At 70.5% G+C, this 228,386-nt stretch carries 198 protein-coding genes, 4 tRNA genes, 1 pseudogene and 1 riboswitch (1 of these 204 running past the window's edge); of the genes and pseudogenes, 108 read left to right on the plus strand and 95 right to left on the minus strand.

All coding sequences use genetic code 11. From position 1 onward, the window contains the following. From ENE75_RS21915 to ENE75_RS21935, 5 genes and pseudogenes are all read left to right on the plus strand, one after another. Positions 1-248: pseudogene (locus ENE75_RS21915) on the plus strand (hypothetical protein); the annotation flags it as partial. Then, the gene (locus ENE75_RS21920; protein WP_128200716.1) at positions 245-1,060 is read left to right on the plus strand and encodes a CheR family methyltransferase; all 816 of its coding nucleotides are present in this window, start codon (positions 245-247) and stop codon (positions 1,058-1,060) included. The pseudogene ENE75_RS21915 and the gene ENE75_RS21920, both read left to right, overlap by 4 nt. Next, positions 1,053-1,682 carry a chemotaxis protein CheD gene (locus ENE75_RS21925; protein ID WP_233259215.1) on the plus strand — a complete coding sequence of 210 codons (630 nt, stop codon included), beginning with the start codon at positions 1,053-1,055 and terminating at the stop codon, positions 1,680-1,682. The genes ENE75_RS21920 and ENE75_RS21925 overlap by 8 nt, the downstream gene beginning before the upstream one ends. Before the next feature lie 7 nt (positions 1,683-1,689). After that, positions 1,690-2,787: a protein-glutamate methylesterase/protein-glutamine glutaminase gene (locus ENE75_RS21930; protein ID WP_128200718.1), complete on the plus strand. Its 1,098-nt coding sequence runs from the start codon at positions 1,690-1,692 to the stop codon at positions 2,785-2,787. A gap of 79 nt (positions 2,788-2,866) precedes the next feature. Further along, positions 2,867-5,266, plus strand: coding sequence for a methyl-accepting chemotaxis protein (locus tag ENE75_RS21935; protein ID WP_128200720.1), 2,400 nt, complete (start codon positions 2,867-2,869; stop codon positions 5,264-5,266). A 49-nt stretch (positions 5,267-5,315) separates the two neighbouring features. On the opposite strand, the gene ENE75_RS21940 is transcribed toward ENE75_RS21935, so the two are convergent. From ENE75_RS21940 to rimP, 13 genes are all read right to left on the minus strand, one after another. Further along, a complete protein-coding gene (locus ENE75_RS21940; RefSeq protein WP_128200722.1) occupies positions 5,316-5,975 on the minus strand; it encodes a class II aldolase/adducin family protein in 660 nt (219 codons plus the stop codon). A gap of 6 nt (positions 5,976-5,981) precedes the next feature. After that, positions 5,982-7,061 (minus strand): S-methyl-5-thioribose-1-phosphate isomerase, encoded by a 1,080-nt coding sequence (mtnA, locus tag ENE75_RS21945; RefSeq protein WP_128200724.1) that lies wholly within the window; start codon positions 7,059-7,061, stop codon positions 5,982-5,984. Then, complete coding sequence (gene dusA / locus ENE75_RS21950; protein WP_259371722.1) at positions 7,058-8,080, minus strand: tRNA dihydrouridine(20/20a) synthase DusA; 1,023 nt, start codon at positions 8,078-8,080, stop codon at positions 7,058-7,060. The genes mtnA and dusA overlap by 4 nt, the downstream gene beginning before the upstream one ends. 12 nt (positions 8,081-8,092) lie before the next feature. After that, complete coding sequence (locus tag ENE75_RS21955; RefSeq protein WP_128200726.1) at positions 8,093-8,959, minus strand: alpha/beta fold hydrolase; 867 nt, start codon at positions 8,957-8,959, stop codon at positions 8,093-8,095. Between the two features lie 4 nt (positions 8,960-8,963). Continuing rightward, on the minus strand, positions 8,964-9,809 hold the full coding sequence (locus ENE75_RS21960; RefSeq protein ID WP_128200728.1) for a lipase family alpha/beta hydrolase: 846 nt from the start codon (positions 9,807-9,809) through the stop codon (positions 8,964-8,966). An 11-nt stretch (positions 9,810-9,820) separates the two neighbouring features. Then, positions 9,821-11,446, minus strand: a complete 1,626-nt coding sequence (locus tag ENE75_RS21965) for a wax ester/triacylglycerol synthase family O-acyltransferase (protein WP_158289048.1) — start codon at positions 11,444-11,446, stop codon at positions 9,821-9,823. 58 nt (positions 11,447-11,504) lie between these two features. Further along, a complete protein-coding gene (locus ENE75_RS21970; protein ID WP_128200732.1) occupies positions 11,505-12,398 on the minus strand; it encodes a DMT family transporter in 894 nt (297 codons plus the stop codon). A gap of 118 nt (positions 12,399-12,516) precedes the next feature. Then, positions 12,517-14,358 (minus strand): translational GTPase TypA, encoded by a 1,842-nt coding sequence (gene typA, locus ENE75_RS21975; RefSeq protein ID WP_128200734.1) that lies wholly within the window; start codon positions 14,356-14,358, stop codon positions 12,517-12,519. Then, a complete protein-coding gene (gene truB / locus ENE75_RS21980; RefSeq protein ID WP_128200736.1) occupies positions 14,355-15,269 on the minus strand; it encodes a tRNA pseudouridine(55) synthase TruB in 915 nt (304 codons plus the stop codon). Before truB ends, typA begins: the two co-directional genes overlap by 4 nt. Further along, positions 15,266-15,634, minus strand: coding sequence for a 30S ribosome-binding factor RbfA (rbfA, locus tag ENE75_RS21985; protein ID WP_128200738.1), 369 nt, complete (start codon positions 15,632-15,634; stop codon positions 15,266-15,268). Before rbfA ends, truB begins: the two co-directional genes overlap by 4 nt. Before the next feature lie 74 nt (positions 15,635-15,708). Further along, positions 15,709-18,591 carry a translation initiation factor IF-2 gene (gene infB / locus ENE75_RS21990; protein ID WP_128200740.1) on the minus strand — a complete coding sequence of 961 codons (2,883 nt, stop codon included), beginning with the start codon at positions 18,589-18,591 and terminating at the stop codon, positions 15,709-15,711. Positions 18,592-18,649: 58 nt separating this feature from the next. After that, positions 18,650-20,128, minus strand: a complete 1,479-nt coding sequence (nusA, locus tag ENE75_RS21995; protein ID WP_128200742.1) for a transcription termination factor NusA — start codon at positions 20,126-20,128, stop codon at positions 18,650-18,652. After that, a complete protein-coding gene (gene rimP / locus ENE75_RS22000; RefSeq protein ID WP_128200744.1) occupies positions 20,125-20,709 on the minus strand; it encodes a ribosome maturation factor RimP in 585 nt (194 codons plus the stop codon). Before rimP ends, nusA begins: the two co-directional genes overlap by 4 nt. Before the next feature lie 201 nt (positions 20,710-20,910). Here rimP and fabI point away from each other — a divergent pair, with 201 nt between their 5' ends. Continuing rightward, entirely contained in the window at positions 20,911-21,699 is a 789-nt protein-coding gene (gene fabI / locus ENE75_RS22005; RefSeq protein WP_128200746.1) for an enoyl-ACP reductase FabI, read from the plus strand. A 35-nt stretch (positions 21,700-21,734) separates the two neighbouring features. Here the strand turns inward: fabI and ENE75_RS22010 are convergent, their stop codons facing one another. Continuing rightward, positions 21,735-24,005: an arginine/lysine/ornithine decarboxylase gene (locus tag ENE75_RS22010; RefSeq protein WP_128200748.1), complete on the minus strand. Its 2,271-nt coding sequence runs from the start codon at positions 24,003-24,005 to the stop codon at positions 21,735-21,737. 115 nt (positions 24,006-24,120) lie between these two features. On the opposite strand from ENE75_RS22010, the gene ENE75_RS22015 reads away from it, so the two are divergent. The 21 genes from ENE75_RS22015 to ENE75_RS22115 all read left to right on the plus strand — a co-directional run bounded on the left by ENE75_RS22015 (position 24,121) and on the right by ENE75_RS22115 (position 38,682). Continuing rightward, positions 24,121-24,546: an NfeD family protein gene (locus ENE75_RS22015; protein ID WP_128201093.1), complete on the plus strand. Its 426-nt coding sequence runs from the start codon at positions 24,121-24,123 to the stop codon at positions 24,544-24,546. Between the two features lie 24 nt (positions 24,547-24,570). Further along, complete coding sequence (locus tag ENE75_RS22020) at positions 24,571-25,488, plus strand: SPFH domain-containing protein (protein ID WP_128200749.1); 918 nt, start codon at positions 24,571-24,573, stop codon at positions 25,486-25,488. Positions 25,489-25,492: 4 nt separating this feature from the next. Then, positions 25,493-25,924 carry a DUF2237 family protein gene (locus tag ENE75_RS22025; RefSeq protein WP_128200751.1) on the plus strand — a complete coding sequence of 144 codons (432 nt, stop codon included), beginning with the start codon at positions 25,493-25,495 and terminating at the stop codon, positions 25,922-25,924. Between the two features lie 140 nt (positions 25,925-26,064). Further along, complete coding sequence (locus tag ENE75_RS25515; RefSeq protein WP_158289049.1) at positions 26,065-27,150, plus strand: NF038122 family metalloprotease; 1,086 nt, start codon at positions 26,065-26,067, stop codon at positions 27,148-27,150. Between the two features lie 47 nt (positions 27,151-27,197). Beyond that, a tRNA-Ser gene (locus ENE75_RS22035) sits at positions 27,198-27,288 on the plus strand. 173 nt (positions 27,289-27,461) lie between these two features. Beyond that, positions 27,462-28,679: a tyrosine-type recombinase/integrase gene (locus ENE75_RS22040; RefSeq protein WP_128200755.1), complete on the plus strand. Its 1,218-nt coding sequence runs from the start codon at positions 27,462-27,464 to the stop codon at positions 28,677-28,679. Positions 28,680-28,779: 100 nt separating this feature from the next. Further along, positions 28,780-29,154: a hypothetical protein gene (locus ENE75_RS22045; RefSeq protein ID WP_128200757.1), complete on the plus strand. Its 375-nt coding sequence runs from the start codon at positions 28,780-28,782 to the stop codon at positions 29,152-29,154. Positions 29,155-29,165: 11 nt separating this feature from the next. Continuing rightward, the gene (locus ENE75_RS22050; protein ID WP_128200759.1) at positions 29,166-29,474 is read left to right on the plus strand and encodes a hypothetical protein; all 309 of its coding nucleotides are present in this window, start codon (positions 29,166-29,168) and stop codon (positions 29,472-29,474) included. Next, positions 29,474-30,325 (plus strand): hypothetical protein, encoded by an 852-nt coding sequence (locus ENE75_RS22055; RefSeq protein ID WP_128200761.1) that lies wholly within the window; start codon positions 29,474-29,476, stop codon positions 30,323-30,325. The genes ENE75_RS22050 and ENE75_RS22055 overlap by 1 nt, the downstream gene beginning before the upstream one ends. 122 nt (positions 30,326-30,447) lie before the next feature. Further along, on the plus strand, positions 30,448-30,726 hold the full coding sequence (locus ENE75_RS22060) for a helix-turn-helix transcriptional regulator (protein ID WP_158289050.1): 279 nt from the start codon (positions 30,448-30,450) through the stop codon (positions 30,724-30,726). A gap of 10 nt (positions 30,727-30,736) precedes the next feature. Continuing rightward, a complete protein-coding gene (locus ENE75_RS22065) occupies positions 30,737-30,976 on the plus strand; it encodes a hypothetical protein (protein ID WP_128200765.1) in 240 nt (79 codons plus the stop codon). Further along, positions 30,973-31,509, plus strand: coding sequence for a DUF3102 domain-containing protein (locus ENE75_RS22070; RefSeq protein ID WP_128200767.1), 537 nt, complete (start codon positions 30,973-30,975; stop codon positions 31,507-31,509). Before ENE75_RS22065 ends, ENE75_RS22070 begins: the two co-directional genes overlap by 4 nt. Then, entirely contained in the window at positions 31,506-31,721 is a 216-nt protein-coding gene (locus tag ENE75_RS22075) for a hypothetical protein (protein WP_128200769.1), read from the plus strand. Before ENE75_RS22070 ends, ENE75_RS22075 begins: the two co-directional genes overlap by 4 nt. Next, positions 31,711-33,009, plus strand: a complete 1,299-nt coding sequence (locus ENE75_RS22080) for an AAA family ATPase (protein ID WP_128200771.1) — start codon at positions 31,711-31,713, stop codon at positions 33,007-33,009. The genes ENE75_RS22075 and ENE75_RS22080 overlap by 11 nt, the downstream gene beginning before the upstream one ends. A gap of 350 nt (positions 33,010-33,359) precedes the next feature. Further along, a complete protein-coding gene (locus ENE75_RS24945) occupies positions 33,360-33,506 on the plus strand; it encodes a hypothetical protein (RefSeq protein WP_158289051.1) in 147 nt (48 codons plus the stop codon). A gap of 253 nt (positions 33,507-33,759) precedes the next feature. Next, positions 33,760-34,146, plus strand: coding sequence for a single stranded DNA-binding domain-containing protein (locus ENE75_RS22090; protein WP_128200775.1), 387 nt, complete (start codon positions 33,760-33,762; stop codon positions 34,144-34,146). A 151-nt stretch (positions 34,147-34,297) separates the two neighbouring features. Further along, on the plus strand, positions 34,298-35,104 hold the full coding sequence (locus ENE75_RS22095) for a coiled-coil domain-containing protein (RefSeq protein WP_128200776.1): 807 nt from the start codon (positions 34,298-34,300) through the stop codon (positions 35,102-35,104). 54 nt (positions 35,105-35,158) lie between these two features. Next, complete coding sequence (locus ENE75_RS22100) at positions 35,159-35,608, plus strand: hypothetical protein (RefSeq protein ID WP_128200778.1); 450 nt, start codon at positions 35,159-35,161, stop codon at positions 35,606-35,608. Positions 35,609-35,627: 19 nt separating this feature from the next. After that, positions 35,628-37,475 (plus strand): polysaccharide lyase family protein, encoded by a 1,848-nt coding sequence (locus ENE75_RS22105; protein ID WP_128200780.1) that lies wholly within the window; start codon positions 35,628-35,630, stop codon positions 37,473-37,475. Between the two features lie 55 nt (positions 37,476-37,530). Next, positions 37,531-38,019, plus strand: a complete 489-nt coding sequence (locus tag ENE75_RS22110; RefSeq protein ID WP_128200782.1) for a hypothetical protein — start codon at positions 37,531-37,533, stop codon at positions 38,017-38,019. A gap of 12 nt (positions 38,020-38,031) precedes the next feature. Beyond that, the gene (locus tag ENE75_RS22115; protein ID WP_128200784.1) at positions 38,032-38,682 is read left to right on the plus strand and encodes a hypothetical protein; all 651 of its coding nucleotides are present in this window, start codon (positions 38,032-38,034) and stop codon (positions 38,680-38,682) included. 44 nt (positions 38,683-38,726) lie between these two features. On the opposite strand, the gene ENE75_RS22120 is transcribed toward ENE75_RS22115, so the two are convergent. From ENE75_RS22120 to ENE75_RS22135, 4 genes are all read right to left on the minus strand, one after another. Further along, entirely contained in the window at positions 38,727-39,398 is a 672-nt protein-coding gene (locus ENE75_RS22120) for a hypothetical protein (RefSeq protein WP_128200786.1), read from the minus strand. An 860-nt stretch (positions 39,399-40,258) separates the two neighbouring features. After that, positions 40,259-40,335 (minus strand) — tRNA-Val (locus ENE75_RS22125). A gap of 47 nt (positions 40,336-40,382) precedes the next feature. After that, positions 40,383-42,632: a RelA/SpoT family protein gene (locus ENE75_RS22130; protein WP_128200788.1), complete on the minus strand. Its 2,250-nt coding sequence runs from the start codon at positions 42,630-42,632 to the stop codon at positions 40,383-40,385. Beyond that, a complete protein-coding gene (locus ENE75_RS22135) occupies positions 42,629-43,540 on the minus strand; it encodes an alpha/beta fold hydrolase (RefSeq protein WP_128200790.1) in 912 nt (303 codons plus the stop codon). Before ENE75_RS22135 ends, ENE75_RS22130 begins: the two co-directional genes overlap by 4 nt. 47 nt (positions 43,541-43,587) lie before the next feature. Between ENE75_RS22135 and ENE75_RS22140 the strand changes: the two genes are divergently transcribed. Next, on the plus strand, positions 43,588-44,361 hold the full coding sequence (locus ENE75_RS22140; protein WP_128200792.1) for a 3-hydroxybutyrate dehydrogenase: 774 nt from the start codon (positions 43,588-43,590) through the stop codon (positions 44,359-44,361). Between the two features lie 53 nt (positions 44,362-44,414). On the opposite strand, the gene ENE75_RS22145 is transcribed toward ENE75_RS22140, so the two are convergent. Further along, on the minus strand, positions 44,415-45,146 hold the full coding sequence (locus ENE75_RS22145) for an SIMPL domain-containing protein (protein ID WP_128200794.1): 732 nt from the start codon (positions 45,144-45,146) through the stop codon (positions 44,415-44,417). Positions 45,147-45,312: 166 nt separating this feature from the next. Here ENE75_RS22145 and ompR point away from each other — a divergent pair, with 166 nt between their 5' ends. Both ompR and ENE75_RS22155 read left to right on the plus strand, forming a co-directional pair. Next, positions 45,313-46,047 (plus strand): osmolarity response regulator transcription factor OmpR, encoded by a 735-nt coding sequence (gene ompR, locus ENE75_RS22150; protein ID WP_128200796.1) that lies wholly within the window; start codon positions 45,313-45,315, stop codon positions 46,045-46,047. A gap of 18 nt (positions 46,048-46,065) precedes the next feature. Next, complete coding sequence (locus ENE75_RS22155) at positions 46,066-47,391, plus strand: sensor histidine kinase family protein (protein WP_128200798.1); 1,326 nt, start codon at positions 46,066-46,068, stop codon at positions 47,389-47,391. 22 nt (positions 47,392-47,413) lie between these two features. Here the strand turns inward: ENE75_RS22155 and ftsH are convergent, their stop codons facing one another. Genes ftsH through ENE75_RS22170 form a run of 3 tightly spaced genes read right to left on the minus strand, consistent with a single transcriptional unit; the run spans position 47,414 to position 50,513 of the window. Next, entirely contained in the window at positions 47,414-49,225 is a 1,812-nt protein-coding gene (gene ftsH, locus ENE75_RS22160) for an ATP-dependent zinc metalloprotease FtsH (RefSeq protein WP_128200799.1), read from the minus strand. Next, positions 49,222-49,512, minus strand: a complete 291-nt coding sequence (locus ENE75_RS22165; protein WP_128200801.1) for a MerR family transcriptional regulator — start codon at positions 49,510-49,512, stop codon at positions 49,222-49,224. The genes ftsH and ENE75_RS22165 overlap by 4 nt, the downstream gene beginning before the upstream one ends. Beyond that, positions 49,509-50,513 carry a DnaJ C-terminal domain-containing protein gene (locus tag ENE75_RS22170; RefSeq protein WP_128200803.1) on the minus strand — a complete coding sequence of 335 codons (1,005 nt, stop codon included), beginning with the start codon at positions 50,511-50,513 and terminating at the stop codon, positions 49,509-49,511. The genes ENE75_RS22165 and ENE75_RS22170 overlap by 4 nt, the downstream gene beginning before the upstream one ends. A 196-nt stretch (positions 50,514-50,709) precedes the next feature. Here ENE75_RS22170 and ENE75_RS22175 point away from each other — a divergent pair, with 196 nt between their 5' ends. Further along, the gene (locus ENE75_RS22175; protein WP_128200805.1) at positions 50,710-51,150 is read left to right on the plus strand and encodes an Hsp20/alpha crystallin family protein; all 441 of its coding nucleotides are present in this window, start codon (positions 50,710-50,712) and stop codon (positions 51,148-51,150) included. Between the two features lie 14 nt (positions 51,151-51,164). Then, positions 51,165-51,548: an Hsp20/alpha crystallin family protein gene (locus ENE75_RS22180; RefSeq protein WP_128200806.1), complete on the plus strand. Its 384-nt coding sequence runs from the start codon at positions 51,165-51,167 to the stop codon at positions 51,546-51,548. A gap of 125 nt (positions 51,549-51,673) precedes the next feature. Here ENE75_RS22180 and ispD read toward each other — a convergent pair whose 3' ends face one another. After that, positions 51,674-52,876 (minus strand): 2-C-methyl-D-erythritol 4-phosphate cytidylyltransferase, encoded by a 1,203-nt coding sequence (gene ispD / locus ENE75_RS25765; protein ID WP_128200808.1) that lies wholly within the window; start codon positions 52,874-52,876, stop codon positions 51,674-51,676. A gap of 27 nt (positions 52,877-52,903) precedes the next feature. Here ispD and mfd point away from each other — a divergent pair, with 27 nt between their 5' ends. From mfd to ENE75_RS22215, 7 genes are all read left to right on the plus strand, one after another. Further along, positions 52,904-56,359: a transcription-repair coupling factor gene (gene mfd, locus ENE75_RS22190; RefSeq protein WP_128200810.1), complete on the plus strand. Its 3,456-nt coding sequence runs from the start codon at positions 52,904-52,906 to the stop codon at positions 56,357-56,359. 92 nt (positions 56,360-56,451) lie between these two features. After that, positions 56,452-56,979, plus strand: coding sequence for a DUF4405 domain-containing protein (locus ENE75_RS22195; RefSeq protein WP_128200812.1), 528 nt, complete (start codon positions 56,452-56,454; stop codon positions 56,977-56,979). A 114-nt stretch (positions 56,980-57,093) separates the two neighbouring features. After that, positions 57,094-57,519 carry a hypothetical protein gene (locus tag ENE75_RS22200; RefSeq protein WP_233259216.1) on the plus strand — a complete coding sequence of 142 codons (426 nt, stop codon included), beginning with the start codon at positions 57,094-57,096 and terminating at the stop codon, positions 57,517-57,519. Next, entirely contained in the window at positions 57,516-57,875 is a 360-nt protein-coding gene (locus tag ENE75_RS22205; protein ID WP_128200814.1) for a hypothetical protein, read from the plus strand. Before ENE75_RS22200 ends, ENE75_RS22205 begins: the two co-directional genes overlap by 4 nt. A 142-nt stretch (positions 57,876-58,017) precedes the next feature. Next, the gene (locus tag ENE75_RS25660) at positions 58,018-58,140 is read left to right on the plus strand and encodes a hypothetical protein (RefSeq protein WP_259371723.1); all 123 of its coding nucleotides are present in this window, start codon (positions 58,018-58,020) and stop codon (positions 58,138-58,140) included. 59 nt (positions 58,141-58,199) lie between these two features. After that, positions 58,200-59,207 (plus strand): D-2-hydroxyacid dehydrogenase family protein, encoded by a 1,008-nt coding sequence (locus tag ENE75_RS22210; protein ID WP_128200816.1) that lies wholly within the window; start codon positions 58,200-58,202, stop codon positions 59,205-59,207. Positions 59,208-59,300: 93 nt separating this feature from the next. After that, positions 59,301-59,675 (plus strand): hypothetical protein, encoded by a 375-nt coding sequence (locus ENE75_RS22215; protein WP_128200818.1) that lies wholly within the window; start codon positions 59,301-59,303, stop codon positions 59,673-59,675. Here the strand turns inward: ENE75_RS22215 and ENE75_RS22220 are convergent. From ENE75_RS22220 to ENE75_RS22275, 12 genes are read right to left on the minus strand one after another with little or no spacing between them, the layout of a single operon-like run. After that, positions 59,648-59,992, minus strand: a complete 345-nt coding sequence (locus tag ENE75_RS22220) for a hypothetical protein (protein WP_128200820.1) — start codon at positions 59,990-59,992, stop codon at positions 59,648-59,650. The genes ENE75_RS22215 and ENE75_RS22220 overlap by 28 nt on opposite strands. Then, positions 59,989-60,615, minus strand: coding sequence for a uracil phosphoribosyltransferase (gene upp / locus ENE75_RS22225; RefSeq protein ID WP_128200821.1), 627 nt, complete (start codon positions 60,613-60,615; stop codon positions 59,989-59,991). Before upp ends, ENE75_RS22220 begins: the two co-directional genes overlap by 4 nt. A gap of 51 nt (positions 60,616-60,666) precedes the next feature. Then, positions 60,667-61,401: an SIR2 family NAD-dependent protein deacylase gene (locus ENE75_RS22230; RefSeq protein WP_128200824.1), complete on the minus strand. Its 735-nt coding sequence runs from the start codon at positions 61,399-61,401 to the stop codon at positions 60,667-60,669. Beyond that, entirely contained in the window at positions 61,388-62,131 is a 744-nt protein-coding gene (gene rlmB / locus ENE75_RS22235; RefSeq protein ID WP_128200825.1) for a 23S rRNA (guanosine(2251)-2'-O)-methyltransferase RlmB, read from the minus strand. The genes ENE75_RS22230 and rlmB overlap by 14 nt, the downstream gene beginning before the upstream one ends. Further along, positions 62,128-62,865, minus strand: coding sequence for a heparan-alpha-glucosaminide N-acetyltransferase (locus ENE75_RS22240; RefSeq protein WP_259371724.1), 738 nt, complete (start codon positions 62,863-62,865; stop codon positions 62,128-62,130). Before ENE75_RS22240 ends, rlmB begins: the two co-directional genes overlap by 4 nt. Continuing rightward, positions 62,862-63,536, minus strand: coding sequence for an RES family NAD+ phosphorylase (locus tag ENE75_RS22245; protein WP_375138504.1), 675 nt, complete (start codon positions 63,534-63,536; stop codon positions 62,862-62,864). The genes ENE75_RS22240 and ENE75_RS22245 overlap by 4 nt, the downstream gene beginning before the upstream one ends. Continuing rightward, complete coding sequence (locus ENE75_RS22250; protein ID WP_233259218.1) at positions 63,533-63,958, minus strand: antitoxin Xre-like helix-turn-helix domain-containing protein; 426 nt, start codon at positions 63,956-63,958, stop codon at positions 63,533-63,535. The genes ENE75_RS22245 and ENE75_RS22250 overlap by 4 nt, the downstream gene beginning before the upstream one ends. A gap of 44 nt (positions 63,959-64,002) precedes the next feature. Then, positions 64,003-66,138, minus strand: coding sequence for a 3-hydroxyacyl-CoA dehydrogenase NAD-binding domain-containing protein (locus tag ENE75_RS22255; RefSeq protein WP_128200829.1), 2,136 nt, complete (start codon positions 66,136-66,138; stop codon positions 64,003-64,005). A gap of 2 nt (positions 66,139-66,140) precedes the next feature. Further along, a complete protein-coding gene (locus ENE75_RS22260; RefSeq protein WP_128200831.1) occupies positions 66,141-67,346 on the minus strand; it encodes an acetyl-CoA C-acetyltransferase in 1,206 nt (401 codons plus the stop codon). Between the two features lie 7 nt (positions 67,347-67,353). Continuing rightward, positions 67,354-68,775, minus strand: a complete 1,422-nt coding sequence (locus ENE75_RS22265) for a coniferyl aldehyde dehydrogenase (RefSeq protein ID WP_128200833.1) — start codon at positions 68,773-68,775, stop codon at positions 67,354-67,356. Positions 68,776-68,795: 20 nt separating this feature from the next. Further along, positions 68,796-69,947 (minus strand): acyl-CoA dehydrogenase family protein, encoded by a 1,152-nt coding sequence (locus ENE75_RS22270; protein WP_128200835.1) that lies wholly within the window; start codon positions 69,945-69,947, stop codon positions 68,796-68,798. Next, the gene (locus ENE75_RS22275; protein WP_128200837.1) at positions 69,944-70,423 is read right to left on the minus strand and encodes a MerR family transcriptional regulator; all 480 of its coding nucleotides are present in this window, start codon (positions 70,421-70,423) and stop codon (positions 69,944-69,946) included. Before ENE75_RS22275 ends, ENE75_RS22270 begins: the two co-directional genes overlap by 4 nt. Before the next feature lie 98 nt (positions 70,424-70,521). On the opposite strand from ENE75_RS22275, the gene ENE75_RS22280 reads away from it, so the two are divergent. The 8 genes from ENE75_RS22280 (at position 70,522) to ENE75_RS22315 (ending at position 79,453) form a co-directional block, all read left to right on the plus strand. Continuing rightward, positions 70,522-71,388: an SDR family oxidoreductase gene (locus ENE75_RS22280; protein WP_128200839.1), complete on the plus strand. Its 867-nt coding sequence runs from the start codon at positions 70,522-70,524 to the stop codon at positions 71,386-71,388. A 2-nt stretch (positions 71,389-71,390) separates the two neighbouring features. Further along, positions 71,391-73,001, plus strand: coding sequence for an acyl-CoA carboxylase subunit beta (locus tag ENE75_RS22285; RefSeq protein ID WP_128200841.1), 1,611 nt, complete (start codon positions 71,391-71,393; stop codon positions 72,999-73,001). A 92-nt stretch (positions 73,002-73,093) separates the two neighbouring features. Next, entirely contained in the window at positions 73,094-74,251 is a 1,158-nt protein-coding gene (locus ENE75_RS22290; protein WP_128200843.1) for an acyl-CoA dehydrogenase family protein, read from the plus strand. Next, complete coding sequence (locus ENE75_RS22295; protein WP_128200845.1) at positions 74,248-75,036, plus strand: enoyl-CoA hydratase/isomerase family protein; 789 nt, start codon at positions 74,248-74,250, stop codon at positions 75,034-75,036. The genes ENE75_RS22290 and ENE75_RS22295 overlap by 4 nt, the downstream gene beginning before the upstream one ends. Further along, positions 75,033-76,883, plus strand: a complete 1,851-nt coding sequence (locus ENE75_RS22300) for an acetyl/propionyl/methylcrotonyl-CoA carboxylase subunit alpha (RefSeq protein ID WP_128200847.1) — start codon at positions 75,033-75,035, stop codon at positions 76,881-76,883. Before ENE75_RS22295 ends, ENE75_RS22300 begins: the two co-directional genes overlap by 4 nt. Continuing rightward, positions 76,880-77,752, plus strand: a complete 873-nt coding sequence (locus ENE75_RS22305) for a beta-keto acid cleavage family enzyme (RefSeq protein WP_128200849.1) — start codon at positions 76,880-76,882, stop codon at positions 77,750-77,752. Before ENE75_RS22300 ends, ENE75_RS22305 begins: the two co-directional genes overlap by 4 nt. 10 nt (positions 77,753-77,762) lie before the next feature. Further along, on the plus strand, positions 77,763-78,251 hold the full coding sequence (locus ENE75_RS22310; protein WP_128200851.1) for a thioesterase family protein: 489 nt from the start codon (positions 77,763-77,765) through the stop codon (positions 78,249-78,251). A 95-nt stretch (positions 78,252-78,346) separates the two neighbouring features. Next, positions 78,347-79,453, plus strand: coding sequence for a S1C family serine protease (locus ENE75_RS22315; protein WP_128200852.1), 1,107 nt, complete (start codon positions 78,347-78,349; stop codon positions 79,451-79,453). Between the two features lie 19 nt (positions 79,454-79,472). On the opposite strand, the gene ENE75_RS22320 is transcribed toward ENE75_RS22315, so the two are convergent. The 5 genes from ENE75_RS22320 to ENE75_RS22340 form a co-directional block, all read right to left on the minus strand. Continuing rightward, a complete protein-coding gene (locus ENE75_RS22320; RefSeq protein ID WP_128200854.1) occupies positions 79,473-80,435 on the minus strand; it encodes a glucokinase in 963 nt (320 codons plus the stop codon). 10 nt (positions 80,436-80,445) lie between these two features. Further along, positions 80,446-81,594, minus strand: a complete 1,149-nt coding sequence (locus tag ENE75_RS22325; RefSeq protein WP_158289052.1) for a hypothetical protein — start codon at positions 81,592-81,594, stop codon at positions 80,446-80,448. Between the two features lies 1 nt (position 81,595). Beyond that, positions 81,596-83,227 carry a hypothetical protein gene (locus ENE75_RS22330; RefSeq protein WP_128200857.1) on the minus strand — a complete coding sequence of 544 codons (1,632 nt, stop codon included), beginning with the start codon at positions 83,225-83,227 and terminating at the stop codon, positions 81,596-81,598. A gap of 79 nt (positions 83,228-83,306) precedes the next feature. Beyond that, positions 83,307-85,388 carry an Ig-like domain-containing protein gene (locus ENE75_RS22335; protein WP_128200859.1) on the minus strand — a complete coding sequence of 694 codons (2,082 nt, stop codon included), beginning with the start codon at positions 85,386-85,388 and terminating at the stop codon, positions 83,307-83,309. A 152-nt stretch (positions 85,389-85,540) separates the two neighbouring features. Further along, entirely contained in the window at positions 85,541-87,835 is a 2,295-nt protein-coding gene (locus ENE75_RS22340) for a glycosyl hydrolase (protein WP_128200861.1), read from the minus strand. Between the two features lie 203 nt (positions 87,836-88,038). Between ENE75_RS22340 and ENE75_RS22345 the strand changes: the two genes are divergently transcribed. The 6 genes from ENE75_RS22345 (at position 88,039) to ENE75_RS22370 (ending at position 99,242) form a co-directional block, all read left to right on the plus strand. Beyond that, positions 88,039-89,412: a porin family protein gene (locus ENE75_RS22345; protein WP_158289053.1), complete on the plus strand. Its 1,374-nt coding sequence runs from the start codon at positions 88,039-88,041 to the stop codon at positions 89,410-89,412. A 10-nt stretch (positions 89,413-89,422) separates the two neighbouring features. Continuing rightward, complete coding sequence (locus ENE75_RS22350; protein ID WP_128200865.1) at positions 89,423-91,168, plus strand: glycoside hydrolase family 17 protein; 1,746 nt, start codon at positions 89,423-89,425, stop codon at positions 91,166-91,168. A gap of 22 nt (positions 91,169-91,190) precedes the next feature. After that, positions 91,191-92,528: a glycoside hydrolase family 30 protein gene (locus tag ENE75_RS22355; RefSeq protein WP_158289054.1), complete on the plus strand. Its 1,338-nt coding sequence runs from the start codon at positions 91,191-91,193 to the stop codon at positions 92,526-92,528. Next, a complete protein-coding gene (locus ENE75_RS22360; protein ID WP_158289055.1) occupies positions 92,525-95,821 on the plus strand; it encodes a GH149 family glycoside hydrolase in 3,297 nt (1,098 codons plus the stop codon). The genes ENE75_RS22355 and ENE75_RS22360 overlap by 4 nt, the downstream gene beginning before the upstream one ends. A 15-nt stretch (positions 95,822-95,836) precedes the next feature. Next, positions 95,837-98,191, plus strand: a complete 2,355-nt coding sequence (locus ENE75_RS22365) for an MFS transporter (protein WP_128200869.1) — start codon at positions 95,837-95,839, stop codon at positions 98,189-98,191. Between the two features lie 61 nt (positions 98,192-98,252). Further along, the gene (locus tag ENE75_RS22370; RefSeq protein WP_128200871.1) at positions 98,253-99,242 is read left to right on the plus strand and encodes an NAD-dependent epimerase/dehydratase family protein; all 990 of its coding nucleotides are present in this window, start codon (positions 98,253-98,255) and stop codon (positions 99,240-99,242) included. A 45-nt stretch (positions 99,243-99,287) separates the two neighbouring features. Here ENE75_RS22370 and ENE75_RS22375 read toward each other — a convergent pair whose 3' ends face one another. The 12 genes from ENE75_RS22375 to ENE75_RS22425 form a co-directional block, all read right to left on the minus strand. Then, positions 99,288-101,126, minus strand: coding sequence for a cytochrome c (locus tag ENE75_RS22375; protein ID WP_128200873.1), 1,839 nt, complete (start codon positions 101,124-101,126; stop codon positions 99,288-99,290). A gap of 25 nt (positions 101,127-101,151) precedes the next feature. Further along, positions 101,152-101,310, minus strand: a complete 159-nt coding sequence (locus ENE75_RS24950) for a hypothetical protein (protein ID WP_158289056.1) — start codon at positions 101,308-101,310, stop codon at positions 101,152-101,154. Positions 101,311-101,482: 172 nt separating this feature from the next. Then, complete coding sequence (locus ENE75_RS22380) at positions 101,483-102,415, minus strand: glycoside hydrolase family 16 protein (protein WP_233259219.1); 933 nt, start codon at positions 102,413-102,415, stop codon at positions 101,483-101,485. Beyond that, positions 102,408-103,346 carry a glycoside hydrolase family 17 protein gene (locus ENE75_RS22385; protein WP_128200875.1) on the minus strand — a complete coding sequence of 313 codons (939 nt, stop codon included), beginning with the start codon at positions 103,344-103,346 and terminating at the stop codon, positions 102,408-102,410. The genes ENE75_RS22380 and ENE75_RS22385 overlap by 8 nt, the downstream gene beginning before the upstream one ends. Then, a complete protein-coding gene (locus ENE75_RS22390; RefSeq protein WP_199232389.1) occupies positions 103,346-104,320 on the minus strand; it encodes a glycoside hydrolase family 17 protein in 975 nt (324 codons plus the stop codon). The genes ENE75_RS22385 and ENE75_RS22390 overlap by 1 nt, the downstream gene beginning before the upstream one ends. 25 nt (positions 104,321-104,345) lie before the next feature. Further along, the gene (locus ENE75_RS22395) at positions 104,346-105,281 is read right to left on the minus strand and encodes a glycoside hydrolase family 16 protein (RefSeq protein ID WP_128200877.1); all 936 of its coding nucleotides are present in this window, start codon (positions 105,279-105,281) and stop codon (positions 104,346-104,348) included. A gap of 2 nt (positions 105,282-105,283) precedes the next feature. Then, positions 105,284-106,660: a GH1 family beta-glucosidase gene (locus ENE75_RS22400; protein ID WP_128200879.1), complete on the minus strand. Its 1,377-nt coding sequence runs from the start codon at positions 106,658-106,660 to the stop codon at positions 105,284-105,286. Positions 106,661-106,679: 19 nt separating this feature from the next. Beyond that, complete coding sequence (locus ENE75_RS22405) at positions 106,680-107,507, minus strand: carbohydrate ABC transporter permease (protein WP_128200882.1); 828 nt, start codon at positions 107,505-107,507, stop codon at positions 106,680-106,682. Next, positions 107,504-108,397: a carbohydrate ABC transporter permease gene (locus ENE75_RS22410; RefSeq protein ID WP_128200884.1), complete on the minus strand. Its 894-nt coding sequence runs from the start codon at positions 108,395-108,397 to the stop codon at positions 107,504-107,506. The genes ENE75_RS22405 and ENE75_RS22410 overlap by 4 nt, the downstream gene beginning before the upstream one ends. Further along, complete coding sequence (locus ENE75_RS22415; protein ID WP_158289057.1) at positions 108,394-109,563, minus strand: ABC transporter substrate-binding protein; 1,170 nt, start codon at positions 109,561-109,563, stop codon at positions 108,394-108,396. Before ENE75_RS22415 ends, ENE75_RS22410 begins: the two co-directional genes overlap by 4 nt. Before the next feature lie 265 nt (positions 109,564-109,828). Next, a complete protein-coding gene (locus tag ENE75_RS22420) occupies positions 109,829-110,839 on the minus strand; it encodes a LacI family DNA-binding transcriptional regulator (RefSeq protein WP_128200887.1) in 1,011 nt (336 codons plus the stop codon). 73 nt (positions 110,840-110,912) lie between these two features. Further along, on the minus strand, positions 110,913-111,467 hold the full coding sequence (locus ENE75_RS22425; protein ID WP_128200889.1) for a hypothetical protein: 555 nt from the start codon (positions 111,465-111,467) through the stop codon (positions 110,913-110,915). A gap of 95 nt (positions 111,468-111,562) precedes the next feature. Here ENE75_RS22425 and ENE75_RS22430 point away from each other — a divergent pair, with 95 nt between their 5' ends. The 7 genes from ENE75_RS22430 (at position 111,563) to ENE75_RS22460 (ending at position 121,491) form a co-directional block, all read left to right on the plus strand. After that, entirely contained in the window at positions 111,563-113,767 is a 2,205-nt protein-coding gene (locus ENE75_RS22430; RefSeq protein ID WP_128200891.1) for a molybdopterin-dependent oxidoreductase, read from the plus strand. A 9-nt stretch (positions 113,768-113,776) separates the two neighbouring features. Then, a complete protein-coding gene (gene thrH, locus ENE75_RS22435; RefSeq protein WP_128200893.1) occupies positions 113,777-114,391 on the plus strand; it encodes a bifunctional phosphoserine phosphatase/homoserine phosphotransferase ThrH in 615 nt (204 codons plus the stop codon). Beyond that, positions 114,384-115,163, plus strand: a complete 780-nt coding sequence (locus tag ENE75_RS22440) for a S1 family peptidase (RefSeq protein ID WP_128200895.1) — start codon at positions 114,384-114,386, stop codon at positions 115,161-115,163. Before thrH ends, ENE75_RS22440 begins: the two co-directional genes overlap by 8 nt. 91 nt (positions 115,164-115,254) lie before the next feature. Beyond that, positions 115,255-115,974, plus strand: coding sequence for a PEP-CTERM sorting domain-containing protein (locus ENE75_RS22445; RefSeq protein WP_158289058.1), 720 nt, complete (start codon positions 115,255-115,257; stop codon positions 115,972-115,974). Further along, positions 115,955-117,946, plus strand: a complete 1,992-nt coding sequence (locus tag ENE75_RS22450) for a peptidase U32 family protein (protein WP_128200899.1) — start codon at positions 115,955-115,957, stop codon at positions 117,944-117,946. The genes ENE75_RS22445 and ENE75_RS22450 overlap by 20 nt, the downstream gene beginning before the upstream one ends. Before the next feature lie 63 nt (positions 117,947-118,009). Next, positions 118,010-119,698, plus strand: a complete 1,689-nt coding sequence (locus tag ENE75_RS22455) for an AMP-binding protein (protein WP_128200901.1) — start codon at positions 118,010-118,012, stop codon at positions 119,696-119,698. Further along, positions 119,689-121,491, plus strand: coding sequence for a thiamine pyrophosphate-binding protein (locus tag ENE75_RS22460; RefSeq protein ID WP_233259220.1), 1,803 nt, complete (start codon positions 119,689-119,691; stop codon positions 121,489-121,491). Before ENE75_RS22455 ends, ENE75_RS22460 begins: the two co-directional genes overlap by 10 nt. Before the next feature lie 33 nt (positions 121,492-121,524). On the opposite strand, the gene ENE75_RS22465 is transcribed toward ENE75_RS22460, so the two are convergent. After that, positions 121,525-123,036: a tryptophan halogenase family protein gene (locus ENE75_RS22465; protein ID WP_128200903.1), complete on the minus strand. Its 1,512-nt coding sequence runs from the start codon at positions 123,034-123,036 to the stop codon at positions 121,525-121,527. A gap of 314 nt (positions 123,037-123,350) precedes the next feature. Here ENE75_RS22465 and ENE75_RS22470 point away from each other — a divergent pair, with 314 nt between their 5' ends. From ENE75_RS22470 to ENE75_RS22495, 6 genes are all read left to right on the plus strand, one after another. Beyond that, a complete protein-coding gene (locus tag ENE75_RS22470; RefSeq protein WP_233259221.1) occupies positions 123,351-126,365 on the plus strand; it encodes a TonB-dependent receptor in 3,015 nt (1,004 codons plus the stop codon). A 117-nt stretch (positions 126,366-126,482) separates the two neighbouring features. Beyond that, positions 126,483-128,036, plus strand: a complete 1,554-nt coding sequence (locus tag ENE75_RS22475) for a tryptophan halogenase family protein (RefSeq protein ID WP_128200905.1) — start codon at positions 126,483-126,485, stop codon at positions 128,034-128,036. A gap of 26 nt (positions 128,037-128,062) precedes the next feature. Further along, entirely contained in the window at positions 128,063-128,776 is a 714-nt protein-coding gene (locus ENE75_RS22480) for a SapC family protein (RefSeq protein WP_128200906.1), read from the plus strand. Beyond that, complete coding sequence (locus ENE75_RS22485) at positions 128,760-129,773, plus strand: cupin-like domain-containing protein (protein ID WP_128200908.1); 1,014 nt, start codon at positions 128,760-128,762, stop codon at positions 129,771-129,773. The genes ENE75_RS22480 and ENE75_RS22485 overlap by 17 nt, the downstream gene beginning before the upstream one ends. After that, entirely contained in the window at positions 129,770-131,308 is a 1,539-nt protein-coding gene (locus tag ENE75_RS22490; RefSeq protein WP_233259222.1) for a tryptophan halogenase family protein, read from the plus strand. The genes ENE75_RS22485 and ENE75_RS22490 overlap by 4 nt, the downstream gene beginning before the upstream one ends. Before the next feature lie 206 nt (positions 131,309-131,514). Continuing rightward, on the plus strand, positions 131,515-133,365 hold the full coding sequence (locus ENE75_RS22495) for an Ig-like domain-containing protein (protein WP_128200910.1): 1,851 nt from the start codon (positions 131,515-131,517) through the stop codon (positions 133,363-133,365). 44 nt (positions 133,366-133,409) lie between these two features. Here ENE75_RS22495 and ENE75_RS22500 read toward each other — a convergent pair whose 3' ends face one another. Next, entirely contained in the window at positions 133,410-134,258 is an 849-nt protein-coding gene (locus tag ENE75_RS22500; protein ID WP_128200912.1) for a metal-dependent hydrolase, read from the minus strand. Positions 134,259-134,299: 41 nt separating this feature from the next. Between ENE75_RS22500 and egtB the strand changes: the two genes are divergently transcribed. After that, positions 134,300-135,502 carry an ergothioneine biosynthesis protein EgtB gene (egtB, locus tag ENE75_RS22505; protein WP_128200914.1) on the plus strand — a complete coding sequence of 401 codons (1,203 nt, stop codon included), beginning with the start codon at positions 134,300-134,302 and terminating at the stop codon, positions 135,500-135,502. 12 nt (positions 135,503-135,514) lie between these two features. Here the strand turns inward: egtB and ENE75_RS22510 are convergent, their stop codons facing one another. Together ENE75_RS22510 and purL are read right to left on the minus strand one after the other, a co-directional pair. Then, the gene (locus ENE75_RS22510) at positions 135,515-137,041 is read right to left on the minus strand and encodes an AAA family ATPase (RefSeq protein WP_128200916.1); all 1,527 of its coding nucleotides are present in this window, start codon (positions 137,039-137,041) and stop codon (positions 135,515-135,517) included. Positions 137,042-137,059: 18 nt separating this feature from the next. Then, entirely contained in the window at positions 137,060-141,061 is a 4,002-nt protein-coding gene (purL, locus tag ENE75_RS22515; RefSeq protein WP_128201111.1) for a phosphoribosylformylglycinamidine synthase, read from the minus strand. Positions 141,062-141,123: 62 nt separating this feature from the next. Here purL and map point away from each other — a divergent pair, with 62 nt between their 5' ends. The 7 genes from map to ENE75_RS22550 all read left to right on the plus strand — a co-directional run bounded on the left by map (position 141,124) and on the right by ENE75_RS22550 (position 148,962). Next, a complete protein-coding gene (gene map, locus ENE75_RS22520; RefSeq protein WP_128200918.1) occupies positions 141,124-141,948 on the plus strand; it encodes a type I methionyl aminopeptidase in 825 nt (274 codons plus the stop codon). Between the two features lie 11 nt (positions 141,949-141,959). Next, positions 141,960-144,557, plus strand: coding sequence for a [protein-PII] uridylyltransferase (locus ENE75_RS22525; protein ID WP_128200920.1), 2,598 nt, complete (start codon positions 141,960-141,962; stop codon positions 144,555-144,557). Then, entirely contained in the window at positions 144,554-145,618 is a 1,065-nt protein-coding gene (gene mnmH, locus ENE75_RS22530; RefSeq protein WP_128200922.1) for a tRNA 2-selenouridine(34) synthase MnmH, read from the plus strand. Before ENE75_RS22525 ends, mnmH begins: the two co-directional genes overlap by 4 nt. Positions 145,619-145,664: 46 nt before the next feature. Beyond that, positions 145,665-146,441: a DUF2189 domain-containing protein gene (locus tag ENE75_RS22535; RefSeq protein ID WP_128200924.1), complete on the plus strand. Its 777-nt coding sequence runs from the start codon at positions 145,665-145,667 to the stop codon at positions 146,439-146,441. 6 nt (positions 146,442-146,447) lie between these two features. After that, a complete protein-coding gene (locus ENE75_RS22540) occupies positions 146,448-146,666 on the plus strand; it encodes a DUF2788 domain-containing protein (protein ID WP_128200926.1) in 219 nt (72 codons plus the stop codon). Then, complete coding sequence (locus ENE75_RS22545) at positions 146,663-147,274, plus strand: YitT family protein (RefSeq protein ID WP_128200928.1); 612 nt, start codon at positions 146,663-146,665, stop codon at positions 147,272-147,274. The genes ENE75_RS22540 and ENE75_RS22545 overlap by 4 nt, the downstream gene beginning before the upstream one ends. 176 nt (positions 147,275-147,450) lie before the next feature. Further along, on the plus strand, positions 147,451-148,962 hold the full coding sequence (locus ENE75_RS22550; RefSeq protein WP_128200930.1) for an ankyrin repeat domain-containing protein: 1,512 nt from the start codon (positions 147,451-147,453) through the stop codon (positions 148,960-148,962). Between the two features lie 275 nt (positions 148,963-149,237). Here the strand turns inward: ENE75_RS22550 and phbB are convergent, their stop codons facing one another. From phbB to ENE75_RS22565, 3 genes are read right to left on the minus strand one after another with little or no spacing between them, the layout of a single operon-like run. After that, complete coding sequence (gene phbB / locus ENE75_RS22555) at positions 149,238-149,975, minus strand: acetoacetyl-CoA reductase (protein ID WP_128200931.1); 738 nt, start codon at positions 149,973-149,975, stop codon at positions 149,238-149,240. A gap of 38 nt (positions 149,976-150,013) precedes the next feature. Next, positions 150,014-151,192: an acetyl-CoA C-acetyltransferase gene (locus ENE75_RS22560; protein WP_128200933.1), complete on the minus strand. Its 1,179-nt coding sequence runs from the start codon at positions 151,190-151,192 to the stop codon at positions 150,014-150,016. A gap of 26 nt (positions 151,193-151,218) precedes the next feature. Continuing rightward, positions 151,219-152,877 carry a PHA/PHB synthase family protein gene (locus ENE75_RS22565; protein ID WP_128201113.1) on the minus strand — a complete coding sequence of 553 codons (1,659 nt, stop codon included), beginning with the start codon at positions 152,875-152,877 and terminating at the stop codon, positions 151,219-151,221. A 242-nt stretch (positions 152,878-153,119) separates the two neighbouring features. Between ENE75_RS22565 and ENE75_RS22570 the strand changes: the two genes are divergently transcribed. Continuing rightward, complete coding sequence (locus ENE75_RS22570; protein WP_128200935.1) at positions 153,120-153,431, plus strand: hypothetical protein; 312 nt, start codon at positions 153,120-153,122, stop codon at positions 153,429-153,431. Here the strand turns inward: ENE75_RS22570 and pgeF are convergent. Genes pgeF through ENE75_RS22585 form a run of 3 tightly spaced genes read right to left on the minus strand, consistent with a single transcriptional unit; the run spans position 153,360 to position 155,403 of the window. Then, positions 153,360-154,097 carry a peptidoglycan editing factor PgeF gene (gene pgeF / locus ENE75_RS22575; protein WP_128200937.1) on the minus strand — a complete coding sequence of 246 codons (738 nt, stop codon included), beginning with the start codon at positions 154,095-154,097 and terminating at the stop codon, positions 153,360-153,362. The genes ENE75_RS22570 and pgeF overlap by 72 nt on opposite strands. Further along, a complete protein-coding gene (gene maiA, locus ENE75_RS22580; RefSeq protein WP_128200939.1) occupies positions 154,094-154,726 on the minus strand; it encodes a maleylacetoacetate isomerase in 633 nt (210 codons plus the stop codon). Before maiA ends, pgeF begins: the two co-directional genes overlap by 4 nt. 14 nt (positions 154,727-154,740) lie before the next feature. Then, entirely contained in the window at positions 154,741-155,403 is a 663-nt protein-coding gene (locus tag ENE75_RS22585; RefSeq protein WP_128200941.1) for a fumarylacetoacetate hydrolase family protein, read from the minus strand. Positions 155,404-155,455: 52 nt separating this feature from the next. On the opposite strand from ENE75_RS22585, the gene ENE75_RS22590 reads away from it, so the two are divergent. From ENE75_RS22590 to ENE75_RS22600, 3 genes are all read left to right on the plus strand, one after another. Next, positions 155,456-156,001 (plus strand): NUDIX hydrolase, encoded by a 546-nt coding sequence (locus ENE75_RS22590; protein ID WP_128200943.1) that lies wholly within the window; start codon positions 155,456-155,458, stop codon positions 155,999-156,001. 181 nt (positions 156,002-156,182) lie between these two features. Next, positions 156,183-156,488 carry a high-potential iron-sulfur protein gene (locus ENE75_RS22595; RefSeq protein WP_128200945.1) on the plus strand — a complete coding sequence of 102 codons (306 nt, stop codon included), beginning with the start codon at positions 156,183-156,185 and terminating at the stop codon, positions 156,486-156,488. Positions 156,489-156,581: 93 nt separating this feature from the next. Further along, positions 156,582-156,866: a hypothetical protein gene (locus tag ENE75_RS22600; protein WP_128200947.1), complete on the plus strand. Its 285-nt coding sequence runs from the start codon at positions 156,582-156,584 to the stop codon at positions 156,864-156,866. 66 nt (positions 156,867-156,932) lie between these two features. On the opposite strand, the gene ENE75_RS22605 is transcribed toward ENE75_RS22600, so the two are convergent. From ENE75_RS22605 to aceE, 4 genes are all read right to left on the minus strand, one after another. Beyond that, positions 156,933-158,129 (minus strand): serine hydrolase domain-containing protein, encoded by a 1,197-nt coding sequence (locus ENE75_RS22605; protein ID WP_233259231.1) that lies wholly within the window; start codon positions 158,127-158,129, stop codon positions 156,933-156,935. Between the two features lie 237 nt (positions 158,130-158,366). Then, positions 158,367-160,142 carry a dihydrolipoyl dehydrogenase gene (gene lpdA, locus ENE75_RS22610; protein ID WP_128200950.1) on the minus strand — a complete coding sequence of 592 codons (1,776 nt, stop codon included), beginning with the start codon at positions 160,140-160,142 and terminating at the stop codon, positions 158,367-158,369. A 16-nt stretch (positions 160,143-160,158) separates the two neighbouring features. Beyond that, a complete protein-coding gene (aceF, locus tag ENE75_RS22615; protein WP_128200952.1) occupies positions 160,159-161,802 on the minus strand; it encodes a dihydrolipoyllysine-residue acetyltransferase in 1,644 nt (547 codons plus the stop codon). A gap of 28 nt (positions 161,803-161,830) precedes the next feature. Continuing rightward, positions 161,831-164,536, minus strand: a complete 2,706-nt coding sequence (gene aceE / locus ENE75_RS22620; RefSeq protein ID WP_128200953.1) for a pyruvate dehydrogenase (acetyl-transferring), homodimeric type — start codon at positions 164,534-164,536, stop codon at positions 161,831-161,833. A gap of 126 nt (positions 164,537-164,662) precedes the next feature. Here aceE and ENE75_RS22625 point away from each other — a divergent pair, with 126 nt between their 5' ends. The 5 genes from ENE75_RS22625 to ENE75_RS22645 all read left to right on the plus strand — a co-directional run bounded on the left by ENE75_RS22625 (position 164,663) and on the right by ENE75_RS22645 (position 171,487). Continuing rightward, a complete protein-coding gene (locus ENE75_RS22625) occupies positions 164,663-167,227 on the plus strand; it encodes a PAS domain-containing sensor histidine kinase (RefSeq protein ID WP_128200955.1) in 2,565 nt (854 codons plus the stop codon). Further along, the gene (locus ENE75_RS22630; protein ID WP_128200957.1) at positions 167,228-167,851 is read left to right on the plus strand and encodes a response regulator transcription factor; all 624 of its coding nucleotides are present in this window, start codon (positions 167,228-167,230) and stop codon (positions 167,849-167,851) included. It begins immediately after the preceding gene. A gap of 67 nt (positions 167,852-167,918) precedes the next feature. Continuing rightward, entirely contained in the window at positions 167,919-168,758 is an 840-nt protein-coding gene (folD, locus tag ENE75_RS22635; RefSeq protein WP_128200959.1) for a bifunctional methylenetetrahydrofolate dehydrogenase/methenyltetrahydrofolate cyclohydrolase FolD, read from the plus strand. 17 nt (positions 168,759-168,775) lie between these two features. Beyond that, positions 168,776-170,839 (plus strand): M3 family metallopeptidase, encoded by a 2,064-nt coding sequence (locus ENE75_RS22640; protein WP_128200961.1) that lies wholly within the window; start codon positions 168,776-168,778, stop codon positions 170,837-170,839. A gap of 9 nt (positions 170,840-170,848) precedes the next feature. Next, positions 170,849-171,487: a glutaredoxin domain-containing protein gene (locus tag ENE75_RS22645; RefSeq protein ID WP_128200963.1), complete on the plus strand. Its 639-nt coding sequence runs from the start codon at positions 170,849-170,851 to the stop codon at positions 171,485-171,487. Positions 171,488-171,502: 15 nt separating this feature from the next. Here ENE75_RS22645 and ENE75_RS22650 read toward each other — a convergent pair whose 3' ends face one another. The 3 genes from ENE75_RS22650 to ENE75_RS22660 all read right to left on the minus strand — a co-directional run bounded on the left by ENE75_RS22650 (position 171,503) and on the right by ENE75_RS22660 (position 175,649). Continuing rightward, complete coding sequence (locus tag ENE75_RS22650) at positions 171,503-172,696, minus strand: MFS transporter (RefSeq protein ID WP_233259223.1); 1,194 nt, start codon at positions 172,694-172,696, stop codon at positions 171,503-171,505. A 10-nt stretch (positions 172,697-172,706) separates the two neighbouring features. After that, a complete protein-coding gene (locus tag ENE75_RS22655; protein ID WP_128200964.1) occupies positions 172,707-174,143 on the minus strand; it encodes a DNA recombination protein RmuC in 1,437 nt (478 codons plus the stop codon). Positions 174,144-174,284: 141 nt separating this feature from the next. Beyond that, positions 174,285-175,649, minus strand: a complete 1,365-nt coding sequence (locus ENE75_RS22660) for a chloride channel protein (RefSeq protein WP_375138505.1) — start codon at positions 175,647-175,649, stop codon at positions 174,285-174,287. A gap of 89 nt (positions 175,650-175,738) precedes the next feature. Between ENE75_RS22660 and ENE75_RS22665 the strand changes: the two genes are divergently transcribed. Next, positions 175,739-176,236, plus strand: a complete 498-nt coding sequence (locus ENE75_RS22665) for a MarR family winged helix-turn-helix transcriptional regulator (RefSeq protein ID WP_128200966.1) — start codon at positions 175,739-175,741, stop codon at positions 176,234-176,236. 1 nt (position 176,237) lies between these two features. Here ENE75_RS22665 and ENE75_RS22670 read toward each other — a convergent pair whose 3' ends face one another. The 6 genes from ENE75_RS22670 to ENE75_RS22695 are packed head-to-tail and all read right to left on the minus strand — an operon-like array spanning position 176,238 to position 183,296. After that, a complete protein-coding gene (locus ENE75_RS22670; RefSeq protein WP_128200968.1) occupies positions 176,238-177,227 on the minus strand; it encodes a 2-hydroxyacid dehydrogenase in 990 nt (329 codons plus the stop codon). Beyond that, entirely contained in the window at positions 177,224-177,922 is a 699-nt protein-coding gene (locus ENE75_RS22675) for a nitroreductase (protein WP_128200970.1), read from the minus strand. The genes ENE75_RS22670 and ENE75_RS22675 overlap by 4 nt, the downstream gene beginning before the upstream one ends. Beyond that, a complete protein-coding gene (locus ENE75_RS22680) occupies positions 177,919-178,938 on the minus strand; it encodes a histone deacetylase family protein (RefSeq protein ID WP_199232392.1) in 1,020 nt (339 codons plus the stop codon). The genes ENE75_RS22675 and ENE75_RS22680 overlap by 4 nt, the downstream gene beginning before the upstream one ends. Beyond that, positions 178,935-181,607, minus strand: coding sequence for an FAD-dependent oxidoreductase (locus ENE75_RS22685; RefSeq protein WP_128200972.1), 2,673 nt, complete (start codon positions 181,605-181,607; stop codon positions 178,935-178,937). The genes ENE75_RS22680 and ENE75_RS22685 overlap by 4 nt, the downstream gene beginning before the upstream one ends. Positions 181,608-181,616: 9 nt before the next feature. Further along, positions 181,617-182,087 (minus strand): cyclic nucleotide-binding domain-containing protein, encoded by a 471-nt coding sequence (locus tag ENE75_RS22690; RefSeq protein ID WP_128200973.1) that lies wholly within the window; start codon positions 182,085-182,087, stop codon positions 181,617-181,619. Between the two features lie 48 nt (positions 182,088-182,135). Then, positions 182,136-183,296 carry a type VI secretion system-associated FHA domain protein gene (locus ENE75_RS22695; protein ID WP_128200975.1) on the minus strand — a complete coding sequence of 387 codons (1,161 nt, stop codon included), beginning with the start codon at positions 183,294-183,296 and terminating at the stop codon, positions 182,136-182,138. A 229-nt stretch (positions 183,297-183,525) separates the two neighbouring features. On the opposite strand from ENE75_RS22695, the gene phaP reads away from it, so the two are divergent. Continuing rightward, complete coding sequence (phaP, locus tag ENE75_RS22700) at positions 183,526-184,083, plus strand: TIGR01841 family phasin (protein WP_128200976.1); 558 nt, start codon at positions 183,526-183,528, stop codon at positions 184,081-184,083. A gap of 175 nt (positions 184,084-184,258) precedes the next feature. Here the strand turns inward: phaP and ENE75_RS22705 are convergent, their stop codons facing one another. Then, the gene (locus tag ENE75_RS22705; protein WP_128201121.1) at positions 184,259-185,182 is read right to left on the minus strand and encodes a patatin-like phospholipase family protein; all 924 of its coding nucleotides are present in this window, start codon (positions 185,180-185,182) and stop codon (positions 184,259-184,261) included. Positions 185,183-185,254: 72 nt separating this feature from the next. On the opposite strand from ENE75_RS22705, the gene ENE75_RS22710 reads away from it, so the two are divergent. The 8 genes from ENE75_RS22710 to ENE75_RS22745 all read left to right on the plus strand — a co-directional run bounded on the left by ENE75_RS22710 (position 185,255) and on the right by ENE75_RS22745 (position 192,866). Continuing rightward, positions 185,255-186,985, plus strand: a complete 1,731-nt coding sequence (locus ENE75_RS22710; RefSeq protein WP_128200978.1) for a nitrite/sulfite reductase — start codon at positions 185,255-185,257, stop codon at positions 186,983-186,985. Positions 186,986-187,000: 15 nt separating this feature from the next. After that, positions 187,001-187,360, plus strand: coding sequence for a DUF934 domain-containing protein (locus ENE75_RS22715; RefSeq protein ID WP_128200980.1), 360 nt, complete (start codon positions 187,001-187,003; stop codon positions 187,358-187,360). Then, a complete protein-coding gene (locus tag ENE75_RS22720) occupies positions 187,357-188,088 on the plus strand; it encodes a phosphoadenylyl-sulfate reductase (RefSeq protein ID WP_128200982.1) in 732 nt (243 codons plus the stop codon). Before ENE75_RS22715 ends, ENE75_RS22720 begins: the two co-directional genes overlap by 4 nt. After that, the gene (gene cobA, locus ENE75_RS22725; protein ID WP_128200984.1) at positions 188,085-188,882 is read left to right on the plus strand and encodes a uroporphyrinogen-III C-methyltransferase; all 798 of its coding nucleotides are present in this window, start codon (positions 188,085-188,087) and stop codon (positions 188,880-188,882) included. The genes ENE75_RS22720 and cobA overlap by 4 nt, the downstream gene beginning before the upstream one ends. Before the next feature lie 65 nt (positions 188,883-188,947). Next, positions 188,948-189,271, plus strand: coding sequence for a ferredoxin FdxA (gene fdxA, locus ENE75_RS22730; RefSeq protein WP_128200986.1), 324 nt, complete (start codon positions 188,948-188,950; stop codon positions 189,269-189,271). Between the two features lie 5 nt (positions 189,272-189,276). Continuing rightward, the gene (locus ENE75_RS22735; RefSeq protein ID WP_128200988.1) at positions 189,277-190,377 is read left to right on the plus strand and encodes an NAD(P)/FAD-dependent oxidoreductase; all 1,101 of its coding nucleotides are present in this window, start codon (positions 189,277-189,279) and stop codon (positions 190,375-190,377) included. Between the two features lie 66 nt (positions 190,378-190,443). Next, positions 190,444-190,546, plus strand: a riboswitch (TPP riboswitch). Positions 190,547-190,614: 68 nt separating this feature from the next. After that, on the plus strand, positions 190,615-192,747 hold the full coding sequence (locus tag ENE75_RS22740; protein WP_128200990.1) for a TonB-dependent siderophore receptor: 2,133 nt from the start codon (positions 190,615-190,617) through the stop codon (positions 192,745-192,747). Positions 192,748-192,790: 43 nt separating this feature from the next. Beyond that, positions 192,791-192,866 (plus strand) — tRNA-Asn (locus ENE75_RS22745). A 235-nt stretch (positions 192,867-193,101) separates the two neighbouring features. Here ENE75_RS22745 and hpaH read toward each other — a convergent pair. Genes hpaH through ENE75_RS22775 form a run of 6 tightly spaced genes read right to left on the minus strand, consistent with a single transcriptional unit; the run spans position 193,102 to position 198,216 of the window. Further along, positions 193,102-193,905 (minus strand): 2-oxo-hept-4-ene-1,7-dioate hydratase, encoded by an 804-nt coding sequence (gene hpaH, locus ENE75_RS22750; protein WP_128200992.1) that lies wholly within the window; start codon positions 193,903-193,905, stop codon positions 193,102-193,104. Between the two features lie 2 nt (positions 193,906-193,907). Beyond that, entirely contained in the window at positions 193,908-194,315 is a 408-nt protein-coding gene (locus ENE75_RS22755) for a 5-carboxymethyl-2-hydroxymuconate Delta-isomerase (protein WP_128200993.1), read from the minus strand. Positions 194,316-194,329: 14 nt separating this feature from the next. Beyond that, positions 194,330-195,256, minus strand: a complete 927-nt coding sequence (gene hpaD / locus ENE75_RS22760) for a 3,4-dihydroxyphenylacetate 2,3-dioxygenase (RefSeq protein ID WP_128200995.1) — start codon at positions 195,254-195,256, stop codon at positions 194,330-194,332. A 21-nt stretch (positions 195,257-195,277) separates the two neighbouring features. Continuing rightward, positions 195,278-196,735, minus strand: a complete 1,458-nt coding sequence (hpaE, locus tag ENE75_RS22765) for a 5-carboxymethyl-2-hydroxymuconate semialdehyde dehydrogenase (RefSeq protein ID WP_128200997.1) — start codon at positions 196,733-196,735, stop codon at positions 195,278-195,280. Positions 196,736-196,744: 9 nt separating this feature from the next. After that, positions 196,745-197,512, minus strand: coding sequence for a fumarylacetoacetate hydrolase family protein (locus ENE75_RS22770; protein ID WP_128200999.1), 768 nt, complete (start codon positions 197,510-197,512; stop codon positions 196,745-196,747). Then, positions 197,509-198,216: a fumarylacetoacetate hydrolase family protein gene (locus ENE75_RS22775; RefSeq protein WP_128201001.1), complete on the minus strand. Its 708-nt coding sequence runs from the start codon at positions 198,214-198,216 to the stop codon at positions 197,509-197,511. Before ENE75_RS22775 ends, ENE75_RS22770 begins: the two co-directional genes overlap by 4 nt. Positions 198,217-198,340: 124 nt before the next feature. Here ENE75_RS22775 and hpaR point away from each other — a divergent pair, with 124 nt between their 5' ends. The 7 genes from hpaR to ENE75_RS22810 are packed head-to-tail and all read left to right on the plus strand — an operon-like array spanning position 198,341 to position 204,881. Further along, complete coding sequence (hpaR, locus tag ENE75_RS22780) at positions 198,341-198,772, plus strand: homoprotocatechuate degradation operon regulator HpaR (protein ID WP_233259224.1); 432 nt, start codon at positions 198,341-198,343, stop codon at positions 198,770-198,772. A gap of 23 nt (positions 198,773-198,795) precedes the next feature. After that, a complete protein-coding gene (locus ENE75_RS22785) occupies positions 198,796-199,674 on the plus strand; it encodes an amidohydrolase family protein (RefSeq protein ID WP_128201005.1) in 879 nt (292 codons plus the stop codon). Between the two features lie 54 nt (positions 199,675-199,728). Then, a complete protein-coding gene (locus tag ENE75_RS22790) occupies positions 199,729-201,441 on the plus strand; it encodes a choice-of-anchor B family protein (RefSeq protein WP_199232393.1) in 1,713 nt (570 codons plus the stop codon). A 5-nt stretch (positions 201,442-201,446) separates the two neighbouring features. Then, complete coding sequence (locus ENE75_RS22795; protein ID WP_128201007.1) at positions 201,447-202,442, plus strand: FixH family protein; 996 nt, start codon at positions 201,447-201,449, stop codon at positions 202,440-202,442. A 5-nt stretch (positions 202,443-202,447) separates the two neighbouring features. Further along, entirely contained in the window at positions 202,448-203,800 is a 1,353-nt protein-coding gene (locus ENE75_RS22800) for a cytochrome-c peroxidase (protein WP_128201009.1), read from the plus strand. Next, complete coding sequence (locus ENE75_RS22805; RefSeq protein ID WP_128201011.1) at positions 203,797-204,420, plus strand: class I SAM-dependent methyltransferase; 624 nt, start codon at positions 203,797-203,799, stop codon at positions 204,418-204,420. The genes ENE75_RS22800 and ENE75_RS22805 overlap by 4 nt, the downstream gene beginning before the upstream one ends. Before the next feature lie 5 nt (positions 204,421-204,425). Then, the gene (locus ENE75_RS22810) at positions 204,426-204,881 is read left to right on the plus strand and encodes a methyltransferase family protein (protein WP_128201013.1); all 456 of its coding nucleotides are present in this window, start codon (positions 204,426-204,428) and stop codon (positions 204,879-204,881) included. 9 nt (positions 204,882-204,890) lie between these two features. Here the strand turns inward: ENE75_RS22810 and ENE75_RS22815 are convergent, their stop codons facing one another. The 3 genes from ENE75_RS22815 to ENE75_RS22825 form a co-directional block, all read right to left on the minus strand. Further along, positions 204,891-205,181: a cupin domain-containing protein gene (locus tag ENE75_RS22815; protein ID WP_128201014.1), complete on the minus strand. Its 291-nt coding sequence runs from the start codon at positions 205,179-205,181 to the stop codon at positions 204,891-204,893. Positions 205,182-205,284: 103 nt separating this feature from the next. Next, on the minus strand, positions 205,285-206,526 hold the full coding sequence (locus ENE75_RS22820; RefSeq protein WP_128201016.1) for a hypothetical protein: 1,242 nt from the start codon (positions 206,524-206,526) through the stop codon (positions 205,285-205,287). A gap of 7 nt (positions 206,527-206,533) precedes the next feature. After that, positions 206,534-207,328, minus strand: coding sequence for an enoyl-CoA hydratase-related protein (locus ENE75_RS22825; protein WP_128201018.1), 795 nt, complete (start codon positions 207,326-207,328; stop codon positions 206,534-206,536). Positions 207,329-207,454: 126 nt separating this feature from the next. On the opposite strand from ENE75_RS22825, the gene ENE75_RS22830 reads away from it, so the two are divergent. Further along, entirely contained in the window at positions 207,455-208,906 is a 1,452-nt protein-coding gene (locus ENE75_RS22830; RefSeq protein ID WP_158289059.1) for a phenylacetate--CoA ligase family protein, read from the plus strand. Here the strand turns inward: ENE75_RS22830 and ENE75_RS22835 are convergent. Further along, positions 208,809-210,182, minus strand: a complete 1,374-nt coding sequence (locus ENE75_RS22835; protein ID WP_128201022.1) for a leucyl aminopeptidase family protein — start codon at positions 210,180-210,182, stop codon at positions 208,809-208,811. The two genes, ENE75_RS22830 and ENE75_RS22835, sit on opposite strands and share 98 nt — an antisense overlap. Positions 210,183-210,247: 65 nt before the next feature. Here ENE75_RS22835 and ENE75_RS22840 point away from each other — a divergent pair, with 65 nt between their 5' ends. Next, positions 210,248-211,315, plus strand: coding sequence for a tRNA dihydrouridine synthase (locus ENE75_RS22840; protein ID WP_233259225.1), 1,068 nt, complete (start codon positions 210,248-210,250; stop codon positions 211,313-211,315). Here the strand turns inward: ENE75_RS22840 and ENE75_RS22845 are convergent. The 6 genes from ENE75_RS22845 to ENE75_RS22870 form a co-directional block, all read right to left on the minus strand. Then, a complete protein-coding gene (locus ENE75_RS22845) occupies positions 211,205-212,323 on the minus strand; it encodes a 5-methyltetrahydropteroyltriglutamate--homocysteine S-methyltransferase (RefSeq protein ID WP_128201024.1) in 1,119 nt (372 codons plus the stop codon). The genes ENE75_RS22840 and ENE75_RS22845 overlap by 111 nt on opposite strands. A 50-nt stretch (positions 212,324-212,373) precedes the next feature. Then, positions 212,374-213,342, minus strand: coding sequence for a PDR/VanB family oxidoreductase (locus tag ENE75_RS22850; protein ID WP_128201026.1), 969 nt, complete (start codon positions 213,340-213,342; stop codon positions 212,374-212,376). Positions 213,343-213,358: 16 nt separating this feature from the next. Continuing rightward, the gene (locus ENE75_RS22855) at positions 213,359-214,426 is read right to left on the minus strand and encodes an aromatic ring-hydroxylating dioxygenase subunit alpha (RefSeq protein ID WP_128201028.1); all 1,068 of its coding nucleotides are present in this window, start codon (positions 214,424-214,426) and stop codon (positions 213,359-213,361) included. Between the two features lie 90 nt (positions 214,427-214,516). Beyond that, on the minus strand, positions 214,517-214,999 hold the full coding sequence (locus ENE75_RS22860; protein ID WP_233259226.1) for a MarR family winged helix-turn-helix transcriptional regulator: 483 nt from the start codon (positions 214,997-214,999) through the stop codon (positions 214,517-214,519). Beyond that, complete coding sequence (locus tag ENE75_RS22865; protein WP_158289060.1) at positions 214,996-215,745, minus strand: SapC family protein; 750 nt, start codon at positions 215,743-215,745, stop codon at positions 214,996-214,998. Before ENE75_RS22865 ends, ENE75_RS22860 begins: the two co-directional genes overlap by 4 nt. Next, complete coding sequence (locus ENE75_RS22870; RefSeq protein ID WP_128201032.1) at positions 215,742-217,049, minus strand: hemolysin family protein; 1,308 nt, start codon at positions 217,047-217,049, stop codon at positions 215,742-215,744. Before ENE75_RS22870 ends, ENE75_RS22865 begins: the two co-directional genes overlap by 4 nt. A gap of 146 nt (positions 217,050-217,195) precedes the next feature. Here ENE75_RS22870 and ENE75_RS22875 point away from each other — a divergent pair, with 146 nt between their 5' ends. The 5 genes from ENE75_RS22875 (at position 217,196) to ENE75_RS22895 (ending at position 222,608) form a co-directional block, all read left to right on the plus strand. Then, entirely contained in the window at positions 217,196-217,708 is a 513-nt protein-coding gene (locus tag ENE75_RS22875; RefSeq protein ID WP_128201034.1) for a DsrE family protein, read from the plus strand. A gap of 55 nt (positions 217,709-217,763) precedes the next feature. Next, positions 217,764-218,588: a symmetrical bis(5'-nucleosyl)-tetraphosphatase gene (locus ENE75_RS22880; protein ID WP_128201036.1), complete on the plus strand. Its 825-nt coding sequence runs from the start codon at positions 217,764-217,766 to the stop codon at positions 218,586-218,588. 13 nt (positions 218,589-218,601) lie between these two features. Further along, positions 218,602-218,689 (plus strand) — tRNA-Ser (locus ENE75_RS22885). 100 nt (positions 218,690-218,789) lie between these two features. Further along, positions 218,790-221,222: an FG-GAP-like repeat-containing protein gene (locus ENE75_RS22890; RefSeq protein ID WP_158289061.1), complete on the plus strand. Its 2,433-nt coding sequence runs from the start codon at positions 218,790-218,792 to the stop codon at positions 221,220-221,222. 237 nt (positions 221,223-221,459) lie between these two features. Next, positions 221,460-222,608, plus strand: a complete 1,149-nt coding sequence (locus tag ENE75_RS22895) for an ammonium transporter (RefSeq protein WP_375138506.1) — start codon at positions 221,460-221,462, stop codon at positions 222,606-222,608. A gap of 15 nt (positions 222,609-222,623) precedes the next feature. Here ENE75_RS22895 and otnI read toward each other — a convergent pair whose 3' ends face one another. The 3 genes from otnI to glgC are packed head-to-tail and all read right to left on the minus strand — an operon-like array spanning position 222,624 to position 226,182. Then, positions 222,624-223,418, minus strand: a complete 795-nt coding sequence (gene otnI, locus ENE75_RS22900) for a 2-oxo-tetronate isomerase (protein WP_128201041.1) — start codon at positions 223,416-223,418, stop codon at positions 222,624-222,626. Positions 223,419-223,432: 14 nt separating this feature from the next. Continuing rightward, complete coding sequence (gene glgA / locus ENE75_RS22905) at positions 223,433-224,890, minus strand: glycogen synthase GlgA (RefSeq protein WP_128201043.1); 1,458 nt, start codon at positions 224,888-224,890, stop codon at positions 223,433-223,435. Further along, positions 224,887-226,182 (minus strand): glucose-1-phosphate adenylyltransferase, encoded by a 1,296-nt coding sequence (gene glgC / locus ENE75_RS22910; RefSeq protein ID WP_128201045.1) that lies wholly within the window; start codon positions 226,180-226,182, stop codon positions 224,887-224,889. Before glgC ends, glgA begins: the two co-directional genes overlap by 4 nt. 89 nt (positions 226,183-226,271) lie before the next feature. Between glgC and ENE75_RS22915 the strand changes: the two genes are divergently transcribed. Beyond that, positions 226,272-228,386 carry the 5' portion of a glycogen/starch/alpha-glucan phosphorylase gene (locus tag ENE75_RS22915; protein ID WP_128201047.1) on the plus strand. It continues 315 nt past the right edge of the window, so only the first 2,115 of its 2,430 coding nucleotides appear in the window; it begins with the start codon at positions 226,272-226,274; its stop codon lies off the right edge, out of view.

The raw sequence follows: 228,386 nt of genomic DNA on the forward strand, positions 1-228,386 counted from the left end.
CCAGCGAACTCGTCCAGGAGATCGCCGCAGCCAGCGGCGAGCAGGCCGACGGCGTGCAGCAGATCACCGGCGCCATGAACCACCTCAGCTCCGCCACCCAGCAGACCGCCAGCGCCAGCGAGGAACTGGCTGCCGCAGCCGACGACATGACCCGCCAGGTGGCTCAGCTTCGCCAGCAGCTGGCGCGTTTCAGCCCCGACGAAGCCCGACACGTCCACCACCAATGCGTGCTGGAGGCTGCCACATGAGCCCACTTTCGCAGCGTGCCTTCGAGTCCGTGACCCGGCTCTTCCGACAGGTCAGCGGCATCCAGCTCACGGAAGCCAAGCAGGCCCTGGTGGTCGGTCGGTTGCAGCGCCTGGCCCAGGAGGCCGGCGACGCCAGCATCGAGGCCTATGTCGCGCGCATGACGCGCCCCAATGCGCCGGCGGAGGAGATGACCCGGCTCATCGACCGGCTCACGACCAACGAGACCTACTTCTTTCGCGAGCCGCAGCATTTCAACGACCTCGCCGACCGGTTGCGCGCCCACGCCAGCCAAGGCCAGCCGCGCGAGTTCCTGGTCTGGAGCGGTGCCAGTTCGTCGGGCGAAGAGGCGTACAGCATCGCCATGCTGATGGCCGACGTGCTGGGTCTGAAGGCCCCGTGGCGGGTCATCGGCACCGACCTGTCCACCGCCATGGTGGATGCAGCGCGCCGCGGCCTGTACACGCTGGACCGTGCGCGCATGGTGCCGCCGGATTACCTGAAGCGCTTCTGCCTCAAGGGCCAGGGTGCCCACGACGGCAAGCTGCTGGTGGCCAAGGCCGTGCGCTCGCGCGTGCACTTCGAAGCGGCCAACCTCATGCAGCCGCTGCCGGCGTCGCTGCCGAGCTTCGACGTGATCTTCCTGCGCAACGTGCTGATCTACTTCGACACCGATGCCAAGGCCGGCATCGTGCGCCGCGTGATGGAGCGGCTGCGGCCCGACGGCGTGCTCTACACCGGGCACGCCGAATCGATCTCCAACCTGCAGCTTCCGCTGCGCACGGTGTCGACCTCGGTTCACGTCCATGCCTGAACCCAGCACCCTGGCCGAGCGCATGGCGCAAGCCCGCCAGCGGGTGGCGTCGGCGCGCCAGCAGCCGCCCACCGGTGCCCCGGCCAAGCCGGCGTACAGCCACTGGATCCTGGACGGGCGACCCGGCGAGAACCTGGTGCTGATGCCTGGCCAGATGCACTTCGGCGCGCAGGTCGCCAGCCTGCGGACGCTGCTCGGGTCCTGCGTGGCGGTGACGTTGTGGCACCCGCAGCGCCGCATCGGCGGCATGTGCCACTACCTGCTGCCCAGCCGTCCGCGCGCCGGACTGGAACGTGACGGCCGTTATGGCGAGGAGGCTGTGGAGGCGATGGTCGAGCAACTCCAGCGCATGGGCACGGCACCGAGCGACTACCACGCCCACCTGTACGGCGGTGCCGACACCATGCCCGAGGGCTCGACGCTCAAGTTCAGCGTCGGCGAGCGCAACATCGAGCAGGGCTGGACCCTGATCGACCGCTACGGCTTCCAGCTCCAGGGGGTGGACGTCGGCGAGGACGTGCCGCGCACGGTGACGTTGCAGTTGGGCTCCGGCGAGGTCGACATGCGGCGCGGCGTCGGCAAGGCACCACCGCAGCACCCGCTGCAACGACAGACCCGTTGAAAAAGCCATGACCGCCACACGCATCACCGCGGCCGTTGTGGACGACTCCGCCGTCGTGCGCAAGCACCTGTCCGACCTGCTGACCACTGCAGGCATCGACGTGCTGTTCACCGCCGGCGATCCGCTGTTCGCCTGGCCCAAGCTCCAGGCGCGCTGGCCCGACGTGATCGTGCTCGACGTGGAGATGCCGCGCATGGATGGCATCAGCTTCCTGCGCCAGATCATGGGGACCCGGCCGACCCCGGTGGTCATGTGCTCGACCCTCACCGCCGCCGGTGCCGCGACCACGCTGCAGGCCCTGGCCGAGGGTGCGGTGGCCTTCGTCACCAAGCCCACGATCGGGCTTCGGGACTTCCTCGGCGACCCGGGCAATGGCCTGGTGGCCGCCGTGCGGGCAGCCGCATCGGCCCGCATGTCCGCCGTCCGCCGCCCTGCTGCGGCCATGCCGACCGCCAATACACCGGTGGCTGCACCGCCGCTGGCGCCGGCGGCCCATGCCCCCGTGCTGGGCCAGACCACCGAGCGGATCATCGCCATCGGCGCCTCCACTGGTGGCGTGCAGGCCATCGAACGGGTGCTCACCGCCCTGCCTCGGACGGCGCCGGGCACCTTGATCGTGCAGCACATGCCGGCGCAGTTCACCGCAGCCTTTGCCGACCGGCTCAACGCGCTTTGCGCCATGGAGGTCCGCGAGGCGGCCGACGGCGACCGGGTGATGCCCGGCCGCGTGCTCATCGCGCCGGGTGGCCAGCACATGCAACTGCGCCGCAACGGCGCGCAGTACACGGTGTCCGTGCGCGACGGCCCGCTGGTGAACCGCCACCGCCCTTCGGTGGACGTGCTGTTCCGCTCCGTGGCCCAGCAGGCCGGCCGCAACGCCGCCGGGGCGCTGCTGACCGGCATGGGCGACGATGGTGCGCGCGGCTTGCTGGAAATGCGCCAGGCCGGCGCGGCCACCGCCGCCCAGGACGAAAGCACCTGCGTGGTCTTTGGCATGCCCAAGGCAGCGCTGCAACTGGGTGCCGCAGCGGCCACGCTACCCCTGGACCAGATGGGCCAGTGGCTGGTGGGCGCCGTCACACCTGCCGAGGAGGCGAGGAACTGACCGTGAAACCCTGGTCACTTGCGCGCACGGCGTGTGTGCGGCTGCCGCACCATCGACCCCTGCCGTCAGGACAACTTCCATGACCACTGCCGACCAACCTCGCCAAGCCCGCTGGACCCGCGCGCTGCGCCCTGGGCTGAACCTGATGCTGCGCTGGCCGATGCAGCGCAAGCTGATGGCCGTCTTCCTGGCGCTGGCCCTGCCGCTGGGTACCCTGATGGCCCTCTCCGTCGGCGACGTGCTGGCCCTGCGCCACCGCGCGCAGCAGGAGCTGCTGGGGGCTGAAGTCAACACGCTCATCCAGCCGCTGATGGCCCTGGCAGGCGCGCACGATGTGCTCAGCGCGCGCGTGCAGTTCAATGGCGATGCCAACGCCACACGCGAGCGCGAAGCCAGGCGCGTCGCCTGGCAGGCGGCACGCGAGGCCTTCGATCGACGTCTGGCCGACGGGCTGCCTTACGACCTGAGCGCCGCCTGGGCCGCAGTACAGGAGAGCGCGGCACCGCTGATGCAGGGCCAGTTGACCTTGACCGTCGAGGCCTCCGACACCGCACACCGGCGCCTGACGCAACGGCTGCTCGAACTGGCTCACCTGAACGCCGAACACTCGGGCCTGATCCTGGAGCCGGCGGCGGCCGAGTACCAGATGGTGGATCTTGTCCTGAACCGCCTGCCAGGCGCGTTGAAGGGCACCAGCCGGGCCGCGTCGTTCGGCAGCCATTTCGTGCAGCTCGACGGCCCCGACCCCGGCGAGCGCGCCGAGATGCGCCGGCAGGCCGAGGCCGTGCGTGCGCAGCGTGACGACGTGCTGCGCACGATGGCGGCCCTGGTACGGGCCGGGGCACAACCTCCGGGTTCATGGACCGGCGCGGAGCAGCGCCTGACGTCATTCGCCGCACTGCTGGAACAGGCAGCAGACCTGCAGGAAAGGCCCAGCGGCCAGGCCCTGTACACCGACGCCGACGAACTCGCCACGCACCTGGCCGTGGTGCACTCCGACGTCGGCAGTCATCTCAAACGGCGTCTCGGGGATCGCGTCGACACGCTCGCCCAGCAGGCCGCGCTGCGGGTGGGCATCTTCGCCTTCACCTTGCTGGTGGGCGGCTACCTGGCCACCTGCCTGGCGCTGAGCTTTCGCGGCGCGTTGCGCGCGCTTCGCCACAGCGTGCAGGCGCTGGCCGCCGGCGACCTGGCCCACCGCACGGCGGTGCGCGGGCGCGACGAGGTGGCCGAGATCGGCGCGATGCTCGAATCGATGAGCGGCCAGCTGTCGGCGCTCGTGGCCGAGATCCGCAATAGCGCGTCGATGGTCGACCAGACCGGACAGCATGTCAGCGACGGCAGTGCCCGCCTGGCCGAGCGGACGGACCAGCAGGCCAGCAGCCTGCGCAGTTCGGTCAGCGCCATCACGCAGCTGTCGTCGGCAATGACCCACAATGCCGACGAGGCGCGGCACCTGGACGACGTGGCCCAGCGCCTGGCACGCCAGGCACAGGAAGGTCACGCCGCGATGCAGGACACGGTGCAGGCGATGGCGCAGATGCGCTCGGCCAGCGAGCGGGTGTCCGAGGTGGTCGGCGTCATCGACGATGTGGCCTTCCAGACCGGCATGCTGGCACTCAATGCGTCGATCGAGGCCGCCCGTGCCGGCGAAGCCGGCCGGCGGTTCGCAGTTGTCGCCGGCGACGTGCGGGAACTGGCACAGCGCTGCGCCGAGGCTGCCGAGGAGATCCGGACCCTGATCGGCGAAGCCACCGTGCAGGTCAACGTGTCTTCGGAGAAGCTGGGCAACGTCAGCAACGCGCTCGACGTGATCGTCGGTGGCGTGACGACGGTGTCGGAGACGCTGCGCGGTATCGCCGAGTCCAGCCAGCAGCAGAGCGAGGGGCTGCAGGAGATCACCGCGTCGGTGGGCAGCCTGGACGAAATCACGCGCGAGAACGCGGCGCTGGTGGAGCAGTCGTCCACCGCGTCGCATGCGCTGGTCAACCGGGCCGGCAAGCTGCGCGAGGCAGTGGTCACGATGCGCCTGCGACAGGGCTCGACGGACGAGGCCATGGCGCTGGCGCAGCGCGCCGCGGAACACATCGCGCAGGTGGGCCGCGAGCAGGCCATGCAGGACCTGCACGACCCGACCGGCCCCTTCATCGACCGCGACATGTACATCTTCGGCTTCGACCGCAGCGGCCTGTACGTGATCCAGGGCAGCAAGCCCGCGATGGTGGGGCAGAGCTACACCAGCACGCCAGGGCTGGACATGGCCTTCATCGACCGCATCTGGTCGGCCGCGGACGCAGGTGGAGGCTGGGTGGAGTACGAGGTCACCAACCCGTTGACCGGGGCGGTGACGCCCAAGGAGTCGTACGTGCTGCCCATCGACGACAGCCTGGCGATCGGCTGCGGCGTGTACCGTCGTGTCGGTGCAAACGCCGGCGCGCCGCGTGCCGTGGCCTGGTCGCGCAGCCTGGAGACTGCCTGACGGGCGTGCGGGTGTCTGCAGGCGCGACCTGCATGCCCCATCGACACGCTCAGGGCACGCGGCGGCTGTGCTGGCCGTAGTGCCGGAACTTGTCGAGCACCCGGTCCATCTCCTCGGGTGGCAGCCGCGCCGGCTCGCCCGCCGCCAGCGCCAGCAGGTAGGTCTGGCACAGGCTTTCCACCTCGACCATCACCTTCATCGCCTGCGCCATGGTGGCGCCACAGGCGACCAGGCCGTGATGCGCCAGCAGGCAGGCCTGTCGGTGCGCCAGCGCATTGGCAACACCTGCGGACAGCGCCTCGCTGCCGAAGGTGCTGTAGGGCACCAGCGGCACATCGTCGCCACCCGCCACGGCCACCATGTAATGGAAGGGCGGCAGAGGCCGGCCCAGGCAGGCCAGCGCCGTGGCGTGCACGGCGTGGGTGTGAAGCACGGCCCGGACGTCAGGCCGCGCCCGGTAGGCGGCGCGATGGAACTGCCACTCCGACGACGGCTGCCAGCGCCCGCTGACCGTGCCGTCGTCTGCCACGTGCACGAGGTCGTCGGCGGTCAGTTCCGCCCCCATGCCGGTGGGCGTGATCAGCATGCCGCGTTGCCCGCCCTGGTCCCAGCGGTGGCTGGCGTTGCCGGTGCTGCCCCGGTTCAGGCCCAGCGCATCGAGCCGTCGCACGGCCTCGACCACCGCGGCGCGCGCATCATCCTCGGTCATGCGGCCTCACGCAGCAATGGCGCGCAGCGCGCGCTCTTCCGTGGGCACCACGCCCCGCTCGGTGATCAGCCCGGTCACCAGCCGCGCTGGCGTGACATCGAAGGCCGGGTTGGCCGCTGCGCTGCCGTCGGGCAGCAGCTGCACCTCCACCAGCCGCCCTTCGGCGTCGCGCCCGGTCAGGTGGCTGACCTCGCGCGCGCTGCGCTCCTCGATCGGGATGTCCACCAGGCCGTCGTCGAGCGACAGGTCCAGCGTCGACAGCGGCATCGCGGCATAGAACGGCACACCGTTGTCGCGCGCGGCAAGCGCCTTGAGGTAGGTGCCGATCTTGTTGCAGACGTCGCCACGCGCCGTGACGCGATCGCAGCCGACGATGACCAGATCCACCCGGCCCTGCTGCATCAGGTGGCCGCCGGCGTTGTCGGCGATCACGGTGTGCGCCACGCCCTGCTGCCCCAGTTCCCACGCGGTGAGGCTGGCGCCCTGGTTGCGCGGGCGGGTCTCGTCCACCCACACGTGCACGTCCAGCCCCGCCGCCTGCGCGTGGTAGATCGGGCTGAGCGCCGTGCCCCAGTCCACGGTGGCCAGCCAGCCGGCGTTGCAGTGCGTGAGCACGTCGACGCGGCCGCCCCGGCGGGCGGCGACGTCCTGCAGCAGTGGCAGGCCGTGGCGCCCGATGGCCTCGTTGACCGCCGCGTCCTCGTCGGCCAGTTCACCGGCCAGCGCCCAGGCCTTCGCGGGCCGTTCCGCTGGCGGCAAGGGCTGCAAAACGCGCTGCAGGCGTCTCACGGCCCAGGCCAGGTTGACGGCCGTCGGCCGTGCCGACACCAGGGTCTCGACCGCCGCGGTCAGCGCGGCGTCGGAGGCATCGCGCTGCATCTGCAGCGCCAGGCCATAGGCGGCCGACACGCCGATCAGCGGCGCCCCGCGCACCCACATGTCGCGGATGGCGGTGACCACGCCGGCCAGGTCGTCGAGGCTGACGATGTCCAGGCGGTGCGGCAGCCAGCGCTGGTCGATCACCTGCACGGCACGGCCCGATTCGGCCGGCCAGATGGTGCGCCGTGGTTGACCGTCGACCTTCATGGGGTGGCCTCCATCGTGAGCGTGGGCCGCGCCGCGCGGCGGGCCTCGTCCGCCAGGCGGGCCACGGTGGCCGGGGATTCGGCCTTCAGCCGGTGGTCGGACCACACCTGGCGCCAGCGCCGCGCCCCCGGCTCGCCGTTCCACAGGCCCAGCATGTGCCGCGCCACATGCGCCCAGGGCACGCCAGCGGCCTGCTGCGCTTCCATGTAGCGCACCATCTGCGCCTCGACGGCCTCGCGCTCTGGCACGGGGTGGGCATCGCCGAAGAAGCATGCGTCCCAGGACGCCATGCCCCAGGGATGGTGGTAGGCGTCGCGGCCGATCATGGCGCCATCGACGTGCGGCAGCTGCGCCTCGATGGCGTCCAGGCCCACCAGGCCGCCGTTGATGACGATGGTGAGCTGCGGGAAATCGCGCTTGAGCCGGTGCACCACCTCGTAGCGCAGCGGCGGGATCTCGCGGTTCTCCTTCGGGCTCAGCCCCTGCAGCCACGCGTTGCGGGCGTGCACGATGAAGACCTCGCAGCCGGCCTCGGACACGGTGCCGACGAAGTCGCGCACGAAGTCGTAGCTTTCGGTGCGGTCCACACCGATGCGGTGCTTCACGGTCACCGGGATGTCCACCGCGTCGCGCATGGCCTTGACGCCGTCGGCCACGGTGCGCGGCTCGTTCATCAGGCAGGCCCCGAAGGCGCCCTTCTGCACCCGTTCGCTGGGGCAGCCGCAGTTGAGGTTGATCTCGTCGTAGCCCCACTGCGCACCCAGGCGGGCGGCCAGCGCCAGTTCGTCGGGTTCGCTGCCACCGAGCTGCAGTGCCACCGGCTGTTCGCCGTCGTGGTCGAAGTCCAGGTGCTTGGGCACGTCACCATGGCGCAGCGCGCCGCTGGTGATCATCACCGTGTACAGCCGCGCGTGGCGCGTGAGCAGGCGGTGGAAATGGCGGCAGTGGCGGTCCGTCCACTCCATCATCGGGGCGACGGACAGGCGCCAGGGGCTGTGGGCGTGCGGCGAGGGAGTCACCCCCGCATTGTCTCAGCCAGCGATCAGCTGCGCGAAACGCGGCAGCAAGGCATCGGGCAGGTCGTGGCCCATGCCCGGGATCAGCTCCAGGTGCGCGCCGTGGATGTGGCGGGCCAGGTCCTCGCCACAGGCCGCCGGGATCAGGGCATCGTCGCGGCCGTGGATCACGGTGGTGGGCGCGGTGATGCGGCGCAGCAGCGGCGTGCGGTCGCCGTCGGCCGCCACCGCGGTGAGCTGGCGCGCCGTGCCCGCAGGGCGCCAGGCGCGGTCCACGGACGCGCGCAGGCGGGCCTGCAGCGCTTCAGGCGCCGGGCGGTAGCCGGGGCTACCGATGAGGTGGAACAGGTGGGTGAGGTGCGCGACCACGGCCTCCGGATCCTGCCCCTTGGGGCGCGACAGCAAGGCCGCCCGCACGTGCGGGCGCGCCTGCGGCAGGCGGCGGGCGCCGCTGGTGGTCATCATCAGCGTGAGCCGGCGCACGCGTTCCGGATGGCGGGCCGCGATGTGCTGGGCGATCATGCCGCCCATCGACGCGCCGCACACGTGCGCCGAGTCGACGCCCAGCGCATCCATCAGCGCCACCGTGTCACCCGCCATGTCGGCCAGGGAATACGGCGCCTTCACGGGCAGTCGCAGCCACCAGCGCAACGAGGCCACCACCAGGTTGGGCAGGCCCTGAGCGTCGAAGCCCTGGCTGAGGCCGGCATCCCGGTTGTCGAAGCGGATCACGCGGTGGCCGCGCGCCAGCAGGTCGTCCACCAGCGGCTCGGGCCAGCCGGTGAGCTGCATGCCCAGGCCCATGATCAGCAGCACCGCGGGTGCGTCGCGCGGGCCGCGGTCGTCGACCTCCAGCGTCACACCGCCGGCGTTGACCTGCATGGAATCAGTACTGGTCGACCAGCAGCTCGGGCTGGTGCGCGACCTTGAAGAACCAGCGTCGCGCGCCCTGCGCATCGAACTTTCGCCAGCGCCTCGGATCCTGGCGCAGGCGGTCGGCGATGGCATAGAGCGCCAGCGGGTTCATGCCCATGCCGATGTGGCTGGCGTGCACCTCGATGTTCTCGGTGTGCGCATGGCCCGGCGGGTTGAGGCTGCAGGGCCAGGCCACGATGCCATCGGTCTTGCTGTAGATGGAGGTGGTGGGCACCGGCGGCGGGCGCCGCACCTCGGCCAGCAGGTCGGCGTCGTGCGCATGCTGGCCGCTGACCATCTCGTAGAAGCGCCAGGCGTTGGTGGCCCGTGGGTGGCCGGTGAACGGCGTGCCCAGCGTGATCACGCAGCGCACGAGGTCCGGCACTTCCTTGGCCATCTCGCGGGCGTAGATGCCACCCAGGCTCCAGCCGATCAGGCTGACGGGCTCGCCATGCCGCACGTGCGTCTCCTCGATCAGGCGGCGGCAGCCTTCGAGCACGCCGTCGCGCGGGCCGAGGTTGAAGCCCTGCCCCCAGGGGTACGCGGTGTACCCCTGCCCCCGCAGGAACTGGCGCACGGCCAGGGTGCTGGTGTCCGACGCACCGAGACCGGGGAACACGATGACCGGGTGGCCATCGCCCGCCGGCATCTTGCGCAGCCAGGGCGAGACGGCGAGCAACGCCGCGAGCTCCCAGGGCGCGCGGGCTTCGAGCATCAGCAGCCAAGGGCCGGGCGCGGTGACGTCGGCCGGCGACGATGGGGCCGGTGCCGAGGCCGCCGATTCAGGCTTGGCGCGCGAGCGCGGGATGCGAGGCATACCCCGCCATGTTAGCGGGCCGGCTTGCGCCGGGCCGCCGGGCGAGCCCGGGGGGCACGCGTCACCTGGGCGACAGCGCTGCGCACCGCCGTGTCCATGGCCTGCTGAGCCAGCTTGCCGGCGGTGCCGGTGGCCAGGCCCACCGCCTGGCCGAAGGCGCCGGTGAGCCCGCGCGTGGCCAGGCCCACGAGGCCCGGCGCGTCCTCGTCCACCGGCACGCCCTGCAGCACGCGCAGGTCGTCGAAGGCGATGCCCACGGCATCGGCGAGTTCCCGCACGTCCGGCATCGCCACCCCGTCGGCCATGAGGCCGAAGTCCAGCCGGCCGCCCTGGCTCTGCACCGTGATGTTCAGCGCCAGGCCGTGCACGACGATGGAGGTGGGCCAGTTGCTGAGCATCAGCGCGCCGGCCAGGTACAGCGGTTGCGCTGGCCCGGGCACGTTGGAGATGACGACGTTGGCCACCTGCGGGATGCGGTCGGCCACCTTGGCCTTGCCGTACAGCGCCGTGGCGGCCTCGATCAGCCAGGGGATGCCCAGCGACGGATAGTCCGTGGGCAGCACCGACTTCAGCGAGCCCATCGTCGCCTTCATCGCCTTCGTGGCGGCCACGATGTGCTGAAGGCGCTTCATGGGATCGGCGATGTGCGTGCCCAGGCTGACCAGGCTCATCGAGGCCTGGTTGTCCGGGGCGTCGTCGCCGGCCTGGCGCAGCGAGATCGGCACCGCGGCGATCAGGCTCTTGCGCGGCAGCGCCTTGCGCCGCGCGTAGTAGCGGCGCAGTGCGCTGCTGCACAGCATCAGCACGAGGTCATTGACGGTGGCGTCCAGCGCATGCGCCAGCGCCCGCACGTCGGCCATCGGCAGCGACAGCGCAGCGAAGGCGCGCTGCGGCGTGACCGACACGTTCAGCGGCGTGCGCGGGGCCAGCGTGAGGTTGCTGGGACCACCCTTGCCGCCGAACAGCGCGCTGCGCGTGGCCACACCCACCGCAGCATTCTTCAGCGTGCCGACGGTGGACGGCAGCTCACGGACGATCTGGGCCACCTTCATCGCCTGGGCACCGAGTGCACCGCGCAGCATCTCCACCATGCCGAGTTCGAAGGTCTTCTGCCGCTTCGAGGTCTTGAGCGGAATGCGGCGCGGCTCGGGGGTCACGTCCAGCAGCAGGTTGGCCAGGGCGACGGCGGCCTGGCCGTCCACCGCCGCATGGTGGAGCTGCGTGTAGAGGCCGACGCGCCTGCGACCCTCGGGCGACGGCGCCAGGCCCTCGAACACATGCATCTTCCACAGCGGCCGCTTGCGGTCCAGCAGCACCGGATGCAGGCGGCCGACCTCGGCCTCCAGCTGGGCCTGGCCGGCGCCACGCGGCAGCTTGATCTCCACCACGTGCTCGCGCAGGTCGGGCTCGGCATCCACCCACGCCGGGTTGGCCAGATTCAGCGGCATCCACCACAGGCGCCGGCGCAGCACGGGGGCCAGCGGCAGGCGGGTCTTCAGGTGGGCCCGCAGCGCGGTGACGAAACGGCCGCGGAAACCCGCCGGCAGTTCCAGCACGTGCAGCGCGCCCACGTGCATGGGCATCTCGGGCGTCTCGAGGTAGAGGAAGGTGGCGTCGAGGCCGGACAGCTGGTGCATGCGCGGGAGGCTCCTTGCGGCCATGCTACGCCCGCAGGGCGCCCTCACCCGCCCGGGCTCACCCTAGCCGTCGCGCGCGCACCCCGAGCAGTTCGTTGGCGACCAGGGCGCCCAGCACCAGGGCGCCGCCCACCAGCACCGCGCCGGCGGGCGTCTCGCCGGCGCCCAGCCAGGCCCAGAGCACGCCGAAGATCACCTCCAGCAGGCCCAGCAGGGCCATCTCCGGCGCGCTGAGCACCCGCGCCGCCGCCACGGCCATCAGGCAGGGGATGGCCAGCTGCACCAGGCCCAGCGTGGTGAGCATGGCGATGTCGCGCGGCGTGGCGTCGAACGGCAGCGACGGCCCCAGCGTGAACAACGCCGACAGCGTGGCCCCGATCAGCACAGCGGGCATGTAGTCGGTGCCCGGCCCGTCACCGGAGCGCGCCTTCTCGTGCTGCAGCAGCGTCCAGTTGATGGCCGCGGCCACTGGCACGCCCAGCGCCACACCGATGCCGGCCCAGTGACGGGCATCGCCGGTGCGCAGCTCGCCGGCGTACATCCAGGCGATGCCGGCCCCGGCGGCGACGATGGCGCCCCAGGTGCGCGCCGGCAGCCGGTGCCCCAGCGCCATCCAGGCCAGCAGGGCCGTGAGCAGCGGCGAGATCGCCATCGTCACCAGCACGTTGGCCACCGTGGTCAGCGTGATGGCCATCATGAAGGCGGTGAACATCACGCTCCAGCACAGGCCGGACAACCACAGCGTGCGTCCGCCGTGGCGCACCGCGCGCCACAGCGTGCCGCCACCGCGCAGCCAGACCAGCAGCACGACCAGCGACACGGCGTTGCCGGCGCTGCGCCAGAACGTGACCTCGAAGCCCTGCGCCGCCTGCAGGTGGCGGGCCACGACGCCGGCGATGCTCCACAGCATCGCCGCCGTCACCATCACCCACACGGCACGACCATGCGACATGGCGGTTCCCGAGAGAGGCCCGCATCGCGGGCCGGTCCAGACTCTGACTGGAGCCCCCGCTTGGAGGGGGCTAGGGGGAGCTCACTGAGCCCGCGAAAGCGGTTCCTGTGAGTACAACTCAGGCCGCTTCCCGCGACGCCCGCTTCCGTTCGTGCTCCTTCAGGAACCGCTTGCGCACCCGGATCGTCTTCGGCGTGATCTCCACCAGCTCGTCGTCGTCGATGAACTCCACCGCGTACTCCAGCGTGAGGTCGATCGGTGGCGTGATCTTGATCGCGTCCTCCTTGCCGCTGACGCGGAAGTTGGTCAGCTGCTTGGTGCGCGTGGCGTTGACAACGAGGTCATTGTCGCGGCTGTGGATGCCGACGATCATGCCTTCGTAGACCTGGTCGCCCGGCTTGACGAACATGCGGCCGCGGTCGTCGAGCTTGCCCAGCGCGTAGGTGAAGATCTCGCCGTCGTCCATGCTGATCAGCACGCCGTTCTTGCGCCCGGCGATCTCGCCCTTGTAGGGCTCCCAGCTGTCGAAGATGTTGCTGATCAGGCCGGTGCCGCGGGTGAGATTCAGGAACTCGTTGGAGAAGCCGATCAGCCCGCGCGCCGGGATGCGGTACTCCAGCCGCACGCGGCCGCGGCCGTCGGTCTCCATGTTGACCAGCTCGCCCTTGCGCTCGCCCAGGGCCTGCATCACGCCGCCCTGGTGCTGGTCCTCGACGTCCACCGTCACCAGCTCGATCGGCTCGTGGCGCTCGCCGTCGACCATGTGGAAGACCACGCGCGGCTTGCTCACCGCCAGCTCGTAGCCTTCACGGCGCATGTTCTCCAGCAGGATGGTAAGGTGCAGTTCACCACGGCCGGACACCTCGAAGATGCCGTCCTCGCCCGATTCCTTCACGCGCAGGGCCACGTTGCTCTGCAGTTCCTTCTGCAGCCGGTCCCAGATCTGGCGGCTGGTGACGAACTTGCCCTCGCGGCCGGCCAGCGGGCTGGTGTTGACGCAGAAGTTCATCGTCAGCGTTGGCTCGTCCACCTTCAGCATCGGCAGCGGCTGCGGGTTGTCGACGCTGGTCAGCGTGACGCCGATGCCGAGGTCCTCGATGCCGTTGACGAGCACGATGTCGCCCGGGCCGGCCGATTCGGCCATCACGCGGTTCAGACCTTCGAAGGTCAGCACCTGGTTGACGCGACCCTTGAAGGTCTTGCCGCCCTCCTCGGGCGTGCCTTCGCAGACCAGCACGTCCATGCCCGGCTTGAGGGTGCCGCTGTTGACTCGCCCGACACCGATGCGGCCGACGTAGGTGGAGTAGTCCAGCGACGAGATCTGCAGCTGCAGCGGCGCCGCCGGATCTCCCTGGTGCGCCGGGACGTGGCGCAGGATGGTCTCGAACAGCGGCTGCATGTCCGTGCCCCAGGCTTCGCCCGCATCGCCTTCGGTCAGGCTGGCCCATCCGTTGAGGCCGGAGGCGTAGACCACCGGGAAGTCCAGCTGCTCCTCTGTGGCCCCGAGCTTGTCGAACAACTCGAAGGCGGCGTTGATCACGTAGTCGGGCCGCGAGCCGGGCTTGTCGACCTTGTTGACCACCACGATGGGCTTGAGACCCAGCGCCAGCGCCTTCTTGGTGACGAAGCGGGTCTGCGGCATCGGACCTTCCTGGGCGTCGATCAGCAGCACCACGCCGTCGACCATCGACAGCGCACGCTCCACCTCGCCGCCGAAGTCGGCGTGGCCCGGGGTGTCGACGATGTTGATGTGCGTGCCCTGCCAGGTCACGGCACAGTTCTTGGCCAGGATCGTGATGCCGCGCTCGCGCTCGATGTCGTTGTTGTCCATCACGCGTTCGGCCACCTTCTCGTTCTCGCGGAAGGTGCCGCTCTGGCGCAGGAGCTGGTCCACCAGCGTGGTCTTGCCATGGTCGACGTGGGCGATGATGGCGATGTTGCGGATCTGATGCATGGTCATAGGAGGGCCTGCACTTCCTGCGGGCTGAGAAGACGGTCGGCGATGAGTTCGCCGGCCTGGATGTGGGCGCTGCCGAGGAAGGCGCGCGGCTGCGGTCCGTAGACACGCACGTGGGACTGGTCGGCCTCGGCGACGCGGCGGCGCAGACCGGTGAGGAAGCGGCCCGCCTCGTCGTCGGGCAGGCGCAGCGCGGGCCAGTGCTGCAGCAGCACGTCGGGCGGCAGCAGGCGCGCCTCGCGCTCCGGTTCGGAAAGCGCCGCCAGCGCGTCGATGGTGATCGCATCGTCCACGCGCAGCGGCCCGGTGGCCGTGCGGCGCAGGGCCTGCAGCCAGGCGCCGCACCCCAGGCGGTCGCCCAGGTCGGCCGCCAGCGTGCGAATGTAGGTGCCCTTGCTGCAGGTGACGTCGATCACGAGCCGGTCAGCCTGCCACTCGACGATGTCGAGCCGGTGAATGGTGATGCGCCGCGGCGTGCGTTCGACCTCGATGCCGGCACGCGCGTAGTCGTAGAGCGCGCGGCCATCCTTCTTCAGCGCCGAGTGCATCGGCGGCAGCTGCTCGATGGGGCCGGTCAGCGCGGCACAGGCGGCCTCCAGCGTGGCACGGTCGAAGGCCGGCGGCGTGCCGGGCGTGATGGTGCCCTCGCCGTCCAGCGTGCTGCTGCGCTCGCCGAGCTTGAGCGTGGCGGTGTAGCGCTTGTCGGCGTCCAGGCTGACCTGGCTGAACTTGGTGGCCGCACCGAAGCACAGCGGCAGCAGCCCGGTGGCCAGCGGGTCCAGCGTGCCGGTGTGGCCGGCCTTGAGCGCGCGCAGCAGGCCGCGCGCCTTGGACAGCGCATCCTGGCTCGTCCAGCCCAGCGGCTTGTCGAGCAGCAGCACCCCGTGCACCGGGCGGCGCGGTGTCTTCGTCACTCGTCGTCCTTGGCGCGCGAGGCGTTCGCCCGCGCGATCAGCGCCGAGATGTCGGCCGCCCGCTCGGTGGTCTGGTCGTAGACGAAGTGCAGCGTCGGCACGGTGTGGATCGCCAGGCGCTTGAACAGGCCGTTGCGCAGGTACCCGGCCGCCTCGTTCAGTGCGGTGGTGCAGGCTTCGTTGTCGCCCAGCATCTGCGAGAAGTAAACCTTCGCGTGGGCGTAGTCGGGCGAGACCTCGACCGCATTGAGCGTGACCAGGCCCACGCGCGGGTCCTTCAGCTCGCGGATGAGCTCCGCCAGATCGCGCTGGATCTGGTCGGCGACGCGGAAGCTGCGGTTGGGGGTGGCTTTCTTGTGGCGCATGGTCGGGGGTCCTCAAGCAAGAACCCCGCCTCCGGGTCGGTAGGCGGGGTTCGCTGCACGAGCGGTGGCCGCCTTCAGAGGGTTCGGGCGACTTCCTTGATTTCGAAGAACTCGAGCTGGTCGCCTTCCTTGATGTCGGTGACGTTCTTCAACTTGATGCCGCACTCGAAGCCTTCCTTGACCTCGCGCACGTCGTCCTTGAAGCGGCGCACACCTTCCACCTCGCCGGTGTAGATGACCACGTTGTCGCGCAGCAGGCGGAACCGCGCATCGCGCCGCACCACGCCGGCCGTGACCATGGAGCCGGCCACGGTGCCGATCTTGCTGGCCACGAAGACTGTGCGGATCTCGGCGGTGCCGATGACCTCCTCGCGCTGCTCTGGCGCCAACATGCCGACCATCGCCGCCTTCACGTCGTCCACCGCGTCGTAGATGATGTTGTAGTAGCGGATGTCGACGCCGTTGCCTTCGGCCACCTTGCGCGCATTGGCGTCGGCGCGGGTGTTGAAGCCGATGACCACGGCCTTGGACGCGATGGCGAGGTTGATGTCGCTCTCGCTGATGCCGCCCACGGCCGCGTGCACGATCTGCACCTTGACCTCGGGCGTGCTGAGCTTGAGCAGGCTCTGCGACAGCGCCTCCTGAGAGCCCTGCACGTCGGCCTTGATGATCAGCGGCAGGGTCTGCGCCTGGCCTTCGCCCATGTTCTCGAACATGTTCTCGAGCTTGGCGGCTTGCTGCTTGGCGAGCTTCACGTCGCGGTACTTGCCCTGGCGGAACGTGGCGATCTCGCGCGCCCGGCGCTCGTCGGACAGGACCATGAAGGCATCGCCCGCGGCCGGCACGTCGGTCAGGCCCTGGATCTCCACCGGGATCGACGGGCCGGCCTCGTCGCTGGACTGGCCGTCCTCGTCGATCATCGCGCGCACGCGGCCATAGCTGCTGCCGGCGAGCACGATGTCGCCCTTGCGCAGCGTGCCGCTCTGCACCAGCACCGTGGCCACCGGGCCGCGGCCCTTGTCCAGGCGCGCTTCGATGACCAGGCCCTTCGCGGCGGCGTCCACCGGCGCGGTGAGTTCCAGCACCTCGGCCTGCAGCAGCACCTGCTCGAGCAGGTCGTCGATGCCCTGGCCGGTTTTGGCCGACACGCCGACGAAGGGCGAGTCACCGCCGAAGTCCTCGGGCACGACTTCCTCGGCCACGAGTTCGCTCTTCAGGCGCTCGAGGTTGGCCTCGGGCTTGTCGATCTTGTTCATCGCCACCACGATGGGCACGCCGGCCGCCTTCGCGTGGTGGATGGCTTCCTTGGTCTGCGGCATCACGCCGTCGTCAGCCGCCACCACCAGGATGACGATGTCGGTGGCTGCGGCACCGCGCGCCCGCATGGCCGTGAAGGCCTCGTGACCCGGGGTGTCGAGGAAGGTGATCATCCCGCGGTCGGTCTCGACGTGGTACGCGCCGATGTGCTGCGTGATGCCACCGGCTTCGCCGGAGGCCACGCGCGAGGCGCGGATCTTGTCCAGCAGCGAGGTCTTGCCGTGGTCGACGTGGCCCATGACGGTGACCACCGGGGCGCGCGGCAGCGCCTCGGCCGCGTCGGCCGCTGCGGTTTCCTCTTCGGTGAAGGCTTCCGGGTCGTCCAGCTTGGCGGCCAGCGCCTTGTGGCCCATCTCCTCGACGACGATCATCGCCGTCTCCTGGTCGAGCTGCTGGTTGATGGTGACCATCTGCCCCAGCTTCATCATCTGCTTGATGACTTCGCTGGCCTTGACGCTCATCTTGTGGGCCAGGTCGGCCACCGAGATGGTCTCAGGCACGTGCACTTCCTGCGCCACGAACTCGGCCGGCGGCGTGAAACTGCTGTTGCCACCACGGTCGTCGCCGCGGCGGCCTGCGCCACCGCGCGGCGAGCGCCAGCCGGCCCGACCCCCACTGGTGTCACCGCGGGTCTTGATCCCGCGCTTCTTGGCGTCGTCTGCCCAGCTGGAGCTGAGCTTCTCCGACTTGATCTGCTTCTTGTCGCCCGGCTTGGCTGCCGTGCCCGCACCTGCACCCGGAGCGCCCTTGGGCTTGTGGATGGTGCCGGTGATGGCTTCCTTGGCCGCGGGCTTGGGCTCTTCGGGCTTCTTGGCCACGAGCACCTTGCGCGGCTGCGACATCATCTGCCGGATCGCAGCGGCCTCGGCCTCTGCAGCCTTGCGGCGCTTCTCCAGGTCGGCCTGGCGCTGCGCCTCTTCCGACGCGACGCCTGACTTCACGCGGCGCAGAGCCGGCTTGGCGGACTCGGCGGGCGCCTCCACCGGCTTGGCTTCGGCCGCCGGCGCGGCGGCAGGTTCGGCTGCCGGGGCCGGCGAGGGTTCCGCCGCCGGCGCCGGGGCCGGAGGGGTCGTTCGGGCCTGGTTGGCCAGCGCCGCTTCGGCCTCGGCCGCCGCCTTCGCATCGGCCAGGGCCTTGGCTTCGGCGGCCGCCTTGGCCTCGGCCTCGGCGCGCTCGCGGGCCGCACGCTCGGCCTCCTCGCGCTGGCGGCGCTGCTCGGCCAGCGCCTCTTCCTGGCGGCGCAGTTCCTCGGCCTGGGCCTTGGCCTCGGCCTCGCGGCGCTCCAGTTCGGCTTCCGCGGCGGCGGCCTCTGCCGCAGCCTCGTCGACACCCGGCGCCTCGTCACGCTTGACGAACACGCGCTTCTTGCGCACCTCCACCTGGATGGTGCGCGCCTTGCCCGACGAGTCGGCCTGCTTGATCTCCGACGTCGACTTGCGCGTGATGGTGATCTTCTTGCGCTCGGCGCCGGACGTGCCGTGGGCACTGCGCAGGTACTCGAGCAGGCGTTCCTTGTCGGCGTCGGTCAGCGCGTCGTCGGGTGACTTCTTGGGCACGCCTGCCGACGCCAACTGCTCGATCAGCGCGGCGGTCGGGCGCTTGAGCTGCTCGGCAAACTGTGCAACGGTGGTGACGGCCATGTATCTGTTTTCCTTGGGTGCTGCGGACGGCGACGTATGTGGGAGCGGGCTCCGGGGCTCAGGCAGTGAACCAGTGTTCGCGCGCCTTCATGATCAGGGCGCGGGCCTGCTCGTCGTCGATGCCAGTCATCTCGGTGAGTTCATCGACCGCGAGGTCGGCGAGGTCGTCGCGGGTGTGGATGCCGCCATCGGCCAGCTTGCCGATGATCTCCGGCGTCAGGCCTTCGAGGTCGCGCAGATCCTGCGAGACTTCCTCGACCTTCTCCTCACGCTCGATCTCCAACGTCAGCAGCGCATCCTTGGCACGGGTGCGCAACTCGTTGATGGTGTCCTCGTCGAAGGACTCGATCTCCAGCATCTCCTGCAGCGGCACATAGGCCACCTCTTCCAGGCTGGTGAAGCCCTCGGCGATCAGGATGTCGGCGACCTCCTCGTCGACGTCGAGCTTCTCGACGAAGAGCTTGCGCACCGAGTCGCTTTCCTCGGCCTGCTTGGCCTGCGACTCCTCGGCGGTCATGATGTTGATGCGCCAGCCGGTGAGTTCCGACGCCAGGCGCACGTTCTGGCCGCCGCGGCCGATGGCGATGGCGAGGTTCTCCTCGTCGACCACCACGTCCATCGCATGCCGCTCCTCGTCGACCACGATGCTCACCACGTTGGCCGGCGCCAGCGCGCCGATCACGAACTGCGCCGGGTCTTCCGACCACAGCACGATGTCCACGCGCTCACCGGCGAGCTCGTTGGTGACGCCGTTGACGCGCGAGCCGCGCACGCCGACGCAGGTGCCGATGGGATCGACACGCCGATCATGGCTGACGACGGCGATCTTGGCCCGGCTGCCCGGGTCACGGGCACAGCTCTTGATCTCGAGCAGGCCCTGCTCAATCTCCGGCACTTCCTGCGCGAAGAGTTCGATCATGAAGCCCGGCGCGCTACGGCTGAGCATGATCTGCGGGCCGCGCTGGGTGGGGTCGACGCCGAGGATGTAGGCCCGCACGCGGTCACCCGAGCGCAGGTTCTCCTTCGGGATCATCTCGTTGCGGCGCAGGCGGCCTTCGACGCGGCCGCTCTCGACGATGATGTCGCCCTTGTCCAGGCGCTTGACCGTGCCGACCATGATCTTCTCGCCGCGCGAGAGGAAGTCGTTGAGCAGTTGCTCGCGCTCGGCATCACGGATCTTCTGCAGGATCACCTGCTTGGCGGCCTGGGCACCGATGCGGCCGATCGGCACCGAGTCGATCGCCTCCTCGATGTAGTCGCCTTCCTCGATGTCGGGGATCTGCTCCTTGGCCTCGAACAGCAGGATCTCGGCGTCGGGGATCTGCAGGCCGGCCTCGTCCGGCACCACGTGCCAGCGGCGGAAGGTCTCGTACTCGCCGGTGTCACGGTCGACCGCGACGCGGATGTCCACCTCGCCACCGTGCAGCTTCTTGGTGGCCGACGCCAGCGCGGCCTCCACCGCGCCGAAGACGACATCGCGTTCCACGCTCTTCTCGCGGGAAATCGCTTCCACCAGCATCAGCATCTCGCGGTTCATCGGTCCTGCTCTCCATTCAGCGCGGCATCTGCTGCGGGTGCCGCGTTCTTGACATCGGGGGTCTTGCGCCGGCCCTTGAAATCCACCACCGGCACGAGGCGCATCTCGCGCACCTCGTCGAAGCGGAAGTCCAGGGCCAGGGTGTTCTTGTTCTCGGTGATCTCAAGCCGCCAGGCGTCGCCCGAATCGGCCAGTGGCTGCAGCACACCGGTCCAGTGCTTGCGGTTCTCGAACGGCAGCTTCAGGGTCAGGCTCACGGCCTGGCCGGCGAAGCGGCGCCAGTGGGCCTCGGTCTTGAGCGGGCGATCGAGCCCAGGCGAGGAGACCTCCAGCCGCGCGTAGTCCAGGCCCGACACTTCCAGGGCCAGCTGCAACTGGCGGGTAACGCGTTCGCAGTCCTCGACGGTGATGAACTCACCCGTGTCGGGCGTCCCCGGGGTGCCGTAGACGTGGCCGGGCAGTCGGTCGATCGTCACGCGCAGCAGCCCGCGCGCCAGGCGCTCGACGTCCACCAGGTCGTAGCCCAACCCGGTGACGGTGCGCTCGATGGCGTCGCTGGAATGGCTCGCTGAAGAGCCCATGGTGGACGTCGACGGTGCAGTGCTCAAAAAGACTCGCGCAAAAAAAATGGGCAGGTGAGCCCGCCCATGCTCTTACTCTCGGGAAACGTGCATTATAGCCACGGCAAATGCGCCCTGCAAGCAGGGTCCGTGCCGGGCGGGCCCGTGCCAGCGCCTCGTGCCAGAATGCCGGCCCCGCACACCACCACGAGACCGAGACCCATGGGATTCCTTGCCGGCAAGCGCCTGCTCATCACCGGCGTGCTGTCCAACCGCTCCATCGCCTACGGCATCGCCCGCGCATGCCACCGCGAGGGCGCCGAGCTCGCCTTCAGCTATGTCGGCGAGCGCTTCAAGGACCGCATCACCGAGTTTGCCAAGGAGTTCGGCTCCGACATGGTCTACGAGTGCGACGTCGGCGAAGACGCGCAGATCGAGCGCCTGTTCGCCCAGCTTGGCGAGCGCTGGCCGGAATTCGACGGCTTCGTGCACGCCATCGCATTCGCGCCGCGCGAGGCCATCGCCGGCGACTTCCTGGAAGGCCTGAGCCGCGAGGCCTACCGCACGGCCCACGAGATTTCCGCCTACAGCTTCCCGGCCATGGCCAAGGCCGCCCTGCCCCGGCTGCGCCCGGGCGCGGCGCTGCTGACGCTGAGCTACCTGGGCGCCATGCGCTACGTGCCCAACTACAACACCATGGGCCTGGCCAAGGCTTCGCTGGAAAGCAGCGTGCGCTTCCTGGCGCACAGCGTGGGCCCACGCGGGGTGCGCGTCAATGCCATCAGCGCCGGCCCGATCAAGACGCTGGCGGCCTCCGGCATCAAGGACTTCGGCAAGCTGCTCAACGCGTTCGCCGCCGCCACGCCGATCCGCCGCGCGATCACGATCGACGACGTGGGCAACACCGCAGCGTTCCTGCTGTCCGACCTGTCGGCCGGCATCAGCGCCGAGGTGGTCTACGTCGACGGCGGCTTCAGCCACATGGCCGTGGTCGACGCCGACCTCGGCTAACGCCAGGCCCGTGCCGGGCCCGGCGCCCGCTGCGATCAGGCGCGCACGCAGTCCACGTAGTAGCGGCGTTCGCCGCCGGCCGTGCCCTCCTCCTCGACCAGGCCGTGCACGTCGGTGGCGAAGCCGGGGAACTGCGCGTTGAACTCGCGTGTGAACTTCAGGTACTGCACGATCTTGCGGTTGAAGACCTCGCCCGGGATGAGCAGCGGGATGCCCGGCGGGTAAGGCGTCAGCAGACTGGTGGTGATGCGCCCCTCCAGCGCGTCGATCGGCACCCGTTCGGTCTCGCGGTGGGCGATCTTCGCGTAGGCGTCGCTGGGCTTCATGGCCGGGTGCAGTTCCGACAGGTACATCTCCGTGGTCAGCCGCGCGATGTCGCCCTTGGCATAGGCTTCGTGGATGGCCTGGCTCAGGTCGCGCAGGCCCATGCGCTCGTACATCGGGTGCTTGGCCACGAACTCCGGCAGGATGCGCCACAGCGGCTGGTTGCGGTCGTAGTCGTCCTTGAACTGCTGCAGCGCCGTCAGCATCGTGTTCCATCGGCCCTTGGTGATGCCGATGGTGAACATGATGAACAGCGAGTACAGGCCGGTCTTCTCGACCACCACGCCATGCTCGGCCAGGAACTTGGTCAGGATGCTCGCCGGGATGCCGGTCTTGGCGAAGCGGCCGTTGACGTCCAGCCCCGGCGTGATGATGGTGCTCTTGATCGGGTCGAGCATGTTGAAGCCGCGGGCCAGCTTGCCGAAGCCGTGCCAGTTGCCGGCCTTGCCCGCGCCGCCCAGGATCCAGTCGGCCGACTGCCCGATGCCCTCGGTGGCCAGCTTGTCCGGCCCCCAGACCTTGAACCACCAGTCGTCGGCGTAGTCCTTCTCCACCTTGCGCATTGCGCGGCGGAAGTCCAGCGCCTCCTTGAGGCTCTCTTCGACCAGCGCAGTGCCGCCGGGCGGTTCCATCATCGCGGCGGCCACGTCGCAGCTGGCGATGATCGCGTACTGCGGGCTGGTGCTGGTGTGCATCAGGTAGGCCTCGTTGAAGAGGTGCCGGTCCAGCTTCACCGTCTGCGAATCCTGCACCAGCACCTGGCTGGCCTGGCTGAGGCCGGCCAGCAGCTTGTGCGTGCTCTGCGTCGCATAGACCATCGCCTTCGTGGGCCGCGCGCGCTTCTTGCCCATGGCGTGGAAGCTGCCATAGAAGGGATGGAAGGCGGCGTGCGGCAGCCAGGCCTCGTCGAAGTGCAGCGTGTCGACGTAGCCGTCCAGCTTGCCCTTGATGGTCTCCGTGTTGTAGAGCACGCCGTCGTAGGTGCTCTGGGTCAGCGTCAGGATGCGCGGCTTGACCTTCTTGGCATCCACCCCCTTGAGCAGCGGGTTGGCCGCGATCTTGCGCTGGATGGCCTCGGGCGTGAACTCGGCTTCCGGGATCGGGCCGATGATGCCGTAGTGGTTGCGCGTGGGCGGCAGGAAGACCGGCACCGCGCCGGTCATGATGATGCTGTGCAGGATGCTCTTGTGGCAGTTGCGGTCCACCACCACCACGTCACCCGGCGCCACAGTGTGGTGCCACACCATCTTGTTGCTGGTGCTGGTGCCGTTGGTGACGAAGAAGCAGTGGTCGGCATTGAAGATGCGCGCCGCGTTGCGCTCGCTCTGCGCCACCGGGCCGGTGTGGTCCAGCAGCTGGCCGAGTTCCTCCACCGCATTGCAGACGTCGGCGCGCAGCATGTTCTCGCCGAAGAACTGGTGGAACATCTGGCCCACGGGGCTCTTCAGGAAGGCCACGCCGCCGCTGTGGCCGGGGCAGTGCCAGCTGTACGAGCCGTCCTGCGAGTACTCCATCAGCGCCTTGAAGAACGGTGGCGCCAGGCCGTCGAGGTAGCTCTTGGCCTCACGGATGATGTGCCGAGCCACGAACTCCGGCGTGTCCTCGAACATGTGGATGAAGCCGTGCAACTCGCGCAGCACGTCGTTCGGGATGTGCTCCGAGGTGCGCGTCTCGCCGTAGATGTAGATCGGGATGTCCGCGTTCTTGAAGCGGATCTCCTCGACGAAGCGGCGCAGGTTCACGACCACCGGGTCCAGGTCCGGGCCGCCGGAGAACTCGTTGTCGTCGATGCTCAGGATGAAGGCGCTGGCCCGGCTCTGCTGCTGGGCGAACTGGCTCAGGTCGCCGTAACTGGTCACGCCCAGGACCTCGAAGCCCTCCTTCTCGATGGCCTGCGCCAGCGCACGAATGCTCAGGCCCGAGGTGTTCTCGGAGCGGTAGTCCTCGTCGATGATGACGATGGGAAAGTGGAAGCGCTGCATGGCCCTGCCCTGCGTCTGGAAAAGGAAAAGCGCGCAGTGTAGGCGCGGGGTGTGGCCACGCCATGTCGCTACACTGATCCGGTTCAGGGACTGTGCCGTGGAGGCAACGATGGGGATCGAAGGGCCGACGTTCTGGTGGGTGCTGGCCGGCACGCTGGTGGCGCTGGAGCTCGCCACCGGCACGTTCTACCTGCTGATGCTGGCGCTGGGCGCCGTCGCCGGCGCGCTGGTGGCACACGGCGGCTTCAACGCCAGTGCACAGATCGTCGCATCCGCAGTGCTCGGCGCCGCGGCCACCCTGGTCTGGCACGTCAAGCGGGCGCGCAACCCGCAGTCGGCGCCGGCGCAGTCGAACCGCGACGTGCTGCTGGACATCGGCCAGACGCTGACCATCGATGACTGGTCGGCCGACGGCACGGCCCGCGCCCAGTACCGCGGCGCCGCCTGGAGCGTGCGCTACGCCGGCGAAGGCGTGCCCGCGCCGGGCAGCCACCGCATCGTCGCCGTGGACGGCAACGTGCTGTCCGTGACCGCCGCCTGACCCTTCACCTCCAGAGCCACCACCATGGAAATCGCCCTCGTCGTTCTCGTCATCGCGGTCATCTTCATCGTCCGCACCTTCAAGATCGTGCCGCAGCAGCAGGCCTGGGTGGTCGAGCGCCTGGGCAAGTACGACCGCACGCTCACCCCCGGCCTGAAGTTCCTGGTGCCCTTCATCGAACGCGTGGCCTACAAGCACTCGCTGAAGGAAGTGCCGCTGGACGTACCCAGCCAGGTCTGCATCACCAAGGACAACACCCAGCTGCAGGTGGACGGCATCCTGTATTTCCAGGTCACCGACCCGATGCGCGCCAGCTACGGCAGCAGCGACTACATCGTAGCCATCACCCAGCTGGCGCAGACCACGCTGCGCAGCGTGATCGGCCGGATGGAACTGGACAAGACCTTCGAGGAGCGCGACCTCATCAATGCCACGGTGGTGCAGGCGCTGGACGAGGCCGCGCTGAACTGGGGCGTGAAGGTGCTGCGCTACGAGATCAAGGACCTGACGCCGCCGGCCGAGATCCTGCGCGCGATGCAGGCGCAGATCACCGCCGAGCGCGAGAAGCGCGCGCTGATTGCCGCGTCCGAGGGCCGTCGCCAGGAACAGATCAACATCGCCACGGGTGAACGCGAGGCCTTCATCGCGCGCTCGGAAGGCGAGAAGCAGGCCGAGATCAACACCGCCCAGGGTCAGGCCGCAGCCATCGTCGCGGTGGCCGAAGCCACCGCCAGCGCGATCCGGCAGGTGGCTGCCGCCATCCAGGAGCCCGGCGGCGACCAGGCCGTGCAGCTGAAGGTGGCCGAAAAGGCCGTGGAGGCCTACGCGCAGCTGGCACAGAAGAACAACACCATGATCGTGCCAGGCAACATGAGCGAGGTCTCCGGGCTGATCGGCACCGCGATGGCACTGATCAAGGGCGGCGGCACACAAGCCCGATGAGACCATGAGCGCGGCAGACGACTCCTCCGGAAGCGCCGACGACGGCGCCGACCCCCGCGCCGAGGCGCGCAACGTGCTCGGCGGCCCACTGCAGCCCTGCAGCTACGACCCGCTGACCGGCTGGCTGCGCGACGGCTGCTGCCAAACCGACCGCCACGACCACGGCAGCCATGTGATCTGCGCCCGCATGACCGTCGAGTTCCTGAACTTCCAGATGGAGCGCGGCAACGACCTCATCACCCCGAGGCCGGAGCACCGTTTCCGCGGCCTCAGGCCCGGCGACCGCTGGTGCGTGTGCGCGTTGCGCTGGAGGGAAGCCCATGATGCCGGCTGTGCGCCGCCCGTGGTGCTGGAATGCACGCATCAGCGCGCACTCGACTACGTGCTGCTCGAATGGCTGCGAGCGCACGCGCTGACAGCAGCCGGCAACTACTGAACCCGTGGGCGCCAGCGAGACCGCGCACCCCCCGACCGCGGGGGGCCTCCGTCGATCGCCGACGGCCAGGCCACGCGGTGGACCTTTACATGCAGGGAGCGAACTGCCGCACCTTCGCCGGCGGTCTTCGAGGAGGAAACATGGTTCTATTCACCCGACGCGTCATGGCCGCGGCCGCCGTCGCTGCGTTGGGTGCCGGCAGCGCCCAGGCCCTGACCTTCGATCTCACGTTCACGCCCGGCACCAGCGCCATCGAGCAGGCCTCGTTCGCCGCCGGCGCGGCCATGTGGTCGGCGATCTTCGACGACGACGTAACGGTCAAGCTGACCGTGGGTACGGCATCGCTGGGATCCGGCATCCTGGCGCAGGCCGGATCTCGACAATTGTCGTACACCTACGACTCGTTCTACGGCGCGCTCTCCAGCGATGCCAGTTCGGCACTGGACAACACGGCCGTTGCCACGCTGAACACCGGGTCGAGCTTCGGCATGCTGATCAATCGAACGGCCGACAACCCCAACGGCTCGGGCAGCGCCATCGCCTACGTCGACGACAACGGCAGCACGAACAATTCGACCGTGCGCCTCACCGCGGCCAATGCGCGTTCGCTGGGACTGCCCTTTGCCCCCGGCGGGGTCGGCAGCGCTTGCACCGATTGCGATGCCTTCATCCAGTTCAGCACCAACTTCACCTGGGACTACGACCGCAGCAACGGCATCGGCGCCAACGACTTCGACTTCGTCGGCATCGCTGCGCACGAAATCGGCCACGCGCTCGGATTCATCAGCGGTGTCGACATCCTCGACGGCAACTCGCCGCCGGTGAACGGCCCCTTCAGCAGCGACGCCTTCACCTACGTGTCGTCGATGGACCTGTTCCGTTACTCCTCCGACAGCGCGTTGCTCGGCGTCATCGACTGGACGGCCGATGCTCGCGACAAGTACTTCTCGGTCGACGGCGGCGCCACCCTGGGCTCGCGCTTCTCGCTGGGCGTGAACTTCGGTGACGGCCGTCAGGCCAGCCACTGGAAGGACAACCTCTTCCTGGGCATCATGGACCCGACGTCGGCACGCGGCGAACTGCTGCAGATCTCCTCAGGTGACGTCGACGCCTTCGACGTCATCGGCTGGAACGTGGCGGCGATCCCCGAGCCGTCGACCTACGCGCTGTTCGGCGCCGGCCTCGGCTTCGTCGGTTGGATGACCCGCCGCCGGCGTCAGGCCTGACGCCCTCAGGGGGGCCAGGCGTGCGCTAGACTATTGGGCTGTCCCGGGGAGGGATGGATGAGTGGTTTAAGTCGCACGCCTGGAAAGCGTGTGTGGGTTAACAGCCCACCGCGGGTTCGAATCCCGCTCCCTCCGCCAACGATAGATTCGGCAACGTCCGCTGACAGCCGCAGGATTCACCAGAGAGCCCCGTTTTCCGGGGCTTTTTCGTTCGTGAACCGCCGTTAGCGTGCGTTGACATCCGCCCCGGACAGGGGGCACATTGTGGGGAACGGGCCGCCTCTGCGGCCGGAATCGACGGAGATTCCCCCATGCCCCTGACCGATCCAGCCTGCAAGAACGCCACGTGCCCCCCGGACAAGGCGCGCGTGCGGCTGACCGACGCCGGTGGCCTGTACCTTGAGGTCACGCCGGCCGGCGCGAAGCTGTGGCGCTGGAAGTACAGGCTCGGCCCGAAGGAAAAGCGCCTCGCCCTGGGCAGCTACCCGGATGTTTCACTATCCCAGGCCAGGAGCGACCGAGACGCCGCACGCCTGCTGCTGAGGTCAGGCACTGATCCGGTGCAGGCCCGGAAGGACGAGAAGCTCGCGAACCGGCTGAAGCTCGACCATTCCTTCGAGTCCGTCGCCCGCGCCTGGCACGAGACCTGGAAGCAGGGGAAGTCCACCAGGCACGCCGACTACGTCATCCGCCGGCTCGAACTGGACGTGTTCCCGGCGATCGGCGGCAAGCCCATCGCCGAGGTCACGGCGCCGACCTTGATCGCCGTGGCCAAGAAGGTGGAGCGCCGCGGCGCCTTGGACATCGCGCACCGGCTGTGGCAGTCGTGCGGCCAGGTCTTCGAGTACGCGGTCGCACACGGCATGGTGACGCGTAACCCGACCCGCGACATCCGCCCGGGCGCCGCACTGAAGGCGCCTCAGAAGGAATCGTTCGCCCGCCTGGCGGCGAAGGACATGCCGGAACTGCTGCGGAAGATGGCGGCCTATCAGGGGTCGGTGCACACGCGCTACGCCCTGGACCTGATCGCCCGGACCTTCGTGCGCACTGGCGAGCTCATCGGCGCGCGCTGGGAGGAGTTCGACCTCGACGCGGCCGAGTGGCGCATCCCGGCCGGACGCACCAAGATGCGGACGCCGCACATCGTGCCGCTGTCGACCCAGGCAGTCGACGCGCTGCGATGCCTGCACGAGATCAAGGGCATCGGCCCGTTCGTGTTCCCGGGCGAGCGTGACCACGAGTCCCACATGAGCAACGGCGCGATCCTGGGGGCGCTCAAGCGCATGGGGTACGCCGGCCGCATGACCGGTCACGGCTTCCGCGGCGTGGCCTCGACCATCCTGCACGAGCATGGCTTCGACCACGTGCACATTGAGCTTCAGCTGGCCCACCAGGAGCGAAACAAGGTCTCCGCGGCCTACAACTTCGCGACCTACCTGCCAGCCCGACGCAAGATGATGCAGTGGTACAGCGACCACCTCGACCAACTGCGCCAGGGTGCGAAGGTGATTCCGTTCAAGGCGGCATGAGCCGCACCGCGCCGGCCGGCAGCCGGCAAAGCGGGGCCCGAGACTGCGCGAACAGACCTCGGACCCCTGACCACCAACCCACCTGATGAGAGGTGAATCAATGGCTACCCCGATTGTTACCCCCGACGCTGCCGTCGACCTGGCAGACCTCGTGCAGCAACTGCTCGACGCTGGCGAGCGCCGCGCGCGTGAGGGTGTCGCGCAACGCATCCTCCAGACGCTGAAGGAGGCGCAAGAGCCGGCGCCGCCGCCGGCCCCGGAGCTCCCGCCGCTTGTGGAGATCGCCCACCGCGAGTCCAACGGCCTTTTCGACGTGCTTGCCCTGCTGCGCTCTGCAGAGGAGCGGATCGACGAGTGCGGCGGCTACCAGTCCTTCCGGACCGACAAGGACTACGCGCATGACACGCTGCGGCTGCTGCAACTGGCCCGCGAGCGCGTCCAGCAGGCGCAACACGCCTTCGATCCGTACATCTGAGGGAGGCCGGCATGAGCACAACGAACCCGGCCCCGTTCGGGGACAAGATCGAGGGCAACTATCTGGTCGGAGGTGGCAAAGGGCAACCGTCGGCGCTGCAGTTCAATCCTGACGCATCCCTGCAATCCCTCATGGCGGCGGCGCAATGGCGGGCCGACAGCCTGAGCAAGTCGCTCAACCAGTGGGCGCGGGCGAACGATGACGGCGTGCTGGCGTGGGAGGTCGCGTCGGCGCTGGAACCGTGGGCCCAGGAGATCGAGACGATCTTGGAGCAACTGGACAGCCGGATCCGCGCGCTGTCGAGTGTCTCGGATCAGTAGTGCCCACGAAGCACGACACCGGGGCCAAGCCGGCCCCGGCTTCTTCTGACCAGGCCTCCGGAGATGAGGGCACCAGCGCGGTGCGCGCGTCGAAGGGGGCAAGGAAGCGGCAAGGTCGGCGGGCGCCTGGCGGGCCAGACGGGGCCTTACCCATCTCGCGCAGATTTGCCGAGTACGCGCTGACGCATGCGCTAAAGGCGATTGCGCACGCAGGAATCCAAGTCGAGGCGGTGGAGAAGAATGGGCCGGCCCTTGCGCGCTGGTCGACTGCGTATGCGAAGAACGGCGATCGGGGCGTCGACACCCCTTCGCTGAGGCGAGACCTCGAGGCGGCGTTGTCGCTGCTTGAGGCAGGAGCGAGTTCGCACGCGTCGATCAAGCAGATTGCGCTCGCCTATGTGTCGTTGGCAGCGGCGCTTCGCCGAAGGTCGGCAACGCCGGCCGAGCTCTTGAGCGCAGCCGGGCAGGCCATCTGGGCATCGGGGTTCGTCTTTGCCGAAGTAGAAGTTGCCTTGCCGAGAGCCGTTGCGTTCGCGACGTCACAGCTTTCGACAGCGCGCGGCGCCTGGGAATCCGAACGCGAATCCGAGACCGCGCTGTGGAGACTCCGCCAAGCCACGGCAGCCGCCACGCATGGCGGCAAGGGCGGCGCGTCTAGAGCAGCGAGATTCGAGCCACTACGCGAGTGGGCGAAAGAACAGTTTGACCGACCCGAGATTCAGCGTCTGAAACGCAATCAGCAGGTCTGGGAGGTCTACAAGCTGCTGCCCCCTGAGCTCAAGGCAATCTCAGGCAATGCGCACCAGTTCCTGGAACGGGAACTGGACAAGCGAAGGGCCAAGAAGCCGTAGCCGCGCAACAACTGTCCACCGATTCTCACCTGTAGGGTGGCTATCGGGGGTTCTGTTCTGGCTATCACTCCGAGACTTCATTCGCCGACCCACACCGGGCCGCAATGAATCGAAGGAGTCGAATGACAAACGCCACGAACATCCCCGCGCAGGGCTGGATCCGCGAGGGTGATCTCCTCGCCACCAAGGCGATCCCGTACCGCAGGACGAAGCTGCGCGAAGAGGTAGCGGCCGGCCGGTTCCCGAAGCCCCGCACCTTCGGCCCCCGCATGGTTGCGTATGACTGCACCCAGATCCATGACTGGATCCGCGAGCAGAGCAAGACCGCGCCGGTCGCCGACATCAAGCCCCCGAAGTCGCGCACGTCCGCACAGGCTGCCCACGCACCCGCTGCCGCCTGAGGTCGGCGCGATGGACGCCACCACCACGGGCGCCGGCCCGCATACCGGCATCGCCGACGCCGCGCACTCGCCAGCCGATCTCGACCCGCACAAGACGTGGGCCACCTGGCAGGCCCGCGCGGCCCTGCGTGGCCACCAGCTGCGCCGCATGGCCGATGGCCGCTGGCTGGCCTTCAGGCACGGATGGAGCCGTGAGCTTGACGACAGCGAGGTCGAGGCCTGGCTGCAGCGGATCGGAGCGCCGGCATGAGCGCGGCGCTCACCACCGTTCCCGCTGACCTGACCGCGCTGCCAGCGCAGATCAACGAAGCAGTACGTCGCGCTGACACGCATGCCAAAGCGGCAGTACACGCAGCTGTGCACGCTGGACGTTTGTTGTTGCAGGCCAAGTCGCAGGTCGTGCACGGCGAATGGGAAGCGTGGGTGACCACGCACTGTGACTGTGCCGTCCGCACTGCGCAGGCCTATATGCGGCTCGCCACGAAGTACGGCGAGCTGCCCCCGTCAGAAGCGCAACGCGTTGCGGAATTGCCGCTGCGACAGGCCATTCAAGCAATCGCCACCCCGGCGTCTGCGCCGGCCGCGTACCGCCCAACCTCGGAGCGCTGCTACGGCGCGCACCACGAGCGGCGCAAGACGCTGGAGATCGCAAGCAGAGCACTCAACGCCGTGTTGCGCGACGTAGGTCTCAAGGCCATCCGGCGGGAGCGGCTGATGAGTCTTCAACAGAGGCTGTCCGTCGCATTGGAAGAGGTGCAGGCTATGCTGGAGAAGGCTGCATGACCACCCGCGAGCGCCCGCAACAGCGGGAGGTCGAGACGCCAGAGCAGGTGCTGGCGCTGGCCAAGGCATGGCACGCGCGGCAGGTGGAGATCTTGCGCGCGTCGCTGGGGCCGTCGTGGCCGACGCACCGCGAGTGGGTGCTCGACTACCTGCGACAGGAGATCCGTCAGCGACTGATCGCACGGGGCTGGAGGCCGCGGGATGAGCGCTGAAGAAGACCTCGACCTGGCGGGCCTGGGGGTCGAAGCGCCTGACGTGGTGCTCTCCAAGGCACAGCGGCCCCGCACCGCCGGCAGTAGCCGCGCGGGCCAAGCCGGGCACGACGCGAAGCGCCCCACCAGTGCCGCGCCGACGCCGGTGGCATCCAGCCTAGGGCCGCTGACCGGGCTTCCACTGAGTGACTCTGCAGCGCCAGGATGGGTTGCCAAGGTTCGCTTCTGGCAAGCGCCGGACGACCTCGACGCCAAGCCCAAGCCGGTGGCCATGGCGGTGGACACGCTGATCCAGCGCGGCAAGGTCGGCGCACTGGTGGCAGCCGGCGGGGTCGGAAAGACCACGCTGATGACGACGCTGGCCTGCTGCCACGCTACCGGCCGGCAGTTCCTGGGCATGCGGGTTGAGCCGGGATCGTTCGTGCTGCTGTCAGCCGACGACAGCCAGGAAGACCTCGACGCCGCACTGGGCCACGTCGTGCGCGCCATGAAGCTGACGCCGCAGGAGGTCGACAAGGTGCGCCAGCACGTGCGCGTCGTGAGCCTGCAGGGCGAGCCCGGCACGCGCACCTTCGCCACGAACGTGGGCGGGTCCGTCATGTCCACCGGCATGGTCGAGTTCGTCACCAAGGCACTGGCCGGGATCGACGACCTCGTCGGCATCGCCTTCGACACCCTGCGGCAGTTCGCCGGGGGCTCGAGCAACGACGAGGAGATCGTCAAGGCGACGATCTCAGGTGCGACCGAGATCGCAGCCCTGACCGGCGCCTATGTCCTGCTGTCGCACCACACCGGCAAGAACAACTACCGCGACGGCGTGACCGACATGTACGTCGGCAGCGGGTCGGCCGCCATCGCCGACAACTGCCGGTTCGTGCTGCTGCTGCAGACCGCCACGTGGGCCGAGATCGAGTCCAAGGTCGCCCGGACTGGCCAGGAACACGGCGACCCCCTCGTGCTGACCTCGACGCGCGGCTCGCTGCTGATGCGTGCGCCGCCGCCGATCTTCCTGCACCGCGACGGGTTCCTGCTGGGCCGCATTGCCGGCGCATCGCGCACCGCTGACCAGATCGCCGACGAAGAGGACCGCGCCATCCTGGCCGCGGTGCGGGCCGGTGCTCAGACCAAGACCGCCGTCGCTTCGGCAGTGCGCCGGAACAAGACCAAGGTCTTGCGCCAGGTCGACAACCTAGTGTTCCGGGGCCTGCTGTCGCTCGGTTCCGAAAGCGGTTCCGGAAAACTGACCGTGTCGGGGCCTGGTGCTGCCTTTCTGGACAGCCAGCCATGACCCCCGAAAAGCGGTTCCAGAACACCGGTTCCCACCTAAGGGCTGGAACCGTGGAACCACCCCTAACCCTGACTGACGTTTCACTACGTCAGGGCGGGGTGGTCAAGGGGTGCCCAGTTCCGGGAGTTCCGGCTTGGTTCCGGAGTTCTGGAACCAGCAAGGGGTGTCCGTCATTGCCTGGTGGCGAAGGTCCGTGCGGTCGTCGCATTCCCACCAAGGCACGTTCGGCGCGCTTTCCTCCATTTCTTCCACTGCTGCGGCGCTTGGTCACTTTCGGGCGTTTCGGGCCACTTTCTGGACATTTCGAACACCAGCAGGCCGCACGGATAGCCCTGGTCAATGAGCGCGCGATGCGCGACCGCCTGGCCGTTGACCTGGCTGCGCGAGAGGCTACCGCCGGTGCGCCGAACTGGCGGGGGCGTGCGCTTCTGTGGTCAATCGAGGCCCGCATCGCAGAACTGCAGGGCGAGATCGAGGCGCAGGGGGCCAGGTCATGACCCGAGGATCCCTGGCCCTGGCCGCCGTCGTCGTGCTGCTGGTCGAGGCCGCCTTCGGCGATCTCGACGAGGCAACTGCAGGCCCCGCCGCTTCCTCTGCATCGCAGTCATCGCCGGAAAGCCGCGCCGATGCTGGCGATCGTGGAAGCCAGGCGCCATCGGTGCCCCCAACGGTTCCCCACCTTCCCGACCTTCACAGGTCGTCGCGCACCGAATGTGTGCAATGCCGATCGTTCGGCCAAGGAGTGACGCAATGATGCACGCGCTGGTTACTGGCGTCTTGGTCGCAGATCCCGAGCAGCGCAGCGCACGGGGCGATAGCGACTGCGCCGTGGTGAAGATCCTGCCCGACACCGGCCCGGGAGACGGCCCTGTGGCCCTCGTCACCGCCTACGGATCCACCGCGCGCACGCTGCTGGCGCTCACGGCCGGCGACCCCGTCGCCGTCGCCGGGCGAGCCAGGCCGGCACTGTGGGCGCGACCGGATGGGGCGACGGTCGCGGGCCTGGACGTGCTGGCCACCTCGGTCATGACCCCCTTCGAGGTCAGGCGCAAGCGGCGGGCTGTGAGAGACGCAATCGAAGGCGCCGAGGGCGTTGCGAATTTTGCGCAATTGCCGCCTGACACGGGTCGCGAATGAACTGCCCGGCGACACCCGCTTGTCCCTGGCCACTGGTTCGACGGAACCGCGCTCCGCCATCGCACAAGCCCCGCTGCAGGCCTCTCCCCAGCATGCGCACTGTTCCCCACCCCTTCCGCCGCATGGCCGGCGCTGACCACGAGAACGCACGATGAACGACACACTGACCGCCGACCTTCAAGCCAGGCTCGCGGCGACCGAGAACCAGATCGCTGAACTCGACTTCGACGCAGCGCGGGCGCGCATCAAGCGTGCCGACGAACAGGTCCAGACGCTTCGCGGAGACGCTGGGGCGCTGCACCTGATCGAGTCCCAGGAACTGCAGCACGCACGCGGCGAGGCCAAGCAGGCGCGCATCGCACTGTCCAGCCTCGAAGGCCGCCAGACGAAGCTGCAGGCCGAGGCCGCGAACCTGCGGCGCCTGCTGACTGCCCAGCAGGCCGTCGACAAGGCGGTGCCGCCCATCGCCGTCGCCGAGGGCCGTGTCGAGGCCGCTGCCGAGGCACTGCGCCAGGCGGAAGCGACTGTCGCGCGGCTGGACGCCCTGATCGACGAGGAGACCACCGCGGCTCAGGCCGCGGTCCTGACCGATGGCGCCGCGATGCTGGAAGCGGTCAAGGCCGGTGGCAACGCTCTGGCCGCGGTCCCGACCCGGGCGGACAAAGTGCAGCCTCTGAAGATCGCGCGCGCCACTGCCGACGAGGAGCGCGCGCAGGCAGAGCGGGCACTGAAGATCGAGCGGGATGCCTTGTCGAAGCTCCGGCTGCAGCTGCGGACGGCCGAGGCAACCGTCGCCGAGCTCGACTTCCTGGCCGCACGCGCGGCTTTCGTCCAGGCGGCGGGCCGCTACAAGGCCGCCCGTGTGCGCGCAAAGCAAGGCGGCTGGCGCGCACCGGATCTCGACGGCGAAGCCAATGCCGCGATGGTCGCCGACTTCGCCGCGAACGGTGATCAGTGATCGGGCGGTCGCTCCTCAAGACACGCAAGGTCGGCGGCAGGTAGCACGCGGCACATGAGGCGCGATCCGATCGAGGCCACGAGTGCGCCGGCGCAGGTCGGGCCGGACGACGACGAGTTCGACGATGACCCCTCTCTGCAATCGGTGCAGCGCATCGTCGCGGCAAGCGAGGCACCACCGCTGCGCCCGCCCTGCGCCGCGTCGGTCTTCGCACTGGCCGACGTGCCGCTGCAGCGACGCGTATTCGGCACCACCGACCGACCGGCCGGACAGGATGCCGAGACCAAGGCCGCGACCGAGCGATGCCTCCGCACCGGTGGCGTGATCCGGGCGCACGGGCTGCGCTACCCGGCCGACAGGTGGACCGCCGAGCGCGAAGAGCAGGAACGCGCCAGGCGCGCACGACAACGCCCACCGCGACCGCCGCGCCGGGCCAAGACCAAGGGACGAAAGCTCCGTGACCTGATCCACGCAGGCGCGGGCGCCGGTGAGTGGGACGAATGAGAAAGGCTGGACAGGCAAGATGACATTGAAGCGCGTACTTACGGGCCGCATCACTCCTCCCGGGACTCAGATCCCGCCGGTTCCGGTGCTGTGGTGGCCGCTGGACACGGCCGGCGCCGTGACTGCAGGCACCACCTGTGGCGCGGGCCTCACCGACCTCGGCCAGGATGGCAACAGCATTGCCACCGATGCGGTGCTGCAGGTCAACGCGGCCGGCGCGACATGGAACCCCCGCGGTGGACTCACCCACACGGCAGGCAGCGCAGCCTACTGGGACATCGTCCCGACTTCGGACGACCTCACGTTCGCTCAAGGCATGCTCGACCTCTCGAACTTCGCCGAAGGCGAGTGCCTGGTCATGGGGTGCGAGATCGTGACCCCTGCCGGCTGGACAACGCCGGGCGACCCGAACGACCACGAGTTCAGCAGCGTCTGCCTGTGCATCGGCGACCTGAGCGCCGGCAATGGTGGCTACAGCTTCGAGATCAGCGGGGTCGAGCGGCCTCAGATCACTTTCTGGGGCCAGGGCGCATCGGCTCAAGCGGCCGTGTTGTCGACCACCGGGAGCAACTTCCTTCGGGCGGGCAATCGCAATGTTGTCGTGTTCGAGCTCATCCGCGCAGCGACGCCGAGCCACTTCATCGTGCGGGCCCATGTCATCAGCGACGACGAGGGCTACAGCGCCACGGGCTACACGGCAGAGCGCGATTTCTCCGATGCCGTCAACAGCGGCACGGCCGCGCCGGGCTGCGGCACAGCTGGCCTGCGAATCGCCAGGCGCCGCAGCGCAACGAGCGGGCAGACGAATCGCGGCGAGACGCTTCGCAATGTCTGGATCGCCCGCTTCCCATCGCAGATGTTCAGCTTCCCGAAGCGCTGCGCGCTGGAGATGTACGCCTACCCGAACCGGCTGCCGCCTGCGCTGCGCCGGTTCGAGAACGACCAGACGATCTACCAGGGGCCGGACGGAAACGCCGACAAGACCTTCGGGGAGATCAGCCTGGCCGATATGTTCGTGTACGTCGACGGCGCTACGCCGTTCGCCAGCACGCCAGAACTGACGATGGAGGTGGAGCAGCCTGTCACGCCGAGCATCAGCAAGCTCAGTGCGATCAGCGCCCACCCAAACTACAGCAGCGACAGCACCTTCGAGGGCCTGCTGCGGCAGAACCCGGCACTCGGAGGCCCAAAGTTCGGGCGCTACAAGACGGGCACGTGGGCGAACACGCTGATCTTCAGCGCGCACAAGGAGGACATCAGCAACCGCGGGCGCTGCGAGATCACCTGGCAAGGGCCGCCCGTCACGATGCCGCTGGGGGTGACCTTCTGGATGGCCGAGCGGGTCTATCTGGACTTCCCGCCGCCCGATGTCGGGCAGCTGGTCATCATGCAGTTGTTCCCGGGGTACTTCGCCGGGTCGGGCCTGTTCCCTATGTGGACGCTCGAACTGGACACCACGAACAAGCGCCTCTATTGCAAGTTCAGCCAGTCAGACCAGCCCGACACGGTGCAGGCCGACATCGTCCGCAATGACGTCTACATGCCGGGCTACAGCGACGACCTGTTTCAAGGCTGGCACGACATCGTGGTTCAACACCGGGTGCACTGGGACGCTACCGAGGGGCCCTTCACGCGCATCTGGCTGGATGGCGTGCAGATCCTCGAGCATGCCCAGGCCTATGGCTACCCGGGCCCGGCCGGCCTCACCGGCAAGAGCACCGACCCCTTCCTGCGCTGTGGCATCTATCCCCCTAGCCCGTACATCACGCCGAATACGACCCGCGATGTTCGGGTGGCGAGATTCTTCGGCTGCAAGAACGTGGGCAACTACAACGAGCCCTTGATCCGGGCCGCCCTGACCGCATGAGGCTGGCCGGATGCCCGGCCGATTGCCCCGCGGTTGACACATAGCGAGTTGACAGATGGCCGCCACGAACAAGCACAGCGCAGCGACAGTGCAGCATCTCGAGCGCCAGGCCAAAGCGCTGGAGTTGCGCCGCGCCGGCCTCGGTTACCGGGAGATCGGGGCGCACCTCGGCGTGAGCCACACCTCCGCGCACAAGATGGTGAGCCAGGCGGTCGAGGCAACCTGGGCACGGATCAGCGACGCGACCGACGAGCTCAAGGCCCTCGAACTGTCGCGCCTCGACGCCATGCTGGGCGCAGTGTGGCCAGCGGCCCACCGAGGGAATCTCGGCGCAGTCGACCGTGCACTGAAGATCGCCGAACGCCGGGCCCGCCTGCTGGGCCTGGATGCGCCGGCGCGCCGCGAGCTCACCGGGAAAGGCGGGCTGCCGTTGGTGCCCGCCGAGCGCCCGACGATCGATGCATCCAAGCTGTCGGATGGCGCACTGGCCGAGATCCTGGCCGCGCAGGTCGTCATGTACGAGCCGAATCGGCTGAATGCCTAGCATGCCCACACCATGAGCACACACCTCAACCGCCAGGCCGGGACACCCGGCGCGCCGACCATGATCCGCAACATCGCCCCGGGCTCGGCCGCTGGCCTGGGCCGCGCGATCGACAGTCGGCACCGGTCCGGCGCCGGCGCCTACGAACCGGTCAGCGTGGCGCGTGATCCATCGCTCAACGACGCGGCGGCGCAGCGCCGCATCCAGCACAACGCCGAAGCGCGGGCCCTGGCGCTCGACCTGGTCGCGGCCGGGTTCAACGCGCCCGGCGTCAGCGTCGACGACCTGCAGCGGCTCGGCCCGGACCGGCTGCGGGAGCTGCAGGCCACCATGGCCAACGATGCCGCGTTCGCCGCCTATTCCATGAACGACATGCTCGCCGAGGGGGGCGGCGTGACCGGTGGCGACATGCTGCGCCTGGTCACTGCAGTTCGCGCCGCGTTGCAAGGCGCGAGCACCGAAGCACTGGCCGGCCTGGGCGAGGCACTGCTGAAGAGCATCCTGAAGCAGGTTGCGCCGGCGCAGTCGACGATGGCAGGCAATGGCGCCGATCCGTATGCCGACTACCCGGACAACCCCGGCTTAGAGCACCTGATGAGCGCCGGCAGATCGAGCGCCGCGGGCGACGAGTTCGCCGGCTATTCGCTGAACGAGCACCTGTAGGCCAGGTCCTGGGCCGGTGTCGAGCACCGCCCCAGAGACGAAGCTCAGTTCTGAATCGCCGTCAGAACACCATCCTCGAAGTAGAGGTAGTTTCCGCTGCCATAGACCCACTGCTCTCGCACACCATGCGCCGTGGTGGTGCGGTTTACGCTCTCAGGGCGGCCCCAGGAACTCTCGATCACCTGCTGCTGTGTCATGCCTATCGTGACGCCACGCTTTTTGGCCTCAGCAAGGCGCTGCCGCTCGGCCTGCTTCTCGGCTCGCTCACGAAGAGCGACTAAGCGCCGCTTGTCCGACTGGAGTGCCTTGGCGGCTTCGGGATAGTGGCGCTCGAGCTTGTCGATGGCATCTAACCGCTCCGTCGTGGACTTGTTCGTGGAGCGCGCATCGGAAGTCCAAGCAGCGATCTCGTCCTGCTTCACCATGGCTAACAGTTCAGCATCCTTCAAATGGTCCGCGCAGCGACTGATCGATCGAGCGGCCTCCCAGCGCTTACCAGCGGCCACCAACTCAGCGTGCTTAGCCAAGATCCCCGCTCGATCCGAGGTACAAGCCTCGAGCGCAGCGGCTGCGCGGCGCTTAGCTTCTGCTGCGGCCTGGCGCTGCTGATCGGCAACCCGCTCGCGATCGACCTTCGGCTCGTTGTCGCCGAACATGGCCCCGAAGATCACGAGCAATAGCGGAACCCCAAAGACAATGAGCAGCAGCTTCTTCATGGCTGTATGTCCTCCCTGCGCGTTGATTCTGCCCTCGCAGCTGGCGCACCAGCAAATCCACCGCCGGGTGCGGCTGGGTGCGCGTCGCGGCCTGTGAGCACGCGTGGTTCGGTCGGCGCCATCGCGGTTTCAAAGGCCGAAGCCACCAGCTGACCAAACCGCGATCGCGGCGACACCAAGCTTCCGTGCTCGGCGGCCGGCTCGGCGAAGTCCAGCACCTGCCCACTACACCCCTGTAGTGCCAGTGCGAGCACATCGGCAGCAGGTGCGTGCGGATGGCTCGCGCTTAGGCCTACCGCCGTCGAGACGACGGCTCTGGCGTCGGCGTTGGGCATGGCTCGACTGTAGCCACCGGCAGCGGCCCGAGTTCGTCGTCCGAGCCGACCTCCCGCTGCCAGAAGGCACAGCCGTTCGCCGGCATGGCGCGCACGTGCAGCGTGCCGCCGTGCAGGCACCTAGCCGCCGTGGCCTGGTAGACGAGGCCGCCGAACGATGTGCAGTGCCAGCAGGGTCGCGGGTTCCCCATGGGTCGGAAGTGCATGGCGCCATGGTGCGGCCCGCTTGTCTCACCCGGTGAGCCTCCCGGACAATGCAGTTCACAGGCGGCGCCGCGGGTTCTGGGGAACGCAGTGGGGAACCGGGCAGGCCAGATCGACCGGAAACCTAGTATCCATGCACATTTCCCAAGAAGATGCGGCCGTCGCTCCCCCGCCAGATTCATTGCAAGCAAGCGGCCTTCGGGCCGCTTCTGCTTTTCTGCCGGCTCATCGTGCCGGCACATCGGAGACCCACGACTGAACGCCGAGCCAAAAAAAAGCACCCGCGCGTTGCCGTCGGGTGCTTGATCCTTCTACCAATCCTGGTAGGCGCGATTGGACTCGAACCAACGACCCCCACCATGTCAAGGTGGTGCTCTAACCAGCTGAGCTACGCGCCTGGGAACCCGAGACTATACATCAACTTCCGGCGTGTTCTGCCACAGCGTCAGCGCCGACGGGCGTGACGAATGCCCGGCAGCTGGCGCAAGGCGTTCAGCGCGCCCTGCAGCAGGCCGCCGTCGCTCACCTCCACGGTGAAACACATGCGCGCCACGCGGCCCTGGGCATCGCGGCTGGACTGGCTCTGCACACCGGTGACGTTCAGGCGCTCCTTGGCGAAGACCTCGGTGATGTCGCGCAGCAGGCCCGGCCGGTCGGCCGCCTCGACGACGACGTCCAGCGGGTACAGGGCCTCACGGCCCGCGGGCCGCGCCGCGTCCTGCGCCTCCCAGGCCACGTCGATGACCCGCCCCGGCGTGGCCGCGGCCATGTGCCGGAAGTTGCTGCAGTCCCGCCGGTGGATGGCCACGCCCTTGCCGCGCGTGACGAAGCCCGCGATCGGATCCGGCGGCACCGGCCTGCAGCAGCGTGCCAGCGACGTCATCAGCGAATCGACGCCCACCACCAGCACGCCGCCCGCCGTGCTGCGCGAACGCTTCAGCGGCACCGCGGCGTCGTCGTCGTGCACGGGTTCGGCCGGCCGCAGCAACTGCTCGATGTGGCGGAGCGAGAACTCGTCCTTGCCGACCACCTCGAACAGCGCGTCCGCACCCTTGAAGCCCAGCTGGTCGGCCAGCGCGTCGAGCTTCACGGCCGTGCGCCCTTCCCGCTGCAGCAGCTTCTCCACCAATTCTCGGCCTCGCGCAATGGTCTGACCCAGCTGCTCGGCGTTGAACCAGGCCCGCACCTTGGCGCGCGAGCGCGCGCTCTTGAGGTAGCCCAGCTCGGGGTTGAGCCAGTCGCGCGACGGCGCGCCGTCCTTGGCGACGACGAGGTCCACCGTCTGCCCGCTGGTCAGCGGCTTGTTCAGCGGCACCAGCGCGCCGTCCACCCGGGCGCCGCGGCAGCGGTGCCCGAGGTCCGAGTGCAGGTGGTAGGCAAAGTCCACCGGCGTCCCGCCCTCGGGCAGTTCGATGATCGCCGCCTGCGGCGTGAAGACGTAGATGCGGCCCTCGGCCGCGGCGGTGCCCGTGGCCCCGGGTTCGGACAGGTCGCGCTCCCAGGCCAGCAGCTGCCGCAGCACGGCCTTGCGCGCCTCGGCGATGCGTTCCTCGTCCACCCCGGCGGCCGTCACGCCGGCGTAGCCGCGTGTCCCGGCCTCCTTGTAGGCCCAGTGCGCCGCCACGCCGTACTCGGCGTGCTCGTGCATCTGGCGGGTCCGGATCTGCACCTCGACCACGCGGTCGTCATCCAGGCGCACCACCGTGTGCAGCGACTGGTAGCCGTTGGGCTTGGGGCGCGCGATGTAGTCGTCGAACTCGTCGGGCAGCGGACGCCAGCGTTCGTGCACGCGCGCCAGCGCCGTGTAGCAGGCCGGCACGTCGTCGACGACCACGCGCAGCGCGCTGAGGTCGAACACCTGCGACAGCTGCAGGTGCTTGCCCTGCATCTTCTTCCAGATGCTGTACAGGTGCTTGGGGCGCCCGACGACCTCGGCCTGCACGCCAGACCGCACCAGCAGGTCGGCCAGCGCCGCGCGGGCCGATTCGACCGCCGCCTCCCGTTGGGTGCGCTTCTCGTCGAGCTGGCGGGCCAGGCGGTGGTAGTCCTCGGGCTGCAGGAAACGGAAGGCCAGATCCTCCATCTCCCATTTGATCTGCCAGATGCCCAGACGGTTGGCCAGCGGCGCAAACACCTGCAGCGCCTCGCGCGCGAGCTCGGGCTGGCAGGGCTGTCGAGTCGCGGCATGCCAGCGCAGCGTCTGCAGGCGCGACGCCAGCCGCAGCAGCACCACGCGCAGATCACGCGAGAACGCGAGCAGCATCTTGCGCACCCGCTCGATCTGCTGCTGCTGCTGGGCCTCGGGGAGTTGCGCCTCGCGCGCGGCGCGCTGCAGCTGCACCAGCTTGCGCGTCCCTGCCACCAGGGCCGCATACGAGGCGCCGAAGGCCTTGCCCACAACCTCCTCGGGCTGGGTCAGCCAGTCGCCCGCATAGACGAGGTAGGCGGCCGCCTGCACGCCCGGTGGCGCGCCGATGGCGGTCAGCACGTCGGCCACGCCCTGAGCGTGGTTCCAGGCGTCCTCGCCGCTGTCGAGAGCGCGGCCGGCCAGCAGCGGCTCGGCAAAGGCACGCGCGCGCGCCAGGGCGCCGGCCCCGTCCTCCCCGGGGGTGGACACCACCATGTCGGCCGCCGACAGCGCGACGATCGGCGCGGCATCCGCCGGTGCCGCCGCCGACGGTGTGTCGCTCTTCATGGGCTGCGCAGGAAGTCCACCACCGCGCCGCGCTGGTCAGGTGCGACGAGGGTCGGGGCATGGCCGACGCCGTCGAAGCTCACCAACCGCGTGCGCGGGCCCCGCTGCGTCATGCGCTGCGCCGTCTCGGCCGACAATAGGTCGGAATCGGCGCCGCGCAGCAGCAGCACCTCGGCCGCGATGCGTTCCCAGGCCTGCCACAGCATGGCCTCGCCCGCGGTGGCCATCTCCAGCGTCAGGGCGCGGAACGGCACGGCGATGGCCGGGTCGTAGTGGGGCTTGAATCCACCGCCCTCGCCTGGCGCCAGCGGCACCAGTTGTGGCCGGCTGAGCGCCAGCCACTGCTCGCGCGTGTGGGGCCCGAAACCCTGCGAGACGGCCCACATGGCGTCGGCGGCGTCGTCCAGGCTCTGCCAGCGCACCGGCGCCCCCAGGTAGGTGCCGATGCGCTCGATCGCCGCCCACTGGATGGTCGGGCCGACGTCGTTGAGGACCAGGCGGCGGATCGGCGCACCAGCCAGGCTGGCCAGCGTCATGCCGATCAGGCCGCCCATCGAGGTGCCCACCCAGTCGACCTGCTGCGCGTCCAGCCGCGCCAGCAGCGTCACCATGTCGGCCACGTAGGTGGGCACGGCGTACCCCATGGGGTCGGCCAGCCAGTCGCTGCGGCCGCGGCCGACGACATCGGGACAGATCACCCGGAAATCGCCCTGCAGGTCGCGCGCCAGGGTGTCGAAATCGCGCCCCTGGCGCGACAGGCCGTGCACGCAGACGACCACGTTCGGGTTCGACGGGTCGCCCCATTCCCAGTACGCCATGCGATGCAGGCCATTGGCATCCAGGCATTGCACGGTCTTCAGGCGCGGTTCGGCCGCGGAGTCTTCGGTGGTGTCGGCGGTCAGGGTCATGTCGGGTCCTCTCCGTATCATGATGCCAGCACGTTTCGGAGATCCCCATGCTCAAAGGAAAGACCGCCCTCGTCACCGGCTCCACCAGCGGCATCGGCCTGGGCATTGCCAAGGCCCTCGCCGCGCAGGGTGCCAATGTCATGCTCAATGGCTTCGGCGATGCCGAAGGCCCGAAGGCCGAGGTGGCCGCGGCCGGTGCGCCGAAGGTTGGTTACCACGGCGCCGACATGAGCAAGCCGGCCGAGATCGCTGCCCTGGTCCAGGCCTGCGAGGCCGAGTTCGGCGCCGTGGACATCCTGGTCAACAACGCCGGCATCCAGCACGTGGCCAACGTCGAGGACTTCCCGGCCGAACGCTGGGACGCCATCATCGCCATCAACCTCAGCTCGGCCTTCCACACCATGCACCACGCGCTGCCGGGCATGAAGCAGCGTGGCTGGGGCCGCGTGCTCAACATCGCCTCGGCGCACGGGCTGGTGGCCTCGGCCGGCAAGAGCGCCTACGTGGCGGCCAAGCATGGCATCGTGGGCCTGACCAAGGCCGCGGCGCTGGAGACGGCGACCACCGGTGTCACCGTCAATGCCATCTGCCCCGGCTGGGTGCTGACGCCGCTAGTGCAGAAACAGGTGGACGCGCGCGCCGAGAAGGACGGCATCTCCAACGACGAGGCCAAGGTGCGGCTGCTGGCCGACAAGCAGCCGTCGCTGCAGTTCGTCACGCCGGATCAGCTGGGCGGGCTGGCGGTGTTCCTGTGCTCGCCTGCCGCCGACCAGGTGCGCGGCGTGGCCTGGAACATGGACGGCGGCTGGGTGGCGCAGTAAGGCACCACGCCAGCCCTGCCGGTTGTCAGCAGGTCCCTCGCGGCCAGCCGTCCTCAGCGCGTCAGCTGCACGCTGCCGTTGACGCTGGCCGTGACGTTGGTCTTGCCGGCCTCCACCGGCAAGGCCTCGTCGGCCATCGCCGACGTCGCGGCGCGCATCGCCACCGCGGGCGCGCGAAAGCGCGGCATCTCGCCGTTGATGTTCACCTCGCGCAGCAGCCAGCCCGAGAAGCCGAAGAGCTTCGCGCTCTGGTCGGCCTTGGCGCGGAAGCTGGCCACGGCCTGGGCGGTGACATCGGCCTCCACCCGCTCGGCCGCCTCGCGCGACAGCGACTGCTGCACGCGGGCGATGCTCAGGGTCTGGATGCGCCCGGTCAGCGCACCGATGGCGGCCATGTCGCGGCCCTCGACCACGAGTTCCGTGCTGCCCGTCCAGCCGTTGGTGCCGCCCTTGGGGCTGTAGCGCGGGCGGATCGAGAAGCCGCCGGTGCGCACCTCCACGTCCCCGGGCTTCGCGATGCGGCGCGCCTCCGCCAGCGCGGCATCCAGCGCCTGCTTCAGTTGGGTCTGCACGGCACCCGCCTCCGGGCCCTCCCGGGTGGTGGAGAAGACCACGGTCAGCCAGTCGCTGGCCACCTCCACGGTGGCACTGGCGTTCAGGTTCACCACGTTCTCGGGTGGCGGCAAGGTCTGCGCGTGCAGCGGCAGGGCCGACACCACGCCGGCCAGCACCAGAGGGGCGGCGTGGCGGTGCCAGGGCTTGCGGGAAACGACAGAGGCGTGCATGAGGCTCCTTGGTGGGTGTGCAACCACAGCGTTTGCCAGGCCGGCTTGGTTGACCGGATGGCTGTGCTGCCGAGGGTCGCAAGATTTGTAACAGAGGGTCAGGCCACTGCGAAACCTGGGTCCCGCCCCCCGCACAATGCCGCTGTTACATTTTCAGGATCGCCCCATGAGCACGCAGCCCCACAGCCGCCCCGACCGCATCGTGGTCGTCGACGACGACGCGCGCATCCGCGACCTGCTGCGCCGCTACCTGTCGCAGGAAGGCTTCGACGTCCTGCTGGCCGAGGACGCCAAGGCGCTGAACCGCGTGCTGACGCGCGACACGGTGGACCTGATCGTGCTGGACCTGATGCTGCCGGGCGAGGACGGCCTGTCGATCTGCCGCCGACTTCGCGCGGCCAACGACCCCACGCCCATCATCATGCTCACCGCCAAGGTCGAGGACGTGGACCGCATCGTGGGCCTGGAGGTCGGTGCCGACGACTACCTGCCCAAGCCCTTCAACCCGCGTGAGCTGCTGGCGCGCATCCATGCCGTGCTGCGCCGCCGGCCGCCGCCGGAAGCGCCCGGTGCGCCGTCGAAGGAAGCCCAGGTGGTCACCTTCGGCCCGTTCGAATTCGACCTCTCGCTGCGCCGGCTCACGAAGGACGGCGAGCAGATCGCGTTGACCACCGGCGAGTTCAGCATGCTCAAGGCCCTGGTGCGCCATCCACGCCAGCCGCTGAGCCGCGACAAGCTGGCCCAGCTGGCGCGTGGCCGCGAGTTCGAGCCCTTCGACCGCAGCCTGGACGTGCAGGTGTCGCGCCTGCGCAAGATGATCGAGCCCGACCCGGCGCAGCCGCGCTACATCCAGACCGTCTGGGGGGTGGGCTACGTGTTCGTGCCGGACGGCACCAACTGACGGCCACCACGCGCTGAGATGCCGCGCCAGCCGCTCGCGCTGAGCCTGTTCTGGCGCACCTTCTTCTACCTGGCGATCCTGCTCACCGGCGGCATCGTCGCCTGGGTGCAGACACTGCGGGCGCTGGAGTTCGAGCCGCGGGCGCTGCAGACGGCACAGCAGATCGCCGGCCTGGTGAACCTGTCGCGCCATGCGCTGGAGCAGGCGGACAACATCCAGCGCGTGGCGCTGCTGAAGTCCATGGGCGACGACGCGGTGCACGTGGCACCGCAGGAACCGTCGGACACGCACGAACCGTTCGAGGTCGACCGCTTCTCGCAGCGCGTCGGCCAGGAGCTCCGTTCACGCCTCGGCCCGGGCACGGTGATCGCACGCGCGGTCAACGGCGACCCCGGTCTGTGGGTGGGCTTCACGATCGAGAACGACGCCTACTGGCTGCGCGCCGACGACGAGCAGGTCAGCCCGATGTCGGGCGACACCTGGTTCGTCTGGATCGGCATCGCCCTGCTGGCCACGGCGCTGGGCTCGGTGGGCATCGCGCGGCTGATCAACCGGCCGCTCAAGCAGCTGTCCTTCGCCGCCAGCCGCATCCGCGAGGGTGACCTCGATTCGCGCCTCGACGAGAACACGCTGACCAGCGAGATCCGCGAGGTCAACATGGGCTTCAACCGCATGGCGCGCGAGCTGGCCAAGGTGGAGGAAGACCGCGCCGTGATGCTGGCCGGCATCAGCCACGACCTGCGCACGCCGCTGGCCCGGCTGCGGCTGGAAACCGAGATGAGCGTGGCCGACGAGGAGGCCAAGGCCAACATGGTGATGGACATCGACCAGCTCGACGCCATCATCGACAAGTTCATGGACTACGCCCGCCCGGGCGACACGCAGCTGCAGCCGGTGCTGCTGGCCCAGCTGGTGGACCGCGAGGCGGCAGCGTTCCGCGACCCGATGCAGATCCGCATCAAGTCGCGCCTGGCCATCGACCTGCGCGTGCTGGCCGACGAGACGGAGCTCTCACGCGTCTTCGCCAACCTGTTCGAGAACGCGCGCCGCTACGGCCGCAGCAGCGACACCGGCATCGCGCTGGTCAGCGTGGCCTATGCGCGCACCGGGCCCTGGGTGGTGGTGTCGGTGCGCGACCGCGGCCCCGGCGTGGCGCCGAACAAGCTGCCGCAGTTGACCACGCCCTTCTTCCGCGGCGATGCGGCGCGCACGGCGGCCACCGGGGCCGGCCTGGGCCTGGCCATCGTGGAGAAGTCGCTGCAGCGCATGGGCGGGCAGCTGGAGGTGGCCAACGCCGCCGAGGGCGGCTTCGTGGTGCACCTGCGGCTGCGGCGCGCGCCTTGAGCGCCCCCCGCGGGGCGCGCGTTCAGGGCGCCGGCTGCGCTGCCAAGGCGCGCAGCGCGGCTTCGTCCAAGGTCTCGTGCGCCAGCAGGGCCTGGGCACCGCGGTCCAGCGTGGCACGGTGGCCCTGCAGCCAGTCGCATGCCCGCGCGAACGCCGCATCCACGATCTCGCGCACCGCCTCGTCGATGCGCGCCTGCGTCTGCGGCGCGTGGCGCAGCGGCTCGGCCATCGGCACGTCCAGGAAACGTGGCGCCGGCGCTTCGTAGCTGACATGACCGAGCGCCGGGTCCATGCCGTGGCGCATGACCATGTCGCGCGCGATGTCGGTGGCCTTGGCCAGGTCGTCGGCGGCGCCGGTGGACAGGTGGCCAAAGACCACCGATTCCGCCGCCCGCCCGCCCATCAGCACCGTGATGCGGCGCTCGAGGTCCTCGCGCGTCTGCAGAAAGCGGTCCTCGGTGGGCCGCTGGATGGTGTAGCCCAGGGCACCGATGCCGCGCGGGATGATCGACACCTTGTGCACCGTGTCGCCACTCAGCGCCAGCCCGAGCAGGGCATGGCCCATCTCGTGCACCGCGACGATCTCGCGCTCGCGCGGCGCCAGCACGCGGCTGCGCTTCTCCAGCCCGGCCACCAGGCGCTCGATGGCCAGTGTGAAATCCGCCAGCGTCACGTCCTGCCCGCCGCGCCGCGTGGCGGCCAGCGCCGCCTCGTTGCACAGGTTGGCCAGGTCGGCGCCGGAAAAGCCGGTGGTCAACGCCGCCACCTGGTCCAGCGCCGTGTCGGGCGCCAGCCTCAGCTTGCGCACGTGCACCTGCAGGATCTGCAGGCGCCCGGCGCGGTCGGGCCGGTCCACCAGCACCTGGCGGTCGAAGCGCCCGGCGCGCAGCAGGGCCGGGTCCAGGATCTCCGGCCGGTTCGTGGCCGCCAGCAGCACCAGGCCGCCGGCGGTGTCGAATCCATCCAGTTCCGCCAGCAGCTGGTTGAGGGTCTGTTCCCGCTCGTCGTGCCCACCGACGAGGCCCGACGCACCCCGCGCGCGGCCCAGCGCGTCCAGCTCGTCGATGAAGATGATCGCCGGCGCCTTGGCCCGCGCCTGCTCGAACAGGTCACGCACGCGCGCGGCGCCGACACCGACGAACATCTCGACGAACTCGCTGCCGCTGATGCTGAAGAACGGCACGCCGGCCTCGCCAGCCACGGCCTTGGCCAGCAGCGTCTTGCCGGTGCCCGGTGGGCCGACCAGCAGCACGCCCTTGGGCATGCGCGCGCCCAGGCGGCCGTGACCCGCCGGGTCCTTCAGGAAGGCCACGATCTCCTGCAGTTCGGCCTTCGCCTCGTCGACCCCGGCGACGTCGGCGAAGGTCACGCCGGTGTCGGTCTCGACATAGACCTTGGCCCGGCTCTTGCCCACGGTCATGAAGCCGCCCAGGCCGCCGGCCCGGTCGGCCATGCGGCGGATCACGAAGTACCACAGGCCGAAGAACACCGCCGCGGGCAGCACCCACGACAGCAGGTCGCGCAGCCAGGTGGACGTGACCACCTGCGTGTAGGGCACGCTGTACTTGGCCAGCCGCTCGGCCAGCGCCGGGTCGACACGGTTGGCCACGATGGTGGTCGCGCCGCCGGCCTCCGGCGTCTTCAGGCGACCACTGACCGTGGTCTCGCCGATCACCACCTCGGCCACGCGGCCGTCGGCCAGCGCCTGCTCGAAGGCGCTGTAGGGCACGGGCTCCACGGTACGTGCCTGCCACAGGCTCTGCAGCACGAGCAGCGCCAGCATCGCCAGCAGCCAGTAGCCGACGTTCCAGCGCAGCTTGGGGTCGCGGATCATGCGATGCGGTTCAGCAGGCTGCGCAGGCGGGCGACCTCGGCCTCCAGGTCGGCCACCAGGGCCGACAGTTCCGGCGCGGCGCCGAAGTCACGCTCGATCCGCCACATGCAGCGCACGTGGTGCAGTGTGTGCACGTCGAACCTACCCCCGGCGCCGCCCGAGGGCAGCAGGCCCGCCGCAGCGCGCTGGCGCAACCAGTCCGCCTGCACACCGGCGGCGCGGCAGAAGCTGTCGAGGTCCTGCCAGAGGTCTTCGACGACCGGCGCCGGCATCGTGTCGTGCGTCATGGCGCGTCCTCCTCGCGCGTGGCGGTGCCCTGCCGATCGGCTTCGGCCGCTGCCACCTTGCGGGCGTCGAAGTCGGTGAGTGTGGCGGCCATCTCCTCGTACAGGCGCCTGGCCCGCGGATCCCAGGCGCTGGGCAGCACGACACGCACCGCCAGTTCCAGATCCCCTGGCTGACGGCCGGGCAGCCCACGCCCGGGCACGCGCAGCACGCGCCCGGGCTGGGCGTCGGGCGGCACACGCACCTTCAGCGTCTGCCCGTGCGGGAGCGTCACCGGCACGACGGCGCCGAGTGCCGCCTCCCAGGGCGCCACGGCCACCGTGCCTACCAGATTCGCGCCGTCCACGTGCCAGTCCGCGTGGGGCCGCAGCGTCACCTGCAGGTAGAGGTCGCCCGCCGGCGCACCTGCGTGCCCGGGCCCGCCCTGCCCGGCCAGACGGATCATCTGCCCGGGCCGCACACCGGCCGGGATGCGCACGTCCAGCGTGCGCTCGACCAGGCGCACGCGGCCATCGGCGCCGAGTTGCGGTGAGCGCAGGCTGATCTGGCGCGTGGCGCCGCGCAAGGCATCCTCGAGGTCCAGCAGGATCTTGGCGTGGTGGTCCTCGCCGGCCATCGCCTTGCCGGCGCCACGGGCGGCGTGCCACCCGTGCCCGCCGCGCGATCGCCCGAACAGTTCGGTGAAGAAGTCGCTGAAATCGCCGGTGCCGGCGCCGTCGAAGGGCGTGCCGCTGAACTCGAAGCCTGCGTCCCAGTCCGGCGGCGGCGTGAACGATTCGCCCGGCCGCCGGCCCTGGCCGAGGGCGTCGTACGCCGCGCGCCGCTCGGGGTCGGACAGCACGGCGTTGGCCTCGTTGATCTCGCTCATGCGCGCCGCAGCGTCCGGCGCCTTGCTGACGTCCGGGTGGTACTCGCGTGCCAGCTTCCGGAAGGCACGCTTGATGTCGTCGGCCGTCGCGTCGCGCGGCACACCCAGCGTCGCGTAGTAGTCCTTGTAGTCCACGCGCAGTCCAGATCCTCTCGCCCCTGATGGGGCCCTGTTCGAGTATCTGCCACCACATCACGCCATTTCAAGGCGCAGGTGCGCGGGAGACGATCTGGCGCAAGACCCCTTGAAATCCCGAGACCGCAGCGCATCTTCAGGACATCGGGGCCGCCCATAGGGGTGTCCCGGTGATCACATCGTTTGGAGGACCACCATGTACCGATCCCTGTTCCCTCGCGACCTGTTCGCCGAGCTGGACCGCCTACAGCGCGACCTGACGGGTGTCTTCGAACCCTCGCCGTCGATCCGCGGCCTGGGCCGTGGCGGCTACCCGGCGCTGAACGTGGGCAGCACGCCGGGGTCCGTCGAGCTGTACGCCTTCGCCCCCGGCCTGGACCCGGCCAGCATCGAGGTCAACCTCGACCGCGGCGTGCTCACGGTGTCCGGCGAGCGTGCCGCCAGCGTGCCCGCAGCCGGCGACAGCAAGACCACGCTGCACCTCAACGAGCGCTTTGCAGGCCGGTTCCGCCGCGTCGTGAGCCTGCCCGACGACATCGACCCGAACGCCGTCAATGCCGACTACCGCGATGGCGTGCTGCACGTGAGCGTGCAGCGCCGCGCATCGCAGCAGCCGCGCCGCATCGACGTCCAGTGAGCCAGGAGCACACCATGACCGAACTGACCCAGCAAGCCAAGACCGACACCACGCCCGCCCGCACGGAGCCGGCGCTGCTGCCGCCGGTGGACGTGATCGAGGACAGCACCGGCATCACGCTGTATGCCGACCTGCCCGGCGTGCCGAAGGACCGCCTGCAGCTGCGCGTGGAAGGCGACCAGCTCAGCATCGAGGCCGAGACCGTGCTGCCCGTGCCGCAGGGCATGGACGCCACGCACGTGGAGGTGGGCCTGTCGCGCTACCGCCGCGCCTTCACGCTGAGCAAGGAACTCGACGCCGAGAAGGTCTCGGCGGAGATGTCGCACGGTGTGCTGCGCGTGCGTATCCCGAAGGCGGCACACGCCCAGCCGCGTCGCATCGCCGTGCAGGTGGCCTGATCAGACCTCGGCGCCTACGGGGTCGACGGGTGGGCGCCCCGGCACCGGACGGTGCCGGGGTGGCCGACATGGCCGAAGGCCATTGCGGGTCCCGCGGGCGCGCGTCTCTTGCCTGCCGTGACCGATCAACTCGACGTCGCACCCGATGCGCGTACAAGCAGGCACACGGCCCGCGTCTCGATCGACCGGCCCTCGCCCACCGGTCCCATCTTCTCGGCGGTCTTGGCCTTCACGTTGACGGCCGCCTCGGCCAGGCCCAGCAACGCTGCGATGCGCTCGCGCATCGCAGCAATGTGCGGCGCCATCTTTGGCGCCTGGGCAACGATGGTGCTGTCCACGTTGACCGGTAACCAGCCGGCGGCCCGCACGCGCCGCGCGGCCTCCTGCAGCAGCACGGCCGAATCGGCGCCCGCGAAGGCGGGATCGGTGTCGGGAAAGTGCCGGCCGATGTCGCCCAACCCGGCGGCGCCCAGCAACGCGTCGGTGATGGCGTGCAGCAAGGCATCGGCATCGGAGTGGCCCAGCAGACCATGGCTGTGCGGGATCGTGACGCCGCCCAGCACCAGCGGCCGGCCTACGACCAATGCATGCGTGTCCCAGCCTTCGCCGATGCGCAGGGCGGGCAGGGCTGTCGTGGGATGCATGCGCCGCTCCATCAGCTGTTCGGCGCGCGCGAAGTCGGCGGGCCAGGTGACCTTGAGGTTGTCGGGATCGCCCGGCACCAGCCGCGGCTGCAGGCCCAGCGCCTCGATGGCACTGGCCTCGTCGGTGACGGCGTCGCCGGCGGCATCCAGCGCCCGCGCCAGCTGGGCCAGGTGGAACATCTGTGGCGTCTGGGCGGCCCACTTGCCGTGGCGGTCGACGGTCGCGGCGGCACGGTCGGCGGCATCGGGCATTGCCTGCTTGAGCGTGTCGGTCAGCGGCAGCGCCAGCAGGCCACCCACCGGGTCGTCGATGCAGGCGTCGATCAGGCGGTCCACGGCTGCGGCTGTCAGCAGGCAGCGTGCCGCGTCGTGGACCAGCACCCAGTCGTCGTCGCCGGCGCCTTGCGCCCGCAGCGCATCCAGCCCGGCGCGCACCGTGGCGGCGCGGGTGGCGCCGCCGCAGCGGGCCGACCACAGCCCAGGCCGGGCTGGCACCAGGCGGTCGAAGGTCTCGTCGTCGGGCGCCAGGACGACAAGGGTGCCAATCAAGCGTGGCACCGCAGCCAGTGCCTCGACCGTGTGCAACACCAGCGGCCGCCCCGCCACCGGGGCATACTGCTTGGGGCCCGCCGCGCCGGCCCGCTGCCCGACGCCGGCGCAGGGGATCAGCGCGTAGCACTTCATGCCGCGAATTCTAGAATCCGGCACTCCATGCAGCTCCCCACCATCGCGCCGGGCAAGCGCTTCACGCTCCCGCGCCCCACCGGCAGCGCCGACGCGCTGCTGTTTGCCCGCCTCGCCCGCCAGCACGCCGACGCGAAGCGCGTCTTCGCCATCGTCACCGCCGAGCCGGCGGATGCCCAGCGCCTGGCCGACGAGATGCCGTTCTTCGAGGCCGGCCTGCGCATCGCCGTGTTTCCCGACTGGGAGACCCTGCCCTACGACAGCTTCAGCCCGCACCAGGACCTGATCTCCGAGCGCCTGGCCACGCTGTGGGCGGTCCTGCAAGGCGAGGTGGACGTGGTGCTGCTGCCAGCCTCCACCGCGCTCGCGCGCCTGGCGCCCACCAGTTTCCTGGCCGCCACCACCTTCCACTTCAAGCAGAAGAGCCGGCTCGACGAGGCGAAGCTGAAGGCGCAGCTGGTGCTGGCCGGTTACCAGCACGTCAGCCAGGTGGTGTCGCCCGGCGAGTACGCGGTGCGCGGCGGCCTGATCGACCTGTTCCCGATGGGCTCGCCGGTGCCCTATCGCGTGGACCTGTTCGGCGACGAGGTGGACTCCATCCGCACCTTCGACCCCGACAGCCAGCGCAGCCTGTACCCGGTGCCCGAGGTGCGCCTGCTGCCGGGCCGCGAATTCCCGATGGACGAGTCGGCGCGCACCGCCTTCCGTGCCCGCTGGCGCGAGAAGATCGACGGCGACCCGACCCGCGCCCGCCTGTACAAGGACATGGCCCAGGGCATCGCCGGCGGCGGCATCGAGTACTACCTGCCGCTGTTCTTCGAGCAGACGGCCACGGTGTTCGACTACTTCGGCACCGACACAGCCCTGGTGCTGCACGGCGAGGTCGACGCCGCGCTGGAGCGCTTCTGGACCGACACCCGGGAACGCCACCGCTTCCTGCAGCACGACCCGGAGCGGCCCATCCTGCCGCCGGAAGCCATCTTCCTGAAGGCCGACGAATTCTTCGGCCTGACCCAGTCGCACGCCACGCTGGCGCTTCGGGGCAAGGAACCGGTGGACTGGGCACGCCCGCTGCCCGACGTGGCGGTGGACCGCGCCGCCACCGAACCGCTGGTGTCGCTGGAACGGCATCTGGGCAGCACACCGCACCGCGTGCTCCTGGTGGCCGAAAGCGAAGGTCGGCGCGAGAGCATCCTGGACCTGCTGCGCGACCACAGGATTGCCGTGCCGTCGGCCGGCACCCTGGCCGAGTTCCTGGGCAGCGGCGAGAAGGTGGCCATCACGGCCGCCCCGCTGTCCGCTGGCTTCCACTGGCTGGAGAAGGACGGGGCCGAAGCGGGCCTGTCGGTGCAACTGATCACCGAGACCGAACTCTTCGCCAGTTCGCCGCAATCGCGGCGCCGGCGCAAGCAGGAGCAGGTCAGCAGCGTCGACGCGCTGATCAAGGACCTCTCCGAGCTCAAGGTCGGCGACCCGGTGGTGCACCTGAACCACGGCATCGGCCGCTACCAGGGGCTGGTGCACATCGACCTCGGCGAGGGCGACAGCGAGTTCCTGCACCTGGAGTACGCCGACAAGGCCACGCTTTACGTGCCGGTGAGCCAGCTGCACCTGATCGGCCGCTACACCGGCGTCAGCGCCGACGAGGCGCCGCTGCACAAGCTGGGCAGCGGCCAGTGGGACAAGGCGCGCCGCAAGGCTGCCGAGCAGGTGCGCGACACGGCCGCCGAGCTGCTCAACCTCTACGCGCGCCGCGCCGCGCGCGAGGGCTTCGCCCACCGCTTCACGCCGCACGACTACGAGGCCTTCGCCACCAGCTTCGGCTTCGAGGAGACGGCCGACCAGCGTGCCGCCATCCATGCCGTGATCCAGGACATGGTCAGCCCCAAGCCGATGGACCGTCTGGTGTGCGGCGACGTCGGCTTCGGCAAGACGGAAGTGGCGTTGCGCGCCGCCTTCGTGGCGGTGCACGGCGGCAAGCAGGTGGCACTGCTGGCGCCCACCACGCTGCTGGCCGAGCAGCACTACCAGACCATCGTCGACCGCTTCTCGCCCTGGCCGGTGAAGGTGGCCGAGCTCTCGCGCTTTCGCAGCCCGAAGGAGGTCAAGGCAGCGATGGAGGGCCTCGCCGACGGCAGCATCGACATCGTCGTCGGCACGCACAAGCTGCTGAGCCCGGACGTGAAGTTCAAGCGCCTGGGCCTGCTGGTCATCGACGAGGAGCACCGCTTCGGGGTGCGCCACAAGGAGGCGATCAAGGCCATGCGCGCCGAGGTGGACGTGCTGACGCTCACCGCCACGCCCATCCCGCGCACGCTGGGCATGGCGCTGGAGGGTCTGCGCGACCTGAGCGTCATCGCCACCGCGCCGCAACGCCGGCTGGCGATCAAGACCTTCGTGCGCACCGAGACCGGCGGCACCATCCGCGAAGCCGTGCTGCGCGAGCTCAAGCGCGGCGGCCAGGTCTATTTCCTGCACAACGAGGTCGAGACCATCGAGCACCGGGCGCAGAAGCTGGCCGAGCTGGTGCCCGAGGCGCGCATCGCGATCGCCCACGGCCAGATGCCGGAGCGCCAGCTGGAGAGCGTGATGCGCGACTTCGTCGCCCAGCGCTTCAATCTGCTGCTGTGCTCCACCATCATCGAGACCGGCATCGACGTGCCCACGGCCAACACCATCGTGATGAGCCGGGCCGACAAGTTCGGCCTCGCCCAGCTGCACCAGCTGCGCGGTCGCGTCGGCCGCAGCCACCACCAGGCCTACGCCTACCTGCTGGTGCCGGACGTGGAAGGCCTGACCAAGCAGGCGGCGCAGCGCCTGCAGGCCATCCAGGACATGGAGGAACTGGGCAGCGGCTTCTACCTGGCCATGCACGACCTGGAGATCCGCGGCGCCGGCGAGGTGCTGGGCGAGAACCAGAGCGGGAACATGATGGAGGTGGGCTTCCAGCTCTACAACGACATGCTGTCCGAGGCGGTGCGCAGCCTGAAGGCCGGCAAGGAACCGGACCTGCTGAACCCACTGAACGCCACCACCGAGATCAACCTGCACGCCCCCGCGCTGCTGACCGACGCCTACTGTGGCGACGTGCACGTGCGCCTGAACCTCTACAAGCGCCTGGCCTCGGCCGACAAGCCCGAGCAGATCGACGCCCTGCTCGAGGAGATCACCGACCGCTTCGGCAAGCTGCCGCCGCAGGGCCAGGTGCTGTTCGACACCCATCGCCTGCGCGTGCTGGCCAGGCCCTACGGCGTGCTGAAGATCGACGCCGGGCCCAGGCTGATGCAGTTGGTCTTCCGCCCCAACCCGCCGATCGACGCGCTGAAGATCATCGAACTGGTGCAGAAGAACCGCGCCGTCAAGCTGGCTGGCAACGACAAGCTGCGCATCGAACGCGCCATCGACAGCGCGCCGGACCGCGCGCAGTACGTGCGCGACCTGCTGCGGGCGCTGGGCCCACCGGCCCGGGTGGCGGCCGGCTGATCTGGCGCAAGCCGCTTTACTGCGGCGACACCTGCGCTTCATCGCGATTCACAGGTGCGGCCAATACTTCGGGAAAACCCGGAGCAGACAGCATGATCACCCGCATCTCCCGCGACTGGGCCACCCCGCTGACGGTCGGCAGCTTCCTGCTGCTGACCGTGACCGGCGTGCTCATGTTCTTCCACCTCGACACCGGCCTCAACAAGCTCGCCCACGAGTGGCTCAGCTGGGTTCTCGTGGCAGCCGTGGGTCTGCACCTGGCCAGCAACTGGCCCGCCTTCCGGCGGCACGTGAAGCAGCGCCGGGGTCGCCTGCTTATCGGCGCCGGCGCCCTGGTGCTGGCCCTGAGCTTCGTCCCGGCCAGTCTGGTCGGCCTGGGCAGCAGCGAGCCGCCCTTCGTCGCACCGGCGCGCGTGCTGGCCCAGGTGCCGATGCCGGTGCTGGTCCAGGTCGCCCAGAGCCAGGGCATCCCGGAGTCGCAGCTCCGCGCTCGCCTGACCGAGGCTGGCCTGCCGTCCGACGGTGACGACAGCATCGCCGCGCGGGTGGGCAGCGACGCGCGCCGCCAGATCCAGGTGCTGGCCAGCGTGCTGGCCACACCGCCCGCCGGCCGCTCCTGACGAGCCGACCGGCCGCGATCTGACGGCGCCACGGGGCGCATTTCCGGGCTTTGCCGCCCGGCCAGGGCGTCAAGAATGACTCAAGCCGGCACTTTCCCGGCCGAAGTCATCCCCATGAGCCCGCACGCCTTGTTACTTCGCCGTTGGACCCAGACGACGCGCCCCGCCGACGGGCCGAGCAGTCTGCGTCACGAGGTGCAGCCGCCGTCGCTGCGGCAGGCGCCGGAATCCGTCTGGCTGCGCCTGTGGTTCTGGCTGGCCGCACCGGCCCCGGCCAACGCTGCGCCGCCGGTGAGCCGCCTGCCCGGCATCCGTGAGGACTTCCTGACCGCACTGGCCGACATGGGCACCGACGAGACGGCCGCGCTGCGCCAGCGCGTGATGCGCTCGCACTCGCTGCGCGAACTCTGGCACCTGCGGGCCGAGGTCTACCGGCTGGTGGCCGTGCACCACAGCCAGGCCGAAGCCGAACACCGGCTGGCCAACCTGAACCGCCACTTCCCGACCCGGGCACCGCGCTCCGGGTTCATGCCGCTGTGAACCCCGCCACCGCTCCCCGCCACTTCGTGCACGCCGGCATGCACGGCCGCGGCCTGCCAGGTGCCGGCCTGCCGCACGACCGGCTGGCGCGGCTGGCCGCGCGGCGCGCCTTCGTCGAACTGAAGCAGGATTTCATGCACGCCGTGGCCGCCCTGGACGACGAGCGGGGGCGCTGGCTGCAGACCCAGGTGCGCAAGGCCGAGGAGCCGGAAGACCTGCTGCTGCTGCGCGGCCACGTGTTCGCCTGCCTGTCCGGGGCCGACGCCGGTCGCACGGAACGCCGGCGCATGCTGCGCCGGACGCTGGACTCGCAGTTTCCCGACAGCGCACCGCTCAGCGGCTTCATCTCATTCTGAGCGCCAGCCGGTCACCGTCGACCTGCGCGTCCTACGTGCCGGGTTCGGCCGGCATCACCAGCGGGTCCGTCCCGACGAGACCGTCGCCGCAGGCGACGCCATCTCCGCCCTTGCCCCGGCGGCCGACACGCTGGCCGCGCCCTTGCTGATCGCGTTGACCTCCGGACGCGTGAACGAAGGCGTGCACGCCGAGCGCGCGCTGGTGCTCGGCAGCGGCGTGCTCTACCTCGATGGCACCGGCGCGCTGACGCTGCACGACTGGTAACGGCCGCGTCGGGCCGCCGCGCCACCGCCACCGCGGTGGCGCGGCACAATCGTGCGGCGATGAACATCATCATCCTCGACGACTATCAGGACGCCGTGCGCAAACTGGCCTGCGCGGCGCGCCTGGAGCCCTACAACGCCAAGGTCTTCACCAACACCGTCAAGGGCATCGGCCAGCTGTCGGTGCGCCTGCGCGACGCCGACGTGCTGGTGCTGATCCGCGAGCGCACCCACTTTCCGCGCCAGCTGCTGGAGAAGCTGCCCCGGCTCAAGCTGATCTCGCAGACCGGCCGGGTGGGCGGCCACATCGACGTCGATGCCTGCACCCGCCAGGGCATCGCGGTGGCCGAAGGCGTAGGCTCGCCGGTGGCACCGGCGGAGCTGACCTGGGCGCTGATCATGGCGGCGATGCGGCGGCTGCCGCAGTACATCGGCAACCTGAAGCACGGCGCCTGGCAGCAGGCGGGCCTGAAGGCGGCGTCGATGCCGCCGAACTTCGGCCTGGGCACGGTGCTGCGTGGGCGCACGCTGGGCCTCTGGGGCTACGGCAAGATCGGGCAGATGGTGGCCGGCTACGGGCGTGCGTTCGGCATGACGGTGCAGGTCTGGGGCAGCGAGAGCTCGCGCCAGCGGGCGGTGGCCGATGGCCACCAGGCGGCCGCGGACTGTGAGACCTTCTTTGCCACCAGCGACGTGCTCAGCCTGCACCTGCGCCTGACGGAGACCACGCGCGGGCTGGTGACGCTGGAGGATCTCTCGCGCATGAAGCCGACGGCGCTGTTCGTCAACACCTCGCGGGCCGAACTGCTGACGGAGAACGCCCTCGTCTCGGCGCTCAACCGGGGCCGACCGGGCATGGCGGCGGTGGACGTGTTCGAAAGCGAGCCCATCCTGCAGGGCCACCCGCTGCTGCGGCTGGAGAACGCAGTCTGCACCCCCCACATCGGCTACGTGGAGCAGGACAGCTACGAGCTGTACTTCGGCGCCGCTTTCGACAACGTCGTCAATTTCATCGAGGGCCGGCCGACCGGTCTGGTGAACCCCGATGCCTTGAAGGTCCACCGCTGACATGGCCGCCTGGGCGTGCATAGCGCACGACGTGCCGGACACGCCCGCCCCTGGGGGATGACGCGACGCTGCATCGCAGCTAGGCTCTGACGCATGTCGTTCTGGACCGCCGTTCGTACCTGGTCGCTGCCGGCAGCACTGCTGGTCGCCTCAGCGGGAGCATGGGCCGCACCCGTCCAGGGCGACACGCTGGCCGCCGAGCGCGACGAACTGGCGATGCAGTGGTCGCTGAGCAGCCTGGCGCCGCCGGCCACCTGGCTGGTGCCAGCGCAACCCCTGGGAGCGCCCGACACCACGGTGCCGTCGGCTTCGTCTGCGACCGTGCCGATGGCGGCCTTGCCTGCCGGCGGCGTGCCCGATCCCGGCGCCTATGCGCTCATGGGGCTGGCGCTGCTGGGCGCCGGCGTTGCCGCACGGGCCTTTGCCCGCCGCGCGCCCGGTCAGCGCGGGTTGTCGAAGAACACGTAGGTCGAGAAGCCGCCGATCTCGAAATAGATCCGCTTCTCGCCCGGGTCCACCTGCCCGTTCAGGTTCTCGTCCAGCACGCCGTAGCCGAAACGGTACTCGCGCGGCGCGCCGTCGTCGGTGCCCAGGGCCGTGGACAGCTTGTCCACCTTCAGGAAGCGGCGCACCAGTTGCGACCCTGCGTAGATCTCGAGCACGCCGTCGTTGCCCGTCCAGTTCTGGATCTCGCGGCGGAGCTGGTTCTGCCGCTCCTGGGTGCAGCCGGCGAGCGTGACGGCGATGATGGCGGCCAAGGTGGCCAGCAGGGTGAGGCGCTTCATTTGGTGCCGAAGATCTTGTCGCCGGCGTCGCCGAGGCCGGGGATGATGTAGCCCACCTCGTTGAGGTGGCTGTCGATGGACGCCGTCCAGCAGCGCACGTCCGGGTGGGCAGCGTCCAGCGCGCGGATGCCTTCGGGTGCGGCCACCAGCACCAGGGCCCGGATGTCCTTGCAGCCCTTGCGCTTGAGCAGGTCGATGGTGGCGATCATGGAGCCGGCGGTGGCCAGCATGGGGTCGACGATCAGCGCCGTGCGCTCGTCCAGGTGGCCGACGAAGCGCTCGAAATAGTGCTCCGGCTGCAGCGTCTCGTGGTTGCGCGACAGGCCCACCACACTGACCTTGGCGTTGGGGATCATGTCGAGCACGCCGTCGAGCATGCCCAGGCCGGCGCGCAGGATGGGCACCACCGTCACCTTGCGGCCGGCGATCTGGTCGATCTCGGTCGGGCCGCTCCAGCACTGCACCGTGGTCTTCTCGAGCGGGAAGTCGGCGGTGGCCTCGTAGGCCAGCAGTCGCGCCAGTTCGCCCGTGAGCTCGCGGAACTTCTTGGTCGAGATGTCCTGCTCGCGCAGCAGGCCGACCTTGTGGCGGACGAGGGGGTGGTTGACGGCGATGACGGGCATGGTGGGCGACAGTTTAGGGTGGCGCGGGCGCGGCGGGGGTCGCGGGCGACGTCAGGACAGCAACGCCGGCAGCACGGTGGCGGCGGTGCCGCGCAGCACGACGTCGGCTTCGGCGTCGATCTCGCTGTCGTGCGGGTTGACGATGGCGACGAAGGCGCCGCGCGTCTTCGCACGCCCGGCCAGGCCGGCGGCGGGCCAGACGGCGCCCGAGGTGCCGACCACCAGCATCACGTCGCAGGCCGAAGCCGCCTGTTGCGCCGCGACCAGCGCGCCCTCGGGCAGGAACTCGCCGAACCAGACCACGCCGGGGCGGGCCATCACGCCACAGCCCGGGCAGCGTGGCGGCCGGCCCGGCGTGGCGGCGTCGGGCGGCAGCGCCGGGCGGCAGCGGCAGGGTTCCAGCCAGCGGTCGCGCAGGATGTCGCCGTGCAGGCGGATGGTGTCGACGTTGCCCGCGCGCTGGTGCAGGTCGTCGACGTTCTGCGTGACAAGGGTCAGCACGCCCGGCCTGCGGGCCGCAAAGGCGGCCAGGGCGTGGTGACCGGCGTTGGGTTCGGCCCGGCGAACACCGTCGCGGCGTTCGGCGTACCAGTCCCACACGCGGCCCGGGTCGGCGCGGAAGCCGTCCTCGCTGGCCAGCTCGGCCGGGTCGAAGCGCGACCACAGGCCGGTCATCGCGTCGCGGAAGGTCGGGATGCCGCTCTCCGCGGACATGCCGGCACCGGTGAGCACGCAGACGCCTTGGGCCGTCTCGAGCCGGCGGCGGACCGTTTCAAGCCCGTCCATGCTGCCGCTGCCGCAGGGCTTCGTACAGGCACACGGCCGCGGCCACCGAGACATTGAGGCTCTCCACCGCCCCGTTCATCGGGATGCGCACCAGCTGGTCGCAGGTCTTGCGCGTGAGCTGGCGCATGCCGGGGCCCTCGGCGCCGAGCACCAGGGCGACCGGGCCGGTGAGGTCCAGGTCGTACAGGGTCTGCTCGGCGTCGTCGCTGGTGCCGATGACACGGATATCGCGTTCCTTCAGGTCGCCCAGCGTGCGCGCCAGGTTGGTCACCATCAGGTAGGGCACGGTCTCGGCCGCGCCGCTGGCCACCTTGGCCACGGTGGCGTTCAGGCCCACGGCGTGGTCTCGCGGCGCCACCACCGCGTGGGCGCCGGCACCATCGGCCACGCGCAGGCAAGCGCCCAGGTTGTGCGGGTCGGTCACGCCGTCGAGCACCAGCACCAGCGGCGGGCCATCTGCCTCGTCCAGCACGTCGTCCAGCGAATGCTTCGGCGCCAGTGCCTGCACGCGCGCCACCACGCCCTGGTGGCCACGGCCGCCGCACAGCTTGGCCAGCCGGGCATCGTCGCTGTCGACGATCTTCGCGCCAGCGGCCTGGGCGCGCTCCACGAAGCCGCGCATGCGGGCGTCGCGGCGGGTGGCGTCCACGTGCACCTCGAGCACGGACTCGGGCGCGGTCTTCAGCCGCACGGTGACGGCGTGGAAGCCGTAAAGGATGCCGGGTTTCATCCGGTGATTTTCAGGTACGCCAGGATCAACCCGATCAAGATGGGCTGATGCAGCATGTAGAAGCTCAGGCTCCAGCGCCCCAGGACCGCCAGCGGCTGCAGCACGCCCGGCACCGGGCCAGCAAAGGCCGCCCGCCGATGCGCCAGCAGCCACTGCGCGCCCGCCAGGCCCGCCAACATCACGCCGAACCAGGGCAGCACCGGTACCCAGTCCTCGGTGATCGGCTTGCGCGTGACCAGGCCGATCCAGGCCAGCCACGGCACGTCGAACACCGGGTGGCGCCACAGCGCCGGCAGCATGATGCAGGCCGCCGCCAGCGGCCACAGCCCGCCGCGCAGCGGCGCCAGCAGCCGGGCCAGGATCAGCATCAGCGCAATGCCATGCAGCACGCCGAAGAAGATCCAGCTCTTCGGGAACATGAACGACGAGCCGATGCTGACCAGCAGCGCACAGCCCGCCACCTGCGCCCAGCGCCGCCAGAAGCGTGGCCAGCTCTGGCCAGCGTCCAGCGCCACCGCCAGCGCTGCGCCGGCGCACAGCAGGAAGCCCGACAGGATCATCGTGCGCTGCACGGTCCACAGCGGGTCGTGGAAGAAGCGGTACGGTGGCTGGAAGAAGCCGTAGTGGTTGAGGTCGAAGGCGAAGTGGTAGGCCGCCATCCAGACGATGGCCAGGCCGCGCAGCGCGTCGAGCCGGTCGAAACGCTGGCCTCGGATGGCGAGCGGGCTCGTCACGACACCTTCTCGTAGACGTCGCTGAAGCGCTGCCCGTCCCAGGCGTAGAGCAGGACGGCGGCATGTACGCAGCGCGCGGCGCCGCGCGGGCGGAACAAACCGACGCATTCACCGCCGGCGTGGCGCACGCTGCGGTAGACCACACCGGCCGACCCGCCGGCACGCAGCCGGGCACCGAGGGCGCGTGCGGCGCCGTAGTCGGCGGGGTCGTGCTCGGCGTCGAAGCCGGCGCGCAGGTCATGCAGGCTGGCGTCCACGTCCACCCGGTACAGCCGCATCGGCAGGTGCATGGGCCGCTCGCGGGTGGCCGCCAGGAAGCGGGCATGGTGGAACGCGGTCTCCGCGATCGCCGTCTCGCGGTGATGGGCGGCGTAGAAGACGCCAACGTCGCCGCTGGAAAACCGGCTGCCCAGCGGGTTCACGTGCGTGAAGGCGGCCATGATGGGCCCGCTGCCGGGGCCGTAGACGCGGTCGGCTTCGGGCACGCGGGCGATGTCGCCCACCTCGTCGCGCACACGCTCGTTGGTCAGCGCTTCCAGTGCGTAAAGCGCGTCGAAGTCGGCGGCGTCGGCCACGCGGTCGAACAGGTAGACCGAGGGGTGGCGCGTGGGCACGATGCGGCAGGCCGGCTGCCAGTGCACGCGGCGCTTCGGCGGAGCGGCCACCGTCAAGACCAGCCGCCGCCGCGCACGCCGTCCAGGTAGCAGCGCACCAGGTTCAGGTCACTGACGTTGCCGCCGAGCATGTGCTGCAGCGCGCTGCGGCCACCGAAGGGCGCGGCGCTGTTGGGCTGCCGCACCCAGGCGTCGGCCGCCGCGGCATCGGGCAGCAGGATCTGCAGGCTCTTCCAGATGCCCAGCAGATTTGATAGGCGCTCCAGCGTGTCGCGCGACAGGTTGGCCTTCTCCGGATGCTTGCGCCAGGCGAAGAAGGTGGAGCGCGGCGGCTCGCCCAGCAGGCGGATCTGCTCGTCCACGCTGAGTTTCCAGGCGTCGGCGATGCGCACGAAGGCGCGCAGGCCCGCAGCGGCCATCTGCGCCGGCCCCACCGGCGGCATGGCCGACGAAGAGACCGGATCGAGCAATGCATTCATGAGTCCGATTATGGACCCCATGAATACAGAAGTCCACTGAAGGACTAGTTGTTCAACCGCCCCCCGGCCTCGGCCAGCCGCACCAGCATCGCTGCCGGCGCGAAGCGCGGCCCATGCGCGGCCGCGAGTTCGCGCGCCCGCGCCACGAAGGCCGCCACGCCCACGGTGTCGATGAACTGCAGCGCCCCGCCCCTGAACGGCGCGAAACCCCAGCCGAAGATCGAGCCGATGTTGCCGTCGGCCACCGAGCGCAGCACGCCCTCTTCCAGGCAGCGGGCCGCCTCGTTGGCCTGGACGAACATCAGGCGGTCGACGAGTTCGTGCTGGTCCGGCTGGCTGGCCGCCACCGGGAACAACTCGGCCAGACCCGGCCACAGGCGCTTGCCGTCGTCGGTGTAGTCGTAGAAGCCCTGGCGCGCCTTCTTGCCGATACGGCCAGCCTCGCACAGCTGGCGGATCACCGCCATGCCCGGGTGCTCCGACGGCGTCTTCCCTTCGGCAGCGAGGTCCTTCTTCGTCTGCTCGGCCACGTGCATCGACAGGCTCAGGCTCACCTCGTCCTGCAGCGCCAGCGGCGGCATCGGCATGCCGGCCTGCAGGCCGGCCACCTCGATGCTGCGCGGGTGCACGCCCTCCTTCAGCATCGCGATGCCTTCCATCACGTAGGTGGCGAACACCCGGCTGGTGTAGAAGCCGCGGCTGTCGTTGACGACGATGGGCGTCTTGCCAATCTGCAGCACGTAGTCGAAGCCGCGCGCCAGCGTCTCGTCCGAGGTCTCCCCGCCGACGATGATCTCCACCAGCGGCATCTTGTCCACCGGGCTGAAGAAGTGCAGCCCGATGAAGTTCGCCGGCCGCGCGCTGGCCTTGGCCAGCCCGGTGATCGGCAGCGTGGACGTGTTGGACGCGAACACCGCCGACGGCGCGATCACGGCTTCGGCCTTCGCCGTGACGTCGGCCTTGATCGCGCGGTCCTCGAACACGGCCTCGATCACGAGGTCGCAGCCGTCGAGCGCGGCGTAGTCGGTGGTAGGCGAGATGCGCGCCAGCAGCGCCTCACGCTTGTCGGCCGTGGTGCGCCCTTTCTTCAGCGCCTTGTCCAGCAGGCCCTGGCCGTAGGCCTTGCCCTTCTCGGCCGCCTCCATCGAGGTGTCCAGCAGCACCACGTCGATGCCGGCCCTGGCCGAGTCGTAGGCGATGCCCGCGCCCATCATGCCGGCACCCAGGATGCCGAGCTTCTTCACCTTGGTCTTGGCAGGACCGGCGGGTCGCGAAGCGCCCTTCTTGATGGCATTGAGCTGGAACCACAGCGTGCCGATCATCGCCTTCGACTCCGGCGACATCACGCAGGCGGCGAAATAGCGGCTCTCCATCTCGCAGGCGCTGTCGAAGTCGAGCAGGCCGCCTTCGAACACGCAGCTCATGATGTGCTGCACCGCAGGGTAGTTGCCGTAGCTCCTGGCCGACGCGATGGACGGTGCGATGGAGAACATCTGCACCGACGCCGGCGAGCGCGAATCGCCGCCGGGCCAGCGGAACTTGGGCGCATCCCAGGGCTGCTGGCTCTTCTCGTGCGTGGCGCACCAGGTGCGTGCCTTGAACATCAGGTCGTCGCGGTCCTGCGCCAGTTCCGTCACCAGGCCCATCTGCAGCGCCTTGGCCGGCGCAATATCGTTGCCTTCGGCGCAGATCTGCAGCGCCGCCTGCTGGCCCACCAGGCGCGGCAGGCGCTGCGTGCCGCCGCCACCGGGCAGCAGACCGAGCTTGACCTCGGGCTGGCCGAGCTTGAGCTTCGGGTCGTCGAGCACGATGCGTGCGTGGCAGGCCAGCGCGATCTCCAGCCCGCCACCCAGCGCGTGGCCGGCGATGGCGGCCACCACCGGCTTGCCGGTGGTTTCCATGCGGCGCAGCACGCGCTTCATGGCCATCGAGCCTTCGAAGGCCTGCTCCGGACGCGTCCAGGTGAACATGTTGTCCAGGTCGCCGCCGGCACAGAAGTCGGCCTTCGAGCTGGCCAGGATCAGGCCCTTGACGGCGGGGTCGGTGGCCAGCCGTTCGGCGGCTTCGGCGATGCCGGCCATCAGCGGATCGCCGACCACATTCATCGGCCGGCCTGGCAGGTTCATCGTGGCGACGAGGATGCCATCGTCGCCGAGTTCGAGAGTGACAGCGCGTTCCATGGTCAGACCCTCTCGATGATCGTCGCGATGCCCATGCCGCCGCCGACGCACAGCGTGGCCAGGCCTGTGTTCAGGTCACGGCGCTCCAGCTCGTCGAGCAGGGTGCCGAGGATGATGCAGCCGGTGGCGCCCAGCGGGTGGCCCATGGCGATGGCGCCGCCGTTGACGTTGACGCGGTCCATCTCCACGCCCAGGTCGCGCGCGGTCTTCATGGGCACCACGGCGAAGGCCTCGTTGACTTCGTAGAGGTCGATGTCCTTCGGCGCCATGCCCGCCTTGGCCAGTGCCTTGCGGCATGCCGGCGTGGGGCCGGTGAGCATGATGGTCGGCTCGCTGCCGATCACCGCCGCGGCGCGGATGCGCGCGCGCGGCTTCAGGCCTGCCTTGCGGCCGCCCTCCTCCGAGCCGACCAGCATCAGCGCCGCGCCATCGACGATGCCGCTGCTGTTGCCCGCATGGTGCACATGTCGGATCTGCTCGACGGTGGTGTACTTGCGCAGCGCGGTGGCATCGAATCCCATCGCGCCCATCTGCGCGAACGAGGGCTTGAGCCCGGCCATCCCTTCGACGCTGGCGTCGGGGCGGATCGTCTCGTCTCGGTCGAGCAGCATCAGGCCGGCGATGTCGCGCACCGGCACCACGGCGCGGTCGAAGCGGCCCTCGGCGCGTGCTGCCGCGGCGCGCTGGTGCGAGCGCGCGGCGAAGGCGTCGACGTCGCCACGGTCCCAGCCTTCCAGCGTGGCGATCAGGTCGGCACCCACGCCCTGCGGCACGAAGCCCAGCTTCTGGTTCACGCGCGGGTCCATCACCCAGGCGCCGCCGTCGCTGCCCATGGCCCAGCGGCTCATGCTCTCCACGCCGCCGGCCACCACCAGGTCCTCCCAGCCGCTCAGCACCTTGGCCGCGGCCAGGTTCACGGATTCGAGCCCGCTGGCGCAGAAGCGGCTCTGCGTCACACCGGCCACCGTCTGCGCCCACTCGGCGTCGAGCACCGCGGTGCGTGCGATGTCAGCGCCCTGCTCGCCCACCGGCGTCACGCAGCCCAGCACCACGTCGTCCACGAGCGCGGTGTCCAGGTCCAGGCGCTGCTGCATCGCCTGCAGCAGCGTGCGCAGCAGCCACACCGGCGTGGCCTGGTGCAGCGAGCCGTCCTTCTTGCCCTTGCCGCGCGGTGTGCGCAGATGCTCGTAGATGTAGGCGTGGCTCATGGCAGTCTCATCGGATGAGGAATTTCAGGAGGGCGTCCATGCGGGCGCCATACGGCGGCCCGAAGAACTTCAGCGCAGACACCGGCGCCTGCTGGAACACCGGGCGCAGCTTGGAGAAGGTCTCGAAGCCCTCGCGCCCGTGGTACTGGCCCATGCCCGAGGGCCCGACGCCGCCGAAGGGCAGGTCGTGCTGTCCCACGTGCATCAGCGCGTCGTTGACCGACACGCCGCCGGACATCACGCGGTCCAGCACGCGCTGGATCACGGCCTTGTCGTGGCTGAAAGGGTAGACGGCCAGAGGCCGGTCACCGGCATTCACGGCGGTGATCACCTCGTCGAGCGTGCGGTAGCCGCGCAGCGGCAGGATCGGCCCGAAGATCTCGCGCCGCATCAGCTCGCAGTCGGCCGGCGCCTCCAGCACCAGGTGCGGCGCGATCTTGCGTGTGGCGGTGTCGAAGGCCGGCCCGGGCAGCAGGGGCACGATGCGCGCGCCCTTCTCGCGCGCCTCGTCGAGCGCACCGAGCAGGCGCTGGAACGAGCGCACGTCGATGATCGACGTGTAGTCCGGCGAATCCAACGACGGGAACATGCGCGGCACCAGTTGCTGCGCCAGCCGCACGAAGTCCTCCAGCTTGCCCTGCGGCACCCAGGCGTGGTCCACCGTCGTGCAGATCTGGCCGGCGTTGAGGCATTTGACGAACAGGATGCGCTCGGCCGCGGTGGCCAGCGGGAAGTCGTCGGCGACGATGGCCGGCGACTTGCCGCCGAGTTCCAGCGTCACCGGGCACAGGTTCTTCGCCGCCGCGGCCATCACCAGGCGGCCGGTGGTGCCGCTGCCGGTGAACAGCAGGTGGTCGAAGGGCAGCTGCGAGAAGGCCACGCCCACGCCGCCGGTCTCGTCGAAGAACTGCAGCTTCTCCGGCGGAAAGTACTGTGGGCTCTTCTCGATCAGCAGCGCCGCCAGGCGCCGCGAGTTCTCGCTCATCTTCACCATGGCGCGGTTGCCGGCGGCGAAGATGGCGCTCAGCGGCACGAAGCTCAGGTTGATGGGGAAGTTCCAGGGCACGATGGCACCGACCACGCCCAGCGGCTGCGGGATGACGCGGTTCTTCGCCAGCGGGAAGCTGATCCAGTCGGCATGGCGCCGCTGCGGCTTCATCCAGCGCTTCAGGTGCTTGAGCGTGTGCTTGATGCCGTCGACGGCCGGCACAAGCTCGGCCAGGCGCGTCTCGTGCGGCGAGCGGTGGCCGTAGTCGGCGCTGATGGCCGCCTCGATGGCGGCCTGGTTCTCGAGCAGGAAGGCGCGCAGGCGCTTCAGGTCGTCCACGCGTTCGGCATAGGTCGGCACCGGGTGGGCGTGGTAAGCGGCGCGCTGCAGCGCCAGCGCGGACTGCAGGCGTTCGGTCAAGGGAAGGTCGGTGGGATTCATCGTGTCACCTCACATGTCGCTCACATGGAGCGCGAGGCCAGCTCCTTCATGATCTCGTTGGTGCCGCCATAGATGCGCTGCACGCGGGCGTCGACGAAGAGCTCGGCGATCGGGTACTCCATCATGTACCCGTAACCACCGAAGAGCTGCAGGCATTCATCCATCACCCGACCCTGCTGCTCGGACACCCAGGCCTTGGCAAGCGCGGCACGCGCAGCGTCGAGCTCGCCCTTCAGGTGCGCCACCATGCAGGCGTCGACGAAGGCACGCGCGGCCAGCACCGTGGCCTGCACCTCGGCCAGCTTGAAGCGGGTGTTCTGGAAGTCCCAGATCGGGCGCCCGAAGGCCTTGCGCTCCTTGGCGTAGCGCACGGTTTCCTCCAGCGCACGCTCCATCGCGCCGATGCCCTGGACGGCGATGATCAGGCGCTCCTGCGGCAGTTGCTGCATCAGCTGGAAGAAGCCCTGTCCTTCGGCCTCGCCCAGCAGGTTGGCGGCCGGCACGCGCACGTCGTCGAAGAAGAGCTCCGAGGTGTCCTGCGACTTGAGTCCGATCTTGTCGAGCTGGCGGCCACGGCGGAAACCGGGCGACCGCTCGGTCTCCACCAGCAGCAGTGACACCCCTTTGGCGCCCTCGCCGCCGGTGCGCGCGACCACGATCACCAGGTTTGCGTTCTGGCCGTTGGTGATGAAGGTCTTGGCGCCGTTGAGCACGTAGTGGTCGCCATCTCGCCGTGCCGTGGTGCGGATCGCCTGCAGGTCGCTGCCGGTGCCCGGCTCGGTCATCGCGATGGCGCCGATCAGCTCGGCGCTGCACAGGCGCGGCAGGAAGCGCCGCTTCTGCGACTCGGTGCCGTAGTGCAGCAGGTAGGGCGCGACGATGGCCGAGTGCAGCCCGCCGCCCCAGCCGGAGCAGTTGGCGCGCGACTGCTCGAGCAGGATCACCGCCTCGTGGCTGAAGTCACCGCTACCGCCACCGTACTCGGCCGGCGTGGACACGCACAACAGGCCATTGGCCGCGGCGTCACGCCAGGCCTCGGGCGGCATGCGGCCGGTCTCGCGGAACTCGGCGGCGCGTGGCACCCAGCGTTCGGCGATGTAGCGCGCCACGCTGTCGGCCAGCGCGTGGTGCTCCTCGGTCATCCAGGGCGACGGCAGCAGCGGCAGGGTCATGTGGGCTTCTCCATCCTCGCGAGCTGCGTGCGCACCTCGGTGTTGATCAGCCGCAACTCGGCCAGCGTGGCGTCGATGGCGGCGCGCCTGGCCTCGAGCTCGGCGATCGACACGTCGGTGCGTTCGCGCACCCACTGCAGCTGCTGCTGCCGTCCCTCGCCGTGCGTGCCGTAGAGGTCCAGGTAGTGCCGGATCTCCTCCAGCGTGGCACCGATGGCCTTGCTCCGCAGGATCAGCGCCAGACGCGCGCGGTCTCGCCGGGTGTAGACCCGTGCACCGTTGACGCGGCGCGGACTGAGCAGCCCCTTGTCCTCGTAGAAGCGGATGGTGCGCAGCGTGATGCCGAATTCCGAGCACAGCTCGGTGATGCCGAACAACTGGCCGGCGTCTTCGGCGCGATGCGAGGCGATCACCGCCTGCGCCTGGCTGGCCGAACGTGCCGTGCGCCGGCGCCCGGGGGCCTGAACGGAATCCATGCAGCCATCGTAGCGGCCGCCCCTTCCCGGGCTGCTCGGGCAATCCCCTAGACGGAATCTGGTTGACGTTAACGTCACCCTCGCTTTCAATCGCCGGCATGACTTCGGGCTACCGCAGCGTCTTCCGTCCAGGGTTGTTCAGCGGCCAGGTGCACTGGATCACCGGCGGCGGCAGCGGCATCGGCCGCTGCGTGGCGCACGAGCTGGCGTCGCTGGGGGCCATGGTGGTCATCAGCGGCCGCACTCAGGACAAGCTCGACCGCGTGGCTGCCGAGATCCGCGAAGACGGCGGCCACGTCGACACCCGCGCCCTCGACATCCGTGACGAGGACGCGGTCAAGACGGCCGTGGCCTCGGTGGTGCAGGCCCATGGCCCCATCAGAGGCCTGGTCAACAACGCCGGTGGCCAGTTTCCGGCGCCGATGGCCGCCATCAGCAGGAAGGGCTTCGACGCCGTGGTGGCCAACAACCTCACCGGCGGCTTCCTGATGATGCGCGAGGTCTTCAACCAGGCCATGGCGCAGCACGGCGGTGCCATCGTCAACATGACGGCCGACTTCCGCAACGGCATGCCCGGCATGGCGCACAGCGGTGCCGCACGCGCCGGCATGAGCAACCTCACGCAGACGGCGGCCTATGAATGGGCGCACGCCGGGGTGCGCGTGAATGCGGTGGCCCCGGGCTGGATCGCCAGTTCCGGCATGGACACCTATGGCGGGGCGATGAAGGCGCTGATCCCGCGCCTGAAGGAGCACGTGCCGCTGCGACGCATGGGCGTGGAGGCAGAGGTGTCCGCCGCCATCGTGTTCCTGCTGTCGCCGGCGGCGGCCTTCATCAGCGGCGTGACACTGCAGATCGACGGTGCCGCTTCCCTGGGCAGCGAGATCTTCCCCATCCCGGCCACGTCGCGCTCGGTGCCCTTCGATGGCTTCCACCGTGCGGTGACCCCCGAGGTGCTGAAGTAGCCATGCCGATCCTGGCCTCCCGGCTCGATCCTGCCACGCCCGACTTCGCCGCCAACGCCGCGCGCATGCGCGAGCGGCTGGCCGAGGTGCAGCGGCTGCAGGCGGCCGTGGTGGCCGAGTCGGCCAGCAAACGCGCGCGCTTCGAACAGCGCGGGCAGCTGCTGCCGCGCGAGCGCGTGGCGCGGCTGCTCGACCGTGACAGCCCCTTTCTGGAACTCAGCTCCCTGGCCGGCCTGGGCATGCACGACGACGACGGGCAGGACAGCGTGCTTGGCGGCGGCAGCATCGTCGGCATCGGCAGCGTCGCGGGCAAGCGCGTGCTGGTCTCGGCCAGCGACAGCGGCATCAAGGGCGGCACCGTGCCGCCGATGGGCCTGAAGAAGGCGCTGCGAGCGCAGGAACTGGCCCTGGAAAACAAGCTGCCATTGGTGCACCTGGTGGAGTCCGGCGGCGCCAACCTGCTCTACCAGGCCGAGATCTTCGTCGACGGCGGGCGCACGTTCGCCAACCAGGCGCGGCTGTCGGCCGCCGGCATCCCGCAGATCGCGGTGGTGCACGGCGCCTCCACCGCGGGTGGTGCCTACCTGCCGGGCCTGAGCGACTACGTGGTGCTGGTGCGCGGCCGCAGCAGCATCTACCTGGCTGGGCCGCCGCTGGTGAAGGCCGCCATCGGCGAGGAGGCCGACGAGGAGACGCTGGGCGGCGCGGAGATGCACGCCGGCGTCACCGGTCTGGGCGAGTACCTGGCCGAGGACGACGGCCATGCCATCGCGCTGGCCCGCGATCTGCTGGACAAGCTGCCCTGGGACGTGATGCCGCCACCCGCGCCCAGCGTCGGGCCGCGCTACGCGGCAGAGGAACTGCTGGGCGTGGTGCCCGCCGACGAGCGCACGCCCTACGACGTGCGCGAGGTCATCGCCCGGCTGGTGGACAGCTCCGACTTCCTGGATTTCAAGGCCAGCTACGGCGCGGACACCGTCTGCGGCCATGCCCGCCTGCACGGCCATGCCGTGGGCCTCATCGGCAACAACGGCCCCATCCAGCCGCAGGGCTCCACCAAGGCAGCCCAGTTCATCCAGCTGTGCGACCAGAGTGGCACGCCGCTGGTCTTCCTGCAGAACACCACCGGCTACATGGTCGGCGCGGCGGCCGAACAGGCCGGCGCCATCAAGCATGGCAGCAAGATGATCCAGGCCGTGGCCAATGCGCGGGTACCCAAGTTCACCATCGTGCTCGGCGGCAGCTTCGGCGCCGGCAACTACGGCATGTGCGGACGCGGCTTCGACCCGCGCTTCATCTTCGCCTGGCCCACCGCGCGCACCGCGGTGATGGGCGGCGCACAGGCGGCGATGGTGATGGACATCGTCAATCGCGCCAAGCTGCAGCGCGCCGGCCAGCCGGTGGACGACGCTGCCCTGGCGAAGATGAGCGACGGCCTGCGCCGCCGGCTGGACGCCGAGAGCGGCGCACTGTTCGGCACCGCCCGGCTGTGGGACGACGGGATCATCGACCCGCGCGACACGCGCCGCGTCCTCGGCCTGTGCCTGGACCTCGCGGCCGAAGCTGCGCGGCGCACGCTGCGGCCGAACACCTTCGGCGTTGCCCGGATGTAGGAGGAGAAAAAACATGAAGCCCCCAAGCTCACTTCTTTCGCTGCCCCCCGTGGGGGCTGTCAGTACCTTCGGAACGGCCGGGCGGTACTGACATGGAATTCACCCCCGAACACCGGCAGCTCGACGAGACCGTCACCCGCTTCATCGAGAAGGAGGTCAACCCCTTCGTCGACGACTGGGAGAAGGCCGAGGAGTTTCCCAGCCACGCCGTGTTCAAGAAGCTGGGCGACCTGGGCCTGCTGGGCCTGAAGTACCCGGTGGCCTACGGCGGCTCGGAGCTCGACTTCAGCTACTCGATGGTGATGGCCGAGGCCCTGGGCAGCTGTGCCTGCGGTGGCGTGCCCATGGCCATCGGCGTGCAGACCGACATGGCCACGCCGGCGCTGGCCCGCTTCGGCAGCGACGAACTGCGCGAACAGTGGCTCAGGCCCACGATCGCCGGCGACATGGTGGCCTGCCTGGGCGTCAGCGAGCCCGGTGCGGGGTCGGACGTGTCCGCCGCGAAGACCACGGCCCGCACGGAAGGCGGCGACTACATCATCAACGGCAGCAAGATGTGGATCACCAACGGCCTGAAGGCCGACTGGTGCTGCCTGCTGGCCAACACCGACGACGGCCCGGCCCACCGCAACAAGAGCCTGATCGTGCTGCCGATGGACGCCGCCGGCATCACCAGGCAGAAGATCCAGAAGATAGGCATGCACAGCAGCGACACCGCGCTGCTGTACTTCGACAACGTGCGCGTCCCACGTCGGAACCTCATCGGGCAGGAAGGCCAGGGCTTCACCTACCAGATGCTGCAGTTCCAGGAGGAACGGCTGTGGGGCGCGGCGGCCAACCTGCGCGCGCTCGACCGGCTGATCGACCTCACCATCGACTACACCCGCGAGCGCAAGGCCTTCGGCCAGAGCATCCTCGACAACCAGGTGGTGCACTTCCGCCTGGCCGAGCTGCGCACCGAGGTCGAGGCGCTGCGCGCGCTGACCTATCGCGCCGTCGAGATGTACGTGGGCGGCCAGGACGTGACCAGGCTCGCGTCGATGGCCAAGCTCAAGGCCGGGCGGCTGTCGCGCGAGGTGGCCGACGGCTGCCTGCAGTACTGGGGCGGCATGGGCTTCACGGCCGACAACCCGGTCTCGCGCGCCTACCGCGATGGGCGGCTCAACAGCATCGGCGGCGGCGCCGACGAGGTGATGCTGGGCATCATCTGCAAGCTCGAGGACACGTTGCCCGGGCGAAAGCGGTCATGAGCGATGTCCTTGTCCGGCAGGACGGCCCGGTCCTGCACCTCACGCTCAACCGCCCGGCGCGGCGCAACCCGCTGTCGCTGGCCATGGTGCTGGCGTTGCGGGAAGCCCTGGCCGCCGCCGAGGCCGACGGCAACACCCGCGTGGTGGTGCTGCGTGGCGCCGGCGGTCACTTCTGTGCCGGCGGCGACATCGCCGACATGGCCGCGGCACGCGCCCGCGCGGCCGACGATCCCGACGTGGTCGTGCGCCTGAGTGCGGCCTTCGGCGAGCTGTGCCTGGCCTTTGCGCGCACGCCGCTGGCCACCATCGGCGTGCTCGAGGGCACGGTGATGGGCGGCGGCTTCGGTCTGGCCTGCGTGGTGGACGTGGCCTTGGCCGGCGAGAGCGTGGATCTGCGGCTGTCGGAGACCTCGCTCGGCCTGCCACCAGCGCAGATCGAACCCTTCCTGCTCGAGCGCCTGGGCTACGGCGAGACCAAGCGGCTGGTGGTCACCGGCGCGCGCATCGGCGCCGACGAAGCGCTGCGGCTGCGACTGGTGCACGAGGTGCACGCCGACGGCATGCTCGACGCCGCGCTGCAGCGCGTGCTGGCCGACATCCTGCGCTGCGCCCCCGGAGCGCTTGCGACGAGCAAGGCGCTGCTGGCGCGCGCGCGGCTGCGCGAGCCGGCGCAGCTGATCCCCGAGGCCGCCCAGGCCTTTTCCGACGCGGTGCTGGGCGACGAGGGCACCGAAGGCACCAACGCCTTCCTGCAGAAGCGGCCGCCCCGCTGGGCGCCACCATGAGCTTCGCGACGGTGCTCATCGCCAACCGCGGCGAGATCGCCTGCCGGGTGATCCGCACCGCGCACCGGCTGGGCTACCGCACAGTGGCGGTGTTCAGCGCGCACGACGCCGGCGCACCGCACGTGCAGCAGGCCGACGCGGCGGTGGCGGTGCCGGGCTACCTCGACATCGCGGCCCTGCTCGACGCCGCCCGCCGCAGCGGCGCCGACGCCGTGCACCCGGGCTACGGCTTCCTGTCCGAGCGCGCCGACTTCGCCGAGGCCTGCGCCGCCGCCGGCCTGGTGTTCATCGGCCCGCCGGCCGACGCCATCCGCGCCATGGGCGACAAGGCCCGGGCCAAGCGCCGCATGCTGGACGCCGGCGTGCCCTGCGCCCCCGGCTACCTGGGCGAGGCGCAGGACTTCGACACCCTGCGTGCCGAGGCCGTGCGCCTGGGCCTGCCGCTGCTGGTCAAGGCCACGGCCGGCGGTGGCGGGCGCGGCATGCGCCTGGTGCGCGTCATGAGCGAGCTCGACGAGGCGCTGGCCGGCGCGCGCCGTGAAGCCGAAACCGCGTTCGGCGACGGCACGCTGATGCTCGAACGCCTGATCGACGACGGCCGCCACATCGAGGTGCAGGTCTTCGCCGACACGCACGGCACCGTGGTCCACCTGGGAGAGCGCGACTGCAGCGCGCAGCGCCGACGGCAGAAAGTGATCGAGGAAGCGCCCTCGCCCGCCGTCACGCCGGCGATGCGCGAGGCCCTGGGCCGCGACGCCGTGGCCGCGGCGCGCGCCGTCGGCTACGTGGGGGCCGGCACGGTGGAATTCATCGTCGACGCCGAAGGGCACCACCACTTCCTGGAGATGAACACGCGGCTGCAGGTGGAGCACCCGGTGACCGAGTGCGTCACCGGCCTGGACCTGGTGGAGTGGCAACTGCGCGTAGCCGCCGGCGAGCCGCTGCCGCCGTACGCGCTGCAGATGCAGGGCCACGCCATCGAGGCCCGCCTCTACGCCGAGGACCCGGCCCAGGACTGGCGCCCGCAGACCGGGCGCGTGCTGCATTGGCGGCCTGCGACAGCTGGCATCCGCATCGACCACGGCCTGGCCGAGGGGGCGGAGGTCACGCCGCACTACGACCCCATGGTCGCCAAGCTCATCGCCCATGGCCGCGACCGGCCAGACGCCATCCGCCGCCTGCGCCGCGCGCTGGCCGACGCGCCGCTGCTGGGCCTGACCACCAACGCCGGCTTCCTGCGCGACCTGCTGGCGCATCCCGACTTCACCGCCGGCGACATGACCACGGCGCGCCTGGACGCCTGGGCCGACGACGACGCCCCGATCCTGCAGCCCGTGCCGTCGCCCGAGGACCTGTGGCGCGTGGCGGCGGCCGTGCTGGGCGGCGATCAACGCGCGCTCGACCTGCACCTGCAGTGCGCCGACGCGCAGCGCACGCTGCGCGTGCCGGCAGACGGCGTGAATGTCCTGGCTTTCGCCGACCACCGGCTGACGGTGGACATCGACGGCGTGCAGCGCCACTTCCATGCCGTGCGCGACGGCGACGCGCTGCACCTGGCCCATGACGGACGCGTGTACGTCTTCCGCGAGCGCTCCGCCTGGCCCGGCCGCGACGAGCGCCCCGACCCTGCCCATGTGCGGTCGCCTGTGGCCGGCACCCTGGTGGCGCTGAAGGTGGCCGTGGGCGACCCCGTGGTGGCCGGCCAACCGCTGGCCTGCGTGGAGGCGATGAAGATGGAGATGTGGCTGCCGGCGGGTGCCGCCGGCACCGTGGCCGCCGTGCACCGCCAGCCGCGCACCGCGGTGGCCGCGGGCGACCTGCTGATCGAACTGGACATCCAAGCATGAGCGACAAGGCCATCCTCACCTGCGCGCTGACCGGCGTGCTGACCGACCCGCAGCAGCACCCGGTGCCGGTGACGCCGGCGCAGATGGCGGCCGAGGCGCGCGACGCCTACAACGCCGGCGCCAGCGTGATGCACGTGCACCTGCGTCGCCAGGAACCGGGCCAGGGCCACCGCCCGAGCTGGGACCCCGACGTGGCCGAAGCCGTGGTCGACGCCATCCGCGCGGCGTGCCCCGGCGTGGTCATCAACCTCACGACGGGCGTCGTGGGCCCGGACATCAGCGGCCCGGTGGCCTGCCTGCGCCGCGTGAAGCCCGAGGCGGCTGCCTGCAATGCCGGCAGCCTGAACTACCTCAAGCTCAAGGCCGACGGCACCTGGGCCTGGCCGCCGATGGTCTTCGACAACCCGGTGGAGAAAGTCGGGGCGATGCTCGACGTGATGAACGAGCTGCACATCCACCCGGAGTTCGAGTGCTTCGACGTGGGCATCGTGCGCAGCGTCGGCATGTACCTGCAGGCCGGCATGTTCAGCGGCGTGCCCGAACTGAACTTCGTGATGGGCGTGGCCAGCGGCATGCCCTGCGACGCCGACCTGCTGGCCCTGCTGCCACGCTGGCTGCCGCCGGGTGCGGTGTGGCAGAGCACGCTGATCGGCCGCGCCGAGATCTGGCCGGTGCATCAGCGCACCGCCGAACTCGGCGGCATGCTGCGCACCGGGCTCGAGGACAGCTTCTACCTGCCGGGTGGCGATCGCGCCCCCGGGAACGGCGCGATGATCGAGGCGCTGGCCCGGTGCGCACGGAACGCCGGCCGTGCCGTGGCCACGCCGGCCGAGACGCGCAAGATGCTGGGCCTGCGCGCTGCGGCATGATCACGCCCCCATGAAGGACACCGCCAGCGAACGCCGCAGCGCCGAGGAGCAGGCGCGCTTCGAGCAGCTGCTCACGCACATGTTCGAGCACAGCATCAGCTTCAACGAGGTGCTGGGCATGAAGGTCGAATCCGTGGCCGCCGGCGGCGTGCGCGTGCGCGTCCCGATGCGGCGTGAGCTCGTCGGCCACTTCAGCACCGGCCGGCTGCACGGCGGTGCCATCTCGGCCACGCTGGACGCCCTGGGCGGGCTGGCGCTGATGGCCGAACTGGCCGAGCGCCATCCGACGGAGACCGCGGACCAGGTGATGCAGCGCTTCAGCCGCTTCGGCACCATCGACCTGCGCGTGGACTACCTTCGCCCCGGGCACGGCCGCCACTTCGTGGCCACGGCCGAGGTCACGCGCCTGGGTGGGCGCGTGGGCTCGGTGCAGACGCGCATGCACAACGACGAGGGCACGCTGATCGCGACCGGCTCCGCCGCCTACGTGGTGGCCTGAGCGCCGCGAACCGGTCGGGTTCTCAACCCGGCCTTGACATGCGCGAAACGATCCCGATCTAGCATCGGGTCGACCGTCTCTTCCCCGAACCACCGATGACCCTGCGCCCTTCCCGCACGCTCTGGGCCTTCGCCGCCGGCGCCGTGGCGGCGCTGCTGGCCTTCACCTTCCCCGCCGCGTCGCGCACCGACGCTCCGGCGCCACGCTCCGTCGCGCCCCGAGGCGTGCTGCTGCCCGACGAGCAGGCCACCATCGACCTGTTCAGGCGCCTGTCGCCATCCGTGGTGCACATCACCACGCTGGCGGCGCAGCGCGACTTCTTCTCCCTGAACGTGCAGCAGGTGCCGCGCGGCACCGGCACCGGCTTCGTCTGGGACACGGCGGGCCACGTCGTCACCAACTTCCACGTCATCCAGGGCGGCAACGCGGCGCGCGTGACCCTGGCCGACCAGAGCACCTGGGATGCAAAGTTGGTGGGCGCCTTCCCCGACCGTGACCTGGCCGTGTTGAAGATCGACGCGCCTGCCGACAAACTGCCGCCGATCCCGCTGGGCAGCAGCAAGGACCTGCAGGTGGGCCAGCGCGTGCTGGCCATCGGCAACCCCTTCGGCCTGGACCAGACACTGACCACCGGCGTCGTCAGCGCGCTCAACCGCGAGATCGAGAGCTTCAACAACCGCACGATCCGCGGCGTGGTGCAGACCGATGCCGCCATCAACCCCGGCAACTCCGGCGGCCCGCTGCTCGATTCCGCGGGCCGGCTGATCGGCGTGAACACGCAGATCGCCAGCCCCAGCGGCGCCAGCGCCGGCATCGGCTTCGCGATTCCCGCCGACGAGGTCAACCGCATCGTGCCGCGGCTGATCCGGGACGGCCGCATCGTGCGCCCGTCGCTGGGCATCACCGCCGGCCCACCGGGGCTCACGCGGGCGCTGCGCCTGCCGCCGGGCGTGACCATCATCGAGACGCAGCGCGGCAGCCCCGCCGCCCGCGCCGAGCTGCAACCCTTCCGCCGCGGGCGCGACGGTGGCATCGTGCTCGGCGACGTGATCACCGAAGTCGACGGCCAGCCGGTGACCGACCTCGATGACGTGTTGACCTTGCTGGAGGCGCGCCAGACCGGCGACACCGTGACCCTCACGCTGTGGAACGCCGGCAAGACGCGCCAGCAGCGCATGCGGCTGGCAGACGGCGGCAGCTGAGGCGACCGCCCCGGCGGTCTCAGCCGCCGAGGTCCAGCGCGCGCGACGCGCCCTGCAGCGCCGGCGGCTGCGGCGCCACGATCAGCCAGGTGGGGATCGCCGACAGGTAGCCGTTGAAGCGCCCCTTGGCCTCGAAGCGGGCGCGGAACGCCGAGTCGGCAAAGGCCGGTCCGAGCCGCGGCACGATGCCGCCGCCGATGTAGACACCGCCGCGCGCACCCAGCGTCAGCGCCAGGTTGCCGGCGACGCTGCCCAGGAAGCCGCAGAAGAGGTCGATGGCCGTGCGGCAGGCGGCGTCCTGCCCGCCCAGACCGCGCTGGATCACGTCCGCCGGCTCCAGCGGCTCCGCCGCCTGCTCGTCCAGCGCACTGACAGCCGCATACAGGTTCACCAGGCCGGCACCCGACAGGACGCGCTCGGCCGACACGTGGCCGAAGCGCTGGCGCAGCCGCGCGATCACGGCAGACTCGCGGTCGTCCACAGGCGCCAGCGTGGCATGGCCGCCCTCGCCGGTCACGGCGTGGCGCCCACCGGGCAGCAGGCCCGCCATGCCCAGCCCGGTGCCCGGCCCGATCACGGCGCAGGCGGCCTGCGGGTCGGCCCGGCCGCCGCCGATGGGCTGCAGCACACTGGCCTCCAGCGTGGGCAAGGCCAGCGCCAGCGCCTCGAAGTCATTGACCACGCACAGCCGCTGCAGGCCGAGCTCGTCGCGCAGGGCCCGGATGGAGAACCGCCAGTGGTGGTTCGTCATGCGGATCTCGTCGCCCGCCACCGGGTTGGCGATGCCGATGGCCGCGGCCGCGGGCGCCGGCAGGCGCCACTGGCCCAGGTAGTGGCGCACCGCGTCGGCCAGGCCGGCATGGTCGCCACAGCGTTCGATGCCGATGTGCTCGATGGCCGCTGCCGGGGCGGACTGCCAGCCGAAACGGGCGTGGGTGCCACCCACGTCGCCGAGCAGGCGCGGGAAGCCGGGTTGTTGCATGGTGGAAGCGTCAGAATTGGGCACGCAGCCCGGCGGTGAGCAGCGACAGGCGGCTGCCGAAGCGCCCGGCGGTGCTGCTGTTGTAGGTGACGGGCAGCTCGTTGAAGAACAGCCGTTCGCCCAGGTCGGCACGCAGGAAGAGCGCCCAGCCTGGCTGGAAGCGCCAACCCGCATCGAGCACGAGCTGGCGGTTGTGGGTGTAGGCCGAACGGCCGCGCTCGGCGACCACGTCGTCGACGCCGTCGCGCCGGATGCGGTGCCACAGGAAGCCGGCGGCCCAGGTCCAGGCCCCCGTCTCGCCCCGCAGGTTCACACCCCATTGCACGAACCGCCCCCGCCAGGCGATCTCGGCGGGCACGTCGACGCCGTAGCTACCGCTGCTGTCGAAGAACTGCTCGATCACGCCGCCCGGCGCATTGCAGGGCTCAGCCAGGGTGCCGAAGATGTCGTTGCCAGTGAACAGCAGGTCGTAGCTGCAGCCGTTGCGGCGGGTGGTGGCGGTGAGCCCGCCGTAGGACAGCCGGGTGTCGCCGACGCTGGCAAGCACCCCCAGTTCGAGTCCCGGCCGCAGCGTCCACGACGCGATGGCGTCGAGCTGCAGGGTGCGGTCCGCCGGGTCGCGGATGGTCACCGTGTCGAGCACGGCCCCGGGCACGCGCACCGGCGTCGTCGTCGCCGTCTCGCCGGCCCGGTGCCCCCAGGCCCCCAGCCGCAGCGCCATCGCCGGCAGACGGCTGCCCGCGGGCGGTTCGTGCCAGCGCCACTGGGCGGCGAGTTGCCAGCCGAGGTAGCGGTAGCGGTCGACGCCGTCGTCGAGTTCGCGCTGCGCCAGCGTGCCGGCGAGCCACCAGCCCGGCGCGGGTGCCCAGCCGCCGCTCAGGTGGGCCGCGCGGTAGTCACCGCGGGCGGCGCGGGCCGCCAGTTCGGGATCGTCCTCGGGGTCGGAGAAGTCGATGTGGCGGTTGACGAAGGACAGGCCCGCCTCGAGCTGCGCCGCCGCGGCGGCCGAAGATGGCCCGGCCCGTTCCGGCCAGGCACCGAGCAGCGCGTCCAGCGGCGCGGCCGTGGCGCTGGCCACGGCCACGCTCAGCAGCGCGGGCCCCATGGCCCGCGCAACCGTCATGACCTGCGCCGCCGGCCAGCGAACGGGCCGGTGCACGTCAGTCGACCAGCGTGATCGTGCCCGTGAGCCCACGGCCCTCCACCGTCACGCTGGAAGTCACCGCACCAGCGCTGTTCAGGCCGGTCGGTACCGTCAGGCTCGCGGCCTCGAAGCGCGACCCGTCGGCATGCCGCAGGTCCAGCCCCGCCAGCACCAGCGACACCCGGTAGCTGCCGCGCAGCGCGTAGATGCCGGTGAAGTCGTTGCTGAGCTGGTTGATGGCGTAGTTGACGATGTTGCCCAGCGGGAAGCTGGTGACGTTGCCGCCGGTCTCGAAGCTGCCGGTGACGTTGCGAACGCCGTTGGCGAAGTCCACCACCGCCTTGCGGCGGCCGTCGGTGGACACGCCGTAGACGCGTGCCCGTGCCGTGCTGGGCACCGTCAGGCGCAGCACGTCGCCCACGCGGGCCACGTCCACGCCGTCGATCAGCGCCAGGATGCTGCCCTGGCCACCGGCGGTCGTCTCCTGCATCGACACCGCCGCGCTGAGCTTCTGCCCGGCCATCGGCGTGTAGTTCGCGGCCCGCGCCAGCGTGACCTCCAGCGTCAGCGGCTCGGCCAGCGGCCAGGGCACGCTGATGCCGTCGGCACTGGCAAAGGCGGCCAGGCTCAGCGCGGTGACGGCATTGCCGTTGACCAGGCGGAGGCTGTCGCCGGCAATCGCCAGATACGGGTCCACCAGTTCGACCAGCGTGGCCGCCAGCGCGGCGCTGCCGTCACCGGGCGCCGCCGACAGTTGCGCCGCGTTGGTGCGCACGAAGTCACCGACCACGGTGCTGCGCTGGGCGTCGGCCACCACGGCGGTCAGTTCGCTCGGCCCCGCGCCCAGGATGCGCTCGGCCTGCAGGGCCAGCGAGCCGGCCACCACCTGGGCCAGCGTGGCGGCGTTCACCGCCGGAGTCGGCGGAGCGATGCCGGCCACGGCCGACACGGCAGCCTGCACGATGGCGTCGACGACGCTGGGCGACACTGTCGTGCCGTTTCTCAGCACAGGGGGCGTACCCCCGTCGGCGGCGAGTTCAGCAGCAGCCGCCCGCGCAACGGCGGCATAGACGGCCCTTTGGGTGGCGGCATCGTCGACGCCGGCCAGTTCCAGCAGCACGCTGGCGGTGCCCTGCACGATCTGCTGCAGCGCCAGCGTGGCACGGTAGAGCTCGGGCTGCTGCAGCACGCCGTCGGTGGTGGCCGCCGGATCGGTGGTGGCCAGGCTGGTGTCGTCCGGCAGGCCCAGGGCCGCCAGCAGATCGGCCGCCGCCAGGCCTTCTGCCAGCAGCGTGGTCAGCGGCGACACCACGGTGGCGCCGGCAGGCGCCCTCAGAGTGCCGGTGAACGGCAGGCCGGTGTCGGCATTGGTGCCACCGGTGACGACCAGCGGCGCGTCGCAGGCGGGCGAGAAACCGAAGCGGCCGGCGGCGTCGGTGCCGGCACCGCGCTCGCCGGCGTCGGCCACCCCGTTGCCGTTGACGTCGCACAGCACGGTGGCGAACTGCAGGTAGCCGTCGACGGCCACGCCGCTGCTGCTGGTCACGGGGGGGGTGTCGGTCACAGGCGGCGAACCGCCGCCACCGCCGCAGGAGGCGAGCAGGCAGGCCGCCGCCGCGGCGGGGATCACGCGATAGAGGTGTGTCATGGTGAGGTCCTGGCGGGGTGGCGGTCGAAGGTCCGGCACGGACGGCACGATGGCCCAGGCCACCGCGCCGTCCACGCGCTCACTCGAAGCGGATGCCGCCCTTGATCACCAGCGTGGTCGGGTAGACGCCGGCGCCGTTGGCGGCCGACAGGTTGGCGCCGGTGTTCATGGTGCCATCGCTGACCGCTGCACCACCGCCGGCCGCCTGGAACGACACCTGCGACACCGGCTCGGAGGCCAGCACCGAGGTTGCGGTCAGGCCAGCCACACCGCAGTTCTGCACCACGGCGAACTCGCTGAGGTTCAGGGCGTAGGCCGCGGAATCGGCGGACGTGGGCGTGACGACCTTGCGCAGCTGGATGTGGCAGGGGTTGCCGTTGACCGTGTACAGCTTGCCCATGTCGAACTGGACCATGAAGTTGTTCGTCGTCGTGCCGTACCACTCCGGGTTCGGGTTGAAGTTGAACTTGATCTGTGTCTGGCCGTTCAACTGCATCCCCGGGGTGTCCGCGGAGGCACTCAGGCCGCCGGTGACACCCGGCGCCTGCACATAGATGCCGGCGTACAGGGCCGAGGCCGGGGTCGGCGTCTGGTAGTAGTAGAAGAAGTACGAGTCCGCCGCCGCGACGTTCGGCGACACGTCGCCACCGCCACCGCAGTTCTCGGGGGCACCGTTACAGCCGAAGTTGTCGAGGTTGCTGCCGCTGAAACCGCCGTACTCGCCGCCCTCCACCGTGCGGGCACCGCCGGCGAAGCCCGACGAGAAGACCAGCGGGCCCGCGCCGCCACCGCCGCCACCCGCTGCGGCCAGCAGCGTGATGGTGTCGAAGTAGTAAGCCTGCCCCGGAGGCGCGTCCACCGTGCCCAGGTTGGGCAGCAGCACGATCTTGTTGTAGGTCTTGCTGACGTCCAGCCCGCTGAAGGTCCAGGTCAGCGTCTGCCAGCCCTGCACCACCGTCTCGTTGGCCTGCGTGTCGCCGGAGTTGGCCCCGTCGGGCCCCTCGAGCTTCAGCACCATCGGGATGCCGGCGGTGGGCGAGTAGACCTCGGCCGAGATCGTGCGACGATCGGCCGCCACCGGCACCGTGGTCTCGATGATCCCCAGCGCATAGACCTGCCCACCCGAGCGCAGCACCTTGAAGCTGTTGCCGCTGCCGCCACCGGCAGGACCAGCCTCGATCGCACTGCCTTCGGCGCCCTCGAAACCCGCGACCGGGGGCGACACGTCCTCGAAGTTCGCGATCACCGTGCCTTCGGCCACCGGCGGTGCGGCAGCGTCGAGCAGCGTGATGGCATCGAAGAAGTAGGCCTGTCCGGGTGGCGCGTCGACCGTACCCAGGTTGGGCAGCAGCACGATCTTGTTGTAGGTCTTGCTGACGTCGGTGCCGGTGAAGGTCCAGGTCAGGGTCTGCCAGCCCTGCACCACCGTCTCGTTGGCCTGCACGTCGCCGGAGTTGGCTCCGTCCGGGCCCTCGATCTTCAGGACCATGGGGATGCCGGCGGTCGGCGAGTACACCTGGGCGGAGATGGTGCGCCGCGTGTCGCTCACCGGCACGGCGGTCTCGATGATGCCCAGCGCGTAAACCTGGCCGCCCGAGCGCAGCACCTTGAAGCTGTTGCCGCTGCCGCCACCGGCGGGCCCGGCCTCCACGGCGCTACCTTCGGCACCCTCGAAGCCGGCCACCGGAGGCGAGACGTCGTCGAAGTTCGCCAGCACCGTGCCACCGGACGGCGGCGCCGTCTGGGTGTCGAAGGCCTGGGTGGCGGTGGCCTCGGCCACGTTGTCGTTGTTGGCCAGATCGCGGAACTTGGCCGCGGCCACGCTCACGCTGATCGTGCCGGCGGTGTCGGCCGGGGGCGTCACGGCCAGGGTGTAGACGGTGTCGCTGACCTTGGTCAGCGTGCCGGCCGTGCCGCCGGTGACGAGCACGTCCTCGGCGACGAAGCTCTCGCCGACGTCCTCGCTGAAGGTGAAGGTGAAGGTGACCACACCACCGGCGGTGGCGGCCGAGACGTCGTCGGTGATGGCGACGGTCGGCGGCACGGTGTCCGGCGGCGGATCGACGTCGCCGCCACCGCAGGCCGCAACGAGGGCCGCCACCGCCAGTGCAGCGGCGCTGCGGGTCAGGGCGCGGGAAGAAACGCGAGGTGACGTGTGCATGGTGGTTCGTCCTGTCGGTGTAGAGCTGGCGCGGCGGGCGCCATCCATCGAGATGCCGGCGGCCTGTCTCCAGCCGGCGTGAAGCAATCTGAAAGCGCTTTCATGCAGCATATCAATGTCTCGCCGCATGGATGTTCTGGATTACCCGAGTCTCAGCGGGCGGCCGGCGCCGAAGACACCAGTTCGCCGGGCGGCACGCTCAGAGACTTGCCGTCGCTGAAGCGCACCGTGATGGGCGCGCGGCTGGCGTTGTAGGCCAAGTGGGTGCGCGTGCCATCTGGATTGCGGAACACGGCGTAGAAGGTGCTGTCCGCGGTGACGCTGAAGTCCGGCGTACCCATCTGCTGCAGGCTGAGCATCCAGTGCAGCGTGTGCGTGCGCGTCTCGCCCAGTTCCACCGCACCCCAGCGCTCCCAGCCGGCCAGGGCCTTGGCCGGGTCGGCCAGGGCCAGGTACTTGCCGAAGATGTCGCCCCAGATGTCCTTGGGCAGGCGGCCGTAGTTCTTGCCGCGGCCCAGCCAGGTGGCCACGTCGGACTCCAGCGTGCCCAGGTTCTTGGCGATGTACTCCGGGTAGCGGCCCAGGTAGGCCGAGGCCGTGGTCACCGGCAGCAGGTTGATGCCCTTGATCTGCCGCGGCTCGTCGGTCCACCAGGTGTTGTGGGCGTACTTGCCGCTGAAGAGCATGCTGGTCTCCACGTGCTTGTACTCGGGCGGGAAGACGAGGCCATGGATGTCGAACCAGTAGTGCTGGATGGCCTCGGTCTCGGTCGTGTACATCCAGATGCCCAGGTCGCGCAGCGCCGTGTCGCCGTGCAGCTCGCCCCACAGGATCAGGCCGGCCCAGGCGTTGATGGCCTCCGACGAGCTTTCCTGGTTGTTGCCCCAGGGGCCCAGGCCGATGCCCGACGCCCACGAGTGGCCCTCGTAGGGGTCGAAGTTGCGAAGGAACGGGAAGTCGCTGCCGCCCCGCTCGGTGCCGGCGATGTCGCGCACCAGCAGGTCCACCAGGCCACCCCAGCGGTCCTTGGCCGCCCAGGCCGGGTCGCGCAGGCCGATCTCGGCGATGGCGCGGATCCAGTAGCCGTAGTGGAAGTGGTGGTCGTTCATCTGCACGACGCTGAAGTACTCCTCCGGGTAGCCCAGCAGCGTGCCCAGGGTCTTGTCGTGCACGAAGTAGGTCTTGCGGCTCTCGCCGGAGAACCATTCCTCGACACGCTCCTTGAGCCGCTCGAGCAGGGCGTCGCGCGCGGCCATGTCGCCCTGCGCCTCGGCCACGTCCATCAGCTTGACCAGGCGCTGCAGCCCCTTGCCCTGCCAGTAGGGCCCCTCGCCTTCCACCAGCAGCAGGCGGCGCGCGTCACGCACGTCCTTCTTCATCACGTCGGCCAGCGTGTCGCTGAACTTCGACGGGCCGACCGCAGGCCAGCGCGGCACGAAGCTGGCGTAGGTGGCGGTGGTGGTGAACTCGGGGGCGGCGAGCAGGTGCAGCTTGCCGCGGATGGTGTCGTAGGCTGGACCCAGACGGCCAGCCACGCTGGCGTTTCGGAACCAGTGGTGCGGGTACAAGCCGAGCAGCGGCGTGGCCTGGCTGCCCTCCATGGCCTTCGTCTTCGCGCTGAAGCGCGTCTCGACACGGCTGGCCGCCGGGTCGTAGCGCCAGTCGACGCGGGTCTCCTCCAGGAACGCCCAGGCGTGCTCGGTCAGCAGCTTCAGCGACGCCGGCGTCGCATCCGGCAAGGCCGCCACAGCGGCATGGCTGGCGCCAGCCGGCATGCGCGCCACCCACACGGTGTCGGACGTGCGCTCCCAGCGGGCGCCGCTCGGGCCGAACAGGGCATAGGCCCGCGGGCCGACCTTCAGCGCCAGCACCCGCGGGTCCCGCCCGTCGTCCAGCCGCTCGCCGGCGGCGGGCAGCGTCACCCTCAGGTCGCCGCGCGTCAGGCGCAGCTGCGCGTACGGGCTGCCATGGGCCACGGTCACGCGCATGTCGTCGGCGCCGCGTGCGAACGAGATGTCGATCGACCAGTCGTTGGCCTTGGCCAGCTTGGCTTGCCCCGGCTCGAAGGCCACGGGCGCGATCAGCAGCGGGTCGGCGTGCGGGTAGTGCACCTCCACGTCCAGCCGCTCGCTCGGGACGATGGTCTTCACCGGCAGCGAGAACTCCAGGCCGGCCTTGACCGTGCGCACGCTGACCGGGATCGCATAGATGGGGTCCGGCGTCTCGTTGAAGATGAGCGTGCTGTACCACTGGTTGGTCTGTGCTGCCGTCTTCAGCAGGGCCTCGGTGCGGAACGGCGCCGCCGGCGGGCGGGCCTCGCTGCCCTTGGGCGCCAGGAAGTAGGTGGCAGCACCCAGCTTGACGGGCTGCGCCTGGGCGGACAGACCCAGCGCCAGGGCGGCGGCACCCACCCAGGGCGCCAGGCGGCGGAGGCTCGACCAGATCATGCGCGGACTCCTTGCAATCGCGACAACGTGCGAAGATTCTGCATGAAAGCGCTTTCACAACAACATCTGGTTTACCCGGATCCGCCGTCAGGCCGGGTCGAAATCGCGCAACCAAGGGTAATCACGCAGGCCCATGGCGTTGACGTTGACGGGCCGGGGGAACTATCCTTTGAAAGCGCTTTCACGCTGTCAAGGCTGAACCCATGCACGTACGCTCTCTCCCCCCGGCCTCCTCGCCCCTCACCCGGCCCTGCCAGGCTGCGCCGCGCCGGCCCTCGCCGCGCACCGGCGCTTCGCTCAGGCGCCTGGCCGTCGTCGTCGCGGCGGCTGCCGCCTGTTTCCCGGCCGCGGCCGTGGACATCGGCCCCTTCTTCACCCTGACCGGCTTTGCCAAGGCGGAAATGGTGCGGGGCAGCAACGTCTGCGACGAGTGCCAGAAGGAACCGAACGAGAACCGCCAGCGCGAGTGGGCCGACCCGCTCGTCTACGGCAAGGCCTACGGCAGCGACACCAGCACCACTGTGCTGTTTCAGCCCTACCTGGGCATGCAGGTCGACCTGCCCAACGGCTTCAAGGCCGTGGGCCTGCTGAGCCAGCGCTGGCGCGACGGCAAGGTCGACATCGAGGGCGCGATCTACGAACGCAACATCGGCGTCCGCCACGAGGAGTACGGCACGCTGTCGATCGGTGCGATGACCAGCCGCAGCTGGGCGGTGGCCGACTTCCCCTACGCCTCGGACTTCGGCATCAGCGACGCCTGGGCGTCCAGCGGTGCCGGCTACGCCCTGCTGGGCCATGCCCTGCGCTACACCTCCCGCATCATGGACGTGATGGACGGTGACCTCGTGCTCGAGGCCACCTACGACACCGGCCCCAGCGGCTGGGACCGGAACGACCCCTGGATGCTGGAGTTCTGGGGCAAGTACACCCGCGGCGGGCTGATGATCGACGCCTCGGTGCAGGTCTCGCGCAACGGTCAGCCGGTGTCCTGGGGCCATGCGCCCTTCTTCGGCCTGACCACCAACCCGGCCGACGACGACATCCTTGGTGGCTCGTCGCAGGGCATCTTCCAGCTGATGGCGCGCTACTACTTCACGCCAAAGATCGAGGCCACCGCCGGCGTGCGCTTCAACCGGTGGAGCGGCGCCTACGCGGTGCCCACCACCTTCGGCCGCGGCGGCCTGTGGAACAACATGTTCAACGTCGACTGGGGTGGCACCGACGCCAACGGCGTGCCCAACCCCGGCTACCCGGCGCGCACCACCGACCTGATGGCCGGCGTGCGCTACCTGCACGGCAAGTGGGCCTTCAACACCGGCATGGTCTACCTGGGCAAGGCCAGCACCGACAACCCCAGCGAGCGCGGCCAGAGCAACAGCGCGCTGATCAACACCGTGGGCGTGGACTACAACTTCGGCCACGGGATCCGGTTCTACGGCCTTGCCGGCATGGTGCACTACGACCGCAAGGGTCTGGCGCCGCTGTCCATGCCCAGCCACAACGCGTTCACCAACGTCGACCCGCGCGTCGCCACGCGCGGCAACTGGTTCGGCGTCGGCGCCGTCTTCACCTTCTGAGGCCCGAGTCATGATCTCCTGGATGTCCTCGATGGCGCTGCAGCACGGGCGCCGCCTTGCCGCCCTCCTGACGGCGGCCGTGCTCTCCCTCGTCGTCGCCGCCTGCGGCGGTGGTGGCTACCTCGACTCCCCGGTGTCGCTGACCGACCGCCGGGCCCTGCCGGCGGAGTTCACGTCGCGCACGGCCGCGGCCTACTCGCCCTACCGCACGGCGCTCAGCGAGGCCGACCTCGACGGCGAGGTCATCACCTACGCCAACGTGCTCCAGGACCTGCGCCTGGTGCAGGGTGCCGGTGTGGGCGTGATCCGCCTGTTCAGCAGCGCGCGCTTCGGCGAGCTGGTGCTGCGCGTGATCCGCGAGAACGGGCTCGACCTGAAGATGCAGCTCGGCGCCTACGTCTACAACCCGGTGGACGACGCCATGGAGGCGCAGAACCAGGCCGAGCTGGCCAGCCTGATCGACCTGTCCACCCGTTACAGCGACATCGTGCTCGCGGTCAGCGTCGGCAACGAGGCGATGGTGGACTTCTCCTTCCTGCAGATCCCGCCGGCGGTGATGGCGCGCTACATCAAGCAGGTCCGCGATGCCGTCACCCAGCCGGTGACGACCAACGACAACTGGTACTTCTGGGCCACCGCGCCCAACGCCGTGCTCGACGTGGTCGACTACGCCGCCGTGCACACCTACCCGCTGCTGGACACCTTCTACTCGCCCGACACCTGGGACTGGCGCCAGCGCGACGTGCCGGCCGACGAACGTGCCGACGCGATGATGGACGCCGCCGTGCAGAGCGCGAAGAACGAGATCGCGGCCGTGCGCAACTACCTCGATCGCATCGGCCTGAGCACCATGCCGATCGTCATCGGCGAGACCGGCTGGACCGCCATCGACTACAACGGCGACCCCACGCTGGGCTTCCGCGCCAGCCCGGTGAACCAGAAGATGTACTACGACCGGCTGGCCGCCTGGAAGGCCGAGCCGGCCGGCAACAAGCCGCCGGTGCAGATCTTCTACTTCCAGTCCTTCGACGAGCAATGGAAGAGCAGCGACGACGGCTGGGGCCTGTTCACGCGCGACCGCAAGGCCCGCTGCGTGGTGCAGGACATGAATCCGCCGAGCGCCGACTGGGTCTACGACACCTCGGTGTCCTGCGACCCGGCCACGGCGGTCTTCTTCGACCCGCCGACCCCGACCGACCCGCTGGCCGACACCGTCAGCCGCTGGGTGCTGTTCTCCGACGCCCCGGCCGCCACCGGCGACCTGATCGCCACGGATCGCAGCTTCAACCCGTTCGCCACCACCGTGGCGCCGCTCACCAGCGCCACCGCGGCCCCGGACGGCGGCAGCCAGAGCATCGCCATCACGGCCAACCCGCAGGTCTGGGGCTGGGGCTTCTTCCAGGCCGGCCCGGCGGTCAACATGACCGGCTTCGAGAACGGCCACGTCAACCTTTGGATCCGCACCAACGGCTACCCGGGCCGCATCGAGATCGGCGTCTGGACCGACACCGAGGAGCGCGAACAGGCCGAGGCCTACATCGCCATCGCGGCGGGCGACTACGGCTACTGCACCAACGACCAGTGGTGCCTGGTGTCGATCCCGGTGGCCGACTTCCTGGCGGCCAACCCTCGACTGGACCTGCGCTACGTCACCGCCGGCTTCGTGATCTCCGACATCTTCGACCGCACGGGCAAGGCGCAGGGCACGAGCGGGCTTCCGCTGGTCTATGTCGACGGCATGTCCTGGACGCGCTGACCCGGCCGCCTGGCGCGTGGTGATGACCGCGCGCGACGGTGGTGCGCGGCTCGCGGCGCAGCCCGTGGCCTCCGTGGCCCCGGGCGACGCCGACGGGCCGCGGGTTTCGATCGATGCCTCGCGCCGGTTCCAGACCGTGCTGGGTTTCGGCGGCGCCTTCACCGAGGCCGCGGCCGTCACCTGGCAGACGCTGCCCGAAGCCGAGCGCGAAGCCCTGCTGCAGGCCTACTTCGACCCGGCCACCGGCCACGGCTACACGCTGGGCCGCGTGCACATGGGCAGCTGCGACTTCTCGCTGGGCCACTACGCGCATGCCGACGTGCCGGGGGACCTGGCGCTGGAACATTTCAGCATCGCGCGCGACCGCGTGGCGCTGCTGCCGTTCCTGAAAGCGGCCCAGCGCGTGGCCGGGCGGCCGCTGACCCTGCTGGCGTCGCCCTGGAGCCCACCGGCCTGGATGAAGGACAACGGCCGGATGGCCCATGGCGGCCGGCTCAAGCCCGAATGCCGCGAGGCCTGGGCACGGTGCTTCGTGCGCTTCATCCAGGCCTATGCCGACGAAGGCGTGCCGATCTGGGGCGTGACGCTGCAGAATGAGCCGCTGGCCGTGCAGCGCTGGGACTCCTGCCTCTGGTCGGCCCAGGAGGAGCGCGACTTCGTGCGCGACCACCTCGGCCCGGCGCTGGACACGGCGGGCCTGGGCCACGTGAAGATCCTCGGCTGGGACCACAACCGCGACCTCATGGTCGAACGTGCCAGCGTGCTCTATGGCGACCCGGACGCGGCGCGCCGCTTCTGGGGCCTGGCCTTCCACTGGTACGGCGAACCGCACTTCGACCACGTGCGCCAGGTGCACGAGGCCTGGCCGGACAAGCAGCTGCTGTTCAGCGAAGGCTGCCAGGAAGGCGGCCCGCACTGGGACAGCTGGGCCGCCGCCGAGCGCTACGCGCTCGCCCTGGTGAACGACCTCAACCACGGCACCGTGGGCTGGATCGACTGGAACCTGCTGCTCGACGAGACCGGCGGCCCCAACCACGTGGGCAACCTGTGCCACGCCCCGGTGCTGGTGGACCGCGCTGCGAACCGCTGGGTCGCGCAGCCGTCGTTCCACGTGCTCGGGCAGTTCGCGCGCTTCGTGGCCCCGGGCGCCCGGCGCGTGCTCTGCACCGCCACCCGAGAGGCCCTGGCCACCACCGCCCTCGCCAACCCCGACGGGTCGGTGGCGGTGGTGGTGCTCAACCGCGGTGATGAGGCCCTGTCCTGCGTGCTCACCCATGACGCCGGGCAAGGCCGCATCGACCTGCCGGCGCACGCCATCGCCACCTGCACCCTCCCGCCGGCGCTGCCGGCCGCCGCATGAACCCCACTCCACCGGCCCGCATGCAGGGCCAATTCGAGACCGACGCCGAAGGCGAGACCTGGTACCGCCTGGACGGCATCGACGCCGCCGACCCCTTCTTCATGGCGCTGGCCGGCGACAGCGACCTCTGGGCCTTCGTGTCGTCGGCCGGCTCGCTGGCCGCCGGCCGCCACGACGCCGAGGGCTCCTTCCTGCCCTATGAGACGGTGGACAAGATCCACCGCCGCTGGGAACACACCGGGCCGCGCACCTGGATCCGCGTCCACCGCAGCGGCGCCGCGCCACTGCTGTGGACGCCGTTCACGCCGCGGCTGGACGGCCGGGGCGGTGCACGCGCCCTGTGGAAGAACCTGTCGTCCACCCGCATCCGCTTCCGCGAGGACTGTCCCGAGGCCGGGCTGGCGTTCGAGTACGAGTGGTTCACCTCGGCCGAACTCGGCCTGGTGCGCAGCGCACGACTGCAGCTGCTGCCTGCGGCCGCGCCCGTCTGGGTGGACGTGCTCGACGGCGTGCTGAACCTGGTGCCGCCGGGGGTCAGCGTGCTGCTCAACAACACGATGAGCTGCCTGGCCGACGCCTACAAGTGGAACGAGGCCCTGGCCGGCGGCCGCCTGGGCCTGTACACGCTGTACGCCCAGATCTGGGACCGCGCCGAGCCCAAGGAATCGTTCCAGGCGCTGGTGGCCTGGCACGCCGGCCTGCCCGCCGGCACGCGCACGCTGCTGTCGGCGCACCAGGTGGGCGCCTTCTGCCGTGGCGGTGCGGTCCAGGCCGAGACGCTGACGCGTGGACGCCCTGGCGCCAGTCTGGCGCAGTTCACCGCCACCGTCGACGCTGCCGGGCTGGCCTGGCACCAGGTGATCGACGGGCCGCGCTCGCAGGTCGAGGTCGACGCGCTCGCGCGGCGCCTGGCCGCCGGCGACGGCACGGCCGAGCAGATCGTCGCGGCCCGCCGGCGCAACACCGCGGGTGTGGACGAGCTGCTGGCACGCGCCGACGGCCTGCAGCACTCCGGCGACCCGCTGGCCGCGGCCCACCACCGCGCCAACGTGCTGTTCAACATCATGCGCGGCGGCGTCTTCGTCGACGGCGCGAACATCGACCGCGACGACCTCGTGGCCTTCGCCCGCCAACGCCACCTGGCGCTGGGCGAAACGCTGGCCGAAGCCGCCGCCGCGTGGCCTGCGACGATGGCGCGCGCCGACCTGCTGGCCCGCGCGGCCGCGCTGGGCCCGCAGGTCGAGCGCCTGGCCATGGCCTACCTGCCGCTGACCTTCAGCCGCCGCCATGGCGACCCCAGCCGGCCCTGGAACAAGTTCAGCGTGCGCGTGCGCGACGCCCAGGGCCGCCGCGTGCTGAACCACCAGGGCAACTGGCGCGACATCTTCCAGAACTGGGAGGCGCTGGTGCCCAGCGAACCGGCTTGGGTGGGCTCGATGGTGGCCACCTTCGTCGGCGCGATGACGCCCGACGGCTACAACCCCTACCGCATCGGCCGCGACGGCATCGACTGGGAGGCCATCGAGCCCGACGACCCCTGGAGCTACATCGGCTACTGGGGCGACCACCAGGTGGTCTACCTGCTGCGCCTGCTGGAGGCGGCGCAGGCACACGACCCGGCGCTGTTGGACGGGCTGTGGGACCGCGCGCTCTTTCCGTTCGCCGACGTGCCGTACCGCCTGAAGCCGCACGCCGAGCAGGTGCGCGCGCCCAAGCAGACCATTCACTTCGACCACGCCGCCCACGAGCGCGCCCACGCGCGCAAGGCGGCGCTGGGCTCCGACGGACTGCTGGTCTGCGACGCCGACGGCCAGCCTGTGCTGGCCACGCTGGGCGAGAAGCTGGCCAACATCGTGCTGGCCAAGGCCGGCAGCCTGCTGCCCGGCGGCGGCCTGTGGCTGCACACGCAGCGGCCGGAGTGGAACGACGCCAACAACGCGCTGGCCGGCTACGGCCTGTCGGTGGTGACGCTGGCGCACTTGCGCCGTTTCCTGGCCTGGCTGGCCGCATGGCCCCGCGCTGCCGCCCCGTTCGCGCTGCCGGCGGCCACGCTGCAGGCGTTGAAGGGTCTGCTGGCGCTGGTGCAGGCCACGCCAATCACCGCGGTGGACGATCCGGTGCAGCGCCGCCGCTTCCTGGACACTGCCGGGGCCTCGCTGGACGCCTGGCGCGCGGCGGCCTACCAGGGCGCCACCGGCCGTCAACCAGCCACGGCCCCTGAAGGCCTGCTGCCGGCGCTGGCCGAAGCCCTGCTGCCTCTGGTGGACGCCACGCTTCAACGCTGCCGGCGGCCAGATGGCCTGTTCGACACCTACAACCTCGTCGCCTTCGGTGAGGGGACCGCCGAGGTCTCGCGCCTGTACCCCATGCTCGAAGGTCAGGTGGCCGTGCTGTCGGCCGGCCTGCTGGCCCCGGCCGAGGCCACGACGCTGCTGGACACGCTCTTCGCCAGCCCGATCTACACCGCCGATCGCGACAGCTTCCTGCTCTACCCGGACCGCGACCTGCCCCGCTTCCTGGCGCGCAACCGGCTCGACGACGACGCGCTCGCGCAACCGGTGTTGCAGCGTCTGCTCGCCGCCGGACGGCACGACCTGCTGCAGCAGCAGGCCGACGGCACCGTGCGCTTCGCCCCGGCGCTGGCGAGCCGTGGTGACCTCGAAGCCGCCGCTGCCGACCTGGGCCACGACCTGCCCGCGCTCGTGGGCATCTACGAACGCGTGCTGGGCCACCACGCCTTCACCGGCCGTTCCGGCACCATGTTCGGCTACGAGGGCCTGGGCTGCATCTACTGGCACATGGTGGCCAAGCTGCTGCTGGCCGTGCAGGAACAGGTATTCGCCGCACTCGACGCCGGCGACCCGGCCCTGCCCGCGCTGTGCCGGCACTACCGCCGCGTGCGCGACGGGCTGGGCTACAAGCGTGGCGCCGCGGCCTTCGGCGCCTTCCCGCTCGACCCCTACAGCCACACGCCTGGCGAGGGCGGCGCGCGCCAGCCCGGCATGACCGGCCAGGTGAAGGAGGAGATCCTCACCCGTTGGGGCGAACTGGGCCTGCGCATGCAGGGCGGCCAGGCCCGCTTCGACCCGGTGCTGCTGGACGCGGCCGAGGTGCCGCTGGACGGCGTGCTGCGGTTCACCTGGCGGCGCATCCCCTGCACCTGGCGGCGCGGCGCGGCCACCCGCCTGCGCGTGCGCACCGACGCCGGGTGGACCGACTGCCCCGACCGCCGCTTCGACCCCACCGGCGTCGTCGAGATCGAAGCCACCGTGGCGATCCCCGACAGACCCTGACCCCATCTCCCCACCATGACAGCCCACGCCGTAGCCACGCACAAGATCCCCTTCGGCCAGAAGGTCGCGTTCGGCCTGGGCATGCTGGCCAACCAGATGTTCCCGGCGGCGCTGGGCATCTTCATGGTGGTGCTGGTGCAGAACCTGGGCTTCCCGCCCTGGATGTGGGGAGTGCTGTTCTTCCTGCCGCGGGTGTTCGACTCGGTCACCGACCCCATCATGGGGTTCATCTCCGACAACACCCGCTCCAAGTGGGGGCGGCGCCGGCACTACGTGTTCATCGGCGCGATCATCATGGGCATCTCCTTCGTGGCGATGTGGCAGCTCTACCGCGAGGACGGGGTCACCTACAACTTCATCTACTTCCTCGCCTGGTCGCTGGTCTTCTACCTGGGGCTGACCATCTTCAGCGTGCCCTACGTGGCCATGGGCTACGAGATGAGCGATGACTTCCACGAGCGCACCAGCATCATGGCGGTGGCGCAGTGGATCGGCCAGTGGGCCTGGGTCATCGCGCCGTGGTTCTGGGTGGTGATGTACGACCCCAGCTGGTTCCCCAACGCCGACACCGCCACGCGCACGCTGTCCGTCTGGGTGGGCGTGGTCTGCGCGGCGCTGGCCATGGTGCCGGCGATCTTCCTGAAGAGCCGCCCAACCACCGACGACACCAGCCTGGTGCCGCTGGACATGAAGAGCCTGGGGCGCGGCATGCGCGAGATCCTGGCCGGCTTCAAGGACGCCTTCGGGATCGCCCCGTTCCGCAAGCTGTGCTTTTCCACCTTCCTGATCTTCAACGCCTTCAACACGGTGGCGGCGTTCTCCTTCTTCATCGTCGTCTACCACCTGTTCAATGGCGATGCGGCCGCGGCCGGCATCTGGCCCACGCTGTTTGGCAGCGTCGGGGCACTGGTCACCACGTTCGCGGTGATCCCCACCGTGGCGTGGATGTCCAAGCACATGGGCAAGAAGAACGCCTTCATGCTCTCGCAGGGCATCTCCATCATCGGCTACGTGCTGCTGTGGTTCCTGATGGTGCCGGGCAAGCCGTACATGTTCATGCTCGCGCTGCCGTTCTTCAGCTTCGGCATCGGCGGCCTGTTCACGCTGATGATGTCGATGACGGCCGACGTCTGCGACCTGGACGAGCTGGCCACCGGCAAGCGCCGCGAGGGCATCTTCGGCGCCATCTACTGGTGGATGGTGAAGTTCGGCTTCGCCATCGCGGGGCTGCTGAGCGGGGCGATCATGACGGTGGTCGCCTTCACGCCCGGCGCGGCGACGCAGCCAGACGGCGCGGTCGACGGCCTGCGGCTGTTCTACTCCGGCGTGCCCATCGTCGGCACCCTGCTGGCGATGTGGATCATGCGCAGCTATGACCTCGACGAGGCCCGCGCCACCGAGGTCCACGCCGAACTGGAGCGGCGCAAGCAGCGCGCCAACGCCGGGGCCGGCTCGTCCAGGCCGTCGGCGCCGCGCGTGCCGCTGGTCGCGCGTGGCCTGGACCTGCGCGCCGGTGCCCTGCCCGGCCCGGCCACGCCCGAACAGGCCCACGCGCAGTTCCGGGACCTGCTGGCCAACCGCGTCTACGGCCTGTGCTTCAGCCCCTACGTCGAAGGGCAGGACACCGCCGACGTGCCCACCGACGCACAGATCCATCGCCGCATCGGCATCGTCGCGCCACACACGCGCTGGGTGCGCACCTTCTCCTGCACCGGTGGCCAGGAGCGGATCCCGGCCGTGGCGCGCGAGCAGGGTCTGAAGACGATGGTCGGCGCCTGGATCAGCGGCGACCACGAACGCAACGAGCGCGAGATCGCCAGCCTGGTGCAGCTGGCCCGCGAAGGCCTGGTGAACGTGGCCGTGGTTGGCAACGAGGTACTGTTGCGTGGCGAACTCGACGAGGCCGAGCTGATCGCCTACCTGAAGCGCGTGCGCGAGGCCCTGCCCGACGACGTGCCGCTGGGCTGCGTCGACGCCTACTACCAGTTCCTGGAGCGGCCCGCCCTGGTGGCCGCCTGCGACGTGGTGCTGCCCAACTGCTACCCCTTCTGGGAGGGTGCGGAGATCGGCGTGGCAGCACAGTACCTCAAGCGCATGCATGCCCTGGTGCAGGCCGCCGCCGGCGAGAAGCCGGTGGTCATCGCCGAGACCGGCTGGCCCGGTCGCGGGCAGCCGGTGGACGACGCCGTGCCGTCGCCGGAGAACGCGCTGCACTACTTCGTCACCGTGCAGCAGTGGGCGCGGCGCGAAGGCGTCAAGATGTTCTACTTCGCGTCCTTCGACGAGCCGTGGAAGCTGGCGCAGGAAGGCGACGTCGGGCCCGAGTGGGGGCTGTGGGACAAGGACGAGCGCCTGAAGTACGGGGCCTGAGCCGCAGCGGCACGCCGATCACGACGGTGCCCCGACGCCCGCGCGCGGTAGATTCCCGCGCATGAAGATCCTCGTCACCGGCAGTTCCGGGCACCTGGGCGACGCGCTGGTGCGCACGCTGCGCGCGCAGGGGCATGACGTCGTGGGCCTGGACATCGTGCCGGCAGTTGGCACCGATGTCGTCGGCTCCATCGTGGACCGCGCGCTCGTCGCGCGCTGCATGCAGGGCGTCGACGCCGTGCTGCACACGGCCACGCTGCACAAGCCGCACGTGCACTTGCACAGCCGGCAGGCCTTCGTCGACGTCAACGTCAGCGGCACGCTGAACCTGCTCGAGGCCGGGGCCGCTGGCCAGGTGCGCGCCTTCGTCTTCACCAGCACGACCAGCACCTTCGGCGATGCGCTGAGCCCGCCGCCACCGGCGCCGGCTGCCTGGATCACCGAAGACGTGGCACCGGTGCCGAAGAACATCTACGGCGCGACCAAGGTTGCCGCCGAGGACCTGTGCCGGCTCTTCCACCGCAACCATGGCCTGCCAGTGGTGGTTCTGCGCACGTCCCGCTTCTTTCCGGAAGGGGACGACGACGAACATCGCCGCCTCGGCTTCGACCCCATGAACCTGAAGGTGGTCGAACTGCTCCACCGGCGGGTGGACCTGCAGGACGTCGTCGACGCCCACCTGCTGGCCATGCAGCGTGCCGCCGACATCGGGTTCGACCGCTTCATCATCAGCGCGACATCGCCGTTCGAGCCCACGGACCTGGACCTGCTGCGCGGCCAGGCCTCTGCGGTGCTGCGACGGGTGGCGCCGGGCTTCGAGCCGGTGTTCGCGGCGCGGGGCTGGCGCATGCTCGAGGACATCGACCGCGTCTATGTCAATGCGCGCGCCCGCCAGGTGCTGGGCTGGCAGCCCAGGTATCACTTCGGCCGCGCGCTGGCCGACCTGACCCAGGGCCGCGATCCGCGCAGCCCGCTGACCCTCGCCATCGGCCACAAGGGCTACCACCCCGGACGCACCGACGGCGGCATCTATTCGACCCCGACGGGGTGACCATCGCAGACTCCGAAGCCGAGGCGCCGAGGCCTGCCGCCGGCGTCAGCGCGACTTCTGAACGACCAGCGCGCTGACCGCGCCGGCACGGTGACCCCACGCCTGGCGGATGTAGGTCAGCACCGCCGCCGTGTCTTCGACCGACAGTTCCGCTGGCGGCATGCCGTACGGCAGCGGATGGTCCCGCGTGGCGGCCCCGAAGCCGCCGTGGCGCAGCACGGCCAGGAGGTTGCGCACGCCGGGCTGCGTGACGCCCGGGTTGCCCGCCAGCGGCGGGTAGGCGCCGGGCGCACCGCGGCCGTCGGCGCCGTGGCAGTCGGCGCAATGCCGGGTGTAGACGCGCTCGCCGGCGTTGACGACCCGCGGATCGGCCGGCGCCGCCGCGCGCGGGGCGGCGACGGCCGGCAGCGCCAGCAGGTGGTCTGCCACGGCCTGCAGGTCGGCCGGCGTCCAGTGCTGGGTGCTCGCCTGGACCACTTCGGCCATCGGCCCGCTGGCAGTGCCGAAGGCGTTGCGGCCGGTGCGCAGCAGCGCCACGGTCTCGGCCGCCGGCACCGGGCGGCCCTGCACCGGGTGCAGCGAGGGCGCCGTCCAGTCCTGGCCAGGCAGGTCGCCGCCGAGCAGCGCGCGGCCGGGCGCCGACCAACGGCCGCGCGGCGCATGGCATTCGCCGCAGTGGCCGAGGCCCCGGGCCAGGTAGGCACCGCGCGCCGGCCCGCTCGCCGGTGCCTGGGCCAGCGGCGGCGCGGGCGCGAAGTTCAGCCACTGCCACGCGGTCATGGCCAGCGGCGTGTTGTACGGGAAGCGCAGCGCGTGCGGCCGGTTGCGCTGCACCACCGGGGGCAGGCTGCGCAGCCAGGCGTAGAGCGCGTCGTTGTCGGCACGCGCCACGTGCGTGAACGAGGTGTAGGGAAACGCCGGCAGCAGGCGACGGCCATCGGGTGCGCGTCCTTCGTGCATGGCGCGGTGCAAATCGTCGGCGCTCCAGCGGCCGATGCCCGTCTGCGGGTCGGGGGTCAGGTTGCTGGCGTAGACCACGCCGTAGGGCGTGGGGATGGCCCGACCGCCGGCCATGGCGGCCCCGCCCGGCGCGGTGTGGCAGCCGGCGCAGTTGCCCAGCTTGGCGAGGTAGGCGCCGCGCTCGGCGGCGGCGGACACCGCCACCGGTGCGGCCTTTGGTCCGGGCGGCGTGGCGCTGCCGCAGGCCAGCGGCCAGTCGCCGGGCGGGCGTTCGGCCGGCGCCGTCCGCGACGGCAGCGGCTGCGCGGCGAGCCAGCGTGCGACGAGCGGCAGGTCGCCGGGCGACAACCGGTGCACCACCTCGGCCATGCAGTCCGGCGTGCGGGCCTGGCGCTGGCCGTTGCGCCAGGCGCCCAGCTGGGCCAGCAGGTAGTCGGCCGGCAGGCCCAGCAGCCCGGGCACGTGGGATGCCACACCGGTGAGCGTGAGGCCGTGGCAGGCGACGCACGCCGGCACGCCGCGCGCGGCGTCGCCCTGGGTGACGAGCGCACGGGCGCGTGCGGTATCGGCCGGGACCAGCGTCGACGCGACCGGGGGCGGGTAAGGCAGCGACTGCCCGCTGAAATGCTGCGCCAGCGCCGCCAGCATCGCGTCGTCCAGGGGCTGCAGCAGCGCCGCCATCGTGCGGTGGCGGCGGCGACCGTCGCGGAACGCCTGCAACTGGGCCAGCAGGTAGCCGGCCGGCTTGCCGGCCAGGCGCGGCACGTAGCCTTCCGGACTGGAACGCCCCTGCGGCCCATGGCACCCCGTGCAGGCCAGCGCGCGCTGCGCCATCGTGTCGGGCACCTCGCGTGCGAGGGCCGCACCGGTGGCCTGCCACAGCACCAGCCCTGCCAGCAGGCGCAGCAGACCCTTCATGCGCATGGCGGGCACGCCGAACTGCGGGCGATCACCGCGCGGACGACGGCTTCAGGTGCTCGTCGACGAAGCGCCCGCGCCGATCGAGACGGCTGGCAAGCTGTTCAGGGTCGTGGAAGCCGTGGACCACCCGAGGATCGTCCGCTCCCACAGGATTCGCGCCCACGCCTGTCGTGTGATCGTCGTCCATTGTCTGTGCTGGTCCCGCCCTGCGTGCACGACCCACCACCGGCCGGTGCGTGGGTCGCCACGCAGGATAACCAACGCGGTCGATCACCTCGCGGCCGATCGGCGAGCGATAGGCGTCCTCGGCCCAAGGCGGCGTCACCGGCCGGTGCAAGGTTCACCGGGCGGTCGACACCTCAACCCGGCGCCTGCCACACCCGCACGTGCTCGACCTGCATCTCCACCGGGAAGATCGTGTCGTCCACCGGCCCGCCCAGGTCGCCGCCGATGGCGATGTTCAGGATCAGGAACTGCGGCGCATCGAAGGGCCAGGCCGCGCCACCGGGGCCGCTGTTGAGGTAGCGGAAGTGCTCCACCCCATCCACGCTGAAGACGATGCGCTCCGGGGTCCAGTGCATCTGGTAGTCGTGGAACGCGCTGCACGCCGTGGCCAGCGTGCGGCCCGCGCCGCGCCCGTTGCCGCCGCTGCCGGCGGCGGTGTGCACCGTCGAGAACACGTGGTCCGGGTTGCGGCCCGTGTGCTCCAGGATGTCGAGTTCGCCGTCCTGCGGCCAGCGGCCGCCGCTGCCCAGGGTCCAGATCGCCGGCCAGGTGCCGCGGCCGCAGGGCATTCGCGCCCGCACCTCGAAGAAGCCGTAGGTCCATTCGGCCAGGCCACGGGTGATCAACCGTGCCGAGGTGTAGCGCTGGCCGCCCCAGTCCGGCGCGCTACTGAGCGATTCGCGCCGGGCCGTGATGACCAGCCGCCCGTCACGCACCTCGGCGTTCTCCAGCCGGCCCGAGGCGTAGTACTGCAGTTCGTTGTTGTACCAGCCGGCCTGGTTGCGCCCGGTGTCGGCGACCCACCGGGTGGCGTCGGGCTGGCCTGGGGTGTCGAACTCGTCGGCCCAGGCCAGCACGTAGTGGGCGGGCGCGGCAGCAGGCGGTGGCATGCCCACCGGCGGCGGCGCCGTGGGTGGCGACGGTGCAGGTGCCGGCGAAGGGCTGCCGGCCACCGGGCCACTGTCACTGGCCGCCCCGCCGCCGCAGGCCGCGAGGAAGGCCACCAGGAGGAACAGCCAAGCCGCCGGGGCGCCACGGCGTGCCCGCGTGGTACACGCCTCAGTCATGCGCCGTGGCCACGGCCGGCCAGTCCTGCATCGCCAGCTTGGGCTCGCGGTCCACCGTGAACAGGCCCCAGTGCTTTTCCGGCTCCAGCGGGTCGGGCGATCCCTTCCAGGGTTCGTCGAAGGCCTCGAAGACGAAGCACAGCCGCTGCTCGCGGTCGGTCCATGCCATCAGGTCGCGCAGGTAGATCGCCTGCAGTTCCTGCGCGGCGTGCTCGGCATGCATGCCGCGGCCGTTGCTGCGCGTGCACCAGCCGGCCTCGGTGATCACCACCGGCTTGCCCGGATGGGCGCGCTCCACGCTCTCGACGTTGTGGCGCGTGTAGTCCAGCGCTTCGTGGATGTGCTTGTACTCCCACACCGGGTAGGTGTGCACGGAGATGAAGTCCAGTTCGGGCACCAGCGGCTTGAGCTTGTCCAGCCAGGGCACGTAGTTCTCGCAGAAGGTCACCGGCTGGCGCACGGCGGCCTTCACGCGGCGCACGTGGTGCAGCATGCGCTCCACCGGCACGATGTGGTCGCTCCAGTCCACGGTGCATTCGTTACCCACGGCCACGCTGAAGACGATGTCCTCGTAGGCCTGCGCGAGCGCGATCAGGCGCCCCACCTCGACCTCGTTGGCCGCGATGCTGGCCTCCAGTTCGTCCTCGGCGTACACACCGCCCCAGGGGCAGCCGAAGTTGTTCATCTCCGGTCCCAGGTAGGCACCGAGCATGACCTTGAAGTCCATGCGCTCGCGCCGGATCACCTCCAGCACGCGCTCGGCATGCGGGCTGCAGTCGTACAGGCGCAGCAGCGGCCAGTGCGGCTTCAGGATGAGGAGGTCTTCGTGGATCTGCTCCAGGCTGGGGTAGATGCGGCTGTCGGGGCTCTGGCCCTCGCGGTAGCCGGAGTAGCAGATGGCACGGCCGGTGGGGATGTCGATCTTCTGCATCAGGCGAACTTCGGCTTTCCGTCCTTGTCCCACAGGCCCCAGTAGGCCCCGACATCGCCTTCGGCGCCGACCTTCCAGGCCTCGTCGAAGGCCGCGAAGTAGAAGACCTCCAGGTCCTCTGCCTCGGCCCACTGGATGGTGTCGACGAAGTACGCCATCGCGCCTTCGGTCGAGGGCACCGAGCCGTGGAACGCGCTGCCCTGGTCGGGCCAGCCGGTCTCGCTGATCACGATGCGCTTGCCGGGGGCCGCGGCGCGCGTACGGCGCACCATGCTCTGCATGTAGGCCAGTGCGCCCTCGCGCGGGCAGCCCTCCCAGAACGGGTAGCAGTTGGTCAGCACCACGTCGCAGGCGGCGGTGATACGCGGGTGGAGCTCGAAGAGGTAGTAGGCGTCGACGTAGCCCACCGGCACGCCAGGGAGGGCGTCCTTGACGCGCTGGATGCACGCGAGCAGTTGATCCTCGCCCATGTCCTCGCGCAGCAGCACCTCGTTGCCCACGGCGACGATGTCGGCGTGGCCGGCACGCGCGACCTCGATCACGCCGGCGATCTCGCGCTCGTTGATCTCGTCGTCGGTGCCGATCCAGGCCCCCACCAGGGTCTTGATGCCCATCTCGTGCGCGATGCGGGGCGTCTGCTCGTGGCCGTCGGTGCACGAGAAGGTGCGGATCCAGCGCGTGTAGGGCTGGATGATCTGCAGGCGCTCGCGGATCTGCGCCTCGCTGACCTGCGAGCCCGGCGACTGGCCTTCCAGGTAGGGGCTGAAGCAGAAGCCGTGCACGCCGCGCTGGAGCACACCGCGGAAGGCATCGTTCAGCGTCTGGCGCTCGGCATCGGTCCAGACCTCGGGCTTGACGTGCGACCAGGCGCCGCCCTGGGCGGCCACCCGCGGCATCGCGCCGGAGCGCACGGGGTCGGCTGCCGGGTATTCGCCGTGCTCGGCGTCCTGCTGGGGAATTCGGGGTTTCGACATCGTGTTCTCCAATGGCCTTGCGTGTTCAGTTGCGGCGCTCGTTGACGTGGCCCTTCTGCCAGGGCATCACGCCGGGGCCACGGGGCTTGACGGGGCCGTAGCCGCCCACCTTGTCGTACACGCGCACGTAGTCCACCACCAGTTCGGCGGGGAAGCGGGTCTGGTCGTTGGGCACGCCGGGGAAGTTGCCGCCGACGGCGACGTTCATCACCAGGTAGAAGGGCTGGTCGAAGGGCGCCGGCCACGGGTGCAGGTCGGCCTCCTTCTTTGCCTCCACGCCCTGGCCCTTGACGAGCTTGCCGCAGCTCCACCAGAAGTCGTAGGTGCAGGTCTGCACGTCGTCGACGTAGAAGCGGATCTCGCCCGGCTCCCATTCCACTGCGTAGGTGTGCCAGTCCGACACCAGGCTGCCCTGGGGCAGCGCGTGCGTGGTCGTGATCAGCGTGCGCCGCGGGAAGGTGGAGCCGAAGTGGATGCTGTTGAGCACCTCCTGCGGCTTCTCACCGACGATCTCCATCAGGTCGATCTCGCCGCTGGCCGCCCAGCCGCCGTAGGTGTCGTCCACCGGCAGCATCCACAGCGCCGGCCACAGGCCCTTGCCCCAGGGCACCTTGGCCCGGAACTCGATGCGCCCGTAGCGCTTGGCAAACAGCACCGAGCCATCCCGCGCCTTGGTCTTCAGCCGCGCCGAGGTGTAGCCGCAGCCGTGCAGCGGCGCCTTGACGGCGCGGATCGACAGGCAGCTGTCGCGCACGACCACGTTCTCCGGCTCGTGCGTGTAGTACTGCAGTTCCTCGTTGCCCCAGCCCGGGACCCAGGCGTGGTTCTTGTAGTCGTAGAAGCCGTTGCCCAGGTCGAAGTCCCACTTGGTCCGGTCGACGGCGTCGCCTTCGAACTCGTCGTGCCAGACCAGGGTCCAGCCGGGGCGGCGGGCGCCGCGGGGGGCTCGGATGCGGGCCATGGTCAAGCCTCCACGGTTTCGCGGCGCGCCGCGGCCGGCGCCTGCACCGCCTGGCGCCGCCGCGCCAGGAAGTCCCGGTACCAGGCGTAGCTGGTCTTGGGCGTGCGCAACTGCGTCGCGTAGTCCACGTGCACGATGCCGAAGCGCTTGGCGTAGCCCGAGGCCCATTCGAAGTTGTCGAGCAGGCTCCAGACCATGTAGCCCTCCATGCGCACGCCCTGGCGGATGGCCTCGCCCACGGCGTCGATGTGGCGGGCGATGTAGTCGGTGCGTGCCGGGTCGTGCACGCGGCCGTCCACCGCCTCGTCGCGGAAGGCGCCACCGTTCTCCGTCACGTACAGCGGCGGCACGGCGTAGTCGTGGTCCAGCTGCACCAGCAGGTCGGTCAGGCCCTCGGGGTAGATCTCCCAACCCATGTCGGTGCGCTCGCGGCCGCTGCTGGCCACGTCCCACGGCTCGCCGGCGCGCGCCACCAGCCGCGAGTAATAGTTGATGCCCAGGAAGTCCATGCGCTGCGCAATGGCGTTCAGGTCGCCGGGCTGCACCTTCGGCGCGTCGGCACCCAGGTGGGCCAGCACGTCGTCGGGGTAGCGGGCGTGGAACAGCGGGTCCATGTACCAGCGGCGCAGCAGGCCGTCCTCGCGGCGCGCGGCGGCCACGTCGGCGTCGGTGTCGGTGGCCGGGTATACCGGCGAGAGGTTCAGCACGATGCCCAGCCGGGCCGCACAGCCGTCGGCGCGCAGCGCCTGCAGCGCCAGGCCGTGGCTGAGCAGCAGGTGGTGCGACACCTGCGCCGCCACGGCGCGGTCGCGGATGCCGGGGGCGAACACGCCGGTCTCGTGGCCGAGGTGGGCGATGACCCAGGGCTCGTTGTGCGTGGTGATCGACGCTACCCGGTCACCCAGGCGGCGGTTCATCGCCAGCGCGTACTCGACGAAGCGGTGCACCGTCTCGCGGTTCGCCCAGCCGCCCTGCTGCTGCAGCGCGTCGGGCAGGTCCCAGTGGTTCAGCGTCAGGTAGGGCTTCACGCCGCGCGACAGCAGGCCGTCCACCAGGCGCTCGTAGAAGTCCAGGCCGGCGGCGTTCCAGGCGCCCTGCCCCGACGGCTGGACGCGCGGCCAGGACACCGAGAAGCGGTAGGCGTCCACACCCAACGCGGCGATGAGGTCCAGGTCCTCGCGCCAGCGCTGCACGTGGTCGCAGGCCACGTCGCCGTTGCTGGCGTCGGCGATGCGGCCCGGCTCGGCGCAGAAGCGGTCCCAGATCGACGGGCCCTTGCCGTCGGCCTGGGCTGCACCCTCGATCTGGAAGGCACTGGTGGCCACGCCCCAGACGAAGTCCGGGCCGAAGAAGCGGTGGCGGTCGGGTGGGATGGTCATGGTCGTGCTCGGGTGGAGGTCACTTGACAGCGCCGGCGGTCAAGCCGGCGATGAGCTGGCGTGACGACAGCGCAAACAGCACCAGCAAGGGAATGGTGGCGATCGCGGAGCCCGCCATCAGCGCGCCCCACTCGGTGTTCATCGTGGTCTGCAGGCTGCGCAGCGCCAGCGGCAGCGTGTAGTTGTCGGCGCTGCGCAGCACCACCAGGGGGCCGATGAAGTTGTTCCAGCTGGCGATGAAGGTGATCAGCCCGAGCGTGCCCAGCGCGGGCCGCATCAGCGGCAGCACGATCCGCCAGTAGATGCCCCACTCGCCGCAGCCGTCCATGCGCGCGGCCTCCAGCAGCGACGGCGGCACCGCACTGACGGCGAACTGGCGCATCAGGAAGATGCCGAAGGCGCTGGCGGCGCCCGGGATGTACAGCGCGCGGTGGGTGTCGATCCAGCCCAGCGCGTCCATGATCAGGAAGGTGGGGATCATGTTCATGAACGACGGCAGCAGCATCGTGCCCAGCACCAGTGCGAACAGCGCCTTCTTGAAGCGGAACTCGAAGCACGCGAAGGCATAGCCGGCCATCGAACAGAACAGCAGCGTCAGCGCGGTGGACATCAGGGCCACGTAGAGGCTCCAGCCCAGGTTGCGCCAGAACGGCAGCCGCTCGGTCAGGATGGCCAGGTTGGCCAGCAGGTCGCTGCCGAACCACAGCGGCGGCGGCAGCGAGAAGATCTCCGCCCGCGAGTGCGTCGCGAAGACGAACATCACGTAGAACGGCGCCAGCATCACCGCCGCACCGATGCCGACCAGGCCATACGCGGCCATGCGGGTCATGGGCTGCGTCGCCTTCATGCGCCGTCCTTGCGCGGCCCGAGCAGCCGGTGCGTCAGCCAGGTCAGGCCCACGACGACGACGAAGAGCAGCCAGGACATCGCGCTGGCGCCGCCGAAGTCGTTGAAGTCGAAGGCCATGCGGTACAGGTAGACCGCCGCCGTCATGCCCGACTGGTCGGGCCCGCCGCGGCCGCCGGTGAGGATGAAGGGCTCCTCGAACAGCTGCAGCCCGCCGACCACGCTGAGCGTGACGCCGAAGAAGATCATCGGCCGCAGGCCCGGCAGCGTGATGTACCGGAAGCGCTGCAGCGGGCCGGCGCCGTCCAGGGCCGCAGCCTCGTAGAGGTCGCGCGGGATGGACTGCAGTGCGGCCAGGTAAAGCACCACGTTGAACCCGACGAAGCGCCAGAAGACGATGGACGCGATGGCCGGCTTCACGTTCTCCGGCTGACCCAGCCAGTCCACCGGCCCCAGCCCCACCCAGCCCAGCATCGCGTTGACGAGGCCGAAGTCGGTGGAGAACAGCGACGCGAACAGGATGGCGATGGCCACGGTGGAGGTGATGTAGGGCACGAACCAGGCGCCCACCACGCCATCGCGCCAGCGCCGGATGCCGCCGTCGATGAAGGCCGCCAGCGGGATCGCGACCAGGTGCTGCGGCAGGCCCGACATCAGGGCGAGCCACGCGGTGTTCTTCAGTGCCTTCCAGAACCACGGGTCCTGCAGCGCGAAGGCAAAGTTCTCCAGCCCCACCCAGCGCATCGTCTCCAGGCCGCTGGTGGGCTCCCAGGCCTGGAAGGCCAGCCACAGCGAAAAGCCGAGGGGAAACACGCCGAAGACGGCGAAGAGGATCAGGAACGGGCTGATCAGCACGTAGGGCGCCCAGCGCGGCGACAGACGGAAGTTCATCGGTGGGCCCGCCTTTGCAGCAGCCGTTCGGCATCGTCCAGCGCCTCGGCGATGGGCTTGCCACGGTCCATCACGTTGTCGAGTTCGGTGCCCACCACCTCGTCGGCAAAGTTGTTCTGCTTGTGCACCTGCACCGGCGTGATGCGCCGGGCCGCGTCGCGCCACAGGCGGCGCGCCGGCTGCCCACCCAGGAACGGCAGGGGCTCGTCGAAGAACGGGGCCTCGTGCACGTCCAGCAGCGCAGGGAAGGCGTCCTCGGCCTTGAACGCGGCCAGCTGCAGCGTCGGGTCCAGCGTGAGCAGGCGAATCAGTGCCCAAGCCATGGCCTTGCGCGCCGGCTCGGAGCGGCGCGGGATGGCATAGAAGGTGCCGCCATAGCCGACGAAGGTCTGGCCCGGCAGGTGTGCTGCCTCCCATTGCCCGCGTGTGTCGGGCGCCACCCAGTTGGCCATCTGGCCCACCATCCAGGCGCCCGACAATTCGGTGGCCAGCCGCCCACGGCGGAAGGCCTCGGCCCACTCGTTGGACCAGGCGTTGACGCGCGCGTCCAGCCGCTGGCGCCGCACCTCACGCGCCAGTTCGAAGGCGCGCACGAAGCGCGGCGAGTTCACCAGCACGCGCGAGTCGCGGTCGAAGTACAGCCCCTCGCCCGGCCCGATGCCGGTGCGGATCAGGATGTCCTTGAGCGCCTGGGCGTTGGAGATCAGGTAGGCCCCCGTGGCCGCCTTGATGCGTGCACCGGCGGCCACGTAGGCCTCCCAGCTGGGTTGCAGGTAGGCGGCCGCCAGCCCGGCCCGTGCGAGCAGGTCGCGCCGCAGCAGCATCGTGCCCGGGCCGATGTCGGTGGGCACGGCTACGAGCTCACCACGCGGGTTCAGGGCGCTGGACCAGGCATACGGCACGAAACGCGACTGCAGCGCGCCGCCGTCGTAGGGCGGCAGCGACAGGCGGTCCAGCCCACCGCCGGTGGAGAAGCGGCCCAGGTAGCTGGCTTCCAGCGCCATCACGTCGGGCAGGTAGACCGACGTGGACAACGCCGTGGTCATCGCGGTGTGGTGGTCGCCGTACTGGCGGCTGACCACGTTCACGGCCACGTCAGGATGCCGCTGCCGCCAGGCCGGCAGCGCGGCCTTGACGATGGCGTCCACCGCCGGATAGGCGGCCACGGTCAGAGTGATGGAGGTGGCTGCACTTGCGCGGTGCAAAGGCGCCGCCACGGCCGCAGCCATGCCGGCCAGCCATGCGCGACGGCGCCATGCCCCGGTTTCGACCAAGCCCTGCTCCTGCCTCGATAGATGATGAAAGCGCTTTCACACTGTAGTTGACGGTACACCAGGGTGTCAACGCAGGGTAATCGCGGAGGCATCGTCGAGGCCCCGGACGGCCTTGAGGCGCCCTGGGGCGGCCTGGCGCCCGCCACCAGGCGGCGTGTCAGCCGCCCACTGCCGAGGCGGTGGACTCGCGCACGACGAGCTGAGGCGGTGGCAGCGCGGTGTCGGGCTTGCTTCCCGCCAGCAGGGCCAGCATGCCGGCCGCCGCGGCACGGCCGAGGTCCATCACCGGCTGATGCACGGTGGTCAGCGGCGGGATGCTGTAGGACGCCGAGGCCAGGTCGTCGAAACCGACCAGCGACACGTCCTGCGGCACGCGCAGACCACGGCGGTGCAGCGCCAGCGCGGCGCCGAAGGCCATCTGGTCGTTCGCGGCGAACACCGCGCTGAAGCGGCGCCTGGCGTCCAGCAGCCGCTCGATGGCCTGGCGGCCGCCGGCCTCCTGGTAATCGCCCACCGTCATCAGCATCGGATCGACGGTCACGCCAGCGTCGGTGAAGGCGGCGCGGAAGCCGGCCTCGCGTTCGCGCGAATCGGGGTGAAGCGGATCACCACCGATGAAGGCGATCGAGCGATGGCCCAGCCCCAACAGGTGCTCGGTGGCGATGCGGGCACCCAAAGCGTTGTCGAAGTCCAGTGACAGCAGGCCCGGTGCCTTCAGGCTGCGCCCGGTCACCACCACGGGCAGCTGGCGCGCCAACGCGCGCAGTGCAGCGTCGCTCAGGCGCCCGGTGAGGACGATCAGGCCATCCACCCGGCGGGCGCGCAGCACGTCGATGCAGCGGGCCTCCTCGTCGGCGTTCCAGTGGCCACTGACGAACAGCGGGCTGTAGCCCGCCGCCCCCAGCGTGTCCTCGATGCCGCGCAGCGCCGCACCGTAGAACGGCGAGTCGATCGCCTGCGTGACGACGCCGATGCTCAGCGTGCGGCCACCGGCCAGACCACGCGCCACCGGGTTGGGCACGAAGCCCAGGGTGCGGATCGCGTCCTCCACGGCCTGCTTCTTGTCGTCGCTGACGACCGCGGTGCCGTTGAGGATGCGCGACACCGTGCTCGGCGACACGCCCGCATGGCGGGCGACCTGTTCGAGGGTGACGGTCCGGGAAGCCATGGGGCAGGGAGTCTACGCCGGCCGGCAGCGCTTTCATCACATCTTCGCGCGGCGCTGGGAGAGCCGCGGTCGCTCAGACGTGGGTTGGTGGCAGCGGATTGGTGCGTTCCACCCGGCTTTCGGATCCCAGCGCTGGTTGGCCCGGCGCCATGGCCCGGGCGGTGGCCGAAGCCAGTGAAGCCGGCAGCGCCGGCGGGACGATGGGCGGCACGCCGCTCGGCGGCGGCTGGAGCGTCGGCACCCGTGCCGTGACCGTCGGCAAGGCGGCCGGCGACGGCTCCCTTGACGGGATCCGGGAGGAGGTCCAGTCGCCCCAGCCTCGCGGTGGCGTGCCAGGCGGCGGCGGTGGGATGGTCTCGATCACGCGGCCACCTGAATCGGCCACCTGCACGTGGTCGCCGGCCGTGTTGGCCGCCAGCGCATGGCCGAATCGGCGCACGCGCTCGAGGTCGCTGTGCCAGATCTTGCCGATGCGGGTGACGCGGCCATTGGGCTCACGCATCACCTCAACCGCCCGGTAGAGGCTGGCGCTCACCCGCTGCACCGGCTTCAGGCGCTGTGACGCCGCTTCCAGCGTTTCGGCGGCAGACGACCGCAGTTTCAGCGCAAAGGGATCATCCTCATCCATCGAACAGCTCATCGTCGAGCCCCGGGAAAACTTGAGCGGCCGGGCCGCGAACGAGGGCGCATCATCGTCACGACATGCAACCCGAATTGCGAGAAATGCGTCACTACCGCATCTGTCCTGTGTGCGAGGCCTGCTGCGGCCTGGAAATCCGCACCGAGGCCGGCCGGATCACCAGCGTCCGCGGCGCCGAGCACGACGTCTTCAGCCACGGCTACATCTGCCCCAAGGGCGTGGCCGTGAAAGACCTGCACGACGACCCGGACCGCCTGCGCACACCGCTGATCCGCCGCGGCAACACCTTCGTGGAAGCCACCTGGGACGAGGCCTTCGCCGAGATCGCGGCCCGCCTGCCGGCCGCGCAGGCGGCGCACGGCCGCGACGCGGTGGCGCTGAGCATCGGCAACCCGTCGGCCCACAAGATGGGTCTGCTGCTGTACGTGCCGCGACTGGCCAAGGCGCTGGACACGAAGAACATCTTCACCGCCTCCACGCTGGACCAGATGCCCAAGCAGTTGTCCTGCGGCCTGATGTTCGGCCACTGGCTGTCCATCCCCGTGCCCGACATCGACCGCACCGACCTGCTGGTGGTGCTGGGCGCCAACCCCATGGCCAGCAACGGCAGCCTGTGGACCGTGCCCGACTTCCGCGGCCGGGCCAAGGCGCTGCGCGCGCGCGGCGGCCGGCTGGTCGTCATCGACCCGCGGCGCACCGAGACGGCCGCCATCGCTGACGAGCACCATTTCATCCGGCCGGGCAGCGACGTGTTCCTGCTGGCCGCAATGGTGCACGCGCTGTTCGGCGACGGGTGGGTGCGGCCGGAGCGGCTGTCGCCGTGGCTGGCCGGTGTGGACGCGGTGCGCGACGCCGTGCAGCCCTTCGCGCCGGAAGCCGTCGCCGCACGCTGCGGCATCCCGGCGCCCAGCATCCGTGCCCTGGCCCGCCAGCTTGCCGAGGCCGAGCGCGCGTGCCTGTACGGCCGCATCGGCACCTGCACCCAGACCTACGGCAGCGCGGCCTCGTGGCTCGTGGACGTGATCAATGCCCTGACAGGCCACCTCGACACCGAGGGCGGCGCCATGTTCCCCAAGGCCGCGGCCTTCGCGCGCAACACCGAGGGCCGGCCCGGCCAGGGTGCGGGCATCGTCACGGGCCGCCATCGCAGCCGTGTCAGCGGCGCACCCGAGGTCTTCGGCGAACTGCCGATGACGCTGATGGCCGAGGAGATGGAGACCCCCGGTGCCGGCCAGGTGCGCGCGCTGGTCACGCTGGCCAGCAACCCGGTGCTGTCGGCACCCAACGGCGATCGCATCGCGCGAGCGCTGGCGGGCCTCGATTTCATGGTCAGCGTGGACCTGTACCTGAACGAGACCACGCGCCACGCCCACGTCATCCTGCCCGGCAGCAGCCCGCTGGAGGACGGCCACTGGGACGTGCCCTTCCCGCAGCTGTCGGTGCGCAACCACGCCCGCTACAGCGCGCCGGTGCTGCCCCGGCCGGCGGGCCATCTGCCGGAGTGGCAGATCCTGACGAAGCTCGCCGCCATCGCGCGCGGCGACGGGCCCGACGCCGACCCGGTGGCGCTGGACGACACGCTGGTCCGCCGCGACGTCGAGAGGCTGGCCGGCGAGCGCGCCGACGCCGTGCTGGCCGAGGTGTCGCGCTGGACCGGCCCCGAGCGCCTGCTCGACCTGTCGCTGCGTGCCGGCCCCTACGGCGACGGCTTCGGCGCCCGGCCCGACGGGCTGACGCTGCAGCGCGTGGCCGACGCAACGGGTGGCATAGACCTCGGCGCGCTGCAGCCGCGCCTGCCGGAGTTGCTGCGCACGACCAGCGGCCGCGTGGAGCTGGCGCCGGCACCGTTGCTGGCCGAGCTGGCCAAGGCCCGGGCCGAGCTGCACGCCCCCGCCCCGCCAATGGTGATCATCGGCCGCCGCGAGGTGCGCAGCAACAACAGCTGGATGCACAACCTGCAGCCGCTGGCCAAGGGGCCGGAGCGCTGCACGCTGAAGCTGCACCCACAGGACGCCGCGCGCCACGGCGTGGTCGACGGCCAGCGGGTGCGCATCGTCGGCCCGCAGGGCGCGGCCGAAGCCCCGGTGGAACTGGACGATGCGCTGATGCCGGGTGTCTGCAGCCTGCCGCACGGCTGGGGCCACGACGTGCCGGGCACGCGCATGACCGTGGCCGCCGAACGGCCTGGCGCCAACCTCAACGCGCTGCTCGACGACCGCCTGCGCGATGCGCCCTCGGGCAATGCAGTGCTCTCCGGTGTCAGCGTCACGCTGGAGCCCGCCGGTTAGCATCGCGGCATGCACATCGTCTGCCTCGACCTCGAAGGGGTGCTCGTCCCCGAAATCTGGATCGCCTTCGCCCAGGAAACCGGCATCGCCGAGTTCCGCCGCACCACGCGCGACGAGCCCGACTACGACAAGCTGATGCGCTACCGGCTCGACCTGCTGAAGCAGCACGGGCTGAAGCTGGCCGACATCCAGAAGGTCATCGCCCGGCTGAGTCCGCTGCCCGGCGCCAAGGACTTCCTGGACACGCTGCGCAGCCGTTACCAGGTGATCATCCTGTCGGACACCTTCTACGAGTTCGCCGACCCGCTGATGGCGCAACTGGGCCGCCCCACCCTCTTCTGCCACAAGCTGCTGATCGACGATGCCGGCCATGTGGCCGATTACCGCCTGCGCCAGCCCGACCAGAAGCGCCACGCGGTCAATGCCCTCAAGGGTCTGAACTTCAAGGTCATGGCGGCGGGCGATTCCTACAACGACACCGGCATGCTCTCGGCCGCCGACGCCGGCTTCCTGATCCACGCCCCGGCCAACGTGGTGGCGCAGTTCCCGCAGTTCCCGCTGCACGAGGACTACGCGTCGCTGCTGCGCTCCTTCGACGCAGCGGCAGCGGGCTTCGATGACTGAGCTGCCGGTCGACGCGCTGCTGCTGACGGCCACGCGCATCGCCACCTTCCAGGGCGACCGGCCGCTGACCAACGCCAGCGGCTTCTTCTTCGAACGCGACGACGCGCTGTTCCTCGTCACCAGCCGCCACGTCTTCCTGGACGCGGACAACGAACACCACCCCGACCGCATCGAGATCGAGGTCCACAGCCGCCGGGACGACCTGGCCCGTGTGGAGGCGACCTCGCTGCTGCTCTACGAGAACGGCAAGAGCGCCTGGCGCAGCGCGGAGGACGCCGGCGGCGAGATCGACGTGGCCATGCTCGCCATCGACCGCTCGCGGCTGCCGGCCGGCCACCTTCTGCGCGCGTTCCGTCCGGCCGACCTGCAGCGCCCCGACGCGCCGCTGCGCATCGGCCACCCGCTGCTGATCGTCGGCTTCCCGCTGGGCTTCCAGGACACGCTGCACCGGCTGCCGGTGGTGCGCCAGGCGATCGTCGCGTCGGCCTTCGGCCTGCGCTTCCAGGGCCAGGGCCACTTCCTGACCGACGGGCGCACCCACCGCGGCATCAGCGGCGCGGCGGTGGTGGCGCACGCGCCGGAACGCGCCGGCGACCTGCCCTGGCGGTTGGCCGGTGTGCACTCCGCGCGGCTGGACCTGAGCACGCGCGACAAGGTCGAGGACGAATCGCTGGGCCTGAACCTGGCCTGGTATGCCGACGTGCTGATGACGCTGAGCGAAGCACCAGCCATGCCTGAGCGTCCTGTCACGGGCACCGACGACAGCACCTGACCCCAAGAGTCCGGGGGTCGCCCCCATGGCGTGAGCTCCAGCGGACCCGCGCGCGGCGTAGCAGTTCATCCCTGCTCTCATGGAGTTCCGTATGCTCGCCACCCGTCCCGCGCTCGCCGCCATCGCACTGGCCGCGCTCGCCACCCTGTTGCCAACCAGCGCCCATGCGGGCCTGGTCAATGGTGGCTTCGAATCGCCGGATATCGCCAGCTGGACGCTAAAGCAGATCGGCGACACGTCCATCACCGGCTGGACGGTGGTGGGCAACACCATCTCGTTCCAGGACAGTGCCGCCTTCGGGCACGTGGGCGTCGTAGCCTCGGAGGGAGGTCAGTTTCTCGAGCTCAGTGGGGTCGTGGGCCGTGGCGGCGGAGTGCGCTCCGACCCGTTCGCCACCATGGCCGGAGCAAGGTACCGACTGGCCTTCGACATCGGTGCCTTCTTCGTGGGTGGCCAGGGCGCCTATGGCGACGTCACCGTGGATCTGTGGATCGACGGCCAGGCGGCCGGCAGCTTCACCAACTTGCTGGGCCTGAGCAGCGCCGGATCGGACTGGGAGACCCGGACGGTCGAGTTCGTCGCTGCCGGCCCACTCAGCACGGTCGAGTTCCGCAGTTCCCTGCTGACGAGTTCCAGCGACCTCGGCGTCGGTCTGGACAACATCCACCTGGACCAAGTCGCCGGGCCACCGCCCGCGGTGCCCGAGCCCGGCAGCCTGGCGCTGGCCGCGCTGGGTCTGGCCGTCCTCGGCCTGCGTGGACGCGCCGGCTTGCAGGACAATCGCGGCCACCATGCCGCGCCCCCAGCTTGAACTGCTCGCCCCCGCCCGCGACGCCGACATCGGCATCGAGGCGGTGAACCACGGCGCCGATGCCGTCTACATCGGCGGCCCCGGCTTCGGCGCCCGCGACAAGGCGTCCAACGACGTGGCCGACATCGGCCGCCTGGCCGCGCATGCGCACCGCTACGGCGCCCACGTCTTCGTCACGCTCAACACCATCCTGCGCGACGACGAACTGGAAGGCGCCCGCCAGCTCGCCTGGCAGCTGTACGACGCCGGTGCCGACGCGCTGATCGTGCAGGACATGGGCCTGCTGGAACTGGACCTGCCACCGATCCAGCTGCACGCCAGCACGCAGACCGACATCCGCACGCCGGAGAAGGCACGCTTCCTGCAGGACGTGGGCTTCTCGCAGATGGTGCTGGCGCGCGAGCTGGACCTGCACCAGATCCGCGCCATCGCCACCGAGGTGCAGGACGCGGTGCTGGAGTTCTTCGTGCACGGTGCGCTGTGCGTGGCCTACAGCGGCCAGTGCTTCATCAGCCATGCCGTCACGGGCCGCAGTGCCAACCGCGGCAGCTGCAGTCAGGAATGCCGTCAGCCCTACACCGTGCTCGACACCCAGGGCCGCGTCGTGGCGCACGACAAGCACGTGCTGAGCCTGAAGGACAACGACCAGAGCGCCAACCTCGCTGCCCTGGTGGACGCCGGCATCCGCAGCTTCAAGATCGAGGGCCGCTACAAGGACATGGCGACGGTGAAGAACGTCACCGCCCACTACCGCAAGCTGCTGGACGCGCTGCTGGAAGGCCGGCGCGACGTGCAGCCTGCGTCGTCCGGCCGCTGCACCTTCAGCTTCACGCCGCAGCCCGAGCAGGGCTACAACCGCGGCGGCACCGACTACTTCGTCAACGGCCGCAAGGACGACATCGGCGCTTTCGACAGCCCCAAGCACGCAGGGCTGCCGGTGGGCCACGTGATGAAGATGGACGCCGAGAGCTTCGAGCTGGACACCGGCGACACGTCCATCCTGCTGCACAACGGCGACGCGCTGACCTGGTGGGACCTGCAGGGTGAACTCCAGGGCGTGCCGGTGAACACCGCCACGCCCCTGCCCACGGGGAATGGCACCCGCTGGCGCATCGTGCCCAACCAGCCGCCCGGCGTCGGTACCACGGCGCTGAAGGACCTGCGCCCCGGCACCGCCGTCAACCGCAACCGCGACATGGGCTGGGAGCGCCTGCTGGCCAAACCCTCGGCCGAACGGCGGATCGCGGTGGACCTGACGCTGGCGCAAACCAGCGACGGCTTTGAATTGGCGCTGAAGGACGCCGACGGCCATCGCGCCAGCGTGCGCGTGGCGCACGCGCACGAACCTGCCCGCGATGCCGCCCGGGCCGAGGCGCAGCTCAAGGACGGTCTGGCCAAACTGGGCGGCACGATCTTCCAGGCCCGCCGCGTGCGCCTGGCGCTGGCCCGGCCCTGGTTCCTGCCGGCGGGCGTGCTCAACGCGCTGCGCCGGGACGGCATCGCCGCCCTCGAGGCCGCACGCGCCGCCGCCTTCCAGCGCCTGCCCCGCGCCGTGCCGGTGGACCCGCCCGCGCCCTACCCCGAGGACACACTGAGCTACCTGGCCAACGTTTACAACGCCCAGGCCGCAGGCTTCTACGCCCGCCATGGCGTGAAGCTGGTGGAGGCCGCCTACGAGAGCCACGAGGCACTGGGCGAGGTGAGCCTGATGATCACCAAGCATTGCGTGCGCTACAGCCTGAGCCTGTGCCCCAAGCAGGCCAAGGGCGTGACCGGCGTGCAGGGCACGGTGCGCGCCGAACCGATGACCCTGGTGCACGAAGACCTGCGCTACACCCTGCGCTTCGACTGCAAGCCTTGCGAGATGCACGTGGTGGGCGCGATGCAGCCGCACGTGCTCAAGGCGCTGAACCGGCAGCTGAAGGCCGAGCCGGTGACCTTCTACCGGACCCGGCCCACCGCTGCCGCCTGAGCGACGCCCGCCCCAGGGTTCCACCGCTCCCGCATCGGCGGCGGGCTGCGTACGCTCTCGGGCATGGCGAACGACACCTCCACCCCGCTGCTGCTCGACCTCGTCTACGACCACGAGGCCGCCCACCCCGACCGCATCTACCTGACGCAGCCGCTCACCGGCGGCAGCACGGTGGACTTCACCTGGGGCCAGACGCTGGACCAGGCGCGGCGCATGGCCACGCACCTGCAGGCCCAGGGCTTTGCGCCGGGTGCGCGCATCGCCATCCTGTCGAAGAACTGCGCGCACTTCATCATCGCCGAACTGGCCATCTGGCTGGCCGGGTACACGACGGTGGCCATCTTCCCCACCGAGAAGGCGGCCACCGTGCGCTTCGTGCTCGAGCACAGCGAGGCCAGCCTCCTGTTCGTCGGCAAGCTCGACACCTGGGATGAACAACGTGGCGGCGTGCCCGCCAGCTTGCCGATGATCGCGCTGCCGCTGGCGCCTGCCTCGGCCGCCGACCTGCCGCGCTGGGACGACGTCATCGCGAAGGCGTCGCCGATGCCCGGCCGTCCGGCCCGCGCGGCCGACGACCTGGCGATGATCCTCTACACCTCCGGCAGCACCGGCACGCCCAAGGGCGTGATGACGAGCTTTGGCGCCATCACGCGGACGGCCCAGGGCATCGCGGCCGACACACGCCGCCGCGTGGGCCCGGGCGAGAGCCGCATGCTGTCGTACCTGCCGCTGGCGCACAGCTTCGAGCGCAGCTGGGTGGAGGCGGCGTCGCTGGCCGACGGCGCGACCCACATCTACTTCGCCGAGAGCCTGGACACCTTCCTGCAGGACCTGCAGCGCGCGCGGCCGACGCTGTTCATTTCCGTACCCCGGCTGTGGCTGAAGTTCCAGCAGGGCGTGTTCGCCAAGATGCCGCCGGCCAAGCTGGACCGCCTGCTGGGCATCCCGATCCTCGGCGGCATCGTGCGCAAGAAGGTGCTCAAGGGCCTGGGGCTGGATGCGGTCAAGCAGGCCGGCAGCGGCTCCGCCCCGCTGCCGGCGGACCTGATCCGCTGGTACCGCCGGCTCGGCCTGCAGCTGTTCGAAGGCTACGGCATGAGCGAGGACAACTCGTACTCGCACAGCTCCAACGAGGACCATGGCGAGCCTGGCTGGGTCGGCGTGCCGATGCCCGGTGTGGAGTGCCGCATCGCCGAGGATGGCGAGGTGCTGATCAGGTCGCCGGGCCAGTTCAGCGGCTACTACAAGGACCCGGCCTTGACCGCCGAGAGCTTCACGGCGGACGGCTTCTTCCGCACCGGCGACCTGGGCGAGCGCCGTCCGGACGGCATGCTCAAGATCACCGGTCGCAAGAAGGAACTGTTCAAGACCGCCAAGGGCAAGTACGTGGCGCCGGCGCCGATCGAGAACCTGATCAACGTGCACCCGATGGTGGAGATGTCCATGGTCACCGGCAACGGCCAGGTGTCGGCCATCGCCGTCGTGGTGCTGTCCGAAGCGCTGCAGCCCCGCCTGGGCGACGACGCCGTGCGCACCGAGGTGGAGTCCGAGATGAAGGCCCTGCTGGCGCAGGTCAACGGCCAGCTGTCCGACTACGAGAAGCTGCACACCATCGTCATCGCGCGCGAGGCCTGGTCCATCGACAACGGCCTGCTGACGCCGACCATGAAGCTCAAGCGGGCCCGCATCGAGCAGGCCATCGCCGGCGCCCTGCCCGCCTGGTACGAGCGCAAGGGCGTGCTGTGGCATTGAGCGGCACGGCGCCGGAGACGATGGCACGCCAGGGCCGGGACGACGCCATGGCGCCGGTGGCCGTGCGCCATGGCGGCGACCACGTCGCCGCCGCGCTGCAGGCCCAGGGCACGACGGTCATGTTCACGCTCTGCGGCGGCCACATCTCCCCCATCCTGTCGGCGGCCAAGGCGCGCGGCCTGCGCATCGTCGACACCCGCGACGAGGTCACCGCCGTCTTCGCCGCCGACGCCTACGCGCGGCTGACCGGCCGTCCGGGTGTGGCCGCCGTCACCGCCGGGCCGGGCATCACCAACACGCTGACGGCGCTGAAGAACGCGCAGCTTGCACAGTCGCCGGTGGTGCTCATCGCCGGCGCCGCGCCCACGGCACTGCAGGGCCGCGGCGCACTGCAGGACATCGACCAGCGCCCGCTGGTGGCGCCGCACGTCAAGCGCTTCTTCAAGCTGCGGCGGGTGGCGGAACTCGGCCCCGCGGTGGCCGAGGCCTTTGCGCTGGCACTCGAGGGCGTGCCCGGCCCGGTGTGCCTGGAATGCCCGGTGGACCTGCTGTACGACGAGGCCAGCATCCGCCAGTGGTACGCCGAGGCCGCCGGCAAGGGCACCGGCCTGGCCGACCGCGCGCTGCGCTGGTACCTCAACCGCCATGCGGAGCGCATGTTCGCGGGTGCGGCCCAGGCCAGCACGCCCGCGCGGCGCACTGGGGTGCTGCCCACGGCCGGCGACGGCGCCGTGGCCGCCGCGGCCCGGGCCATGAACCGGGCCGAACGTCCGCTGATGGTCATCGGCAGCCAGGCGGTGGTGAACGCCGGGCGCGCCGACGCGCTGGCCGCCGCCGTGGGCGCATTGGGCATCCCGGTCTACCTGTCGGGCATGGCGCGCGGCCTGCTGGGCCGCGAACATCCTCTGCAACGACGGCAAGCGCGCCGCAACGCATTGCGCGAGGCCGACGCCGTGCTGCTGGCCGGCGTGCCCTGCGACTTCCGACTGGACTACGGCCGCCACGTGCGCCGCAGCGCCACGCTGATCGCCGCCAACCGCAGCGCCAAGGACGCGCGGCTGAACCGGCGGCCGAACGTGGCCGCCATCGGCGACGCCGGCGCCTTCATCGAGGCACTGGCCACCCGTGTCGCGCCGCAAGCGGCCTGGCCGTCATGGCTGGAGAACTTGGCCGAGCGCGACCGTGCCCGCGAGGCGGAGATCGACACCCAGGCGGCCGAGCCTGGCGAGTTCGTCAACCCGCTGGCCTTCTTCCGCGCGATGGACAAGGCCGCAGCCGACGACGCGATCTTCGTCGCCGACGGCGGCGACTTCGTCGGCACCGCCAGCTACGTGCTGCGCCCACGTGGGCCGCTGGCCTGGCTGGACCCGGGCGCCTTCGGCACGCTGGGCGTTGGCGCCGGCTTTGCCATCGGCGCGGCCTCCGCGCGCCCGGGGCGCGAGCTGTGGATCGTCTTCGGCGACGGCGCCTGCGGCTGGAGCCTCAGCGAGATCGACAGCTGCGTCCGCCAGGGTTTCGCGCCCATCATGGTGGTGGGCAACGATGCCGGCTGGACGCAGATCGCGCGCGAGCAGGTCAAGATGCTGCACGACGAAGTGGCCACGGTGCTGGCGCGCACCGACTACCACCGCGTGGCCGAGGGCTTCGGTGCCGCCGGCCTGTGCGTGAAGACCGACGCCGAGGTGCCGGCCGCACTGGCCCAGGCGCGCGATATCGCGCGCAGCGGGCGACCAGTGCTGGTCAACGTCTGGCTCGAGAAGACGGCGTTCCGCGAGGGCTCGCTGTCCATGTGAGCGGGCGGCCGGCCCGCCAGGGCCAACCGCGCCTCAGCCCGCCGCCGCCTTGCAGTGCTGCGCGATGTACTGGGCGTGCGTCGGCATGCGCTCGACCACCCGGTGCATCACGGTCCTCACGTTGTCCAGCATCCGCCAGGTGGGCTCGTCGGCGGTGTTGTCCGCCAGCGGGTGGTAGCCCTGCGGGCGGATGCCCTGACCGAACATCACCTGCACCCAGCTGGTCTCGTTGAAGAGCTCGTCGTTCTGCCGGAAAAAGCGTCCGTTGGCGCGGAACAGGTCGATCTTGCGCCGCAGCGTGTCGGGCACGTCCATGGTGGCGCAGTACTCCCAGAACGGCGTGTCGCGCCGCTGCGTGGCGTGGTAATGCAGCACGATGAAGTCGCGCACCTGTTCGAACTCGGTGGTCGACTGCTGGTTGTACTCGTCGATGTCGGCCTGCAGGAAGCCCTGGCTGGGGAACAGTTCGACCAGGCGCACGATGCCTTGCTGGATGAGGTGGATGGACGTCGATTCCAGCGGTTCGATGAAGCCGCTGGCCAGGCCGATGGCCACTACGTTCTTGTGCCAGAACTTCTTGCGCTTGCCGGTGGTGAATCGGATCAGGCGCGGCTCGGCCAGGGCCTTGCCGTCCAGGTTGCCCAGCAGGATGGCCGTGGCCTCGTCCTGGCTCATGAAGCGGCTGCAGAACACGTGGCCATTGCCGATGCGGTGCTGCAGCGGGATGCGCCACTGCCAGCCCGCGCCGTGGGCCGTGGCGCGCGTGTACGGCAGCAGGGGTTCCACCGACTCGCAGGGCACGGCCAGCGCGCTGTCGCAGGGCAGCCAGTGGCTCCAGTCGTCGTAGCCGGTGCGCAGGGTCTGCTCGATCAGCAGGCCGCGGAAGCCGGAGCAATCGATGAACAGGTCGGCGGCGTGCACGTCGCCGTTGGCCATCGTCACCGAGGTGACGAAACCCGTCTCCGGGTGGACCTGAACACTGTCGATCCGGCCCTCGGTGCGCGTGACGCCGCGCTGTTCACAGTAGCCGCGCAGGTAGCGCGCGTACAGGCCGGCATCGAAGTGGAAGGCATGGCGGATGTCCGCCAGCGGCGAGTTGGGATTCGACGGGTCGGCGCGCGAGAACCGGTTCGTCTCGCAGGCCAGCAGGTTGATCGAGTAGTCGTCCAGCCGGTCCACCCGGCCCGCCTGGAAGGCCTTGAGCCAGTAATGGTGGAAGTCCACCAGCCCGGTCTTGCGCCCCATGCTGCCAAAGCCATGGATGTAGGCATCGCCCTGGGCACCCCAGTTCCTGAACTGGATGCCGAGCTTGAACGTCGCCTGCGTGCGGCGCATGAACTCGTTCTCGTCGATGCCGATCAGGTCGTTGAAGCGGATGATCGACGGGATCGTGGCCTCGCCCACGCCGACGGTGGAGATCTCGTCGGACTCGATCAACTGGACCTCGTACTGCCGGCCCAGCGAATGCACCAGCACCGCGGCCGACATCCAACCCGCGGTGCCGCCGCCCACGATCAGGACCTTCTTCAATCGGGTGTCGCCCATCGGAATGCCTCGTCCACTTCGGCATGGATGCTACCCAAGGCCACGGCCCACCGGCCAGGGACTTGCCCTGCTGGCAGGCGCTTTCATGCGGCTTGCGCTCACCCAGGAGGTCTCGGGCGAGCGCGATGCAGCGGCTGGAGCCGTGCTGTTGGTGGTTCCACTAGGACACAAGCCGGGGTCTGGCCTGTAGATTACTGAAAGCGCTTTCATACCATACCCCGCAGCGGTCGACACGTGCGGCGGGTAGAAGCGCCCGCCGTGCGCCGATGCTCGATCGCGCGGACGGCAGCGACACGATTCATCCTGGAGACGCCGTGAGCCACGCCCAAACCCCGCCCCACCGCCTGCCGGCCATCCGCCCCGCCTTCCGCCTGACCCGCCTGGCGGCGGCCTGCGCGATGGCTGCGGCAGGCGCCAGCGGCGCCCTCGCCCAGCAGGCGCCTGCCCCCGCGCCGGCGGCCAGCGGCGCGGCGGCAGCCGAACCGCAGCGCGTCATCGTCAAGGGCATCCGCTCGGCGCTGGAATCCTCGCTCGACCTGAAGCGCGACAACCAGGGCATCGTCGACGGCATCTCCGCCGAGGACATCGGCAAGTTCCCGGACACCAACCTCGCCGAATCGCTGCAGCGCATCAGCGGCGTGTCGATCGACCGCTCCATCGGCGAAGGTTCGCGCGTCACGGTGCGTGGCGTGGGGCCGGACTTCAACCTCGTGCTGCTCAACGGCCGCCAGATGCCGGCCTCCAGCATCGCCGACACCACCGCGCCCACCTCGCGCGCCTTCGATTTCGGCAACCTCGCGTCGGAGGCCATCGCCGGTATCGAGGTCTACAAGACCAGCCGCGCCGCGTCGCCCACCGGCGGCATCGGCGCCACCATCAACATCAAGACGGCGCGCCCGCTGGAGAACCCGGGGCTGCATGGCAGTCTGGGCGTCAAGGCCGTGCACGACGTCTCCAACGGCCGCCTGCCCAGCACCATGCAGGGCGCCGACGTCACGCCCGAGGTCTCGGGCATCTACAGCAACACCTTCGCCGACGGCAAGTTCGGCGTGGCCATCAGCGCCAGCTACCAGGAGCGGGACCTCGGCTACAACCAGGCCGCCGTGGGCGGTGGCTGGTACGCCTTCCAGGGCAACCAGGGGCCTCTGGCCAACCCCAACCTGAACCTGGCGGACGTGACCAACAAGCCGGGCGCGGACGACATCTATTCGATCCCGCAGAACCTGATCTACAGCCTCAACAGCGTGCAGCGACAGCGCACCAACGGGCAGCTGACCCTGCAGTACGCGCCGGTGAAGAACCTGACGGCGACGCTGGACTACACCTACTCCGAACTGCAGCTGCAGACGCGGCGCAACGAGCTGTCGGCCTGGTTCGACCAGGCGCCGCAGTCCTCCAGCGCCTGGACCAACGGCCCGGTGTCCAGCCCGATCTTCTACTCCGAGACCCGGGGGCCTGGCACGTCGCCGCTGCGTCGCGGCCTGGGCGACCTGGCCATGGCCGGGTCCGACTTCGCCACCCGCGCCGAGAACAAGTCCACCGGCCTGAACGTGGCGTGGAAGGCCTCCGACCGCCTGCGCCTGGAGTTCGACGCCCATTCGTCGACCGCCGAGTCGGGCGCCGACAGCCCGTTCGGTTCCAACAACACCATCGGCACCGCCAGCTTCAACCGGGCCACGACCTCGGTCGATTTCCGGCGCGACTTCCCGGTGCTGAGCATCTACGACACGGCCATCGACCCTGCACTGATGAAGGTCACCGGTTCGTCGTTCCGCAACAGCTACATGAAGTCCGGTGTGGACCAGGCCCAGGTGAAGGGGCAGTTCAAGCTGGAAGACGAATCCAAGCTGGACTTCGGCGTCGGCCTGACCACGGTGAAGAACCGCAGTGCCTTCTCCAACGTGCAGCAGGACGACTGGGGGGGCAACCAGAGCAGCGTCGACGACATCCCCGACAGCGTCTGGCAGGCGCAGCAGATCCGGCCGTACTTCTCGCAGATCAAGGGCAGTGGCGACCCCGCGCTGTTCAACCAGTTCTTCACCTGGGACTTCAAGACCGTGCGCGACCTGGCCGCCGCGGCCCGGGGCGACGAGGCCCTGTTCCTGCCCAACCCGCGCTTCGACGTCACCGACAGCCGGGTCAAGGAGACCTCGACGAGTGCCTTCGTGCAGTACGTCAAGGACTGGGACACCCGATTCCCCCTGCGCAGCGCCATCGGCCTGCGCTACGAGAAGACCGACATCACCTCCACCGCGCAGGTGCCGGAGGCCACCGGCATCGTCTGGACCGGCGTCAACGAGTTCTCGGTCGTGTTCTCGCCGACACCGGGCTTCACGACGCTCAAGGGCAGCTACAACCACTTCCTGCCGAGCATCGACTTCGACATGGACGTCACCGACGACGTCAAGGTCCGGGCCAGCTACGGCGAGACCATCGGCCGGCCCGGCTGGGGTGCCATCCAGGGCGGCCAGACGCTGGACGCGCTGGCCCGTGCTGACGGCGGCACGGGGCGCCAGGGCAACCCGTCACTGCAGCCGCTGAAGTCGAAGAACTTCGACCTGTCCCTGGAGTGGTACTACGCCAAGGGCAGCTACGCGGCGGTGAGCTACTTCAGGAAGAGCATCACCAACTTCATCACCGACACCACGATCACCGCAACGCCCTTCAACCTGCCGACCCCGGTGGACGGGGCACTGTGGGACGGGGCCGTGGCCTCGGGCTGCGAGGCGTCCGACCGCGACTGCATCCGGACCTACATCTTCGACAACTACGATGGGCAGTTCGGCGTCGACAAAGCCGCCGGCACCATCGCGGGCCAGCCTGGCGATCCGATCGCAGGTTTCCAGATCCGGTCCCAGATCAACAGCAGCCGGTCTGCATCGTTGTACGGGCTGGAGTTCAACGTCCAGCACATGTTCGGCAAGTCCGGCTTCGGCGCATCGGCCAACTACACGGTGGTGCGGTCCGACCTCAAGTACAACAACGCGTCGCTCGGCGAGCAGCTGCCGTTGGTGGGCCTGAGCGACTCGGCCAACCTGGTGGTGTTCTACGAGAACGAGCGCTGGCAGATCCGCGCCGCCTACAACTGGCGCGACAAGTTCCTCAATGCCTTGCAGGACAGCGCCCGCTTCAACCCCGTGTACACCGAGGCCTATGGCCAGCTGGACATCAACGCCTCGTACCAGTGGAACGATCGCCTGACGCTGCATGCCGAAGTGATCAACGCGCTGGACGGCACCCAGCGACTGCACGGCCGCAGCAAGAGCCAGGTCCTGTACGTCACGCAGACCGGGCCGCGCTACATGATCGGCGCCAACTACAAGTTCTGACCCGCGCCGCGACCTGATCGCACCCGGGTCCGCCCGGGCTGCCGTCGGCACGAAAGCCGCTGATCATCAGCGGCTCTTTCGTTTCCCGATGCCAGCGGCCGAGCCCCTGCACAGTCCGTGAACTCAACCGTCCAGCAAGTCGTCGTCGTCGGTGGCGGGTCCGCCGGCTGGCTGACAGCCTGCCTGCTGGCGGCAGAGCACGGCCACGGTGCCTCCGGCAGGCTGCAGGTGACGCTGCTGGAATCGCCCGACGTGGGCCCCATCGGCGTGGGCGAAGGCACTTGGCCCACGATGCGCGATACGCTGCGCCGCATCGGCGTCAGCGAGACGACGCTGGTGCGCGAGTGCGACGCCTCGTTCAAGCAGGGGTCGCGGTTCAACGGCTGGGTCGATGGCGGGCCCACGGACGTCTACCACCATCCCTTCGTGCTGCCGCAGGGCCACACCGAGGCCAACCTGGTGGCCGCGTGGCTCGAGCGCCATGCCAAGGTGCCGTTTGCCGACCTGGTGAGCTTCCAGCCCCACCTGTGCGCGCAGGGCAAGGCGCCCAAGCAGGTGACCACGCCGGAGTTCGCGGCGGTGGCCAACTACGGCTACCACTTCGACGCCGGCAAGTTCGGCCAGATGCTGCAGCGCCACGGGGTCGAACGGCTGGGCGTCCGGCACGTGCTCGACCATGTCGATGCGGTGCTGTCGCACGACAACGGCGACATCGCCGCGCTGCAGACGCGCGCCCACGGCGCCGTGGCGGGCGACCTCTTCGTCGACTGCACCGGGATGGCGGCGCTGCTGCTGGGCCGTCACTTCGGCGTGCCCCTGGTGCCCCAGCACGAGGTGCTGTTCAACGACCGCGCCCTCGCCGTGCAGGTGCCCTACGTGCGTGACGACGCGCCGATCGCGTCGCAGACCCTCGCCACGGCGCAGGCCCACGGCTGGATCTGGGACATCGGCCTGCCCACGCGCCGGGGCGTCGGCCACGTCTATTCCAGCGCACACACCACGGACGACGCCGTCGAGCAGGCGCTGCGCGACTACATCACGGCCACCGGCGGGCCGGCGGAGATCGCCACGCCGCGAAAGCTGCAGTTCCAGCCGGGCTACCGGCAGGAGTTCTGGCACCGCAACTGCGTGGCGGTGGGGCTGTCGGCCGGGTTCGTGGAGCCCCTGGAGGCGTCGGCCCTGGCGCTGGCGGAACTCTCGGCCGCGATGATCAGCGCCGACCTGCCCGCCACGCGCGAGACCATGGCCATCGTCGCGCGCCGCTTCAACGACAGCTTCCGCTACCGCTGGGAACGCGTGATCGACTTCCTGAAGCTGCATTACGCACTGACCCGTCGACGCGACACGGCGTACTGGCGCGACCATGCCGACCCGGCCTCGATGCCCGCGCAGCTGCGGGACCTGCTGGCGCTCTGGCAACACCGTCCGCCGTCGCGCCACGACTTCCCCCGCGCCGAGGAGCTCTTTCCGTCGGCCAGCTACCAGTACGTGCTCTACGGCATGGGTTTCCGGCCGGTGCCGGGCGCCTACACCCAGGGCGCCGACGATGGCAGCCGCGCCGACGGATTCTTCCGCGAGGCTGCCGCGCTGACGCGGAAGATGCTGCCTGCGTTGCCGTCCAATCGCGAACTCATCGCCCATGTTCGCCAGCACGGGCTGTCCCGCATCTGAGCCCACGGCACCACCGCACCCGAACCATGCCCCGCACCGTCATGCTGAACAACGTCGACCACCACGACCTGCGCGTCGTCACCCGGCGCGGCCCCGAATTCGGCGACGACGTGATGGCCGTCACCACCTTTCCTGCCGAATTCCGGCAGCTGCAGGCGCACCACCCCATCGTCTTCCGCAAGACGCCCGACGGCACCGGGTTCGAGCCGGTGGCGCTGCTGGGCCTGCAGGAGGGGCAGAACCTGTTCCTGCGCCCTGATGGCCGCTGGGACGCCCCCGTGATGCCGCTGGCGCTGGAGCGGCTGCCGTTCTACATCGGCCGCGACGGCGACGAGCTGGTGGTGCACGTCGACCTCGACAGCCCGCGGCTGAACACCACCGAAGGCGAGCCGCTGTTCCTGCCCCAGGGCGGCAGCTCCGACTTCCTGCAGCGCATGAACTCGGTGCTGCTGGCCATCCACCAGGGGCTGCAGACCACACCGGCGTTCGTGGCCGCCCTGCTGGCGCACGACCTGCTGGAGCCGTTCACCTTCGAGGCCACGCTTGGAGATGGCCGGCACTGTGCGTTGAGCGGCCACTACACGGTGCACGAGGACCGCCTGGCCGCGCTGGACGGCGCCACGCTGGCGCAGCTCAGCCGCGCCGGGCACCTGCAGGCCGCCTACATGGCGGTCGCCTCGATGTCGCAGCTGCAGGCGCTCGTCGCGCGCATGGAGGCGGCCGATGCCGGCCGGGCCTGACGCCCTGGCCGAACGCGCCGACGTGCGGGCGGATGCGATCCCGCCCGACGTGCTCGCGTCCACCGAGCCCCTGGTCCTGCGTGGCCTGGTGGCGCACTGGCCTGCCGTGCAGGCGGGCCAGGGTGGTCCCCTGGCCAGCATCGACCACATGCGCCGCCATTACCGCGACGCCACCGTGGGGGCCTGGTTCGGGCCGCCGGGCATCCAGGGCCGGTTCTTCTACGACGACAGCCTCACCGGCTTCAACTTCAGCGCCCAGCGTGTACGGCTCGATGGCGTGCTCGACGCGCTGGCGCGCCACCGCGACGATGCCCGCGCGCCGGCGATCTACGTCGGCTCCACCACCGTCGACACCTGCCTGCCCGGCTTCCGCGACGAGAACGACGTGCCGCTGCCCGGCCTGGAGCCTCTGGCCAGCATCTGGATCGGCAACCGCACGCGCGTGGCCGCACACCAGGACCTGCCGGACAACCTGGCCTGCGTGGTGGCCGGGCGCCGCCGGTTCACCCTCTTCCCGCCCGACGAGGTGGCCAACCTGTACGTCGGGCCGCTGGACCTGACGCCCGCCGGTCAGCCGATCAGCCTGGTCGATGTCGTGAAGCCGGATCTGGCGCGCTTCCCAAGGTTCGCCGAGGCGATGGCCCGCGCCCGCGTGGCCGAACTCCAGGCCGGCGACGCGATCTTCATCCCCAGCATGTGGTGGCACCACGTCGAGGCGCTCGACAGCGTCAACGTGCTGCTCAACTACTGGTGGCGCCGGTCGCCCGCGCACATGGACTCGCCGGTGCATGCGCTGCAGATGGCGATGGCCAGCGTGCGCGACCTGCCGCCCGCCCAGCGGCAGGCCTGGCGGCATCTGTTCGAGCACTACGTGTTCGACGCCGACGACGACACCGCCGCGCACATCCCCCCGGCCGCACGGGGCAGCCTGGCGCCGCTGACGCCCGACGCGGCGCGACAGTGGCGTGCGCGCCTGCTGCGGAGCCTGAACCGATGAGCGACGATTCCATGATCGGCCAGCTCGCTGGTGACACGGACACGCGATCGCCGGTGCGGCGCATCGTGATCGCCGGCGGCGGCACGGCCGGCTGGATGACCGCCGCCGCGCTGTCGAAGACGCTCGGCCGGCGGCTGGACATCCGGCTGGTCGAATCCGACGAGATCGGCACCGTGGGCGTGGGCGAGGCCACGATCCCGTCGCTGCAGGTCTTCCACCGGCTCATCGGCGTGGATGAGCGCGACTTCATGGCCGCCACCCAGGCCACGTTCAAGCTCGGCATCCGCTTCGAAGGCTGGCACGACGTGGGCAAGGCCTACTTCCACGGCTTCGGCCTGACCGGGAAGGACCACTGGACGGCCGGCTTCCAGCACTTCTGGCTCAAGGGCCGGCAGCGGCAACTGGCGGCCGACTATGGCGCCTACTGCCTGGAGGCGCAGGCCGCCCGCCTCGGCCGCTTCGCCCACCTGCCCGACGACGGGCTGCGTTACGCCTACCACCTCGACGCCACGCGCTATGCCGCGTTCCTGCGCCGGTTCAGCGAAGCGCTGGGCGTGCAGCGCATCGAGGGCCGCATCGTGGAGGTGCGGCGCTGCGAGGGCACCGGCGACATCAGGTCTCTGCGCCTGGATGGTGGCGCGGAGGTCGAGGGCGACCTCTTCATCGACTGCACCGGCTTCCGCGCCCTGTTGATCGGCGACGCGCTGGGCGTGGGCTACGAGGACTGGTCGCACTGGCTCTTCAACGACAGCGCGGTGGCGGTGCAGACGGCCGCCGTGGACGCCGCCCTGCCCTATACGCGATCGATCGCGCATGGGGCGGGCTGGCAGTGGCGCATCCCGCTGCAGCATCGGGTAGGCAACGGCCTGGTCTACAGCCGGCGATTCATCGACGACGACCAGGCGCGCCAGACCCTGCAGGCGCAATTGCGGGGCGAAACGCTGACGACGCCGCGGGTGATCCGCTTCCAGCCCGGCCAGCGCCACGAAGCATGGCGGGCCAATTGCGTGGCCATCGGCCTGGCCGGGGGCTTCCTGGAGCCGCTGGAATCCACCAGCATCTACCTGATCCAGCGCGCCATCATCCGGCTGCTTCAGATGTTCCCCGCAGACGGCATCCAGGCTCCCGATGCCACGGAGTTCAACCGCCAGATGCGCGCCGACTTCGAGCACGTGCGCGACTTCATCGTCCTGCACTTCAAGGTCACCGAGCGACGCGACACGCCCTATTGGCGGGCCTGCGCCGACATGAGCGTGCCACCGTCGCTGCAGCACCGCATCGACCTGTTCCGGCAGACCGCCCGCATCTTTCGTGGCGATGGCGAGCTGTTCTCCGAGAACTCCTGGGCCCAGGTGATGCTCGGACAGGGCCTGGTCCCGGCTCAGCACCACCCCGTCACCGAACTCATGGGCGATGCGGAACTGGGGCGGTTCCTCGGCAGCCTGCAGTCGGCGGCCGAACAGGCGGCTCAGCAACTGCCGCCGCATGACGACTACGTGCGCCGTTACTGCGGTGCGCCGGCCGCTTCTGCCTGAACCCGGCGGCGCGACGCCGAAACCCCGGGAAATCCATTGGACCATCCCTATTGCGAGTTGACACGCGGTCCCCTATGCTCCTTTGAAACCGCTTTCACACCGACTGGAACCCGCTTTCCACTGTCCCGACCGTGGCCGCACCGCGGACGTCAGGGCGCCGTCTCCTCACGCAACGTCCGGCCTGCTCCCCTGCCAGGAAATCCGTCATGACCCTGCCCTCGAAACACTTCGCCCTCTCCGCCTGCGCACTCGCGGTGTCCGCCCTGCTGGCGGCCTGTGGCGGCGGCGCGTCTGCACCGCCGCAGAACGACACTGCCGGGCCGACCCTGGTCATCGACGACAACGTGCCGGGCGACGTGGCCCGAGGTGCGGTGACCTTCACCTTCAGCTTCAGCGAGTCGGTCGGCACCAGCTTCACCGTCGAGGACGTCACCGTCTCCGGCGGCATGCGCGGCACGCTGATCAAGGTCAACGATCAGAAGTACCTGCTCGAGGTCACACCGGAGCCGGACAGCGCCGGCACCATGAGCGTGGCCGTGGCGGCGGGCAGCTATGCGGACCTGAACGACAACCCGGGCGCCACGTCCGGCACGCATGCACAGGACTTCAACACGGTGCGCGCGACGCCGCCGGTCAGCGGAGACGTGCTGCTGGCCTCGTTCGACGAAGCCACGCCGCTCGCGTTCGAAGGCTTCAATGGTGCCGAGACCTCGGCCATCGCCGCGGCGCCGGCCGGCGGCAGCGGCCAGGCCGGCAAGATCATCCGCCTGGGCGGCGAGGTCTGGGCCGGGGCGAAGGTCAACGTGGACGTGATCCCGCTGACCGCCGACAACCGCACCATCTCCGCCCGCGTGTACTCGCCCCTGGCCGGCGTGCCCATCGTGCTCAAGCTCGAGAACGTGTCCGATGCCGGCATCAACACCGGTGACCTTCAGGCCAACGAGACCGTCGTCGAGGGCTGGCAGACGCTCACCTGGACCGTGCCCGCCGACAAGGTAGGCCCCGAGTACAGCTGGGTCGTGATGCTGCCCAACCTGGGCACGCTGGCCTCCGTCGATCCCGGCGAGACCTACTACTTCGACGACATCAAGCTCGTCGTGCCACCGACGCCGGCAGACGTGCTGCTGGCCTCGTTCGACGAGGCCACGCCGCTGGCCTTCGAGGGCTTCAACGGCGCCGAGACCTCCGCCATCGCCGCGGCGCCGGCCGGCGGCAGCGGCCAGGCCGGCAAGATCATCCGCCTGGGCGGCGAGGTCTGGGCCGGGGCGAAGGTCAACGTGGACGTGATCCCGCTGACCGCCGACAACCGCACCATCTCCGCCCGCGTGTACTCGCCCCTGGCCGGCGTGCCCATCGTGCTCAAGCTGGAAAACGTGTCCGATGCCGGCATCAACACCGGTGACCTTCAGGCCAACGAGACCGTCGTTGAGGGCTGGCAGACGCTCACCTGGACCGTGCCCGCCGACAAGGTCGGCCCCGAGTACAGCTGGGTCGTGATGCTGCCCAACCTGGGCACGCTGGCCTCCACCGACCCCGGCGAGACCTACTACTTCGACGACATCAAGGTGCTCGTGCCCGCGGCCACGCCGGGCACGGTGCTGGCCTCGTTCGACGAGACCACGGCGCTGGTCTTCGAGGGCTTCAACGGGGCCGAGACCTCCGCCATCGCGGCCGGCCCGGACGGTGGCAATGGTCAGGCCGGCAAGATCATCCGCCTGGGCGGCGAGGTCTGGGCCGGGGCCAAGGTCAACGTGGACGTCATCCCGCTGACGGCCACGGTGCGCAAGATCACGGCCCGCGTGTATTCGCCGCTGGCCGGCGTGCCCATCGTGCTGAAGCTCGAGAACGTTTCGGATGCCGGCATCAACACCGGTGACATCCAGGCCAACGAGACCGTCGTCGAAGGCTGGCAGACGCTCAGTTGGAACGTGCCGGCCGACAAGGTCGGGCCCGACTACAGCTGGGTGGTGATGCTGCCCAACCTGGGCACGCTGGCATCCACCGATCAGGGCGAAACCTACTACTTCGACGACATCACGCTGGTGCCCGGGCCCTGAGGCCAGCGCCTCGGCTCCCCACCGCCGAGGCCGCCGGTTCGCCCTCAGGCGCTGGCGGAGTCCTGTACCGGCGATACGCCACGCACCGGTGGCGCCAGATGGGCATGGGCGGCCAGCCAGGCGTCGGCCGGTGCGCCATCGCCCTCGTCCGGGTGGAAATCCGCTGCGAAGTAGCGCTTCCACGGCCGCCAGGTGGCGCGCAGCAGGCCGCCACGGCCCAGCAGCAGCCGCCACGCGCCGGCCCAGGTGGCCGGCCGCCACCAGTGGCCATCGCGCCACAGGTTGGCCAGCGTCTGCCGCATCACGTCGGCGGCGAAGTGCAGCGTGATGACCACGTACAGCCGCCGCCGCCAGCGCAGGTTGCCGCCCAGCGCGTGATACAGGTCGAAGGCGGTGGCGCGGTGTTCGGATTCCTCGCTGGCGTGCCACAGCCAGAGGTCGCGCAGGCGCGGTTCGGCACCGGCCAATGCGGTCGGGCTGGTCAGCAGCCATTCGGCCAGGATCGCGGTGAAGTGCTCGGTGGCCGCGGTCACGCCCAGCCACACGCGCGGATCCTGCCCCTCGAGCTGTGTTGCCCGGCGGTGCAGGATGCGCCCCTCCCAGGTGTTGACGTAACCCTGGGCGACCAGCTGCGCATTGAAGCGCTGGTGGATCCGCCGGTGCGTGGCCTCCTGGCCGATGAAGGCCTGCACCTCGGCGGCGAAGCGCTCGCGCACCGGCCCGTCGAGCTTCGCCGCCCCCTGCTTCACCGCGTCGATGAACAGCTGCTCGCCGGCCGGGAAGCTGAACGACAGCGCGTTGAACCACGCGCTGCGGAACGCGTCGCCACCGGCCCAGTGGCGGGGCCACGGGGTGTCCAGGTCGACCTGCAGGCGCCGCACCGTGTAAGTCATGCCGTCATTGTGCGACACAGGCGCTCCGATAGGATGGGCCGATGACCGAGACGCTGGATCCGCTGTCACTGTTGCAGCGCTACCGTGCCGTGCGCGCCGAGACGCTGCGCCGCACCGCGATGTTGTCGCCGGAGGATTGCCAGGTGCAGTCCATGCCCGACACCAGCCCTGCCAAGTGGCATCTGGCGCACACCACCTGGTTCTTCGAGACCTTCGTGCTCGAGCGGTTCGAGCCGGGTTTCCAGCCTGTGGACCGCGCCTTCCGCACGCTCTACAACAGCTACTACCAGGCCGTGGGCCCGCAGCATCCGCGGCCGCAGCGCGGCCTCCTGACGCGGCCCGATCTCGCCACGGTGCAGGCCTACCGGCGCGCGGTGGACGAACGCGTGCTGGCGCAGGCGGAGCGGCTGGCCGATCCGGAGACGGCCACCCTGCTGACGCTGGGCCTGCACCACGAGCAGCAGCACCAGGAGCTGATCGTCACCGACGCCAAGCACCTGCTGTGGCACAACCCGCTGGGCACGGGCTACGCACCGGGCGAACCGCCGCCCGTGCCGGCCGCGGCGCCCGCGGTGTGGTGCGGCTTCGACGGCGGGCTCGTCGGGATCGGCCACGATCCGACCCAGGACGGCAGCTTCCATTTCGACAACGAAGGCCCGCGCCATCGCGTGTTCGTCGAACCCTTCGAACTGCGCGACCGCCTCGTCAGCCAGGGCGAGGTGGCCGATTTCATCGCCGACGGCGGCTATCGGCAGGTAGCGCTGTGGACATCGCTGGGTTGGGACTGGGTGCAGGCCGGCCGCCGCGAGGCCCCGCTGTACTGGCACCGAGACGCGCCTGATGCGCCCTGGCAGGTCTACACGCTGTTCGGCCACCGCCCGCTGGAGCGCGACACGCCTGCGCTGCACCTGAGCTGGTACGAGGCCGAGGCCATCGCCCGCTGGGCCGGGGCGCGGCTGCCCACCGAGGCCGAGTGGGAAACCGGCGCCCGCAGCGGCCGCCTGCAGCAGGTGCGCGACACGGCGTGGCAGTGGACCGGCTCGGCCTACCGCCCCTACCCTGGCTACCGGGTGCCCGACGGCGCGGTGGGCGAATACAACGGCAAGTTCATGGCCCAGCAGTTCGTGCTGCGCGGCGGCTCGCTGGCCACGCCAGATGGCCACGCGCGGCTGAGCTACCGCAACTTCTTCCCGCCCGAGGCGCAGTGGCAGTTCAGCGGGCTGCGGTTGGCCCGGGATGCGTGACGAGGCCGTCGTTCAACCTGCGGGCACGGCGCGTTCGGCGGCCCAGGCCCGCAAGGCCGCGATGGCTTCCGCGCGCGTGACCGACAGCGGCTTCGTGCGCGCCAGTTCCGCCAGCACCGCGGCAGCGTTGGCTTCGCGGCCCAGCGCCAGTGCCTCGTAGCGCGCCGACACGGCCGCGGCCTCGATCTCGGCACCGCTGAAGCCGGTGCTGGCCACCACCAGGGTGGCCAATTGCGCCTCGTCGAAGGCCACCTTGAGCCGGCCCAGGTGGATGCGCATCAGTTCGGCGCGCGCCGCCTCGTCGGGCAAGTCGACGAAGAAGATCTCGTCGAAGCGGCCCTTGCGCACCAGTTCCGGCGGCAGGGCCTGGATGTCGTTCGCGGTGGCGACCAGGAACACCCGGCTGCGGCGCTCGGCCATCCAGGTCAGCAGCGTGCCCAGCATGCGCCGCGTGGCCCCGGTGCCGTCGTCGCTGCCGGCGCTGCCGCCGGCCAGGCCCTTCTCCACCTCGTCCATCCACACCACGCAGGGTTGCATGCTCTCGGCCACGCGCAACGCCTCGCGCAGCTTGCGTTCGCTCTCGCCCTGCCACTTGTCGTAGAGCGCGCCGAAATCCATGCGGAACAGCGGCAGCTGCCACGACGCCGCCACCGCCTTGGCCGCCAGGCTCTTGCCACCGCCCTGCACGCCCAGCAGCAGCACGCCCTTGGGCGGTGGCAGGCCCTCGGCCGCAGCCGGGTCCAGGAACGGCGCGCGGCGCAGCAGCAGCCAGCGCTTGAGTGCCGTCATGCCGGCCACCTGGTCCATGGCCGGCAGGTCGGGTTCGAAGACCAGCAGTTCGGCCGCACCCAACTGCGCCTGCTTGGCCGCGAGCACGCGCGTCAGGTCGGTGGTGGTGATCTGCCCGTCGCCCAGCGCCAGCCGCGCCAGGTGGCGCACCGAGGCCTCGGGCAGCCCCACCAGATGGCGCTGCAGCGATTCCAGCGTGCGCTGGCAGCCGGCCACGTCGCGCCCGCTGCGGCTGCGCTGGCGAGTGATCTCCTCGCGCAGCACGGTGCGCACGCGCTCAGGCGTCATGGGCTCGATCTCGAACGTGGCAGTCCACGGCTGCAACTCGTCCGGCACCGTCAGCGCGTGGGCCACGAAGGCCAGCTGCACGCCGGTGCGCTCGCTGGCCAGGGCCAGGTCCTTCAGCGCGCGCACCGTCACCGGATGGTTCAGGTACGGGTGGATGTCCAGCAGCAGCACCAGCGCCGGGCCTTCCACCTTGGCCATGGCCTTCAGTGCGGCTGGCAGCTCGTGGGTGTCGGCAGCGCCGGGGTGGCCGTCCGTGCCCTGCTCCACCAGGCGCAGCTTCAGGCCATGCAGCGCGCGCAGGCCGTTGCTGGCCGACCAGGCCCACAGCGCGCGCTGCGTGCGCCGCGCGACTGCCTCGGCCAGCGCCAGCACGCGCTTCTCGTCGTGCGTCTGCAGCACGGCGATGGGCACGTGCGTGTCCAGCAGTTCCTGCAGCGCGGCCGCCTGGCCCTCGGTGGGCATGTCGTGTCCGGTCAGCGATCAGCCGACGAAACGCCGCGCGTTGCGGAACATGCGCATCCAGGGGCTGAGCGCGGACACGTCACCCGGCGTCCAGCTCATCAGCACGTTGCGGAACACGCGCTCGGGGTGCGGCATCATCGCCGTGAAGCGGCCGTCGGCGGTGGTCACCGCCGTCAGGCCGCCAGGGCTGCCGTTGGGGTTGGCCGGGTAGGCCTCGGTGGCCTGGCCATGGCCGTCCACCCAGCGCGCAGCGCGGCGGACCTTCGCGGCGTCGCCGCGCTGCGAGAAGTCGGCCCGTCCCTCGCCGTGCGCTACCGCAATGGGGATGCGGCTGCCGGCCATGCCGGCGAAGAAGAGGCTGGGGCTGTCCAGCAGTTCCACCATCGCAAGCCGGGCCTCGAACTGCTCGCTGCGATTGCGCACGAAGCGCGGCCAGGCGTCGGCACCCGGGATCATCGGCGCCAGGGCGGCCAGCATCTGGCAGCCGTTGCAGATGCCCAGCGCGAAACTGTCGCCGCGCCCGAAGAAGGTGGCGAACTGGTCGGCCAGTGCCGGGTTGAAGAGGATGGATCGCGCCCAGCCCTCGCCGGCGCCCAGCGTGTCGCCATAGCTGAAGCCGCCACAGGCCACGACCCCGGTGAACTGATCCAGCCGGGCACGCCCGGCCTGCAGGTCGGACATGTGCACGTCGAAGGTCTCGAAGCCCGCCAGATCGAAGGCCTTGCTGGTCTCGACGTGGGAGTTCACGCCCTGCTCGCGCAGGATGGCGAGCTTGGGCCGGGCACCGGTGGCGATCATCGGCGCGGCCACGTCCTCGGTCGGGTCGAAGCTCAGGTGCAGGTGCAGGCCGGGTGCGGCGGCATCGCTGGCGGCCGCGTGCTCGGCGTCGGCCGCTTCGGGGCGGTCGCGTTCGCGGCAGATGCGCCAGCTCACCTCGTCCCAGGCCGACAGCAGGTCGCTCAGCGGGGCGCTGAACTGGCACTTGGTGTCGCGCCAGACCTCGACCACACCGCGGTCGTTGGTCTTGCCGACCACATGGGTGTGCTTCGACAGGCCATGCGCGCGCAGCACGGCCAGCGCCGCGTCACGGTCCTCGCGCTTCACCTGCAGCAGAACGCCCAGTTCCTCGTTGAACAGCGCCTTGAGCATGAGCTCATTGCGCCGCTCGCCCACCTGGCCGGCCCAGTTCTTGGAATCGCCGTACTCGGCCCGGCTGTCGGCGATGCCGTCGCCTTCGGTGACCAGGATGTCGACGTTCAGGCTCACGCCCAGCCGGCCGGCGAAGGCCATCTCGCAGGCCGCGGCCCACAGGCCGCCGTCGCTGCGGTCGTGGTAGGCCAGCAGCCGGCCCTGGCCGCGCAGTTCATTCACTGCCGCCACCAGCGACTTCAAGAGCGCCGGGTCGTCCAGATCGGGCACTTCATGGCCAAAACGACCCAGGACCTGCGCCAGCATCGAGCCGCCCAGGCGGTGGCGGCTCTGGCCCAGGTCCACCAGCAGCAGCGTGGTGTCGCCCGGCTGCAGCTGCGGCGTCAGCGTGCCGCGCACGTCGTCCAGCGTGGCGAAGGCGCTGACGATCAGCGAGACCGGTGCGACGACCTTCCGGCCGTCCTGACCGTGCGACCATTGCGTGCGCATCGACAGCGAATCCTTGCCCACCGGGATGCCGATACCCAACGCCGGGCAGAGTTCCAGACCCACCGCCCGCACCGTGTCGTACAGCGCCGCGTCCTCGCCCGGTTCGCCGCAGGCGGCCATCCAGTTGGCGCTGAGCTTCACGCGCGACAGTTCGATCGGCGCGGCCAGCAGGTTGGTGATCGCCTCGCCCACCGCCATCCGGCCCGAGGCCGGCGCGTCCAGCGCCGCCAGCGGGGTGCGCTCGCCCATGCACATGGCCTCGCCGCGGAAGCCGGTGTAGTCGGCCAGCGTCACGGCCACGTCGGCCACCGGCACCTGCCAGGGGCCGACCATGGGGTCGCGGTGGTTCAGGCCGCCGACGCTGCGGTCGCCGATCGTGATCAGGAAGCGCTTGCTGGCCACCGTGGGGTGGCGCAGCACGGTCAGCGCCACGTCGTCGAGCTTGACGCCGGTGAGGTCCAGCGGCGGCTCGCTGCGGTCCACGCGCTGCACGTCGCGCCGCATCTTCGGCGGCTTGCCCAGCAGCACGTCCATCGGCATGTCGATCACGCGCTCGCCACCGGCGCCCACCTCCACCACCAGCTCGGTGGCCTCGCTGGCCGTGCCCACGACGGCGAACGGGCAGCGCTCGCGCGCGCACATCTGCTCGAACAGCGGCAGCCCGGCCGGATCCAGCGCGACGACGTAGCGTTCCTGGCTCTCGTTGCACCAGATCTCCTTGGGCGCGAGGCCGCTTTCCTCCAGCGGCACCTTCGTCAGGTCGAACAGCGCACCGCGGCCGGCGCCGTCGGCCAGCTCCGGGAAGGCGTTGGAGATGCCGCCGGCGCCCACGTCGTGGATGGCCAGCACCGGGTTGTGTTCACCCAGGGCCCAGCAGTGGTTGATGACCTCCTGTGCGCGTCGCTGGATCTCCGGGTTGCCGCGCTGCACGCTGTCGAAGTCCAGCGCCGCGGTGTTGCTGCCGGCGGCCATGGAACTGGCCGCCCCGCCGCCCATGCCGATGCGCATGCCCGGGCCGCCGAGCTGGATCATCAGCGTGCCCGCCGGGAAGACCTTCTTGTGCGTCTGGCCATCGTCGATGCTGCCCAGCCCGCCGGCGATCATGATGGGCTTGTGGTATCCGCGCCGCAGACCGGCCACGTCCATCTCGAAGACACGGAAGTAGCCACCCAGGTTGGGCCGGCCGAACTCGTTGTTGAAGGCGGCGCCGCCCAGCGGGCCTTCGGTCATGATCTGCTGCGGGCTGGCGATGTGCGCCGGCTTGCCCACCGGGCTGCGCTCCCAGGGCTCGTCGGTCCCCGGCAGGTGCAGGTTGCTCACCGAGAAGCCGGTCAGGCCCGCCTTGGGGCGCGCGCCGCGGCCGGTGGCGCCTTCGTCGCGGATCTCGCCGCCGGCGCCGGTGGCCGCACCCGGGAAGGGGCTGATGGCCGTGGGGTGGTTGTGGGTCTCCACCTTCATCAGCACGTGCACCGTGCCTTCGCGCGGGCCGTAGGCCGGGGCGTTGGTGAAACCCTGCGGCAGCCAGCGTTCGGCCGGACCGCCTTCCATCACCGCCGCGTTGTCGTTGTAGGCGACCACCGTGTGCTGCGGGCTGGTCTTCTCGGTGTGGCGGATCATGCCGAACATCGAGTGCGGCTGCGGCTGACCGTCGATCACGAACTCGGCGTTGAAGATCTTGTGCCGGCAATGTTCGCTGTTGGCCTGCGCGAACATCATCAGCTCGACGTCGCTGGGGTTGCGGCCCAGCCTGGTGAAGGCGTCGACGAGGTAGTCGATCTCGTCGTCCGACAGCGCGAGGCCGAATTCGCCGTTGGCGGCCACCAGCGCGGCACGGCCGGCACCGAGCACGTCCACGTGGGCCAGCGGCGGCGCCGGCTGGGGGTCGAACAGGTGCACCGCGGCCTCGCGCGCGAAGGCCACGCTTTCGGTCATGCGGTCGTGCAGCAGCGCGGCCACCTCGGCACGCTCGTCGTCCGACAGCGGCTTCGCGCCGCCCAGCAGGCCGCCGACCAACCCACTCTTCAGCGTGAGCCGGAACTCGGTGACACGCTCGACCCGATGCAGTTCGATGCCGCAGTTGCGCGCGATGTCGGTGGCCTTGCTGGCCCAGGGCGAGACCGTGCCCAGACGTGGCATGACGACCACGCATTCACCCTCTACGGGGCCCGTGTACGGGTCGCCGTAGGTCAGCAAGGCGGCCAGCTTGTCCTGCTGGGCCGGCGTGGCGTCGGCGTCCAGCGCCACCCAGTGCACGAAGCGCGCCGCCACGCCGGTGATGCGCGGGCAGATGGCCTGCAGCCGGGGCAGCAGCGCACGCGCGCGGAAGTCGGAGAGGGCGTTGCCGCCGTCGAACGTCAAAGGGGCGGGGTGCGCGTGCGGCATCGGGCGGGCGGCCATCGGGGGGAACCCGGCATTTTACGGGGGACGGTGGGATAATCCGGGCCATGACGATCACGCTGAAGACCGCCGCCGACATCGAGGGCATGCGCGTCGCCGGCCGCCTTGCGGCCGAGGTCCTGGACATGCTGACGCCGCACGTGGTGCCGGGCGTCACCACTGCGCAGCTGGACAAGCTGGCGCACGACCACATGGTGAACGTGCAGGGCACGGTGCCGGCCACGCTGGGCTATCAGCCGCCGGGCTACCCGGCGTACCCGGCGTCGTGCTGCACCTCGGTGAACCATCAGGTCTGCCACGGCATCCCGAACGACCGGCCGCTGAAGAACGGCGACATCGTCAACATCGACATCACCGTCATCAAGGACGGCTGGCATGGCGACACCAGCCGCATGTTCATCGTCGGCGAAGGCTCGATCCAGGCCAAGCGCCTGTGCCAGATCACGTACGAGGCCATGTGGAAGGGCATCGTCAAGGTGCGCCCCGGTGCGCGCCTGGGCGACATCGGCCACGCGATCCAGACGTTTGCCGAGAGCTCCGGGTTTTCGGTGGTGCGCGAGTTCTGCGGCCACGGCATCGGCAAGCGTTTCCACGAGGAGCCGCAGGTGCTGCACTACGGCCGCCCCGGCACGCTGGAGGAGCTGGTTCCGGGCATGATCTTCACCATCGAACCGATGATCAACGCCGGCCGGCGCGAGATTCGCGAGCTCGGCGACGGCTGGACCATCGTCACCAAGGACCGCTCGCTGTCGGCGCAGTGGGAGCACACCGTGCTCGTCACCGAGACCGGCTACGAGGTGCTGACGCTGTCGGCCGGCTACCCGCCGCTGCCGGCCTTCGTGCAGCCGGCGGCGGCGCTGGCCACGTCCTGAGCACGCCCACGATGGACGACCGGCCCGCGGTGTCGGTGACCGCGTTGCGCGCCCGCGCGCGCGATGGCAAGGCGGCGCTGCTGGACGCCTTTCGCGATGCGCGGCCGACGATCTCCGCCGCGCAGACGCTGCTGCGCGCACTGGCGCGACACGTCGACGGCATCCTGGCGGAGCTCTGGGCACAGGCGGGCCTGCCGAAGGCGGCATCGCTCGTGGCCGTGGGCGGCTTTGGCCGAGGCGAGCTGTTCCCGTACTCCGACGTCGACGTGCTGGTGCTGCTGCCGGCGGCGCCCGATGCCGAGGTCAAGGCCGCGGTCGAGGCCTTCATCACCGGCTGCTGGGACGTCGGGCTGGAGATCGGCAGTTCGGTACGCACGCTGCCCGAGTGCCTGGACGAGGCGGCGCGCGACGTCACCGTGCAGACCTCGCTTCTGGAATCGCGCCTGATCTGCGGCAGCCGCAGCGCCTACACCGCGTTTGCGAAGGCGCAGGCCGCCGCGGTCGACCCCAAGGCCTTCCTGCGCGCCAAGTCGCTGGAGATGCGCCAGCGCCACGTGAAGTACGAAGGCACCCCCTATGCGCTGGAGCCCAACTGCAAGGAAAGCCCGGGCGGCCTGCGCGACCTGCAGGTGGTGATCTGGGTGGCGCGCGGCGCCGGCCTGGGCGGCACCTGGGCCGAGCTGGCGGCCAAGGGCATCATCACGCCCTTCGAGGTGCGGCAGCTGCAGCGCAACGAGGGCCTGCTCAAGCTTATCCGCGCGCGGCTTCACCTGGTGGCCGGCCGCCGCGAGGACCGGCTGGTCTTCGACCTGCAGACCGCCGTGGCCAACAGCTTCGGCCTCAAGCCACAGCGCGGGCAGCGCAATTCCGAGGCGCTGATGCACCGCTACTACTGGGCGGCCAAGGCGGTGACGCAGCTCAACCAGATCCTGATGCTGGGCATCGAGGAGAAGGTGCTGGGGTCCGAAGGCGCGCCGATGCGCCGCATCAACGCCCGCTTCCTGGACCGCGGCGGCATGCTCGAGGTGGCGCAGGACGACCTCTACGAGCGCAACCCCCACGCCATCCTCGAGACCTTCCTGGTCTATGCGCAGACGACAGGCATCAAGGGCCTGTCGGCACGCACGCTGCGCGCGCTCTACAACGCCCGCGAGGTGATGGACACGCGATTCCGGCACGACCCCATCAACCGGGAAGTGTTCATGGACATCCTGCGCCAGCCGCAGGGGATCACGCACGTGTTCCGGCTGATGAACCAGACCTCGGTGCTGGGCCGCTACCTGTGGGTGTTCCGCCGCATCGTCGGGCGCATGCAGCACGACCTGTTCCACGTCTACACCGTGGACCAGCACATCCTGATGGTGCTGCGCAACGTGCGCCGATTCTTCATCCCGGAGCACGCGCACGAGTACCCCTTCTGCTCGCAGCTGGCGGCCGACTGGGACAAGCCCTGGCTACTCTACGTGGCCGCGCTGTTCCACGACGTGGCCAAGGGCCGCGGCGGCGACCACAGCGACCTGGGTGCCAAGGACGTGCGCCGCTTCTGCCGCGAGCACGGCATCGGCCCCGAGGACACGGCGCTTTGCGAGTTCCTCGTTCAGCATCACCTGACGATGAGCCGAGTGGCGCAGAAGGAGGACCTGTCCGACCCCGAGGTCATCGCGCGCTTTGCCAAGGTGGTGGGCACGCCGCGGCGGCTGACAGCGCTGTACCTGCTGACGGTGGCCGACATCCGCGGCACCAGCCCCAAGGTCTGGAACGCCTGGAAGGGCAAGCTGCTGCAGGACCTCTACCACACGACGCTGCGCGCGCTGGGCGGTGCCCAGCCCAACCAGCAGGCCGACATCGAGGCGCGCAAGGCCGAGGCTCGCCAGCGGCTGGCGCTGCAGTCGGCCCTGCCCGGTACAGAGGCGCCGCTGTGGGCGACGCTGGACACGCGCTACTTCGCCCGCCACGACGCCAGCGACATCGCCTGGCACGCGCGGGCGCTGTGGCGCCACGTGGACGCCGCGCAACCGGTGGTCTTCGCGCGGCCGGCGCCCATCGGCGAAGGTCTGCAGGTGCTGGTCTATGCACCCGATGCGCCGGAGCTGTTCGCGCGCATCTGCGGCTACTTCGACGCCGCCGCGTTCAGCATCCTCGACGCCCGTGTCCACACCACGGCCAAAGGCTACGCGCTGGACACCTTCCTGGTGGAAAGCCACCACGTGGTGGAGCACACCGCCTCGGCCTACCGTGACCTGGTGGCCCTGGTGGAACACCAGCTGCCGGCCGCCCTGCGGGCCGACGGGCCGCTGCCCGAGCCCAGCCGCGGCCGGCTGTCGCGCCGGGTGCGATCGTTCCCCGTGACACCGCGCGTGTCGCTGACGCCCGACGAGCGTGCGCAGCGCTACCTGCTGACGATCAGCGCCAGTGACCGCACCGGCCTGCTCTACGCCATCGCCCGCGTGCTGGCGAAGAACCGCATCAACCTGCAGCTGGCCAAGATCAGCACGCTGGGCGAACGCGTGGAGGACACCTTCCTCGTCGACGGCCCGGTGCTGCAGCACGCCAAGGCACAGCTGCGCATCGAGAGTGAGTTGCTCGACGCCGTGGCCACGCCGGCATGAGTCTCAAGCCCGTCACGGCCGACGAGTACCTGGCCGACCCCGTAGCCTGGGATGCGGTGATCGACGCCCGCTCGCCGTTGGAGTTCGCCGAGGACCGCCTGCCCGACGCGCTCAACTGGCCGGTGCTGGACGACGAGGAGCGCCGCATCGTCGGCACCACCTACAAGCAGGTCTCGGCGCTGGAGGCACGCAAGATCGGCGCGGCCATGGCGGGGCGGCGCATCGCCGGGCACCTGGACGCCTTCATCGCCGACAAGCCGCGCGAATGGCGGCCGCTGGTCTACTGCTGGCGCGGCGGACAGCGCTCCGGCAGCCTGGCCTGGTTCCTGTCGCAGATCGGCTTTCGCACCGGGCAGTTGCAGGGCGGCTACAAGGCCTTCCGTGCCGTGGTGCGCGCGCAGCTGGACACGCTGCCGCAGGCGCTGGACTTCGTCGTTCTGGCCGGGCGCACCGGCAGCGGCAAGACGCGGCTGCTGCAGGCGCTGTCGGCCCAGGGCGCCCAGGTGCTGGACCTGGAGGGACTGGCGCATCACCGCGGTTCGGTGCTCGGCGCCCTGCCCGGCCTGCCGCAGCCCACGCAGAAGGCCTTCGACACGCGCGTGTGGCAGGCGCTGCGCGCCTGCGTGCCGGGGCGGCCCGTGTTCGTGGAAAGCGAAAGCGCCCGCATCGGCAGCCTGCGCGTGCCCGAAGCGCTGCTGCTGCGCATGCGCGGCCACGGCCGCGTGGTGCGGGTGGAGATGCCGCTGGCCAGTCGCGTGCAGCTGCTGCTGGAGGACTACGCCTTCTTCGCCGACGACGTCGACGGGTTCTGCGCCAAGCTCGACACGCTGATCGAGCTGCAAGGCCGCGAACGTGTGCACGGCTGGCAGGCACAGGCACGGGCCGGGCAGTGGGCGTCCCTGTTCGAGCGCCTCATGGCCGAGCACTACGACCCCCTCTACGACCGCTCCATGCGCAAGCATTTCGCCACCCTGTCGCAGGCGCCGGCCGTGCCGCTGGCCGATGGCGGCCCGGCGGCACTGGACGCGGCCGCGGTGGCCCTGCTGACCGGCACCGATTGACCACCATCAAGCCGCACCGCCCATTGGCGTGGCAGCATCCGACCCCATGCAGCGCTCGCCGGCCGTCGAGGCCTCCCGCCGATTCCGGCCCCGCACGATCCCGCTGAGCCAGCCGCTGCGCTGGCTGGAGCGCGGCGCGGTGGACTTCACGCGCAATCCTGGCCCTGGTCTGCTGCACGGGCTGCTGGCGGCGCTGTTCGGCGGCGTGCTGTTCGTGCTGGCCGGCCAGCACTTCTGGCTGGTGGCCGGCGCCTTCAGCGGCTTCCTGATCGTGGCACCGCTGGCAGCCACCGGCCTGTACGCCGTCAGCCGGGCGATGGAGCGTGGCGAACCGGCGGGCTTTCGTGCCGCGTTGGCCGTGTGGCACCCGCGGAACCTGCGGCTGGTGGGCTTCGGCGTGCTGCTGGCGCTGGCCGGCACCGGATGGGTGATGACCTCGGGCGCACTGATCATCGGCTTCGCGCCGGCGCCGGTGCTGGGCCCGAAGGATTTCCTGCAGGTGGTGCTGCTGGGCGACGGCTGGCTGTTCGAGGTCTGGCTGATGCTGGGCGCCATCCTGGCAGCACCGGTGTTCGCCAGTTCGGTGGTCGCGATCCCGATGCTGCTGGACCGCGACGAAGCGCTGCCCGTGGCCATCTACACCAGCTGGCGCGTGGTGATGGAGGACCCCGTGCCGCTGGCGCTGTGGGCTGGCATCATCATGGCGCTGACGGCGCTGGGCATGGCCACGGCACTGACCGGGCTGATTGTCATCCTGCCGTGGCTGGCCCACGCCAGCTGGCACGCCTACCGCGACCTGGTGGAGCTGCCGCCCGAAGGCTGACCGCCCATGTTCGGCTACACCGAGGAGCAGATCGCCTGGTTCGGGCTGACGTTCGGCGTCACGGCCTTCATGCTGTACATGGTCTTCATCGTGCTGCAGCTGGCGCGCGAGTCGAAGGCCGGCAAGTTCGGCACCTTCGTCCTGCTCCTGGTGCTCGGCTTCGGCCTGCTGGGCTTCGCGGCCAAGGGTCTGATCAAGTACTTTCTGGCCGGGGTGGGCGAATGAACGCGACCGCCGCGCCGAGTCGGCACAGCCTGTTCGACGACGCCCAGGGTCTGCTCACGGGCACGCTGTTCGTGGCGCTGGCGCTGGTGATGTTCCGCCAGGCCGGGTTGGTGACGGGCGGCACGGCAGGGCTGGCCTTCATCGCGCACTATGCGCTCGGCGTGCCGTTCGGCGCGGCCTTCTTCGCCATCAACCTGCCCTTCTATGCGCTGGCGTGGCGGCGCATGGGCGCACGTTTCACGCTCAAGACCTTTGCTGCCGTGGCGCTGCTGTCGCTGCTGGCCGAGGCCGTGCCGCGCTGGGTGGTGCTGCAGTCGGTGCACCCGGCCTTCGCGGCGCTGGGCGGCGGGCTGCTGATGGGCGCGGGGCTGCTGATCCTGTTCCGCCACCGCGCCAGCCTGGGCGGGCTGAACGTGCTGGTGCTGTGGCTGCAGAACACCCGCGGCTGGCGCGCGGGCAAGGTGCAGATGGGCCTGGATGCGCTGATCCTGCTGGCGGCCAGCCCGTGGATCGGCGCCCAGGCGCTGCTGTGGTCGGTGCTGGCCGCGGTGGCGCTGAACTTCGCGCTCGCGGTGAACCACAAGCCCGGGCGCTACGCCGCGGTCTGAGGCCCGCCACTTGACCGCCGCCACGCGCCCGTGACAGCATGCCGGCGGCGCGCAGGGCGCCACCGGGTCTGCGGACAGGGTCGAACCCACCTGACACGCTTGCGTGCGCCACCGCGTCGCCGTCGCCTCGTGCGGCCCGCTGCTGCAGACCCCGGGCCCCCGCACGGAGGATCATGATGAGCCGCGCCCTGCCGCCCCTGCCCCACCCCGACCACCTGCGCCGTCAGGCCAAGGATCTGCTGCGTGCCTGGCGCGCTGGCGATGTCGCAGCCCTGGCGCGCGCCAGCGCGTGGCAGTTGCAGCCGCCCTGGCAGCTGGCCGCGGCACAGTTCGTCATCGCCCGCGAACACCAACAGGCCAGCTGGCCGCGCCTGATGGCGGCGGTGGACGCCCGCCGTGCCACCGCACTGGACGAGGCGGACTTCGTGGCCGAAACCGTCGCACTGGCGCTGGGGCGCGGATGGAACGCCCCGCAGCCGGCGCGCGCGCTGGCCGGGCTGGCGGCCCGCCCGGTGTCGCACCCTGCCCTGGCGCTGCTGCGGGGCCAGGCCGACGAAGCGCTGTCGCTGCTGTCGGGCACGGCTTTGCACGCCAATTTGCCGCCCTGGCAGGCGCCACCGCTGGTCTACGCCGCGGCCTCCGGCCTGGCGCGGCTGGACAGCCATCGCACGGCGCTGGAACACACGGTGCAGACCCTGCTCGACCACGGGGCGGACCCCAACGCCACCTGGACCGACCCCGACAACCCCGGCCAACCCCTCCCGGTGCTCTACGGCGCGGTGGCGCGGTCACGGAGCCTGGGCATCGTCGAACGCCTGCTGGCCGCCGGCGCCGACCCCAACGACAACGAGTCGCTCTACCACGCCGCCGAACGCGACGATCCCGCCTTCATGAGCGCCCTGGTGCGTGCGGGTGCGCGCTGGACGGGCACGAATGCGCTGTTCCGGCAGCTGGACCACGAGCATCCGGCCGGCCTGGCCGCGGCCTTGGCGCTGGGCGCCGACCCGAACGAACGCGGCCCCGGTGGACGCCGCGCCCTGCACCACGCGCTGATGCGCGGCCGGGGCGCCGACAGCGTGCGGCGGCTGCTGGACCACGGTGCCGACCCGGCCGCGCCGGACGACGTGGGCTTCATCGCGGCGGACTACGCGGTGCGTGCCGGCGATCGCGCGTCGCTGGCGCTGCTGCCGACGCCAGGCGCCGCGCCGCGCACGATGCGCGACGAAGAGGCCTTCGCGGCCGCCTGTGCCGCGGCGGACGAGGCCCAGGCCCGCACGCTGCTGGCCCGCGATGCGAAGCTCGTGTCACGCCTGCCGCCACACCTGCTGCGCCTGCTGCCCGAGCAGGCCCAGCGCGGCCGCCACGACGCCGTCGCGCTGATGCTGGCCCTGGGCTGGCCGGTGGCCGTGAAGGGTGACTGGGACGCCAGCGCGTTGAACCAGGCCGCCTTCCGCGGCGACGCCGCGATGGTGCGCCTGCTGCTGGCGCATGACGCGCATTGGGACGAGCGCAACGGCTACGGCGGCAACGTGGTGGGGAGTTGCCTGCATGCCGCGTGCAACGAGCCGGTGGCCGGTGGGGACTACGCCGCCGTGCTTGGCCTGCTGCTCGATGCCGGCGCGCCCGCACCGGAAGACCTGGACGCGCTGCCTTCCGACCTGCAGGACGTGATCAACGCAAGGGCGTGAAAGTACAAGCGCCGGCCAGAGGCCGGCGCTCAACCGTCATGCTGGAGCCCCAGCCTGGAGGGAGCCGAAGGCCGCGGCTCCGACAGCCCTGAGGGCTGTCGGACGACCCGAGGGGCCAGAGCTCTGCGAGGGCGCGGCCTGCAAGGCTCGGGGGAGCAGAACGTTCACCCGCAGGATGAGCGCCGGCTCGCCAGCGCCCCAGCCGGCGCGCGCGAGACGCGCGCCGTCGTTCGCGAGGCGTGTGACCGTCCGCAGGGACGGTCACACGTCCACGCTCACCCCATGTGCAGGCCGCCGTTGCAGCTGAAGTCGGCCCCCGTGGTGAAGCCGGAATCCGGCCCGGCCAGCCAGGCGACGACCGAGCCGATCTCCTCCGGCGTGCCCAGGCGCTTGACCGGGATGGTGGCGACGATCTTCTCCAGGATCTCGGGCTTGATGGCGCGGACCATGTCGGTGCCGATGTAGCCCGGGCTCACGGTGTTGACCGTCACGCCCTTGGCCGCCAGCTCCTGCGCCAGGGCCATCGTGAAGCCGTGCATACCGGCCTTGGCGGCGGAATAGTTGGTCTGGCCGGCCTGGCCCTTCTCGCCGTTCACCGAGCTGATCTGGATGATGCGGCCCCAGCCACGCTCCACCATGTCCGGCACCACCTGCTTGGTGACGTTGAACATGCTGTTGAGGTTGGTGTCGATGACGGCCTTCCAGTCGTCGGGCGACATCTTCAGGAACATGCGGTCGCGCGTGATGCCGGCGTTGTTGACCAGCACGTCGATCGGGCCGTGCTCTTCCTTGGCCTTGGTGAAGGCGGCCACGGTGCTGTCCCAGTCGGCCACGTTGCCGACGCTGGCGTAGAAGGTGTAGCCCTCGGCCTTCTGTTCGTCCAGCCACTTCTGGAAGTCCCGGGTGGGGCCGCAGCCGGCGATGACCTTGAAGCCTTCCTTGGCCAGGCGCTGGCAGATCGCGGTGCCGATGCCGCCCATGCCGCCGGTGACGTATGCAACTTTCTGACTCATGTCTTCCTCCAGTTAAATCCGGTTGATGTGATCCGACTCTAGCGCTCGACGGTCAACGCCACACCCATGCCACCCCCAATGCACAGGCTCGCGATGCCCTTCTTGGCATCGCGCTTGACCATCTCGTGCAGCAGGGTGACCAGGATGCGGCAGCCGCTGGCGCCGATGGGGTGGCCGATGGCGATGGCGCCACCGTTGACGTTGACCTTGCTCGTGTCCCAGCCCATCTGCTGGTGCACAGCGCAGGCCTGGGCCGCGAAGGCCTCGTTGATCTCCAGCAGGTCCAGGTCGGCCGCCTTCCAGCCGGCGCGCTGCAGCGCACGCTGGCTGGCGGGCACCGGGCCCATGCCCATGGTGGCAGGGTCCAGACCGGCGCTGGCGTAGCTGGCGATGCGCGCCATCGGGGTCAGGCCCAGGCGTTCGGCCGTCTTGGCGGCCATGACCACCACGCCGGCCGCACCGTCGTTCAGGCCGCTGGCGTTGCCGGCGGTGACGCTGCCGGCCTTGTCGAAGGCCGGGCGCAGGCCGGCCAGCGCATCGGCGTTGGTCTTGCGGTTGATGAACTCGTCGGCGTCGAAGACGACGGGGTCACCCTTGCGCTGCGGGATCGAGAACGGGACGATCTCGTCCTTGAACCGGCCGGCATCCTGGGCCGCGGCGGCCTTCTGCTGGCTGGCCAGCGCCAGCGCGTCCTGCTGCTCGCGCGTGATGCCGAACTGCTTCGCGACGTTCTCCGCCGTGATGCCCATGTGGTACTGGTTGTAGACGTCCCACAGGCCGTCGGTGATCATCGAATCGATCATCTTCCAGTCGCCCATGCGCTGGCCGTCGCGGCTGCCCTGAAGCACGTGCGGGCTCATGCTCATGCTCTCCTGGCCGCCGGCGATCACGATCTCGCTGTCGCCGTCGCGGATGGCCTGGGCGGCCAGCATCACGGCCTTCAGGCCGGAGCCACAGACCTTGTTGATCGTCATCGCGGGCACGGCGTTGGGCAGGCCGGACTTGATGACCGCCTGGCGCGCCGGGTTCTGGCCGCAGCCGGCCTGCAGCACCTGGCCGAGGATGACCTCACCCACCTGCGCACCGTCGAGCTTCGCGCGCACCAGCAGTTCACGGATCACGGCCGCGCCGAGGTCGGCCGCGGGGGTCTTGGCGAGCGAGCCGCCGAACTTGCCGACGGCGGTGCGGGCGGCGGCGACGATGACGATGTCGGACATGGGATCGGGTCTCCTGTGGGTTCCGGTCAGGCCTTGGCCTTGACGTAGCGGCCGGGCGCCGGCTCGATGGCCTTGTGCGCACGGCTGCCGTAGGTCTTGGGCGCGGCGATGCGCTTGCCGCCGTGCGGCTTGAGCCAGTCGGCCCAGGCTGTCCACCAGCTGCCGGGATGCTCGGTGGCACCGGCGAACCAGTCATCGGCCTTGGCCGGCAGCTTGGTGTTCGTCCAATAGCTGCGCTTGCCCTTGGCCGGCGGGTTGATGACGCCGGCGATGTGGCCGCTGGCGCCGAGCACGAACTGCGTCGGTCCCTGGAGGATCTGGGTGGAAGCGTAGGCCGCCTTCCAGGGCACGATGTGGTCCTCGCGACTGCCGTAGACGAAGAACGGGGCCTCGATGGACCGCAGGTCCACCGGCTCGCCGCAGACCGTGAGCTTGCCCGGCTTCTTCAGGTCGTTCTGCAGGTACATGTGGCGCAGGTACCAGCAGTACATGGGCCCGGGCAGGTTGGTGCTGTCGCCGTTCCAGTACAGCAGGTCGAATGGCGGTGGCGTCTCGCCCTTGAGGTAGTTGCCGACCACGTAGTTCCAGACCAGGTCGTTCGGGCGCAGGAAGCTGAAGGTGGTGGCCAGTTCCTGGCCCTTGAGCAGCCCAGGGCCGGCCGGTGCCTGCGCACCGATGGTCATCTCGCGCAGCTGCACCGAGGCCTCGTCGACGAAGATGTCGAGGATGCCGGTGTCGCTGAAGTCCAGCAGCGTGGTCAGCAGCGTCACGCTCTCGGCCGGTTGCTCGCCGCGGGCGGCCAGCACGGCCAGCGCGGTGGACAGAATGGTGCCGCCCACGCAAAAGCCCAGCGTATTGATGGTCTCGGCACCGCTGATCTGGCGCACGACCTCGATGGCGCGGATGGGACCCTGCTCGATGTAGTCGTCCCAGGTCTTGTCCTTCAGGCTGTCGTCCGGGTTGCGCCAGCTGACCACGAAGACCCGGTGCCCCTGCTCCACCGTGTAGCGGATGACGGAGTTCTCCGGCTGCAGGTCGAGGATGTAGTACTTGTTGATGCACGGCGGCACGAACAGCATCGGCCGCGCATGCACCTGGGCCGTCAGCGGCTTGTACTCGATGAGCTGGAACAGCTCGTTCTCGAAGACCACGGCACCTTCGGTGGTGGCCACGTTGCGGCCGACCTCGAACACCGATTCGTCGGTCTGCGAGACATGGCCCTTGCCCAGGTCCTCCATCAGCTGCTTGACGCCGGTGGCGATGCTCTCGCCCTTGGTCTCCACGGCCTTGGCCAGCGCCTCGGGGTTGAAGGCCAGGAAGTTGCTGGGGCTGGTGGCGTCCACCCATTGCTGCACCGCAAAGCGGATGCGGGCCTTGGTCTTGGCGTCGCCCTGCACCGACTCGGCCATCTGCATCAGCGTGCGCGCGTTGAGCAGGTACATCTGCGCCGTGTAGGCCGCCGCCGGGTTCTGCAGCCAGGGCTGGGCGGCGAAGCGGCGGTCCGGCAGGGGCTTGGACTCGCCCTGCTGCAGGCGCTGCAGGGTGTCGTTCCAGATCTGGCCGATGCTCTTGAGGTACTCGCCCTGCAAGCCGGCCACCTGCTCCTGCGGCAGCGTCAGGCCCTGCAGCCGGCCGAACATGTCCGAGAACGCCGCACCGAAGGCGCCCGCTGCATCGCCCGCCATCGGGCCGGGCGCACCCACGGGCGCCGCCGCGGCGGCCGGGCGGGCGGCGGGGGCAGCCTTGGCGCTCTGCGGGGCTTTCTTGGCGGCGGTGGGGCGCGGACGCGCGCGGGCGTTACGCTGGGTGCTCAAGGCTTGTCTCCTCTGGGTGGGCGGGTCGTGACCAGCATCACGTTGTACGCCGCATCGCTTACCACGTGTTGACGGTCAATTCCATTTTATGAAACTCCAACTCACCTGTCGAGATGTACCTGGTCGCGATTGCCTGGATTTACGTGGTGCTGATGATGGCCGTGGCGGAAGCCATCTCACCCCAGGGCACCGTGCTCGGCGCCGTGGTGACGCTGCTGCTCTACGGTGTGGGGCCGCTCGCCTTGCTGCTCTACATCCTGGGCGCGCCACACCGGCGCCGGCGGCGGCTGGCCGCCGAAGCGCAGGACGCCGCGACAGCGGCCCAGGCGGCCGCCCCGGCCGCAGCGAATGGCTCAGGGGCGCCGCCAGATGGCAGCGGCGAGCCGGCCGGTGACGCCGTCCCGGCGGTACGAAAAGAAGCGTGACGGGTCGCTGACGGTGCACCACGTGCCGCCGTGCACGCGGGTGAGCCCCAGCCGCTGCAGGCGGGCGCGGGCCAGCCCGGCGAGGTCGGCATGCCAACGCGGGTCGCCGTCGGCGCGCGGCGTGTAGCGCAGCAACGCGGCATCGTCGGCGAACGCGTCACGCACATCCGCCCCCACCTCGAACGTATGCGGGCCGATGCATGGGCCCAGCCAGGCCAGCAGATCGTGGGGATCGGCCCCGGTGCCGTTGCACAGCGCCTGCACCGCCACGTCCAGCACGCCGCCGGCCAGGCCACGCCAGCCGGCATGGGCTGCCGCCACGCCCCGGCCATCCGGATGCGCCAGCAGCACGGGCAGGCAGTCGGCCACCTGTACCACGCAGGCCACCCCGGGCTGGTCGGTCCAGGCGGCGTCGGCGTCAGGGGTCGGCCCGGCCAGCGCGGCCGCGTCGGCCTTGACCACGCGCACACCGTGCACCTGGCGCAGCCAAAGGGGCTGAGCACCCCCCAGGGTGGCCGCGAATCGGCGGCGGTTCTCCGCCACGGCCACGGCGTCATCGCCCACGGCCACACCCAGGTTCAGCGAAGCGTACGGTCCCGGGCTCACGCCGCCGTCGCGCGTGCTGCAGCACGCGCCCACCGGGGCCGGCCAGTCGGGAACGATCACGCGGCGTCGGGGCAGCGCTCGGGGCGCGTCTGCTCGAAGGCGTCGAGCTTCATGCAGGCCTCGAAGACCCGCATCACGTGGGGCACGTGGTCCAGCCGGCAGTCGAAGCGCTGGGCGTTGAAGATCTGCGGCACCAGGCAGACGTCGGCCAGCGTCGGTGTGTCGCCATGGCAGTAGGTGCCAGGCCGGGCGGCCAATTGGCGTTCCACGACCTCCAGCCCGGTCTCCACCCAGTGGCGGTACCAGCGGTTCTTGTCGTCCTCCGACAGCTTCATCGGCCCGACCAGATAGCGCAGCACCCGCAGGTTGTTCAGCGGGTGGATCTCGCAGGCGATGTCCATCGCGATGGCACGCACGCGGGCACGCGCCACCGGGTCAGCCGGCAGCAGCGGGGGCTCGGGGTGGGTCTCGTCCAGATACTCCAGGATGGCCAGCGACTGCGTCAGCACGGTGTCGCCGTCCTTCAGCAGCGGCACCAGGCGCGAGGCCGACACCGCCATGTAGGACTCGCCGGTCTGCTCGTTCTTCGGCAGGTGCACTGGCTTGTAGTCGTACGCCAGGCCCTTGAGGGCCAGGCCGATGCGCACACGGTACGACGCGGAACTGCGGAAGTAGTTGTAGAGCTCCATGGCGCCGGTCTCCGTCAGGCCACGCGCACCTTCAGTGCCGGCAACCCGTCGATATGGGCCTGCATCACATCGCCGCGCGCCACCGCACCCACGCCGGCCGGGGTGCCGGTGAAGATCAGGTCGCCGGCCTGCAGCGTCCAGGCGTCGGCCAGCTTCTCCAGCGTTTCGGCCACGTTCCAGATCAGGTCCTTCAGGTCACCGGTCTGGCGGCGCTGGCCGTTGACATCGAGCGTGATGGCCCCCGCATTGAGCTCGCCGGTGGAGGCGATGGGCACGATGGGGCCGATCGGCGCCGACTGCTCGAAGGCCTTGCCGATCTCCCAGGGCCGGCCCTGTTTCTTCATCTCGCCCTGCAGGTCGCGCCGGGTCATGTCCAGGCCGAGGGCGTAGCCGAAGATGCGCGCGCCCGGGCCGAGCGCGACGACCAGCTCCACCTCGTGGTGCAGGTTGGACGTGAGCGACGGGTAGGCAATGCTGCCGGTCTCGCCCTCGGCCACCGGCACCAGGGCGTCATTGGGCTTCATGAAGAAGAACGGCGGCTCACGGCCGGAGAAGCCCATCTCCTGGGCATGCTCGGCATAGTTGCGGCCCACGCAGTAAATGCGATGCACTGGGTAGCTACCGCCGCCGGCCACCGGCAGGGTCACGGGCGCGGGCGCAGGGAAGACGAGGCTCATCAGGGGTCTCCGTGGTCAGCGGAGGATGATGCCACGCCGCTACACTGACCACATGTTCGCGCCCCGCCGCATCCAGCACTGCCGCGCCTGCGGCGCGTCCACCGCCTACCGTGTGCCGGCCGACGACAACCGCGAACGCGCCATCTGCGGCACCTGCGGCGAGATCCACTACGAGAACCCGATCAACGTGGTCGGCACGGTGCCGGTGTGGGGCGACCAGGTGCTGCTGTGCCGCCGCGCCATCGAGCCCCGACACGGCCTGTGGACGCTGCCCGCCGGCTTCATGGAATTGGGCGAGACCACGGCCGAAGGCGCACTGCGCGAGACCGACGAGGAAGCCGGCGCCCGGGTCGAACTCGAGGGCCTGTTCACCATGCTCAACGTGGTGCGCGCCGGGCAGGTGCATCTGTTCTACCGCGCACGCATGCTGGACACGCGGCTCGACCCCGGGCCGGAGACGCTGGAAGCGCAGCTGTTCCGAGAGAACGAAATCCCCTGGGACCAGATTGCCTTCCGGACAGTGCGCCAGACCCTGGAGCACTACTTTGCCGACCGGCGCAGCGGCGCCTTCGGCGTGCATGTCGGTGACGTCGCCTGACCGTGCTCGGCATCCCTGCCGTCCTCCGCCCGCTTGATCAAGAACGCTTCTTGTTCACCGCATCTCGCGAAGAAATCTGTGATCGTCTGTCTTCCGCCGCCGCAGGTCGCACGTTGAGACGCCGCGGCGGTCTCTGGAGCCCGCCCCCATTGAAGCGACTACAACCCACAGGAGTTCAATCATGACCAGCCGTCGCCAGTTCATTCAGATCATCCCCGTTGCCGGCGCTGCCGCGCTGCTGGCGTCCGCCGGCAGCGCCCAGGCCGCCATGGTCGACGAGAACGACGCCCAGGCCAAGGCGCTGGGCTACGTGGCCGATGCCGCCAAGGCCGACAAGACCAAGTACAAGCAGTTCGCTGCCGGCCAGCACTGTGGCAACTGCGCGCTGTACCAGGGCGGCGCCGCCCCGGCCGGCAAGTGCGCCCTGTTCCCGGGCAAGGAAGTGGCCAACAAGGGCTGGTGCAGCGCCTACGCGAAGAAGGCCTGAGTCCCGGCGCGTTCCATCGCGCCAGACGCTGCGACCGGGCGGGGCGGAACGGCCCCGCCCCTCACCCCCTACCGACGACCAGCAGGGCATGACATGAGGCTGACCACCCTTGCCTTCGTCACATTGGCCATGGCAGCCACGTCGACGCTGGCCGCCGACGCCAAGGAGCGCAAGTTCATCCGCCAGGGCATGCCCGAAGGCGAAGTGCTCTTCAAGATCGGCAAGCCGGACCATGAAAACATGATCCGCGCGGAGCAGGGGCACCCGGAAGAGAAGGCCTGGACCTACTTCCCCGGCTACGGCGATGCCCAGACCCTGACCGTGATCACGTTCCGGTCCGGGGTCGTGGCGAAGGTCGAGCGCAAGATCGCCCGGTAGACCTGCACGGCGGGGGCGGGCGCCAGCGCGCCTCCGAGAAGCGCCCTCGCGCCGCGATGTGGCGTCTCAGCGGGGCGCGGCCAGCAGATGCCGGGCCAGCGCGTGGTATGCCGGCAGCGAGGTCGGGTCGATGGCGGCATTGCCCGCCACCGGATGCGACGCAAAGCGCGCGATCACCATCTCCGCCTTCGGGTCGACGTACACGGTCTGCCCGTGCACGCCGCGCGCCGCGAAGGCGCCGTGGGCGTTGTGCGTGACCCACCACATGCTGCGGTAGCTCCAGCCCGGCAGCTGCGCGTAGCCGGCCTTGGCGAAATCGGCCGTGCTGCCGCCACGGCGGATGTCACCCACGGCGATCGCCGGCACGATCTGCCGACCGTTGAACACCCCGTTGTTGCGGATCATCTCGCCGAAGCGTGCCAGGTCCCGCAACCCGGTGCTCAGCCCGCCGCCGGCGAACGGCATGCCGATGGAGTCCACCGACATGTAGGCGTCCTGCTCGGCGCCCATGGGGCTCCAGATGCGCTCGGACAGCAGCTGCGCCACTGACTTGCCCGTCACCCGCGCCAGGATCCAGCCCAGCGCGTCGGTGTTGGCGGTGCGGTAGTGGAAGGCCTCGCCGTGCACACCCTCGGGCTTCACGGTCTGCAGGAACTCGTAGTAGCTGCGCGGGCCGGTGTAGTCCTTGGGCTTGGGCAGCGGGTTGCCCGCGGCACCATGGGCCCAGACCTCGGCGTTCGGATCGGCGTAGTTCTCGCTGAACTTGATGCCGGTGGTCATGTCCATGACCTGACGCACGGTGGCATTGCCGAAGGCGGAAGCGGCGAGCTCGGGCACGTAGTGGTCCACGCGCTGGCCGGCCTCCAGCACGCCTTCGGCCACCAGCATGGCCGCCAGGGTGCCGACGAAGGTCTTGGTGACCGACATCGCCCCGTGCTGCCCCTCTGGCTTGAGCACGCCGAAGTAGCGCTCGTAGACGATGCGGCCCCGGTGCAGCACGACGATGCCGTCGGTGTAATTGGCGTCCAGCGACTCACGCCAGGTCATCGGCCGGTCGCTGTTCAGCGGCGTGAAGCGCACCGCGTCGAGGTCGTCGCGCAGGGCGCTTGGCAAGGCGGCCACCGGGCCCAGGCCGCGGGAGACGTTCACCGTGGGCATGAGCTGGCGGAAGTTCGACACCGTCCAGCGCATGGCCGGGAAGGCCCAGTACGAACCGTCGTCGAAGCGGATGACGCGGTCCGGCGGCGGCGGCGCGCCGACCATCCAGCCCAGCTTCGCGGGGTCGCTGGCCTGGGCGTCGGGGAACGGGCCACCCGCCGGGCCCGCGGCCAGGGCAGGCCCCAGCGCCAGGCCCAGTGCGATCGACAGCGCCTGCTGGCGGGCGCGGCGGCTCAAGGTGAGGACGGTCCTGCTCATGGCTCCAGCCTAAAGCCGATGCCGCACCCCCGACCTGACCAAGGTCATGCGCCGCCGCCGCACGGGGGCGGCGGCGCGCGGCCGCTAGCGGCGCGCCGGTGGCAGGTCGGTGCAGCTGCCGTGAGCCACTTCCGCGGCCATGCCGATGCTCTCGCCCAGCGTCGGGTGCGGGTGGATGGTCTTGCCGATGTCCACCGCGTCGGCGCCCATCTCGATGGCCAGGGCGATCTCGCCGATCATGTCGCCCGCGTGAGTGCCAACGATGCCACCGCCGACGATGCGGTGCGTCTCCTCGTCGAAGAGCAGCTTGGTGAAGCCCTCGTCGCGCCCGTTGGCGATGGCGCGGCCGCTGGCCGTCCACGGGAACAGGCCCTTCTTGACCTTCACGCCCTTGGCCTTGGCCTCGTCCTCGGTCAGGCCCACCCAGGCCACTTCGGGGTCGGTGTAGGCCACGCTGGGGATCACGCGCGCGTCGAAGGCCGACTTCTGCCCCGCGGCCACTTCCGCCGCCACGTGCGCCTCGTGCACCGCCTTGTGCGCCAGCATGGGCTGGCCGACGATGTCGCCGATGGCGTAGATGTGCGGCACGTTGGTACGCATCTGCGCATCCACCGGGATGAAGCCGCGGTCGCTGACGGCGACACCGGCCTTGTCGGCGCCGATCTTGCGGCCGTTGGGGCTGCGGCCCACGGCCTGCAGCACCAGGTCGTAGACGCCTTCGCTCTTCGTGCCGTCCAGGCCCTCGAACATCACACGGATGCCGTCGGCCGCGGCTTGCGCCGCCACGGTCTTGGTCTTCAGCATGATGTTGTCGAAGCGGTGGGCGTTCATCTTCTGCCAGACCTTGACCAGGTCGCGGTCGGCGCCCTGCATCAGGCCGTCGAGCATCTCCACCACGTCCAGGCGCGCGCCCAGCGTGCTGTAGACGGTGCCCATCTCCAGGCCGATGATGCCGCCGCCGATGACCAGCATCTTCTTCGGTGCCTGGCGCAGCTGCAGCGCACCGGTGCTGTCGACGATGCGCGGGTCGTCCGGCAGAAACGGCAGGCGCACGGCCTGCGAGCCGGCGGCGATGATGCAGTTCGCGAACCGGATCGTCTTCTTGCCGCCGGTCTTGTCCTGGCCGTCGCCGGTGGTCTCCTCGACATGCACGTGGTGCGGGTCGAGGAAACTGCCGTAGCCGCGCACCACCGTGACCTTGCGCATCTTGGCCATCGCCGCCAGGCCGCCGGTGAGCTTGCCCACCACCTTGTTCTTGTGCGCAAGCAGCTTGCCCAGGTCCACCTGTGGCTCGGCGAAGGTGACGCCCAGGTCGGCAAAGTGCTTGACCTCGTCCATCACCGCGGCCACGTGCAGCAGCGCCTTGCTGGGGATGCAGCCCACGTTCAGGCACACGCCACCCAGGCTGGCGTAGCGCTCGACCAGCACGACCTTCATGCCGAGGTCGGCGGCGCGGAAGGCGGCGGAGTACCCCCCGGGGCCGGCGCCGAGCACGAGCATGTCGCACTCCAGATCCGCACCACCCGCGTGGGATGCTGTGGCCGGCGCCACCACGGCCGGTGCGGGCGCCGGCACTGCCGAGGCAGGTGCCGGCGCTGGTGACGAAGCGGCTGCCGCCGCGTCTGCGGCCTCCAGCACCAGGATCACCGAGCCTTCGCTGACCTTGTCGCCCAGCGCCACCTTGAGTTCCTTCACCACGCCGGCGTGCGAAGACGGGATCTCCATCGACGCCTTGTCGCTCTCAACGGTGATCAGGCTCTGCTCGGCCTTGACGGTGTCGCCGGGTTTGACCAGCAACTCGATGATGGCCACTTCCTTGAAGTCGCCGATGTCGGGCACCTTGATGTCGACCATGCTCATGCCGTGCTCCTCCGCTTCACAGCGCGATGCGGCGGAAGTCCGCCAGCAGCTGCGCGAAGTACACGTTGAAGCGGGCCGCAGCCGCGCCGTCGATCACGCGGTGGTCCCAGCTCAGGCTCAGCGGCAGGATCAGGCGCGGCGCGAAGGCACCTCCATTCAGATTCGCGTCCCAGCGCGGCTCGATCGTGCTGCGGCACACGCCCATGATGGCCACCTCGGGCGCATTGATGATGGGCGTGAAGTACCGCCCGCCGATGCCGCCCAGGCTGCTGATGCTGAAGCAGCCGCCGCTCATGTCGGCCGGGCCCAGCTTGCCGTCGCGCGCCTTCTTGGCCAGCTCGCTCATCTCCTGGCTGATCTGCAGGATGCCCTTCCTGTCGGCGTCCTTGATCACCGGCACCACCAGACCGTTGGGCGTGTCGGCGGCAAAGCCGATGTGGAAGTAGTTCTTGAGCACCAGCGCGTCGCCGTCGAGGCTGGCGTTGAACTCCGGGAACTTCTTCAGCGCCGCCACCGCGGCCTTGATCATGAAGGCCAGCATCGTGACCTTGATGCCGCTCTTCTCGTTCTCCTTGTTGAGCTGGACGCGGAAGGCTTCCAGTTCCGTGATGTCGGCATCGTCGTGGTTGGTGACGTGCGGGATCACGACCCAGTTGCGGTGCAGGTTGGCGCCGCTGATCTTCTTGATGCGGCTGAGCTCCTTGCGCTCGACGGGGCCGAACTTGGCGAAGTCCACCTGCGGCCAGGGCAGCAGGCCGGGAAAGGCACCGCCCGCCGCAGCTGGCGCGGCGGCCGCGGACTTCTGCGCCGCGCCGGCGATCACGCCCTTGACGTAGCGCTGCACGTCCTCCTGCGTGATGCGGCCCTTGGGCCCGCTGCCGGCCACGTCGGCCAGCGGCACGCCGAGTTCACGGGCGAAGCGGCGCACCGAAGGTGACGCGTGCGGCAGCTTGCCGGCGGGGGTGGCGACCGCGGGCGCCGCGGCTGCCGGGGCGGTTGCCTGCAGCGCAGGCGCCGGGGCAGCCGCGGCAGGTGCGGCAGGCGCTGAGGCCGGCGCGGCCACGGGCGCTGCAGCGGCCGCCGAGCCACCAGACGCTTCCAGCACCAGGATCACCGAACCTTCGCCGACCTTGTCGCCCAGCGCAACCTTCAGTTCCTTCACCACGCCGGCGTGCGAAGACGGGATCTCCATCGACGCCTTGTCGCTTTCCACCGTGATCAGGCTCTGTTCGGCCTTGACGGTGTCGCCCGGCTTGACCATCACCTCGATGACGGCCACCTCCTTGAAGTCGCCAATGTCGGGCACGCGGACCTCGACGCTGCCGCCAGCGGCGGCGGGTGTAGCAACGGTCGCTGCAGGCGCCGGCGCAGGTGCAGGTTGAGCCGCGGGGGCCGCCGGCGCCGCCGGTGCGGTGCCGGCGTCGGCGGTCTCGAGCATCAGCACCACACTGCCCTCGCCCACCTTGTCGCCCAACGCCACGCGCAGTTCCTTCACCGTGCCGGCGTGGGACGACGGGATCTCCATCGACGCCTTGTCGCTCTCCACCGTGATCAGGCTCTGCTCGGCCTGCACCGTGTCGCCGGGCTTGACCAGCAGCTCGATGACGGCCACTTCCTTGAAGTCCCCGATGTCCGGGACCTTGATTTCCACCAATGCCATGGGATCTCGTCTCCGTTGTCGTTGGGCTTCAGGCGTACAGCGGGTTCACGCGGTCGACCGACAGGCCGTACTTCGCGATCGCCTCGGCCACCTTGGCGGCCGGCACCGTGCCCTCGTCGGCCAGCGCCTTCAACGCGGCCACGACGATGTAGTGGCGGTTGATCTCGAAGTGCTCGCGCAGCCGGCTGCGGAAGTCGCTGCGGCCGAAGCCGTCGGTGCCCAGCACCTTGTAGGCCCGGCCCTTGGGGATGAAGGCCCGGATCTGCTCGGCGTAGTTCTTGATGTAGTCGGTGCTGGCGATCACCGGCCCGGCGTGTGCGCCGAGCTGCTGCGTCACGTAGGGCACGCGCGCCTCGGCCGTGGGGTGCAGCAGGTTCCAGCGCTCGCAGTCCTGGCCGTCGCGCGCCAGCTCGTTGAAGCTGGGGCAGCTCCAGACGTTGGCGGCCACGCCCCAGTCGGCCTCCAGCAGCTGGCGCGCGGCCATGCTCTCGCGCAGGATGGTGCCGCTGCCCAGCAGGTTGACGCGCGGCGTCTTCTTCGCGCCTTCCTCCAGCAGGTACATGCCCTTGATGATCTGCTCCTCGGTGCCGGGCTTCAGGCCGGGCATCGGGTAGTTCTCGTTGAGCAGGGTCAGGTAGTAGAAGACGTTGTCCTGCTGCTCCACCATGCGCTTCAAGCCATGGTGGATGATCACGCCCACCTCGTGTGCGAAGGTCGGGTCGTAGCTGATGCAGTTGGGGATCGTGCCGGCCAGGATGTGGCTGTGGCCGTCCTCGTGCTGCAGGCCCTCGCCGTTGAGCGTGGTGCGGCCGCTGGTGCCGCCGAGCAGGAAGCCCCGCGCCTGCATGTCGCCGGCGGCCCAGGCCAGGTCGCCGATGCGCTGGAAGCCGAACATCGAGTAGTAGATGTAGAAGGGGATCATCACGCGGTTGTTCGTCGAGTACGACGTCGCTGCGGCGATCCAACTGGCCATGCCGCCCGCCTCGTTGATGCCTTCCTGCAGGATCTGGCCGGCCTTGTCCTCCTTGTAGTACATGACCTGGTCCTTGTCGACCGGCGTGTACTTCTGCCCCTCGGGGTTGTAGATGCCGATCTGGCGGAACAGGCCTTCCATGCCGAAGGTGCGCGCCTCGTCGACCAAGATGGGCACCGTGCGCGGGCCCAGGTCCTTGTCGCGCAGCAGCTGGGTCAGGAAGCGCACGTAGGCCTGCGTGGTGCTGATCTCGCGGCCCTCGGCCGTGGGTTCCAGCACCGCCTTGAAGGTCTCCAGCGGCGGCACGGTGAACTGCTCGTCGGCCTTCGGGCGGCGCTTGGGCAGGTAGCCGCCCAGGGCCTGGCGGCGCTCGTGCAGGTACTTCATCTCCGGCGTGTCGTCGGCCGGCTTGTAGAACGGGATCTTCGGCAGCTCGCTGTCGGGGATCGGGATGTTGAAGCGGTCGCGGAAGTAGCGGATGTCCTCGTCGGTCAGCTTCTTGGTCTGGTGCGCCGTGTTCTTGCCCTCGCCGGCGCGGCCCATGCCCCAGCCCTTGACGGTCTTGACCAGCAGCACCGTGGGCTGGCCCTGGTGGCTGTTGGCCTGGTGGAAAGCCGCGTAGACCTTGGCCGCGTCGTGGCCGCCGCGACGCAGCGCCCAGACCTGCTCGTCGGTCATCTTCGACACCATCTCCAGCGTGCGCGGGTCGCGGCCGAAGAAGTTCTTGCGGACGAAGGCGCCGTCGTTGGCCTTGAAGGCCTGGTAGTCGCCGTCCAGCGTGTCCAGCATGATCTTGCGCAGCGCGCCGTCCTTGTCCTTGGCCAGCAGCGGGTCCCAGTTGCTGCCCCAGATCAGCTTGAGCACGTTCCAGCCCGAGCCGCGGAACTCGCCCTCGAGCTCCTGGATGATCTTGCCGTTGCCGCGCACCGGGCCGTCCAGCCGCTGCAGGTTGCAGTTGATGACGAACACCAGGTTGTCCAGCTTTTCGCGCGCGGCCAGGCCGATCGCGCCCAGGCTCTCGGGCTCGTCCATCTCGCCGTCGCCGCAGAAGACCCAGACCTTTCGCTTGGACGTGTCGGCGATGCCGCGCGCATGCAGGTACTTCAGGAAGCGCGCCTGGTAGATGGCCATCAGCGGGCCCAGGCCCATGCTGACGGTCGGGAACTGCCAGAACTCCGGCATCAACTTCGGGTGCGGGTAGCTCGACAGGCCCTTGCCACCCACCTCCTGGCGGAAGTTCAGCAGCTGCTCCTCGCTGATGCGGCCTTCCAGGAAGGCGCGGGCGTAGATGCCGGGCGCGCTGTGGCCCTGGATGTAGAGCAGGTCGCCGCCGTGCACGCCGTCGTCGGCATGCCAGAAGTGGTTGAAGCCGGCGGCAAACATGTGCGCCAGGCTCTGGAAGCTGCTGATGTGGCCACCGAGGTCGCCACCGTCCTCCGGGTGCAGCCGGTTGGCCTTGACCACCATGGCCATGGCGTTCCAGCGCATGTAGGCCCGCAGCCGGCCTTCGAGCTCCAGATTGCCCGGGCTCTTGGCCTCGTCTTCCGGCTCGATGGTGTTGACATAACCGGTGGTCGCCGAGAACGGCATGTCGATGCCGCGCTCACGCGCCTCTTCCAACAGCTGCTCGAGGATGTAGTGCCCGCGTTCACGGCCTTCCGTCTCGATCAGCGCGCCGAGTGCATCCAGCCATTCGCGGGTTTCCTGGGCATCGGCATCGGGGGCGGCCAGCGCGTTCAGCGGGCTCGGCACAGCGGACATCGTTGTCTCCTTGATGGTTGAAGTGCGCTGGGGCGGCAGTGTGGCACAAAGTTCTGGAATTTCAAATAGTGCCTATGCATTTCACATTATGAATGGCGAACCGGTTCGCCCCGCGATAATCGATCGATGACCCCGGCCCCTCGCCCACCTTCGGGCTCGCCACCGACGCGGCACCCCGCCTCCGGCCTGCAACGCCTGCTGGGCCGCTGGTGGCGCCGCCAGTCGCCGTCGCGGCAGGACCGATTCGTCACCGTGGCACCGCTGGTGTCGGTGCTGCTGTTCCTCGCGGCCATCATCTCGGCGTTCTGGTACCTGCGCAACGAGGAATTCGAGCGGGAGGCCGAATCGGTCAAGCGTGACGTGGAGGTCATCCAGCAGCAGCTGGGCCTGCGCCTGATCCAGAACCAGGAGCAGCTGGTGCGGCTGGCCGGCGGGCTGTCGGCCCGGCCCATCGCCGGCGAGGCCCTGCTGCCGGTGATCGAGACCTTCGCCCGCGACCGGCCCGAGATCACGCACATGGCCTGGTACGACGTGCGCCGCCGGCCACTGGCCATCCACTGGTCGCCGTTGCACCATGGTGCGCTGCCGCCCGACGAGGAATCCTCGCGCACCTCGCGGCCGATCGAAGGGGCGCCCAGCGCGGCCGAAGGCGCCTTCCGCACCGCGCGCCAACGCCTGCAGCCCACCTACTCGACGATCTTCGCCGACAGCACCGGTGCCGCAGTGTTCCAGCTGCACGTGCCGCTGGTCGACGGCTCGGTCTTCGCCGGCGCACTGGTGGTGGAGTACGCGGTCGACGCGCTGCTGCGCTACGAGGTGCCAGCCGATGTGTCGGCCCGCCACCGCATCAGCATCGTCGACCTGGCCGGGCGCACGCATGCGAGCACCGTCACGGCCATGCCAGGAGCGGCCACCCGCCCCGCCACCATCGTGCAGGACCTGCCGCTGGTCCCGGCGCTCAACGGCCTGCTGCTGCGCGCCGAGGGCTACCGCACATCCATCGGCCTGATCGGCAACACGCTGTTCTGGATGGTGGTGGCGCTGTCGGTGCTGACGGTGTGGATGCTGCTGGGCAGCTGGCGCCACATGCGGCGGCGTGCGCAGATCCAGCGCGAGCTGGTGCAGGAGACCAACTTCCGCCGCGCGATGGAGAACTCCATGCCCACGGGCATGCGCGCCATGGACCTGGAAGGCCGCATCAGCTACGTCAACGCCGCCTTCTGCAACATGGTGGGCTTCGGCGAGGCGGAACTCATCGGCCGCACGCCGCCCTTCCCCTACTGGCCACCCGACCGCATCGAGGAGAACGCGCGCCTGCTGCAACAGGAACTGCAGGGCCGCAGCCCGGCCGGCGGGATCGAAGTGCGGGTGATGCGCAAGGACGGCACGCAGTTCGACGCCCGCATGTACATCTCGCCCCTGGTGGACCCCAAGGGCCAGCAGACCGGCTGGATGACCAGCGTGACCAACATCACCGAGGCCAAGCGCATCCGCGATCAGCTCTCGGCCAGCCACGAGCGCTTCACCACCGTGCTCGAGGGGCTGGACGCCTCGGTGTCGGTGCTGTCGGTGCAGCAGCGCGAACTGCTGTTCGTCAACCGCTCCTACCGCCTGTGGTTCGGCAGCGACCCGCGTGGCCATGCGCTGCTGGCCGGCGGCGTGGCCGACGACGAACCCGTCACCAGCGACGACTACGACGAACTCTCCGGCCTGCCGGCACAGGAACTCACCGAAGCCGGCATCCACCCGCGGGAGGTCTTCGTCGAGACGCTGCAGAAGTGGTTCGACGTGCGCGCGCGCTACCTGCAGTGGACCGATGGCCGCCTGGCGCAGATGATCATCGCCACCGACATCACCGCCCGCGTGCGCGCCGAGGAGATCGCCGACGCGCAGGCGGAGAAGGCGCAGGTCACGAGCCGGCTGGTCACGATGGGCGAGATGGCCAGTTCGGTGGCGCACGAACTCAACCAGCCGCTGACCGCGATCACCAACTACTGCAACGGCATGGTCTCGCGCGTGAAGGCCGGCAGCATCGGCACCGACGACCTCATCGCCGCGCTGCAGAAGACGGCAAAGCAGGCCCAGCGCGCCGGCCAGATCATCCACCGCATCCGCGCCTTCGTGAAGCGCAGCGAGCCGCAGCGGCAGCCGGCACAGGCCAGCAAGATGGTGGAGGACGCGGTGGAGCTGGCCAACATCGAACTGCGCCGGCGCAACGTGGCCATCCGCGTCTACGTGGCGCAGCGCCTGCCCGACCTGATGGTCGACCCCATCCTCATCGAGCAGGTGCTGCTGAACCTGCTGAAGAACGCCGCCGAGGCGATCGACGGCGCGCAGATGCCGCCGGCGCGCCGTCACATCGAGCTGCGCGTGGTGCCGCGCCACACACCCGAGGAAGGCGGCGTCATAGAGTTCAGCGTCACCGACCAGGGCCCCGGCCTGCCGCCGGAGGTGTCGCAGCGGCTGTACGAGGCCTTCTTCTCCACCAAGCCCGAGGGCCTGGGCATTGGCCTGGGCCTGTGCCGCACCATCGTCGAGTCCCACCGCGGCCGGATGCGTGCGGAGAACCTCTACAATGGCGATCAGGTCGCCGGGTGCCGTTTTTCGTTCACGCTGCCGGTGGAACTGGCGGCCCGCGCCGCCGACGCCGCCGATGCGGGCGTTGCCTCCAACCCCACCGTGACCTCCTGAATGAGCCTGATCCCCAAGAAAGGCACCGTCTACGTCGTCGACGACGACGAGGCCGTGCGCGATTCGCTGCAGTGGCTGCTCGAAGGCAAGGACTACCGCGTCAAGTGCTTCGACTCCTCTGAATCGTTCCTCGCGCGCTTCGACCCGCGCGAAGTGGCCTGCCTGATCGCCGACATCCGCATGGACGGGATGAGCGGCCTGGAACTGCAGGACCGCCTGCTCGAACGCAAGAGCCCGCTGCCCGTGGTCTTCATCACCGGCCACGGCGACGTGCCGATGGCGGTGACGACGATGAAGAAGGGCGCGATGGACTTCATCGAGAAGCCCTTCAAGGAAGAGGAACTGCTGTCGCTGGTCGAGCGCATGCTGGAACAGGCCCGCACCGCGTTCAGCGCCCACCAGGAGCAGGCCAGCCGCGACGCGCTGCTGTCGCGCCTGACCACGCGCGAAGGCCAGGTGCTCGAGCGCATCGTCGCCGGCCGGCTGAACAAGCAGATCGCCGACGACCTGGGCATCAGCATCAAGACGGTGGAGGCGCACCGCGCCAACATCATGGAGAAGCTCAACGCCAACACCGTGGCCGACCTGCTGAAGATCGCGCTGGGGGCCCAGAGCAAGGCCTGAGCGCCACGCCCGCACCGAAGGCCGCTTGATTCCAGGCGGCCTTCTTGTTTCAGCGAAGGAGATTCCGATGAGCGCCCAACTGATCGACGGCAATGCCCTGGCCGCCCGCATCCGTGCCCAGGTGGCCGAGAAGGTGAAGACGCTTGCGGCGCCCCCGGGCTTGGCGGTGATCCTCGTCGGTGACGACCCGGCCTCGCAGGTGTACGTGAAGCACAAGGTGGCCGACTGCGAGGGCGTGGGCATGCGCTCGCTGCTCGAGCGCCACCCGGCCACGCTGAGCGAGGCCGATCTGCTGGCGCGCATCGCGGCACTGAACGCCGACCCGGCGGTGCACGGCATCCTGGTGCAGCTGCCGCTGCCACGGCACATCGACGCGCAGCGGGTGATCGAGACCATCGCGCCGGCCAAGGATGTCGACGGCTTCCACGTCGCATCCGCCGGCGCGCTGATGGTGGGCCGCCCGGGCTTCCGACCCTGCACGCCCTATGGCTGCATGAAGATGCTGGAATCCATCGGTTGTGATCCGCGCGGCAAGCATGCCGTGGTCATCGGGCGCAGCAACATCGTCGGCAAGCCCATGGCCATGCTGCTGCTGCAGGCCAGCGCCACCGTCACCGTGTGCCACAGCGCAACCCCGGACCTTGGCCACTTCACACGCCAGGCCGACATCGTCGTCGCCGCGGTCGGCAAGCGCAACGTGCTCACACACGACATGGTCAAGCCCGGTGCCGTGGTCATCGACGTGGGCATGAACCGCAACTCCGAGGGCAAGCTCTGCGGCGACGTCGACTTCGACAACGTGCGCCAGGTCGCCGGCTGGATCACCCCGGTGCCCGGCGGCGTGGGCCCGATGACCCGTGCCATGCTGCTCGTCAACACGCTGGAGGCGGCAGGGTCCGGGCTGTGACCTTGAGCCAGGCTCCGTTGAACCCGCTGCTCGACGAGCGCGACCTGCCGCGCTTCGACGCCATCGAGGCGTCGCATGTCACGCCTGCGCTGGACGTGCTGCTGGCCGAGGCCGAGACGGCCCTCGCGGCCGCGGGCTCGCCCGATGTGCCCGCCGGGGCCGACGCGCTCGCGCGCGTGCTCGATGCGCCGGTGGAACGTCTGCGCCGCGTCTGGGGCCATGTCGGCCACCTGCACGCCGTGGTGGACACGCCCGCCCTGCGCGCTGCCTACGGTGACAACCTGGCCCGCGTCACCGACTTCTTCACGCGGCTGGCGGCCGACCGACCGCTCTACGCCAAGACCCGAGCCATCGCCGACGCGCCCGACTTCGCCGCGCTGCCCGCCGTCCGCCGCAAGGCGGTGGCCGATGCGCTGCGCGACTTCGAGCTGGGCGGCGCCGCGCTGGAGGGTCCGGCGCGCGAGCGTTTCGCCGCCATCGAGGCGCGCCTGGCCGAACTGTCGCAGCGCTATGGCGAACACGTGCTCGACGCCACCGACGCCTGGCACCTGGACGTGCCGGTCTCCCGCCTCGCCGGCCTGCCGGCCGACGTGGTGCAGGCCGCGCGCGGCGCGGCGGCCGACGCCGGCGTCCAGGAAGCCGACCTGGCGCGCCTGACACTGCACGCGCCCTGTCGACTGCCGCTGCTGGCCACGGCCGACGACCGCGCGCTGCGCGAGACGGTCTACCGCGCCCACGGGCGGCTGGCCAGCGACCTCGGCCCCGCCGAACAGGACAACGGCCCGCTGATGCGGGAGATCCTGGCCCTGCGCCACGACCAGGCCACGCTGCTGGGCCGCCCGCACTTTGCCGCGCTGTCGCTCGTGCCCAAGATGGCCGGCAGCATGGAAGAGGTGCTGGACTTCCTTCGCGACCTCGCCCGCCGTGCCCGCCCCTTTGCGGAACAGGAACTCGCCGACCTGCAGGCCCATGCCAGGACCCTGGGCCTGGACGCATTGCAGCCCTGGGACCGGGCCTATGTCGGCGAAAAGCTCAAGCATCGTCGCCACGGCATCGACGACGAGATGCTGCGCCCCTGGTTCCCGCTGCCGCAGGTGTTGCGTGGTCTCTTCGAGCTCATCGAGCAGGTGCTGGGCGTGCGCATCGAGGTTGCCGATGCGCCCGCCTGGCACGCGGATGTCACCCACCACCGGGTGCTGCAAGGCGAGGTCGAGATCGGACGCTTCTGGCTCGACCCGTACGCCCGTCCCGGCAAGCAGAGCGGCGCCTGGATGGACGAGGTGCGCACGCGGTGGCAACGGCCCGACGGCCGCGTCCAACGGCCACAGGCCCACCTGGTCTGCAACTTCGCGCCGCCGGTCGGCGGCCGGCCGTCGCTGCTCACGCACGACGAGGTGATCACGCTGTTCCACGAGTTCGGCCACGGCCTGCACCACCTGCTGACCGAGGTGGACGAACTCTCGCTGTCGGGCATCTGCGGCGTCGAGTGGGACGCCGCCGAACTGCCCAGCCAGTTCATGGAGAACTTCGCGTGGGAATGGCCGGTGCTGCAGCGGCTCACGGCCCAGGTGGACACCGGCGCACCGTTGCCGCGCGACCTGTTCGACCGCCTGACGGCGGCCCGCCACTTCGGTGCCGGCCTGCGCATGCTGCGCGGGGTGGAGTACGGGCTGTTCGACATGCGGCTGCATGCCGAGCCCGGCGCCGGCGAGCGCGTGCTGGCGCTGGCGCGCGAGGTCGAGGCCGAGGTCTCGCTGCTGCGCCGGCCGGACGACGACCGCTGGCCGCACGCCTTCCTGCATGTCTTCGATGGTGGGTATGCCGCCGGGTACTACGGCTACCACTGGGCCGAGGTGCTGTCGGCCGACGCCTTTGCGGCGTTCGAGGAGGCCGGGCTGTTCGATGCGGCCACCGGTGCGCGCTGGCGCCGCGAGGTGCTGGGCACCGGCGGCAGCCGCCCGGCCCAGGACAGCTTCCAGGCCTTCCGGGGCCGGCCGGCACGGTTGGAGGCGTTGCTCCGGCACCAAGGGCTGGTGCACAAAGGCGCTTTTGGCGTTGAGGCTGGGGCCACCACGCGTTAGATTCCACGCATGCGCACGCTGCACGCCCTGTCGGTCCTCTCCGCGGCCCTCCTGCTGGCCGGCGCCGGCCCGGCGGCGGCGCAGTACAAGGTCGTCGGCCCTGATGGCCGCGTCACCTACACCGACCGACCACCCGCCGACGGCAGCGTGCGCGTCACCGAGATCGGCCGGCGCGCCCCGGTGGCCGAGCCGGCTGCGGGCAGCGCCCTGCCTGCCGACCTGCAGCGCACCGCAGCACGCTTCCCGGTCACGCTGTTCACGGCCGAGAACTGCCCGCCCTGCGACAGCGGGCGCGACCTGCTCAAGCAGCGCGGCGTGCCCTACACCGAGCGCCAGATCGTCAGCAACGACGACGTGGCCGCGCTGGAGCGCACCATTGGCGGGCGCACCGTGCCCTCGCTCACCGTGGGTGGGCAGGCGCTGCGCGGTTTCTCCGCCGGCGACTGGACGTCCTACCTCGACGCCGCCGGCTACCCGCGCGAATCGCGCCTGCCGCGCACCTGGGCACCGCCGGCCCCCACGCCGCTGGTGGCCCGGGCCCCCCTGCCCGCGCCCGCGCCGAACGCGCCGCCCGTGCCACCGCCGGCACCGGCCACGCCCGTAGACGCCGAGACCGGCCCCGAAGGCACGACCGGCATCCGGTTCTGACGGCTGGCGCGGCGCTCAGGCCCGCAACCGCCGGGCCAGCCAGGCGCCCGAGCCCACCAGGGCACCCACGATCCAGAACATCGACGCCGCGCCGATGGCCGCACCGGCAGCGCCGAAGAGCAGCGGCATCACGGTGCTGGAACCGTTGATCGTCATGGAGCGAAAGGCCAGCGCCTGGCCGTGCCGGTCCTCCGGCGTCAGGTGGTGCAGCACCGTCATCAGCATCGGCTGCACGCAGCCCAGGGTGACCCCCAGCGCCACGGCGCAGGCGCCCATCAGCCAGGGCTGGGTCACTAGCGGGTAGACGGCGAAGATCAGCGCCGTGCCGAGCATGGCGCCGGCCACCACCCGCGCCGGCTGCAGGTGGCGCGCGAGCAGCGGGATCAGCACGCGCACGCCGGTGACCGACAGCGTGAAGCTGCCCAGCACGAGACCGATGGTGGTGGCGCTGAAGCCCCGCTCGTGGCCGAGGATGGGCACGGCGAAGCTGTGCACGTCCCAGCACATCGACAGCAGCCAGTTCACCGCCAGCAGGCGCTTCATGCCCGGCAGGGCGAACAGCTCGCCCAGGGGTGCGCTGCCCCCGTCGCGAGCCCGGCCGGGTGCTGCCGCCACCGGAACGGCGCGTGCAGCCAGCAGGCTGGCCAGCGGCAGCACCAGCAGCGCCGCATAGGCCACTCCGAAACCGGCAGCGTCGATCAGCAGGCCGACCGTCACCGGGCCGATGACGTTGGCCAGCGACGGCGCGATGCCCAGCCAGCTGAACACGCGCACGCGCTCCACCGGGTCACGCGCGGTCAGGCCACCGGTGCGCTGCACCGCGATCAGCCCAATGTTGGCCCCGGCACCGGCCGCCACCGCCCCTGCGGCCAGCAATGCTCCCGCAGGCCAGCCCTGGAACGCGGCGGACACGGCCGCCAGCAGCAGGCCCGCGCAGCACAGACCGCCGGCGATGTGCACCGGGCGGTGGAAGCCCCACCGGTCGGCCAGGCGCCCGGCTGTCATGGCCAGCAGCACCGGGGCGGCGGCGAACAACGCCAGCAGCACGCCCACGCGCCACGGCGTGGCGCCGCGCGCCAGCGCGTCCAGCGGTGCGGCCATGCGCAGGCCGGTCATGGCCGCGTGCAGGCCCACCTGGCTAGCCACCAGTGCCGCGAGCAGACGGCCAAAGCCTGGCGATGGCCCGCCCGAGACAGCGTCGGCGCTCAAGCGGGTGCGCTCACTCGACGGCGGTCTCGTCGATGGCGGCGTCGTCCGCCAGCGCGGCGCCTCCGGGCAGCAACTGGCTCGCGCGGGCGTCGGGCAAGGCCTCCACGCCGCGCAGCTGGCGCGCCATCGCGCGTGTGCGCACCTCGGCCGCCTCGATGGTGTTCCCCGCTTCCTGCAGCTTCTTGCGCGTCTTGGCCAGCACGTCGCCGAACTTGCCGAACTCGGTCTTCACCGCCCCCAGGACCTCCCAGACCTCGGCCGAGCGCTTCTCCAGCGCCAGCGTGCGGAAGCCCATCTGCAGGCTGTTGAGCGTGGCCAGCAGCGTGGTCGGCCCGGCCAGCATCACCTTGTGCTCGCGCTGCAGGCCCTCCACCAGCCCCGGGCGGCGCAGCGCCTCGGCGTACAGGCCCTCGGTCGGCACGAAGAGGATGGCGAAGTCGGTGGTGTGCGGCGGGCCCACGTACTTCTCGCGGATCGTCTTCGCCTCCAGCCGCAGCTGGGTCTCGATGCCCTTGGCGGCGGCCTCCGCACCGGCAGCATCGGCGCGCTCGTGGGCATCGAGCAGGCGTTCGTAGTCCTCGCGCGGGAACTTGGCGTCGATGGGCAGCCACAGCGGCGCGCCGTCCGCGCGCTGGCCCGGCAACTTGATCGCGAACTCCACGTAGGCCTGGCTGCCCGGCAGCGTGGCCACGTTGCGCGCGTACTGGTCGGGCGTGAACACCTGTTCCAGCAGGCCGGCCAGCTGCACCTCGCCAAACACGCCGCGCGTCTTCACGTTGGTCAGCACGCGGTTGAGCGCGCCCACGTCGCGCGCCAGCGTCTGCATCTCGCCCAGACCTCGGTGCACCTGCTCCAGGCGCTCGGCCACCTGCTTGAAGCTCTCGCCCAGACGCTGCTCCAGCGTGGCGTGCAGCTTCTCGTCCACCGTGGCACGCATCTGTTCGAGCTTGGCCTCGTTGCCCTCCTGCAGCCGCGCCAGGCGCTGCTCCATGGCCTCGGCCAGGCGGCGCAGCGCAGCGTCCTGGGCCTCGCGGGCCGCCTGGGCCTGCTGCACGAGGGTGCTCTGCAACTGCCGCTGCTGGTCGCCCAGCGCGGTCTGCTGCGCACGCTGCTGCTCGGTCAGCGTGGCCTGCAGCGCCTGGGCCTGCTGGGTCAGCGTGCTCTGGGTGGCCGCCAGCTGCACGCGGAAGGCGTCGATCTGCTCGTTCTGCGTGCGCGCCACGTCGCCGGACTGCGCCAGCAGCATCTGCTGGAAGGTGGCCAGGTCCCCGCGCGTGGCCTGCGACTGACGGCCCAGCTCGTCGCGCAGGTCGCGTTCGAGCTGGTCGATCTGGGCCGGCGTGCGGTCGTCGCGCCCCCGCAGCACGAGCCAGACCAGCACCAGCAGGTTCAGCACGGCCAGGGCGGCCAGCGCCACCAGCCAGGGATCGAAAGCCGGGTCCGTCATGCCGCGATTGTCTCAGCGCACCGACGATGACCCTGCGCGGCGTGAAATTTCACGCCACGATCGCATTTGATCAAATACACTGCAGGTGCCTCGAACACCCCGCGTGGGCGAGGCGGACAGAAGCGACCTTTGCGGAGCCCTCTACCTTGTGTGGTGGGCTCCCTTTTTTTCGGGCTCCAGCGGCACGCCCAGACGCAGCAGCTGCAGCCGCGCCAGCGCCGGGTACAGCGGCGCACTGATCAGCCGAGAGATGCCGCTGGCGATGAGGGCGCAGGCCATCAGGCTCAGCACCATGGAATGGCCGTTGATCATCTCCATCACGATGATGAAGGCGGTCAACGGCGCCTGCGTCACCGCGGCCAGGAAACCGGCCATGCCCAGCGCGATCAGTGCGGGCCGCTCTGCGAAGCCGATCAGTGCTGCCACATCGCTGCCGATGCCGGCCCCCACGGCCAGCGACGGCGCGAACACACCGGCTGGCACGCCGGTCCACGTGGTCAGCCACGTGGCGATCAGCTTCAGCGGCGTGTAAAGCAACTCGCCGGTGCGCTCGCCTTCGAGCAGGACCTTGGTCTGTTCGTAGCCGCTGCCGAAGGTGGCACCTTGTGTGACCACGCCGATCACCGCCACCAGCAGCGCGCAGCCGGCGGCAAAGCGCACGGGCGCGCGGGCCCGCTGGCGGCTGAAGATGTCCTTGCCACCGGCCAGCGACACGATCAGCAGGCGCGAGAACAGGCCACCGGCCAGCCCGCAGACCACCGCGATCAGCAGCCCCGGCCCGAACAGCGACCAGCCCAGCTGCGGCACCAGGATGCGGCCGAAGTAGCTGTTGTTGCCGTAGATCGACACCGCCATCAGACCGGCCAGCACGATGGCCGAGATCAACAGCGCGCTGCTGCGCTGTTCCCGGCGGTGCCAGAGCTCCTCGATGGCGAACATGACCCCACCCAGCGGCGTGTTGAAGGCCGCCGCGATGCCAGCGGCGCCCCCGGCCATCAGCAGGCCGTGCTCGCTGATGGTGTGCCGGTCGGGCAGCCAGCGGCGGGCGCTGTGCATCACGCCGGCGGCAATCTGCACCGACGGCCCTTCGCGTCCCAGCGACAGGCCGGCCAGCAGCCCCCCGGAGGTCAGCACCACCTTGCCGATGGCCAGCTTCATCGACACGTACAGGCCGCGCTTGCCGGCCGGTGTGGTGTCCTCCATCGCGGCCACCACCTGCGGGATGCCCGAACCGGCCGCGCCGGGCAGGAAGCGGCGCGTCAGCCACACGATGACGGCGGTGGCCAGCGGCATCCACAGCAGTGGCGCCCACCAGGCGGCCTGCTCGATGCGCTGGAACTGGTGAAAGGCCATCTCCGCCAGCCAGGTGAACCCGGCCACCACCAGGCCCGCTGCGGCGGCGAAGGCGAGCACGACACCGCGGGTGATCCACGGGCGCCATTCGGTCAGTTCGCCGCGCAGGCGGGCCCGCCAGTCGGGATGGTGCAGGGGTTGGTGCAGGCTCAACGTCGAAACTCCTCGGGCTCAAGCGGCGCAGGCCCACGTCGACGGTCGCCGGCCCTGGCCGGGGGCAGGACGCCCACTATCATCGCCGCATGTCCGACACGCCCTCGCCCACCGACAGCACCCAGCCGGCCCAAGCGCCGGCGCGCGTGCTCAGGCGCTTCCGCCAGGTGTTCACCGCCACGCGCAACCACTACCAGCAGGTGGAGAAGCACGTCGGCATCGGTGGTGCCCAGGTCTGGGCGCTGGGCATCATCGGCGCACAGCCCGGCATCGGCGTGGGCGGGCTGGCGCGCACCATGCACATCCACCAGTCCACGGCCAGCAACCTGGTGCGCGCGCTGGTCGACCGTGAGCTGGTGTCCACCGCGCGCGAAGGCGCCGACCGCCGCGCCGTCCAGCTTCGGCTGCTGCCCGCGGGCACGGACCTGCTGGCCAAGGCGCCCGGGCCCTACACCGGGCTGTTGGTGCAGGCGCTGGACCGCCTGGACGATGCGACACTGGCTCGGCTCGAGGCCGACCTGACCCAGCTGGCGCAGGCGATGGGCATCGGCGAGGACGCGCCGGCCCTGCCGATCGCACAGCTGTAGTTCAGACACCCGTCAAGGGCAGCACGCCCGGGTTCACCGGCGTCGGCGGCGTGCCGCCGGTCAGGGCCGCGATCAGGTTGTCCGCGGCCAGCTCGGCCATCGCACGGCGTGTGCGATGGGTGGCGCTGGCGATGTGCGGTGTGAGCACCACGTTGGGCACGGTGAGCAGGTCCGGGTGCACCGCCGGCTCGCCCTCGAACACGTCCAGGCCGGCCGCTGCGATGCGCCGCTCGCGCAGCGCCGCGGCCAGCGCCGCGTCGTCGACGATGCCGCCCCGTGCGATGTTGGTCAGCGTGGCGGTGGGCTTCATCTGCGCCAGTTCGGCCGCACCGATGGCGTGGTGGCTGGCGGCCGAATACGGCAGCACCAGTACCAGGTGGTCGGCCTGTCGAAGCAGCGTGGCCTTGTCGACCCAGATGGCGCCCAGCGGCGCTTCCTGCGCGGCCGGCAGGCGGCTGCGGTTGTGATACAGGACCTTCATGCCGAAGCCCAGTGCGCCACGCCGCGCGATGGCCTGGCCGATGCGGCCCATGCCCAGGATGCCCAACGTGCTGCCGTGCACCTCGGCGCCGGCAAACATGTCGTAGGACCACTTGGTCCAGCGGCCGGCGCGCAGGTAATGCTCGCTCTCGGCCATGCGGCGCGCGGTGGCCATCATCAGCGCAAAGCCGAAGTCCGCGGTGGTCTCGGTCAGCACGTCGGGCGTGTTGGTGGCCAGCACGCCGCGGGCGTCGAAGGCGGCGATGTCCAGGTTGTTGTAACCCACCGCCATGTTGGCCACCACGCGCAGCTGCGGGTGAGCGTCGAGCACCGCGGCGTCGATGCGCTCGCTGCCGGTGGTCAGGGCGCCGAGCTTGCCCTTCAGCCGGGCCGACAACTCCGCGGGCGTGTACACGGTGTCGTCGGGATTGGCCTCGACGACGAAGTGTTCACGCAGGCGCGCCAGCGTCTCCGGGTAGATCGCCCGCGCGACCAGGACCGACGGCGTCATGTCAGGAACCGGGTGAAGCCGGCCACCGGCTCGCGGTCGGTGACCAGAGTGTTCTCCACCGCGGCCGGGTCGGCATGGCCGAGCGACATGCCGCAGACCACCATCTCCGCATCCGGCAGCTGCAGCTGGGTCGCGATGATGCGGTGCCACTGGGTGAACGCGGCCTGCGGGCAGGTGTCCAGCCCACGGGCCCGGGCGGCGACCATGATGTTCTGCAGGAACATGCCGTAGTCCAGCCAGCTGCCCTGCTGCATCACGCGGTCGATGGTGAAGATCAGGCCCACCGGCGCGCCGAAGAAGTCGTAGTTGCGGCCGTGCTGGGCATGCATGCGGGCCTTGTCGGTCTTGGCGATGCCCAGCAGTCCGTAGAGGTCCCAGCCCACCTTGCGCCGGCGGTCGATGTAGGGCGACTGCCACTCGGTGGGGTAGTAGGCGTACTCCTCGCTGTGCGCCGCGCGCTGCACCGGGTCGTCGTACGCCGCCTGGATGGCGGCGGACAGCCGTGCCTTGGCGTCGCCGGTGAGCACCGTGACCTTCCAGGGCTGGGTGTTGGTGCCCGACGGTGCGCGTGCGGCGACGGTGAGGATCTGCTCGATCGTCTCGCGTGCCACCGGCGTGGGCAGGAAGGCGCGGATGGACCGGCGCGAGGTGATCGCCGCATCGACGGCGGCGATCGTCTCCGGGGTGAAGCTCATGCGCCTGATTGTTCCATCGAATGTTGGCCCGAATGCTTCGCAGTTCCCACAATGCCACCCGAATCCGCGCTGGCCTCGGCGCGACGCGCCTGCCAGCTCTGCAGCGCGAGGGCCAGCGTGCACTGCTGGATCGCCACCGTGGTGGCCAGGTCGCGCCCGTAGCCGCCGGCCATGCTCACGGCCACCGGGATGCCGCGCGTGGCCAGCGCGTCGAACACCCGCCGGTCCCGTTCGGCCAGACCGTCGGCGCTCAGCTTGAGCCGACCCAGGCGGTCGTTCTCGTGCGGGTCGGCACCGGCCAGGTAGAAGGCCAGGCCGGGCGGCGCGTCGGCGGTGCGCGCCCAGGCATGGTCCAGCGCCTCGTCCAGCGCTGTCAGGTACTCGGCGTCGCCGCAGCCGTCCGGCAGGGCCACGTCCAGGTCGCTCGCCTCCTTGCGGTGCGGGAAGTTCTTCTCGCCATGCAGCGACAGCGTGAAGACGCTGGGGTCATCGGCAAAGATGGCGGCCGTGCCGTTGCCCTGGTGCACGTCCAGGTCGATGACGATCACGCGCAGCATGCGCTGCAGGTGCCGGTGCCGGCGGTGCCATTCCGCCTGCATCAGCCGCGCGGCCACGGCCACGTCGTTGAAGACGCAGTAGCCCGAACCCTTGTGCGCATAGGCGTGGTGGGTGCCGCCGGCCAGGTTGGCCGCCACGCCCTCTCCGGCCAGCGCCGCGCGCGCAGCGGCGATGGTGGCGCCCACCGAGCGCCGCGCGCGCTCGGCCACGCGTTGCGACCACGGGAAGCCGATCTCGCGCTGCTCGGCATCGGACGTCAGCCCCTCGGCCACCGCCTGGATCCAGCGCGGCGTGTGCGCCAGCGCCAGTTCACCGTCGCTGGCCGGCGGCGCCTCGGTGACGCGGATGGCGGGCAGCTCGCGCTCCACCGCCTCGCGCAGCAGGCGGTACTTGCTCATCGGGAAGGTGTGCCCCGGCGGCAGCGGGAGCACGAAGGCGTCGGCGTGGTAGGCGATCACGCGCCCGACGATGCCACGAAGGCCTGCAGCGCGTCGGGCTCGGGTTTCTGCAGCAGCTTGGTGAAGGCCTTGGCGCTGCCCGGTGGCCCCACCCACAGGCCGCCCGCCAGCGCCCCGCCGCGCAGGATCAGCTGCCACCAGGCCAGGTCGTCGGCGCGCGCGTGGTGCACCGTGTCGCCGGGCTTCGGCGCCACGTCGCCCCAGCTGCGCAGGTCGATGCCGTCGCACTTGAGCTGCAGCACGATGCGCGGCGGCTGATACGACGCGCCGTCACCCCACAGCGCACCGACGGCCGCGGCCGCCTGCGCCGCGCCCACGGGCCACAGGCCGCCCGGCTGGCCCGGCAGTTCCGCCACGTCGCCGATGGCCTGGATCAGCGGGTCGCTGGTGCGCATCGCGGCGTCGACCACGATGCCGCGGTTGACGTTCAACCCGGCAGCCTGCGCCAGGTGCACGTTGGGCTGGATGCCCAGGCAGGCGACGAAGAGGTCGGCGCGCACGCGCGGGCCGTGGGCCAGCCAGGCATGCGTCAGCAGCGGCTCGCCGTCGTAGCGGGCCACCGACATGCGCGTGCCCACCTGGATGCCGATGCTCTCCAGGTAGTGCGCCAGCCGCGCCGCGCCAGGCGCGTCGAGCTGCGCGTTCATCAGCCGGTCGGCGCGCTGAAGCAGCGTCACCTTCAGGCCCAGGTGGTGCAGCGCGTCGGCGGCCTCCACGCCCAGCACGCCGCCGCCCACCACCAGCGCACGCCGGCTGCCATGCTGCTTGACCCAGGCGCGGATCTGCTGCGCGTCGTCGGCGCTGCGCAGCACGAAGGCGTTGGGATGGGTCAGGAACCGGTCGTCCGGCGGCGCCGAGCGCGCACCGGTGGCCAGGATCAGCCGGTCGTAGCGCAGCCACTCGCCGGTGTTCAGGCCCACGCGGCGGTTCTCGCGGTCCAGGCGCACGGCCACGGCGCCGCGGTGCACCGTCACGTCGCGCCCCGTGGCCCAGTCGTCGGGAACGAGGCGCAACGCCTGCAACGCGCCTGCGGTGTCGTCGTCGTAGACCAGGCGGCCGATGCCCATGCGGTTGTAGAACGGCACCGGCTCGTTGCCGACGAGGGTGATGCGCAGACTGCCGCTGTCGCGGCGCAGCGCCTCGGCCGCGCTCATGCCGGCCACCCCGTCGCCGACGATGACCACGCGGCCGATGCCCGCGGCCTGCGCCTTGTCCACCTGGGGCCGGCGCAGCACGCTCACCGGCGCCTCGCCCGCGCGCGGGTCACGGTCGATCACCACCGGCCCGCGCACCGTGCACATGCAGGCCAGCCGCGCCCGGCCCTCCAGCCCCAGGCGCTGCAGCGTGGCGAGCTCGTCGTCGTCGGGCGGCGAGAGATGCTCGCCACCGTCGCACACGGCCACCGGGTCGGCGCCGCAGACCCCGGCCCGGCAGCCATAGGCGATCTTCAGGCCGGCGTGCTCGATGGCCTCCAGCAGGGTCTGCTCCGGCGCCACTTGGAAGGCGATGCCGGTGGCGCGGTCGGTGACCTCGGGCTGCCCCGCCTGGCCCGCCAGCCGGTCCTTCAACGCCCGGCCGCCGCCGATCTGGGTGCGGGTCTCGTCGGCGTGCGTCGGCGCCGCCGCCGGCTTCTTCGCGCGTGCGGCCTGGGCCTCGCGGTAATGGCGCTCGGCGCGCAGGCCGCCGACCGCCAGCGCGCCGGCCAGCACGACGCCCAGCCCTTGCGCCGCGTCGCGCAGGACCCCAAGGGGCTCGGCCCCCGCCAGCCAGGCCAGCGTGTCGACGATCACCGGCCCGGCGAAGGCATAGAACACCGCCAGCGCCACCGCACCGAAGGCCATCGAGATGCGGTAGGGCGTGGTCGGCACGAAGGCCACGGCCAGCGCATAGGCCCCGGCCGACGCCGCCGCGCCGGCGGCCAGCGCCAGGCCATTGGCCGCCGCCGTGGCCTGGGCGCCGGCACCGCCCAGGAAGTAGCCGAGGATCAGCCCCGGCATCAGGCCGATGAACAGCCGCCGCTGGCCGGCCCAGCGCGGGTCGTCGTCGTAGACGTCGCTGAACACGGCGGCGCGCGGGTTGAAGTCGTAGCAGTTCTTCTGGCAGCCCAGACAGGGCTCGCAGAAGCCATTGCGCACCACCACCAGCGGCGCCTGGCCGTAGTCGCGCTGGATCGGCCCCAGCGGACAGAACGTGCCGCACCAGCCGCTGCGGCCCTTGAACCACCAGCCGCCCGCCAGCGCCAGGACGAGCACAGCGCCGAGCACGGCGGCCAGCGCCGCGCCGTCGTGGTTGAGCAGCGGCGCCCGCAGTGCGACGGCACCGACGAACAGGACCAGCGCCACCGAGAAGGCCCAGGTCTTCGCCACGGCCGGCAGGTCGCGCCCGCGCGAGACGCCGGCCTGGCGCGGGATCTGGTTGAGCGTGGCCATCGGGCAGACCTGGCGCCACAGGCCCGGCGCCACGACCAGCAGCGCCGGCAGCACCGGCACCGCCAAGCCCCAGAACAGCCGCAGGCCCAGGGTGGGCGCCCAGATCAGCCCGCCGATCAAGGCCAGCACCGTCAGCAGCACCACCACCCGCAGGGCCCACCAGACCGCCACCGGCACACGCGCTGGCCGCTGCGTGTAGTTGGCAAAGAAGTTCAGCGGGGCGGGGCTGGCCACCGGCATGCGCAGCCCTCAGTCCGCCGGCTGCAGCCGGCGCAGCCGCAGGGCCACGTGGGCCGCCAGGTCGCGCAGCAGGGCCAGCGCGATGCGCGGCTGCCAGGCACCGAGTTGCTGCAGCGCCTGCGGCGTGAGCATCAGCAGGTCGACCTCGGTCTCGGCCACCACCTCGGCGGCCGCCGGTGCGGCGTCCAGGAAGCCGAGCATGCCGGCCACGTCGCCTTCACCTCGCCGTTCCGACGGCTGACCGGGCACCGTCACGCGCAGGTGACCGTTGGCCACGAACACCAGCGCAGGCGCCAGCTGGCCGACCGCCAGGATCACCGCACCGGCCGGGTAGCGGCGGCGCGTCATGAAACCGATCAGATGCGCCCAGTCGGCGTCGCCCAGTTCGGACAGCAGGCGCGGCGCGGGCGGTGGCACGGCGGAGGGGGTCGGCGCGGGCGCAGGGCTTGCCGCACCGTACTGGAAGAAGTCGTCGGCCATCAGCGTGTCTCCTGCCGTGCGCCGCGGGGTGGTTCCGGCGGCCTGTGGTCAAGGGTCACCGTCGTCATAGGCACTGGCCAGATGGTGGCGCGCTGCCGCGCGCAGACCGGCTTCCCAGTCTGCGCCGGAGTCGGACAGCCCCAGGCGTTGCCAGAGCACGGCGTACAAGGCGTCCCGCCCGGCAGCGTCGGCGCCGGGCATCGCACGCGCCAGCGCCTGCGGGGACAGATCGGCGGCCAGGCGTTCGGCCGCGCCATCGAAGGCCGACAGCAGCCTTCGGTCGTGGTCGGCGAGGCTTTGGCCCACCTGCGCCAGCAACGCATGGGGATCGCCGGCGAGAAGCCAGCGCAGGGCCTGGTCGGTGTCGGGCGCCAGCTGCAACGGCGACACCAGCGGCAACGCGGCGGCGCGGCGGGACCCCAGCGCGCTGCGCACCCGCGCCTGGCGCGCGAGCTGGTCGCGCAGCAGGTCCACCGCGGCCCGCAGCAGCGCGCCGATCCGGGCCGCCTGTTCGGCCGGCGACAGCCCGTCCAGCGCCCCCGGTGGCAAGCCCTGGCCCGCGAGCATGGCACCGGCACCGGCCGCCGTGGCGGTGCCCGCTGCGGGCGGGGCCGACGAAGCGCCGGGCGCGCCGCCAGGCCCAGGTGCGACGGGTACGGGCAGGGGTGACGCGGCCGCCGGCGGTGGCTTGGGCGCGGCGGCCGGCGCGGGCCGGATCCGCGTGAGGGCATCGTCGTCGTCGACCGGCAGTGGGGCCGATGCGGCAGGGTCGCCGCCGCGGGCCGGTGGCATCACCAGCGGTGCCGTGTCTTCGACCGTCGTGGCCGGTGACGGCGCCTCCACCGGCGGCGCATGGGGCTGCACCCGAGCCGCCATGTCGGACGCCGGCGCGCCACGCAGCGACACCGCGAACGCATAGGGGCCCATCTCCACCCGATCACCGTCACGCAGCAACTGCTCGCCGTCCATGCGCACGGCAGACCGGTTGACGAAGGTGCCATTCGTGGACAGGTCCCGCAGCACCCAGCCGCGCGGTGTGGACAGGAGCTCGCAGTGGCGGGCCGACAAGGCGAGACTGCGGTCGGGCAAGGCCCAGTCACAGGCCGGGTCGCGACCGATCACGTAGCGGTCGCGGCCAGCTGGCACCTGCACCGTCGTGGGGGGCCCCTCCTTGCGATCCGTGCCGCCGATCAGCGTCAACACCAGCATCCGCGCCTCCTTGGCCGGTGCCCAGAATACACGCCGCCCGAGCGGGGCTTCCGCGGCCCGTGGCCAGCAGGTCCTGGAGACAGCTCCCTAGAATGTTGCGGCGCAACAAAAATAGCTTGCATTGCGTCCGGCGGCCCCTATACTTCGAATCATGCTGCAGTGCAGCAAAGATGCCCGAAAGCGAAGTCCGGGCATGCCGATTCCTGAACCCTGAAGAACGGAGCCCATGATGACCCCCTTCACCGCTGAACAGATGATGGCCGCCCACAAGGCCAATGTCGACACCCTCTTCGGCCTGACCAACAAGGCCTTCGAAGGCGTGGAAAAGCTCGTCGAGCTGAACCTGCAGGTTGCCAAGTCGAGCCTGACGGAAGCTGCCGACGCGAGCAAGGCCATGCTGTCGGTCAAGGACGCGCAGGAACTGCTGGCCCTCCAGGCCGCGATGCTGCAGCCCAGCGCCGAGAAGGCCGCCGCCTACAGCCGCCACCTGTACGACATCGCCGCGGGCACCAATGCCGAGGTGACCAAGGTCGCCGAAGCCCAGTTTGCCGACGCGCAGAAGAAGATGATGGCCGTGGTCGACACCGCCGTGAAGAACGCGCCGGCCGGCACCGAGAACGCCGTGGCTCTGGTGAAGTCGGCCGTGGCCGCCGCCAACAACGCCTTCGAGAGCGTGCAGAAGGCCGCCAAGCAGGCCGCCGAAGTGGCCGAAGCCAACTTCCAGGCCGTGACCAGCACCGCCGTCAAGGCCACGCAGACGGCCGCCAAGTCGCGCCGCGCCGCCTGATCACGGCGCATCGACCGCCTCGGGCGGGGCGGCGGAACTTCCGCTGCCCTGCCTGATCAGAGCCTGTGCCCGGGCCATCCCCGGGTCTCTCTGGAAGGTTGTCTCCTCGGAACCTCGCGTTGGTTCCATTCCGGCCCGGGTCTCCCCGGGCCGTTTTTCTTTGGCGGCCTGCGCCTCAGGGTTCGACGCGCCGGAAGGCCGCGAGCCGCGCCCGCAGTGCGGGCAGCGCGGCCAGGGCCGCGTCCCGCCCCGCCGCGATGGCCCGGTGGCGGGCCGCGAAGTCGGTGCCCGGCACGCCGTCCAGCGCCGGTCGGATGACGACATCGGCGCCGCGCAGTTCGTGGCGGCTCAGGCTGCGCCCCATGATCGAGAAGGTCTGCAGCAGCAGGCGGAACGGGTCGCCCGTGGGCTGGCCCTGCGGTGCCTCGCCGATGTCCACCGCGATCACGAGTTCCGCGCCCATCTGACGCGCTTGGCTCACCGGCACCGGTGCCACCAGGCCGCCGTCGACGTACTCCCGACCACCGATGCCCACCGGCGTGAAGACGGCGGGCACGGCGCTTGACGCGCGCACCGCCAGGCCAGTGTCGCCACGGCGGAACAGCACCGCTTCTCCACTGTCGAGATCCGTGGCGACGATGCCCAGAACGCGCGGCATCCGTTCGATGGTGCGACCACCGGTCTGGTCGCGCACGTAGCGGGCCAGCGCATCGCCGCGCAGCAGGCCGCGGCCGGGGAAGCCCCAGTCGGCGATCGCGGATTCCGCCATCGACGCGCCCAGGCGGGCCAGCGCCGCGCCGTCGTGCCCCGATGCCCACAGCGCCGCCACCAGGCTGCCGGCCGAGGTGCCGGCCACCAGGTCGGGGCGGATGCCGGCTTCCTCGAGCACCTGGATGACGCCGATGTGGGCAAAGCCACGGGCGGCACCGCCGCCCAGGGCCAGACCGATGCGGGGCGGCGGTGGGGGCGGAGGCGGGGGCGGCGGCGCCACAGGCGTCGCCGGTGCGGCGGGTGTCGGCGCCGCCGGCGCAGGCGGTGTGCTCGGCGCCGTCTGGCAGCCGGCCAGGACCACCGGACCGGCCAGCAGGCACACCGCCATATTTCTTCTGGATATGTTCACTCTACTTCTTTGTAGTTTGAGAAATAACAGGTGCTGCCTAAGCTGCCTGCCATGTACCGTCCCACCGACTTCGACCGTGCCTTCGTGCGGGCCCGCGCCGCCCAGTTCCGCGACCAGCTCCAGCGCTGGCAGCGCGGCGAGCTCAGCGAGGACCACTTCCGCCCGCTGCGCCTGCAGAACGGCTGGTACGTGCAGCGCCACGCGCCGATGCTGCGCGTAGCCGTGCCCTACGGCGTGCTGTCGGCATCCCAGCTGCGCACGCTGGCGCGCATCGCCCGCGAACACGACCACCAGGATGTCGGCACGCCCACCGAGCGTGGCGGCTTCGGCCATTTTTCCACCCGCCAGAACCTCCAGTTCAACTGGATCCCGCTGGACCGCGCCGCCGACGTGATGGACCTGCTGGCCGAGGTCGACATGCACGGCATCCAGACCAGCGGCAACTGCATCCGCAACGTCACCACCGATGCGCTGGCCGGCATCGCCCCCGACGAGGTGGTGGATCCGCGCCCCTACTGCGAACTGCTGCGCCAGTGGAGCACGCTCCACCCGGAGTTCGCCTTCCTGCCGCGCAAGTTCAAGATTGCCGTCATCGGCGCCCGCGAGGACCGCGCCGCCATCGCCTGGCACGACATCGGCCTGCAGCTGCTGCGTGATGCGCGGGGCGCCGTGGGCTTCCGCGTGCTGGCCGGCGGTGGCATGGGCCGCACACCGGTCATCGCTACCGAGGTGGCAGCCTTCGTGCCGTGGGCACGCATCCTGGTCTTCATCGAGGCCATCGTGCGCGTCTACAACCTGCATGGCCGGCGTGACAACGCCTACAAGGCGCGGCTGAAGATCCTGGTCAAGGCCGAGGGCCAGCGTTTCGTGGACGACGTGCAGCGCGAGTACGCGCAGCTGCTGGCCGACGGCGCGCCGACGATCCCGCAGGCCGAACTGGACCGCGTGGCCGCCAGCTTCACCGAGCCCGCCGACATGCGCCGCGCCGCGCAGGCGCCGCATGGCGAACAGCCGCCGCGCGAGGACCTGCCGCCGGCCTACCTGCGCTGGCTGGAACGCAACGTGCACGCGCACCGCGTGGCCGGCTACCGCGCCGTGACGCTGTCGCTCAAGCGCGCCGGCCAGCCGCCGGGGGACGTGACGGCCGCGCAGATGGAGGGTGCCGCAGCGCTGGCCGAACGCTTCAGCCTCGGCGAGCTGCGCGTCACTCACGAACAGAACCTGCTCCTGCCCTGGGTGCGCCACGACCAGCTGCCGGCGCTGTGGGAAGCCGCGCGCGCCGCCGGCTTCGCCACGCCCAACATCGGCCTGCTGACCGACATGATCGCCTGCCCGGGTGGCGACCTCTGCGCGCTGGCCAACGCCCGCTCGATCCCGGTGGCCGCGGCCATCCAGGGGCGCTTCGAGGACCTGGACGAGCAGCTCGACATCGGCGACGTGGACCTGCACCTGAGCGGCTGCATCAACAGCTGCGGCCACCACCACAGCGGCCACATCGGCATCCTCGGCGTCGACAAGGACGGCAGCGAGTGGTACCAGGTCACGCTGGGCGGCGCCGACGGCAGCGCACGCGGCGGCGCGGCGGTGGCCGGCAAGGTCATCGGCCCGTCGTTCGCCGCCGACGAGGTGCCCGACGTGCTGGAAGCGCTGATCGACGTCTACCGCCGCGAGCGCCAGGGCAGCGAGCGCTTCGTCGACGTGGTGCGCCGCCTGGGCGTGCCCCCGTTCCGCGCCGCGGCCGATGCCGCCCGCCGTGCGACCGCCGCGGCCGATGCCGCCTGATTCCGGACCACCGACATGCGCTTCCTGAACCCCGACGACGCCCTCCCCCACGGCACGGTGACGCTGGCCAACACCGACGACGTGGCGGCCCACGCCGACGCTCTGCGCGAGGCCCCGGCCGTGTCACTGCACTTCCCGAAGTGGGTGGACGGCCGCGCCTATTCGCAGGCCGTGGTGCTGCGCGGCCGGCTCAAGTACGCCGGCGAGATCATTGCGACCGGCGAGGTGATGCTGGACATGCTGCCGCTGCTGCGCCGCTGCGGCTTCGACGCAGCGCAGCTGGTGGCCGGCCAGAACATGGCCGCCGCCGACCGCGCGCTGGGCTTCTTCCCCGGTCACTACCAGGCGGACCCGCACCGCAGCGTGCACGCATGACCACGATCGTGCAACGCCTGGCGCGCAAGACGCGCGGCTTCGAGGCGCGCGTGGCCCACGCCGAGGCCCTGCTGCGCGAGGCTGCCGAGGACCATGCCGGCCGCATCGTGCAGGCCAACAGCCTGGGCGTCGAAGGCATGGTGCTGACCGACATGGTGGCGCGGCTGAAGCTGCCTGTGGCGGTGGCCACGCTGGACACCGGCGCACTGCACGCCGAGACGCTGGCGATGATCCCGCGCATCGAGGCCCGCTATGGCATCGCCGTGGAGGTCTTCCGCCCACGGCAGGAGGCCGTGGTGCAGTTCGTCGGCCGTCATGGCGAACGCGCGATGTACGACAGCGTGGACCTGCGCCGCGCCTGCTGCGCGCTGCGCAAGCTCGAGCCGATGGAGCGCCTGCTGCAGGGCCGCAGCGCCTGGGTTACCGGCCTGCGTCGGGAGCAGTCGGCCGAGCGCCGCCACGTGCCCTTCTACGCGCTGGAGGACGACGGCCGCGAGAAGTTCTACCCGCTGGCGGACTGGACCGAGGCCGACGTCTGGGCCTACGTGCAGCGCCACGACGTGCCCTACAACGACCTGCACGACCAGTGGTTCCCCAGCATCGGCTGCGCGCCCTGCACACGCGCCGTGTCGGCCGGGGAAGACCCGCGGGCCGGCCGCTGGTGGTGGGAACAGGGGGCGGCCAAGGAATGCGGTCTGCACCTGCGGCCCGAGGTGGCCTCGGCATGACGGCCAGCACGACCCCGGGCACCGTGGTCTTCGTCGGTGCCGGCCCCGGCGCTGCGGACCTGATCACGCTGCGCGGCGCGCGCTGGCTGGGCCGTGCCGATGTGGTGCTGTTCGACGCCCTCACCGACCCGGCCCTGCGTGAACTCGCACCGCAGGCGCGCTGGGTGGACGTGGGCAAGCGCGGCTTTCGCCAGGCCACCGGGCAGGCCACCATCGATGCCATGCTGGTGGCCTTGGCCCGTCAGCATGCCGTGGTGGTGCGCCTCAAGGGTGGCGACCCCAGCGTCTTCGGCCGCCTGGAGGAGGAGCTGCAGGCGCTGGCCGCGCACGGCATCGCCGCCGAGGTCGTGCCTGGCGTCACCGCCGCCCTGGCCGCTGCCGCCGACACGCTGCGCCCGCTCACCCGCCGCGGCGCTGGCCGCAGCGTGGCCCTGTCCACCGCCATGACCCGCGAAGGCGCACTGCGCGCCGCGCAGCAGGCCGACACCGAGGTCTTCTACATGGCCGGCCGCCAGCTCGGCGCCCTGGGCCGCCGGTTGCTGGCCGCGGGCTGGGCGCCGGACACGCCGGCGTGCGTGGTCTCGCGCGCCGGCTGGCCCGACCAGCTGGCCAGCGACCACACGTCGGCCACGCTGGCCGCCGCCAGCGTGCTGCACGCCGGCCGGCCCACGGTGGTGACCGTGGGCGCCGGCGCCAGGCCGCTGGCGACACGCCGGGCCGACCGCGATACCGGGGCACCTATCCGCCCCCAGGTTGATTGCGGTCAAGATTCGGTGCAAACCCGCACCGCATAAAATCGAGTGTTTCGCCGTCGGGCCGCGCGGGCCCGGTGCATCCACGTCCTTCCAGAGTTCATCGCATGACCCACGTCGTCCTCGAATCCTGCATCCGCTGCAAGTACACCGACTGCGTCGACGTGTGTCCCGTGGACTGCTTCCGCGAAGGCCCCAACTTCCTGGTCATCGACCCCGACGAGTGCATCGACTGCGCCGTGTGCATCCCCGAGTGCCCGGTCAACGCGATCCTGCCGGAAGAGGACGTGCCGGCCGACCAGTTGTCCTTCGTCCAGCTCAACGCCGACCTGTCGCGCAAGTGGCCCAGCATCACCAAGCGCAAGGGCCCGCTGCCGGACGCCGACGAGTGGAAGGACAAGAAGGACAAGCTCGACCAGCTGATCCGCTGAACAGAATGGAACCCACTGCCACCCCCGCGGTCGCCGACACCGCCCAGGCCCACGACGGGCCCATCGAGACCGACGCCGTCATCGTCGGCGCGGGCCCCGTGGGCCTGTTCCAGGTCTTCGAGCTTGGCCTCCTGGAGATCAAGGCGCACATCATCGACAGCCTGGCCTACCCCGGCGGCCAGTGCATCGAGCTGTACCCCGACAAGCCGATCTACGACATCCCGGCCGTGCCGGTGTGCACCGGCAAGGAGCTCACAGACAACCTGCTCAAGCAGATCGAGCCCTTCGGCGCCACCTTCCACCTGGGCCAGGAGGTCACGGTGGTGGCCAAGCGCGAGGACGGTCGCTTCGACGTCGAGACCAGCAAGGGCACGCGCTTCGTCACCAAGACCATCTTCATCGCCGGCGGCGTGGGCTCGTTCCAGCCGCGCACGCTGAAGGTGGACGGCATCGAGCGCTTCGACGGCACACAGCTGTTCTACCGCGTGCGCAACCCGGCGCAGTTCGCGGGCAAGAACCTGGTCATCGTCGGCGGCGGTGACTCGGCGCTGGACTGGACGCTGAACTTCGTCCAGGAAGGCCCGAACAAGGCCGAGAGCGTCATCCTCGTGCACCGGCGCGACGGCTTCAAGGCCGCGCCGGCCAGCGTCGCGAAGATGAAGGAACTGTGCGACGCCTACGAGATGCAGTTCATGGTCGGCCAGGTCACCGGCTTCGAGGAGGCCGACGGCCGCATGACGAGCCTGAAGGTCACCGGCGGCGACGGCGTCACCCGCGTGGTGCCGATGGACGTGCTGATGGTCTTCTTCGGCCTCAGCCCCAAGCTGGGGCCCATTGCCGAATGGGGCCTGGCGCTGGAGCGCAAGCAGATCGTCGTCGACACCGAGAAGTTCGAGACCAGCATCCCCGGCATCTTCGCCGTGGGCGACGTCAACACCTACCCGGGCAAGAAGAAGCTGATCCTGTCGGGCTTCCACGAGGCCGCGCTGGCTGCCTTCGGCGCGAGCCCGTACATCTTCCCGGAGAAGCGCGTGCTGCTGCAGTACACGACAACCAGCCCCAAGCTGCACAAGGTGCTGGGCGTGGAAACGCCGGTGTTCGACTGAACGCCTTGGCTGTCCGCCACATCAAGGGCCCGCGCTGCGGGCCCTTTTTTCATGCACGCTATCATCGCGGCTCGCTAGGGGTGCTGGCCTGCACGCGCAGGTCGGCTGAGAAAGTCCCTTTGAACCTGATTGAGGTAATCCTCGCGCAGGGAAGCAGGCTCGAATCGCAGGCCGGCCGGCTCCATCGGCTTCCCGCCTGCCCCGTGTTTGCCCACCTGCTCGTCGCTGGGAAACACGATGAGCAACACACGACCCACACTGCTTGCCGCAGCCGCGGCCCTGTGCTGTGCGACGACGTTCGCGCAGTCCATCCAGACCGTCACCATCACCGGCAGTCGCGGCGCCACCAGCGCTGGTGTCGCCGGCTTCGGCGACGTGCCGCTGTCGCGGTCACCCTTCTCCGCCACCGTGCTGGAAGCCGACGCGCTGCAGGACGCGGGCATCGCCAGCCTGGGCGACATCACGCGGCTGGATGCCGGCCTCACCGACGCCTACAACGCACCGGGCTACTGGGGCCAGCTGGCGGTACGCGGCTTCACGCTGGACAACCGCTTCAACTTCCGCCGCGACGGCCTGCCCGTCAACGCCGAGACCATGCTGCCCACTGGCAACAAGGCCGCGCTGGAACTCTTCAAGGGCACCAGCGGCATCCAGGCCGGCACCAGCGCGCCGGGCGGCCTGGTCAACCTGGTCGTCAAGCGACCAACGGCCGTGCCGCTGACCACTGCTGCCATCGAGTGGACCGAGCCGGGCACCGTGGCGCTGAGCGCCGACCTCAGCCGCAGCGCGGGCGCCTTCGCCTGGCGCCTGAATGCCGGCGTCACGTCACTGGACCCCAGCACCCGCGACAGCGAAGGCCAGGCGCGCCTGCTGGCCGCCGCCGGCACCTGGCAACTGGGCGCGGCCGGCACGCTGGAAGCGGAGGTCGAAGTCAGCCGCCAGCGCCAGCCCAGCACACCCGGCTTCAGCCTGCTGAGCGACCGCCTGCCCGATGCCGATGAGATCGACCCGCGACTGAACCTCAACAACCAGGCCTGGTCGCTGCCCGTGGTGTTCGACGGCCGCACCGGATCGCTGCGCTACACGCGCGAACTCGGGCCGCAACTGCAGTTCACCGCGCAGGCCATGCAGCAGCGGCTGCAGACCGACGACCGCATCGCCTTCCCCTTCGGTTGCAGCGCCGAGGACGACTACACGCGCTACTGCAGCGATGGCAGCTTCGACCTCTACGACTTCCGCAGCGAAGGCGAGCGCCGCACCACCACGGCCACCGACCTGGCGCTGCAGGGGCGCCACACGCTCGGCGGCGTCACGCACCAGTGGAGCACCGGCCTGCTGGCCACGCGCGCCACGGCACGTTTCGGCCGGCAGGCCTACAACTGGGTGGGTGTCGGCAGCCTGGACGGCCGGACCGAACTGCCGCCCGACCCCACGCTGACCGACGAGAACACCCATCGCAGCGAACGCAGCACCGAATGGCGCGTGCAGGACGTGATGGCCCTGAACGAGCGCTGGCAGCTCTGGGTCGGCCTGCGCCACACACGGCTGCAGCGCGCCAGCGTGCGCACCGACGGCAGCCGCGCCACCGACTACACGCAGGGTTTCACGACACCCTGGCTCGCGTTGTCGTGGCAGGCCACGCCCACGCTGATCGCCTATGCCAGCTGGGGCGAAGGCGTGGAATCGGAGGTCGCACCGAACCGCGCCCGCTACCTCAACGCCGGCCAGGCGCTGCCGGCCCTGAAGAGCCGCCAGATCGAGATCGGCCTGAAGCAGCGGCGGGACGGACTTCAGTGGCAGGTCGCCCTGTTCGACATCCGCCGTCCGGTCTGGAGCGACATCCTGCAGTCCACCGGCCTGGCCAGCGACAGCTGCAGCGACGACGACCCGTGCACCCGCCGCGCCGACGGCATCGCCCGCCACCGCGGCGTCGAAGCGGAGGCGGAGTGGCGCGCCGGCGCACTGAACCTGCGTGGCAGTGCCCTGTGGCTGCAAGCGCGGCGCCAGGGCGCCAGCGACCCGGCGCTGGACGGCCTGCGGCCCACCAACGTGCCAGCGCACAGCCTGAAGCTGCAGGCGGCGTGGAACGTGGACCGCCTGCCCGGCCTGGCCGTGCTGGGCTTCCTGAGCCGCGAGGGTGAACGCATGGTGCTGCCGGACAACAGCGCGGGCACCGCAGGCTGGACACGGGTGGACCTGGGCCTGCGCTACGCCCGGATCGTCGACGGCCAGCGCTGGACCTGGCGTCTGGGCCTGGACAACGTGGCCGACGCGCGCGCGTGGAAGGAATCGCCGTACCAGTACGGCCACGCCTACCTGTACCCGCTGGCGCCCCGCACGTGGCGGGCTGCGCTGAACATCACGCTCTGAACGGAGACCGCCTGAATTTTCAGGCTATACTCTTGGGCTTAGTTCCCCGATAGCTCAGTCGGTAGAGCGCCGGACTGTTAATCCGTAGGTCCCTGGTTCGAGCCCAGGTCGGGGAGCCACCAAAATCAAAGCCTTGCGTGAAAGCGCAGGGCTTTGTGCTTTCTGGCGCACGAAGGCGGCAAGTCAGAAGGCACTCCGCAAGACGCTCCGAAGCCGTGGTGATGGCAGCGTCGGCGCGGACCAGGCCAATCCACTGGCCGATCGGCGCCTGGTCCACGGCGAGTACACGCCTGATGGCGCGCCAGCGCGGATCTTCTTGGCGTTGCACGGCGCCCAAGGCGCCCGGACCGGCGTTCAGACGAAGCGGAACGACACCGTGCCCAGCGGCCCGTAGTCGGCGTGCAGGCTGTCTCCGGCGACCGCAGTGGTGGGTCGCGTGAACGAGCCGGCGAGCACCACGTCGCCGGCGTTCAGCTGCTCGTCGTGCGGGGCGATCTTGTTGGCCAGCCAGGCCACGCCGGTAGCCGGGTGATTGAGCACGCCGGCGGCCAGGCCCGTCTCCTCGATCACGCCGTTCTTGAACAGCATGGCGCCCACCCAGCGCAGGTCCACGGCGTCGGGCCGCACCGGCCGCCCGCCGAGCACGATGCCGGCGTTGGCGGCAAAGTCGCTGATGGTGTCGAAGACCTTGCGCGGTGCCTTGGTCTCGCGGTCGAACTGCTCGATGCGGGCATCGATGATCTCCAGCGCCGGCACCACGTAGTCGGTGGCGGCCAGCACGTCGCACAGCGTCACGCCCGGGCCCTTCAGCGGCTTGCCCAGGATGAAGGCCAGCTCGACCTCGATGCGCGGCGCGATGAAGCGCTCGATCGGGAGGTCGCCACCCTGGTCGAAGAACATGTCGTCCATCAGCGGCGCGTAGTCCGGCTCGGTGATCTGGCTGGACAACTGCATCGCGCGCGAGGTCAGGCCGATCTTGCGGCCCTTGATCGTGCGGCCATCGGCCTGCTCCAGCCGGACCCACTCGCGCTGGATGGCGTAACCGTCCTCGATCGTCATGCCCGGGTGGCGCTTCGAGAAGTGGCGCACCTGGCGCCGCGCCTTGCGCGCCTCGTAGAGTTCGCGCGCCAGCGCGGCGATGGTGGTGGCATCGAGCACGTTCAGTCCTTCTTCTGGAACAGCGGATGCAGGTTGCCGAACTTGCCGTCGAAGACCTCCGGCCCTTCGTCAACCTGCAGCGTCAGGCCGATCGGGCGTGACGCCAGCAGCGGCGCCAGGTGCGTTCGCGCCGTGTCGACCAGCATCTCGCCACAGCGCCGGTGCACATCGGCGCTGCGCCCACGGCCCATGCGCAGGTTGAAGTAGCAGAAGGCGTGGTCGCCACTGCCGTCGGTGGTGGCGTGGTGCGCGGCCGGGTAGGCCAGCACGCGGGTGCCGCCGGTGGGGAAGACGGGGGCGCCGCTTTCGTCGCGCACCTGCAGCATGGTGTCGGCCAGCTTGCGGCACAGCGCCGACATGTCGGTCTCGCGCTCGAGCTGCGGCGTGAAGAGGATGACCAGATGTGGCATGGCGGATCGGTCCCTTACAGGCGCGTGGCCACGGAGGTGTAGCCGTCGGCCCGCGAGGCCACGGCGGCCGGGATCTCGCGCCCGTCCTGCGGCGTCACCGGGAACACGGCGTTGATCTGGCCGGTGCCCGACGCACCGAAGTACGGTGTGACGACCTCGGCGCGGCCGTCGTAAGCACTCCAGCCCAATGCGCCCAGCATCATCGCCGTGTCGTGCATGAAGCCTTCGCCATGGCCCTTGGCGGCGTACTCCGGCAGCATGCCGCAGAAGTCCTTCCACTCGCCGGCCTGCCACATTTCGATGACGCGACGGTCCAGCTGTTCGAGGAACGGGCTCCAGATCCTGAAGCCGTACTCCGGCGCCAGGCCGTTCTGCGCGAAACGGTGGCTCAGGCTTCCGCTGGCGAAGAAGGCGACCGTGCCGTCGTAGTGGTCCTCCACGGCCTTGCGCATGGCCCAGCCCAGGCGCGCGCTGTCGTTGAGGTAGTGCACCATGCACAGGGCCGACACCGAGACCACCTTGAAGTGCTGGTCCTGGTTCATGTAGCGCATCGGCACTAGGGTGCCGTACTCCGGGCCCAAGGTCGTGGCCGGGTGCGCCAGCGTCTCCACACCCATGTCGTTGCACGACTTCGCCAGCAGGGTGCCGAGTTCCGGATTGCCCGGGAAGCCGTAGCGCATGTTGCTGATGAAGTGCGGCAGCTCGTTGCTGGTGTAGTTGCCCTCGAAGGACGGCGCACAGTTGACGTGGTAGTTGGCGTTGACGAGCCAGTGGGTGTCGAACACCACGATGGTGTCCACGCCCAGTTCGCGGCAGCGCCGTCCGATCTCGACGTGGCCGTCGATGGCGTCCTGGCGTGTGCCCTTGCGTGGGCCGTCGAGCTCGCTCAGGTACATCGACGGCACGTGGGTGATCTTGGCGACGAGTGCAAGCTTGCCCATGTCGGTCTCCTCGGACGGTTGTCAGATGCCCCAGTGCGGAATGTGGTGGCCGCCCAGGCTGACAGCCACGTTCTTCGGCTCCAGGAACACCTCGTAGCTCCAGGTGCCGCCCTCGCGGCCGGTGCCGCTGGCCTTGGTGCCACCGAAGGGCTGGCGCAGGTCGCGCACGTTCTGGCTGTTGACGAAGCACATGCCGGCCTCGATGCCCGCAGCCACGCGATGCGCGCGACCGATGTTCTCGGTCCAGACGTAGCTCGACAGGCCGTAGGCGATGTCGTTGCTCTGGGCCACGGCATCGGCCTCGTCGTCGAAGGGGATCAGGCAGGCCACCGGCCCGAAGATCTCCTCCTGCGCGATGCGCATGCGGTTGTCCACATCGGCGAAGACGGTGGGCCTGACGAAGTTGCCCTGGGCCAGATGCGCCGGCAGGTCAGGCGCGTCCAGGCCGCCGCAGAGCATCGTCGCCCCCTCCTTCGGGCCGAGCTCGATGTAGCTGCGCACCTTGGCCAGGTGACCGGTGCTGATCATCGGGCCGATGATGGTCTGCTCGTCCAGCGGGTCACCCACGGTGATCCGCTTCGCGCGTTCGGCAAACTTCTGCGCGAAGTCGGCGTAGATCGACTTCTGCACCAGGATGCGGCTGCCGGCGGTGCAGCGCTCGCCGTTGTTGCTGAAGATCATGAACACGGCGGCGTCCAGCGCGCGGGCCATGTCGGCGTCGTCGAAGATCACAAACGGGCTCTTGCCGCCGAGCTCCATGCTGAACTTCTTCAGCCCCGCAGCCTGCACGATGCGGTTGCCGGTGACGGTGCTGCCGGTGAAGGAGATGGCGCGCACATCGGGGTGGCGGCACAGCGGCTCGCCGGCCTCCTTGCCGAAGCCGTGCACGATGTTCAGCACGCCCTTGGGGATGCCCGCCTCCAGGGCCAGCTCACCCAGGCGCGCGGCGGTGAGCGGACTGAGCTCGCTCATCTTCAGCACCGCGGTGTTGCCGAAGGCCAGGCAGGGGGCCACCTTCCAGGTCGCCGTCATGAACGGCACGTTCCAGGGGCTGATCAGCGCGCACACACCCACCGGGTGGAACAGCGTGTAGTTCAGGTGCGTGGGCGTCGGGTAGGTGTGGCCGTCGACGCGGGTGCACATCTCGGCGAAGTAGTAGAAGTTGTCGGCCGCGCGCGGCACCAGCTGCTTCCCGGTCTGTGCGATGACCTGGCCGGTGTCCATCGTTTCCGTGCGCGCGATCTCGGGCGCGTGGGCGGCGATCAGGTCGCCGAGCTTGCGCACGAGCTTCGCGCGCTCGGCCGCGGGTTTCGCGGCCCAGGCCGGGAACGCGGCCTTGGCGGCAGCGACGGCGGCATTCACCTCGGCCTCGCCGCCGGCGGCCACCTCGGCCAGCACGGCCTGCGTGGCGGGGTTGATCGTCTCGAAGTAGTCCTGGCCCTCGACGGCCCGGCCGTCGATCAGGTGCTGGATGCGCATGCGGATCTCCTAGCGTCCGAAGGGCTCGTCGCCCACGATGGTGTTGACCAGGCGGCCGAGGCCATCGATCTCCGTGATCACCTCGTCACCGACGTTCACGTTGACCACACCGTCCGGCGTGCCGGTGAGGATGACGTCACCGGGCTGAAGCGTCATGAAGCTGCTGAGGTACTCGATCAGCGACGGGATGTCGTTGACCATGTTCGACGTGTGGCCCTGCTGCGTGACCTGGCCGTTGACCAGCGTGCGCAGCGTCAGGTCGTGCGGATCCGGCACGTCGGCCGCATCGACGAACCAGGGGCCGAGCACGGTGGCGCCGTCGCGGTTCTTCACCCGCAGGTTCGGGCGGTACCAGTTCTCCAGGTAGTCTCGGAAGGCGTAGTCGTTGCAGACGGTGTAGCCGGCCACGTGTGCCATCGCCTCCGCCGCCTTGACGTTCCGCACTGGCGCGCCGATGACCACGGCGAGCTCGCACTCGTAGTGCATGAAGCTCACGTCCTTTGGCCGGCGCGTCATGCCGCGGTGGCCCAGCAGCGCGCCCGGACCCTTGAAGAACACCAGCGGCTCGTCCTTGGCGGTGACCGTGAGTTCCTTTGAGAGCTCCTTGACGTGGTCGGCGTAGTTCAGGCCGAGCGCGATGACGGTGCCCACCTCGAACGGCGGCAGCCAGACGACGTCGGATTCGGCGAGCACGCGGCCATCGGCCAGCTGCAGGCCCCTCTGGTGCGGCTGCGCGTCGTGCAGTGCGCCGGCGTAGGCGACGCGGGCGGTCTTCATGGGTGAGCCTCCGCGGTGTCTGCGGCTTCAGCGACCAGGCGGCCTTCGAGGCGGCCGAGGGCACCCAAGCCCGCAGCCTCGATCGTGAAATTCTGCCCCGCCCGCGCCTGCGGCGCGCCGGCGATCAGGCCCAGCAGTAGCACGTCGCCCGGGCGCAGCGTCATGAACTCGGTGACGTCCTGCAGCAGGCGTGAGGCCGAGCGGACCAGGCCGTCGAACCGCACGGTCTGCACGACCTCACCGTCGACCCGAACCGACAGTTCGACAGCGTTCGGATCGGGCACCCTCGCCGCAGGCGCGACAACGGGCCCGAGCAGACAGGAGCCGTCGCGCGCACGCAGCCGCACGCTGGGGCGGTACCAGGCGGCGTGCGGGAGGCAGAGGTCGGCCACCAGGAGGACACCGGCGACATGCGCCAGCGCGTCGCCTTCGGACACGCGGCAGGCCGTGTGGCCGATCACCAGGCCGAGCGTGGCGCCGATCTCCAGCGAACCGCAGGCCGGCACCGCGACATCGGCGCCGCTGGGCGCCTGCGTGTGGCGGGGCTTGAGGTACAGCACCGGCGCCTTGGGCGGCGCCTTGTACGGCGCGGCGTGCACGGCATCGCCGAGCGCGGCCAGCGTCGCCGGGTCGTTCAGCAGCGTGCCGTAGACGACACCGGAAAGGCGGTACGGCGGCACGGCGATGGCGAGATCGGGCGTCATGGATGGGCCGTCATGGCCGGGTATTCACTAACATGTAAACGACTCTAATTGCTAACATGTGAGCATGTCAAGAGCGCCTCGATCGACCGAGCGTCCGACGACCGTGTCGTTCGCGCATCGGAACATGCCCTTGCTGCTGCTGCAGACGCGCGAATGCGTGCTCGCCCGCTTCAGGCCGGTGCTGAAGGCCCATGGGCTGACCGAGCAGCAGTGGCGCATCCTGCGCCTTCTCATGGAGACGGGGCCGCTGGAGCCGCGCCAGATCGGCCAGCGCTGCGCCATCTCGAGCCCCAGCATGGCCGGCATCCTCGCCCGCATGGAGGCGCTGGGCCTTGTGGTGCGCGAGCGGCTGGCGCACGACCAGCGGCGCCTGCGGGTGACGCCCACCGCCAGCAGCCAGGCGCTCGTGCAGCGGATCGCCCCCCGCATCGACGCCGAGTACACCGCCATCGAGGCGCAACTCGGCGCGACGCTGGTCGCCACGCTCCTGGCCACGCTCGACGAGGTCATGGCCAGGCTCGGCCCGGCCGCCGAACCGTCGGAAGACGCTGGCTGAGGCGCCCGGTGCGCAGGCCAACCATGCAAGCCGCCATCACGCCCGCGCGCCGGTTCGTCGCCTTGTGCGTGCTGCTGGCCACGATGCCGGGCCACGCCGCCGCCGCGGCACCGCTGCCGATGATCGACGCGCACGCGCACTACACGGCCGCGGACGCCGACGTGCTGTCGCCAGCCGACATCTTGGCGCGGCTGGACGCCGCCGGCGTTCGCGGTGTCGCGATCTCCGGCACCCCGGCCGGCCTGGCACAGCGCCTGCACCGCCATGCGCCGCAGCGCGTCTGGCCCTTCCTCGGGGTCTACACCTCCGACCGCGACAAGGCCACGTGGATGCACGACGCGGGCCTGCCGCAGCGGGTGCGCGCCGAGCTGGACACCGGCCGCTGGACTGGCCTGGGCGAACTGCACCTGTTCGCACCCGACGCCAACAGCCCGGTGTTCGCCGCACTGGTGCACCTGGCCGCCGAACGCGGCCTGGTGCTGATGCTGCACGGAGATGCCGAGGTCGTGGACCGTGCCTTCGCGCTCGCGCCGAGGCTGCGTGTGCTGTGGGCGCATCTGGGCACCGAACCGGACCCGGCGACCGTTGCGCGTACGCTGGCGCGGCACGTCGGTCGTGCACTGTGGGTGGACACCTCCGTGCGCGACGACCGCATCGCGCCCGGCGGCGTGCTGTTGCCGGCCTGGCGCGCCCTGTTCGAGCGTCACCCGGAGCGTTTCGTCGTGGCCGTCGACGCCTTCAGCACGCAGCGCTGGCAGCGCTACGGGGCCGTGGTCGACAGCATCCGCACCTGGGTCCAGGCCCTGCCGCCATCGCTTGCACAGCGCCTGCTGCACGACAACGCCGCGGCCATGCTCGGCGAACCTCCCACATCCGCGGTACCCACTGGCCGCCCCCGCTGATAGAGTCGGCCGATGCCGGCCTCGCGGGCGGCCCAGGAAGCAGGAGGCCTGAGGATGACTCGATCCACACTTGCGCGCGCAGGGCTCGGCCGGCCTGGCGTGCGCGGGCCACGGGCCGTGCTGGGCATGGCCGCAGTGCTCGCCATGCTCGGCGCCGGCGCGCCTGCGGCACACGCCCACAGCGCGATGTTCCCCGACGGCTTCCGCTTCGACGACAGCAACGAGGGCCCGAGCGCCGCGCAGCTGCGCCAGCAGCGCCCGGCCAACGCGCCTGCCGGCGTGTGTGCCGGTGGCCAGGCCGACGGCTACCCCTGCAGCAAGGTCGACCTGCGTGCCTTCGTGCCCAAGGCCTCGCTCGGCGGCGGCACGCAGAACCTCAACGACATCTGGGGCTGGACCGACCCGCTCACCGGTGCCGAGATCGCCATCGTCGGCCGCACGCATGGCACGGCCTTCGTCGACATCAGCGTGCCCACCGCGCCGGTGCTGCTGGGTTTCCTGCCGTCGCACAACGGTGGCAGCGACGCCTGGCGCGACATCAAGGTCTATGCCGACCACGCCTTCATCGTCGCCGACGGCGGCGGCAACGCCAGCCACGGCCTGCAGGTCTTCGACCTGCGCACGCTGCGCGGCCTGCCGCCGGGTGGCACGCTCAGCGAGACGGCCCACCTGGGCACCTTCGGGCCGGCACACAACATCGCCATCAATGAGGACACCGGCTACGCCTACGTCGTGGGCAGCAACCGCTGCAGCGGCGGCCTGTACATGGTGGACGTCTCCAGCCCGCAGGCGCCGGCCTTCGCCGGCTGCTTCTCGGCCGACGGCTACACGCACGACACGCAGTGCGTCGTCTACGCCGGGCCTGATGCCGCCTACGCCGGGCGCGAGATCTGCGTGGCCTATAACGAGGACACGGTCACCGTGGTCGACGTGACCAACAAGGCCAACCCGCAGATGCTATCCCGCACCCCGTACGCCGGCGTGCGCTACACGCACCAGGGCTGGTTCCTCGACGGCAGCCACGACACGATCATCGTCAACGACGAACTCGACGAGAGCAGCAACGGCCACAACACGCGGTCCTACCTGTTCGACCTGTCCGACCTGGACCGCCCGGTGGAGATCGGCCGTTACACCGGCCCCACGCCGGCCATCGACCACAACCTCTACACGCGCGACGGCTACGTCTTCGAGACCAACTACCGCGCCGGCCTGCGCATCCTCGACGCCTCCGCGGCGCGCAGCGGCACGCTGACCGAGGTGGCCTACTTCGACACCATCCCCGGTTCCGACGCGCCGCAGTTCTCCGGCACCTGGAGCAGCTACGTCTGGTTCGGCAGCGGCAACGTCGTGCTCAGCGACATCGGCGGCGGCCTGTTCGTCGTCGCGCCCGACTGGGACGCCATCGGCGGTGGTGGCGGCGGCAGCAGCTTCGAGAACACCACCCCGGTGGCCATCCCCGACCGCAACCTGGCCGGCGCCACCAGCGCCATCGCCGTCACGCGCAGCGGTCAGGCGGGCACGGTCGAGGTCACGGTGGACATCACGCACCCGGCCATCGGCCAGCTCATCGTGGACCTGATCTCGCCCGCCGGCACCGTGCGCAACCTGCACAACCGCACCGGCGGCAGCACCGACAACCTGCAGCAGACCTACACCGTGGACGCCGGCACCGAGGCCGCCGAGGGCACCTGGCAGCTGCGCGTGCGCGACATCCGCCGGCGGCAGACCGGCACGCTGCATGGCTGGCGCATCCGGTTCCCGTGACGGGGGTGCACCGCGGCGTCCGCCAGGCCCTGGCGGCCCTGGCGATGCTGGCGGGCGGCACCTGGGCTGCCCTGGCGGCCGGGGCGGCCGCCGGCACGCCGGCAGGCGACGCACCCGCAGTGTCGGCACCGGCCTTCGCGGCCGGGCGCGCGGCACTGGCCGCGGCAGAACGACATGCCGCCACGTCGCGCCAGGCCCTGATCGACGCGGCCGCGCTGCGGCGGGCCCTGGCGTCGCGCCGCCCGGCCGGGCCGGCGGCGACTGCCGATGCCGCCCGCCTGGAGCAGTTGCAGCGCCAAGGCGCCGAAGCGCGCGACCAGGCCGAAGCGTCGCGCCGTGACGCCGCGGCTAACTTTGCCCGCGGTCTGGCCGCCGGCTGGCCACAGTGGGTGCGCGACACCGCGCCGCTGACGCTGGACACCGACCTGCGCCAGGCCCTGGCCCCTGGCGCCGCGCACAACGCCCGGGTGCGCAGCGTACACCCGAATATGCCGCCACCGATGGCCCAGGCACCGGTGTCACCCGCCGCGTCCGCCTCCGCGCCGCTGGACGAGGCCTTCACGCTGCAGTTCCCGATGCTGGCGTCGCAGAACCCGCCGCGCAACCTCGACATCGCGTCCTTCCAGCTGTCGCGCGACGCCCGTTTCGTGGCCCACATCGAGGTCGACACCGCGGCGGACAGGGCGTCCGACGGCCCCACCGGCGCCGCCGCGGTGCCGCTGAACCGCCTGCACCGCTGGCGGTTGCTGGTGGCCGACCTGCACGGCGCGCCGGTGCAAGGTGCGCGCATCGACGTCGGCGGCCACATGCCCGGTCACGTGCACGGCCTGCCGACCCAGCCGCGGGTGACCGGGGAGATCGCGCCCGGTGTCTACCGCGTGGACGGCCTGAAGTTCCAGATGGACGGCTGGTGGGTGATGCAGTTCGAGATCCAGCCCGCAGCGGGCGCGGACGGCACCCTGCCGGCCCCGGACAACGTGGCCTTCAACCTCGTGTTCTGACACCCATGCCTGCACGCTTCCTGGCCTGGGCATCGGCACGCCTGCGACGCGATCTGACCGCCGCGCTGCTGGCCCTGCAGGCCTGCACGGCCTGGGCAGCCACGCCGGCAGTTGATGCCTACCGCTTCACCGCAGCCGACCGCGCCTTCCTGGCCACGCTGACGCTGGACCGCCTGCCCCCACCGCCACCCAGCCCGTCGAACGCCTGGGCCGACGACCCGCGCGCAGCGCAGCTGGGCCAGCGCCTGTTCTTCGACCCGGCGCTCAGCGACAGTGGCCGCTTCGCCTGCGCCAGTTGCCACCAGCCGGCGCGGCACTTCACCGACGGCCTGCCGCGCGCCGTGGCCGCCGGCACGGCGCGCCGCCACACACCCAGTCTGCTGGGTGCGGCGCACGGCCCCTGGCTGAACTGGGATGGCAGCGCCGACAGCCTCTGGGCCCAGGCCCTGGGGCCCATCGAGCACGCCGACGAGATGGCCACGCCGCGCAGCCGCTGGGTCGGCCGCGTGCTGCAGACCCAAGGCGCGGCACTGGCGGCCGTCTTCGGGCCGGTGCCCGACCTGCCGGAGGCCGCGGTCCTGGCCAGGCCGATGTCGCCGCTGGGCGATGCCGCTGCCCAGGCGGCCTGGCAGGCCCTGCCATCGACGCAGCGCGACGCCATCGACCGCGTCTTCGCGCAGACCGGCAAGGCGCTGGCCGCCTACCAGCGCCGGCTGAAGATGGCGCCGGCGCGGTTCGACCGCTTCGTGCAGGCGCTGCAGCGGGACGACGACGCCGCGGCCCGCCAGCAGATGGCGCCCGACGAGGTGGCCGGCCTGCGCCTGTTCGTCGGCGCGGCGCGCTGCGTCAGCTGCCACAACGGGCCGCTCTTCACCAACCACGAGTTCCACAACATCGGTGCGCCCGAGCCCGACCGCAGCCGCGTCGACCTGGGCCGCGCCGACGGCGTGCAGCGGCTGCAGGCCGGTACTTTCAGCTGCCTGTCGCCGCACAGCGACGCGAACGCCGAGCGCGACTGCGGCGAGATGCGCTTCCTCAAGACCCAGGGCCCGGAACTGGTGGGCGCCTTCAAGACGCCCAGCCTGCGCAACGTGGCCGCCACGGCACCCTACATGCAGGCCGGCCAGCTGGCCACGCTGGCCGACGTGCTGGCCCACTACAACCAGCCGCAGCCGCCGTTCTACGACCCGGCACAGCACCCGAGCCGGCCCCACTTCGACATCCTGCCGCTGCAGCTGACGCCGTCGCAGCTGGGCCAGCTGGCCGCCTTTCTGGGCACGCTGACCTCGCCGCTGCCCACCGACGCCCCCTGGTGGCAGGCGCCGCCACCGCCCACCGCCACGCCGACACGACCATGACCACCTTCTCCGACGCCGCCGACACCTGGAACCGCCGCTTCACCGGGGCGGGCGACGCCTTTCTCTTCGGGCGAGAACCCAACGCCTGGCTGCGCCGCCATGCGGCGTGGCCGGCCGGCGCGCGCGTGCTCTGCGTGGCCGACGGCGAGGGCCGCAACAGCGTCTGGCTGGCGCAGCAGGGGCTGCGGGTCGATGCCTTCGATATTGCCGAGGCCGGCGTGCGCAAGGCCCGCGCGCTGGCGGCCGAGGCCGGCGTGACGGTGCACTACGACGTGGCCGACGTCGACGGCTGGGCCTGGCCCGAGGCCGCCTACGACGGCGTGGCCGCGATCTTCGTGCAGTTCGCCGACCCCGCCCTGCGCAGCCGCCTGTTCGCCCGGATGCAGCGCTGCCTCAAGCCGGGAGGCCTGCTGCTGCTGCAGGGCTACACGCCGCGCCAGCTGGACTACCGCACCGGCGGGCCGGGACAGCTGGATCACCTGTACACCGAAGCCCTGCTGCGCGACGCCTTCGCCGGCATGGAGATCGTGTCGCTCGAGGACTACGAAGACGACCTCGCCGAAGGCAGCGGCCACCACGGGCGTTCGGCGCTGATCGGTCTGGTGGCGCGCCGGCGCTGAGCACGATGGTCGGCGCTGCCCTGGTCGCCGCACAGTTCGGCCTGCTGGCCGTGCTGGCCGGCCTGGCGCTGGCGCCAGGGCGGTGGCCGCAGGTCGATGCCGGCCTGCTGCTGGCCGCCGGGGTAGTGCTGGGACTCTGGGCACTCAGCGCCAACCGGCCGGGCAACTTCAACATCCGTCCGCAGCCGCGTGATGGCGCGGTCTTCGTGCACCGCGGTCCCTACCGCTGGGTCCGGCACCCGATGTACAGCGCCCTGCTGCTGGCCGGCCTGGGCGCGGTGCGCATGGCCGGGGGCGGCGATGAGGGCGGCTCGCTTCCAGCCCTGGGCTGGGTCGCCTGGCTGGTGCTGCTGGGCGTGCTGTGGCTGAAGTCCAGCGTCGAGGAACGCGCGCTGCTGCGCGTGTTCGACGGCTACGCCGCCTACCGGCAGCGCAGCGGCCGCTTCCTGCCCGGGCTCTGAGCGCCCGTGTCAGCCGGGCTGCTGGCGCCGCGCCACGCGGTAGGTGGCACCGTGCGGGCCGTAGCGTTCGGCGTGTGGCGTCAGCGCCGCCAGCTCGAAACCGTCGCCAGGCTGCAGGTGACGCGTCTGGCCCCCGTGCTCGAGCCACATCTCGCCGCGCACGACCAGCGCGCGTGCATCGAACGGGTGGGTGTGTTCCGGCACCAGTTCGTTGGCACCCCAGTCGCGGTCCAGGATCTGGTCGAAGCCGTCGGCACGGGCCTGGGCGTCGAAACGGTCGATCAGGTCGTACGGATTCATCGGGCGCTCCCAGGAATCAGTGGCATCGCATCATGCCCTGTCCGGCACCGACGCATGCACGCCGGGGCATCGCCGGTCCAGGGTTCACGCAGGCGCCGATGGGTCACGGCCTGCCCAGGCTCAGCAACGCCAGCCGGGCCAGGTCGCTGGTGCCGTCGGTGGCGGCCGCGTCCCGGGCCGCTGTCAGCGCCGTGCGCGCCGCCGCCGTGTCACCCGCGGTGCGCAGGGCCTCGGCCAGGCGCAGCTGCAGGCGGGGCTGCGGCGCCTTCTGCACGGCCTGGCGCATCAGGGCCAAGCCGGCGTCGCGCTGGCCGGCGGTGAACTGCGCCCAGCCGGCGGCCAGCGCCAGCGCCGGGTCGCGGGCCAGCAGCGCCGGCCCGTCGGACGTGCTGCCGGCCGCGTCGGCCACCGCTGCCTTCGTGGCCTTGTCCCGCAGGGCCTGGTGCTGTGCCGCCTGCGGCCCCTGGCCCAGCCGGCCGGCCGCGAAACCGGCGTCGAGCACGGCCTTGGCTTCGGCCGGAAAGCCGGCGCGCAGCGCCAGGTCGCCGTGCTGCAGATCCGCCTCGGTGGTGGCGAAGGCACCGACATGCCGGCTCAGGCGGAACAGGTCGAGCGTCAGCGCCTCGTCGAAGCCCGGCTGGCGCAGCAGGCGGGCCAGGCGGTCGGCCCAGAGCTCGGGCTTGGGCGCCAGCGCGATCAGGTCCTCCAGCACGCGGGCGTAGCCCGCCTCGTCGCCCATCTTCAGCAGGTTGCTGGCCTGCAGCCGCAGCTGCGGCTCGGTCGGTACCTGCCCAGCGGCACGCTGCTGCGTGGCCAGTTCAGCCAGCACCTGCGCTGCCGGTGCGTGCTGGCCCTGAAGATACAGCGCCTGCGCCAGGCGCAGCCTGGTGATGTCGGCCGTGGCACCGGCGGCCAGCGCCTGCCGTGCCCAGTGCACCGTCTTGTCGTAGTCCTTCAGCGCATAGGCCGCGTTGGAGGCCTGGTCCATCAGCGTGGCCTTGAGCTCGGCCTCCACCTGGCCCGTGGCCAGTGCGGCCTCCAGCGCCTTCAACGCACCAGGCGTGTCGCGCTGGCCGGCCGCTGCCAGGAAACGCAGCCGTTCGAGCACGTAGGTCTCGAAGGGCGTACGCCCGGCCACCTGCTCGGCCGCCTGCAGCTGCTGCAGGGCGGTGGCGAAGTCCTTGTCGTTGATGGCCTTCTGCGCCGCCTGCAGCGGCGGCGCGATCTCCGGACGCAGTGTCGGCGCCTCGGCAGCCGGCGGTGGCGTCTGCGCCCAGGTGTCACCCAGGTGGCAGCACGCCCCAACAGCCAGCAGCACGGCAGCAACGGTGGGATGCAGTCTCATCTGCGGCTCAGCGGTCGGTGAAGCTGGGGGCGCGCTTGGCGAGGAAGGCGGCCACGCCCTCGGCAAAGTCGTGCCGGCGGCCGAGTTCGCGCTGGGTGTCCGCCTCCAGGGTCAGCGCGTCGGGCAGGGACAGGTCGCCCGACGCATCGATGACGCGGCGTGTCTGCGCGATGGCATGCACCGGCATGGCCGCCAGACGCGCGGCCAGGGCATGGGCCTCGTTCATCAGCACCGCATCGTCCACGCAGCGCCAGATCAGGCCGATGCGTTCGGCCTCCTCGGCCGGCAGCTTGTCGCCCGACATCGCCAGGCCCAGGGCACGCGCACGGCCCACCAGGCGCGGCAGCAGCCAGGTGCCACCACAGTCCGGCACGAGGCCGATCTTGGAGAAGGCCTGGATGAAGCTGGCGCCACGCGCCGCCAGCACGAAGTCGGCCAGCAGCGCGAAGTTGGCCCCGGCGCCGGCGGCCACGCCGTTGATGGCGGCGATCACCGGCACCGGCATGCTGTGCATTCGCAGGGCCAGCGGGCGGTAGTGGCGTTCGATGACGGCGCCGACGTCGGGTGGGCCGTCGGCGGCGTTGCCCATGTCGGCGTCGTTGAGGTCCTGGCCGGCGCAGAAGCCGCGGCCGGCGCCGGTGACGACGACGGCACGCACCGTGGGGTCGGCCGCGGCGGCGTCCAGGGCCGGCAGCAGCTGCGCATGCATCGCGGCGGTGAAGCTGTTGAGCGCCGCGGGGCGGTTGAGCGTGATCACGCGGGTCGGGCCCTGCGTGCTGACGAGGATGGGGGCGTCGGACATCGTGGTCTTCCGGTCGGGGAAGCCGGGATGTTATGCGCTCGGTCCGGCCCGGCCCATCGGGGCCGTCACCGGCCCTGGCTTGATCGGGCGCAAGGCCGCAGTGGCCTCGCACGCTACCTTGGTGGCATGTCCACCCTGGTCGACCCCGCCACCGCCAGCTGGGCTGTGGCCTCGGCGCCGGTGCACGACGCCGAGGCATGGGCCGCGCTGCAGCGCCAGCGGCTGACGGCCCTGTTGCGGCATGCGGTGCAGGCCTCGCCCTATCTGGCCGGGCAGTTGCGGGGCCTGGACCCGGACCGCGCGGCGTTGGATGACCTGCCGGTGCAGCACAAGCGCACGTTGATGCGGCACTTCGATGCCTGGGTCACCGATCGGTCGCTCACCCTGGAGGGCCTGCGCCGCTTCGTGTCCGACCCCCACCGCATCGGCGACACCTGCGGACCGGGGTGCGCCGTGTGGGAAAGCTCCGGCAGCCGCGGCGAACCCGGTCTGTTCGTGCACGACCCAGGCGCGTTGGCCGTGTACGACGCGCTGGAGTTCCAGCGGCCGGCGCCGCTGCGCCCGCTGCAACGCCTGTGGGACCCCTTCTGGTGGGGTGAACGCATGGCCTTCGTCGGCGCCATCGACGGGCACTTTGCCAGCCAGGCCTCGCTGCAGCGGCTGCGCCGGCGCATGCCGTGGCTGGCCGACCAGTGGCGCGGCTTTTCCATCCTGCAGCCGCTGCCGGCCCTGCTGGCCGAGCTGCAGGCCTTCGCGCCGACGGTGCTGACCACCTACCCCACGGCCGCGTCGATGCTGGCCGAGGCGCAGGCCGAAGGGCGGGTCAGCTTGTCACTGCAGGAAGTCTGGACCGGCGGCGAGACACTGGGCCGCACGCAACGCGCGCGCATCACCGAGGTCTTCGACTGCCCGCTGCGCCACAGCTACGGCGCCAGCGAGTTCCTGCCCCTGGCCGCCGAATGCCGCGAACAGGCGCTGCACGTGAACGCCGACTGGGTGATCCTGGAGCCGGTGGACGCGCGCGGCCGACCGGTGCCGCCCGGCGTGCTGTCGCACGACACGCTGCTGACCAACCTGGCCAACGGCGTGCAGCCACTGATCCGCTATGCGCTCGGCGACCGCACCCGCTGGCGGGTCGGTCCCTGCGCCTGCGGTTCGGCACTGCCAGTGATCGAGGTCGAGGGACGTTGCGACGATCTGCTCGAGCTCGAGGGCGCCGACGATCGACCCGTGCGCCTTCTGCCGCTGGCGCTGAGCACGCTGCTGGAGGACGAGGCCGGCCTGTTCCACTTCCGACTGGAGCAGACCGGGCCGTCGGCCTTGCGCCTGCGCCTGCCCGGTTCGAACAACGCGGCCGCGCGCCACGCCGTGCAGGTGCTGAAGCGATACGTGGCCGACCAGGGCGCCCGCCACGTGCAGGTGACGCTGCACTGCGGCCATCCGCTCCCGCACGGTCGCAGCGGCAAGCTGCAGCGGGTGGTCAGCCGAAGCGCGCCTCCAGCCAGTGCAACAGCGTGCGCAGCGTCTGCGCCTCGCCGCCCACCGGGCGGCCGGGGCGGGCCTGGTCGTTCCAGCTGAACAGGTCGATGTGCAGCCAGGGCAGGTCCGCCGGCACGAAGTCGGCCAGGAACAGCGCCGCGCTGATGGCGCCGCCCATGGCGTTGCGGCCGGTGTTGACGATGTCGGCCACCGGGCTCTCGATGCCGGCGTGGTAGTCGGCCCACAGCGGCATGTGCCACAGCGGGTCCTGCAGCGCCAGGCCGCTGTCCACCAGCTGCCGCGCCAGCGCGGTGTCACGGGAGAACAGCGCCGGCAGCGCCGGCCCCAACGCCACACGCGCCGCACCAGTGAGCGTGGCCAGGTCGATGATGACCTCGGGCTTCGATTCCGCGGCATAGGCCAGCGCATCGCACAGGATCACGCGGCCCTCGGCGTCGGTGTTGCCGATCTCGATGTGCAGACCCTTGCGCGACCTGAAGACATCGCCCGGCCGGAAGGCGTTGCCCGACACAGCGTTCTCCACCGCCGGGATCAGCAGCTGCAGGCGCACCGGCAGCTTCAGCGCCATGACCATTTGCGCCAGGCCCAGCGCGTTGGCCGCGCCGCCCATGTCCTTCTTCATCAGGCGCATGCCGTCGGCGCTCTTCAGGTCGAGGCCGCCGCTGTCGAAGCACACGCCCTTGCCGACGATGCTCAGCTTCGGGTGCTTGGGGCTGCCCCAGCTGAGCTCGATCAGGCGCGGCGCGCGGGCCGCGGCACGGCCCACGGCGTGGATGGCGGGGAAGTTGGCCTTCAGCAGCGCGTCGCCCACGGTCTCCTTGACCTTGGCGCCATGCTGCTTCGCGACCAGCTTCACGGCGGAAGCCAGCTCGGCCGGGCCCATGTGTTCGGCCGGCGTGTTGACCAGGTCACGCACCGAGGCGATGGCCGTGGCCAGCATCAGGCCGCGCTCAGTGGCCAGGCCGGGCGCCAGCTGCAGCGTGGCGGGCTCGCGGCGCGTGGCCTTGTAGGTGTCGAAGGCGTAGCCGCCCAGTTCCCAGGACAGCGCGGCCGCCTCGTCGGGCACCTCCAGCCCGTCGTCGGCGATGCGGTAGGTGCCCGGTGGCAGCGCGGTGGGCAGCGCGGCCAGCACCCACGGCGAGTCGGCGGCGGTGACGCCGGCCCAGACCTCCTTGACGCCGCCGTCGCCATCGGGCACTAGCACGTGGCGGTCGGCTTCACCCTGGAAGCCCGTGGCCTTCAGCCAGCGCTGCGTGGCGGCCGGCGCCGTTCGCAGGTGGGTGGGGAAGCTGGCGCGGTCGACGATGTGCAGGGGCACGGCGCGGGCGCCGGGTGTCTTGAGTTCTACGGGCATGGCAGCGGGGAGGGGTGCAGGCCGGTGGCCAAAGGCGCGATGCTACCGGCAGCGACAATCGCGCGATGCTCGCCACCAGCCCATCCCTGCACCGCCTGCTGCCGCGCCGGTTGCTGCTGGCGCCCATGGAGGGCCTATTGGACGCCACGCTGCGCGACACGCTGACACGCATCGGCGGCGTGGACCTGTGTGTCTCGGAGTTCATCCGGATCACCGACCAGCTGCTGCCGCCGAGGGTGTTCCGCCGCATCGTGCCGGAGCTCGATGCCGGCGGCCGCACACCGGCCGGCACGCCTGTGAGGGCCCAACTGCTGGGCAGCGACCCGGCCTGCGTGGCCGAGAACGCCGCCCGCCTGGCCGAACTGGGCCCGGCCGGCGTGGACCTGAACTTCGGCTGCCCGGCCCCGGTGGTCAACCGCCATCGCGGCGGCGCGGTGCTGCTGGACGAACCCAAACTCGTGCACGCCATCGTGGCCGCGGTGCGGCGCGCGGTGCCGGCGTGCATGCCGGTGAGCGCCAAGATGCGCCTGGGCCACCGCGATGCCGGGCGCATGCTGGAGAACGCTCAGGCCATCGCCGCCGCCGGCGCCAGCGAGCTGGTGGTGCACGGCCGCACGAAGGTGGATGGCTACCGCCCGCCGGCCTACTGGGACCGCATCGGCCACATCCGCGAAGCGGTGGGCATCCCCGTGGTGGCCAACGGCGAAGTCTGGACCGTCGCCGACGCGCAGCGCTGTCTGGCCGAGAGCGGCTGCGACGCGCTGATGCTGGGCCGTGGCATGGTGGCCGACCCCGGCCTGGCCTGGGCGGTGCGTGGCCACGCGGCGCCTGATTGGCCGGCCGTGGCCGCACAGTTGCTGCCGTTCTGGCGCAGCGTGTCGGCGCGCGTGGCGCCGCGCCACAGCGCCGGGCGGCTCAAGCAGTGGCTGAACCTGCTGCGCCGCCGGTTCGCCGAAGCACAGGTGCTCTACGACCGCGTGCGGACCGTCAGCGACCCGCGTGCGGTGGAGGCGCTGCTGACCTCAGCCCCAGACCTCGCTGGCCACCTCGACGACCAGACGCAGCTTGTTGCGCTGGTCCTCGACCGCGATGTTGTTGCCGTGGACGGTGCTGCTGAAGCCGCACTGGGGTGACAGGCACAGCTGGTCCAGCGGGGCGTACTTCGACGCCTCGTCGATGCGGCGCTTGAGCTCGTCCTTGCTCTCCATCTGGCCGAACTTGGTGGTCACCAGGCCGAGCACGACGATCTTGCCCTTGCTCAGGTAGCGCAGCGGCTTGAAGTCGCCGGAGCGCTCGTCGTCGTACTCCATGAAGAAGGCGTCGAGCTTCATCTCCGACAGCAGGGCCTCGGCCACCGGCTCGTAGTTGCCGGCCGCCGCGTGCGTGCTCTTGAAGTTGCCGCGGCACAGGTGCATGGCCAGGGTCATGCCCTCGGGCTTGTGCGCCACCACCTTGTTGATGAACTGCGCGTAGCGGTGCGGCAGCTCGTTGGGGTCATCACCGCGCTGGCGAGCGGCCTCGCGCATCTTCTCGTCACACAGGTAGGCCAGGTTGGTGTCGTCCATCTGCACGTAGCGGCAGCCGGCGTCGAACAGGCTCTGCAGTTCCTCGCCATAGGCCTTGGCCACGTCGTCGTAGAAGACCGGGTCGAGTTCCGGGTAGGCCTCGCGGCTGATGCCGGCGCGGCCGCCGCGGAAGTGCAGCATCGTCGGGCTGGGGATGGTGACCTTGGGCGTGAAGCCGGCCGCGACCTGAGACTTCAGGTACTCGAAGTCGGCGCGCTGGATGTCCTTCACGTGGCGCACCTTGTCGACCACGCGGATCACCGGCGGCGCCAGTTCCTCGGTGCCGTCGGGGCGCTTCACGGTGACCGGGATGTCGGTCTTCACGCCACCGAGCTGCTCGAGGAAGTCGATGTGGAAGTAGGTGCGGCGGAACTCGCCGTCGGTGATGCTGTGCAGGCCCACGTCCTGCTGGAACTTGACGATCTCGGTGATCGCCTTGTCCTCCACCTCGCGCAGCTGCGCGGCGCTGATGCTCTTCTGGTTGAAGAACTGGTCGCGCGCGTCGAGCAGGTATTTCGGGCGCAGGAAGCTGCCGACGTGGTCGGCGCGGAACGGGGGCGTGGTGCGTGCGGTCATCGTTTGTCTCCTGGAGGTCGTGGTGATTCTGCCGCGCGTGGCAGCAAGGGTCAGAGGTCCAGCACCAGCCGCGGCGACTTGGCGCGCGAGCAGCAGGGCAGGAACTGGTCGTGAGCGGCCTGTTCCTCGGGCGTGAGGTACATGTCCTTGTGGTCGCACTCGCCTTCGAGCACGCGTGTCAGGCAGGTGCCGCACACGCCCTGCTCGCAGGACGTGGGCACCAGCACGCCGGCAGCGTCCAGCGCCTGCACCACGGTCTGGTCGGCCGCCACCGGGATCACGCGACCGGAGCTAGACAGCACGACCTCGAAGGCACCGTCGCCGGCCGACGGCCCCACCTCGGCACCGAAGAACTCGTAGTGCAGCTGGGTCTCGGGCCAGCCGGCGGCGCGCGCGGCGCCGAGCACCGCGTCCATGAAGCCTTTCGGCCCGCAGACGTAGACGTGCTCGCCGGCGCGCGGCGTGCCCAGCAGCGCCGGGATGTCGAGCTTCTGCGCCGCGTCGCCGTCGTCGAAGTGGAAGTGCACGCGGTCGGCGAAGGACGACGCGGCGATGCGGCCGGCGAAGGCCGTGCGCGCCTTCGACCGTGTCGCGTAGTGCATCTCGAAGGCCGCGCCGGTGCGCGCCAGCCGCTCGGCCATGCACAGGATGGGCGTGACGCCGATGCCGCCGGCCAGCAGCAGGTGCCGCTGCGCGTCGTGCGCCAGCGCGAAGTGGTTCTTCGGCGGGCTGATCTGCAGCAGGCTGCCTTCCTGCACCTGTTCGTGCACCGCGCGCGAGCCGCCGCGCGAGGCGGCGTCCTTCAGCACGCCGAGCAGGTAGCGGTGGGTCTCGGCCGGGTCGTTGCACAGCGAGTACTGGCGGGTCAGGCCGCCGGGCAATTGCACGTCCACGTGCGAGCCGGCGGAGAACGCCGGCAGCGGGCCGCCGTCGACCGCGGCCAGCTCCAGGCTGCAGATGTCCTCGGCCTCGACGGCCTTGCGCACGACGCGCACGTTCAGGGTGGTGGGCGCAGTCATCGGGCGATGGTAGCGCTCAGGCGGCAGCGGGCTGGGCGGCCTGCTCGGTGGCCACCAGCTTGTCGATCACCTTGCGCGCCTGCACGCCGCCGGCGTCGATGTTGAGCATCAGCAACCGGCGCTCGGGCCACCGCGTGAGGTTGGCCTGCTGGCGTTCCAGCATCTCCAGGTCCTCGGCGAAGATCTTGCCCTGCCCTTCCCGGATCTGCGCCGTCAGCGCCTTGTCCTGCGCGCGGAAGTTGCGCGCCATGCCCCAGAAGTACCACATCGAGGTCTCGGTCTCGGGGGTGATGAAGTCGACCACGATGCTGTAGACCTTCTTGTCTTTCGGCGCCTCGTAGCCGCCGTGGCCGGCCAGCGCCACACCCACCTCGATCATCACGTGGCTGGGCGGGGTGTAGCGGCAGATCTGCCAGCGGTCCACCTTCTGATCGTCAGGCAGGCCGTGGGCGCGCATGGCCATGCGCCAGAACGGCGGCGCCGGGATGTCGTTCATGAAGCGGCTGGTGACGGCACTGTCGCCCTCCACCGTGGTCTTGCACGGCGTCTCGTCGATCTCCGGCTGGCCGATGCTGGTGGCGTGCACGTAGGTCTCGTGCGTAAGGTCCATCAGGTTGTCGATCATCAGGCGGTAGTCGGCCTTCACGTGGTACAGGCCGCCGCCATAGGCCCACTCCGGGTCGTCGGCCCAGTGCAGGTGGGGCAGCTCGTCCTCGCTGGCCTGGGCCGGGTCGCCGGTCCAGACCCAGACGAAGCCGTGCTTCTCGATGACGGGAAAGCTGCGGATCGCCGGGAAGCCACGCACGCGCTGGCCCGGCATCGCGATGGTCTTGCCGTCGCAGCCCATCTCCAGGCCGTGGTAGCCGCAAACGAGCTTGCCCTCCACCACCCGGCCCAGCGACAGCGGCGCGCCGCGGTGCGGGCAGAAGTCCTCCAGCGCCGCGACCCTGCCGTCGTCGCCGCGGTAGAAGACGATGCGCTCGCCACAGATGGTGCGGCCCAGCGGCTTGTCGTCGATCTCGCCAGGCGTGGCGGCCACGTACCAGGCATTGCGGACGAACGGGGTGGATGCGGCGTTGGACATGGCGGGCTCCTTCAGCGGCAGCTCAGGCCGACTCACATTCAGTATACTGAATGATAGAGGTCAAGCCGGAACCAAAGATCCGTGTTTACCCTAGTCTTCGGCGCGCGCGGCCTGCAACGGCGCACGGCTCTGCGCGTTGTTCAGGCGCACGAACTTGCGCAGCAGCGCCATGAACTGCACCCGCTCGTCGGGCGACAGCGGCTCCAGGATGCTGCTGTTGAGCTGGCGGATGCCCGGGATCAGCCGCGCCAGCACGGCCTGCCCTTCGTCGGTGAGCACCAGGCTGCGCTGGCGGCGCGGCAGCAGCCGGCGCTCGACCCAGCCCTTGGCCTCCAGCCGGGCCGCGATGTCGGCCGTGGTGGACGTGTCCAGCGCCACCTCGCGCGCCAGCGTCACCTGGTCGATGCCCGGCCGCTCCTGGAGCATGCGCATCACGGCGTACTGCACCGGGGTCACGTCGCGACCGACGGCGTCGAGAAACATCGACACCGCGATCTGCTGTGCGCGGCGGATCAGGTGGCCGGGCTGGTCGTAGAGGTCGCGGTCCAGCGCATCGGCCGGCGCTGGTGTCACGCCGCGCGCTCCGCGCGCCACATCAGCAGCGTGCGCATGTGGCCCAGCGAGATCCAGTGCGCGTGGATCAGGTGCAGCAGGCCGGTGCGCTGCAGTTCGAGGATCGTGGCATCCGGCAGGGCCTTGAGCTTCTCCTCGTCGACCATGAAGAAGCCGTCGACGCTGACCTTGGCGCCGTCGGGCATCGTGCCGTCGAAGCGCTTCTCGGCCAGCAGGCCGAGTTCGGCCAGGCGGCGGCCGATGGCGCGTGTGCTCTGGATCTGGGACTCGAGCTGTTCCAGGTCGCCCGTGACCTGGCGCGCGAACGCAGAAGGCTGCCCCTGATCGTCGAACAGGCGCTCGCCCTGGCTGCCGTCGCCGCCTTCGGACAGGCCCTCGTACGCGCTGTCGATGCAGACCGCGAACTGGCCGTTCTCGCCGCGCGCGATCGCGAACGGGTAGCTGGCCATCAGCAGCGGCAGCCGATGCGAACGCCAGCGGCCTTCCTGCACGTACAGGTTCTCGCCGGGCGACAGGCCGAACACCGCGATCGGTGCGTAGTCCGTGCCACCCTTGCCGTCGTCGCCCGCCTTGACGAACACGATGGGGTAGTCGGTGGCCGCATGCAGGCACTCGGCGGCCGTCATGAACAGCGCGTTGGTGGTGGCCAGGTGCGCCCAGGACGGCACGGGCAGCCGGACGGCGGTGTTGCGGTGCGCCTGGCTGTCGACCGGCGCGGCCTGGCGGTGGAGTGCGGGAATGATCATGAGGTCTCTGCGGGGGTGAATTCGGGAAGCCGGCTGACCAGCACCTTGTCGACGCGCTTGCCGTCGAGGTCCACGACCTCGAAGCGCCAGCCGGCCCATTCCACCGCGTCGGCGGTGGACGGCAACCGGCCGAGCAGCAGCATGATCATGCCAGCCAGCGTGTTGTAGCGGCCGCGGTCCTCTTCCGGCAGGTCCTTCAGGGCCAGGCGGTCCTTCAGCTCGTGCGCCGGGATAAGGCCGTCCATCAGCCAGCTGCCGTCGGCGCGCTGCGTGGCCCAGGCGTCCTCGGCCGAGGCCTCGCCCAGTTCCCCGGCAATGGCCTCGAGCAGGTCGCGTTCGCTGATCAGGCCCTGCACCGCGCCGTACTCGTCGACGACGAACACCAGGTCCACGTCGTTGCGGCGAAAGTGCTCCACCAGTTCCATGCCGCTGAGCGTCTCGGGCACGAAGACCGGCGGCGACAGGTGCTCCAGCAGCGACGGCGGCTCGCCGCGCGACAACGGCCCCAGCAGGTCGGCCGCGCCCACCACGCCGATCACGTCGTCCAGGCCGCCGCGGCACACCGGGTAGCGTGAATGGCCATGCGCCACCATCTTGGCCAGCAGCTGGTCGATGGGCTCGTTGATGTCCAGCCATTCCAGTTCGGCGCGCGGGATCATCATCGAGCCGATCTGGCGGTCGTCCAGGCGGAAGACGTTGCGCACCATCTGGTGCTCCTGCGCCTCGATGACGCCAGCATCCAGGCCTTCCTCCAGCTGCGCCGCGATCTCCTCTTCCGTCACGCTGGACGCGGTACGCCCGGCCAGGCCCAGCAGCTTGAGCACGCCCTGGGTGGACGCCGACAGCAGCCACACGAAGGGCTTGGTGACCTTGGACAGCAGGTTCATCGGCCGCGCGAACAGGCGTGCGACCAGTTCCGGGAACATCTGGCCGATGCGCTTGGGCACCAGCTCGCCGAAGATGATGGTGCAGAACGTGATCAGCACCACCACGCCGGCCGTGGCGGCGATGTCGGCCACCTGTTCGGTCAGCCCGAGCCGGGCTTCCAGCCAGTCGCCGATCGGCCCGGCGAAGGCGGCCTCGCCCACGATGCCGTTGAGCAGGCCGATGGACGTGATGCCGATCTGCACCGTCGACAACCAGCGGGTCGGGTCCTCGTGCAGCTTCAGCGCCGCCGCAGCGCCGCCGTCGCCGGTTTCCATCAGCACCTGAAGCCGCGCCTTGCGGGCCGCCGTGAGCCCCATCTCCGCCATCGCGAACGCGCCATTGAGCAGGATCAGGAAGACCAGTAGCGCGATGTCCATCGACCCCCCGGCGCCGCAGGCCGGGAGCTGTTGCGGGACGCGGAGATTAACAGAGCAGCAATGTCCCGGGACTGCGCCAGCGCACCGGGTCACGCCAGCGTTGGGCCTAGACTTTCCACCGACAAGGACACTCGAGAGGAGACGGCATGCCCTGGACGCGACGCTACTGGCTCAAGCGGTGGCCGGCATGGAGTGCCGCGCTGGGCGGCGGCGTAGCGGCGTCGACGGGCAACAGCGCCCTGGCCGCCGCGCCAGGCGCCTCGCCTGCACCGTCCGAACGCATGCCCGGCGACCCGCCCGAGCACCGCATCGTCTACCAGCTCAACCAGGCCGGCGCCGAGCATCTCGAGCACATCCTGAACTCGGTGGGCGCGATGATCGGCCGCTACCAGGACAACGTGGCCATCGCCGTGGTGGCCTTCGGGCCGGGCATCCACCTGCTGGCACGCCAGCCGCGCCGCCCCGTGCCCGAGGCCTTGCGCCAGCGCGCCCGCGGCCAGGCCCGCGACTACGGCGTGCGCTTCATCGCCTGCGGCAACACGATGAAGACGCTGCGCTGGACGGCCGCGGACATGGTCGACTACGCCCAGGTCGAGGAAGTGGGTGCGGCCGTGCTGATGGAACTGCAGGAACAGGGCTGGGCCTACATCGCCTGGTAGCCACTGCACCGCCTAGCCGCACGTGTCGACCAGGCACGCCGGCAGAATCCGCGCCATGGACTACCTGATCGGCGATGTGCAGGGCTGCGACGCGGCATTGGGCTGCCTGCTCGACGAGATCGGCTTCTCGCCATCGCGTGACGTGGTCGTCGTGCTCGGCGATCTGGTCAACCGCGGCCCCGACTCGCTGGCCGTGCTGAAGCGGCTGCGCGGTTACGGTGCCTCGGCACGCTGCCTGCTCGGCAACCACGACCTGCACCTGCTGGCGGTGGCGAACGGCGTGCGCCGGCCGCACCGCAGCGACACGCTGGACGGCATCCTGCAGGCCCCGGACCGGGACGCCTGGCTCGACTGGCTGCGCACGCGTCAGCTTGCGCTGCGCCACGCCGGCTGGCTGTGCGTGCACGCCGGCGTGGTGCCGGCGTGGTCCGCGGACGAGACGCTGGCGCTGGCCACCGAGGTCGAAGCGCTGCTGGCCGGGCCGGACCTCGGCGACTTCCTGCAGGTCATGTACGGCAACCAGCCCGCACGCTGGGACGGAGCGCTGCAGGGGCCCGACCGCTGGCGTCACGTGATCAACGTGCTCACCCGCATCCGCTTCTGCGCCGCCGACGGCACGCTGGAGTTCGCCACCAAGGACGGCGCCGCAGCAGCGCCACCGGGCTTTGCACCGTGGTTCGATCACCCGCACCGCCGCACGGCAGGCACGCCCGTGGCCTTCGGCCACTGGAGCACGCTGGGGCTGGTCGTGCGGCCAGACCTGCTGGCACTCGACACCGGTTGCCTGTGGGGCGGGCGGCTCACCGCGGTGCGGGTCGACGGCGGCCGGCAGGAGATCGCCCAGGTCGCCTGCCCGCAGGCGAAGCGGCCGGGCGCCTAGAATCTGGCGCTCCGGAAGCGTGGCAGAGTGGTCGATTGCACCGGTCTTGAAAACCGGCGACGGGCAACCGTCCGTGAGTTCGAATCTCACCGCTTCCGCCACACCTGCTGGCCTGGGTTAGGGATGAAGTTGACTCGTTTGCTTTCCGGGCTGCAGCCCGTTCGGCAGTGCACCTCGACCCGGCTTGCGACCTTGCTCGCGATGCTCACCCTCGTGCTGTCGGGATGCGGCGGCGGAGGCAGCGGTGGCAGCAGCGAGCCGCCCCCGGCCTCGGGCGGCGGCGGCACGCCCTCCGCGCAGACCCTGTTTCCACTGGTCGACCGGGCCTTCTGGGTCTACAGCATCGCTGGCACGGAAGCACGCGTGCGCGTGCTGGGTCAGCAGACGACGACCAGCGGGCCCGCATGGGCGATCGAACTGGACACCGCCGGCGCGAAGGAAACAGCCTACTACCGCACGACCGCGTCGGCGGCCGTCGAACTGAACAGCCTGAGTGCGGACCCGACCACCCGTGTCCTTGGTGACCATGACCTCATCCGGTTTCCCCCGGAGCCGGAGGCGACCTGGGTCAATCACCGCATCCGCTTCCATCCGCTGGCGGACTTCGACGGCAACGGCGTTGCGGACAGCGGGCTCTGGGAGTCGCAGACCACGGTGATCGGCTGGGAGTCGGTGACCACCCCTGCCGGCGCGTTCGCCCGTGCCCTGCTGGTGCGCACCGTGGACACGCAGACCCCCACCGAGCTCGACCGCAGTGCGGAGCTCCGCATCACCGTGACGTCGGACAGCTGGTACGTCGAGCATGTCGGCCTGGTGCGCAACGTCACCACGGCCACCGGCCCGGGCGGCAACGGACGCATCGAGTCCCTGCTGACGGCGTACCGCGTGGGCGACGCGCGCAGCGACCGCGACGCGCCCCAGATCGCCGCCCAGTCGCCGGCGCCCGGCACCCTGGCACGCACGGCGATCGTGCAGGTGACGTTCGACGAACCGATGGACCCCGACGCGGCGAACCTGGCACAGGCTCTGGTGCTGCTTGGCCCGGACGGGCAGCCGGTGCCGGCCACGGCGCGCTGGACCGGCGACCGCAGCATCCAGCTCGAACCCGGGCAGGCGCTGGTCAGCGGGCGCCATCGGGTCGAGGTCCGCGACACCCTGGCGGATGTCTTCGGCAACCGGCTCGCCGCGCCCACGGAATGGACCTTCGACATCGACGCCCTCGGCCCTCAGCCCACCGCCTTCCTGCCGGGGGACGGTGCAACCGCAGTGACGTTGACGCCGACGCTGGAGATCCGCTTCGACGAGCCCTTCGACGCCGCGTCCGTGACGGCCGACACCCTGCAGCTGGTCAGCCCTTTCGGCCCGGTCGCGGCCACGGTCGAGGTGCTGCCGCAGGCGCTGCGCCTCGTTCCCACCCAGGCGCTCGACTTCGGCGCACGTCACGAGGTGCAACTGGCCGCGGGCCTGCGCGATGCCCTCGGCAACGCCGGCACCGAGGCCCGCTGGTCGTTCACGACCGATGGCGGACGGTTCGCCCTGCCTCGGCCGCTGGCCGACGGCAGCGGGCACCTGCAGATGCGGGCCATCGACCTGGATGTCGACGGCCGGCTCGACCTGCTGACGGCCACGATCTCCCCCCGCGACGCCAGCGTGGTGGACCTGCTGTGGTGGCCGGGCCAGGGCGACGGCACCTTCGCCACACCACAGCGCATCCCCAGCGAACCGGGTTGCCAGCCGGCGTCCTTCGACGTCGGTGACGTGGACGGCGACGGCCTTCAGGACCTGCTGATCGCCGACAACCGCTGCGCGCCGCACTGGTCGCGCCGCACCGGCCCGGTCACGTTCGAACCGGCGGGCAGCATCGGCACCGGGCGACGCTACCTCGCACGCGGCATCCGCCTGGCCGAGGACAGCGGCCGCCTGGGCCTGCTGGCGCTACAGGACTACGACGTCTGGCTGCATCGCCAGGCCTCACCCGGCACCTTCACCGAAGCGCGGCATCCAGCGCTCAACGCACCAGGCGTACGTGACATGCGGGTGGCCGATCTCGACGGCGATGGCTTGGACGATTGGCTGGTGGCGCGCGCCGAAGGCGCCGACGTCGCCGGCGGCTGCTGCACGCTGGAGGTGTGGACGCAGTCGCCGCCCGGCCTGCTGGCTGCGACATCGAGGCTGCGCATTCCCCTGGGCCTTTTCCCCACCGTGCTGACCGTCGCCGACGTCGACGGGGACGGGCGGCCCGACCTGCTGCTCGGCGGACGCGATGCCGAGCAGCGCAACCGGGTGGCGATTCTCCGCAACAGGGGCACCCTGCTGTTCGACCCGCCGCGATGGGTGGACGTGCCGGAGGCCCTGGTGGCGCTGGGTGTCGGCCGCTTCAATGCCGATGGTCAGCGTGACCTGCTGACCGTGCACGGCAACACCTACAGTCTGGCCGTTCATCTGGCCGATGGCTCGGGCGCCTTCCTCCCGCCCGAGGTCTACCGGAGCACCGCGTTCGCGACGATGACGCCCGACGCCTTGACCATCGCCGACTTCAACGGTGACGGCTTCGACGACGTGGCGGCCTTCGGGCTGGTGTGGATCCAGCGCGGCAGGGTCGACCCGTTCGGCGGGCGCAGGTCGGCGCGCTGAGGCCGACGGCACGGGCTCGCCTCACTTCGGGGCGTAGTGCACCGAGTTCGCCACCCAATGCACCAATGCAGGGCAATTGACCCGCGCTCGTGGCGCACCACCACGGCACAGAGATTGCTTCTTTCGGTGCACTGACGGCCGAACTCGGTGCATTGCCGGCGCGCCAACCTCTGGAGATCGACTGTGGACACCATCAAGCCGGCGGCCGACGCCCTCTTCATCCTGCTCGGCGCCATCATGGTGCTGGCCATGCACGCCGGGTTCGCCTTCCTGGAACTGGGCACCGTCCGCCAGAAGAACCAGGTCAATGCGCTGGTCAAGATCCTGGTGGACTTCTCCGTCTCCACCGTCGTGTACTTCTTCGTCGGCTACACGGTGGCCTACGGCGTGGGCTTCATGGTGGGCGCCGAGACGCTGGCCGAGCGCAACGGCTACGAACTCGTCAAGTTCTTCTTCCTGCTGACCTTTGCCGCCGCCATCCCGGCCATCATCTCCGGCGGCATCGCCGAGCGCTCGCGCTTCGGGCCACAGCTGATCGCCACGGCCGTGCTGGTCGGCGTGGCCTACCCGCTGCTGGAGGGCGCGGTCTGGGGCAACCGCTTCGGGCTGCAGGCCGCCATCGAGTCGATCGCAGGTGCGCCCTTCCACGACTTCGCCGGCAGCCTGGTGGTCCACGCCTTCGGCGGCTGGGTGGCGCTGGCGGCCGTGCTGCTGCTGGGTCCGCGCGCCAACCGCTACCGCAAGGACGGCGGCATCAGCGCCCACCCGCCGTCGAGCATTCCCTTCCTGGCCCTGGGCGCCTGGGTGCTCACCGTGGGCTGGTTCGGCTTCAACGTGATGAGCGCGCAGACGCTGGAGAACGTCTCCGGCCTGGTGGCGGTGAACTCGCTGCTGGCCATGGCCGGCGGCACGCTGGCGGCCACGCTGCTGGGTCGCAACGACCCTGGCTTCGTGCACAACGGGCCACTGGCGGGGCTGGTGGCGGTGTGTGCCGGGTCGGACGTGATGCACCCGGCCGGCGCGCTGGTGGTGGGTGCCGTGGCCGGTGCGCTGTTCGTCGGCCTGTTCACGCTGACGCAGAACCGCTGGCGCATCGACGACGTGCTGGGCGTCTGGCCGCTGCACGGCCTGTGCGGCGCCTGGGGCAGCCTGGCCGCCGGGGTCTTCGGCCAGACGGCATTGGGCGGCCGCGGCGGGGTGAGTTTCGGCGCGCAGCTGCTGGGCACGGCCGCCGGCGTGCTGTGGGCGCTGCTGGCAGGCTTCGCGGTCTATGGCGTGCTCCGGGCCACCATCGGCCTGCGGCTGGACCGCGAACAGGAGTTCCAGGGCGCCGACCTGTCCATCCACCGCATCGGCGCCACGCCGGAGCGCGAAGTCAGCTGGTGAATCCGCGCGTGGAGGTCAACGCCGGCGCCAGGGCTGGAACCAGCCCAGCCCGGCGCGTGTGCCGGCCCGCGGGCGGTACTCGGCGCCCACCCAGCCCGGCCAGCCCAACTGGTCGATGAGCGCGAACAGGTGGCCCCAGGCCAGTTCGCCGGCATCGGGTTCGCCGCGGTCGGGCACGGCGGCGACCTGCAGGTGGCCGACTTTCGTCGGGTGCGCTGGATCGAGGTAGCGCGCGAGCTTGACGCTGAGGTCGCCTTCTACGATCTGCGCGTGGTAGAGGTCGAACTGCACGGCGACGTTGGCCGCTCCGATGGCGGCGACGATCTCGTGCCCATGGTCCTGGCGGTTCAGGAAGTAGCCCGGGTTGTCGCGACCGTTGAGCGGTTCGACCAGCAGCGTCACGCCCGCCCGGGCCGCTTCGTCTGCCGCCCAGCGCAGGTTGTCCACCAGGGTGGGCTGCACGTCCGCCCGTTCCCGACCGTCCGGCACGAAGCCGGACATCACGTGCACCCGCGGGCAGCCCAAGGCTTGCGCATACGGCAAGGCCTGCTCCAGCAGGCTGGCACGGAAGGCGGTTTCCTGCCCCGGCACGGCCGCGATGCCGCGTGCGCCCGCCGGGCCGGGGGGTGCATTCAGCAGCACCAGTTCGACGCCGGCGGCCTCGCGCCGGCGGGCCAGCGTCTCCGCCGGCACCTCGTAGGGGAACTGGCACTCGACGGCCTCGAAGCCGTCGTCGGCCGCGGCCGCGAAGCGGTCGACGAACGGCCATTCGGTGTACATCAGGCTGATGTTGGCGGCGAACCGGGGCATGGTCTCGGTGGTGTTCAGAGCGGCGGCGGCAGGCGGGGCTGCTCGCGGCGCGCCCGGCAGGCGTCGTCGTACAGCGCCAGGTAGGCCTGCGCCGGCCCGTCCCAGCCCAGGTGCTGTGCCATGCCCGCCTGCTGCAGGGCCTGCCAGCGTGCGGGTTCGCCGAACGCGGCCAGCGCACGCTCGACGGCGCCCTGCAGTGCGAACGGTGTGGCCTCGCCGAAGCAGAAGCCGGTGTGGCCATCGGCCACGGTGTCGGCCAGGCCGCCCACCTGGCGCACCACCGGCACGGTGCCGTAGCGCAGGCCATAGAGCTGCGTCAGGCCACAGGGTTCGAAACGCGACGGCACCAGGATCATGTCGGCGCCGGCGATGAGCCGGTGCGCCCGCGCCTCGTCGTAGCCCACGTGCAGCGCCACGGCCCCGGGGTGGGCATGGGCGGCGATGGCGAAGGCCGATTCCAGCGACGGGTCGCCCTCCCCCTGCACCACCAGCTGCGCGCCGTGGCGCAGCAGTTCCGGCAGCACGGCCAGCACCAGGTCCAGGCCCTTCTGCGACGTGAGGCGGCTGACCACGGTGAACACCGGCGCGTCGGGCCGCGCGGCCAGCCCGGCCTCGGCCTGCAGCGCGGCCTTGCACGCGGCCTTGCCGGCCATCGCGTCGGGCGCGTAGCAGGCGGCCAGCGCACTGTCGGTGGCCGGGTTCCACACCGCGTCGTCGATGCCGTTGAGGATGCCCACCACGTCGCTGCCGCGGCTCTGGATCACGCCCTCCAGCCCGGCACCGAAGGCCGGCGTGGCGATCTCGCGCGCATAGCCGGGGCTGACGGTGCTGACGCGGTCGGCGAACTTCAGCCCGGCCTTCATGAAGCACAGCTGGCCGTGGTACTCCAGCCCGGCAGGCTGCATGAAGCGCGCGTGCAGGCCCAGCAGGCGCGCGTCGTCGTGCGGGAACACGCCCTGGTAGGCGAGGTTGTGCACGGTGTAGACCGACGCCGCGGCCGTGGCCGGGTGCGCCGCGAGGTAGGCACTGGTCATGGCGGCGTGCCAGTCGTGCGTGTGCAGCACGTCGGGGCTCCAGGCCTCGTCCAGTTCGCCGAAGCCCAGGTGCGCGGCCACGTAGCCCAGCGCCGCGTAGCGCTGCAGGTTGTCGGGCCACTCCTGGCCATCGGGGCCCAGGTAGGGGTTGCCGTCGCGCCGGTAAAGGTAGGGCGCGTCGATCACGTACACCGGCAGGTCGGTGCGCGGCATGCGCGCCTTCAGCAGCGTGGCACGCAGCGCGCCGAACAGCGGGCCGAGCACGCACACCGGCTTCGCGTGCCGCACCGCGTCCAGCACCGCAGGGTAGCCAGGCATCAGCAGGCGAACGTCGGCGCCACGGGCCGCCAGCGCCGGTGGCAGCGCGGCGACCACGTCGGCCAGGCCACCGGTCTTGACCAGCGGGAAGACTTCCGCGGCGACGTGCAGGACCTTCAATGGCCCTCCGCCATCACGCCCTGCACGCTGCCGGCACGCGCCAGCATCTCACGCGTGACGAGCACGATGCCCGACTCCGTGCGGTAGAAACGCGCCGCGTCGGCCTCGGCGTCCTCGCCGATCACCATGCCGTCGGGGATGGTGCAACCGCGGTCGACGACCACGCGGTTCAGCCGTGCTCCCCGGCCCACCTGCACGCCGGGCAGCAGCACGGACCACTGGACCTGGCTGTACGAGTGCACGCGCACGGTGGAAAACAGCACCGAGCGGAACACGCTGCCGCTGACGATGCAGCCGCCCGAGACCATCGATTCGATGGCCATGCCGCGCCGGTCGTCGACGTTGTGCACGAACTTCGCCGGCGGCAGTTGCGGCTGGTAGGTCCAGATCGGCCAGCGCGTGTCGTAGAGGTTGAGCAGCGGGTCGGTGGCGGTGAGGTCGATGTTGGCGTCCCAGTAGGCGTCGATGGTGCCCACGTCGCGCCAGTAGGGTTCGTGGCCGGTGCGCTGGCCGACGCAGCTGAGGTCGAAGGGGTGCGCCACCGCACTGCCCTTCTTCACCGCGTAGGGAATGATGTCCTTGCCGAAGTCGTGGCTCGACGACGGGTCGGCGATGTCGCGCTCGAGCTGCTGGTACAGGTAGCGGGCGTTGAAGATGTAGATGCCCATGCTGGCCAGCGCGCGGTCGGGCTTGCCCGGCATCGGTGGCGGGTCCGCCGGTTTCTCGACGAAATCGAGGATGCGGCGCTTCTCGTCCACGGCCATCACGCCGAAGGCGGTGGCCTCCATGCGCGGCACCTCGATGCAGCCCACGGTGACCTCGCGGCCGTGGGCCACGTGGTCGGCCAGCATCAGCGCGTAGTTCATCTTGTAGATGTGGTCGCCGGCGAGCACGACGATGTAGTCGGCGCCGTAGGCGGCCACGATGTCCTGGTTCTGGTAGACGGCGTCGGCCGTGCCGCGGTACCAGCTTTCCTCGTCCACGCGCTGCTGGGCCGGCAGCAGGTCCACGAACTCGTGCATCTCCGGGCGCATGAAGGCCCAGCCGCGCTGCAGGTGGCGCAGCAGGCTGTGGCTCTTGTACTGCGTGATCACGCCGATGCGCCGGATGCCGGAATTCAGGCAGTTGCTGAGCGCGAAGTCGATGATGCGGAACTTGCCGCCGAAGTACACCGCGGGCTTGGCGCGGCGGTCGGTCAGGTTCTTCAGCCGGCTGCCGCGGCCGCCGGCCAGCACCAGCGCCACGGCGCGCTTGGGCAGGTCGAGGTTGCGGGCAAGGTCGTAGGTGTTCATGCCGTTGTCTCCTGGCACCAGCGGTGGGCACAACGGCCTGGGCTGAAAATTGCTACCTTCGCCCCGCCTGCCCATACCCCTGGACTGCAATGAACGATACCCCGAACCGCACACCCTTGACGGCCGATGTCGAACGCCACCTGCTCGACAGCGTCGGCGTGGCGCCAGCCGAGGCCTCGCCGTCGGACCTGCTGCAGGCCGTTTCGCTGGCGGCCCGCGAACAGCTGTCCCGGCGATGGGTGGCCAGCACGGCGGCCGACCGCCACGCCAAGGCCCGGCGCGTGGTCTACCTCTCGATGGAGTTCCTGATGGGCCGCACGCTGGGCAACGCGCTGGCGGCGCTGGGGCTGGAAGGCCCCGCGGCCGACGCGGCGCAGGCCCACGCCCGCACGCTGGAGGACCTGCAGGCCCACGAACCCGACGCCGCGCTGGGCAACGGCGGCCTGGGCCGGCTGGCGGCCTGCTTCCTGGATTCCATGGCCGCGCTGGGCCTGCCGAGCTTCGGCTACGGCATCCGCTACGAGTTCGGCATGTTCGCGCAGAGCATCCAGGGCGGGCGGCAGGTGGAGCACCCGGACCCCTGGCTGGAGAACGGCACGCCCTGGGAGTTCCCGCGGCCGGACGTCGCCTGGCCGGTGCGCTTCGGCGGCTGGGTGGAACACCCGCAGGGCCCGGGCGGGCCGGCGGTGTGGCACCCGGCGGGCACCGTCAATGCCAAGGCCTACGACATGGTGGTGCCGTCGCACCACGACGAGCGCGTCAGCACGCTTCGCCTGTGGCGTGCGGCGGCACCGGCACACATCGACCTCACCGCCTTCAACAGCGGCGACTACGCCCGCGCGGCCGAGTTCAAGAACCAGTTCGAGAACATCTCCTGGGTGCTGTACCCGAACGACAGCACGCCCGCCGGCCGCGAACTCCGGCTGCGCCAGGAATACTTCTTCACCAGCGCATCGCTGCAGGACGTGCTGGCCCGCCACATGGCGGAACATGGCCGGCTGGACAACCTGCACGAGGCGGTGGCCATCCACCTCAACGACACGCACCCGGCCATCGGCGTGGCCGAGCTGATGCGCCTGCTGCTGGACGAGCACGCCCTGCCCTGGGCCCGGGCCTGGGCCATCACGCAGGCCACCTTCAGCTACACCAACCACACGCTGATGCCCGAGGCGTTGGAGACCTGGCCGGTGGGCCTGATCCAGAGCGTGCTGCCGCGCCACCTCGAGATCGTCTACCGCATCAACCACGAGTTCCTGCTGCAGGCGGCGCGCCATCGGCCCGGCGACAACGCCTTCCTGCAGCGCCTGAGCTTGATCGACGAAAGCGGCGAGCGCCGCATGCGCATGGCGCACCTGAGCATCGTTGGCAGCCACAAGATCAATGGCGTCTCGGCGCTGCATTCGCAGCTGCTGGTGAACACGATCTTCAGTGACTTCGCCGCCATCTGGCCCGAGCGCTTCACCAACATGACCAACGGCGTGACGCCGCGGCGCTGGCTGGCCCAGGCAAACCCGGCGCTGGCCGCGCTGCTGGACGAGTCCATCGGCACCGCCTGGCGACGGGACCTGGACCGCCTGGCCGACCTGGCGCCACTGGCCGACGATGCGGCGTTCCGCGAACGCTTCGGCGCCATCAAGCGGGCCAACAAGGCGCGGCTGGCGGCCCGGCTGCAGCGCGAGCTGGGCGTGCCGCTGGACCCGGACAGCCTGTTCGACGTGCAGGTCAAGCGCATCCACGAGTACAAGCGGCAGCTGCTCAACGTGCTGCACGTGGTCACGCGCTACCTCGCCATCATCGCCGAGCCGCAGCGCAGCTGGGTGCCGCGCACGGTGCTGTTCGCCGGCAAGGCGGCATCGAGCTACGTCGCGGCCAAGACCATCATCCGGCTGATCCACGACGTGGCCTCGGTGGTCAACCACGACCTGCGCGTGGCCGGCCGCCTGGCCGTGGCCTTCGTGCCCAACTACGGCGTCTCGGTGGCCGAGGCGCTGATGCCAGCGGCCGATCTCTCGGAGCAGATCTCCACCGCCGGCACCGAAGCCTCCGGCACCGGCAACATGAAGCTGGCGCTCAACGGCGCGCTGACCATCGGCACCGACGACGGCGCCAACATCGAGATCCGCGAGGCGGTGGGCGACGACAACATCTTCATCTTCGGGCTGCGCACGCCGGAGGTGGAGGCCCGCCGGCGCGAGGGCTACCGT

Origin of the sequence: Rubrivivax albus, from assembly GCF_004016515.1 — a bacterium.
GTDB lineage: Bacteria > Pseudomonadota > Gammaproteobacteria > Burkholderiales > Burkholderiaceae_C > Rubrivivax > Rubrivivax albus.

Coding starts and splice junctions, on each gene's coding strand:
- ENE75_RS22695 (WP_128200975.1), bottom strand. CDS start 183,296: ATGCTGGTGTTGACGCTGATCGGCGGCACGGATCGCAAGGAGGGGCCC.
- ENE75_RS21935 (WP_128200720.1), top strand. CDS start 2,867: ATGACCACTGCCGACCAACCTCGCCAAGCCCGCTGGACCCGCGCGCTG.
- ENE75_RS22790 (WP_199232393.1), top strand. CDS start 199,729: ATGACTCGATCCACACTTGCGCGCGCAGGGCTCGGCCGGCCTGGCGTG.
- ENE75_RS21970 (WP_128200732.1), bottom strand. CDS start 12,398: ATGTCGCATGGTCGTGCCGTGTGGGTGATGGTGACGGCGGCGATGCTG.
- ENE75_RS22495 (WP_128200910.1), top strand. CDS start 131,515: ATGACCCTGCCCTCGAAACACTTCGCCCTCTCCGCCTGCGCACTCGCG.
- ENE75_RS22270 (WP_128200835.1), bottom strand. CDS start 69,947: ATGACCCTGCCGCTGCTGCCGTCGCCCTGGATGACCGAGGAGCACCAC.
- ENE75_RS22855 (WP_128201028.1), bottom strand. CDS start 214,426: ATGTCCAACGCCGCATCCACCCCGTTCGTCCGCAATGCCTGGTACGTG.
- upp (WP_128200821.1), bottom strand. CDS start 60,615: ATGCCCGTCATCGCCGTCAACCACCCCCTCGTCCGCCACAAGGTCGGC.
- ENE75_RS22535 (WP_128200924.1), top strand. CDS start 145,665: ATGCAGCGCTCGCCGGCCGTCGAGGCCTCCCGCCGATTCCGGCCCCGC.
- ENE75_RS22430 (WP_128200891.1), top strand. CDS start 111,563: ATGCGTCACTACCGCATCTGTCCTGTGTGCGAGGCCTGCTGCGGCCTG.
- ENE75_RS22740 (WP_128200990.1), top strand. CDS start 190,615: ATGAGCAACACACGACCCACACTGCTTGCCGCAGCCGCGGCCCTGTGC.
- ENE75_RS22540 (WP_128200926.1), top strand. CDS start 146,448: ATGTTCGGCTACACCGAGGAGCAGATCGCCTGGTTCGGGCTGACGTTC.
- ENE75_RS22070 (WP_128200767.1), top strand. CDS start 30,973: ATGAGCGCGGCGCTCACCACCGTTCCCGCTGACCTGACCGCGCTGCCA.
- ENE75_RS22275 (WP_128200837.1), bottom strand. CDS start 70,423: ATGGATTCCGTTCAGGCCCCCGGGCGCCGGCGCACGGCACGTTCGGCC.
- ENE75_RS22510 (WP_128200916.1), bottom strand. CDS start 137,041: ATGCCCACCGAGGGCCAGGCGGCCGCGCTGCAGGAACTGCTGGACACG.
- aceF (WP_128200952.1), bottom strand. CDS start 161,802: ATGGCATTGGTGGAAATCAAGGTCCCGGACATCGGGGACTTCAAGGAA.
- cobA (WP_128200984.1), top strand. CDS start 188,085: ATGACGGCCAGCACGACCCCGGGCACCGTGGTCTTCGTCGGTGCCGGC.
- glgC (WP_128201045.1), bottom strand. CDS start 226,182: ATGAACACCTACGACCTTGCCCGCAACCTCGACCTGCCCAAGCGCGCC.
- ENE75_RS22295 (WP_128200845.1), top strand. CDS start 74,248: ATGAGCGATGTCCTTGTCCGGCAGGACGGCCCGGTCCTGCACCTCACG.
- ENE75_RS22095 (WP_128200776.1), top strand. CDS start 34,298: ATGAACGACACACTGACCGCCGACCTTCAAGCCAGGCTCGCGGCGACC.
- ENE75_RS22200 (WP_233259216.1), top strand. CDS start 57,094: ATGAGCCCGCACGCCTTGTTACTTCGCCGTTGGACCCAGACGACGCGC.
- ENE75_RS22250 (WP_233259218.1), bottom strand. CDS start 63,958: ATGAATGCATTGCTCGATCCGGTCTCTTCGTCGGCCATGCCGCCGGTG.
- ENE75_RS22870 (WP_128201032.1), bottom strand. CDS start 217,049: ATGGACATCGCGCTACTGGTCTTCCTGATCCTGCTCAATGGCGCGTTC.
- ENE75_RS22340 (WP_128200861.1), bottom strand. CDS start 87,835: ATGATCTGGTCGAGCCTCCGCCGCCTGGCGCCCTGGGTGGGTGCCGCC.
- thrH (WP_128200893.1), top strand. CDS start 113,777: ATGCACATCGTCTGCCTCGACCTCGAAGGGGTGCTCGTCCCCGAAATC.
- ENE75_RS22385 (WP_128200875.1), bottom strand. CDS start 103,346: ATGCAGAAGATCGACATCCCCACCGGCCGTGCCATCTGCTACTCCGGC.
- ENE75_RS22390 (WP_199232389.1), bottom strand. CDS start 104,320: ATGTCGAAACCCCGAATTCCCCAGCAGGACGCCGAGCACGGCGAATAC.
- ENE75_RS22720 (WP_128200982.1), top strand. CDS start 187,357: ATGACCACGATCGTGCAACGCCTGGCGCGCAAGACGCGCGGCTTCGAG.
- otnI (WP_128201041.1), bottom strand. CDS start 223,418: ATGCCCCGGTTCGCCGCCAACATCAGCCTGATGTACACCGAATGGCCG.
- ENE75_RS22785 (WP_128201005.1), top strand. CDS start 198,796: ATGCAAGCCGCCATCACGCCCGCGCGCCGGTTCGTCGCCTTGTGCGTG.
- lpdA (WP_128200950.1), bottom strand. CDS start 160,142: ATGAGCATGGTCGACATCAAGGTGCCCGACATCGGCGACTTCAAGGAA.
- ENE75_RS22065 (WP_128200765.1), top strand. CDS start 30,737: ATGGACGCCACCACCACGGGCGCCGGCCCGCATACCGGCATCGCCGAC.
- ENE75_RS22145 (WP_128200794.1), bottom strand. CDS start 45,146: ATGCACGCCTCTGTCGTTTCCCGCAAGCCCTGGCACCGCCACGCCGCC.
- phbB (WP_128200931.1), bottom strand. CDS start 149,975: ATGAGTCAGAAAGTTGCATACGTCACCGGCGGCATGGGCGGCATCGGC.
- ENE75_RS22585 (WP_128200941.1), bottom strand. CDS start 155,403: ATGAGCCTCGTCTTCCCTGCGCCCGCGCCCGTGACCCTGCCGGTGGCC.
- ENE75_RS22080 (WP_128200771.1), top strand. CDS start 31,711: ATGAGCGCTGAAGAAGACCTCGACCTGGCGGGCCTGGGGGTCGAAGCG.
- ENE75_RS22450 (WP_128200899.1), top strand. CDS start 115,955: ATGCCGCGCCCCCAGCTTGAACTGCTCGCCCCCGCCCGCGACGCCGAC.
- ENE75_RS22090 (WP_128200775.1), top strand. CDS start 33,760: ATGATGCACGCGCTGGTTACTGGCGTCTTGGTCGCAGATCCCGAGCAG.
- hpaE (WP_128200997.1), bottom strand. CDS start 196,735: ATGCGCATCCAGCACCTGATCGACGGCCGGGCCGTCGAGGGCCAGGAC.
- ENE75_RS22400 (WP_128200879.1), bottom strand. CDS start 106,660: ATGACCATCCCACCCGACCGCCACCGCTTCTTCGGCCCGGACTTCGTC.
- ENE75_RS22370 (WP_128200871.1), top strand. CDS start 98,253: ATGAAGATCCTCGTCACCGGCAGTTCCGGGCACCTGGGCGACGCGCTG.
- ENE75_RS22565 (WP_128201113.1), bottom strand. CDS start 152,877: ATGGCGGGCGATGCAGCGGGCGCCTTCGGTGCGGCGTTCTCGGACATG.
- ENE75_RS22670 (WP_128200968.1), bottom strand. CDS start 177,227: ATGACGCCGTCGGTCCTGGTCGCGCGGGCGATCTACCCGGAGACGCTG.
- aceE (WP_128200953.1), bottom strand. CDS start 164,536: ATGTCCGCTGTGCCGAGCCCGCTGAACGCGCTGGCCGCCCCCGATGCC.
- ENE75_RS22440 (WP_128200895.1), top strand. CDS start 114,384: ATGACTGAGCTGCCGGTCGACGCGCTGCTGCTGACGGCCACGCGCATC.
- ENE75_RS22830 (WP_158289059.1), top strand. CDS start 207,455: ATGTCCACCCTGGTCGACCCCGCCACCGCCAGCTGGGCTGTGGCCTCG.
- ENE75_RS22405 (WP_128200882.1), bottom strand. CDS start 107,507: ATGAAGGCGACGCAGCCCATGACCCGCATGGCCGCGTATGGCCTGGTC.
- ENE75_RS22675 (WP_128200970.1), bottom strand. CDS start 177,922: ATGAGCTTCACCCCGGAGACGATCGCCGCCGTCGATGCGGCGATCACC.
- ENE75_RS22550 (WP_128200930.1), top strand. CDS start 147,451: ATGAGCCGCGCCCTGCCGCCCCTGCCCCACCCCGACCACCTGCGCCGT.
- ENE75_RS22465 (WP_128200903.1), bottom strand. CDS start 123,036: ATGGGCGACACCCGATTGAAGAAGGTCCTGATCGTGGGCGGCGGCACC.
- ENE75_RS22175 (WP_128200805.1), top strand. CDS start 50,710: ATGTACCGATCCCTGTTCCCTCGCGACCTGTTCGCCGAGCTGGACCGC.
- ENE75_RS22800 (WP_128201009.1), top strand. CDS start 202,448: ATGCCTGCACGCTTCCTGGCCTGGGCATCGGCACGCCTGCGACGCGAT.
- ENE75_RS22165 (WP_128200801.1), bottom strand. CDS start 49,512: ATGACGCACGACACGATGCCGGCGCCGGTCGTCGAAGACCTCTGGCAG.
- rimP (WP_128200744.1), bottom strand. CDS start 20,709: ATGGGCTCTTCAGCGAGCCATTCCAGCGACGCCATCGAGCGCACCGTC.
- ENE75_RS22420 (WP_128200887.1), bottom strand. CDS start 110,839: ATGGCTTCCCGGACCGTCACCCTCGAACAGGTCGCCCGCCATGCGGGC.
- ENE75_RS22365 (WP_128200869.1), top strand. CDS start 95,837: ATGACAGCCCACGCCGTAGCCACGCACAAGATCCCCTTCGGCCAGAAG.
- ENE75_RS22845 (WP_128201024.1), bottom strand. CDS start 212,323: ATGACCGCACGCACCACGCCCCCGTTCCGCGCCGACCACGTCGGCAGC.
- ENE75_RS22605 (WP_233259231.1), bottom strand. CDS start 158,129: ATGGTCGGCGCGCCGCCGCCGCCGGACCGCGTCATCCGCTTCGACGAC.
- ENE75_RS22455 (WP_128200901.1), top strand. CDS start 118,010: ATGGCGAACGACACCTCCACCCCGCTGCTGCTCGACCTCGTCTACGAC.
- ENE75_RS22315 (WP_128200852.1), top strand. CDS start 78,347: ATGACCCTGCGCCCTTCCCGCACGCTCTGGGCCTTCGCCGCCGGCGCC.
- ENE75_RS22180 (WP_128200806.1), top strand. CDS start 51,165: ATGACCGAACTGACCCAGCAAGCCAAGACCGACACCACGCCCGCCCGC.
- mnmH (WP_128200922.1), top strand. CDS start 144,554: ATGAGTCTCAAGCCCGTCACGGCCGACGAGTACCTGGCCGACCCCGTA.
- ENE75_RS22770 (WP_128200999.1), bottom strand. CDS start 197,512: ATGAAGACCGCCCGCGTCGCCTACGCCGGCGCACTGCACGACGCGCAG.
- ENE75_RS21955 (WP_128200726.1), bottom strand. CDS start 8,959: ATGCAGGTCAACGCCGGCGGTGTGACGCTGGAGGTCGACGACCGCGGC.
- ENE75_RS22260 (WP_128200831.1), bottom strand. CDS start 67,346: ATGAGCCACGCCTACATCTACGAGCATCTGCGCACACCGCGCGGCAAG.
- ENE75_RS24945 (WP_158289051.1), top strand. CDS start 33,360: ATGCGCGACCGCCTGGCCGTTGACCTGGCTGCGCGAGAGGCTACCGCC.
- ENE75_RS22715 (WP_128200980.1), top strand. CDS start 187,001: ATGCGCTTCCTGAACCCCGACGACGCCCTCCCCCACGGCACGGTGACG.
- ENE75_RS22040 (WP_128200755.1), top strand. CDS start 27,462: ATGCCCCTGACCGATCCAGCCTGCAAGAACGCCACGTGCCCCCCGGAC.
- ENE75_RS22060 (WP_158289050.1), top strand. CDS start 30,448: ATGACAAACGCCACGAACATCCCCGCGCAGGGCTGGATCCGCGAGGGT.
- ENE75_RS22285 (WP_128200841.1), top strand. CDS start 71,391: ATGCCGATCCTGGCCTCCCGGCTCGATCCTGCCACGCCCGACTTCGCC.
- ENE75_RS22280 (WP_128200839.1), top strand. CDS start 70,522: ATGACTTCGGGCTACCGCAGCGTCTTCCGTCCAGGGTTGTTCAGCGGC.
- ENE75_RS22230 (WP_128200824.1), bottom strand. CDS start 61,401: ATGGACGGGCTTGAAACGGTCCGCCGCCGGCTCGAGACGGCCCAAGGC.
- hpaR (WP_233259224.1), top strand. CDS start 198,341: ATGCCCTTGCTGCTGCTGCAGACGCGCGAATGCGTGCTCGCCCGCTTC.
- ENE75_RS22305 (WP_128200849.1), top strand. CDS start 76,880: ATGAGCGACAAGGCCATCCTCACCTGCGCGCTGACCGGCGTGCTGACC.
- ompR (WP_128200796.1), top strand. CDS start 45,313: ATGAGCACGCAGCCCCACAGCCGCCCCGACCGCATCGTGGTCGTCGAC.
- ENE75_RS22570 (WP_128200935.1), top strand. CDS start 153,120: ATGTACCTGGTCGCGATTGCCTGGATTTACGTGGTGCTGATGATGGCC.
- ENE75_RS22395 (WP_128200877.1), bottom strand. CDS start 105,281: ATGGCCCGCATCCGAGCCCCCCGCGGCGCCCGCCGCCCCGGCTGGACC.
- ENE75_RS22210 (WP_128200816.1), top strand. CDS start 58,200: ATGAACATCATCATCCTCGACGACTATCAGGACGCCGTGCGCAAACTG.
- ENE75_RS21965 (WP_158289048.1), bottom strand. CDS start 11,446: ATGCACCAGCTGTCCGGCCTCGACGCCACCTTCCTCTACCTCGAGACG.
- ENE75_RS22645 (WP_128200963.1), top strand. CDS start 170,849: ATGCGCACGCTGCACGCCCTGTCGGTCCTCTCCGCGGCCCTCCTGCTG.
- ENE75_RS22665 (WP_128200966.1), top strand. CDS start 175,739: ATGTCCGACACGCCCTCGCCCACCGACAGCACCCAGCCGGCCCAAGCG.
- ENE75_RS22350 (WP_128200865.1), top strand. CDS start 89,423: ATGATCTCCTGGATGTCCTCGATGGCGCTGCAGCACGGGCGCCGCCTT.
- fdxA (WP_128200986.1), top strand. CDS start 188,948: ATGACCCACGTCGTCCTCGAATCCTGCATCCGCTGCAAGTACACCGAC.
- ENE75_RS22560 (WP_128200933.1), bottom strand. CDS start 151,192: ATGTCCGACATCGTCATCGTCGCCGCCGCCCGCACCGCCGTCGGCAAG.
- ENE75_RS22840 (WP_233259225.1), top strand. CDS start 210,248: ATGCTCGCCACCAGCCCATCCCTGCACCGCCTGCTGCCGCGCCGGTTG.
- ENE75_RS22480 (WP_128200906.1), top strand. CDS start 128,063: ATGCCCCGCACCGTCATGCTGAACAACGTCGACCACCACGACCTGCGC.
- ENE75_RS22500 (WP_128200912.1), bottom strand. CDS start 134,258: ATGACTTACACGGTGCGGCGCCTGCAGGTCGACCTGGACACCCCGTGG.
- ENE75_RS22155 (WP_128200798.1), top strand. CDS start 46,066: ATGCCGCGCCAGCCGCTCGCGCTGAGCCTGTTCTGGCGCACCTTCTTC.
- typA (WP_128200734.1), bottom strand. CDS start 14,358: ATGACCATGCATCAGATCCGCAACATCGCCATCATCGCCCACGTCGAC.
- ENE75_RS22265 (WP_128200833.1), bottom strand. CDS start 68,775: ATGAATCCCACCGACCTTCCCTTGACCGAACGCCTGCAGTCCGCGCTG.
- ENE75_RS22600 (WP_128200947.1), top strand. CDS start 156,582: ATGAGGCTGACCACCCTTGCCTTCGTCACATTGGCCATGGCAGCCACG.
- ftsH (WP_128200799.1), bottom strand. CDS start 49,225: ATGATCCGCGACCCCAAGCTGCGCTGGAACGTCGGCTACTGGCTGCTG.
- ENE75_RS22140 (WP_128200792.1), top strand. CDS start 43,588: ATGCTCAAAGGAAAGACCGCCCTCGTCACCGGCTCCACCAGCGGCATC.
- ENE75_RS22865 (WP_158289060.1), bottom strand. CDS start 215,745: ATGATCATTCCCGCACTCCACCGCCAGGCCGCGCCGGTCGACAGCCAG.
- ENE75_RS25515 (WP_158289049.1), top strand. CDS start 26,065: ATGGTTCTATTCACCCGACGCGTCATGGCCGCGGCCGCCGTCGCTGCG.
- ENE75_RS22135 (WP_128200790.1), bottom strand. CDS start 43,540: ATGACCCTGACCGCCGACACCACCGAAGACTCCGCGGCCGAACCGCGC.
- rlmB (WP_128200825.1), bottom strand. CDS start 62,131: ATGAAACCCGGCATCCTTTACGGCTTCCACGCCGTCACCGTGCGGCTG.
- ENE75_RS22310 (WP_128200851.1), top strand. CDS start 77,763: ATGAAGGACACCGCCAGCGAACGCCGCAGCGCCGAGGAGCAGGCGCGC.
- ENE75_RS22110 (WP_128200782.1), top strand. CDS start 37,531: ATGGCCGCCACGAACAAGCACAGCGCAGCGACAGTGCAGCATCTCGAG.
- ENE75_RS22120 (WP_128200786.1), bottom strand. CDS start 39,398: ATGAAGAAGCTGCTGCTCATTGTCTTTGGGGTTCCGCTATTGCTCGTG.
- ENE75_RS22050 (WP_128200759.1), top strand. CDS start 29,166: ATGAGCACAACGAACCCGGCCCCGTTCGGGGACAAGATCGAGGGCAAC.
- ENE75_RS22045 (WP_128200757.1), top strand. CDS start 28,780: ATGGCTACCCCGATTGTTACCCCCGACGCTGCCGTCGACCTGGCAGAC.
- ENE75_RS24950 (WP_158289056.1), bottom strand. CDS start 101,310: ATGGACGACGATCACACGACAGGCGTGGGCGCGAATCCTGTGGGAGCG.
- ENE75_RS22485 (WP_128200908.1), top strand. CDS start 128,760: ATGCCGGCCGGGCCTGACGCCCTGGCCGAACGCGCCGACGTGCGGGCG.
- ENE75_RS22775 (WP_128201001.1), bottom strand. CDS start 198,216: ATGACGCCCGATCTCGCCATCGCCGTGCCGCCGTACCGCCTTTCCGGT.
- egtB (WP_128200914.1), top strand. CDS start 134,300: ATGACCGAGACGCTGGATCCGCTGTCACTGTTGCAGCGCTACCGTGCC.
- ENE75_RS22545 (WP_128200928.1), top strand. CDS start 146,663: ATGAACGCGACCGCCGCGCCGAGTCGGCACAGCCTGTTCGACGACGCC.
- ENE75_RS21925 (WP_233259215.1), top strand. CDS start 1,053: ATGCCTGAACCCAGCACCCTGGCCGAGCGCATGGCGCAAGCCCGCCAG.
- ENE75_RS22755 (WP_128200993.1), bottom strand. CDS start 194,315: ATGCCACATCTGGTCATCCTCTTCACGCCGCAGCTCGAGCGCGAGACC.
- ENE75_RS22705 (WP_128201121.1), bottom strand. CDS start 185,182: ATGGCGGTGTGCCTGCTGGCCGGTCCGGTGGTCCTGGCCGGCTGCCAG.
- fabI (WP_128200746.1), top strand. CDS start 20,911: ATGGGATTCCTTGCCGGCAAGCGCCTGCTCATCACCGGCGTGCTGTCC.
- map (WP_128200918.1), top strand. CDS start 141,124: ATGACGATCACGCTGAAGACCGCCGCCGACATCGAGGGCATGCGCGTC.
- ENE75_RS22345 (WP_158289053.1), top strand. CDS start 88,039: ATGCACGTACGCTCTCTCCCCCCGGCCTCCTCGCCCCTCACCCGGCCC.
- ENE75_RS22115 (WP_128200784.1), top strand. CDS start 38,032: ATGAGCACACACCTCAACCGCCAGGCCGGGACACCCGGCGCGCCGACC.
- ENE75_RS22130 (WP_128200788.1), bottom strand. CDS start 42,632: ATGAAGAGCGACACACCGTCGGCGGCGGCACCGGCGGATGCCGCGCCG.
- ENE75_RS22490 (WP_233259222.1), top strand. CDS start 129,770: ATGAGCGACGATTCCATGATCGGCCAGCTCGCTGGTGACACGGACACG.
- hpaD (WP_128200995.1), bottom strand. CDS start 195,256: ATGGGCAAGCTTGCACTCGTCGCCAAGATCACCCACGTGCCGTCGATG.
- ENE75_RS22875 (WP_128201034.1), top strand. CDS start 217,196: ATGCCCTGGACGCGACGCTACTGGCTCAAGCGGTGGCCGGCATGGAGT.
- ENE75_RS22215 (WP_128200818.1), top strand. CDS start 59,301: ATGTCGTTCTGGACCGCCGTTCGTACCTGGTCGCTGCCGGCAGCACTG.
- ENE75_RS22010 (WP_128200748.1), bottom strand. CDS start 24,005: ATGCAGCGCTTCCACTTTCCCATCGTCATCATCGACGAGGACTACCGC.
- ENE75_RS22410 (WP_128200884.1), bottom strand. CDS start 108,397: ATGAACTTCCGTCTGTCGCCGCGCTGGGCGCCCTACGTGCTGATCAGC.
- ENE75_RS22815 (WP_128201014.1), bottom strand. CDS start 205,181: ATGAATCCGTACGACCTGATCGACCGTTTCGACGCCCAGGCCCGTGCC.
- ENE75_RS22100 (WP_128200778.1), top strand. CDS start 35,159: ATGAGGCGCGATCCGATCGAGGCCACGAGTGCGCCGGCGCAGGTCGGG.
- infB (WP_128200740.1), bottom strand. CDS start 18,591: ATGGCCGTCACCACCGTTGCACAGTTTGCCGAGCAGCTCAAGCGCCCG.
- ENE75_RS22195 (WP_128200812.1), top strand. CDS start 56,452: ATGATCACCCGCATCTCCCGCGACTGGGCCACCCCGCTGACGGTCGGC.
- ENE75_RS21940 (WP_128200722.1), bottom strand. CDS start 5,975: ATGACCGAGGATGATGCGCGCGCCGCGGTGGTCGAGGCCGTGCGACGG.
- ENE75_RS22835 (WP_128201022.1), bottom strand. CDS start 210,182: ATGCCCGTAGAACTCAAGACACCCGGCGCCCGCGCCGTGCCCCTGCAC.
- ENE75_RS22360 (WP_158289055.1), top strand. CDS start 92,525: ATGAACCCCACTCCACCGGCCCGCATGCAGGGCCAATTCGAGACCGAC.
- ENE75_RS21960 (WP_128200728.1), bottom strand. CDS start 9,809: ATGCCTCGCATCCCGCGCTCGCGCGCCAAGCCTGAATCGGCGGCCTCG.
- ENE75_RS22525 (WP_128200920.1), top strand. CDS start 141,960: ATGGACGACCGGCCCGCGGTGTCGGTGACCGCGTTGCGCGCCCGCGCG.
- ENE75_RS22025 (WP_128200751.1), top strand. CDS start 25,493: ATGAGCGCGGCAGACGACTCCTCCGGAAGCGCCGACGACGGCGCCGAC.
- ENE75_RS22710 (WP_128200978.1), top strand. CDS start 185,255: ATGTACCGTCCCACCGACTTCGACCGTGCCTTCGTGCGGGCCCGCGCC.
- ENE75_RS22655 (WP_128200964.1), bottom strand. CDS start 174,143: ATGACGGACCCGGCTTTCGATCCCTGGCTGGTGGCGCTGGCCGCCCTG.
- ENE75_RS22630 (WP_128200957.1), top strand. CDS start 167,228: ATGAGCCTGATCCCCAAGAAAGGCACCGTCTACGTCGTCGACGACGAC.
- maiA (WP_128200939.1), bottom strand. CDS start 154,726: ATGGAGCTCTACAACTACTTCCGCAGTTCCGCGTCGTACCGTGTGCGC.
- ENE75_RS22220 (WP_128200820.1), bottom strand. CDS start 59,992: ATGAAGCGCCTCACCCTGCTGGCCACCTTGGCCGCCATCATCGCCGTC.
- ENE75_RS22445 (WP_158289058.1), top strand. CDS start 115,255: ATGCTCGCCACCCGTCCCGCGCTCGCCGCCATCGCACTGGCCGCGCTC.
- ENE75_RS22075 (WP_128200769.1), top strand. CDS start 31,506: ATGACCACCCGCGAGCGCCCGCAACAGCGGGAGGTCGAGACGCCAGAG.
- purL (WP_128201111.1), bottom strand. CDS start 141,061: ATGCCGCACGCGCACCCCGCCCCTTTGACGTTCGACGGCGGCAACGCC.
- ENE75_RS22625 (WP_128200955.1), top strand. CDS start 164,663: ATGACCCCGGCCCCTCGCCCACCTTCGGGCTCGCCACCGACGCGGCAC.
- ENE75_RS21930 (WP_128200718.1), top strand. CDS start 1,690: ATGACCGCCACACGCATCACCGCGGCCGTTGTGGACGACTCCGCCGTC.
- ENE75_RS22105 (WP_128200780.1), top strand. CDS start 35,628: ATGACATTGAAGCGCGTACTTACGGGCCGCATCACTCCTCCCGGGACT.
- ENE75_RS22330 (WP_128200857.1), bottom strand. CDS start 83,227: ATGACACACCTCTATCGCGTGATCCCCGCCGCGGCGGCGGCCTGCCTG.
- mtnA (WP_128200724.1), bottom strand. CDS start 7,061: ATGAAGGTCGACGGTCAACCACGGCGCACCATCTGGCCGGCCGAATCG.
- ENE75_RS22690 (WP_128200973.1), bottom strand. CDS start 182,087: ATGGCCGACGACTTCTTCCAGTACGGTGCGGCAAGCCCTGCGCCCGCG.
- ENE75_RS22375 (WP_128200873.1), bottom strand. CDS start 101,126: ATGCGCATGAAGGGTCTGCTGCGCCTGCTGGCAGGGCTGGTGCTGTGG.
- ENE75_RS22735 (WP_128200988.1), top strand. CDS start 189,277: ATGGAACCCACTGCCACCCCCGCGGTCGCCGACACCGCCCAGGCCCAC.
- mfd (WP_128200810.1), top strand. CDS start 52,904: ATGCAGCTCCCCACCATCGCGCCGGGCAAGCGCTTCACGCTCCCGCGC.
- ENE75_RS22355 (WP_158289054.1), top strand. CDS start 91,191: ATGACCGCGCGCGACGGTGGTGCGCGGCTCGCGGCGCAGCCCGTGGCC.
- ENE75_RS22805 (WP_128201011.1), top strand. CDS start 203,797: ATGACCACCTTCTCCGACGCCGCCGACACCTGGAACCGCCGCTTCACC.
- phaP (WP_128200976.1), top strand. CDS start 183,526: ATGACCCCCTTCACCGCTGAACAGATGATGGCCGCCCACAAGGCCAAT.
- rbfA (WP_128200738.1), bottom strand. CDS start 15,634: ATGCGCCACAAGAAAGCCACCCCCAACCGCAGCTTCCGCGTCGCCGAC.
- ENE75_RS22825 (WP_128201018.1), bottom strand. CDS start 207,328: ATGTCCGACGCCCCCATCCTCGTCAGCACGCAGGGCCCGACCCGCGTG.
- ENE75_RS22300 (WP_128200847.1), top strand. CDS start 75,033: ATGAGCTTCGCGACGGTGCTCATCGCCAACCGCGGCGAGATCGCCTGC.
- ispD (WP_128200808.1), bottom strand. CDS start 52,876: ATGAAGTGCTACGCGCTGATCCCCTGCGCCGGCGTCGGGCAGCGGGCC.
- ENE75_RS22685 (WP_128200972.1), bottom strand. CDS start 181,607: ATGCCGGTGGCCAGCCCCGCCCCGCTGAACTTCTTTGCCAACTACACG.
- ENE75_RS22880 (WP_128201036.1), top strand. CDS start 217,764: ATGGACTACCTGATCGGCGATGTGCAGGGCTGCGACGCGGCATTGGGC.
- ENE75_RS22810 (WP_128201013.1), top strand. CDS start 204,426: ATGGTCGGCGCTGCCCTGGTCGCCGCACAGTTCGGCCTGCTGGCCGTG.
- ENE75_RS22425 (WP_128200889.1), bottom strand. CDS start 111,467: ATGGATGAGGATGATCCCTTTGCGCTGAAACTGCGGTCGTCTGCCGCC.
- ENE75_RS22380 (WP_233259219.1), bottom strand. CDS start 102,415: ATGACTGAGGCGTGTACCACGCGGGCACGCCGTGGCGCCCCGGCGGCT.
- ENE75_RS22850 (WP_128201026.1), bottom strand. CDS start 213,342: ATGACTGCGCCCACCACCCTGAACGTGCGCGTCGTGCGCAAGGCCGTC.
- ENE75_RS22320 (WP_128200854.1), bottom strand. CDS start 80,435: ATGCAACAACCCGGCTTCCCGCGCCTGCTCGGCGACGTGGGTGGCACC.
- ENE75_RS22820 (WP_128201016.1), bottom strand. CDS start 206,526: ATGAGACTGCATCCCACCGTTGCTGCCGTGCTGCTGGCTGTTGGGGCG.
- ENE75_RS22290 (WP_128200843.1), top strand. CDS start 73,094: ATGGAATTCACCCCCGAACACCGGCAGCTCGACGAGACCGTCACCCGC.
- ENE75_RS22255 (WP_128200829.1), bottom strand. CDS start 66,138: ATGGAACGCGCTGTCACTCTCGAACTCGGCGACGATGGCATCCTCGTC.
- ENE75_RS22020 (WP_128200749.1), top strand. CDS start 24,571: ATGGAAATCGCCCTCGTCGTTCTCGTCATCGCGGTCATCTTCATCGTC.
- ENE75_RS21920 (WP_128200716.1), top strand. CDS start 245: ATGAGCCCACTTTCGCAGCGTGCCTTCGAGTCCGTGACCCGGCTCTTC.
- nusA (WP_128200742.1), bottom strand. CDS start 20,128: ATGAACCGCGAGATGCTGATGCTGGTGGAAGCGATTTCCCGCGAGAAG.
- ENE75_RS22335 (WP_128200859.1), bottom strand. CDS start 85,388: ATGCACACGTCACCTCGCGTTTCTTCCCGCGCCCTGACCCGCAGCGCC.
- ENE75_RS22590 (WP_128200943.1), top strand. CDS start 155,456: ATGTTCGCGCCCCGCCGCATCCAGCACTGCCGCGCCTGCGGCGCGTCC.
- ENE75_RS22890 (WP_158289061.1), top strand. CDS start 218,790: ATGCTCACCCTCGTGCTGTCGGGATGCGGCGGCGGAGGCAGCGGTGGC.
- ENE75_RS22595 (WP_128200945.1), top strand. CDS start 156,183: ATGACCAGCCGTCGCCAGTTCATTCAGATCATCCCCGTTGCCGGCGCT.
- ENE75_RS22895 (WP_375138506.1), top strand. CDS start 221,460: ATGGTGCTGGCCATGCACGCCGGGTTCGCCTTCCTGGAACTGGGCACC.
- folD (WP_128200959.1), top strand. CDS start 167,919: ATGAGCGCCCAACTGATCGACGGCAATGCCCTGGCCGCCCGCATCCGT.